138 protein-coding genes, 1 tRNA gene, 2 rRNA genes and 10 pseudogenes (2 of these 151 only partly in view) are annotated in these 162,500 nt (G+C 59.7%); 54 read left to right on the top strand and 97 right to left on the bottom strand.

Features of this window, described 5'->3' with window-relative positions; translation table 11 throughout:
• From JN279_RS09670 to JN279_RS09640, 7 genes are all read right to left on the bottom strand, one after another.
• On the bottom strand, positions 1–7 hold the beginning of the coding sequence (locus JN279_RS09670; RefSeq protein WP_096450537.1) for a type II toxin-antitoxin system RelE/ParE family toxin. The gene continues 305 nt to the left of window position 1, outside the view; the window shows 7 of its 312 coding nt (coding positions 1–7); its start codon is at positions 5–7; the stop codon falls past the left edge of the window.
• A gap of 3 nt (positions 8–10) precedes the next feature.
• On the bottom strand, positions 11–277 hold the full coding sequence (locus tag JN279_RS09665; RefSeq protein WP_096450539.1) for a type II toxin-antitoxin system ParD family antitoxin: 267 nt from the start codon (positions 275–277) through the stop codon (positions 11–13).
• Between the two features lie 447 nt (positions 278–724).
• Positions 725–2,524: a recombinase family protein gene (locus JN279_RS09660; protein ID WP_202352634.1), complete on the bottom strand. Its 1,800-nt coding sequence runs from the start codon at positions 2,522–2,524 to the stop codon at positions 725–727.
• Positions 2,521–2,796, bottom strand: a complete 276-nt coding sequence (locus JN279_RS09655; RefSeq protein ID WP_096450543.1) for a hypothetical protein — start codon at positions 2,794–2,796, stop codon at positions 2,521–2,523. Before JN279_RS09655 ends, JN279_RS09660 begins: the two co-directional genes overlap by 4 nt.
• Positions 2,797–2,918: 122 nt before the next feature.
• Entirely contained in the window at positions 2,919–3,533 is a 615-nt protein-coding gene (locus tag JN279_RS09650) for a hypothetical protein (protein ID WP_244734488.1), read from the bottom strand.
• Between the two features lie 680 nt (positions 3,534–4,213).
• A complete protein-coding gene (locus tag JN279_RS09645) occupies positions 4,214–5,083 on the bottom strand; it encodes a hypothetical protein (RefSeq protein WP_096450545.1) in 870 nt (289 codons plus the stop codon).
• Between the two features lie 10 nt (positions 5,084–5,093).
• Positions 5,094–5,636 (bottom strand): deoxynucleoside kinase, encoded by a 543-nt coding sequence (locus tag JN279_RS09640; protein ID WP_274608676.1) that lies wholly within the window; start codon positions 5,634–5,636, stop codon positions 5,094–5,096.
• A 663-nt stretch (positions 5,637–6,299) separates the two neighbouring features.
• Between JN279_RS09640 and JN279_RS09635 the strand changes: the two genes are divergently transcribed.
• Positions 6,300–6,896: a hypothetical protein gene (locus tag JN279_RS09635; protein ID WP_202352633.1), complete on the top strand. Its 597-nt coding sequence runs from the start codon at positions 6,300–6,302 to the stop codon at positions 6,894–6,896.
• A gap of 344 nt (positions 6,897–7,240) precedes the next feature.
• Here JN279_RS09635 and JN279_RS09630 read toward each other — a convergent pair whose 3' ends face one another.
• The 8 genes and pseudogenes from JN279_RS09630 to JN279_RS09595 all read right to left on the bottom strand — a co-directional run bounded on the left by JN279_RS09630 (position 7,241) and on the right by JN279_RS09595 (position 20,071).
• A complete protein-coding gene (locus JN279_RS09630) occupies positions 7,241–8,176 on the bottom strand; it encodes an AbiU2 domain-containing protein (protein ID WP_096450553.1) in 936 nt (311 codons plus the stop codon).
• 319 nt (positions 8,177–8,495) lie between these two features.
• Positions 8,496–8,585: pseudogene (locus tag JN279_RS09625) on the bottom strand (pseudouridine synthase); the annotation flags it as partial.
• 33 nt (positions 8,586–8,618) lie between these two features.
• Positions 8,619–11,738, bottom strand: coding sequence for a helicase-related protein (locus JN279_RS09620; protein ID WP_096450555.1), 3,120 nt, complete (start codon positions 11,736–11,738; stop codon positions 8,619–8,621).
• Positions 11,728–13,569, bottom strand: coding sequence for a phospholipase D family protein (locus tag JN279_RS09615; RefSeq protein ID WP_202352632.1), 1,842 nt, complete (start codon positions 13,567–13,569; stop codon positions 11,728–11,730). Before JN279_RS09615 ends, JN279_RS09620 begins: the two co-directional genes overlap by 11 nt.
• Before the next feature lie 4 nt (positions 13,570–13,573).
• The gene (locus JN279_RS09610; protein ID WP_096450557.1) at positions 13,574–14,749 is read right to left on the bottom strand and encodes a DUF6361 family protein; all 1,176 of its coding nucleotides are present in this window, start codon (positions 14,747–14,749) and stop codon (positions 13,574–13,576) included.
• Between the two features lie 436 nt (positions 14,750–15,185).
• On the bottom strand, positions 15,186–16,529 hold the full coding sequence (locus tag JN279_RS09605; RefSeq protein WP_244734486.1) for a hypothetical protein: 1,344 nt from the start codon (positions 16,527–16,529) through the stop codon (positions 15,186–15,188).
• A gap of 795 nt (positions 16,530–17,324) precedes the next feature.
• A pseudogene (locus JN279_RS09600) lies at positions 17,325–18,410 on the bottom strand (IS110 family transposase).
• A gap of 266 nt (positions 18,411–18,676) precedes the next feature.
• Positions 18,677–20,071, bottom strand: coding sequence for a carbohydrate porin (locus tag JN279_RS09595; protein WP_202352631.1), 1,395 nt, complete (start codon positions 20,069–20,071; stop codon positions 18,677–18,679).
• Positions 20,072–21,452: 1,381 nt separating this feature from the next.
• Between JN279_RS09595 and JN279_RS09590 the strand changes: the two genes are divergently transcribed.
• Positions 21,453–22,301: an MBL fold metallo-hydrolase gene (locus tag JN279_RS09590; RefSeq protein WP_202352630.1), complete on the top strand. Its 849-nt coding sequence runs from the start codon at positions 21,453–21,455 to the stop codon at positions 22,299–22,301.
• Positions 22,302–22,631: 330 nt separating this feature from the next.
• On the opposite strand, the gene JN279_RS09585 is transcribed toward JN279_RS09590, so the two are convergent.
• The 4 genes from JN279_RS09585 to JN279_RS09570 form a co-directional block, all read right to left on the bottom strand.
• Positions 22,632–23,801, bottom strand: a complete 1,170-nt coding sequence (locus tag JN279_RS09585; protein ID WP_244734484.1) for an NAD(P)/FAD-dependent oxidoreductase — start codon at positions 23,799–23,801, stop codon at positions 22,632–22,634.
• Positions 23,801–24,505, bottom strand: coding sequence for a class I SAM-dependent methyltransferase (locus JN279_RS09580; RefSeq protein ID WP_202352628.1), 705 nt, complete (start codon positions 24,503–24,505; stop codon positions 23,801–23,803). Before JN279_RS09580 ends, JN279_RS09585 begins: the two co-directional genes overlap by 1 nt.
• A gap of 301 nt (positions 24,506–24,806) precedes the next feature.
• Positions 24,807–27,980, bottom strand: a complete 3,174-nt coding sequence (locus JN279_RS09575) for an efflux RND transporter permease subunit (protein WP_202352627.1) — start codon at positions 27,978–27,980, stop codon at positions 24,807–24,809.
• Complete coding sequence (locus tag JN279_RS09570; RefSeq protein ID WP_202352626.1) at positions 27,977–29,149, bottom strand: efflux RND transporter periplasmic adaptor subunit; 1,173 nt, start codon at positions 29,147–29,149, stop codon at positions 27,977–27,979. The genes JN279_RS09575 and JN279_RS09570 overlap by 4 nt, the downstream gene beginning before the upstream one ends.
• Positions 29,150–30,468: 1,319 nt before the next feature.
• Here JN279_RS09570 and JN279_RS09565 point away from each other — a divergent pair.
• The 3 genes from JN279_RS09565 to JN279_RS09555 are packed head-to-tail and all read left to right on the top strand — an operon-like array spanning position 30,469 to position 34,891.
• Positions 30,469–31,767, top strand: coding sequence for an HlyD family secretion protein (locus tag JN279_RS09565; RefSeq protein ID WP_244734482.1), 1,299 nt, complete (start codon positions 30,469–30,471; stop codon positions 31,765–31,767).
• The gene (locus JN279_RS09560; RefSeq protein ID WP_202352625.1) at positions 31,764–33,350 is read left to right on the top strand and encodes a DHA2 family efflux MFS transporter permease subunit; all 1,587 of its coding nucleotides are present in this window, start codon (positions 31,764–31,766) and stop codon (positions 33,348–33,350) included. Before JN279_RS09565 ends, JN279_RS09560 begins: the two co-directional genes overlap by 4 nt.
• Positions 33,351–33,352: 2 nt before the next feature.
• The gene (locus JN279_RS09555) at positions 33,353–34,891 is read left to right on the top strand and encodes an efflux transporter outer membrane subunit (RefSeq protein WP_202352624.1); all 1,539 of its coding nucleotides are present in this window, start codon (positions 33,353–33,355) and stop codon (positions 34,889–34,891) included.
• Between the two features lie 286 nt (positions 34,892–35,177).
• Here JN279_RS09555 and JN279_RS09550 read toward each other — a convergent pair whose 3' ends face one another.
• Positions 35,178–35,483, bottom strand: coding sequence for a hypothetical protein (locus JN279_RS09550; RefSeq protein WP_202352623.1), 306 nt, complete (start codon positions 35,481–35,483; stop codon positions 35,178–35,180).
• 400 nt (positions 35,484–35,883) lie between these two features.
• Between JN279_RS09550 and JN279_RS09545 the strand changes: the two genes are divergently transcribed.
• Positions 35,884–36,066 carry a hypothetical protein gene (locus JN279_RS09545; protein ID WP_202352622.1) on the top strand — a complete coding sequence of 61 codons (183 nt, stop codon included), beginning with the start codon at positions 35,884–35,886 and terminating at the stop codon, positions 36,064–36,066.
• A 450-nt stretch (positions 36,067–36,516) separates the two neighbouring features.
• Here JN279_RS09545 and rpoH read toward each other — a convergent pair whose 3' ends face one another.
• The 4 genes from rpoH to JN279_RS09525 all read right to left on the bottom strand — a co-directional run bounded on the left by rpoH (position 36,517) and on the right by JN279_RS09525 (position 40,142).
• Positions 36,517–37,407, bottom strand: a complete 891-nt coding sequence (gene rpoH, locus JN279_RS09540) for an RNA polymerase sigma factor RpoH (RefSeq protein ID WP_202352621.1) — start codon at positions 37,405–37,407, stop codon at positions 36,517–36,519.
• Between the two features lie 138 nt (positions 37,408–37,545).
• Positions 37,546–37,920 (bottom strand): response regulator transcription factor, encoded by a 375-nt coding sequence (locus JN279_RS09535; RefSeq protein ID WP_244734480.1) that lies wholly within the window; start codon positions 37,918–37,920, stop codon positions 37,546–37,548.
• Positions 37,921–38,037: 117 nt separating this feature from the next.
• Positions 38,038–38,706 (bottom strand): response regulator transcription factor, encoded by a 669-nt coding sequence (locus tag JN279_RS09530; protein WP_202352620.1) that lies wholly within the window; start codon positions 38,704–38,706, stop codon positions 38,038–38,040.
• Positions 38,703–40,142: a PAS domain-containing sensor histidine kinase gene (locus tag JN279_RS09525; protein ID WP_202352619.1), complete on the bottom strand. Its 1,440-nt coding sequence runs from the start codon at positions 40,140–40,142 to the stop codon at positions 38,703–38,705. The genes JN279_RS09530 and JN279_RS09525 overlap by 4 nt, the downstream gene beginning before the upstream one ends.
• Before the next feature lie 381 nt (positions 40,143–40,523).
• On the opposite strand from JN279_RS09525, the gene JN279_RS09520 reads away from it, so the two are divergent.
• Both JN279_RS09520 and JN279_RS09515 read left to right on the top strand, forming a co-directional pair.
• Positions 40,524–41,111, top strand: a complete 588-nt coding sequence (locus JN279_RS09520; RefSeq protein ID WP_202352618.1) for an HdeD family acid-resistance protein — start codon at positions 40,524–40,526, stop codon at positions 41,109–41,111.
• Between the two features lie 248 nt (positions 41,112–41,359).
• Positions 41,360–42,586, top strand: a complete 1,227-nt coding sequence (locus JN279_RS09515; protein WP_274608675.1) for a cupin domain-containing protein — start codon at positions 41,360–41,362, stop codon at positions 42,584–42,586.
• A gap of 263 nt (positions 42,587–42,849) precedes the next feature.
• Here the strand turns inward: JN279_RS09515 and JN279_RS09510 are convergent, their stop codons facing one another.
• From JN279_RS09510 to JN279_RS09490, 5 genes are all read right to left on the bottom strand, one after another.
• Entirely contained in the window at positions 42,850–43,971 is a 1,122-nt protein-coding gene (locus JN279_RS09510) for an ABC transporter permease (RefSeq protein ID WP_202352617.1), read from the bottom strand.
• A gap of 3 nt (positions 43,972–43,974) precedes the next feature.
• Positions 43,975–44,736 (bottom strand): ABC transporter ATP-binding protein, encoded by a 762-nt coding sequence (locus JN279_RS09505; RefSeq protein ID WP_202352616.1) that lies wholly within the window; start codon positions 44,734–44,736, stop codon positions 43,975–43,977.
• Positions 44,705–45,253 (bottom strand): Tgt2/MlaC family protein, encoded by a 549-nt coding sequence (locus JN279_RS09500; RefSeq protein ID WP_202352615.1) that lies wholly within the window; start codon positions 45,251–45,253, stop codon positions 44,705–44,707. Before JN279_RS09500 ends, JN279_RS09505 begins: the two co-directional genes overlap by 32 nt.
• A gap of 75 nt (positions 45,254–45,328) precedes the next feature.
• Complete coding sequence (locus tag JN279_RS09495; RefSeq protein ID WP_202352614.1) at positions 45,329–46,546, bottom strand: sulfotransferase family protein; 1,218 nt, start codon at positions 46,544–46,546, stop codon at positions 45,329–45,331.
• Positions 46,546–47,697, bottom strand: a complete 1,152-nt coding sequence (locus JN279_RS09490; protein ID WP_342216388.1) for a type III polyketide synthase — start codon at positions 47,695–47,697, stop codon at positions 46,546–46,548. Before JN279_RS09490 ends, JN279_RS09495 begins: the two co-directional genes overlap by 1 nt.
• 959 nt (positions 47,698–48,656) lie before the next feature.
• Here JN279_RS09490 and JN279_RS09485 point away from each other — a divergent pair.
• The 5 genes from JN279_RS09485 to JN279_RS09465 all read left to right on the top strand — a co-directional run bounded on the left by JN279_RS09485 (position 48,657) and on the right by JN279_RS09465 (position 52,296).
• The gene (locus JN279_RS09485) at positions 48,657–48,866 is read left to right on the top strand and encodes a hypothetical protein (protein ID WP_202352613.1); all 210 of its coding nucleotides are present in this window, start codon (positions 48,657–48,659) and stop codon (positions 48,864–48,866) included.
• A gap of 28 nt (positions 48,867–48,894) precedes the next feature.
• Positions 48,895–49,803: a hypothetical protein gene (locus JN279_RS09480; RefSeq protein WP_202352612.1), complete on the top strand. Its 909-nt coding sequence runs from the start codon at positions 48,895–48,897 to the stop codon at positions 49,801–49,803.
• Positions 49,804–50,049: 246 nt separating this feature from the next.
• The gene (locus JN279_RS09475) at positions 50,050–50,382 is read left to right on the top strand and encodes a hypothetical protein (RefSeq protein ID WP_202352611.1); all 333 of its coding nucleotides are present in this window, start codon (positions 50,050–50,052) and stop codon (positions 50,380–50,382) included.
• 77 nt (positions 50,383–50,459) lie between these two features.
• Entirely contained in the window at positions 50,460–50,723 is a 264-nt protein-coding gene (locus tag JN279_RS09470) for a hypothetical protein (protein ID WP_202352610.1), read from the top strand.
• 514 nt (positions 50,724–51,237) lie between these two features.
• Positions 51,238–52,296: an AraC family transcriptional regulator gene (locus tag JN279_RS09465; RefSeq protein ID WP_202352609.1), complete on the top strand. Its 1,059-nt coding sequence runs from the start codon at positions 51,238–51,240 to the stop codon at positions 52,294–52,296.
• A 246-nt stretch (positions 52,297–52,542) separates the two neighbouring features.
• Here JN279_RS09465 and JN279_RS09460 read toward each other — a convergent pair whose 3' ends face one another.
• Both JN279_RS09460 and JN279_RS09455 read right to left on the bottom strand, forming a co-directional pair.
• Positions 52,543–54,069, bottom strand: a complete 1,527-nt coding sequence (locus JN279_RS09460; RefSeq protein ID WP_202352608.1) for a Do family serine endopeptidase — start codon at positions 54,067–54,069, stop codon at positions 52,543–52,545.
• Between the two features lie 267 nt (positions 54,070–54,336).
• Complete coding sequence (locus JN279_RS09455; protein ID WP_202352607.1) at positions 54,337–54,633, bottom strand: hypothetical protein; 297 nt, start codon at positions 54,631–54,633, stop codon at positions 54,337–54,339.
• Positions 54,634–55,179: 546 nt separating this feature from the next.
• Between JN279_RS09455 and JN279_RS09450 the strand changes: the two genes are divergently transcribed.
• From JN279_RS09450 to JN279_RS09425, 6 genes are all read left to right on the top strand, one after another.
• Entirely contained in the window at positions 55,180–57,624 is a 2,445-nt protein-coding gene (locus tag JN279_RS09450; protein ID WP_202352606.1) for a PAS domain-containing protein, read from the top strand.
• Positions 57,621–58,268: a response regulator transcription factor gene (locus tag JN279_RS09445; RefSeq protein WP_202352605.1), complete on the top strand. Its 648-nt coding sequence runs from the start codon at positions 57,621–57,623 to the stop codon at positions 58,266–58,268. The genes JN279_RS09450 and JN279_RS09445 overlap by 4 nt, the downstream gene beginning before the upstream one ends.
• A complete protein-coding gene (locus JN279_RS09440; RefSeq protein ID WP_202352604.1) occupies positions 58,265–58,654 on the top strand; it encodes a response regulator in 390 nt (129 codons plus the stop codon). The genes JN279_RS09445 and JN279_RS09440 overlap by 4 nt, the downstream gene beginning before the upstream one ends.
• A gap of 2 nt (positions 58,655–58,656) precedes the next feature.
• Positions 58,657–59,409, top strand: coding sequence for a response regulator transcription factor (locus tag JN279_RS09435; RefSeq protein WP_244734478.1), 753 nt, complete (start codon positions 58,657–58,659; stop codon positions 59,407–59,409).
• A 654-nt stretch (positions 59,410–60,063) separates the two neighbouring features.
• Positions 60,064–62,877, top strand: coding sequence for an ATP-binding protein (locus JN279_RS09430; protein ID WP_202352603.1), 2,814 nt, complete (start codon positions 60,064–60,066; stop codon positions 62,875–62,877).
• 385 nt (positions 62,878–63,262) lie between these two features.
• Positions 63,263–64,063 (top strand): sensor histidine kinase, encoded by an 801-nt coding sequence (locus JN279_RS09425; protein ID WP_202352602.1) that lies wholly within the window; start codon positions 63,263–63,265, stop codon positions 64,061–64,063.
• Between the two features lie 146 nt (positions 64,064–64,209).
• Here the strand turns inward: JN279_RS09425 and JN279_RS09420 are convergent, their stop codons facing one another.
• The 6 genes from JN279_RS09420 to JN279_RS09395 form a co-directional block, all read right to left on the bottom strand.
• Positions 64,210–64,446, bottom strand: a complete 237-nt coding sequence (locus JN279_RS09420) for a hypothetical protein (protein WP_202352601.1) — start codon at positions 64,444–64,446, stop codon at positions 64,210–64,212.
• Between the two features lie 411 nt (positions 64,447–64,857).
• Complete coding sequence (locus JN279_RS09415) at positions 64,858–66,108, bottom strand: efflux RND transporter periplasmic adaptor subunit (RefSeq protein WP_202352600.1); 1,251 nt, start codon at positions 66,106–66,108, stop codon at positions 64,858–64,860.
• On the bottom strand, positions 66,105–69,278 hold the full coding sequence (locus JN279_RS09410; protein ID WP_202352599.1) for an efflux RND transporter permease subunit: 3,174 nt from the start codon (positions 69,276–69,278) through the stop codon (positions 66,105–66,107). The genes JN279_RS09415 and JN279_RS09410 overlap by 4 nt, the downstream gene beginning before the upstream one ends.
• Before the next feature lie 382 nt (positions 69,279–69,660).
• Positions 69,661–70,440, bottom strand: coding sequence for an alpha/beta fold hydrolase (locus JN279_RS09405; RefSeq protein ID WP_446720397.1), 780 nt, complete (start codon positions 70,438–70,440; stop codon positions 69,661–69,663).
• A 372-nt stretch (positions 70,441–70,812) separates the two neighbouring features.
• Positions 70,813–73,101 (bottom strand): FdhF/YdeP family oxidoreductase, encoded by a 2,289-nt coding sequence (locus JN279_RS09400; protein WP_202352598.1) that lies wholly within the window; start codon positions 73,099–73,101, stop codon positions 70,813–70,815.
• Positions 73,102–73,200: 99 nt separating this feature from the next.
• A complete protein-coding gene (locus JN279_RS09395) occupies positions 73,201–74,277 on the bottom strand; it encodes an AraC family transcriptional regulator (RefSeq protein ID WP_244734476.1) in 1,077 nt (358 codons plus the stop codon).
• A 433-nt stretch (positions 74,278–74,710) separates the two neighbouring features.
• Here JN279_RS09395 and JN279_RS09390 point away from each other — a divergent pair, with 433 nt between their 5' ends.
• Positions 74,711–75,085, top strand: a complete 375-nt coding sequence (locus JN279_RS09390) for a response regulator transcription factor (RefSeq protein WP_202352597.1) — start codon at positions 74,711–74,713, stop codon at positions 75,083–75,085.
• 300 nt (positions 75,086–75,385) lie between these two features.
• On the top strand, positions 75,386–76,045 hold the full coding sequence (locus tag JN279_RS09385; RefSeq protein ID WP_202352596.1) for a response regulator transcription factor: 660 nt from the start codon (positions 75,386–75,388) through the stop codon (positions 76,043–76,045).
• A gap of 196 nt (positions 76,046–76,241) precedes the next feature.
• On the opposite strand, the gene JN279_RS09380 is transcribed toward JN279_RS09385, so the two are convergent.
• The 5 genes and pseudogenes from JN279_RS09380 to JN279_RS09355 all read right to left on the bottom strand — a co-directional run bounded on the left by JN279_RS09380 (position 76,242) and on the right by JN279_RS09355 (position 81,402).
• Complete coding sequence (locus tag JN279_RS09380) at positions 76,242–76,847, bottom strand: sigma-70 family RNA polymerase sigma factor (RefSeq protein WP_244734473.1); 606 nt, start codon at positions 76,845–76,847, stop codon at positions 76,242–76,244.
• 288 nt (positions 76,848–77,135) lie between these two features.
• A complete protein-coding gene (locus JN279_RS09375) occupies positions 77,136–77,978 on the bottom strand; it encodes a formate/nitrite transporter family protein (protein ID WP_274608673.1) in 843 nt (280 codons plus the stop codon).
• Between the two features lie 303 nt (positions 77,979–78,281).
• Positions 78,282–78,610 (bottom strand): annotated as a pseudogene (locus JN279_RS38170) (transposase); the annotation flags it as partial.
• A gap of 101 nt (positions 78,611–78,711) precedes the next feature.
• A complete protein-coding gene (locus JN279_RS09360) occupies positions 78,712–80,373 on the bottom strand; it encodes a recombinase family protein (protein ID WP_202352592.1) in 1,662 nt (553 codons plus the stop codon).
• A gap of 438 nt (positions 80,374–80,811) precedes the next feature.
• Positions 80,812–81,402: a hypothetical protein gene (locus JN279_RS09355; RefSeq protein WP_202352591.1), complete on the bottom strand. Its 591-nt coding sequence runs from the start codon at positions 81,400–81,402 to the stop codon at positions 80,812–80,814.
• A gap of 154 nt (positions 81,403–81,556) precedes the next feature.
• Between JN279_RS09355 and JN279_RS38165 the strand changes: the two genes are divergently transcribed.
• Positions 81,557–81,787, top strand: coding sequence for a helix-turn-helix domain-containing protein (locus JN279_RS38165; RefSeq protein WP_244734471.1), 231 nt, complete (start codon positions 81,557–81,559; stop codon positions 81,785–81,787).
• Here the strand turns inward: JN279_RS38165 and JN279_RS09350 are convergent.
• Both JN279_RS09350 and traA read right to left on the bottom strand, forming a co-directional pair.
• Positions 81,784–81,981, bottom strand: coding sequence for a helix-turn-helix transcriptional regulator (locus JN279_RS09350; protein ID WP_202352590.1), 198 nt, complete (start codon positions 81,979–81,981; stop codon positions 81,784–81,786). The genes JN279_RS38165 and JN279_RS09350 overlap by 4 nt on opposite strands.
• 125 nt (positions 81,982–82,106) lie before the next feature.
• Positions 82,107–85,160 (bottom strand): Ti-type conjugative transfer relaxase TraA, encoded by a 3,054-nt coding sequence (traA, locus tag JN279_RS09345; protein WP_202352589.1) that lies wholly within the window; start codon positions 85,158–85,160, stop codon positions 82,107–82,109.
• 172 nt (positions 85,161–85,332) lie between these two features.
• Between traA and JN279_RS09340 the strand changes: the two genes are divergently transcribed.
• Together JN279_RS09340 and JN279_RS09335 are read left to right on the top strand one after the other, a co-directional pair.
• Positions 85,333–85,659, top strand: coding sequence for a conjugal transfer protein TraD (locus JN279_RS09340; protein WP_202352588.1), 327 nt, complete (start codon positions 85,333–85,335; stop codon positions 85,657–85,659).
• A gap of 1 nt (position 85,660) precedes the next feature.
• Positions 85,661–85,909, top strand: a complete 249-nt coding sequence (locus JN279_RS09335) for a conjugal transfer protein TraD (protein ID WP_202352587.1) — start codon at positions 85,661–85,663, stop codon at positions 85,907–85,909.
• A 604-nt stretch (positions 85,910–86,513) separates the two neighbouring features.
• Here the strand turns inward: JN279_RS09335 and JN279_RS09330 are convergent.
• The 5 genes from JN279_RS09330 to JN279_RS09310 form a co-directional block, all read right to left on the bottom strand.
• Positions 86,514–86,717: a hypothetical protein gene (locus JN279_RS09330; protein WP_244734469.1), complete on the bottom strand. Its 204-nt coding sequence runs from the start codon at positions 86,715–86,717 to the stop codon at positions 86,514–86,516.
• A 29-nt stretch (positions 86,718–86,746) separates the two neighbouring features.
• On the bottom strand, positions 86,747–86,998 hold the full coding sequence (locus tag JN279_RS09325) for a DUF768 domain-containing protein (protein ID WP_202352586.1): 252 nt from the start codon (positions 86,996–86,998) through the stop codon (positions 86,747–86,749).
• Positions 86,999–87,018: 20 nt separating this feature from the next.
• Positions 87,019–87,375 (bottom strand): response regulator, encoded by a 357-nt coding sequence (locus tag JN279_RS09320; RefSeq protein ID WP_096449540.1) that lies wholly within the window; start codon positions 87,373–87,375, stop codon positions 87,019–87,021.
• Entirely contained in the window at positions 87,372–89,231 is a 1,860-nt protein-coding gene (locus JN279_RS09315; RefSeq protein WP_202352585.1) for a PAS domain S-box protein, read from the bottom strand. Before JN279_RS09315 ends, JN279_RS09320 begins: the two co-directional genes overlap by 4 nt.
• 835 nt (positions 89,232–90,066) lie before the next feature.
• Positions 90,067–90,387 carry a hypothetical protein gene (locus JN279_RS09310; RefSeq protein WP_096449544.1) on the bottom strand — a complete coding sequence of 107 codons (321 nt, stop codon included), beginning with the start codon at positions 90,385–90,387 and terminating at the stop codon, positions 90,067–90,069.
• 65 nt (positions 90,388–90,452) lie between these two features.
• On the opposite strand from JN279_RS09310, the gene JN279_RS09305 reads away from it, so the two are divergent.
• On the top strand, positions 90,453–92,417 hold the full coding sequence (locus tag JN279_RS09305; RefSeq protein ID WP_342216345.1) for an OmpA family protein: 1,965 nt from the start codon (positions 90,453–90,455) through the stop codon (positions 92,415–92,417).
• 1,321 nt (positions 92,418–93,738) lie between these two features.
• Here the strand turns inward: JN279_RS09305 and JN279_RS09300 are convergent.
• From JN279_RS09300 to istA, 4 genes are all read right to left on the bottom strand, one after another.
• The gene (locus JN279_RS09300; protein ID WP_202352584.1) at positions 93,739–94,347 is read right to left on the bottom strand and encodes a 2-hydroxychromene-2-carboxylate isomerase; all 609 of its coding nucleotides are present in this window, start codon (positions 94,345–94,347) and stop codon (positions 93,739–93,741) included.
• A gap of 79 nt (positions 94,348–94,426) precedes the next feature.
• The gene (locus JN279_RS09295; protein ID WP_096449548.1) at positions 94,427–95,701 is read right to left on the bottom strand and encodes an FAD-dependent oxidoreductase; all 1,275 of its coding nucleotides are present in this window, start codon (positions 95,699–95,701) and stop codon (positions 94,427–94,429) included.
• A 947-nt stretch (positions 95,702–96,648) separates the two neighbouring features.
• Complete coding sequence (gene istB, locus JN279_RS09290) at positions 96,649–97,404, bottom strand: IS21-like element helper ATPase IstB (RefSeq protein WP_202351540.1); 756 nt, start codon at positions 97,402–97,404, stop codon at positions 96,649–96,651.
• 12 nt (positions 97,405–97,416) lie between these two features.
• Positions 97,417–98,928, bottom strand: coding sequence for an IS21 family transposase (gene istA / locus JN279_RS09285; protein WP_202351541.1), 1,512 nt, complete (start codon positions 98,926–98,928; stop codon positions 97,417–97,419).
• 89 nt (positions 98,929–99,017) lie between these two features.
• Between istA and JN279_RS09280 the strand changes: the two genes are divergently transcribed.
• From JN279_RS09280 to JN279_RS38160, 3 genes are all read left to right on the top strand, one after another.
• Positions 99,018–99,566: a hypothetical protein gene (locus tag JN279_RS09280; RefSeq protein WP_202352583.1), complete on the top strand. Its 549-nt coding sequence runs from the start codon at positions 99,018–99,020 to the stop codon at positions 99,564–99,566.
• 70 nt (positions 99,567–99,636) lie between these two features.
• Positions 99,637–99,975 (top strand): hypothetical protein, encoded by a 339-nt coding sequence (locus JN279_RS09275; RefSeq protein ID WP_244734467.1) that lies wholly within the window; start codon positions 99,637–99,639, stop codon positions 99,973–99,975.
• 194 nt (positions 99,976–100,169) lie between these two features.
• Positions 100,170–100,391: a sunset domain-containing protein gene (locus JN279_RS38160; protein ID WP_244734706.1), complete on the top strand. Its 222-nt coding sequence runs from the start codon at positions 100,170–100,172 to the stop codon at positions 100,389–100,391.
• A 587-nt stretch (positions 100,392–100,978) separates the two neighbouring features.
• Here JN279_RS38160 and JN279_RS09265 read toward each other — a convergent pair.
• The 3 genes from JN279_RS09265 to JN279_RS09255 all read right to left on the bottom strand — a co-directional run bounded on the left by JN279_RS09265 (position 100,979) and on the right by JN279_RS09255 (position 104,763).
• The gene (locus JN279_RS09265; RefSeq protein WP_202352582.1) at positions 100,979–101,788 is read right to left on the bottom strand and encodes a hypothetical protein; all 810 of its coding nucleotides are present in this window, start codon (positions 101,786–101,788) and stop codon (positions 100,979–100,981) included.
• 190 nt (positions 101,789–101,978) lie between these two features.
• Entirely contained in the window at positions 101,979–102,755 is a 777-nt protein-coding gene (locus JN279_RS09260; RefSeq protein ID WP_096449556.1) for a hypothetical protein, read from the bottom strand.
• 16 nt (positions 102,756–102,771) lie between these two features.
• Positions 102,772–104,763 carry a CHASE2 domain-containing protein gene (locus tag JN279_RS09255; RefSeq protein ID WP_202352581.1) on the bottom strand — a complete coding sequence of 664 codons (1,992 nt, stop codon included), beginning with the start codon at positions 104,761–104,763 and terminating at the stop codon, positions 102,772–102,774.
• A gap of 181 nt (positions 104,764–104,944) precedes the next feature.
• On the opposite strand from JN279_RS09255, the gene JN279_RS09250 reads away from it, so the two are divergent.
• Complete coding sequence (locus JN279_RS09250; protein WP_096449560.1) at positions 104,945–106,594, top strand: caspase family protein; 1,650 nt, start codon at positions 104,945–104,947, stop codon at positions 106,592–106,594.
• Positions 106,595–107,082: 488 nt separating this feature from the next.
• Here JN279_RS09250 and JN279_RS09245 read toward each other — a convergent pair whose 3' ends face one another.
• Positions 107,083–107,544, bottom strand: a complete 462-nt coding sequence (locus tag JN279_RS09245; protein WP_096449562.1) for a hypothetical protein — start codon at positions 107,542–107,544, stop codon at positions 107,083–107,085.
• The gene (locus JN279_RS09240; protein WP_202352580.1) at positions 107,545–107,754 is read right to left on the bottom strand and encodes a hypothetical protein; all 210 of its coding nucleotides are present in this window, start codon (positions 107,752–107,754) and stop codon (positions 107,545–107,547) included.
• Positions 107,755–107,901: 147 nt separating this feature from the next.
• Here JN279_RS09240 and JN279_RS09235 point away from each other — a divergent pair, with 147 nt between their 5' ends.
• The 4 genes from JN279_RS09235 to JN279_RS09225 all read left to right on the top strand — a co-directional run bounded on the left by JN279_RS09235 (position 107,902) and on the right by JN279_RS09225 (position 110,321).
• The gene (locus tag JN279_RS09235; RefSeq protein WP_096449564.1) at positions 107,902–108,594 is read left to right on the top strand and encodes an SOS response-associated peptidase; all 693 of its coding nucleotides are present in this window, start codon (positions 107,902–107,904) and stop codon (positions 108,592–108,594) included.
• On the top strand, positions 108,591–108,767 hold the full coding sequence (locus JN279_RS38080; RefSeq protein WP_210347621.1) for a hypothetical protein: 177 nt from the start codon (positions 108,591–108,593) through the stop codon (positions 108,765–108,767). Before JN279_RS09235 ends, JN279_RS38080 begins: the two co-directional genes overlap by 4 nt.
• The gene (locus JN279_RS09230; protein ID WP_096449568.1) at positions 108,764–109,009 is read left to right on the top strand and encodes a hypothetical protein; all 246 of its coding nucleotides are present in this window, start codon (positions 108,764–108,766) and stop codon (positions 109,007–109,009) included. The genes JN279_RS38080 and JN279_RS09230 overlap by 4 nt, the downstream gene beginning before the upstream one ends.
• 469 nt (positions 109,010–109,478) lie before the next feature.
• Positions 109,479–110,321, top strand: a complete 843-nt coding sequence (locus JN279_RS09225) for a PRC-barrel domain-containing protein (RefSeq protein WP_096449570.1) — start codon at positions 109,479–109,481, stop codon at positions 110,319–110,321.
• Between the two features lie 72 nt (positions 110,322–110,393).
• On the opposite strand, the gene JN279_RS09220 is transcribed toward JN279_RS09225, so the two are convergent.
• From JN279_RS09220 to JN279_RS09200, 5 genes are all read right to left on the bottom strand, one after another.
• The gene (locus JN279_RS09220) at positions 110,394–110,573 is read right to left on the bottom strand and encodes a hypothetical protein (RefSeq protein WP_019863601.1); all 180 of its coding nucleotides are present in this window, start codon (positions 110,571–110,573) and stop codon (positions 110,394–110,396) included.
• Between the two features lie 142 nt (positions 110,574–110,715).
• Positions 110,716–111,858: a sugar ABC transporter substrate-binding protein gene (locus tag JN279_RS09215; protein WP_202352579.1), complete on the bottom strand. Its 1,143-nt coding sequence runs from the start codon at positions 111,856–111,858 to the stop codon at positions 110,716–110,718.
• Between the two features lie 83 nt (positions 111,859–111,941).
• Positions 111,942–112,973: a histidine kinase dimerization/phosphoacceptor domain -containing protein gene (locus tag JN279_RS09210; RefSeq protein WP_202352578.1), complete on the bottom strand. Its 1,032-nt coding sequence runs from the start codon at positions 112,971–112,973 to the stop codon at positions 111,942–111,944.
• A gap of 6 nt (positions 112,974–112,979) precedes the next feature.
• Positions 112,980–113,426 carry a response regulator gene (locus JN279_RS09205; protein WP_010913467.1) on the bottom strand — a complete coding sequence of 149 codons (447 nt, stop codon included), beginning with the start codon at positions 113,424–113,426 and terminating at the stop codon, positions 112,980–112,982.
• Positions 113,423–114,928 (bottom strand): sensor histidine kinase, encoded by a 1,506-nt coding sequence (locus JN279_RS09200; RefSeq protein WP_244734462.1) that lies wholly within the window; start codon positions 114,926–114,928, stop codon positions 113,423–113,425. The genes JN279_RS09205 and JN279_RS09200 overlap by 4 nt, the downstream gene beginning before the upstream one ends.
• A gap of 115 nt (positions 114,929–115,043) precedes the next feature.
• Between JN279_RS09200 and JN279_RS09195 the strand changes: the two are divergent.
• Positions 115,044–115,910: pseudogene (locus JN279_RS09195) on the top strand (class I SAM-dependent methyltransferase).
• An 839-nt stretch (positions 115,911–116,749) separates the two neighbouring features.
• On the opposite strand, the gene JN279_RS09190 reads toward JN279_RS09195, so the two are convergent.
• Complete coding sequence (locus JN279_RS09190; protein ID WP_202352577.1) at positions 116,750–117,367, bottom strand: DUF2062 domain-containing protein; 618 nt, start codon at positions 117,365–117,367, stop codon at positions 116,750–116,752.
• A 302-nt stretch (positions 117,368–117,669) separates the two neighbouring features.
• On the bottom strand, positions 117,670–117,924 hold the full coding sequence (locus JN279_RS09185; RefSeq protein WP_244734702.1) for an MAPEG family protein: 255 nt from the start codon (positions 117,922–117,924) through the stop codon (positions 117,670–117,672).
• A gap of 311 nt (positions 117,925–118,235) precedes the next feature.
• Here JN279_RS09185 and JN279_RS09180 point away from each other — a divergent pair, with 311 nt between their 5' ends.
• Positions 118,236–118,481 carry a hypothetical protein gene (locus JN279_RS09180; protein ID WP_202352576.1) on the top strand — a complete coding sequence of 82 codons (246 nt, stop codon included), beginning with the start codon at positions 118,236–118,238 and terminating at the stop codon, positions 118,479–118,481.
• An 81-nt stretch (positions 118,482–118,562) separates the two neighbouring features.
• On the opposite strand, the gene JN279_RS09175 is transcribed toward JN279_RS09180, so the two are convergent.
• The 6 genes and pseudogenes from JN279_RS09175 to JN279_RS09150 all read right to left on the bottom strand — a co-directional run.
• Positions 118,563–118,844: a hypothetical protein gene (locus tag JN279_RS09175; RefSeq protein ID WP_010915319.1), complete on the bottom strand. Its 282-nt coding sequence runs from the start codon at positions 118,842–118,844 to the stop codon at positions 118,563–118,565.
• A gap of 204 nt (positions 118,845–119,048) precedes the next feature.
• Positions 119,049–119,271 (bottom strand): annotated as a pseudogene (locus JN279_RS09170) (DUF768 domain-containing protein).
• A gap of 322 nt (positions 119,272–119,593) precedes the next feature.
• Complete coding sequence (locus JN279_RS09165; protein WP_096449585.1) at positions 119,594–119,839, bottom strand: hypothetical protein; 246 nt, start codon at positions 119,837–119,839, stop codon at positions 119,594–119,596.
• Positions 119,840–121,140: 1,301 nt separating this feature from the next.
• Positions 121,141–121,596: a lytic transglycosylase domain-containing protein gene (locus JN279_RS38810; RefSeq protein WP_342216343.1), complete on the bottom strand. Its 456-nt coding sequence runs from the start codon at positions 121,594–121,596 to the stop codon at positions 121,141–121,143.
• A 119-nt stretch (positions 121,597–121,715) separates the two neighbouring features.
• Positions 121,716–121,766 (bottom strand): annotated as a pseudogene (locus JN279_RS38910) (hypothetical protein); the annotation flags it as partial.
• A 466-nt stretch (positions 121,767–122,232) separates the two neighbouring features.
• A pseudogene (locus JN279_RS09150) lies at positions 122,233–122,429 on the bottom strand (DUF736 domain-containing protein); the annotation flags it as partial.
• A 1,000-nt stretch (positions 122,430–123,429) separates the two neighbouring features.
• On the opposite strand from JN279_RS09150, the gene JN279_RS09145 reads away from it, so the two are divergent.
• Together JN279_RS09145 and JN279_RS09140 are read left to right on the top strand one after the other, a co-directional pair.
• A complete protein-coding gene (locus JN279_RS09145; RefSeq protein ID WP_096457795.1) occupies positions 123,430–123,720 on the top strand; it encodes a hypothetical protein in 291 nt (96 codons plus the stop codon).
• Between the two features lie 191 nt (positions 123,721–123,911).
• Positions 123,912–124,253 (top strand): hypothetical protein, encoded by a 342-nt coding sequence (locus JN279_RS09140; RefSeq protein WP_202352575.1) that lies wholly within the window; start codon positions 123,912–123,914, stop codon positions 124,251–124,253.
• A gap of 17 nt (positions 124,254–124,270) precedes the next feature.
• Here JN279_RS09140 and JN279_RS09135 read toward each other — a convergent pair whose 3' ends face one another.
• The 3 genes from JN279_RS09135 to JN279_RS38670 all read right to left on the bottom strand — a co-directional run bounded on the left by JN279_RS09135 (position 124,271) and on the right by JN279_RS38670 (position 125,458).
• A complete protein-coding gene (locus JN279_RS09135; RefSeq protein ID WP_202352574.1) occupies positions 124,271–124,435 on the bottom strand; it encodes a hypothetical protein in 165 nt (54 codons plus the stop codon).
• Positions 124,436–124,724: 289 nt separating this feature from the next.
• Complete coding sequence (locus JN279_RS38675; protein WP_274608712.1) at positions 124,725–125,129, bottom strand: ATP-dependent DNA ligase; 405 nt, start codon at positions 125,127–125,129, stop codon at positions 124,725–124,727.
• A complete protein-coding gene (locus JN279_RS38670) occupies positions 125,060–125,458 on the bottom strand; it encodes an ATP-dependent DNA ligase (RefSeq protein WP_274608672.1) in 399 nt (132 codons plus the stop codon). The genes JN279_RS38675 and JN279_RS38670 overlap by 70 nt, the downstream gene beginning before the upstream one ends.
• Positions 125,459–125,499: 41 nt before the next feature.
• Between JN279_RS38670 and JN279_RS09125 the strand changes: the two are divergent.
• Positions 125,500–125,822: pseudogene (locus tag JN279_RS09125) on the top strand (DUF1236 domain-containing protein); the annotation flags it as partial.
• Positions 125,823–125,972: 150 nt separating this feature from the next.
• Here JN279_RS09125 and JN279_RS09120 read toward each other — a convergent pair.
• Both JN279_RS09120 and JN279_RS09115 read right to left on the bottom strand, forming a co-directional pair.
• The gene (locus JN279_RS09120; protein WP_202352573.1) at positions 125,973–126,224 is read right to left on the bottom strand and encodes a hypothetical protein; all 252 of its coding nucleotides are present in this window, start codon (positions 126,222–126,224) and stop codon (positions 125,973–125,975) included.
• Positions 126,225–126,563: 339 nt separating this feature from the next.
• Positions 126,564–126,935 (bottom strand): alpha-hydroxy-acid oxidizing protein, encoded by a 372-nt coding sequence (locus tag JN279_RS09115; RefSeq protein WP_244734458.1) that lies wholly within the window; start codon positions 126,933–126,935, stop codon positions 126,564–126,566.
• 72 nt (positions 126,936–127,007) lie between these two features.
• On the opposite strand from JN279_RS09115, the gene JN279_RS09110 reads away from it, so the two are divergent.
• Positions 127,008–127,337, top strand: coding sequence for a hypothetical protein (locus JN279_RS09110; protein ID WP_202352571.1), 330 nt, complete (start codon positions 127,008–127,010; stop codon positions 127,335–127,337).
• Between the two features lie 420 nt (positions 127,338–127,757).
• On the opposite strand, the gene JN279_RS09105 is transcribed toward JN279_RS09110, so the two are convergent.
• On the bottom strand, positions 127,758–128,006 hold the full coding sequence (locus tag JN279_RS09105) for a hypothetical protein (protein WP_202352570.1): 249 nt from the start codon (positions 128,004–128,006) through the stop codon (positions 127,758–127,760).
• Between the two features lie 693 nt (positions 128,007–128,699).
• Positions 128,700–129,146 carry a MerR family transcriptional regulator gene (locus JN279_RS09100; protein WP_202352569.1) on the bottom strand — a complete coding sequence of 149 codons (447 nt, stop codon included), beginning with the start codon at positions 129,144–129,146 and terminating at the stop codon, positions 128,700–128,702.
• Positions 129,147–129,224: 78 nt separating this feature from the next.
• Here JN279_RS09100 and JN279_RS09095 point away from each other — a divergent pair, with 78 nt between their 5' ends.
• From JN279_RS09095 to JN279_RS09075, 5 genes are all read left to right on the top strand, one after another.
• Complete coding sequence (locus JN279_RS09095; protein WP_202352568.1) at positions 129,225–129,791, top strand: hypothetical protein; 567 nt, start codon at positions 129,225–129,227, stop codon at positions 129,789–129,791.
• Positions 129,792–129,929: 138 nt separating this feature from the next.
• Positions 129,930–130,391: a hypothetical protein gene (locus JN279_RS09090; protein WP_202352567.1), complete on the top strand. Its 462-nt coding sequence runs from the start codon at positions 129,930–129,932 to the stop codon at positions 130,389–130,391.
• 1 nt (position 130,392) lies between these two features.
• Complete coding sequence (locus JN279_RS09085; protein ID WP_202352566.1) at positions 130,393–130,692, top strand: thioredoxin family protein; 300 nt, start codon at positions 130,393–130,395, stop codon at positions 130,690–130,692.
• A 93-nt stretch (positions 130,693–130,785) separates the two neighbouring features.
• The gene (locus JN279_RS09080) at positions 130,786–131,490 is read left to right on the top strand and encodes a cytochrome c biogenesis CcdA family protein (RefSeq protein ID WP_202353671.1); all 705 of its coding nucleotides are present in this window, start codon (positions 130,786–130,788) and stop codon (positions 131,488–131,490) included.
• 14 nt (positions 131,491–131,504) lie between these two features.
• Complete coding sequence (locus JN279_RS09075) at positions 131,505–131,843, top strand: hypothetical protein (protein WP_202352565.1); 339 nt, start codon at positions 131,505–131,507, stop codon at positions 131,841–131,843.
• Positions 131,844–132,019: 176 nt separating this feature from the next.
• Here JN279_RS09075 and JN279_RS38800 read toward each other — a convergent pair whose 3' ends face one another.
• From JN279_RS38800 to JN279_RS09055, 4 genes are all read right to left on the bottom strand, one after another.
• Entirely contained in the window at positions 132,020–132,103 is an 84-nt protein-coding gene (locus JN279_RS38800; protein ID WP_446720415.1) for a hypothetical protein, read from the bottom strand.
• A gap of 14 nt (positions 132,104–132,117) precedes the next feature.
• Positions 132,118–132,426 (bottom strand): IS3 family transposase, encoded by a 309-nt coding sequence (locus JN279_RS38150; RefSeq protein ID WP_096449611.1) that lies wholly within the window; start codon positions 132,424–132,426, stop codon positions 132,118–132,120.
• Entirely contained in the window at positions 132,426–132,773 is a 348-nt protein-coding gene (locus JN279_RS09065) for a transposase (protein ID WP_096457798.1), read from the bottom strand. Before JN279_RS09065 ends, JN279_RS38150 begins: the two co-directional genes overlap by 1 nt.
• 778 nt (positions 132,774–133,551) lie before the next feature.
• Complete coding sequence (locus JN279_RS09055; protein ID WP_096449613.1) at positions 133,552–134,238, bottom strand: helix-turn-helix transcriptional regulator; 687 nt, start codon at positions 134,236–134,238, stop codon at positions 133,552–133,554.
• A gap of 593 nt (positions 134,239–134,831) precedes the next feature.
• Here JN279_RS09055 and JN279_RS09050 point away from each other — a divergent pair.
• From JN279_RS09050 to JN279_RS09040, 3 genes are all read left to right on the top strand, one after another.
• The gene (locus tag JN279_RS09050; RefSeq protein WP_202352564.1) at positions 134,832–135,032 is read left to right on the top strand and encodes a DUF768 domain-containing protein; all 201 of its coding nucleotides are present in this window, start codon (positions 134,832–134,834) and stop codon (positions 135,030–135,032) included.
• A gap of 116 nt (positions 135,033–135,148) precedes the next feature.
• Positions 135,149–135,370: a hypothetical protein gene (locus tag JN279_RS09045; protein ID WP_202352563.1), complete on the top strand. Its 222-nt coding sequence runs from the start codon at positions 135,149–135,151 to the stop codon at positions 135,368–135,370.
• A 332-nt stretch (positions 135,371–135,702) separates the two neighbouring features.
• Positions 135,703–135,930 (top strand): hypothetical protein, encoded by a 228-nt coding sequence (locus tag JN279_RS09040; protein ID WP_202352562.1) that lies wholly within the window; start codon positions 135,703–135,705, stop codon positions 135,928–135,930.
• Positions 135,931–136,028: 98 nt separating this feature from the next.
• Here JN279_RS09040 and JN279_RS09035 read toward each other — a convergent pair whose 3' ends face one another.
• A complete protein-coding gene (locus JN279_RS09035) occupies positions 136,029–136,325 on the bottom strand; it encodes a helix-turn-helix domain-containing protein (RefSeq protein WP_342216342.1) in 297 nt (98 codons plus the stop codon).
• A 416-nt stretch (positions 136,326–136,741) separates the two neighbouring features.
• Here JN279_RS09035 and JN279_RS09030 point away from each other — a divergent pair, with 416 nt between their 5' ends.
• Together JN279_RS09030 and JN279_RS09025 are read left to right on the top strand one after the other, a co-directional pair.
• On the top strand, positions 136,742–136,975 hold the full coding sequence (locus tag JN279_RS09030; RefSeq protein ID WP_096449617.1) for a hypothetical protein: 234 nt from the start codon (positions 136,742–136,744) through the stop codon (positions 136,973–136,975).
• Between the two features lie 63 nt (positions 136,976–137,038).
• Positions 137,039–138,559, top strand: coding sequence for a winged helix-turn-helix domain-containing protein (locus JN279_RS09025; RefSeq protein ID WP_202352561.1), 1,521 nt, complete (start codon positions 137,039–137,041; stop codon positions 138,557–138,559).
• Here JN279_RS09025 and JN279_RS09020 read toward each other — a convergent pair.
• The gene (locus JN279_RS09020; protein ID WP_202352560.1) at positions 138,556–139,020 is read right to left on the bottom strand and encodes a VOC family protein; all 465 of its coding nucleotides are present in this window, start codon (positions 139,018–139,020) and stop codon (positions 138,556–138,558) included. The two genes, JN279_RS09025 and JN279_RS09020, sit on opposite strands and share 4 nt — an antisense overlap.
• A 317-nt stretch (positions 139,021–139,337) precedes the next feature.
• Between JN279_RS09020 and JN279_RS09015 the strand changes: the two genes are divergently transcribed.
• Positions 139,338–140,291 (top strand): cation transporter dimerization domain-containing protein, encoded by a 954-nt coding sequence (locus JN279_RS09015; RefSeq protein ID WP_202352559.1) that lies wholly within the window; start codon positions 139,338–139,340, stop codon positions 140,289–140,291.
• Here the strand turns inward: JN279_RS09015 and JN279_RS09010 are convergent.
• On the bottom strand, positions 140,221–142,950 hold the full coding sequence (locus JN279_RS09010) for a caspase family protein (RefSeq protein WP_096449625.1): 2,730 nt from the start codon (positions 142,948–142,950) through the stop codon (positions 140,221–140,223). The two genes, JN279_RS09015 and JN279_RS09010, sit on opposite strands and share 71 nt — an antisense overlap.
• Before the next feature lie 358 nt (positions 142,951–143,308).
• Here JN279_RS09010 and JN279_RS09005 point away from each other — a divergent pair, with 358 nt between their 5' ends.
• Entirely contained in the window at positions 143,309–144,298 is a 990-nt protein-coding gene (locus tag JN279_RS09005; RefSeq protein ID WP_096449627.1) for a methyltransferase, read from the top strand.
• A 466-nt stretch (positions 144,299–144,764) separates the two neighbouring features.
• On the opposite strand, the pseudogene JN279_RS09000 reads toward JN279_RS09005, so the two are convergent.
• From JN279_RS09000 to JN279_RS08965, 8 genes and pseudogenes are all read right to left on the bottom strand, one after another.
• A pseudogene (locus JN279_RS09000) lies at positions 144,765–145,016 on the bottom strand (ATP-binding protein); the annotation flags it as partial.
• A gap of 96 nt (positions 145,017–145,112) precedes the next feature.
• The gene (locus JN279_RS08995) at positions 145,113–145,526 is read right to left on the bottom strand and encodes a curlin (RefSeq protein WP_096457801.1); all 414 of its coding nucleotides are present in this window, start codon (positions 145,524–145,526) and stop codon (positions 145,113–145,115) included.
• Positions 145,527–145,698: 172 nt separating this feature from the next.
• Positions 145,699–146,100, bottom strand: coding sequence for a curli-like amyloid fiber formation chaperone CsgH (gene csgH / locus JN279_RS08990; protein WP_096449629.1), 402 nt, complete (start codon positions 146,098–146,100; stop codon positions 145,699–145,701).
• A 72-nt stretch (positions 146,101–146,172) separates the two neighbouring features.
• On the bottom strand, positions 146,173–146,610 hold the full coding sequence (locus tag JN279_RS08985) for a curlin (RefSeq protein WP_096449631.1): 438 nt from the start codon (positions 146,608–146,610) through the stop codon (positions 146,173–146,175).
• 867 nt (positions 146,611–147,477) lie between these two features.
• Entirely contained in the window at positions 147,478–147,771 is a 294-nt protein-coding gene (locus JN279_RS08980) for a glucoamylase family protein (protein WP_244734456.1), read from the bottom strand.
• Positions 147,772–148,474: 703 nt separating this feature from the next.
• Complete coding sequence (locus JN279_RS08975) at positions 148,475–150,028, bottom strand: response regulator (protein ID WP_096449635.1); 1,554 nt, start codon at positions 150,026–150,028, stop codon at positions 148,475–148,477.
• Position 150,029: 1 nt separating this feature from the next.
• Positions 150,030–150,377 (bottom strand): Hpt domain-containing protein, encoded by a 348-nt coding sequence (locus JN279_RS08970; protein WP_096449637.1) that lies wholly within the window; start codon positions 150,375–150,377, stop codon positions 150,030–150,032.
• Between the two features lie 223 nt (positions 150,378–150,600).
• On the bottom strand, positions 150,601–154,974 hold the full coding sequence (locus JN279_RS08965) for a GAF domain-containing protein (RefSeq protein ID WP_202352558.1): 4,374 nt from the start codon (positions 154,972–154,974) through the stop codon (positions 150,601–150,603).
• Between the two features lie 240 nt (positions 154,975–155,214).
• On the opposite strand from JN279_RS08965, the gene JN279_RS08960 reads away from it, so the two are divergent.
• Positions 155,215–156,363, top strand: coding sequence for an IS30 family transposase (locus JN279_RS08960; RefSeq protein ID WP_096449641.1), 1,149 nt, complete (start codon positions 155,215–155,217; stop codon positions 156,361–156,363).
• A 514-nt stretch (positions 156,364–156,877) separates the two neighbouring features.
• On the opposite strand, the gene JN279_RS08955 is transcribed toward JN279_RS08960, so the two are convergent.
• Positions 156,878–158,692: a hypothetical protein gene (locus JN279_RS08955; protein WP_202352557.1), complete on the bottom strand. Its 1,815-nt coding sequence runs from the start codon at positions 158,690–158,692 to the stop codon at positions 156,878–156,880.
• Positions 158,693–158,797: 105 nt separating this feature from the next.
• On the opposite strand from JN279_RS08955, the pseudogene JN279_RS08950 reads away from it, so the two are divergent.
• Both JN279_RS08950 and JN279_RS08945 read left to right on the top strand, forming a co-directional pair.
• Positions 158,798–159,058, top strand: a pseudogene (locus JN279_RS08950) (MucR family transcriptional regulator); the annotation flags it as partial.
• 465 nt (positions 159,059–159,523) lie between these two features.
• A complete protein-coding gene (locus JN279_RS08945) occupies positions 159,524–160,561 on the top strand; it encodes a hypothetical protein (protein ID WP_202352556.1) in 1,038 nt (345 codons plus the stop codon).
• Positions 160,562–160,838: 277 nt separating this feature from the next.
• Here the strand turns inward: JN279_RS08945 and JN279_RS08940 are convergent.
• From JN279_RS08940 to JN279_RS08930, 3 genes are all read right to left on the bottom strand, one after another.
• Positions 160,839–160,915 (bottom strand) — tRNA-Met (locus JN279_RS08940).
• Between the two features lie 126 nt (positions 160,916–161,041).
• Positions 161,042–161,156: ribosomal RNA gene (gene rrf / locus JN279_RS08935) — 5S ribosomal RNA — on the bottom strand.
• A gap of 217 nt (positions 161,157–161,373) precedes the next feature.
• Positions 161,374–162,500: ribosomal RNA gene (locus JN279_RS08930) — 23S ribosomal RNA — on the bottom strand; it runs 1,732 nt beyond the window's last position.

Here is a 162,500-nt window from a genome sequence, read left to right as displayed (position 1 = left end):
ACTCCACCCCCTACTTGGCTTTCGCCTGCTTCGCGCGATGACGCGCTTCAAGCCGGGAAAAGACCGTTTCGGCAGGAACCCCCTTCGCCGGTTCCCGTTGGAGCTCGGCCAGGCGTCCCGGAATTTCCTCGCGCAGCCACCTCTCCCGCTCCGCCTCGAAATCCTCGAGCATGCGCAGGCCGGCGCGGACAACCTCACTGGCATTGTTGTAGCGGCCTGATTCGAGCTGCTTCCTGATGAAGCTCTCATAGTGGTCGTTCAGGGCGTAATTTGGCATGACAACCTCTGGAAAAATATGGGATCATAGGAATATAGCAATAGATGTCATTTATTGCCAGAATCGGTCGATTCGGTAGCACCGCCTTGATTCGGATTGTTCCGCAGACAGGGGTTTGATTCGCCCGCTTCGGTAGAGCCGATGTATCGCCGGCCCCAAGCCGCCGGCGCGATCGGGATCGAACCCGCAATCGATAGCTGCAGCAATCTGCTCTCGTCATCCAGGAGAGATGACGGCACTGAAGCCGGCTGAAAAAGAAGCCCGCTGCTAAATTCATTTCGCATTTGGTTGTGGGCCGCCGCTTCGATTCGGCTTTGCCGTCGGCCTCTGCCGAGAGGGTCCGATTCTTTTTCGCGCGGCTGGGCTGAGGCCTCTTTTCAAGCCCTGCGTTCCTCATCGACTGACGACGTCCGCGCCGCCAATGCGAACGGCCTTCTGGCTTTGCGCCTAGCGGGCCGTTTTATGTTGGTTTTGGGGTAGGCTTTGAGTTTTCTGTCCTGCGGCTTTGGCTTTGCCTGCTTGCGGGCCGCTGATGACAGGTTCGAATCGGCGGCCAGCGTCAGCAAAAAGCAAAACGGCCCGCTTGAGGCGGGCCGTTGAATGTTGGTTGCGGGGACAGGATGCCCCCTTTGTCATAACATCGTCGGACTGTTGGCTTGGGTCAGGTTTGGCGAGTTCGAGGATGCCGAACAGCTCGCCGCGCAGCTCGGCATGGACCTCGCCGCGCTTGTCGCCGGGTGTGAGGACGATCTCTCCGATCAACGAGCGCAATGCCTCAGCGGCTGGACGTCCGTCCTCGTGGTCGGCGAGCGCTTGCGTGAGTTGCTCGACCCGCTTCTTATAAAGAGTGGCGATGTTGGGATGCAGGTCGGGCACGTCAGTGGGCGCCGCTGCCAGACGCACGGCGATCTCCGCCTTCTGCCTCTCCAGGTCTTCCATTCGCGCTTTCATCGAAGGTTGGTATAGGCCATCCTCGATCGCGGCCATGATGCCGGCGATGGCACGCTCGATCTTGTCGAGCGCTTTGCGGTCCTGTTCGCCTTGCGCGCGACGCTCCTGGTTGAGGCGGTTGGTCTCTTGGGCATAGGCCCTGATCGCCTCGGCCACGTTATCGGCCGAGACCAGCCTTTCCCTTAGGCCTGCGAGGACTCGCTGCTCAATCTTCTCGCGGGTGATGGTCCGGCCATTGTCGCAGATGCCCCGGCGCTGGTGGTTGAGACAGGCATAGCGGTCTCGTGTGAACAACCCGTAGCGCCCGCCGCAGCAGCCACACGTAAGCAGGCCGGAAAGAAGGGAGACCGGCCGCTTCATGGTGTGCAGCTTCCTCGCCCGGGCCTTGCGCGTGGCGATCGCCACCACCTCGAACTGGCTGGCGATGGATTTCTGTCTCTCCCTCACGGCCTGCCACAATTCGTCCTCAACGATCCTGAGATGCGGCACCTCGGTGCGGATCCATTTGGCTGGCGGATTGGCCCGAGAGACCCGCTTGCCGGTGGCAGGATCCTTGACGAAATGCAGGCGGTTCCAAACCAGCACCCCGGTATATAGTTCATTGTTGATCACGCCGGTGCCCCGGATGACATGCCCGCGCACGCTGGTATCGCCCCAGTGTCGGCCGAGCGGACCAGCAACGCCTTCTTTGTTGAGGTCAACGGCGATCGCCTTCGGGCTTTTGCCGGCGGCGAACTCGCGGAAGATGCGACGCACGATAGTCGCTTCCTCCGGCACGATCTCTCGATCGCCCCGGATGGGCTCGCCTGCGGCATCCAGCTTTTTCACCACTTGGTAGCCGTAGCACAGCCCGCCACCGGCCTTGCCCTTCTCCACCCTGCCCCGCAGGCCGCGATGGGTCTTGAGGGCAAGGTCCTTGAGGAACAGAGCATTCATCGTACCCTTGAGGCCGACATGCAGCTCGCTGATCTCGCCCTCGGCCAATGTCACGATGGCAACGCCGGCGAATTTGAGATGCTTGAAGAGGATGGCCACATCTGCCTGATCGCGGCTGATGCGATCGAGCGCCTCGGCCAGCACCACCTCGAAGCGGCCGCGTTGGGCATCGCGCACCAAATGCTGGATGCCTGGTCGCAGCACGGTGCTGGCACCGGAGATCGCCGCATCCTCATAGTTACCCGCCACGCTCCAGCCCTCGCGCGCCGCCTGCTCGCGGCACAGCCTCAACTGGTCCTCGATGGAGGCATCGCGCTGGCTGTCGGAAGAATAGCGGGCATAGAGTGCGACACGGGTCATGGCGGCAGATCCTCTCTCCTGTTGCCAGAGGGCTTATCGTCCTGCCCCCTGCCCTCTCCCTCTTGGCGGCCCGGCCGATTGTCGTTGGCCGCCTGCCCCACCTCGAATGCCTCCCGCGCCAACTGCCGGCCGATCAGCCGGGCAATATCCAGCACCACCCTATCCAGTTTGGCGACCCTCATGTTTGCAGTGCGACCTTCGGGGCCGACGAGGTCGCCGCTATTGTTTGCCGGAACCAACGCCTGCGGCTCAGTCCTGGTTTCCTCTGACATGTCGGTCGCTCCCAATGGTGGATCGACCTGCGATCAGAGGCCGCCGAGCGGCGAAGGAAAGCACGAAATTCACGTGATAGGGCCACAGCGTGCAATGACTTGCGCCGTGCGGTTTCGGCGTGTCAGGAGAGCGCTACATCGCCACGGCACTCCGCCGCGCCTTCCTCTTTCAGGGCCGCGACCAGCTTGACCGCGGACTCCCAATGCTTGGCAACGTCGCTCCGCGTCCTTTCCCGGCTCCGGCGGCCAATCGGCAAACCTCCCGCGATCGCCTTCAAGTCACGCAGCACGGAAGCTATGTGCGGCCACGGGAAATCGGCAGGATCACCAATATCTCGATCGGCGCCGACGATCACTTCCAACTTGGCGATGACGCCGACGAGCGACGTAGCCTCGACTTCGGGGATCGAATCTTGAAATTTTAGAGCTTCGGTCATCGCAAAGACCTCGGCTTCGCAAGCTATGAGATGCTCAGAGTCTAGGCCCATAGTAGACACTGATAGTTGCCACGGCATCGGCTCGCCTGCGGTCAATACCTGAATTCCGGTATTGGCGATCATTCGCGCCTCCATCCGCTGCTGAATTCGGCACAGCAGCAATGAGGCATACCGAGCTCGTTGCCACTCGCTCCACAGTCTCAACGCGGAATCTGTGGCCTGGGGCTCTGGCCTCTCAAGCTCATCGCGTTGCCGGCCGATGACGAAAGGCAAAGTCGTGGTATTGTCGGAATCAACCATGATCCGAGCTCCAAACAGCTTGGGTTGTGGTCAGGCCGAGCGACGTGTTCGTGCACGTTGTTCGGCCGCAAAGCGCAAACCACAATTTACGTACATACCGTACATTACGGACATAGTCATTGTCAAACACGCCCGATGCTATTGATAACAAAACTGAGCGCTTCGAACTGCGGCTTACGAGTGACTTGCTTGCCCGCGTTGACGAATGGCGCCGAAATCAGCCCGATCTTCCCACCAGATCGGAGGCTTTCCGCCGACTTGTCGAAGCTGGTCTAGGCTCTAAGACGACCGGCAAGCCCGAAGCCGACGGCACATAAGTCCCGAGGAATTGGCAGGCGCTCCGGTCTGATCGCCCGCTAGATAGATGCCATTGAACGCGCTGATGCTTCGGTAAGTGTTCTTGGGCGCGTCACCAACGCGCTAGGAATGGAACCGGAAACAGTCATTCGCAAAGCGAACAGCAGTCATTCAGAATAAGTCCGCGCATAGCCGCTCGCGAGCGCGCCCTAAACCGCGCCGCAGCGAGCGAGCGGTGGGTTTGCGCCTCATTCAGGTATCCCAAAGCGGACATGCCGGCCAAGGGTCTGGACGGGGCACGCCGTAGACAACGCGGTTTAATTTCTGCAGATGCGGAAGATTCGGGAAATGCTAACGCCGCGAGGGCACCGGCTACCTCGCCTTCACGCACCGATCTTCGCAGCCGCGTTACTCTCGATCATCGGCACGCTAGCCGGAAACAATGCGGGCTTCATCGCGCGGATTTCGTCAACGAACCCGTCGTCCAGCAGGTCGGAACGTATGAGTTCTCCGGCATAACGGACGAATGACATTAGTTTGGCGTCGCTCTCCTTGAATGCGCCTTTGACATTGCTAGACACAACAAGCGCGAACGGCCGTCCCAAATCCAAGCTAAGAAGTACCGACGACCTGATCTGCTTGCGCTGTTCGTCCGTCGTGAACGAATAGCTTGCCTTGGTGTCGTGGGTATCGCCGACTACGCGCGGCTGCGAGGTGGGGTTTGACAAGACCTTGGTCACCTCGTAGCCCTTCTCGATATAGAATTTTGCGTTCTGTTCACGAAGAGACATGCTGCGCGCCACTGTATCATGGTTAGAGTCGAAGTAGCTGAACAGCAGTGGCTCTTTTGCATCGACGAACACGCAAAGCTCGAAGTGAGAGCCGGGAACCCAGCCCTGAAGCGTTTCTTCGACAAATCGCAGCGTACCGGTCACCAATGCCTTGCGCGTTTCAAAAACCTCCCGATTGCTGCGGCGACCATCCTCGATAATGCCGCTTCGGTCCGTTGCAAGACGATGCAACCTGCCCATGGGAAGGAGTTCAGGTTTAACGAAGGTATCCTCGACCAGTTTCTTAAACAGGAATCCTATGCCACCCAACACTGTAGTGTTCATGACGGCGGCTACCGTGCTGCCTCCCGAAAACCCCTTGTCGATCATTGCCCAGATGAGAGACGCTTCGAGGGACATGAAGCCCACGGTCGCGAGGCAAAACACACCGAAGATAATCCAACGCTGGATTGGGCTTAACATCGAATTCTCACTAAAAGGCGTTGATTAGGATCTCAAGCCGACATTTCGAATTATCGAGCCTTACAAGACTCTCGGGGCGACCCGAAATCCATTCATCGTACAATTTCAACTGTGTGCCTAGATGGTCCCGGATTACTTTGGGGTGACCTTTTATGCGACCCGCAAGCGTTTCAATGTCGGCGGAGAGGTAGAGGATCAAGTCGGGAACAGGCATATCTTCTTTAAATTCACGACAGAGAACCCTCAGCCTTTGAAGCGTTTCGTCGTCAATAAGGCCCGACATGCCATGCATCCGGCAAAAGATCGAAAAATCCTCGTCAATACTACGGTCAAACACCACCTTTTTCCGGTCGGGCAAAGCCTTCCATTGAGAGTGCCTGGAACGCATAATCGCTTCTTGAACCTGTGAGCAGTATTGTCCCGGGTCCTTCACGAAATCAGCGAAAAGCTGAGAAGGCGCAGACTCACGGACCACGCTGTACCCAACCGTTGCGAGCAATCCAGCCATTGTTGTCTTGCCGGCCCCTGTCGGCCCCGAGAGCCAAATTATCAAATTGACCTCCAGAATGGAGGTTCGTAGGTAGGATCTCTTGAATGGCCGTTCAAACGCCAAATAGTGGGAAGTCTTGCCGCACTCCCATTATAGAGAGGCCCCCCATCGCCACCTTAAGCTTCTGCAGGCCGCGTAAAGCCGCACCAGCGTCGCCGTCGCCACGGATATGCGAGCAGAGGTGCCAGATAGAGTTGTTCTGCAGCGACGGCTTCTCGGCAGTTACGATCCAATAGCGGATTGACGGCCTCCGGACCCGCATAAGACATGCCTGCTTTGCGCCTCACTTCGTCATTCCAAGCGACCTAGCAATTGCCTGAAAGCGGACGTTAGGTCTTACCGGATAGCCTTCCGTGTCAGGGCGAGTAGGCGACTGAGAAGTTTCTCTATGGGTTTTCCGCACAAGCGGATTTTCCGGAGTAGTGTTGGCCAGCGTTTCCGTCGTTAGATATATCAGAAAGGCATGAGCTAGCGGCTATATCTAGCGTAAAGGTTCATGCGGGGGCGAGTTGGGCATGCTGCGGGCAAGTTAGATTGGATATTCATTTGTATCCATCTCCTTGAAGCGTCGACTTCACGGGATTGGAAGCTGTGGAAAAGAATTTGCTGGAATAGATGATACTCACAAAAAATCAGCGCGACGTAATATCGGAAGCTTTTCGCTCAGTGATCGACGAGGTCGTAGTCGAGCATTACGATGCCCTCACGCAGGAGCATCAGCTTAGCTCCCGAATTGGACAAGCTCTTGAGGACAAGCTGAACGGCGAGCGCTTTCTCGGGGCAGGATTGTCAATCATTACCCAAGACATGCCCGATAAAGGCATTGGAGCACTCGAGAAAAAAATAGGGACAGACATGTTCATCGGTGTGAGCGTGGAGGGCCAGTTTGACAAGGGGTTTCTCGTGCAGTCGAAGTGGCTACACAATGTGGATCCCAAGCTTCCACAGCAATGCCAACGAATGCTCGACATAACCGCAGCTTCCTTTGTGTGGTTTTACGGCGCGAGGGGCGTGCGAATTCAGCGCGCCGAGAAAGTCATTGAAGGGTTGATGCATACTCGTCACCAAGAACGCACCTGGTCTGAGAACCCTGCGAAATTAATGGGCGACGTTCTCGCCTGTCGACGCGGTGATCACAGCCTTGGAATTCCCGCCGGACCTAACAGGCGAGCTCGGCTCACGTCGATGCTGAAACAGATGGCGGCGGGAACCGCCGTCTCGATTGCTGTTAAGCCGTGGGGTGAAGACATTCGCGACATGTGACTTGAAGGCGCAAACGTGCAGTTCTTCTATAGCCAGTGCAGTGGGCAAGTACCCGCTCCCAATTGGCGCCCTCAGATTTGATAGCCGCAGGCCGCCATACGGCCTCGGTCTACCGTCCGACAAACACTAAACGAACGGAAGGTTCGGTGGGCGATGAACGCGGTCTGAACGGCAACGATCGGTCGTATGCCGAAGGACAGCTATTCGCTAGGTGCGAGCTGAAACCAGACCATCTGGAACGGACACCAATCAACTGCAGGAATTTCAAACAGTTATCATGTTCTCCGTAGCAATTGCTCAGGTCTCCTATCAACGCCGCCCAAGGGGATGACCTAGCCGCCGACCTATCCATTTCCCGAAAGAAGCTGCTCGGGCTTTAGGTGCCATGATGCAATATCCTGATCGATGAGGTCCCAGTTTGCATCAAGCTCCGGCATATCAGCTTCCGACACCGCAGCCATGTCGAGCCCTTCGAATTGGTTACCCTGGTACACGGCCAGAGTGGAAATTTCCCCGTTGGCAAACCAGAGCCCGATCAAGTCAGTAATCTCCTTGAGAGCTTTGAGCGCCTCCCTCGCGTCTCGTATGTCAAATTCCTCGAGACTCCTCCCCAGACGACTCTCAGCGTTGCCTGCATGAGCGATGTGGGTAGAGGCATATTCGCTGATGCGATCGAGCTCCGCGAGACGTCTTTCGATCAAGTCCAGAACGGCGGGATCGATCAGGTCAATTTCGCTCCGATCGGCTTCCTTGACCCCGCTGAGATAATCGAAGTCTCTATGACAAAATTCGCTGAGGGTTAGGGCCGGGTCGCCCCATATGGCCTTTCCCGCAGAGGCTTTCACGGCCTGCCAGTTCTCCTGTCGAAGTGCCTCTAGATCGTAGCGGCACATCCGAAGATGCTCGACATAAATGCGCCGGGTGAGTTTAGGCCGGCACGCTTTCACGTCGTTGAGGATCGCCCGAAGTGAATAGACCCCACGAGGGCCAACAAGTGGGTGCGGATCAAGCAACTTCCTAGCCCCGAGGAGTAGACTGGACCAGTAGCCCTTTGCCAACAGATCGAAAAGCATCTGATTTAGCGATGGCCCATCACCGTCTGGACCTTCCGCTCGCTGCCGTTGGCTGGCGAGACTGACGATCCTGATTGCTGTTCGGAACGCGGCATGATCCCAGAGCATGGCTCCCATGGCGGTTATGATACCGGTGGTGTCATCGCTGTAGGCCAGCTTCCAGTTTGCAATGCGCTGAAGCAGAGCGTCGTCCGCCTGTTTGCCCACAATGCCCTCTCAGACTTCGAGTATGTACTTGACCGAACCGGTATAGCGCCCCAGACGGTTAACATCCGAGTAGCTGATTTGAGAACGCTGCGCCCATCTTCGCCAACTGCGTCAGCTTTGGGTCGCTTGGCGTCATCAGTGCATTGACCAACAATGGATCGAATGCCGAACAGCAGCTATCGCTGGGCGACACCCCTGACCGGACCGTCAACTCACGGCCCCGAACTGGACATAGAGCAGATAAGTAGGCAGCGGCGGTTACCAGAGGGGATTGCTCCCCAGCGTCGTCAGGCGAAACGCCTAAGCTCGAAGGCGGTCCATCGCCGATCACCGGATGGCCGATATGGCCCATGTGAACGCGTATCTGATGGGTTCGGCCTGTCTCCAACCGGCATTCGACCAGGCTTGTGGCTCGTGCTGAAGGTTGTTTCGAAGCTTCATGCTAAGGCCGCAATCTGATCTGAAGTTCATCGAACTCGCTTGCATCGAAGCCATTGCCGACCAGCCGGACAAGGTGGGCCAGGAGATCGTCCTGTCTTGGCTGCCCAAACGCCAGTCGGTAGACCGTTAGGCTTCGTTTCAGCCATTGGAGCCGCTTCTCCTCTCGGCTCAATGGTATCAGCGGCACGCGCCGCTCTACCTTAGTCGAGCCCTCAAAAATCCAATATGGAATGAGCTCGTCGCGGCTTTTGGTAGCGCGTCGTGCTGCGGCGAACATGGCGGCCCAGGGGTCTGCAGGTGGCTTTCGGCCTTGTCGCACTGCGTGAGCGTGTGCCTCGGCGACGTTCAGGCGAATGGCGTGGCCCTTGAAGCGGTGGACCCGCCCTTCGCGCTGCTCCAGATCGACCGGGTTGCCTGGCAAGTTCCAGTGATATACCCGGTGGCAATACGGATGGAAGTCCAAACCCTCCTGGCCGATCGAGGTCGTGGCAAGGACGAATGGCCTGAAGGGCGAGTTAAAGGCTTCGCGGACCGTTGACAGCCGAACGGCACCACCTTCCTCATCCTTGAGCTCGGCCAGGCGCATCGCAAACCGACCGCGCATCTTGATTGGCTTTCTGAAGACAATGCGCCCGTTCTCGGCCCTGACGTCGTCGACCTCGATCTGAGATGGGCGAATGGACAGCGCCCTGACCATGGCCTCTGCCACGCCTTTGGCGCGCTCGGTCGGTGACTTGGCGACCAACCCTTCGCCTTCGACGAGGTAATGGGCGTATTCGTCGAGAACGGATTGGAGATTGTGTGCTGCGGAATGGGCGAGAACGCTGCGCCAATAATGCTCATCGCTCTCCTGGCGTAGCAGCGCCACGGTCTCGTGCTGGTTGAACAGGGTCCTGAAACCCCAGGCCACGTGGGCCGCGGCCTCCAGAAGCTCTGGGGCATCCCAGGCAAGTTCGGGCGCAATGCGTCGAATGGCGCGGACCGCGCATACCGCGGGGCTTCCCAGCGCAACATCCACGAGCAATTCCAGTGCAGTTTCGCTGCCGTCTTCTCCGATGCCTTTTGCGGAGATCAGCTCGGCGACGTGGTCTCGGAAACCTGCTTCATTGCCGGTCGAGGCGAAGGCTCCGCTCCGCAGCCATTCCGATGCCCTATTGCCAGCCGCGACGTCCAGCAACGCTGCCGTCGACCATTCCCAGTCTCGCGCGCTCAAGGTTTCGCCATCCTTGGCCTTGGGAAGCCCAGCAAGACGTTCGGCGAGCTTGTGGCGCAATGCGGTCCGCATCTCCTCGATGGAGGGCCGTTTGGCAGCGGCCGCAAAAACAGCAAATGGGTCGCCCAGTTCGGCCAGCAGAGGGGAGGGATAGATGAGGTTGAGCGTGCGCAGCGTGGCCGGCCGATTGTTGGCATCCAGCCGAAACTGCAAAGGCCGGCGTTTCGCTGCGTCGGAATAGGCCAGCTTTGTTTCCGCAGCGCCCATACGTCGTTCGGCTTCGTAGGAGATGAGGGCTGCGAGCGCGTCCGGGACCATCTGCCAAGCGGAGAAGACCAACGCCTTGGTCAGCGGCGGCGCCTTGGCCGCTTCCCCATAGTAGGGGAGCGACGGGGTGATCCAGAGGTGCTGATCAAGCTTGGCGTCGAACAGGTCCGACATCAGTGCTCTCAGCCGGGCATTACCCGGCTCCACTGGCTGGTACTTCTCGATGTCGTCCATCCGCAGTGCCAACGCTTCCGCCTCGGCAACTGCTGCGACAAGAGCGGGGTTGGGCTTCGCCACCGCGTCCTTAAGCAACTTCTTAAGCTTGTAGTCGCGCATGAAGTTCAGCAGGTAGGGCGCGGACTTCCAGTATTCGATGATCTCCGGCGCCCCAGCGCTTCGCGCGACCTGCGCCGCCACCATCGCTTGACGAAGATCCTCCGCGGCTACCTTCGCTTCCATCTGTGGCTCGCTCAGCATCGAGTCCCTCTCGATGGTGCTGTCGACCCTTTCGGTGCGGCTCATCACCTTCTTGAGGCGAGCTTCGATGCCCTTACGAGCCTTCTTCGCTTGCTTGGTCGCCGCCGGCAACTGCTGGAGGAAGCGTCGAAACTGGCGCATCTCCAGGTCGAGTTCATCAGCGACCGCGGAGGCGCGATCACGACCGTGCAGGAAGCCGATCGTCTTAAGGAAGTCCTTGTAATGGTCGCCGTCATCGGGCGAGTCCTCGGACAGCGTCAGCATCTTGTATGGGGTGGCCGAGAGCAGCAGGGTGCGGGCACCCGTTTCCTGATCGCCATACTCGAAGAGGGCGCGCGCCAGCTCTGCGGCATCGTCCTCGCCCGATAGCAGCTCGCGGAAACGCTGAAATTCGTCGAGGATGATCAAGTCTGGTTGTAACGCCACTACGCAAGCGTGCGAGAGCGTCTTTCTCAGTTTGGCGACCAGGGACGTGCGCGCCCAATTGGATGGCTTCGGGTATTTCTTCCGGTACGTGCCGAAGAGCTCGCACACCTCGCCCAATTCGGCCATGAGCACTTTGTTCTTCGAGACGGCGGACTGGAAGCGATGGACGATCGTCTTGTCGATGCCGTCCAGGGTCATCTGGCTGACCTGCCAGTTCCAATTCTTTCGGCTAGCGCCCACCTGCAAAGCGTTCTTTAGCGAGGCCAGTGGCGCCAACGGTTCGAGTAATCGCAGCAGCAGCGCGCGCTCTTCCATCACGCCGTTCGACGAATGCAGGTTGAAGGTCGTGCCGGGCGTGAGGCTGATGAAGTTCACGCCGTTCGCGTTGATTGTGTTCTTCTCGCGCATCCGCAGCGGCATCAACGTGATGCGCGTGGGCAGGGCCATCGCTTCCTTGCCCATCACGTTCAGCCGGTTGAGGTTCTGTGCCGCAATCGACTGATTGGAGCAGATGTAGACGATGTCGATGCGCTTCGCTTTGGGCCAGAGCATCTCGATGGTCTTGGCGACGATACCGCGGGCGACCATCGTCTTGCCAAGGCCGACCTCGTCGGCAACGAGGAATTGGCGCACTTGGTCGGACCCGTGCAAACGGTCGAAGACGTAGTCAACCGTTCTGCGTTGGAAGTGCTTGAGCTGTGCCAGCGACAACGACGCATCGAAAGGCTCACCGCGCATCTTGAGTCTCCAAGACCGTGCGGAACACCCGCCAGAGTTCCTTGAAGTGCGGTGGGAGGCGGTCGTCGGTGCCGTCCTTGGCGCAGGCTTCCATCCGGGTCACGAGCCGATCGACGGCGCCGAGGCGCCCGTCACCAGCGCAAAGGGCACGCATGAGATCTTCAAGGATTGGCTCGTCATCTGCGCCGGATCCCCAATCCCCCTTGGCGTTGCCGTTCGTCTTGTTGGGCGGCGGCAGTGGATGTTCGATGAAGGACGCCAGAAGGAGCCGAAGATAAGCCATGAACTTTTGTCGGCTGTCGACGACCCAATTGAGGATGGCAAGATCGCGCTCCTCCGGCATGCCCTCGACGTCGAGACCCGTGCTGAAGATCTCGCTGCGACCCGTTGCGAGATCAGTGATCTCCATCGCGATGAAGCGGGTGAGGTCAACCAGCGGGACCGAACCGAGATCGATGGGAGAGTCGGTTCGGACGCCGTCAAGCACGTCCTTGGCGTGACCTTCTCCAAGAGTGATCGGCCACGCGCGAATCCGACCGAGCTCTCCAAGCTGCAAACCGTCACTCGGGATCAGCCACAGCCGCCAACGCTTGGTATCGTCCTGCAGCGCTTCGCAGCGAAGCGACAGTACTCCGCGTGCCAGAGTTCTTCGTGCATCGAGAAGGCGCTGCTCGGCAGCGACCTCTTGGGCTGCAGTCGCTTCGACCTCGTCCGGCTCGAATGCCCTCAACATCCTACCGAAGCCCTGGTCGCCCAGGATGTCGTCGATGGAGCCGAGCTTGGACTTCTGACCATGGAGGCTCGCGAAAACCTCCACGTTCCGAGTCGACTGTCCCCGTTTGTTGAGAAGGGCGGTACGGGTGGCGTTGCCCGACCCCAGAGTGAGCGTCGTGCGTCGGCCGTCTTCCTGAACGAAGATTTTGGCGTGAAGGCCCTGCTGCTCATTCGGCAGAGGCTCCTCGCCATCGTCGCCTTCTGCCATTTCGTCGAGCACCAGGACCTGCTCGAACTTGCCCAACGTCGCCTTAGAGATGCAGGCAAGCTGGTCGGGCCTGCTGATCAGTTTCTTAGCCGCGCGCGGTGCCAAGGCAGCCAGATGCTCCAGGGCCTCTTCGTCAATGAACGGGGACATCACGGCGATGCTCCTGCTCTTGGCTGGCTTCCAGCCCCCGGCTCCAATGCCATTGACGTGTAAATCTAAGGCGTCGCAGCCCGGAGGCATGTCCCATTCGACGTATCTGAGTTCGTCGGCCATCGCCAAGGTCATGCGTCGCCGCGCGTCGTCCATCGATCCAACGGCCATGCTTGGCAATTGTTTAAGCAGATCGTGCAGTGGCCTGTTGCCAGCGGAGGGCCTCGATAGGACCGTCCCATCGAGCGACAGCGCAGCGTCCCAGGATCTATCGCGCGTCAGGTTGCGCGACAGGATCAGCAAGCGCATTTTAATTGGATCGTCGTGGTCGAGCGGCTTGAAGCGCATTGCCCACAACTTGGGATGGAAGCTGCCATCGCCCGGCGACTTCACTTCAACGATGGTCTTCTCAAGGAGTGAGGTCAGGCGTGATCCCTCGCCCCTGTCGGCATGGATCTGCCCGGCATCGGCGTAGACGACAAGTCTTTTAGCAGTGCGTTCAACGGCTTCGAGCAGTGCGACGTGGTCACTCAGGACATCGTCTCGGTTCTTAGACACCAAGAAGGCAATGCTGACCGAGATTGCCAAGGCCGTCTCGAAATCCATCGAGAAGGTTGTGGCCACCCCGCAATCGAACTCGTAGCCCGGGGGAGCCTTCAGGCTATCGCCGTAGAGAAGCCGCGTTTCCGGATCCAACATCGACCTAGCCACGGGCAAGGTCCTGCAGATGACGGCTCGCTTGCGACCAGCGGAACTGGAGGCGGTAGGCGCCGGACGCCCCCTTCCAGCGGCTCAGTGCTGCCTGATTGGTAAAGCGCGACAGTCCCTTCTTGAGGCGACGCTCTCGCTCCTTCACCAATGCCAGCCCCTTGGCCTTGTTTCGCTTGAGGCCGCCACTGATCTTGAGCAGGTCGGTCCAATCGGTTACGAACCGTCGCGCCGGTTCGAGCACCCGATGCGCGGGGTGGCGGATCTCGTCCCAGAAGTCTTCCAGCGACCAGTGCTTCAACCGGGCAAGATCAAGGTCCTGCTGCCACTTCGCGATGCCCGACTTGTAGTCCTCGACCCAGTCCTCCTTGCCCCGGAGCTGGCTGAGCTGCAGATTGTAGTGAAGGGCAGCACCGTACATGGCCTCCGAGAAGATCGAGGCGTGCTCGACGAGCCGGCGCATGCGGGCCGGGAATTCGGAGACGTGCGGATGTGCCCAGATGTAGCCGGCCCGAGCATTGCCGCCCTTCCGAGCGAGGAAGGTCAGCAAGCTATCGGGATTGCTGGCGTTGAGGCGGTCCACGATGAATTCGGCTTCCTCATCGCTCAGTGCAAAGCTCGTGTTTTCGAAGAGGCCTTTTGGCGCCGCGGGAAGCTGCGGATGCCACAGCGCTAGCCTGGAACGGTTCGCATCATAGTCGTCTTCGGCGTGGTCCCTGCTGGACTCTTTCGGCCAGGACGGCAGCGAAGCGGCATAGGAGTCGATGGATCCGGGGAACAACCGGATGCCCCAATTCTCCAATCCAGCCCAATAGACGCTGGCCGGCAGCCTCTTCAATTCGCGGCCGGCATTCACGCCGATGACGCCATTGCTCTCCATGCCTGCGACCAGGGCATTACGAAGCTTGAGCTGGTCGGACCGCATCTGATCCAGCACCTCGATGGAGCTGCGATGCCGAGGAAGCCGGGAGAAGATCCAAGGCACGAACAGCATGTAACGGAGGCGAGTTTGAACGGTGCTGGTGCCGGGGAAGAGGTGATCGGCAATTGAATCCCGGATCGCGCCCAGCCCCAGCTCGTCCCTTGCCTCATGCTCGGTGAAGAGCTGCATCAGGGCGTTCGCCCGGTCGCGCTCCTTTTCGTCGAAATCAATCCACCCGATTGAAGACAAGAGTATCCCCACATGTGCGGTGCACACGAAAAACTAAATGTATGAAGCGCTTGGTGCGCCCCTTCACCAGCCATTGCAACGTGCACGAATAAATAGATTCGAGCAATTAGGGGGTAGAGGTTATTAGTCAGGTTTTTGCTGTTTTGACGCGCAGTGGAAGAATGCGTCGAATTATGACTGGTAATCGATAGAAGGGCCTCGCATGTATGAGCTGCGTGGATCGCCGCGAGCTCCAAGCAGCCGGGATGATGGCGCAGGATTAGCTCTAATGAAAGAGGGGGGCGTAGCAAGAGTTAGGGGGCAGCGTCGATGCTTCTCAACCGGCCCCTTCGCTTCACGGAAGCGGGCACCTTAACGCCAAGCGCTTTCCGAAAGCGGACAGTCCGGATACGGTCCCGTTGCCGCCAAGAACAAGTCTAGGCAGCACAAATCTGGTCTAGACGAATTTTGCCTGGTACCGCTCCTGCGGCGCCAGCCAGCTTTCGATGAAATCCAGCGGATCGACGCTTTCCATCATTGCTCTCGCGAGAGCCAGACGCTCCTCCAGGCGCTTGCGGCGATCTTCATCATCCGTAGTGTTCAACCGCTTTTCGGCGTCCACGAAAAAGCGCTCTATTGTCATCGCCTTGCCCCACCGTTCAATAATTTCCGCAAGCTGCTGCTGGCTATCGGCTAGGGCCTGAGCCACCTTGCGGGCGTCCTCCTGCTTTAGATAGCGCTCCCACTCCTCCTCTCTTTCTTTCTTCCTCTTCGCGGCCGCCACATCCTCGGCGTCCATAAGGCGTTGAACAGTGCCCTTGGCCGCCTTCAATGTTTCCACGATTTTTGGGATCAGAGCGCCCATCGCTTCCTGCTCGGTTTCTTGCCAACTGACAGACCAGTCGACGCCCTTTTTCGGCGAATAGGCAACAACCCGAAAGCGCCCGCAGGGCATGTCCTGCTCGTTTGTCCAGGAATGCGTTAGCTGCCAAGGCTTGGCGGACCGGATGAGCCTGCTGTCCTCCCGATGGTATTCACCATTGAAGTATCGCACCGTCACTCTTTCGGTCATTTCGGTGATGGCGAGCCCGATCGGCACCGTGTCGACATAGAGGACGGTAGGTCGATCCGGAGCCCAGATGCTCCCTGAGTGATATTGCCCGTATTTGCGATCCTTGCTCTCCACCTCCTGTTCTTTGATGCGGATGCGATCAAGGTCGTCGGCAGGCGGCGCGACTTGAACGCGGTATCCCTGTTCGTCCAACGCGAGATAGAGATCGTTGGCGATCGAGAGTGCGCGAAGCAACTGGGTCTCTGAGGAAACCAGATCCGGCAGGATTCTCTTGTAGGGCCTAAGGAACTCGCCCTGTTTTACGTCGCGTGTTTTTCGCATGTGCTCTTCAACGCCGAAGAGCAGCCGATGGCGCGCCGGGCGATGGGGTTTCGCGGCAGGTTTGGCCTTGCGAACAGAGCCTTCTTTCGCGGTTCTCTTTCGGCGTGGCTTTGGAGTCGGCGACGTTAGCTCAATCAGTTCGTCCGATGCCTCCGGCAGTGGCGGCAAGTCTACCGGGAGCCCGAGCAATTTACGCGTCCAATATCCCGACCCAGGATAGGGAACCTGATACCGCTTACATATCGATGCCAGCACCATGCCGGAAATTCCGAGCTCTGGAGCGATTTTGCTGAGAGGCCTCTCGCAGACTCGATTGTAAAGCTCAAGGCGTGTCAGTTGCACGGCGAAATAGGTCTCAATTCGATCGTGGCCGATATCGCACCGCCAGCAGCGGCTGGTGATGCACATCGCTCGTCATCCGCCTATCAGCGGTTTGGATAACTTTTAAGACAGCGTGGCGCCGGCTTAATCCATTCATAGTAGCCGGGCCAACGTTCGCAACTTGGGCGATCGAGGTCGCAGACTGCCGGTCAAAGATGCCATGTCGACAAGGGTGCAGGCTGCCCTCATGACAACGCGGCAGCCATCCAGGGCCCAACCTCGCGGCGGTGCGGAACCACTTCCAAATATCCGTGGACAATCGCAATCGCCGATTGAGAAGCACATTGTAAATTATTGAGCTAAAACAATTGTTTCGAATCGGAGCGCACATTGCAGAAAAACCTCACAATGTGCCGAGGGCGCAAAAAGTCCTAGCAAAAACAACCAACCGACCGCAGCACAATGTGCGCCCTTTTATCTTGCCGTCTTAATCGGTTGTGTTTGGTGATATTTTGTAGCCATCGTCGTTCCTCCTCCATGATGCGATAATATACGAATCTATTCTCCGTGCTACGATTCCGCTTTTGGACGTTGAGTTCCGATGCGCCGTGCAATCTTCCGCGCTCTGCGACGGGGTGTTTCGGCCGCATGGTTGCAGCGCTCGAACCGTCGTGGCGCACTTTTCCATCGGACTGACGGAGCATCGTCACAGGCAATCGAGCGCGGTCCGGCTGTCTCATCGTCGGCACGGCCGCGGGCAAGATAACGTGCGTTCCGTCGTTCCTGGTCTGCATCGGTCCTCATCCGCCGGGGCGGATCTCGTTTTTCAGATGGCGTCCGTCAGCGTGCCGTCGCCATGCGTTTCATTTGCCGCCGCACCGCTCATCGATGCGCTCCCAGCAGCTTGCGGTCCTCGACATGGGCGCTTGCGTGGCATCTGCCTCGCCCCGGGGCCGCATCGCCGACGTAGAATGTTCCGTCGCTCCATATGGCGTGCATGATCATCGCCAGCCTGCGCGCCACCGCCACACAAGCCTTGCGGTGGCAGGAGCGTTTGGCGATCTCCTTGCCCCAGCTCTTGACCCTGTCCTTGCCCTTGAAGCTCGTCATCAGTCCCGACGCCGCCTCGTAGAGCGCGCGCCGCACGCCGCATCGCCAGCCTTCGAGATGCGTCCCTGGATGTCGATCGAGGTGCGCGACTGCCAGCGCCGCGACGTCAGCCCGAAGTAGGCCGCGACGTCGCGTGAACGGCGGAAGCGCGTGGGATCGTCGATCGCCGTCATGAACGAGAGCGCCGTCACCGGACCCACGCCGGGGATGGCCATGAAGCGACGGCATGGTTCGTTGCGCGCCACCATTTTGACGACGAGATCGTGCAGCCGGCAATATTGTTTCCACAGTGCCGCGCGCGCCGACAGCATGGCGTCCATCAGTTCGCCGGATAGCGGATCGTCCGCCACCGCCTGGCGCACAGCCTGCTCGAACGCCCCGCGTCCAACCTTGCCCAGGCGGATGCCGAACGACTTCAGCGAGTGGCGGATGGCGTTTCGAGGTCGAGGAACTTGGCCTCCAGATTGCGTCGGTGGGTCAGCAGAAGCCGCGTTCGGTAGCAACTCTCCGACTTGATGTAGGCTTGGCGGAACCAGCCCGTGCGCATGATGTAGGCGATACCGAGCGCATCGGCCTTGTCGGTCTTATTGCGCTGCGATGACATCACGGCACGCACATGATGCGTCTCAAGGCAGATGGCCGGCAGGCCAAGTTTCTTGAGTTCCGGATGCAGCCAGGGCGACAGCGAGCCGGCCTCGTGGCCGACGCGCCGCAGTCGCGCGAGAAACGGCTCAGCACCGCAAACAGTGCCTCGGGATCGGTCATCACCGCTGCCTCCAGATGAACCGCGCCCTAATCGTCGTCGACGCAAACCGCCGTCTCGTCTATCGCCACGTCCAGTCCACAAAAGAATTCCATCGTTCGCCTCCTGCGCTGTTTGACAGACGCAGAATGTGCCGCCGAGTCGCTGGCGATCGCCAGTTGGCCCGCGGTCGATGCACAGTTTTGCTGCTCGGCCAGGCGCTCGCCCCGATTACGGGCGGCAGCCCTCAAACTCGTCGCAATCCGGATCTGGCTTCGCGATAATGAGTCTACATCCTAGTGTTTGCAGTTAGCCTGTGACGGGATCGGCTTTTTGAGTCAGGTTTTGTGGCCTGGTGCGGAATCACTCCGGCGAGAGCAGTTTAAAAGTCGATGGTGCTCCTGACTCCAACAACAAAGGCGTTGGAGATGGCCTGACCGGTCGCGTCGTTCGCAGCTCCTCCGCCAGGATGGACGATGTACTGGACATCAGGCTGGATGTTCCACCATGGTGCTGCGACGAAGTTGTAGTCGACCTCAAAGATGGTCTCGCCGCGACGTATTGGATACACCGTGCCTGTTTCGGCTGCGGTGTCTCTATCAAGTCCCGATGCCGCATGGCTGATTCCTGAGTGACTGACGCCAACGGTCAGCGTATCGTCTTTGCGGGCTGGCAATAGCCCGGTGAAGGCCAGCCCTGCGTCGACTTCCCACGCCACCAGATTCCTGTCAGACGGCGCCAACTGCCCGCGCAAGAAGCCGTCGACTTTGGTGCCGTTTCCCTCCAACAGCGTCCGGTCGACCAAGGCGTAGACACCCCAGTTCCCTGAATGCATGACCGGACCCACCGCTTGAGGCGACGCGAGCGGCACCACACTGCCCCGCCTGCTCAGGCCATATCGCTCATCGGCAAACGTGCTGGTGTGATACCAGCCGCCGAGCTTGTAAGAAGCCGATGGCCCGACCGCCGCGCCGTCCGGATTGAGCTCATAAGCCAGCTCGGCCATCAACAGGGCGCCACCGGTCGAACTGAAAGTGGTGCCGTGAAAATTGCAAACCTGCGGATCGTCTTGGCAATCCCGGCCGGCCGGGTCGCCGCTGAAAAGCCCACCGCGCACGACGACTTGCGGCTTGAGGTAAATGGCCGAAACCACACCGAGCGTCGCAAGCGGATAGGCCGGTCCGCCACTCGGCATATCCGACGCATTCAGCACAGGCCATCCAAACGCACCGTTGAGCAATTTGCCGGCCGAATTGCTGTTTGCGAAATCCTCGTCCGCCGAAACCTGCCCCAACTTGACAAAGCTGCCGTCTGCAAACGTTTGCTGGAGCCAGGCGGTGAAGAGCCGCGTCGTCGGGAGCGCATCGATGTTACTTGGATCGCCGAGGCTGCCAACCTCAGCGGCGATATTGCGATCATTGAGATCGTGTATTTGATACAACGTCACATGGGCAGATCCACCCTGCCACAGACCAAGCTTCTCAAAGTCGACGTCAAAGTTGACGTCGAAGCGACCTTCGTAGGCCGCGCCCTGGCGGATGCCGCCACTCGCTACATCCATGACCTCGCTAATGTAATCGAGGGTGAACTTAATGCCCTTGTCCTCAAGCGCCTTCCGGTCGCCATTGCGGTCCCCAGTCAGGTGATTCCACTCCCAGATCGAGTTACCCGCTTGGCCATACGCGTCGGTGGCGCGAGCCGGAGCGGCGAGCGAGATTAAATCCGCCAAAAAAAGAAATGATAGCGACCATTGCAATCGACCGCATCGGGATTTCACTTGGCATCCTCCACGGTAGGCAAAACCTCGACCACAGACATCATGCCACCGTCCTGGTACTCAAGGTTGTGCCAGTGCTGTACAAATCTCCCGACTTGCACCGGCTTAAGTTCGCTTTGCGCGTTCCATCAAGAATCCTGGCGGCCGGGCCAGCGATTTGGGTGCCGCTGCTGTTCGCCGCACCAAAGCCTAGTCAATATCGACATAGCCGCCCAAGCGAACAGGAAAGACATCGTTGGCTTCCGCCGCTGAGGGTTGCCGGTCCGTGCCGCGCTTCAATTGATTGTGCGGATCGTGAACAGCCCTCTCAGTTCGTGGTCTTCCAGGCCCCGGAACATATGGCATTCTGGTCCCCGCCGTCTCCCTCCCTGGGCAATACAGTTACGAACCCGTAATCGCAAATCGACCCGACAGAAACGATACCCGACATTCCGCCACTGTCCTGACGAAGGGCGGGCGTGTGCTGGTGCCTTGCCCGCGATGCTTGGCTCTGTTTGCACCGCCCCACAGGGAACCGGGATTTGCGTGACGCGGATACAGCGCTAGCATCGCGTCATAGAGTTCTTGGGAATCGCCAGTCGGTCATACGCACGTACGATGCAGGCTGCGCACCGGGTGGCCGGCCCGATCAGCACGCTGCATATTCGGCTACCGAACAGTCGAAATATCTCCTTTCTTGCCTGCCATCAGGTAGCTCCGGGCGCATTCAGGGAGGGCAACTCTGTGCGCCAAGTGCGCGCACAAGCTCGAGAAGAGGTAGGTCTCGGTCGCTACCTAACCGTTTCCGCTTGCCTGATGGCGCCAGCCGGCAATAACACCTGCGCTCATCTCCACCGGAGTGACCACGCGGCGATGTGCCGACGCCCTCGTCGGGCCTCCCTCCCTGCGAGAGCTGGTCCGCTTCCACGCTTGCGCGCTCGCCCACTCGTTTCAGGAAGTGTGGCTTTCGCGATCAAAATTGTCAAATATATCTAAGTATAGTTGATTGAGCCATCGGTATAGGTTGTTCCCCGAAAAAGGCGATCATATGTTCGATGAACCCTCTTGCTGCTTGTCGCTAAATTGTCAGCATGGTGGGCTTCATCCTGGCGGCAGCGATCCGCTTTAGGTGTCGCCAGCAAACCGCAGGCGCGCTGCCGGACAGGCTAAGTCGAACAAAGTTGGCGGCGGTGCATTTCAATAGCTAGTGGTTAAGACCTAACGCTTGGTGCCCGATCGCAAGCGTGGCCACATCGCAATCGGCTCCTTCTCCTGTCGACGGAAATGTCCGACGCCATCTGGCCAAAAATGTTATCTTTAGCGATCCGTCCTCGATCGAAGAAAGGTCGCGTCAATGGACGATTGGAGAATCGGGGATATCCGGGTAACCAGGATTCTGGAGATGTGCGACCCTCTGCAGACGCCGTCGGAATGGTTCCCCGACTGCACCGACGAAGCACTCGAGCCGCACCTTCATTGGCTCACCCCCCGATTGATATCGCCGGCAACCGGCCGGCTTATTTTTCCCATCCAGAGTTTTCTGGTTCGTACCGGGCGCCACACCATTCTGGTCGACGGTTGCGTCGGCAACGACAAGACGTGCGCATACTTCCCGCATTGGCACCGCCGCAATGACGGCACCTTTCTGGAGCGCCTGGCGAATGCAGGTGTTGCTCCCGAACAGATCGACTATGTGCTGTGCACCCATCTTCATATCGACCATTGCGGCTGGAACACACGATTGGTGGACGGACGTTGGATACCAACATTCCCGAACGCCCGCTACATCATGGCGCGGCGCGAGTTAGAGGCCGCACGGGCGGCCTCCGGCGATGCCGACGAACGGACCTATGAGGACAATGTGCTGCCAATCGTCGAGGCTGGTCGGGCTGTGCTTGTCGATATGGATTATGAACTCGATAGCGAAGTGTGGCTAGAGCCGACGCCGGGCCACACCCCGGGGCACGTAGCCATCGGCCTGAGATCTCGAGGCGTTGGGGCCGTGTTTTCCGGCGATCTCATGCATTGGCCGATGCAATGCATATACCCCGACTGGAACTTTCGGTACGACACAGACCCTGACCAGGCACGCCGGACGCGGTGGGCATTCCTGGAGGCTTGCTCGGACAATGGCCGCATCGTCATAACCTCGCATTTTCCCTTGCCGTCGGTGGGAACTATCTCGCGACGCCAGTCATCATTCTGGTTCGAGGATCATCAGCCGCAGTTAAATGTGGGCACCAAGCGTTAGATTCCATCCACTAGCAGTGGTGATCGTGAGGTTCAGAGGGCATTTGGACCTTCCTCGTCAAGCATCAGTCGGAGCAGATCGGCAAGGCTTTCCTCAATCCTCCACAATCGCTTCCTGAAAATCAGAACCCCTGCTCCCTGTCTGTCACTAACGGCGGCGTTGTCGAACCCGCCGAGCTGTTTTTAATCCTCCACGATCCCGAATTTCGGGTGGGAGGACTGGCAAAGTTGCGAGAAGAATGGCTTACGCCTGAACGCTAGATCCCAGCATCCAGCTTCACCTGGTCCCTACACCGTCATTGGAACCCCAGTGAGCCGCCCTACTTCGAGGTCAAAAACCCGGTACAGGCTGGGTCTTTCCACTCAATCGAGCGCCAAGTGTCAAAGCCGCCGGAAAATTCTTGATCACGGCGCGCATAGCCGTCGCGCCGCCAGGCCCAAGCGCTATTCGGGCAATCAAGGCTGCGGCACGCAGACGGGTCGAAAATTGCCGACTCCATTCCCTTTCGTAGCGATGTCCGGCCTCATCGTGGCCCTCGTGACCTTTACCCGACGCGATCAGTTCTCTCGCGAGGAGCCAGCCGGATTGCAGCGCCATTGAAATCCCTTCCGCGATTACAGGGTGTGACTCACCTGCGATGTTGCCGACACGGAAGATGCCCTGATCGTAGCAAGCTCGAATACCAGGATGAATCGGTCCCGCGGCGAGCCATGGGCCATCCAATTCGGCACCGGCCAGCACAGTTCCTACACCTCGGCACGAGGCCAGGACGTGGCGCCACAATACATCCGCAGCCGCAATGTTTCCGGAGCGCTGGCGCAGACCGGATAGAACATCCCGGCGGATACAGCAGGAGATTGAAGCCCGGCCATGGTCTGCCGTTACCATTCCACCATAGCCGCCCGGGAATACCAGCAGCGGCATCAGGTCGGGCGCCAGCGCGGCGCCGGTGAAATGCGCTTTGAAGCCGAAAAGATCGGAAGGTTTGCTTGTTCTTTCAATGTGGCTTGGGAGTTTCCCGGTTTCCCAGGATCCATGCGCGGCAATTACTACAGGTGCGCTCAAAACCTTTTGCTGCTGCCCCTCTTCCACCGTCACAAATTGCAAATCATCGCGCCGGCGAATTGCGACAGCCTTGCAAGGCTGGAGAACTTCGACACCCGCACGTTGGGCGGCCTGTAACAGCATGTAGTCCAAACGATCGCGGCCGAGCGCGCGGCCAGGACCCGCCTTGGCGCTCGGCATTCGCGCCTCGGCCGAGACATCGCCCGAAAAGAACCCGACGCGACGTATTTCTGGACCGGCTTCCGCGCGCCAACTCTCGCCGACGCCCAGCTGGTCGAGCAAGGCAATGCTGGTACCTGCCATGAATTCCCCGCAGACCTTTCGGCGAGGGAACACGACCTTCTCGACCATTGCCACCGACCAACCATGCTGGGCCAGCGCAATGGCGGTAGAACTGCCGGCGGGGCCAGCGCCGATGACAATGGCGTCGTGCATCATTTGGTACCGGGCATGTTGGCACCGACAAAACCTTGAGTGAACAGGCCTTTGCGGCCCTCCATCACCGGCGTTCCACCTGACAGTTGCCACAATTGCGAAAGTTCCGTGCCGCGAAAGCCGGCGCGGACACTTTGCGCCGCGTCGTTCAGTGTAACCGCGCAGGCGCCGATCAGTCGCAGGAACCGCGTCGCGACAAGTGGCACCTTGGCCCTAAGCGGCTCCGTCGCGACGAGCACCGGGGCCATCGTCATGATCCGGGCAAACAGCTCCAAGAGGCGCGTGTCGTCGAAGTGATGGAGGATAAGGTTGGCGCAAACAAGATCGAAGGGCTTGTCCACTGTCCAATCGAATATATCGGCGGTTACGGGTTGCGCCCGCCAACCCAATTCGGCGAAAGAATTGCACACATCCTTGCCGATCAGGTCGATCCTGTCGACCATGACGATCTCGACGTTAGGCCAACGCCGCGCCATCAGCCGCGCCACTGTCAGCATGAACTTTCCGTCACCGGCGCCCGGTTCAAGGATGCGTAGCGGCGGCGTCGGCACGTTCGTTCGCAGGAGCGATGCCATGAACCTGGCCTGGAACATCAATGCATTGATGCGAACGAGATCACGACGGGATGCAATCGCACGAGGATCATCGGCCGGCAGGCTATCAAGGAGTTCTGGCTCCAGATACCGGATGTTTATGTCGGTCATGCGATAGATCGGAGTTTTGGGGCCTCAATCGGTCGTCGGGTGAGTAGCATTGGGTCGTACCTCGATTGCGCACATCGAAGAGCTGCTGCCTTGTGCGGCGCGGCTGAATTTCGACATCGGTCGGGCCGCTGATCTGCTGGTCCGCGGAATGGGTTGTTCCTCGAAGCGCAGCAGGTCAGGATCGCCGAACGCCCAATTGAACCTGCGTTCATTACGGACCCTCCAATGAAGCGCCAAGTTTGCCGATGAGAGATACAGGCGCGCGCGATAAAATTGTACGGCTGGGGACATCGTTATTGCTTCACAGCCCTGACAACGGGACCTGAGCCTCCTGTCTAGCTGGCGGGTGCGTGGTTGCGGAGAAGAGTTCGCCTTGTTGAGGTTCCACAGGCAGTGTGCTCGCGCCTCGCAAGCCACCCACGAATTTACCGAGCCGATCAAGATACAGGTAGACCACCGGCGTCGTGTACAGCGTGAGAATTTGCGACAGCGCCAAGCCACCCACGATCGTGTAACCGAGCGGCTGGCGGATTTCCGATCCGGCGCCGGAGCCCAGCATCATCGGCACGCCGCCCAGCATCGCCGCCATGGTGGTCATCAGGATCGGCCTGAAACGTATGGTGCAAGCGCGGTAGATCGACTCCTGTGGGCTGAGACCTTCGCTCCGCTCGACCTGGAGAGCAAAGTCCACAAGCATGATGCCGTTCTTCTTGACGATGCCGATCAGCAGGATAACGCCGATCATGGCGATGACGCTGAAGTCCATATGGACCGCCATCAGCAACAACAAGGCACCGATAGCCGCCGAAGGCAGCGTCGACAGAATGGTAATCGGATGGATTATGCTTTCGTAGAGCACCCCGAGAATGATGTAGATCACCACCAGCGCCATTCCGATCAGTATCGGTGTGCCTGACAGCGCCGACTGAAAGGCCTGCGCATTACCCTGGAAGCTGGTTGCAAGCGAAGCGGGCGTTCCGGCATCGCGTTCGAACTGCTGGATAGCGGCAACCGCGTCTCCGAGCGCCGCCCCGGGTTTCAGGTTGAAGGAGATCGTGACCGCTGGGAACATGCTTTGGTGGTTGATCACGATCGGCGCGGCCTTGGTCACGCTGGTCACCAGCGCGCTTAACGGCACCTGCTGGCCTGTCGAGGAATTCAGATAGATATCCTTCAGCGCTTCGGGACCGTACTGGAATTCCGGGCTGACCTCGAGAACGACGTGATACTGATTGAGCTGGGTAAACATCGTGGAGACGATGCGCTGGCCGAAGGCATCATCGAGCGTGTTGTCGATGGTCGATGGAAGGATACCGAAGCTCGACGCGACTTCGCGATTGACGGTCACATCGAGTAGTGGTCCTGCATTCTCCTGATCGGTGGCGACGTCGACGATTCCCGTCAGGCCTTTAAGCTTGTCGAGGAAGATCGGTGCCCAATGGTTGAGCTCGTTGGAATCGGCATCGGCCAGAGTGTATTGATATTGCGTCTTCGAAACGCGACCGCCGATAGTGATGTCCTGCGCCGCTTGCATGTAGAGCGCTATGCCTTGGGTCTTGGCGAGTTGGGATGATAGCCGGCTGATCACCTGATCGGCGCTGACGTTGCGTTGGTTGTTGGGCTTAAGGGCGATGTACATCGTCCCTCGATTGAGCGTGCTCCCGCCAGTCGCTCCTATCGAGGCCGCGACCGATGCCACGGCCGGATCCTTCAGCACAGTGTCGATTATCGCCTGCTGGCGCTCGGCCATTGCCGGGAACGAGATGTCCTGATCGGCCTCGGTGAGGCCGATAATCAGGCCGGTGTCTTGTTGTGGGAAAAAACCTTTCGGGATGACAAGGTAGAGATAACCGGTGATGGCAATTGTTCCCAGCATGACGAGCAGCGTAACGAAACTGTGCCGCAGGACGATCCTCAAGCCCCGTTCATACACTCCATGCAGCGCTTCGAAGCCGCTTTCGCAAATATCATAGAGCCGTCCGTGCCTGACGTCGGCCTCATGCCTGAGTAGATACGCGCACATCATTGGCGTCAGCGTCAGCGATATCACCAGCGACAGGATCAGCGAAACGCTCACCGTCACGGCGAACTCCTGGAAGAGTTCGCCGACATAGCCCCCCATCAGAAATAGTGGAATGAACACCGCGATGAGCGACAGCGTGATCGAAACGATGGTGAAGCCGATTTCGCCCGAGCCCTTCAGCGCAGCCTGCATCGGGGTGAGGCCCTCTTCGACGTGGCGGACGATGTTCTCGATCACCACGACGGCATCGTCGACGACGAAGCCCACCGCGATCGACAAGGCCATGAGCGACAGATTGTCGAGACTGTAACCAAACGCATAGAGCACGGCAAAGGTGCCGACCAGCGAAAGGGGCACGGTTACTGCGGGAATGACTGTTGCCCAGAAATTGCGCAGGAACAGGAATATCACCATCACCACCAGAGCGATGGTCAGCATCAAGGTGAACTGCACGTCCTCGACCGAGGCACGGATGGTTTGTGTACGGTCCGAAACGACCGATACTTTGATGCCGGGTGGGATCGAAGCTTGCAGTTGCGGCAACAGGGCCTGGATGCGGCCAACCGTCTCGATCACATTGGCACCGGGCAGACGCCGGATAGCCAGCAAGATGGCGGGCTTCTTGCCGAACCAGGCCGCCACAAACTGGTTCTCCGGCCCGTCGATCGCGGTGCCGATGTCGCGGATGCGCACAGGCGAACCATTGCGATAGGCAACGACAATATCATTATAGGGGTCAGGCTTGAGCAACTGGTCGTTGGTATTGAGCGTGAAGGTTTGACGCGGGCCGTTGAGCGTGCCCTTCGCAATATCGACATTGGCCTCGCCGAGCACGTTGCGAACATCTTCAAGCCCAATGCCGCGAACCGCAGCCGCCTGTGGATTGATCTGCACACGGATCGCCGGCTTCTGCTGGCCGCCGATGCCTACAAGACCCACGCCGGAGATTTGCGAGATCTTCGGCAGCAGGATGTTTTCCGCATAGGCATCGACTGTCGTCAGCGGCAAGGTATCGGATGTCAGTGCGAGCACCAGGATCGGCGTATCCGCCGGATTTACCTTGCGGATGGTTGGCGGATAGGGGATGCCCTGCGGCAGGAAGGGGCTGGCGGCATTGATCGCCGACAGCACGTCGACCGCCGCGCTGTCGACGCTGCGGCTGAGGTCGAACTGAACGGTGAGCTGTGTGCTGCCGAGCGCGCTGGTCGAAGTCAGTTGGGTCACGCCGGGGAGTTGGCTTATCTGTTGCTCAAGCGGGGTGGCCACCGACGCCGCCATGGTTTCGGGATCGGCGCCGGGCAACTGCGCTGATACCTGAAGCGTGGGGAAGTTGACGTTCGGCAGCGATGCGACCGGTAGAAGCTGGTAGGTGGTGAGCCCGCACAGCAGCAGACCCACCATCAGCAGGCTTGTCGCGATCGGCCGGTGAATGAAAGGGGCCGAGATGTTCACGGGATCGCTTGCTGCACTGCGCTTTGCAGGGCGGCTTCATCAGCGGCTTTGCCCTCCAGCACTTGAACGCGGCTGCCCTGCACGAGCCTGTACTGTCCGTCGACCACGACAGTTTCGTTCGCATCGAGACCCGAATCGATGAGGGCCTGTCCCCCGCTCAACTGTGCAACAGTGACAGGCTGCATCTGCGCGGTTCCATCGGGTGCGATCACGTAAACATAGGAGCCGTTCGGACCTTGCTGCACCGCCGACCCGGCGATCGTCAGCCCCCCAGTGCGGGTATCTAGAAGCAAACGCGCATTCACCAGCGCTCCCGGCCAGAGTTGCTTCCCAGTGTTCGGAAACGTGGCCCGGAGGCGGATCGTACCTGTCGTCTGGACGATCTGGTTGTCGACAAGCAGGAGCTTGCCTTCGTCGAGCTTGGTCTTGTCGTCCTGGCTGTACGCAAGGACCGTAAGCGGCCCCTTGGCCATCTGCTGCTGGATTTGAGGGAGGGTTTCCTCGGGCAGCGTGAAGATCAACGAGATCGGTTGGATCTGCGCAACGTCGACCAGACCAAAAGTATCGGTCGGATGAATGATGTTGCCTTCGTCGATCTGCCGAATACCCGTTACACCGTCGATCGGCGAGGTCAGACGGGTGTAGCTCAGATTGACCTGCGCGGCTCGTAACAGAGCCTCGTCTGCCTTGATTGTCGCCTGGAGCTGGATGACCTGAGCCTTCTGCGTGGCCACCAGCTGGGAAGTGGCAAAGCCCTTCGCCAGCAGTGGCGTGTAGCGGTCCAGATTTGCCTGCGCGTTGACGAGTTGCGCCTGGTCGCGATCGCGGGTCGCGGTAATCTGATCGATTTGTGCCTGATAGGGATCTGGGTCAATCTGCGCCAGCAGATCGCCCTTTTTCACTGTCTGACCTTGCGTGAATGCGATCTTCGTAATCGGCCCCGAGATCAGGCTGTGCACCACGACGTTGTTGTAGGCGATCACCGTTCCCACTCCACGCAGGTAGATCGGCACGTCGCGACTGGCTACTTTTCCGGCAATGACCGGAACAGCGGGGGCAGGAACAGAGGCCGCCGCAGGTTCGGAAGGATCGTAGACATGCTTGGCTGCGAATCCAACGCCGCCGATCAAGATCAGCAGCGCGGCAACAATGGCGGGTCGCTTGCGCATCGAAGGCTCCTATAAAGACGGGATCGCTTTTTCAGCAACCGGACGCCGACAACGTGTTTGTGCCTGTCACACCCGAGCTGCCGCAGGTTGGAACCGTTACCAGTGGACTTGTCACCGGATCGGCTAAATCGGGTGTTGGAATGCTAATTATCGGGCTCACTCCCAAATTGCTGAGTTCCGAAGACCCCAGCGGAATCCCAACCGGGGTCCCAAGACCCGTGGACGATGTCCCGGACGATGTGCCAGTGGTGGTGGACAGTATCGATGTGGTGCCGGAAGGCGACGCACTCGACGCCATCGTGCTGCAGGTGCCCAACGCTGTTGAAGGCATCGGGTTCACAGACGTCCCGCTCATGGTCGTGGTTCCGTCAACGCCTCCGCCATCGAAAGTGGAAAGCGCGGAGGTCGTTCCGGCAACTTCGGAAGGTGACGCCAGAACACCAGGCGCCAGGACATTGGTACACCCGGAATTGCTCGTGCCTATGGAGCCAGATGTCGTTGGCGAGCCAGGCGTGGTCAAGCCACCAGGATCGAGTTCGACCGCACCCAGAGGAATACCAACCGGATTGAGGGGCGAACCAACGGCAGAGAGGGGCGAAGTCATTCCTGTTGCGGGCGTGCTGACTTGCGCTAGGCTCGGTCCGCTGAACAGCAGAGCGATTACAATTGCGATCGGCAAGAATGGCATCGCAACATCATTGTCATTTCGCATTGGAACTACCGTCGTTTCGTGTGTCCAGGTGAGGCATGCGTAAAGGAACGTCTTTGGGCCGTTCGAACGCATTTCGCCCGGTCAGATCGGAGAGGATGCCAGATGGAGGGGAAGCGCTCTTCCGTAAAGGCGGCTGGATTTCCCTATTCGCACGCCGACCCTGCGCATTCGACGGTTCCTCGTCATTGGATTGTCCAGTGCCCAGGCAGAGGAAAATCCGGGCGGCCTTCCCGTGAAGTGCAACGATGCGAGGCAGCCTTGGTTGTTCGGCAGCGATTTCGTGTTGGCGGGCCCGAGCAACGCATCCGCAAGGTGAAGTCTTCGCTACAAACCAATGTATGAGCCATTCAGACTTATGCTGCGCTCTCGTATACCTTTGTGGGATGGATCGTGTGATCGCCAACACTCTAATCTGAACAGAAGGAGAGACAGCCAATTGCCCGAATAACGCATGGGTCGAAAAGAGCCCGTGACCGCTAGTTCGTGAGCGGCAAGCTGGCTTCCGCCGAAGCCTGTGAGCGGCCTCGCGATCCGACTGCGGTCGCTACAGGCGAAATCGTCGACATCGGGAAGCGTCTCAGGTCAGTTCGCATGAGAGAGGCGCCCGATGTCCCAGACCGCCAGGATGAGTGTACTCCGCCAGGCCAGTGGCGGGTCCAAGATGCCGCCGGCAAGCGCCCCTGTCGGTGAGACATTTGCGATCGCACGCGCTCCGAACCGCACCATCTCCATAACCGCCGATAGCCGCCCTGGTGAAGGCGATCATGGCCAACAAGCTCCTGGAGGCCCGCTGCCCGCGGACGAGCAGCCCGAGGCGACCGTCGGAAGCAAGCGCGTGCGCGGACCAGGCGGTTCAGATACTGGACATCGAAACCGCCGGCCAACGGTCTTCATCGTCGGTTTCATTGTCCTGGCTGGCCTTGTTCTCGGCGGGTCCTATTACTGGTACGCGAACCTCAACTTGGTGAGCACGGATGACGCCTATGTCGATGGACGGGTTGTCACCATCGCGCCGCAGGTTTCGGGCCTCGTCGTGTCGCTGGACGTGACTGACAACCAATATGTCCACAGGGGTGATCCGCTGATCCATATCGATCCGCGCTCCTACATGAGCGAGCGAAACCGGGCGCAGGGGACCCTGGACAGCGCCAGGGCGCGAGCTGCCGGGGAACGGCTGGCGACCGAGATCGCTCGCAAGAATTTCCCCGCCCTGTTCCAACAGGCCCAGGCTCAGTTGGCGACGGCACAGGCCAATTTGACAAAGGCCCAGGCCGACTATGACCGGCAGAGCACTCTGCCGAAAGCCGCGACAACGCAGCAGGAGGTCGATGCTGCGTTGGCGGCGCTGCGCCAAAGCAAAGCGCAAGTCATGCAAGCCGAAGGCCAGATTCAGCTGAGTTCACCGGTCGAGCAGCACATCGGCCAGAGCGACGCGCAGGTCGAACAGTTGAACGGTCAAATCGAACAGGCTCAAGCGCAGCTTGATCAAGCCGAACTCAACCTCTCCTGGACGGTCGTGACGGCACCGCAGGATGGCTGGATAACCCGGCGCAACGTGGAAATGGGCAACTACGTCACGCCTGGACAGCAGATTTTCTCGATCGTTCCGCCGGACGTTTGGATCACGGCCAACTTCAAGGAAACCCAGCTTGACGGCCTGCGGCCCGGCCAGAACGTAAGGGTCGACGTGGATGCCTATCCTCGGCTCGACCTGCATGGCCATGTCGACAGTGTCCAGATGGGGTCCGGCTCGAAGTTCACCGCCTTCCCACCCGAAAACGCCACTGGCAATTTCGTAAAGATCGTCCAACGCGTGCCGGTCAAGATCGTCATCGACAGCGGGCTTGATCCTAAGGTTCCGCTGCCGCTCGGCATATCCGTGGTTCCGACGGTATCGGTTCGATGAGCAGCGCTCCAGCCGAGGCCGGCGCGACCTGGAAGCCCCGCTACAATCCCTGGCTCATCGCGGTTTCGGTGACCCTTGCCGCCTTCATGGAAGTCCTCGACACGACGATCGTCAATGTTGCCTTGCCCCATATTGCCGGCAGTCTGTCGGCGAGCAATGACGAGGCGACCTGGGCGCTCACCTCCTACCTGGTGGCAAACGGAATCGTGCTGACCATTTCCGGCTGGCTGAGCGATCTCTTCGGGCGGAAACGCTATTTCCTGATCTGTATCACCATGTTCACGGCCTTCTCGTTCTTGTGCGGGACGTCGACCAATCTGGGCGAGCTGATCGTCTTCCGGCTGCTGCAGGGCTTCTTTGGCGGCGGCCTGCAGCCGAGCCAGCAGTCGATCATCTTGGACACGTTCCCGCCGGCCAGGCGCGCGTCCGCATTCGGCGTGACGGCGATCGCAACCGTCGTCGCCCCGGTCCTCGGCCCGACGCTGGGCGGCATCATCACCGATCAGTCGACCTGGCGCTGGATCTTCTTCATCAACATACCGGTGGGCATCCTCGCGGTTTTCTTGAATGCGATCCTCGTCGAGGATCCGCCTTGGGTGAAGAACAGGAAGAGCCGGGGGCTCGACTACATTGGCCTGTCGCTCATCACGCTTGGTCTCGGATGCCTGCAGATCATGATGGATCGCGGCACGGATGACGATTGGTTCGGTTCGCCCTTCATCGTGTTAATGGCGCTGCTCGCTTTCCTGGGAATCGCGGGCGCGATCTGCTGGCTGCTGATTGCCAAGAAACCGATCGTCAATCTCGACGTATTCAAGGACAGGAATTTCACCGCCGGCTGCGCAATGATCGCGGCGATGGGCAGTATCCTCTACGCGAGCGCAGTCGTCATCCCGCAGCTCGCGCAGCAGGTTCTTGGCTATACCGCAACCTGGGCGGGGCTCATTCTTTCTCCAGGCGGCATCATCGTCATCGTCCTCATTCCATTGGTTGGACGCCTCATGACAATCGTCCAGACGCGGTTCGTCGTGGCGGCCGGTTTTTTGGTGATGGGCTTTGCGCTCTTCTTCTCGAGCCATCTGGCGCCGAATATCGATTTCCCGACACTCGTGCTGATGCGCAGTTTGCAGGCAGCCGCGCTAGCGTTTTTGTTCGTGCCCATCAGTACGACCACCTATCTCAGTTTGCCACGCGAACTGAGTGGCGACGGGGCTGCCCTCTTTTCGATGGTTCGCAACGTGTCCGGTTCGATAGGGATTTCCGTCGCAACCTCGCTCGTCACCGAGCGGAGCCAGATCCGGCAGTCCTATCTGTCGGAATGGGCCTCGCCCTTTCATCAACCCTACGACGTGCTGGTTGATCAATACGAACGTGCGTTGACGGCGACGGGGCATGCCGCGGGATCGGTCCATGGAATGGCGGTTGGAAAGGTCTACCAGGTCGTCCAGACGCAAGTTGCCGTCCTCGCCTATTCGGACGTCTTTCTGTTCTTCTTCTTTGTCGCCTTCCTCGCCGTTCCATTTTGCCTCCTGCTCTCCGGCAAGAAGGCAGCCGATGGCGAGGGCGCCAGCCACGCGGATTGATCATGCACCAAAATTTGCGCGCCGTTGCAGCGATTTCAGTCATGTTCGCGTTGGCAGGTTGCACTGCCGGACCGGATTTCATTCGGCCTGATCCTGGTCTGCCGAAACGCTGGTTTGCGAACGGCGCGGCAGCTGCGCCGGTGGACTCCGAGGGGTCCAGCGCGACGGTTCTCGAGCCGGTCGACCCCGCTTGGTGGCAGGCCTTTCGAGACGCGACCCTGACCTCGCTCATGCAGCGCGTCGCCGACGCCAACCTCGATGTGAAAACCGCGACCGTCCGGCTCGCGGAAAGCCGTTTTCAGCGCGCCGCCGTGGCCTCCGCCCAACTGCCTGGCCTGAATGGCAGTGCCAGATACCAACATCAGAATCTTAGCGATGTGAGTGCCAAAGGCAGCCTGATCGAAGGTCTCCTTGGGTCGCCGAGCATTTCTTCCGCAAAGCCGGCCGATCTGTTTACCGGCGGTTTCGATGCTTCGTGGGAACTCGATCTTTGGGGGCATGTCCGCCGCCAGGTTGAAGCGGCGGATGCGCAGGTTCAGTCTTCCGAGGAACAGTGGCGTGACGCGCTCGTCTCGAGCCTCGCCGAAACCGCACGCGACTATATCCAGCTGCGCGGCACGCAAACCTTGATCAGGATCGCCAACCACAATCTGAAGATCCAGCAGGACATTCTGCAGCTGACGCAAACGCGCCAGCTCAAAGGCCTGACGACCAGTCTGGACGTTGAGAACGCCGCCGCGCAGGTCGAAGCCATCCGTGCCCAGCTGCCCAGCCTGCAACAGCAGGAAGCGCAGCAGATCAACGCCGTGAGCTTTCTGCTCGACCTGCCGCCCGATGCGCTTCGTGGCGAACTCGCCACCGGCAAACAGGTGGTGCCGATGCCTGCCCGGGTTCCGGCCGGCATTCCTTCCGATCTCGCGCGGCGGCGGCCGGACATTCGCGCCGCGGAAGCGCAGCTTCACGCGGCCACCGCCGACATCGGAGTGGCAGTTGCCGAATTCTATCCATCCATCCAGCTGAATGGATCGGTGGGCTTCGACGCCCTCAAGGTCGGGAGTCTGTTGACGGCCAGGGCGATCACAACCAATCTCGGTCCGAGCATTTCGATACCGATTTTCCAGGGTGGCCGGCTGAAGGCGACACTGGAGCTTCGCAAGGCCCAGCAGGTCGAGGCGGCGATCGCCTACCACAGGACAGTGCTGCGAGCCTGGCACGAAGTTGTCGATGCCCTCATCGACTACCGCACCGAACGGCAGCGGCGCGCGCGACTGGCCCGGCAGGTCGAGCATCTGCGACAGGCCTTGTCGCTGGCCCGTGACCGCTACAATGACGGAGTCACCGAGTTCACCACCGTGCTCGACACCGCACGCACATTGCTGCAAGCCGAACAGGATCACGCACAGAGCACGACCAACATCTCGATCGACCTCGTCCAATTGTTCAAAGCGCTCGGTGGCGGGTGGGAATTGACGTATCCGAGCGCGCCGCCCGAGCCACCGATCAGCGCCCAACGACTGTCGAAGGCAAGGAAACCAACATGACCATGTCGAGGTTTGTTGTGGCACGCAGTGCTGAAAGCCGGCGCTAATGCATGTCGCGCAAAAGTGCGCAGCGGTTTTGCTATAACGACATGCATGACAACAAGAACTTAAAGCGCGTCGCATGGTTCCCTTCAAACGCGACGCGCTTTAGATCACTTCCTGGGCCTCATCACGCCTTTGGAAATCGGTCAAGCCCCCTCTCGGCGGACTTGACCGTTGCACCATGGGACTGTGCCGCCATCGGGGAAACCGCTTCGATCCGAATCACCCGGTCGGCGAGGTTGGATCACGGGCAAGAGTGCCACATTCCACTCGGCCCATCGTAACTCTGATTTACGGCATCGAACGAGCAGTAAGCAGCATCGGTGTCGTAGTTCCACCAAGGCTGAAAGTGATATTCCCCATCGCTAAAAACGACCTTGTGGTGCGGGCGTTGGTGCTGGCGGTTGCCAATGCCGCCACCGCTAAAGTCGCTAAAGTCTACGGCATGACCATCGCTGCCGTTGCCGCGCGCCATGGAGACCGTGGCCGTGCCGGTCGCCAGCATCACGCCCAAAGTAATCTTCGCCAATGTTGTCGCTGATTTTCTCACGATACGCTCCTGCAAATTGAGAATTCCAAGGTTGGTTGAACAGTACTTATATTATTCATGTATTTCATTCTCGAAATAGCGCCTATGTTTGACATAGATATATCATCAGCTATGGCTATGACTCGTTGGGTGCACGACGGCATCGGCAGTACGAAACGAATTCCAGCCGGGCCGCAGTTCGGTAGACGTGCCAGGCAAAATCCTTAGGTGTTCGAATCCGGCCCCCACTTGTGGGGTCCGGATTCGAAGAGGCCGTGGTGGATCACGGACAATATGGGTAAAGGCCGAGATACCCTTCGTATGGATACGGATACGGGTAACCGCAGTAGCCGTCGTCATAATAATCACTGCCGAAACCGCGGCCCCTTCTGAACCTGTGACCGTCGCGGACATGGACGCCATGGACATGCGCCTCACCGCCCAAGCCTGCGATACGACCGCCACCGGCAACGCCTACGCCGCGCTCACCGCCAAAGCCGCCGCCCCCGAAATGGCCGCCGCCCCCCATGCTTTCGGCATGGCCGCCACCGCCAAAGCCTCCGCCGTGTCCGCCGCCACCACCGCCACCGCCGTGCGCCATTGACATCGTCGCCGAGCCGGTTGCCAGCATTGCGCCCAGAGCAATCGTCGCCAAGATTGTCGTTGTCTTTTTCATAATACACTCCTGTAGTTGAAGCTTTCTAAGTCGTCGAAAGCTACATTTATGTAGATGCAGGAGGGATTTCCCAGTATAATACGCTTGTTTGATATACGTATATCTCTTAACTACACACGTTACTTTTTGATCGCATTGGCAGTGCCGACTATCCGCCCTACGGGCGGGCGGCGCTTCGACCCTGCCGGCGCGAAGTACGCAACTCCGCGATTGCTGGCCATGTCGTGGCAGCTCACGAGCGGCTGGAATTGCTTAAAGCCGGCTGTTTCGCCTCATTGGTTTTTGCTATTTTCCCGGAACCAGCCGGGTGCAACCGTGTTGCTCAGCGCCGATTTGCGCTCCGGTCCGACCGTCCTGTCATTCGGCACCGTCGTCCATCTATTCCACACTGACAACGGTCTGAATTTCATCCCGTTTCGCATAGACAATCTTCACCGCATTTTGCAGTTTTTCAAAGGCGCGCATCTCAATCTGGCGCACACGCTCGCGCGAAACGCCGAATTCGTTGGAGAGATCCGCCAAACTCCTCGGGTCATCCGCAAGCCGGCGCGCCTCGAGGATACACCGTTCGCGCGCGTTGAGCACGCCAAGCGAGTCGATCAGCGCCCTGCGCCGGTTGGAGGCTTCCTCAAGCTGAACGATCCTGTACTCCTGGTTGTCCTCGCTCCCGACCAGCAGATCTTGCCATTCGCTTTCGGGCAGACCTCGCAGGGGCGCGTTGAGCGAGGTGTCACCGCCCATGCGGCTGTTCATGTAGACAACCTCCTTCTCCGTCACGCCAAGGTCGCTTGCAATGAGTTCCACCTGATCTGGATGCAGGTCACCGTCGTCCCGCGCCGAGAGGCGAGCCTTGAGCCGCCGCAAATTGAAGAACAACTTTCTTTGATTGGGCGTCGTACCGATCTTCACCAGCGACCAGGAGCGCAGGACATATTCGCGAATGGACGCCTTGATCCACCAGATCGCATAGGTCGCCAAACGAAAGCCGCGCTCCGGTTCGAAGCGATTGACCGCCTTGATCAGACCGATGCTGCCCTCCGATATTACCTCTGACATCGGCAGCCCGTATCCGCGATAGCGCATGGCAACCTTGGCAACGAGGCGAAGATGCGACACCACCAGCTGATGAGCGGCCTCCGGATCGTTGTCCTCACGCCAGCGTTTCGCCAGCGCTTGTTCCTGCCCCGGTGTCAGCATGGCGAGATGTTTGATGGCGTCGAGGTAACGGCGAAGCCCGCTTTCGCTCGAAAAATCTGCTGTGCGTGCCATGAAGCACTCCTTGCCTACGTCGCAGGGGAATCAGTTGTTTGTCGACGCCCATAGACTTTCGATGTTGGCTTCTCTGTTCGACGCTGCCGCTATCTGCCGCGCCCTTCGCTTGAAGGGCGAAGGTGCATCCAGGTGCCGTTAGGGCGTGCCATGGAGCACAGAATCGATACAGCTGATCATGGCCTGGCTATCCAACGGCTTGCGGAAGAAGCCGATGGCGCCCGTTTCCCGAGCGCGTTTGCGGAAACGTTCCTCGGGAAAGGCGGTGATCAAAATGGTCGGTATGTGATAGCCATGTTCGATCAAATGATCCTGCAGCTCTATTCCTGTCATTCCGGGCATCTGGATATCGCAGATCAAGCACGAGGTATTTTCCAGATTAGATGACCTCAGGAAATCCTCGGCCGATTCGAATGCAAATGCGATGAAACCCAACGATCTAACGAGGCTTGCAGTTGCAAGTCGAACGGACTCATCGTCGTCGATGATCGAGATCATCGCATTACGGGTCAATTCACTATTCCTCCGTGCTCGCCGATGACCCAAGCATTGCTGTTTCAACGACTGTTTCTCGGTGAGATACTGCGCCTTCTGTCGCGAAAGCGAAAGTTATACAGAGGTGTAACAAAGTTATTTCCCGGGAGCGTCTATCCCCAGGGCGCCGGCCATCTTCACCAGGTCGGCTAGAGTTCTGGCGCCCATTTTCTTCATCAGGCGCCCGCGGTGGATTTTCACCGTGATTTCACTGAGTTGCATCTCGCCGGCGATTTGCTTGTTCATCAATCCAGTCGCGACAAATGCCATCACCTCGCGCTCCCGGGGGGTCAGGGTGCGCAGAAGGCTCTGCAGCTCCGACAGCGCCCGGTCTCTCTCTCGCCGTTGCCTGTCGCGCTCCAGAGCGCCGGCGACTGCATCCAGAATATCCTGATCCCGGAAGGGCTTGGTGAGGAAATCGACCGCGCCGGCCTTCATGGCTCGCACGGACATCGGAATGTCGCCGTGACCGGTCATGAAAATGATCGGCAGGTGAATGCCTGCCTTGCCCAACTGCGTTTGAAATTCGAGTCCGCTCACCTCCGGCAGCCTGATATCGAGTACAAGGCAGCTTGGACCGTCGGGAAGCCGACTGTTCAGCAGTTCGGGAGCAGAACCGAAAAGCTCGACACGCGTACCGACAGATCGGAAGAGGCTGCTTAAAGCTTCACGCAACGACGGATCGTCGTCCACGACCAGAACAGTCGGAGGCACGGCGCCGTTGTTGCCTTGTGACTGGGAGGGAGAGACGGGGCGTCGGATCATGACCCGGCATCCTTTTCGACGCGTGGCAGGGAAAATTGGAATATCGCGCCGCCGCCTGGATTGGGCACGATCCATACATGGCCTCCATGTGACTCAACGATCGACCGGCAGATCGAAAGCCCCATGCCTATTCCATCCGCCTTGGTGGTGAAGAAGGCCTTGAACAACTGACGCGCATTATCGGGATCGATGCCTGGTCCAGAATCCTGAATCCTCACATTTGCCTGGTTCGATTCATCGATCGACGTCGTAACGAGAATTTCGCGGAAGTCATCGTTACTGGAGGCCATTGCCTGAATCCCGTTGATCAGCAGATTGATCAGGACCTGTTGAAGCTGGATACGGTCGCCAAGTGCGGGCAGAGGCCGGTTGGCTAGACCCAGTTTCAGGGTAATGCGATTTGCAACGAGCTCATGCCGCACCAACACGAGGGATTCGTTGACGAGCTCGTTCACGTCGACAAGGGCCATCTGGATGTCACCCTTCTTGGACAACGCCCGGATTCGATGGACGATATCGCTGGCGCGTTGGGCGTCAGCGATGCTCCGCTTGACCGCGCTGCGGACCTCATCCAGATCGGGCTTGTCCCGATCGATCCATCGTAGGCATGCCTCACCGTTCATAACGATGCCGGCTAGCGGCTGATTCACCTCGTGCGCGATCGAGGCCGTCAATTCACCCAATGTGGTGAGGCGTGTCACATGGGCGAGTTCAGCCTGGGCCTTCAGGACCTCGGTTTCGGCGCGCCTGCGCTGTGATATGTCCGTATTCGTTTCGAGAACCGCCAACGGTTGGCCATCAGCATCCTTCTTCAGCGACCAGCGGCTGGAAACGACAACGACGGATCCGTCCCGCTTCGTGTGCACGAGCTCACCTTCCCAGCGCTCGGAGCTGAGCAGTTGCCGATTGATCTCGTTCAACTTGGCTGGAAAGACTGTCTGCAGGAGCTGATGGGTGGACTTTCCCTCCGCGTATTCGGCGGACCAGCCGTAAATGGCTTCAGCGCCACGATTCCAATAAGTGATTATACCGCCCATGCTGCGTACGAAAATCGCATCATGCGTCAAATCGAGCAGTTGGGCCTTTTCAGATAGATCGGTCGAGGTCGATTGGTTTTTAAGCACAAGAAGAGTGGTAATGGCGATGGCCGCGATGCTCATGAGGCAGCGGCTGAGCGCGCCTCCACTGGCTTCCTCTCCGTGAACAAACCAGAAGCTCAATGAGGTGAGGGCTATACAGGCGAATGAGCACAAGACAATGCCACGCCTACGGAAGGCGGCGCCTGCGAGCAGAATAACGACCACATAGAGGACCGCGACCGCTCCAGAAAATGGATCAATCGTATCGACAACGAATATCCCGGCCGCCAGCAGGATGGCTAGAGGCGCCACCAGCCACGAATTGCCGGATGCTGGCGGAGATAGTCTGTGCCGCATAAGGTCTCTGCTCGGTTCCTGGTCGACGCCTGCGCTGCTGATCGACTCTCCGTGGCGCGCCGTCCACCCTAGTCAACCGGATCCTTTCTGCTTGTTCGAAATTGCGGTCGTCAGTGCCTGATTGCACCTTTGTCACTGCAACGCCTCGCCGCGAATCCCCAGGGATCGAGAGACCCATCAACGACGCAGGCTTGAGAGCGAGCCCAGGATCTGGCGGAAAACACAAATCAGAGCCGGCCAAGGCAACAACGCACAAGTCCTGGCAGCAACGAGAGCGGTATGACGAAACAGGGCTACGCCTGGGTCAACGCCTAGGCGGAACCCACCCGCTCGCCTTTTTACATCCTGCGGTGTTTCTCATGTGAACTGAAGGAGGAACTCATGGCACTTGCAATCGAACAGTCCCGCGGTCTCGGCTCAGCCGTCCCGGAGTTGCGTACAAAATGCAGGCTCTTCATCATGCTTGGCACAGCTCTGCTGGGCTTGGGTTTTCTAGGGTGCTCGACCTTGTTCGCCGCTACGGTGCTATCCGTCTTCTATATCGGCGGGCTGATGTTGTTGGCCGGCATCGCGCAGGTCGCGCACGCTTTCAATATCCAGGGATGGGGACCGTTTCCGTTCTGGCTGCTGAGCGGCTTGGCCTATGCAATCGCCGGGATCGCCGCATTCCACAACCCACGGCTTGCAGCCTCGGCCTACACGCTCGTGCTGGCAGCCACGCTAATTGCTGCAGGCATTCTGCGGTTCTGGGTAGGCCTCAAGTCCCGGCGCCATCTGGCTTGGGGCTGGGTTGCGTTTTCAGGTGTCGTCACTCTTCTTGCGGGCCTTGTCATCCTCTCGCAAGGGCGTCTCGATACTTTGGCAGCGTCAGGCGCGATCCTGGCAATAGACCTGACCATGCAAGGTGCGACGCTCTTGGCATTCGGCTTTGGACTGAAGAGCAGTGCGTTGGCGAGGATCCAAATATAGAACAGGCGTGTGCGACAGCTGAGGGTTCCCATCTGCCGCAAGGCGCTCGTGACGATCGCCAGCAGCGTTCCTCGCCCCTTCGCCTCTGACGGCCCCGATCATCGTGCGATTCAGCTATGGCCTGCCGACAACAAGAAAGACCGTCGGCGCTCGATCAATATCGTGTGCCTTGCGCGCCATGCGGACACTCATGCGGTCCGTGGCCGTCGTGCCGTAGAGAATCCCAACGCAGCAAGGAATGAACCAAAATGAGCATAGCCACGGACAAGATATCCCGTCGAACCATGTTGGCTGCGACAGCAGCTGGCGGCTTGCTTACGACGGCGACGATGGCTCAGGCGCAGAAGGGCGATCCGATAGCCGGCCGCCGCGGGGGCACCAATCCTGGTCCGATGAATCCTTCCCGCATAGACGGCAATCCGGACCTGATAATCCCACCAAGCACAGATGCGGGTAATCTGCCGAACCTGCGCTTCTCGTTCGACGATGCCCACATCCGACTGTCTGGCGGCGGCTGGACCCGTCAGGTGACAGCACGCGAACTCGGCGTCTCCAAGGACATTGCCGGCGTGAACATGCGTCTGAATGCCGGCGGCGTGCGCGAGTTGCATTGGCACAAGGCCGCCGAGTGGGCCTATGTCCTGTATGGGAAAGCACGCATTACGGCGGTCGATGCCAGTGGGCAAAATTTCGTTGACGACGTCGGCGTGGGCGACCTTTGGTATTTCCCGCCGGGCATTCCACATTCGATCCAGGGCCTTGATCCAGACGGGACGGAGTTCCTGCTGGTGTTCGATGACGGCGATTTCGACGAGGACAACACTTTCCTGCTGAGCGACTTCATGAAGCACACTCCTCCCGAGGTGCTCGCCAAGAATTTCAGCATTCCGGCATCGAGCCTGGCGAACTTGCCCGATCCCAGCGAGCTCTACATTTTTCCCGCTCCGGTTCCGGGGCCGCTCAGTGCGGACAAGATCGTCGGCGCGGTCGAGGTCCCGCAGAGGTTCAGCCACCGCATGATGGCACAGGCTCCAATCAAAACGAAACACGGAAGGGTGCGAATTACCGACAGCAAGGTGTTCCCAGCTTCCAAGACGATCGCGGCGGCCCTGGTCGAGATCGAACCGGGAGCGATGCGCGAGCTGCATTGGCATCCGAATACAAACGAATGGCAGTATTACCTTCAAGGTCAGGCCCGCATGGGGGTGTTCGCGGCGTCCGGCGCCGCCCGCACATTCGATTTTCAGGCCAACGACGTCGGCTACGTGCCTTTCGCCATGGGGCACTACATCGAGAACACAGGCGACTCGACACTCCGATATCTGGAGGTGTTCAAGAGCGACTACTTCGCTGACGTGTCACTGAACCAGTGGCTCGCCCTCACTCCTTCGGAATTGGTCCGCGTCAGTTTGCGCGCCGAACCACAGTTTCTGGAGGCCTTGCGCAAGCAGAAGTCGCCCATAGTGCCAGACTAGCGTTTGCTCCCCTTGTCCGGACGGGGCTGTTGGAGGGGCGCCGCCCGGGCGCCGCTTTTTTTGACGAAGGAGGTCTGATCAAGGCGTTTCACGGTCCAGGTGCGGCGGCGAAGCGCCCCATCCTGACCGTTTGAGTAGCGCTTGTCGTTTCCCGAAGGCAGGCATTGCTCTCCACTCCGCTCCAGGTCTCGTGAGGCCTGCGCCGGTTTGGTCGCCTAAAGTGAGACCACGGTTTGTTTTGCTCAAATGAACAGCCGCCCGTGTCAGATCCTGCGCAGCGCGTCGGCGGGGAGAAGGCGCGTGGCGCGCCAGGCCGGGTAGAGCGCGCCGAGGGGTCCGGCGATGAAGACGAAGATCAGCGCCTGGGCGATCGACCAGCCTGACAGGTAAGGCACGATCAGACCCGCCGCGAACTTTGTCTTCGCCGCCATTTCCATTGTCAGGGCGCCGAGAATGATCCCGATGACCCCGCCGGCTGCGCTCATGATCACGCCTTCGATAAGAATGAGCCGAAGAATCCGCCTTGGAGACCAGCCAAGCGCTGCAAGAACTCCAATCTCGAACGTCCGTTCGTTCACGGCCATCAGAAGTGTGTTGGCAACGGCAACAGAGGCCATCGCCATGACAACCAGTGAAATTGTCCGGGCAATCGCCTGAAGCAGATCGAAGATGCGGATGCTGTTGGCAAACTGCTCGGTGTCGCCGACCGAGAACCCTGGTGCCGCCGCGATGAGCCTGGTTCGGGCAACAGCGATGTCGTTCTTCTCGAGCGGGCGCTTCAACCTCACCTCGTACAAGGTAAACACGTCTTCCCGCGACAGGAGTTGCTGCAGCCCTTCGAGCGGAACGATCGCGCTGTTCTGGTTCAGCACTGACGAGAACGACGCGATGCCGACAATCTGGTAGGGCTGGAACTGGAGTTCGACAGTATCACCGACCCGCTTGTCCAATGCGGTGGCGATCGACTCGCCAAGGATTACGGGCCACTGGTCCCCCGGTGCAGGGATTCGTCCCGACAAGAGGTGCATATCGTTCCACAGGAAGCTGCCGGCGGGCCAGCCGGCCATGACAATATTCGCATCGTCGTCGGCGGTGGTGATGTTCAGGAGAACGCCCGACACGGCCTCGACGTTTGGCACGGCGGTAAGCCCGGAGCCCAGCGACCTGGGCACGGTGCTGCTCACCAGGTTGAACGCACCGCGCTGGCTCACCACCAGGTCCGCGCCGTTCTCATCGATTCCCGATGCGAACGAGCGCTGGACGCCGGCGGTCAGGCCGGTAAGCGCCACAAACCCCGCGACCGCCAAGGCGATGCCGAGAACCGTGAGGAGGGTGCGAAGCGGACGCGCAATGAGACCGCGCAAGGGAAGGGTCAGCTCTGTCATGGGTTAGCGGATCCGCGACGCCGGCGCGGGCGTCGACATCGCCCCCATTCGGCTGTCCGAACGGATGCAGCCGTCGGAGATCTCTATTCGCCGGCCGCACAGTGCGGCCACGTCCTCGTCATGGGTCACGACGATCACCGCAGTGCCGAACTCGCGATGCACGTTGCCAATGATGCTCATCACGGATTGGCTCGTCTGCACGTCGAGGCTTCCTGTCGGCTCGTCCGCAACCAGAAGCTTCGGACGGTTTGCAAGTGCCCGCGCAATTGCAAGCCGCTGACGTTCACCGCCCGAAAGCTCCGCCGGCCGGAGCGTGGCGCGCTCGGCAAGACCGAAATGCGCCAGAAGTTCGAGCGCGCGAACGCGACGCTGCCGCGCTCCGCCGAGATTTCCCAACAATGCCACCTCGATGTTTTCGCGCACCGACAGGGACTGGAGCAGGAAGAAGTTCTGGAAAACGATGCCGATCCTGCTGGCCCGGACGGCTGCCCATGCAGTCCTTCCGTTGATGGCCCGTCCTTCGAACCGAACTTCCCCGCGCGTCGGCCGGTCAAGCCCACAGACCAGGTTCAGGATTGTAGATTTGCCGCTCCCACTCCGGCCGACAATGGCCACGGTCTCATCGCCTTCGATCGCGACAGACACATCGTCAACGGCGACAATGCGGCCGCCGTCAAAGTCGCGGCCGACATTGCTCAATTCGACGAGGGGGGACATGAGCACGAACGCGGAGTCATAGCCGGCCTTTCCTGATGTCGACGACAAGCGCGGGGATCGAGCCGCCGTTGGAGGCGAGCAGCTGGGCAACGCGGTCCCGCTGCTGCACTGTGACGGAACCGCCGTCGACAAGAACATCGCCGATACAGAGTTGTCCACGGCAGTGGCGGACACGCCAGTCCACTGACGTTGGGCCGTGGAGCGGCGGGCGGAACTGGCTGCGCACAAGAATGTCGCCATTGGCCAGAACCTTTGTGCCGAGCACGGTAAGAGTCTTGTCTTGCGTCCGCTCCAGCCTGTCGGCCAGCCTGTGTGCGATAGCATAGAGAATGGCATCGATCACTGCGGCGCGGTCGTCCAAGCTGGCGCTGCGCCAACGCGTCCCCAGCACGGCTTGGGCAATCCCCCTTCCGTCGAAGGCCGCAGAGATCGAGCGCAGCTGCGCCTCGGCCGGTCCACCCTGCCCAAGCACGATCGCCCCCTGTCGTACTGTCTCGATCAACTGGACTGCAGCACTCTGCTCATCGGCAGCATGCGAACGCGATGGGGTGTAGATCGCGAGCAATATAGGGACAAGCACAAGCCGGCCCAGAGCTGCCCAGCATGCGTGCGACCATCGGCCTGCTGTCATGATCCTATGTCATCCAATGCGCGGTTGAGTGTCTATATCGAGCGTCTCGGGCGCACTTGCGTCCAGCGCCGACGCATGCCCAAAAGCGGCAGCCAGCGGTTCGAGGCGCGCTACCCGCGCTCTCTGCCTTTCCGTCAGGTCGGGATGGCGGTTGCGCACCTGTTTGACGAACGTCGCAGCGACCTGCAGCATTCCCTCCTCGCAGTTGGGGGAAAATGGCAGGCCCAGCTCACGGTAGATCCGCTTCATCTCGCCCACAGGGTCGGCGATCAGATCCTGCAGCCGCACTTCTGCGAAGTCGGCGGCCGGAATCTGAGCTCTATCCGCCAGATAGTGCATCTCTGTCGCGAGATATTCGTGAGCGATGATCTCCTCCTGCTCGTCCTCGGGCAGTGGCGGCTGCAGGGCGAATGCACGTTGCAATTCGCGCACCAGAAGGAGGTTGGACCGGAACACCGCTTCCGGCGAACGGGAGATGTGGACAAACTTGGCGCCCGGAAACAGGTCCCTGAGGTAGCGGACGCGCGCCGTATGGCTCGGTGACTTGAGCAGAAGTCGCCGCCCGCCCGCGACGAGAGCAAGCTTCTGCACGAAAGCGAACTGATGTGAGCGCCACCGGCCGAACTCGTCCGCCGAAAGCGCGTCGAGATCGTGAAATCGATTGAAGAAGGCCTGCCGGCGGGGAAGTATCGCGCGTCCCGCGAGGACGGATATCCCACCCATATTGTTCAACGCGAAGTCATCCTCCGCCGGCAAGCTGGCGCCCACCGGCACCACTGCGTGGAGGCGCGTCAACGGTAGCAAGGGTACGAAAAGGTAGCGCAGGACAGCCCAGCCGAGAACGAATGTCTGGGGTGCCAGGACCTGCGGCCAACTCGGCGATCTCAGGCTCGGATCGGCTGCCAGCAGGTTCTGCAAAAACGTCGTCCCGGATCGGAAGTAGCCGAGGGCGAACACAGGGGCGTTGTCCCGTGCCATCCGGGGAGGTCGCAGCCGCAGCCACACCCCAACGATCACGCGCTCCGGCAAGGAGGCGACCGTGCTGATCCCCGAAAGCAGGAGCAGGAGAACCAAGCGCGGCCAGTAAGCCGGAGGGATCTGGCCTTGCGCGCGCCACAGGGTCCTCAGTACTGCGTCGAGAGGCGCCACGCACATAAGGTGCGGATAAGGCAAATAGGGCGCCAGTCGACGGGCTACGAGCGAGATGTTTTCGTGCAGGGCCTTCATCAGGCAGTCCGAAACATCATGGTCTCGGTGGTCAATCCCGGCCCGAACGCCATGCCGCAGCCGAGCAAGCCTGACGGCTCCTTCAGCATTTCGGCCATCACGAACATCACGGTTGCCGATGACATGTTGCCATATAGCCGGAGCACTTCGCGCGACACTGCGAGCGCGGTCGGCTCCAGATTCAGCGCCCGCTCGACCGCATCGAGCACGGACCGTCCGCCGGGATGCACAGCCCACAAATCGATCTCCTTGGCGGGCCTGCCTCCGAGCACGGCCGGATGATCGTTGCGCAGTGTCTCGCGCACCGCGGCGGGAATCTGGCCAGACAGCACCATGTCAAAACCGTCGTCGCGGATGTGCCAGCTCATCAGCTCCTTGCGCTCCACTGCCACGATGGCATGGAAGCTTTCGAGGAGAATGCCGTGCGGTTCAGCCGTTACCAGCGCGGCCGCGCAACCGTCGCCCCATAGGCAGAACGAGATGAGCTTCTCAAGCTCGGTGGCTTCCCTGAAATGCAGCGTGCACAATTCGATGTTGACGATCAGCACTCGGGCTTTCGGGTTGGAGCGCACGATGTAGCGTGACAGCTTCATGGCATTGATGGCGGCATAGCATCCCATGAAGCCGACGATGGTGCGCTCGACCGACGTCGGCAGGCCGCATCGCTGCACCAACTCAAGGTCGATGCCAGGCGCCGAAAAGCCGGTACAGCTCGTCACGATCAAATGCGTGATCAGCGAGCGGTCGTCGTCGATCAGAAGCCTGTCGACGGCCTGTTGAGCAAGCTCCGGTGCAGCAGCTTCGTACATCTCCATACGGATTGCTGTGCTGGCGAACGAGCCCCTGAAAGAGGTACCGTCGCGGTCAATTGCCCCACCGCGCGGATCGTCGGCGGGTGCAAAGCAGGAATAACGATGTTCTATGCCGGCGAGACTGACCATTCGCTCAAACAGCGTAAGGCGCTGGGCATCGTTTTCAAGCAACGAAGCTCCATAGCGGAGGAAGAATTGATGCACGTCGTGTTCGGGGACACACGCAGCTATGCGGTTCAGATACGCTTGAGGGTACAAATTTGCTCCGAGAAAGCGCGCAGTCCGGCCTAGTGGGCCATCAAGAAATGGGGATAGCAAAGATACTCGCGTCGCTGCCACCAAGCAGGTTATGCACCCCCATGGAGATGTTGCGATACTTCTAGTGCCCTTGGTGGTTGCCCTCGGGAGGCCCAGCCGGGACGTATGACGTGTGGTCCTGAGCCAGTGCGGACCTGTCCGCCCGAGAGAAAACCAGTGGGCGGAAGTCCATCGCTCAACATCCCCCATTTGCTGTTGCGGGTTGTCTCATCGAAACATTCCAGAGAGCAAAAATAGTACTGGTGAGGTCGTTTCACCTCCCCCGTGCAGCTTAGACATTCCATTCGTTGTTCCTTCTCTTCCGTATCTGGAAGCATGCAGAATTTTAGCCATGGCTTGAATCATCCATTGGTATGGCTGCGTAAGCTAGTTGGCGAAACCGTGGAGTCGGTATGGGGCGGCGATGCTTGGCGAAGACGGCCAACACTGTTAGGGGCCGCTGGCGATCGGCTCGAGTCTTTGGCTTTGCATGGAAGCCAATCTAGCAAACCGAAAGGACAGGGCGAAACTCGAACCAGCGCGGCATTTGCGAAAGATATTTCTTTTCTTGAGCGCAACACTCGACGCTCGATCACCAGGATTTCAACGCATGGCGCCCAAGAAGTCGATGCGGCCCTACAAGTCCCCTGCCGAAGGTTGGGGCGTGCTGCGGGCGACCGGCCTGGCCCTTACCGAGCAGGGCATCGCAATGGGCGCTGTCCGGCTAGGGTGCTTTTTACCCCTGGGTTGCGGTTCGCTGCCTGGCTCCGCCGTTCCTGCCGGCACAGGCCCGCTCGACTCGGCGACCATCGACGCGCTGTCATGGCGCGAGCGTCTCGGTAAGTCGCGCTGGTTCGAACTCTTCGCCGTGATGGCACCGCCCTGTCTTTTCGCCGTGCTCGCGGGCTGGACCACGGACGCCGGTGCCGGATCGTTTTTGATTTGCCTCGCCATCTATTCGGATGCGTTGATCGCCTTGCTTTGGTTTGTAGAGAAAGACGATGCCCAGACTGAACCGCCCCTGTCTCATCCGCGCCCCTGGCGGACGGTCCGATGCGCGAAGAGCCAAGGGGATGATCGTCCCCAATTCCTACAGCCAGCGGATGCAGGCGAAGCCCATGGACGACGAAGCGCTCGGCATCGGGCGCTTCGTGGTGATCGAGGCCGAATCCTGGATCACCGTCGTCTTCAATTGTGAGCGCCTGGCCTGAAGGGTGAATTTTTCGGTAGGAGAGTGGGATGGCTAACCGGGCCTGGCACCTGACGGTGCCCAGCTTCTTATTATCTCTCGTTGCAAGTTCGGAAGCGTCGGCGTCCTACGTTGGGGACCGCTTCTTTCCCTCGACTCTGGCGACCGTCGTTCCCACCCCGGCCGATTTCGTCAATTTTCCCCAATTGACGCAGTTGCCTGACACCGCCTCGCGCGAAGTCGATTTTCCTTTCTCCTACAGCAAGCTCATCACCCCGGATTGGTCGGTCTCGTTCACCGCGAACTACCGCATGATCGACCAGGAGGGGAGCACACACGCGGGCTTCGACAATCTGGTGCTCGGCACACAGTACGAACTCTATTCCAGTGCCGAGGATGAATTCGTGCTCACGGCAGGCGGCACGCTAGAGGTGGGCGGCACCGGATCGTCCCACATCGGTGCCAAGTCGTTCTCCGTGCTGACGCCGACCGTCTACGTGGGCAAGGGATTCGGCGATCTGTCAGATTCTATGGCGTGGCTGCGACCGGTCAATGTCACCGCGACCCTCGGAGTCGCACTGCCAACCGAATCCACCACCGTGACCGGCACCACCTCGGTCGACAACCCAGACATCCTGCAATGGGGCTTTGCCCTGGAATACAGCCTGCTCACCAATTCGCATTCCGCAGGCAAGGGGAATGCTCATCGCTTCGCCGAGGGTTTGGTACCGCTGGTGGAATTTGCGATGCAGACGCCGCTGAACGGACCGTCGGCCGGGGAGACCACTGGCACGATCAATCCTGGCGTCATCTGGGTGGGCGAGTACGCCCAACTCGGGGTGGAGGCGATCATTCCGATCGATGAGAGCTCGGGCCGCGACATCGGCGTGCGTGCACAGCTCCACTTCTATCTGGGCAACATCTTTTCGAACGCGATTGGAAGGCCGATCTTCGACTGATCGCGCGCCGCGTTGTGTATGAACAGGACCAGGATCCTCAGCGGCCAGAGGCCAGGCCGCGATGCGAGGGCCTCGGACCAATCTGTGAGAGCCGACGACGAGGGGCGCCCTGGTCTTATGCTCCGCATCACTTCTTGTTGGTCGAATTATACTCCAAGACTACAAAGATAAAAAATTGCAGCCATGTTGATATGTTTCGTATACTGTCGCGAGACGTGTTTCAAAACCTATGTAAACGCCACCGGCATGAGCGACAATTCTGTCGCCAATTCGAGTTTCGCCGGCTGCGCAACAGAACAACAGGTGAAACACATGAGCTCTCTTCCAATCGCGGCTGCATTCGCGGCAGTCCTCCTGTCGACCGCTTGGGCCGCCGCAGCAGGTTCGCCTCCGGGACACGCGCAGGCGAAGTTCAATCATGTCGAACGAAAAACAAACAGCAACCACTCATCGTTGCCGACGCCCGTTCAAGAATCTCCAAGCAGATCAGCCAGGAAGCCCGTATCGCAGCTCGATAGGGACGGGGACAAGTATCCCTCGACCGATTCCGGCCTCTTTTCGGGCATGAACGGGTTCTGATGCGAAGGCGTCGCGCGACGCGGTGATTGCGGCTGAGGCTGCTTTGACCGCGCCGTCGACTTGAGTTGGCCTCACCTGTGACAGAGCTTGGCGAACTGCCGACAGCGCTGTCCATTCTTTCCTGTCCAGGACGTCGCGATCAGGCGGTCGAGCGCCAGTGGCGACGTCGGACACTTGTCTCCGAAATCGCGCGACATATCGCGCCGCAAGCAAGTCGCATCGCCGACGGTGCCGACGCCGTCAACGCTTCGGTGGTCGACCGTGAATCGGTTCTGCTCGGGAGACACGAGGAAAAATGGGCCGATGACAGCATGTCATCGGCCCAAGAACTCGAGCGGTGAGAAACGCTCCCGGGGGGAAGAGCGCCTTCACAATCGATCAGCGGGCGAGGGAGGGGAGAGGCCCGCAGGGTCAATCTGGCACGAGTTGGAGCGCTGCCACTATGGTGGATGGAAATGGGATCGAAACCACCGATCGCAGCGCCGACCTCAACCTAGTGCTTTTTGCCGCAGGCGCTTCGTCGTTCTTGCCGGCTTTGCATCCGGCTTGCGGATTTCGCGCGGAACGTCGAAAAGCCCAGGCCATGCAGAGCCCTCGTTCAGGGTCATCAGGACGCGACGTCCAGTAGCGCCAAATCGACCAACCACCTGGGATCGGCCGCAATTGAAGAACCGGCCAATTGGTCCGCGCGGCACAAGCACCATTACTATCGATCGCGACGTCCAACCACAAACCAAAGTATGAGTGGTTCAAACCAATACTCTATGACCGCCGACGGATGTAGGATGGGATAAATCATCGCCTGCGCTTTACGCTGACATCAGATGGGATAACCCGAAGGATGTGCGCCAAGCCATGTTGATGAATCCTGCCTCCAGTGACATCGATACACTCTCGGTTGCTGCCTTCGCGGCCAATGCTCGGCGATCGGAGCAACTGGGACCATTCCTGTCGGCGGATTGGCGTGCTCCGTTCAAAGGCGGAAAGGCACAGCGTACCAACTCCGTGGCGCATGCGCAGTTCCGGCGCTGGAGCGCCGATCGGGCCGATTACCGTGTCGAGATATCTTCCGCCGACGCCGTGAGTAGTCGCACGGCGATTTCGGATGGGATAGTTGCCGAGGTGGTCCAAGCCGCCGGCCATGACAAAGTCGAATTCCGGTTTCGCGCGCCCATGCACTTGCTGGTGGTCTACGAGCAGGGCTCGCGGCGAGACGGTGATACCTTCGTCGAAGGTTTGCCCCGCTCGAAACTGCGGGATTTTGGTCGCCGGCTTACCTTGGTGCCCGCCGGTTGCGAATATGTTGAATGGCATGCGCCGCGGACGTTTGCGCGTCTCATATTCGTCTATCTTGATCCTGCCAAGCTGCAAGTTCCGTTCAACGCTGGCATGTCGGATGTGACGTTCGCGGCGAAGCTCTTCTTTGAGGACGCAACGCTTTTGGGCACGGCCCTCAAACTGATGAGGTCGCTCGAAAGTCCAACCCCAGAGAGCCGGTGCTACCTGGAAGCACTGGGCATCGTCCTGGCGCATGAGTTGATCCGTTTCCACGAGGGGACGCCGAGAGCCGAACCTCAGCTTCGAGGCGGGCTTGCAGCTTGGCAGCAGCGGATAGTCACGGCGCATATCGAGGCGCATCTGGGCGAACCGGTACCGCTCGCCACTCTCGCGCAGCTTGCCAGGCTGAGCCCATGCTATTTTTGCCGCGCCTTCAAGCTGTCTTTTGGGATGCCTCCGCATCGATACCTTACCAGCCGTCGAATCGAGCATGCCAAAGGTCTCCTTGCGACGCGCGCTCATTCGGTGACGGACATCGGATTGACTGTCGGATATAGCGAAACCAGTTCATTCACGGCCGCTTTTCGCAAGGCGACCGGCCTGACGCCAAGTGCTTACCAGCGGGGCCTCGGATAGCCCCTGCCCGGTCTAAATTGGATTTCACGGCTCGTGGAACTTGTCGCCTGTGAAGCCCGCGTTTTCCAACGAGACTTCGTGCCGGCAGTCACCTGCCCCCCTTGATCGGAGTCTAGTTCTGGCACAATTGACGGGCGCCTTTCTGCCCCCGTCCGCTATTTCCGCTTCGTTGCTATCCCAACGGGTGGCGGCTGCTCGGCGGATCCGCGCTCCCGTCCCGGCGTCTTGGCCTTGGCATGTTTCATGTCAGCCGCTGCCATATGGCAGAGCGATAAAGGTCTGCTGTTCACCACGCTTGATTAGCAGCAGAACCGACTTCTTGCTGGATTTTGTCGCCGTGCCGATAGCTTGGCTCGTCTCCTTGGCAGTCTGTACCGGCACGCGATTGACCGAGACGATGATGTCGCCCAATTCAATGCCGGAGGTGGCTGCCGGCTGGTCCGGATCGATACCCTCGACCACGGCGCCTCGCACCTGCGAAGGCACATTCAGGGCCTGGCGGACCGTTTGATCGAGGTCGCCAAGCGCCAGGCCGAGCGTTGGAAAGCTGGAATGCAACGGCTGGGACGAATTGATTGCGGCCACCTGTTTGACACTGTCGTCATTGCCGCCGACGACCACCGACAACGCGACGGTCTTCCCGTTGCGCCAAACTGACACCGCCTCCCTTTTCCCAGGCAAGAGATCCGCCACGGCTCGAGACAGGGTCTTGGGCTCTTTGATGGTTTGACCGGCAAACCCGGTGATGACGTCGCCGGTCTCGATCCCCGCATGAGCGGCGGGCGACCCATCGCCGACATGAGCGACCAAAGCACCTTGAGGCGTTGGCAGACCGAGGGCGTTGGCGAGGTCCATTGTCACCGGCTGTATCTCGATGCCGAGCAGCCCATGTTCGATCGAACCGTTGTTCAAAAGTTTGGTGACGATCTGCTTGGCCTCATTGGACGGAATCGCAAATCCGACGCCGACGCTGCCGCCATTGGGTGAGTAGATCGCGGTGTTGATACCCACGACAGCGCCGCTGGTGTCGACAAGAGGCCCGCCCGAATTGCCATGGTTGATCGGCGCGTCGATCTGAAGGAAATCGTCGTAGGGACCACTGTTGAGGTCGCGCCCGCGGGCGGAAACGATTCCGGCAGTGACTGTCGTTCCGATCCCGAACGGATTGCCTATCGCCAGAATCGGATCGCCTGCCCTGAGTGTGTCGGAATTACCCCAGGCAACAGTGGGTAGTGGCTTCCCGGACTTTACCTTCAGCACTGCAAGGTCCGACTTTGCGTCGTGACCGACAAGGGTCGCCGGCAGCTCAGTTCCATTGTCAAGCGTCACCATGATATCCGAAGCTCCATCGATGACATGGTTGTTGGTAACGATGACGCCGTCTGAGCTGATGATAAAGCCGGAACCAAGGGCCTCTGCCAGTTGCGTCGCTCCTTGCGGTGGTGTCTTGGGTGCCGGGATTCCCCGATTGCCGAAGAATTGCGGCAACCGTTCATCAGACGACAGACCGCTGTCTGAGGGCTGAGTTTGATCACCGGGCACCGATGAAGTTTTCATGATCGACATGATCGTCACCACCGCCGGCTTGTCGGCCGCCACGATCGGAGCATAGGAGGTGGCCGAACCGCCAATGGCGGAGGCAACCGGAGACGAGCCCGCTTGCGTATCGGCCAAACTCGCGTTCAGAGCGACCCCAGCGGCGAGCGGCGCTACGAAGGCGGCGGAGAAAAGCAGCACGGTGCGGTGCCTGAGGAGAAAGTTGAAAGTTGACATGGTCGCGATCCGTGCGAGGCCTTGATCCTGGCGCCGTGGCGTGTTCCTCGTGCGGAACCGTCTATCCGGCGTGTGGCCGATCGGATGCGCTAACCTCGCTGATGGAACTTCCGATCGCGCCGATTTACTTGAGCTGGTGCCGGTTGCTCCCGGGTTGTGTTTTGTTTGCAAGACTGGCCGTCACTTGCGGGACGACGCAGGTTCTTTCGAGAATGATCGACGATTTCGATTTTGGAAGTGTCTCCTTCCTGGAGCCCGCATTGGGCTTCAGTCAACTTTGGCCACTTCAGCCGCCTGATCTGGAATCAAGAGCACCCGATAGGTCGTGCCCTCGCACTTGAGCAGGTAGGCGGTCTGATTTGGGACGGTCTCGGTTTCAATGCGATCCGCAGAACTCGGATTTTTGCAAGGGAAGCCTTGGCTTCGGACTTGGTCGGCAACGACGGTAGCCACGGTGTCCTGGTCTTTGGTTGTGGCGGTCGCTACGGTACCGGCGAGACAGATCGACATGAAAACGCCGGCGCCAATGGATGAAATCCGTCGTAGCGCTCGATTACAGTCCATTTGTAGTCTCCTCGTCATATTTCGCTGGAAACCGCTGCCGCGGAAAATCGGTGGCTTCGACCTTGGAAGCCGTCCGTCGCAGACGGTCACATCGTGATCGACTCCAACAGATTCGCTGCCGCCAGCGGCCTATCCCCCAAGCCGACGGATACGACGTTCATCTGCCCGACATTCATCTGCTTGCCACTCTCGGGCCGTCTTCAATTGGACCGCCTTCCTTCATGTTCGACAGCAGTCTACCAGCTGGTTTGTGGAAGGGCTTTGTCTGCTTTGCGGCTACTGGCGTTTCCTTGCGGTTATCACCCCTGGGGTCGCAGAGTGGCCCCATCGGTGGATGCTGCGTGTCCAATCCGGGTCTGTCGGACCGGCAGCGGCGGGCGACCGGCTGTCTATCACATCTTTCCATTATGCCTGGGCGGCAATCAGTTCTGATATAGTGTGGTAGAAGTTCGACATCTCGGGGGACCGATTGTGTTGTCTTCTTGCGGGGCGGGGCCCTGATGCCGCTTGGCGCGGCAGCAGGAGCGCGTCGGGAGGTGTTTAAAAATGAAAGCAATGCCGCTGCTGCGGAAGTATGGCTCGACAATAGCCATCTCCGGCGCCGGCTTGTTGGTGTTCTGGCTGTCTAGCGAACTGGCAGCGAGCGCCGGGCCGAATGTTTATGTGCGTTTGGCCCTCCTCGCCGGAACTGCGATCCTGACCGGGTTTTTCATTCAAAGGCCGCAAAGGCAGTGTGCGTCGGACCGCGCAGGATATGATGCGCGTGAGTTCTTGGAGAGCATTCCCGGACTGGCATGGATCGTCGACACGGAAGGCCGGTTGACCAACGTGAACACGAGCCTTCGGGAATATCTCGCCACCGTCGACACCAGCAATCTCCATTGCCGGCAGGTTATTCATCCCGAGGACTTCGACCGAACTGAAGGCCTCATGTCGCAATGCCTGGAGAATGGTCAGGAATTTCATGGCGCGTACCGGCTTCGCCGCCACGATGGCACCTATCGCTGGTTCCGTGTCGCGGCTTGCCCCAGGCACGATCGGAACGGCAAGTTCATCGGGTGGTATGGAATCCTGCTCGATATCGATGACCAGAAGGTCGCGGAGGAAGCCCTGCGCGCGAGCGAGCACAGTGTCCGGTCAATACTCGACAACATCCCGGGGCTGATCGCAACCGCTGACTCCGAAGGCAATCAAGACTACGCCAACAAGACGCAAAGGGACTATTTTGGACTGGATCTCTTCGAGCTGAGTGGGCTGGGCTTTCTCAGCATCGTTCATCCTGACGAGCGCGACAGCGTTGCGGCAGCGTGGATTCGTTGCATTCAAACCGGCGAGCCAATGGACCGCGCGTACCGCATGCGGCGACACGATGGCGTATACCGCTGGTTCCATGCGCGCGTCGAACCAATCTTCGACGAGGATGGCAAAGTCGTACGCTGGTACGGACTGTTCACCGACATCGATGACTTCAAGAGAGTGGAACAGGCTTTGGAGGCCAAGGAGTTTCAGCTCCAGCGGTTGATCGACGCCCTTCCGACACTGGTCTGGTCCGCCCGCCCAGACGGGTCCACGGAATTCCTGAACCGGAGATGGCTCGAATACACGGGGCTGTCCCAGGAGCAGGCAACCGACTGGGGTTGGACTGTCGCCATACATTCGGACGATCGGGACCGGCTTGTCGAATACTGGCGGTCTCTCCTGGCAGCTGGTGCGCCGGGCGAGATCGAGGCACGGCTGCGCCGCTTCGACGGCCAGTACCGCTGGTTCCTTTTCCAGGGCGAACCAGTGCGCGATGCCTCCGGCACCGTGATCCATTGGTTCGGGAGCAACACCGACATCGACGATCGCAAGCGGGCGGAGGAGGGATTGCGAGCCAGACAGTATGAACTCCAGCAGCTTGTCGACACCATACCGACACTCGTCTGGTCCGTCACTCCTGAAGGTGAACCAGCCTACATCAACAAGCAGTTGGAGACCTACTATGGCCGCAAGATCGACCACAGTGAGCCCAAGGAAGGTTCGAAGCTGGACGGGGCACTTGGACGCCTTATGCATCCCGATGACCTGGAGGCTGTGAAGAGAAGCCTGATGCACTCATTGAAGACCGGGGAGCCTTTCGCCATGCGGTACCGCAACCGCCGGGGCGATGGCATCTATCGCTGGGTTGATAATCGCGCCATGCCGCTACGGGACGACGATGGCCGCATCGTGAAATGGTATGGCGTCATCATCGACATCGATGACGAGATGAGAGCACATGACGTCGTTCGTGCGACGCAAGACAAGCTTTCGCGCGCTTCGCAGCTTGCGAGCCTCGCCGAGCTGTCGGCCTCGATCGCGCATGAGGTCAATCAGCCCTTGGCGGCTGTCATCACCAACAGTCATGCCTGCCAGCGCTGGCTGTCGGCGGATCCTCCAAACCTGCAGCGGGCACGCATTACCGCTGAGCGAATGGTTCGCGATTCCATGGCAGCGGCCGAGGTCGTCAGCCGAATACGAGCACTCTTCAAACAGACCGCTTCGTCCAGAACTTCAATCAATCTCAACGAGGTGATCAGCGAGGTGCGTCAGCTGATGTTCGATGAAATAATCTCGCAGGGCATCTTCGTTGAGACGGATCTCGATGCGGCCCTGCCGCCGGTGCTCGCGGACCGCGTACAGATGCAGCAGGTGCTGGTCAATCTGGTCCGCAACGGGATCGACGCAATGAAATCGACAATCGACGTGTCGAAATCGCTGAAGTTTGGATCACGTCGCTGTGGAGAGAATGCGATCCTGGTCGACGTCAGTGACAACGGCGACGGAATTGCCGAACCAGAACGAATTTTCGAACCGTTCTTCACGACGAAGGCGGGGGGAATGGGCATGGGCCTGGCAATCTGCCGCTCGATACTGGAATCACACGACGGCCGGCTTTGGGCAGAGAACATCGAGCCAAGGGGAACGGTGTTCTCGTTTACGCTGCCGATCCAATCGGGCGACGCGGCATGACCCAGGACGACTGCCTAGTTTTCATCGTTGATGACGACCAGCGCATATGCGAGGCACTGTGCGAGCTTCTGGCGGCAAGAGGCCTGGCTTCCGTCGCCTTCAACTCGATTGTCGACTATCTAGCTTTCCCCCGGCGGGACCTGCCCGGTTGCCTGATCCTCGATGTCGAACTCCCTGATATCAACGGGTTGGAATTCCAGAAACAGACCGACCACGAGCAACATCCGCCTATCATCTTCATTACCGGACACGGCGACATTCCATCTTCTGTACGCGCCATCCAGCGCGGCGCCGTGGATTTCCTCACCAAACCGTTCAGCGAGACCGAGTTGATGAAATCCATCCACACGGCGATCGATCGGGATTGCGGCGCCCGCCTGGAGCGGGCCGAGCTTGTGACGCTAAGGCACCGCCTTTCCTCCCTGACCTCTCGCGAACGCCAGGTTCTGCCGCTGGTCATCAGCGGTCTGCTCAACAAGCAGGCGGCTGCGGAACTTGGGATCAGTGAGGTGACGCTGCAAATCCACCGCAGCAAGATCATGCACAAGATGCAGGCTGCATCGCTGGCCGATCTTGTGAGGATCGCCGAAAGACTGCAGGTACCAGTAACCCATTCTCGGCGCGCGGGAACATCTTCGAAATGAAAGCAGCACGGAAATCAACGATCGCGGTTGTCGATGACGACGTTCGGGTCCTCGAGTCGATCGAGGATCTTCTGGAGTCGGCGGGGCACTCGGTTTGTTTGTTCTCATCCCCTCAGTCTCTCCTCGAACGCGACGTGTTGCGTAAGATAGATTGCCTGATTGCCGATATCGGCATGCCAGTTGTCGACGGCTTCGAGCTTCGCCGGCGAGCGCGAAAAGTGCGTCCCGACTTGCCCGTCATTTTCATTACGGCGCGCCATGAAGCCGCAGACCAAAAGCGCGCGGCGGCTGAAAGTTATCATGGTTTCTTTCGAAAGCCCTTCGATGCTTCAGCACTGCTAGCGGCGGTCGCCCTGGCCGTTTTGGCCTCCACCCGAGGGGAGTAGTGATGACAAGTGATCTGATGACCCGAAAATATGAAGGCCTGCTGCTCCGGCCGACGCAGTCATACGCTCGTTCGGTGGCTGCCCCCATTTATGCCCGGGCTAGCCAAAATGCGTTCGTCTTCATCGTCGAAGACGATGTTTCGATGCGCGAAGGGCTGGTCGATTTGCTGGACTCCGTCGGTTTGCAGAGCGAGGCATTCTCGTCTCCGACCGAGCTGTTGAACATGGAATTGCCCGACCTTGCGAGTTGCTTCGTGCTGGACATTCGTATGCCCGGCATCAGCGGTCTCGACTTTCAGGCCCGCCTTGTCGCAGCCGGCGTCCGTATTCCAATCATATTTATGACCGGCCACGCCGACGTTCCGATGGCGGTGAGAGCCATGAAAGCAGGTGCAGTCGACTTTTTGACGAAGCCGTTTCGCGAACAGGAAATGCTGGACGCCGTCACAAGAGCGATCGAGCTGGACGGCATGCGCCTCGAAAGCAATCGGCAGGCGATCGAGACTTTCACCCGATTTCAGACGCTAAGCGAGCGCGAACGCGAGGTGATGGATCTCGTGACGGCCGGATTGATGAACAAGCAGGTTGCCGGAAGGATTGGCGTGGTAGAATCCACGGTTAAGATTTATCGTGCTCAAGTCATGAGAAGGATGGGCGCGCAATCACTGGCAGATCTGGTCAGGATGGCTGAGCTGCTGCGCTTGGCACCTGCTCCCATAACCAGCCTCAGGGCTATTCTGGATAGACCTAAGTAGTAGTCCAATCCGCCGATCGGATACGGTTCTGTACCAAACCAGAATGGAGGCTCGGACACGCTTCCTTTATCCTTGCGCTTCTCTCCGCGGCAGTGCGTGGAACGTCATTCTGCCCGATCGCTGTCGAGGGGTTTTAAGCGGGGGCATCGATGTCGGAGTTGCAGGACATTCTCCGTGGCACAACGCCCTGCCCTTCGTGGAACGGCGTTGCATGAAGCGCTACGGCGAGTTTGAGCGGACGGTTTACTGCCATGGAGCCTTCTGAAGCTACGATCAGAAAGCGGACCTGCCAGGGCCAAGATTGGTCCAATACAGATTTGGGAGCAAAATCCCTTACCACCGACTGCGCCTTTCAGCCTTGACGGGCCTTGGTCCCAGACCTCATCAACAAGGACTAGCGCAATGCATTCCATCTACTGCCACCGAGAGAATTGTCGTTCTTCGCGTCGCGCAGCGCAGCACCAGGATGCGTTGGCGGCTCTGGTTCTCTACTTCCTTCGGACGCCGCTCAACATGACCCCGGAGGGCCGGTCTTGACGAGTTAAAGGTCGTAAAAAGATGCAAAGAAGGCCACCCGGATCTTCGAGCATGGGGCCGCCAGGGGTCAGATCGACTGTCACAAATGGCGGCGAACTGTCTTTCGGCTCCTGTCGCTTGATCGGGGCAGAGCGGGTGCTCATCAGGGATAGCAAACCTGTCGCCATAGGCGGCCGCGCTCTCGACGTTCTGATTGCGTTGACCGGCCGGCCGGGTGAGGTCGTGAGCGGGCGAGAACTGATCGATCTGGTTTGGCCGGGCGTCTTCGTCGAGGAAGCCAATCTTCGCGTGCACATCGCTGCCCTTCGCAAAGCGCTGGGGGACGGCAAGGATGGCGTCCGATACATCGTCAATGTTCCCGGCCGGGGCTACACCTTCGTTGCACCGGTCCGGCGCTCCGGCGCGGGCGGCACTGCCCCGATTGCCGCTCCTGCAAGCCCCACGCGATCCCCGAATTTCCCGACACCATTGCAGCTGCTGGTCGGCCGCACCGAGACCGTCGCCACACTGTCCTCGCTGCTCTTGTCGCGGCGCTTCGTCAGTGTGGTCGGACCAGGTGGAATAGGCAAGACGAGCGTCGCCGTGGCGGTCGCCAATGCGCTGCGCCAGGAATTCGGCGACGATGCGGTTTGCTTTGTCGACCTCGGTTCGCTCTCCAACCCGGCAGACGTTCCCAGTGCCGTCGCCTCGGCACTCGGCTGCTTTGTCCAGGGTCCGGATTACGAGCCGTACATACGCGCCTTCCTGGCCGACAAGCGGATTCTCGTCGTTCTCGACAATTGCGAGCATGTGATCGAGACGGCCGCACCGCTCTGCGGACGCCTCCTTCACGCAGCGCCGTCGGTGCACTTGTTGGCGACCAGTCGTGAGGCGTTGCGTGTTGAGGGCGAGTATGTGCATTTGCTGATGCCTCTCGACAGTCCGCCTGACGAAACGCCATCTGCCGTTCAAGCGCTGGCTTCGCCCGCCGTGCAGCTCTTCATGGAACGGGCGGCATCGAGCGGGCACCATGCCCAGCTCAGCGACACCGAAGCTCCAATTGTCGCGAAGATCTGCCGCCGGCTCGACGGGATCGCTTTGGCGATAGAGCTTGTCGCCAGCCGTGTGGGTGCCCATGGTATTCAAGGAACCGCCGATCTCCTGGACAGCGGCGCCGGGCTGTTCCTGCCGGGCTGGCGCAGCGCATTGCCTCGGCATCAAACGTTGCAGGCCATGCTCGACTGGAGTTTCAGGCTCCTGTCGGCGGACGAGCAGAGAATTCTCTGCAGGTTGTCCGTGTTCGTTGGCCAATTCACGCTGGCGGCGGCGCATGCGGTCGCCGGAGACGCCGATGGTGAGACGCAGACAGTCGCCAACGCGATCGCCAGCCTGGTCGACAAATCCCTCATGGGGGTCTTGTCGACGAGCGGACCTGCTTATTACCGGCTATTGGATACGACACGCGCTTATGCTGCTGCCAAGCTCACCGAAGACGGGCAAGCAGAAGCCGCCGAACGACGTCACGCAGGCTACTTCACTGGCCTTCTCAAGCAGGGCATGGCCAAAGGGTCGGCTTTTGATGGCCACAACGTTGCCGTCCACGCTCCCCACATCGGTAACGTTCGCAAAGCGCTCGCTTGGAGCTTTTCCAGCTCGGGCGACCGCTCCATCGCCATTGAGCTGGCTGCCCATGCGGCTCCGCTATTCCTGGGGCTTTCACTGCTGGATGAGTGTCAGCAATGGTGCCGGCGAGCCCTGGGCGCGTTGCAGGAGGAGGATCAGGGGACGCGATGGGAATTGGAACTCCAGGGAGCCCTGGCGATGTCATCCATGTACACCCACGGCAACAGCCTGGAAGTCAGGGCCGGGATCGAGCGCGGCCTGGAACTCTCCGAGATTTTGCAGGATGGAAGGCATCAACTCCAGCTGCTTTCTGGACTCTACATTTTTCTCACCCGCCAGGGCGACTTCAGCGGCGCGTTGGCGGCCGCCAAACGGAACGCCGCCGTTGCCAAGGCCAGCGGAGGCGCGATCGAAAACGCAATGACGGAATGGATGTTGGGTGGATCATATCACTTGACCGGCAATCAGGCGGCTGCGTTGCGCCACTGCAAACAAGGCTCGAAGCTGGCGTCGGATTTCAGGTTGGGGAGGGTGAGCTTCTTTGGCCACGACCACCATGTATCGGGGCTCGCAACGCTCGCCAGGTCCTTGTGGCTGTGCGGCTTCGCGGATCAGGGTTGCAAAGTCGCACGTCAGGGAATCAACAGGGCGCAGAGCTACGATCACCCAGTCTCATATTGCATTGCTCTCATCTATCTCGTCCCTGTTCTCCACTGGAGTGGCGACTCTAGAGCAGCGCAGGAGCATACCGAAATCGTAATCGAGCAGGCTATCAAATACTCCCTTGCTCCCTATCGTGCCGTCGGCCTCGCGCTGAAAGGTGAACTCATGGTCGCGAACGGCGAAGCGTCGTCCGGCGTCGAGACCTTGCGGGCGGGCCTGAAGGCGATGGATGACGATCAGTACCGCATCGTGACGCTGCCGACGCGGCGTGCCTTGGCCGAAGGGCTGGCCCTTTCCGGACGGCCGGACGAAGCTTTGGCCACGATAGGCGAGGCTGTGGCACGTGCTGAGCAAGTCGGCGAGATATTGTGGTTACCCGACTTGCTGCGGGCCCAAGGCGAAATCCTGCTGACGCAGCCGCGACCCGACCTTCCGGCGGCTGAGCGTGCACTGCTTCGCTCGATCGATTGCGCCCACAAGCAATCGGCCTTGAGCTGGCAGCTGAGAGCTGCAATCCCGCTGGCGCGCATGTGGGGGAAGCACGGCCGGGGCAAGGACGCCGGCTCCATGCTCGAAGACATCTACCGGCGATTTACAGAGGGATTTGGAACGCGAGACCTCGTTGCCGCGCGCCGACTTATCGAAGAGCTGAGCTCGACCAGCTGAGCTCGGCAAACCAGTCGCGGTTCGCCTTCAATCCCATGGCCCTTTCACGTCTACCGCCAGGCGTCTGGAGCGATCCTCCACGCATGTGCTTATTCACGGTCTGTCTTGGGCGCGAATATTTACAGCTATTTGCAACGCTAAACTCGCATCGCAGCTCATAGGGCGGATAATCCCTGACATGAAATTCCAGGCAATCGCCACGCTGGAGGGGTCATGATGTGGACATTCGCATAGCTTCATCACACCGAACGCTCCGGAGGATTTCCTCCCCGGCAGAGGAATAGTCTCATCGCCCCTATCGCAAGATCAGGCTGATTGATTTTTCTCCAGCCTTCGGTACCGCCCACGACCAAATCGCCCCTCTTGCCGTAGGAGCCCGTACCTCATGCATGGCACCCAATCGACAACAATAAGCAAGCGCGCGGTGTGCATCGCGCATGAAGTGAACCAACCGCTTACCGCCATTCTGACAAACGCGGAAACCGCCTTGCGGTGGCTGACGAGAGACCCGGCGAATCTCGATGAGGCGAAACAGGCCATCGAGCGGATCATCGGCAACACCCTTCGCGCCGCCGATGTCGTCAGAGGAGTTCGGGATCTGGTCCGAAAATCCACGCCCATAGCGGCAAACCTCGACATCAACGGCTTGATCAAGGACCTGCTCAATCTCGTCAGCCTCGATCTGCGCCTTCACCACATCGCTGTCGAGGTCGAACTCGCTGAGAGCCTGGAGCCGATCAGGGGCGATCACAGTCAATTGGAACGGGTCGTCGCCAACCTTGTCGCGAACGGCATCGAGGCGATGAGCACCGTGCAGGATCGGCAACGAAAGTTGCGGATCAGCACCCGGCCCGACAAAAATGGGGATGTGCTGGTTGCAGTCGAGGACACGGGCACGGGGCTCGATCCAGCGCTTGTCGACCGCATCTTCGATCCCCTGTTCACGACCAAATGCGAGGGCATGGGTTTGGGACTGTGGATATGCCGCTCTATCGTCACGGCTCACGGCGGCCGGCTGTGGGCCGCGCCCAATCTTCCGCACGGCAGCATTTTCCGGTTCGTCGTCCCAAGCACGGTTGGGCCAAGCACAATTGGGTCAAAAACAGTTGCGCCAAGTCGATGCCGGCAGACGATGCGAAGGAACCGCCAGGTCGAAAGGCTTGTTGGCGGCGCCGCATGTTCATGATCTCGTTCGGCGGCGCGAGAAGTCGAACATGCCTGACTTGAGGAAGACGGCTGGTCTCTGCGCCTGAGGCATGCGCGTAGACTTCATGCTGCAGACCCCGCCGTTCGTGAGAGACGGCGGGGCTGCGGCGAGACGGTAGGGCCTTCTCATTCACCCATGAACTGCTGGAGGACGTTCCTGCCCGCAGTCGGGTGGGCCTTGAACGAGTTGATGCCGTCAAACCATCCATTCTGCGAGAAGTCGCCGTATTCGCTGCTGCCACGCTCACCGTTACGGCCGTGATCGCCGTCGTGGCCGCCGTGCGACGAGGCGGCAAAGGCCCCCGTGAGCGGGATGGCAACGATCATTGCGGCAAGCGCCGCCTTCAGGGGGATAGAACGCATGATTAACTCTCCTTTTCGTTGAGGAAGGCGGCCTTTTGTCTACCGCGCATTCCGGCTACAGGCACTCGGGAACCTTCGAGTTACGATGTTCGTCTCGCCTCTTCTGTTCTCGTCCTGCGTTACTTATCTAGCAAGCGTCGGAAGTAACATATAGTATATCAAGGTATCATACATGTATAAGATAGTATGGAGTGTTGGTGTTCGATCCGTGTAGGGCGCCAGGGAGATGATCTCGATCTTCACGCCGAGCGCCTTTGAACTGAGCCAGGGTGAATGTGAACGGAACCAGAGCAATTCCAGGAAAAGTGTGAAACGGTTTTCCCGGGAAAAGTGCATAGCGCTTTCCCTTGGGAATTGTGTCAAAACAAGGAGATAGAGCGGCTCGCCGTTTCCGTGAAACGGTGAACTGCCCTAGGGTGTTCCGACGGTTGCAGGACTGATCTGCACCTTGCTGCCCTCGGCAAGTTCGACCGGCGGATTCAGGATCACCAGGTCACCCTGTTTGACGCCGTCACGGACCTCGACCTCTTCTCCGAGATCGCGCGCCACCGATATCTTTCGAATATGCGCGATGCCGTCCTCGACCACGGCAACCTGCAATCCACCGGCGTTGAAGATGATCGCATCTGCCGACACGGAGAAGCTGGGTGTCTTGCGCGGGATCTGGAGTTTAACCGTGCAGTAGGTGCCGGGCGTGAGGACACCGTCAGGGTTAGGAATGTCGATTTCGGTCAGCAAGGTCCGCGTGCCCGGTGCCAGCGCATCGGCAATCCGCGTCACCGTGCCCGGGAAGGTACTGTCGGGGATTTCGGGGACCTGGAGCACAGCCTTGACCCCTGGGGTCAGTCCAAAGGCCTGGTCCTGGGGGACGTAGACCTGGGCACGGATCACATCCCCCTGCATGATGGCAAACAGGAAAGTGCTGTTGGTCGTGTCGGCCTGCACCAGGCTGCCGATATCGACGTTGCGTTGAGTGATGACGCCGTCGAACGGGGCGACGACCTGCTGGTAGGCCTGTTGCTGGTCAAGCACGCGCAGCTGGTCCTGCTGTGCATTCACATTGGCCTGCGCAACGCCGACAGCCGCCTCCTGTGCCTTGAGGCTTTGGACGTCGATCGTACCCTGCTGCTTGGTGATCCAGCCCTGGTCCACCAGAGGTTTGTCCCTTTGCCACGTCACCTTGGCGAGATCGAGATTGGCTTGTGCCAGTTGCAGCGCCGCCTTGAGCTGTCCCAAGGTTGCCTGGGCCTGCAAAATCTGGTCATCGAGTTCCGGCACGGCAATCTTGGCCAGCAACTGCCCTTTCTTGACCTTGTCTCCGATATCGACCTCACGCGTCTCGATATAGCCGCTGGCTCGTGCGAAGATGTCGGCGACGTCGTAGGCAGTTGTGGTGGCGGGCAGACTGACTTGCATGATGTCGTCGCTTGTCCTTACCGCCGCAACACGCACCTGCGGGATGAAGTCACGCGCCTGTTCGGCGGCCGCCGCGAGTTCGCGGTTGCGCGAATAGTATCCTTGGACGCCGTAGGCCAGTCCCGTCATCAGCAGGGTCAGCGCACCCAATGCAGGCAGCCAGCCTCTGCCTCGGCGCGGCGGCCGATCCGTTGCGCCATCCGTAACCGTATCGTTTGGCTGATCCAGATGGTCCGTGGGCTTCATGCGATTTCCTCGTCGAAGACGCCGTTAGCCGTCTTGCCGTCCTGTCCGCTGCGCAGCATCGCGAACAGGTACGGCACGACGAGGAGCGTCGTGGGCGTTGCAAACAAAAGTCCCCCGATAACCGCGCGCGCCAGCGCGGCATTCTGCTCTTCGCCCGCTCCGCCGATCGCCATGGGGACCATGCCGACGATCATTGCGGCCGCGGTCATGAGCACGGGCCTGATCCGGGTATGACCAGCTTCGATCGCCGCCTCGAACGCGGACTTGCCCGCCAACTGCTGGTCTCGGGCGAAGGTCACGAGCAGGATGGAATTGGCCGAAGCGACCCCGACCGACATGATCGCCCCCATCAGTGAAGGCACGTTGAGCGTCGTGCCCGTGATGAACAGCATCGTCACGATGCCGCACAAGGTCGCCGGCAAGGCTAGGATGACGACGAAGGGGTCGCCGAAGTTCTGATAGTTCACGACCATCAGCAAGTAGACGAACACGGCGGCGAACAGGATGCCGATACCGAGGTCCCAGAAGGCATCGTTCATGCTCTGGATCTGGCCTATGACCTGAATGTTGTTTCCGGGCGAAAGCTGCTTCTGCAGGTCGGCAACGACCGCGCTGATCTGGCCGGAGATACTTCCCAGATCGCGACCCTGGACGCTTGCATAAACTTCGTAGACCGGCTGGACGTTCGCCTGGTTGGCGTTGGTCGGGAGACTGCCGCGCTTGAACGTAGCGACGTTGCTGAGCTGCCCAGGAACCTGTGCACCGGCGGTGTTGATAGTTGAGGAAACGGGCGTGTTGCCGAGATCGTTCAGTGACGCGATCTTGTTCTCCGGCGTCTGAACTGCGAGATAGTAGGGAATGCCCGTGGTCGGGTCGGTCCAGAAGTTCGGCGACACCTGCTCGGAGGAACTCAGGCTCACATTGATGTTGTTGGCGATCATGCTGGCATTGAGCCCGAGCTGCGCCGCCCGCGTGCGATCGATATCGGCATAGAACGCCGGCGCGTCGACTTCCTGCTGCAGGTGTGCGTCGACGACACCGGGAATGGCTGCGATGCGGCGCCGCAGTTCCATCGCGACCCGCAGATTGGTAGCGCGGTCATAGCCAACCGTACGGACATCGATCTGCGCCGGCAGTCCGAAATTGAGGATCTGCGTGACGATGTCGGCCGACTGGAAATAGAATAGAACGTCTGGAAAGGCGCTGGGCAGCGCCGCGCGCAACTTGCGCACATAGTCGGCAGTCGGCGCGTGGCCGTCTTTCAACGCGACCATGATCACACCGTCATTCACGCCGATGGTCGATCCATCCGTGAACGCCAAATTGTAGGCACGCGCCGGCAGGCCGATATTGTCAACGACAAGCTGGAGGTCGCGATCGGGAACGATCTCGCGGATCTTGTCCTCGACAGCCTGGAATATCTTCTCCGTCTCCTCGATCCGGGTTCCCGCGGGGGCCCGCACATGGAGTTGGATCTGGCCGCCGTCGATCGCAGGAAAGAAATCGCGACCGACGAGCGTCAACAGCACAGCGCCCAACGCGAGCACCAGGGCTGCAATAGCGGGAACGATGAACCGGCGCCTGAGGAGTACGCCCAGCAACTCGGCATAGTGCAGGCGCATGGCCTCGAAACCACGTTCGAACCTGGCGTGAAATCTACCGAACCAACCCATCGGAGCGCCGTGGCGCTCCCTTTTGAGCAGCAACCCGATGGTGATTGGAGTGAGCGTCCTCGAAAGTCCATAGGATGCTAGCATTGCGAACACGACGGCAAGACCGAGCGGCGTGAACAAATATTTTGCCGGACCTTCCAGAAAAACCACCGAGGTGAACACGCAGCTTATGGCCAGCGTCGACACCAGAGTCGGCACGGCGATGCCGGCGGCCCCATGCAGCGTCGCCTGCGGCAGCATCTGTCCTTCCTCAGTGAGCAGGCGATGGGTATTCTCGAGCGTCACCGTCGAATCGTCGACGAGGATGCCAATCGCCAGCGCCAGCCCCCCGAGCGTCATCGTATTGAGGGTTTCGCCCAGGAAATATAGCGCTACGACCGACGACAGGATCGCAAGGGGGATCGAGATCATGACGACCAGCGTCGATCGCCACGATCCGAGAAACAGCAGGATCATCAGGGCGGTGAGCGCGGCCGCGATCACGCCCTCCCGCAGCACGCCGACGATCGATTGCTTGACGAACACCGACTGGTCGAAGAGCTCTCTGATTTCCATGCCGGGAGGCGCCGCGGCACGCGCCGTCTTCAAGGCATCCCGAACGGCATCAACCACCTCCAGCGTCGAGGCATTGCCGTTCTTGATGATGCTGAGCAGAACCGAATGCCGGCCGTTCTCGCGAACGATGTTCTGCTGAACAAGCCATCCGTCATGGACCTGGCCGACATCCTTGACGAACACCGTGGCGCCATTCACAACCTTGACCGGAATATTGTTGAGCTCGTCGATGGTTGCCGGCGTGGCATTGGTGCGCACGACATACTGCGTGTTGCCGATCTTGGCGGTGCCCGACGGCAAGGTCAGGTTCTGGGCGTTGACCGCACTGACGACGTCGAGCGGCGTCAGGCCCTTGGCCAGGAGCTTCGACGGGTCGAGGTCGACCATGATCTGGCGATATTTTCCGCCCGCGGGTGTTGGCAGCGTGACACCCGGGATCGGGGCCAGTTGCTGACGGATCCGATAGATGCCGTAGTCGTAGAGCTGCTGTTCGTTGAGGGTGTCGGAGCTCAGGCTGATCTGCAGGACCGGTACGCTGGAGGCGTTGAACTGCACCACGAGCGGTGCCTGGATTCCCGGTGGCAGGAGGGCGCGAATGGCGTTTGTCGCCGAAACGATCTGCGCAATCGCGAGATCGAGATTCACATCCTGCTGAAAATAGATCTTCTGGACCGACAGTCCGCCTAGGGTCTGCGCCTCGATGTTCTTGATGCCATTGACGTTGGAGCTGATCGCATACTGGCTGTACGTGGTGACGCGCTGTTCCATCTCTGGCGTGCTGAGGCCGCTATAGCTCCAGATTACCGTCACCACCGGAATGTTGATTTCCGGAAAGACGTCCAACCGCATCTCGCGACTTGCGACGGCGCCCAGAAAGAGAATCAAGGCAGCCAGCACATAGAACGTATGCGGAAATCGAAGCGCGAACCGAACGATGCCCATATCTCAGCCGATGACCTTCCTGGCGACCTAGTCGGAACGGCTCGAGCGACGAACGTCGCCGTATTGCCGGATTTTTATGAGTGTCATCCGAAATGACTTTGCGCCCATTGCTTGAACGTCCGGAGCTTGCGCCCAAAGCGTCGACGCCGAGCGTTGCCCTGTGACGCCGCCAGGCTCTTGGCCGGGCGCAACCCGCCCCATGGCGAATGCGACCGGTCAGTCATCGTCAGCTTTGCCGGGCACGAACTGGTTTGGGCACATCAGTGCAGCGAGCGAGACCAATCCTGCCAGCATGTGGATGCAGCGCGCAGCGGGCGGGTCGTCGTCGGGACGGCCCGCCCAGGCCGTCAGGCCCGTCCGCATCGCTTCGCCGGGGGCAGTGTCATCGGCCCGCGGCAGCCAGAATGAGGTCGGCGACCTCCTTGGGATGGGAAACCAGCGACAGGTGGCCCGCATCGATCTCCACCGTTGTCGCGTTCATGCGTTTCGCGAGAAACCGTTCGAGGTCAGGGTTGATCGTCTTGTCCTGCTTCGACACCGCATAGAACGATGGCTTGGAATGCCATGCGGCTTCGCTGGTTCGTCCGCCGAAGATAATCGCTGCGGTGGGTTCCTGAACCGCATACAAGATCTTCGCTTGCCTGGGCGCGACACCGTTCGCGAAGTATTTCAGGAATGAGTCTTCGGACAATCTGGAGAAACCATCATTCACCTGGATGCCGGCCCGGACGGGTCCTGCGGGAAATTCTGCGGAGAGAGCGACGAAATCCTCACCGGCATCCGGTGCGCGCGCAGCCACATAGACCAACGATGTGACCTTGGGATCAGTCCCCGCTTCGCTGATGACGGTGCCGCCCCAGGAATGCGCTACCAGCACGGTTGGCCCATCCTGCAGCGCCAACGCCCGGCGCGTCTCCGCGACCGAGTCTGCCAGCGACGTCAGTGGATTCTGCACCGCAGTTACGCTCAGGCCGGCTGCCTGGAGGAGCGGGATCACCTCGGCCCAGCTCGACCCGTCCGCCCACGCTCCGTGCACGAGCACGACGTTGCGCGCCTCGGTATGCGCGGGCTTAGGCTTGGGATTGTCGGCGGCGTCCGCCGCGGCAACTCCCGACAGGCCGAGAGTGATGGCAATTGCGATGGCATTGATGATCTCGCGCACGGGTCTCTTCCTTCACTTTTTGCAAACAATCGAACGCGCCGATGACCGATATGAGGGCCGCGATGCGGTAAATCCTGCGGCCGGCTCCGTTGCCGAGGCGTTTGCGGAGGCGGTTCGTTGCGACAATCTCGATTTCGCGGTTCGGCGTCTTTCAGAAACGCCCCTGCCTTTCTCGCCGTGCACGGACAGGTCCTGTGGCGAACGTGACGGGCGCGCCAGCCGTCCGCAACGATCGACACCACGAAAAGGGCGGCGGATCGCTGATGCGACCCGCCGCCAGTTCGGGCGCCCGCGGGAGGAGCGGACGGGCGCCTCGGGAGTTCGGCAGAATGGCGCTTGCGCGGCTGGAGGCGCACGAGTTCGCACCTATGATCAACCCGCCTCGGTACGCGAGCGCGAAATGCGGATCGGAATTGCTTTGTAGGAGGGCGTGAAGCTCATCGGATCATGCGAATAGAGCGGCACGAGAGGGTTTGCCTCGGGATAGTAGGCAGCACAGCTGCCATCCGGGAACGAATACGGGACGATTCGAAAATTGGACAGGCGGCGTTCAACGCCGTCGGTGGACACAGTGATCAAGTCGACGCGGTCGTCAGCCTGGAGGCCACGCTTTTCCATCTCCTGTTCATTGAGGAAGACCACGTCGCGCTGACCGAAGACACCGCGATAGCGGTCGGACATCGAATATATCGTGGTGTTGTACTGATCATGACTGCGCACCGTCGTCAGCCATAGTGCGTCGAGACTGTCGTGGGCCGAATCCTCGCCGAGGCCGTCGAAGACAAGGAAATTCGCCTTGCCGGAAGCTGTCGCCCAGATGCGTTCGCGCGCGTTTGACGTCAGATGGAAGCCGCCCGGGATGCGAATACGGGCATTGTAGCCCTGGAAGATCGGGAACACGTCTACGATCGCGTCGCGGATAAGGTCGTAGTCGGCCGTAAAGCCTTCCCAGTCGACGACGGAACGTGCACCCATTGTTGCCCGCGCAATGCCAGCGACGATTGCGGGTTCGCTCCTCAGGTGCTCTGACGCCGGAACATTGCGGCCCGCCGACGCGTGGACCATCGACATCGAATCCTCGACCGTGATCGACTGCGGCCCTGTTGCCTGGACGTCGACTTCGGTGCGCCCGAGGCAAGGCAGGATCAGCGCGTCGCGCCCGTGTACCAGATGGCTGCGATTGAGCTTGGTCGACACTTGGACCGTCAGGTCGAGATTGCGCAAGGCAGCGCGTGTCACCTCCCAGTCGGGGATGGCGGACACGAAGTTGCCGCCTAAGGCGAAGAACACTTTCACCTTGCCGTCTTTCATGGCCTCCAGCGCGGTCACGACGTTGTGGCCGTGCTGGGACGGCGGCTCGAAGCCGAAGCGGCGCTCAAGCCGATCGAGAAATTCCTTTGTCGGCGTTTCGGTGATGCCGACCGTGCGATCGCCCTGGACGTTGGAATGGCCGCGTACGGGGCAAAGCCCGGCGCCCTCTCGGCCGATATGACCGCGCAGCAGCGTGAGATTCGCCAGCTGCTGCACGCTTTGTGCGCCCCGCCGGTGCTGCGTGATGCCCATGCCATAGACAACGATTGCTCGTTCGGCCCGCATATAGGCGCGAGCGGCGTATTCAATGTCGTCGCGAGTGAGCCCTGACTGAGACACGATGTCTTCCCATCGCGTCGCCCGGAGGTCGGCGGTGAGAGCCTCGATACCCGTCGTATGGCCCTTGATGAAATCCCAGTCGAGGATCGCCGGCAGTTCGCTGGCTCGCGCCGCATCGTCTGCCTCCATGAGAACTTTCATCAGTCCCTTGACGACCGCGACGTCGCCGCCGACACGCACCTGATAAAGCTTGGCGCTGATCGGCGTCGACGTAAGCGTTGTCATTTCGACCGGGCTCTGGGGCGACTGGAAACGCTCCAGAGCGCGCTCGCGGAACGGATTGAAGGACATGATGGTTGCGCCTCGCCGCGAGGCGTTGCGCAGGCTCGTCATCATGCGAGGGCTGTTCGTGCCGGGGTTCTGTCCGAAGATGAAGATGCAGTCCGTCTTGTCGAAATCGGAAAGCAGGCAGGTACCCTTGCCGACGCCGAGCGAGTGCGGCAGGCCGACGCTGGTAGCCTCGTGGCACATGTTCGAGCAATCAGGAAAATTGTTGGTGCCGAACTCGCGCACGAAGAGCTGGTAGAGGAACGCTGCCTCGTTCGAGGTGCGGCCGGATGTGTAGAACTCGGCCATGTTGGGAGCCGGCAATCCGTTGAGGTGGCGGGCAACGGTTGCAAAGGCCTCGTCCCAACCGACCGGCACGTAGTGGTCGGATGCGGCGTCGTAGGCCATCGGGTGGGTCAGTCGCCCAACCATCTCGAGATCGAAGTCGCTCCAGCTTGAAAGCTCGGCAACGGTATGGGCGGCGAAAAACTCCGGCGTGCAGCGTTTCGCCGTGGCTTCCCAGGCAACCGCCTTGCCCCCGTTCTCGCAAAACTCGAAGGATGAAGTGTGCTTGGGGTCCGGCCAGGCGCAGCCGGGGCAATCAAATCCCTCCGGCTGGTTCATGCGCCCCAGAGTGGCCGCCCCCTTGATCGGGATTCCTTGCTCGACAAGGTGTTCGCCCAGCGCCTTAAGCGCTCCCCATCCGCCGGCCGGGGCATTGTAGGGACGGATATCATTGGCCATTGGAGATGCCTTTACGGAGAGCTGAAGAATCCTCGCCAGGCAAGGGGCATTCCAGCAAGCAACTTCCTTCCATCGCAGTGGTGCTGCCAGTGATGTCGACTATGTTGCGCCGGCAGCGCCGCGGGGCGGCAACTCTCCCGGAGATGCCAGCTGGATGGGCCGCGTATCCGACCCACGAGGCGGGTAGCGCCAACAGGCGGGATCGCTATCGGAAGGGCGATCCGCGACATCCGTGCGATTGCCGCAACGCCAGCGATAGGGGGTCTCGCCAACGAAACGTCTGAAAACCGTGGTGAAATGGGCTTGGTTCTGGAAGCCCACGCTCAGCGCCACATCGACCAGGGTCATCTCGGTCTCGATGAGCATCTGCTTGGCGCGGTCAATCCGTCGCCGCAGCAGGAATACATGCGGGCGGAAGCCGGTGGCCGCCCGGAACTGTGCGGCGAAATACATTCGGCTGAGCCCCGCCACTGCTGCCATGTCGGCGAGCGCAATCTTCTCATCGAGATGTGAATCGACGTATTCGACGACGCGCTTCCACCGCCATCTCGGCAGGGCGGCCGTAGTGCGTGCCGTCGGCTCATCCAGGTCTGGCTCCGGATCTGAGCGCAGCGTGAGCAAGCGGGTTACGATGGCAAGGCGGACTGCGTCGGCATAGAGGTTGCCAAATCCATCATGACTGCCTTCGGCCGCCTCGAGCGCTCTGGAAAGACGCTCGACGACCGGATCAGAGGAGTGCCGTTCCGGGACCAGTTCGGCAAGGCCGAGGTCCCGGGGCGCGTGCGGGATATTCAGCCCGTCGATCGCGCTTCGGCCTGCTTCGGCGAATTGCGTTATGCCTCCCCTCGGCACCGTCACGGGATCAGGGTCTGCCGCTGCATTTGCGTGCATCGTCACACCGCCGCGACGGGGTTGGAGCATCGCCGCGGCGGACACCGAGAGAACGACATTCATATGAGTGAGGGGGATCGAAATCACGCCGGAATCTGGCGCTACCGGGTGGGCGCTGCGGCTTGCGTCGAATGGGTCGAACAATGACGAGGCGAATTCAGGCGTTCGAGGCGGGCCGCCGGCGTGCATCGGTCGGGCCATGCCGTCGCGTCGAGGAAGGACGGGCCGATCGTCTCCCGGCTGCCGATCGTAATATTCGGATTCAGGCAATGAGTCGAACTGCATTGGATCATGCTCCTCTGCCCTCAGAATTTTCTTCTGCTTGCTGGGCCAAGATACACGGTTGGGAAACCTGCTCCATTGAATGGCAGTCTGAATGAATCATACCATCTGCTATGCGGCATATACGATGGTATCTACTATTGGCGGCGGCGGCTTGGGCGCTCTGGCCATGACAGCAACCTTGGGCAGGGAGGCCGCCGGCGCCGGGCGATAATGATATCTCACCGTGCATTGAACGCGACGCCGCGGCGTAACCGTACGGTTCTCCGACCGGTCGCCAGGTCACGGCATCGCTGCCTGTGAACCTCATCTCGCTTAAACCTCCGTATAGTTTCGGCCCTGGTCCTAAGCTGTATGCTGGTGCCGAGATAACATCGCGTCGGGGCGACGCCTGGCGATACAGTCTCCGGGGGGACACCGAGTGCCGAAAATTCCGATGGTTGCCATTGTTGACGACGACGAGGCGGTCCGCACGTCCACTGCGAATCTGATGCGTTCCTTCGGTTTTGCCGCGAACCTGTTTGCCTCGGGCGAGGAACTCTTGCATTCGCCCCGGCTCGCCGACGCCTGCTGTGTCATTACTGATGTGCAGATGCCGGGAATGAACGGTTTGGAACTGCAGACGTTGCTCCTGGCACGTGGCCACACCGTTCCGGTGATCCTTATCACGGCCTATCCTGACGAACGCACCCGGCAAAATGCCCTCGCCGCGGGGGCGGCAGGCTTCTTCTACAAACCTTTTGACGCCGCTGCCATGATCCGGTGCATTGCCGATGCGCTGAATTGGCCACGCGAAAACAAGCCGGAATGACCTCTTTGTGGTGATCCAAGCGCGGCCATCTCCATGCTCTTGGAGCAAAGTCGCGTGCGCTCCAAATCGGCACTTGCGTTCGTTCCGGGAAGATTGCCGCCAACCTGTGCGGTTGAATTCGAGGCAGGTTTCGGTGGTGTTGATGGTGTACTTGAAGGAACCATCGCTGAAGCAGTCCGATCTCCCTCGGCATTGCCGACAGTCGCGACCACGTCTCGCCCTGGCGGGTTTCGTTGCCAAATATGCTAAGATGGCGCTGTGCCATTCCGCAGCGGGAATCGTGAGAGGAGTATCGCTATCGTGAAAGCAGGTTCCAATCCAGGCCCAACCGCGTCGACCGCTTTTGCGTCGACCGTCTATGTCATCGATGATGATTACGCTGTGCGGGATGCCCTGAGCGGCCTGTTCAGGTCTGTGGGGCTGCATGTCGAGCTGTTCGCCTCCGCCAGCCAATTCCTGCAGGGCAAACTGCCGGAAACGCCAAGTTGCCTCGTGCTCGATATCCGGTTGCCCGGGGTAAGCGGGCTCGATTTCCAGGCTCATCTTGCAAAGTCGAACATTTCAATGCCGATTGTCTTCATGACCGGACACGGCGATGTCCCGATGTCGGTGCGCGCGATGAAAGCCGGGGCGATCGATTTTCTGACCAAACCGTTCCGGGACCAGGACATGCTTGATGCGGTCTTCGGCGCACTCGAGAACGACCGCATAAGGTGGGAATCCGACCAGGAAGCGGCGACGATATCAGCCCTGTACCAAACACTGACTTCTCGCGAAAAGGAGGTCATGTTCTTCGTGATCAAGGGCTTGATGAACAAGCAGATCGCGGGCGAGATGGGCCTCAGCGAAATTACGGTCAAGATCCATCGCGGGCATCTCATGCGGAAAATGGCGGTCCGAACCTTGCCCGACCTGGTACGGATTGCAGAACGGTTGGGCCTTCGAAGCGTAAACCACTAGTGATGGCAAAGTCGTCATCCGGTATCGTGCGAAAATCTTTCGATCCCACCTGCTCGCTCCAGCAGCTCTCGATGCGGTTGCCGCGGTCCGGCCACACAGTGGTTTCGCCGTTCGCCGGATATGACCATGACGCCGCACCGGCGTGGACGGCCGGTGCCTTGGCTCGTCATGAAAAAGGCGCCGGTTCATTCTTCACTCACCCTGGTCGTCCTGGCCGCGAGACACCTTCGAGGATCGAGCGCAACTCCTCTCTGCCCCTGGCGATCCGCGACGTCAGCGTGCCCGCCGGAATGCCCAGCACCTTCCTGGCATCGTCGTAGGAGAGGCCTTCGACCGCGACAAGCACGAGTGCTGCGCGCCGTTCGGGATTGATCTGCTGAAGCGCCGAGAATACATCGACCGATACGAGCCTGTCGGCCTGTGGCGACGTCGCGATCGCATCTATCGTTTCTGAGACCGTGGTCACCGCCTGGGCATGGCGTTTGGCGCGCCGCAACTGGTCGATGAACAGATTGTGCATGATCGTGAGCAGCCAACGGCGTGGCGTATCGCCTGCAGTCCAATTCGCCATCCTCGACAGCGCCCGTTCGAGGCTGTCCTGCACAAGGTCATCGGCGGCATCACGGTCCCGCAGCAGCGCGCGCGCATAGCCGCGCAGCCGTGGAATCTCCTCGATGATCGCTCGCCTGCGTTCGTCGGCGATTTCGGCCGCGACGCTTGCCGAAGAAGCGTCAGCCGAGCGAAAACGCGGCTGCCGCGAAGCAGTGCGCGGAAGTTCGTGATGCGTCATGTTCGTGGTCATCAGGCGGTGCGCAATGGCGGCGATTGCAACTCGCGATCCGGCGCGAACCCGATGGGACACGAACTAGACAGCCACAACCATCCGCTTGTTCGGGACTGCATGTGTGGTCTCTGATCCATGTGCGGCTGCCTTTCCTGGCTTTTGCTGCTGTGCGGCTGGGGTGCCGTCGGCGCGACCATGGCGAACCCGACAGAGGGCTTCTTTCCGAAACGACTACATTCTTTCGCGATGCAATGTGGGCAGCTCGATGTTGAGGAAGGAGGTGTGTTCGCGAGAGTGCCGGCCCGATCACTCGGCCGGGCCAAATGACATCCTTGCCGCGGGGACGGGCATGCCTTCTGCGCCGCCCCTCAGATAGGTCCAATAGAGAGGAAGCCCCGTGAACAGGAATCCGCCAGCAATGTTACCCAGGGTCACGGGTATCTGGTTCCAGTACCACCAGTCTGCGAAGCTGATCTTGGCCCCGAGCATCATCCCCATGGGAATGACGAACATGTTGACGATGCAGTGCTCGAATCCGAGCGCGAAGAAAGCGAATATTGGCAACCAGCATCCGACGATCCTGCCGACGACAGACTTCGAACTCGTTCCCATGACGACGCCGAGGCAGACCATCCAGTTACAGAGCATGGCCTTGACGAAACCGGTCACCAGTCCATCATATCCATACGGCGCATAGGCGATCGTCTTCGCTTCGGCGAGCGCGCGCAGATGATCTCCGAGCGCACCCGCCCCGGCATTGCCGACATCGGTCAGGACGACATAGAACAGCCCGGCAAAGGCGAGCGAGCCGAGCATGTTGCCGACAAAAACCCAGAACCAGTTGGCCAACATCCGGCCGACCGTCGTGCGGTGAGCCAGGACGGCCAGTGGCACCAGTCCAAAATTCCCGGTCAGGAGTTCGAGGCCAAGGATGATGATGATGGCAAATCCCACCGGGAAAATGAGAGCGCCGACAAGCGCGACATTTGTCTGAAGCGCACCCTGCAGGGCCAGACTCGTCGCGAAGGCGAGGAGCGCGCCGGAAAGTATGCCGCGGATCAAAAGATCGGGAACGCCGTGTGCAGCTTTGGCGGCGCCGAGATCCACCATTGCCCGCACGATTTCGAGCGGTGAGAGGCTGTCGTTCATGATCGCTGTCCTTCCGGGTCGGGCACGTCTTCCGGGCGTCGCCTATCAGGACTGGATAGCCGACGGCTTTTCGCGGCGACATTCTACGCAGGGCAACCAGACTAAGCGCTTGATATAGGCCCAGACATTCCTTGGTATGCCTTGTCGGCTGCGAATAGGTCGGGAGCGGGTCCTTGTCGGCGCGACCTGCTGGTCGATTCTCATCACTGTCACGTTGCAACAACCCGTGGATCGCATTGGAATAGGAGCAGATGGCATCGGCGCGGCGCTACAAGTTGCTCGGCAGTCGCCTAGGCTCAGTACTCATTGATCAAGCCAGAAGATGACGGTTGCAGCGATGCACATGGCGGACATGAAGGTGTGCGCGCATCGGTCGTAGCGGGTGTGGATGCGACGCCAATCTTTGAGTCTGCCGAACATGTTTTCAATTTTATGTCGCTGGTGGCAGAGCCGTGTCATGAGGGATGAATACCTCCCGATTGACCCGCGAGGGGATGCAGGGAAGTGATGCCGCGTGCGCTTAGCTCATCGCGCAACCAGTCAGCATCATAGCCTCTGTCTCCGAGCATTGCCTTGGCCTGTGGGACGGTATCCAGCATGAGCGCCGCGCCCTTGTAGTCGCTCATCTGCCCTTCGCTGCGTCAAATCTCGGGCGCGCCGTAAGGCCAGTTAGCCAATCGGGACCGTGAGCCTAGCCACCCATTTCCAAGCGATCTTCGGCGACGTTTACGCACTATGCTGAGCGTCGCCGATAGCAGAAGAGTGCTTCTTCGATAGTGGGTCTAGCGATGTAGCGCTCTCCCGCTACCACCATTCCCCCCACTCCTTTGACGCCGTGGGGGAAGGCACTCTCGCCCAAGAGTACCGTCAGCCGACCAGCGATTTCGACTTCAACCCCGCCGGTTCTCGATGGATTTCGAAACACCGTGACGGTTTCGACCAAGTCACGCATTGCCTCTGCACATTCGGAATCGCCAGAAGCAATGCCCTTGGCAAGCCCGGTCTGAAGTTGGTTCAGTTGTTCCTCGTAGCGGGCGAGCACCGCAGGGTGCAGCGCGATCACTCCGGTCGCAGCGGGTACCTGATCCAACTCGGCCAACATGCCCTTGCGCTCTTCATTCAGTGTAGTTGATTGCGGTCCCAGCACAGCTGGGTCGCCGTGGCCTTTGGCAATGGCGTTGACCAGCCGCTCGATCTCCCGAGTTAGCTCTTCAAGCCGTCGCTCCAAACGATTGCGCCTCGCATCGGTGTCGGCGGCCAGGCGCTTCCGTTCTTCGTGATACGTGTGGACGTACTGGGCAATCACATCGGGATGGCGCAACTCGGCGGAAAGGCCGTTCAGGACTGCAGCTTCAACCGTATCCAAATAAAAGGTCTTGGGATCGGCGCATGTTCCGCTTTCAGTCGCAGCGGAACAGCGGATACGAATGCGCTTCGACTTGTCCACCCCTTTTGACGACATACCCGCACCACAGGCACCACACCTCAGGAGCCCCGCCAACATGTGCCGTGGTCGGCGCTGGTGGCTTGGATGGGTGGTTGCACGCGCCTTCTTGCGTGCTTGTGCTGCGTCGAACAGGTCGGACGGAACAATAGCGAGGTCGGGCACTGCGACCACTCGCCATTCGCCCTTGGGATTTGGGCGCGAGACACGTTTCCCCGTGTCAGGATCCTTGATCATTCTGACCCTGTTCCAGATCAAGCGGCCAGCATAAAGCTCATTGTGAAGCAGCCCCGTCCCTCTCTGCACATTTCCATTGATAGTAGATGCATTCCAGGCTCGCCCACGAGGCGGTGGGATGTGGTCGCAATTGAGTTTGTGGGCGATGTCACGCGGGGTCTGTCCACCGACATACTCCCTGAAGATACGACGCACGATCTCCGCTTCGTCCTCGGCGATTAGCCGCTTTCCAGGGTCGCCGAGCACATAAGAGTAGCCATAGGTTAATCCACCGGCATGGAGTCCGTTTTTGACCCGACCGGCCTGGCCCCGACGGACTTTGTGAGCGATGTCCTCCCGGTAGAGTTGGCCAACAAGACCGCGTAGGCCGACCAAGACGGTGTTCACTACGCCTTCGTGGACGGCACGAATTTCGATGCCGAGAAATGAAAGGCGTTTGTGAATGCCAGCAAGGTCTTCCATGTCGCGCGAGAGCCGATCAAGTGCCTCTACGACGAGCACGTCGAATTCGTGCTCACGCGCTTTGTCCATGAGGTGAAGTAGACCGTCACGGCCCAGGACGGAACCACCGGAGCGTGCTCTATCGTCAAACGTTGCGACAACGTTCAATCCCTCACGCTCTGCGTATGCACGGCATAAAGCGAGCTGATCGTCTATCGATCGCTCATTCTGAAGGTCGGTTGAGAAGCGTGCGTAGATCGCGGTCCGATTCATGGTGAGTTTTCTCGGCCTGTTCTCGCGCATGGTCTTCGCGGGCTGCTTGGCGAGCGAGCGCGCTTGCAAGGCGCAGAATCGCCCGGTCGGGCGCCTTGCGCAAGACCCGCTTCCGGGACTTCACCACCATTGCAGGAACAGCTTGCAACGGGGCAATAATAGCGGGGGACACAACACCCGGAACGATAGCAGTCGGCAGGATGGCTGCGGGCCAGCAAGTTTGCCAAGAAAACGTAGCTCCTCCATGTCTCGCAAGATGTGCTTATGCGCGAGACAAGGGAATTCGCCACAATGGGCGCTCGCAGAAAGGGATAGCAAGGCGTGCTATTCGGACATACTTCGCCCTGATCCGCTACTCTGGCTCAACCTGTCGTAACGAAAAACGCGGGTTATCACTTAGTCGCGTCGGTTGAACAAACACGGTGGACAGAAGGATTCCTATCCTGAGCTGGTGCCAACGACGGTTGCCGCCCCCAAACGCAATTTAGATGCATGCTTTTCCAGACCGAGCAGATCGGCCGCTTTCGCTTGAAATCGCTTACAGTCAGCCTGAACGACGGATCGCTCAGGCCGTTCAAGAGGAAGGCCGCCCGCGATCTTTTTCAAATCACGGAGGACCGACGCGATGTGCGGCCAGGGGAAGTCTGTTGGATCGTCGATGTCGCGATCCGCGCCAGCGATGATTTCGAGCTTGGCGACGATGCCAAGAAGCGACCGCGCCTGTATGTGGGGGAGTTTGTCCTGAAGCTTTAGAGCCGCAGTTGTGGCCTCTACCTCCGCTTGGCAAGCGATTGAATAACCGACCTTCTCATCTATCCCTTCTGGGTCTGCAGCGTCGAGAACGCGCCTCTCTAGGCGCTGCTGAAGTCGGCAAAGGACGTGCGAAACGTGCTGTGCCCGCGACCAGCCTCGCATCACCAGAATTGCTGGGTCTGCATCCTCCAAACGTCCAGGCTCACTTGCGGTCTGCCGATCGCGGCGACTGGTCGTGACGGAAGGCAAAGTCGTGCTATTGTCGGAATCAGTCATGATCCGAGCTCCTAACAGCTTGGGGCGTGGCAAGGCTGCTGAGGGTGGTCGTAACACCATCAGCAGCCGCAGTAAGCGACTCCCATAATCGTATCAGGGTTACGATATCTCAAGTGACGATGCAGATCAACGCAAATCGTATCGACGTTACGAAATGAACGTCATCCAGTGCAAGATGGCGCGCGTTGCCCTTGGGTGGGGGACGAGAGACTTGGCTCGAAATGCCGGGGTCTCACCTGATACTGTTGCCCGCTTTGAGCGGGGAGAACAACTAAAGGGGACTACCGTTTCTGCACTACGAAACACATTCGAAGCAGCGGGAATAGAGTTCATCCCAGAGAACGGCGGCGGGCCGGGTGTTCGTCTGTCTCGCAATCAGACCTAACGCTCTGTTCGCCATGCAACTGGATCTCCGACCCATCGGTTGATCTCGGATTCACGCCAGCCAGCCCCGTTGACACTGATCTTGATCTGAGCCGGGAACGTGCCTTCGGCTATCTTGCGATAGATGGTTGAACGGGACAGGCCGACCCGGGCAAGGACGGTTTTGAGGCGTATGATACGATCCGGCTCGGACATAACTTGCCTGCACGTCGCTGGTTGCTGCTGATTTCTGCTGGGACAGACTGGACGAACCCATGCCGCAGGCAATCAGGCTTGTCGTCTCACTCGCCTACGGCGTGGAAACGGCGGCAAATCGGAGGTCAGATTCCGATGCCTTTGCCTCGGCCGAGCCCTATGCCGTGGTAAAAGGCGAGTTCCGCCCCGAGACGACGGCCGGATTCGATCTGAATGCCGAGCGCCTTCTTATGATTGGCAAGGAGGGATTCCAGCTGCGGATCGCGTTCGAGGCTCTTGGCCATATCGGACATGGCCGAACGCGTTGACTTGTAACCCGACATGTCGCCGGCCTGATATTGCTCCTGTCCCGTACGGTCGAGCGTCTGCCAACGTTCCACGAAACGGTCGGCACGGCGGCCGGGATCGATGTCCATCCCGGTGCGGATTTCCGTTTCAAGCTGGAGAGCAAGCACGACGCGGCTAACGCGGCCGGAGCTCGCTTCACGAACCAGCTCGGGATTTTTCACATAAGCCGCTTCGGCATCGCGCCAACCATGAGGCCGAACCTTCTCAAAAGCGTTGCGCGCATCTCTCAATTCGCCCATCTGCTCGGGAGTCCCCTGCCCGTCCGCATTTCCAGTACTGAGGATCGCGTCGAGCGCGCGCGCGTGACGCACAAGCGCTTGCGTACGAGCGCCGCGCAACGCAGCTTCCGGATCCAGCGGTGCTTCCGTGTTGCGCTGTACACCCGGCCCTGGCTTCTCCCTTTGCGGCGCGGCAGCGCCATCTCCGATCCGCACCCCAACAATCTCCCTTCCCGGCCCAGGTCCACGTTCGTGCCTGGGCTCGTCGTCTCCGGGCGAGCGCAACCCGTCCAGCAATCCGCCGATCCTGTCGCGCAGCTTCTCCGGAACGATCCGGCGCATGATCTCGACCACGCGCTCGCGGAACGTGATGCCGCGCCGCTCGGCATAGCTCTGCGCCGGGTCGACCTGCTCGTAATCCGAAGCCATGTCCTTGGCGCGGTCCCGTGACAGCGTCCGGACGAGCCGTTCTCTAGTGGCAAAGTCGTCGCCGCCATAATGAAGGTCCATCCTGTCTCGATGCCGCGACAGGGCGACGTAGCTGCCATGTGCATCCATGCCAGGCGTTGCGAGCACATGCGTACGGTCGACGGTCATGCCCTGCGCCTTGTGGATGGTCGCGGCATAGCCATGGTCGATGTGGGCATAGTCTTTCAGGTCGAACCGCACCGACCTGCCGTCGTCGATGCGCACGGTCATGCTATGCGTGCTGACCTCTTCGATCACACCGAGCGTGCCGTTCTTGACCCCAAGTCCGCGCTCGTTGCGCAGGAACATGACCCGGTCACCGCTGGCGAAGTTCCTTGCACCTCGTTCGACAGTCACCTGAACCTCGTCGCCGAGTTCTCCCGCAGCGCGCATGCGCTCGCGCGCTGCCTGGTTGAGCGCACGCACCTCGTCGTTTGTGTGGGTGAGAATGATCCGGCTTGCCTCGGGTTCTGCCTGCCGATCGCGATCCCAGCGCTCAACGAGTTCAGCTCGCGCTTCGTCGCGCGATGCAGCCTGATGCACCATGCCTTGCGCGTCGTAGGCGCTGATCGCAGCGCCAATCCTGCCGGTTGCCAGATCGCGCGTGGCATCACGCTGCCAGTCCTCGCGCTGGCGCCGCACCTGGCCGATCTCGACACCGCCACGACGCTCGTGAAGCGAGCGGAATGCAGCGCCCGCTTCGATTGCCTGCAGTTGCTGCGGATCGCCGACGAGAACGACTTTTGCGCCAACGTTGGCGGCATGCGAGAGCACGCGCTCCAACTGGCGCGTGCCGACCATGCCGGCCTCATCGATCACCAGGACGTCACGCGAGGTGAGCAGATCCCTACCCTGTTCCCACCCATGCTCCATACTGGCAATGGTGCGTGACGAGATGCCTGAACCGCTTTCGAGATTCTCGGCGGCAATGCCGGAGAGTGCGGCGCCTCGAACCTCGTAGCCTGCCGCAGCCCAGGCCTGGCGCGCAACGCCCAGCATGGCGCTCTTGCCCGTTCCGGCAAAGCCGACAACGGTAGCAAGACCGCGGCTATTCGTGATGTGATCCAGTGCATCACTCTGCTCGCCCGAAAGGACAAGCCCTAGTTGCGCAGCCCGCGCCAGCGCTGCCTCGCGATGTGCATCACTCACCGCGTGTCGCTCGTCCAAATCGATACGCTCCGCAGCGCGGTGGAGGCGCTGCTCGGCATCGATCATCTGCCTTGTGGTGAAACGGTCTTCGCCGCGCCGGTCCTTGCCGAGTTCGATCAGATCGGGTGCGTTGCCGATGGCTGCCACCACCGCGTTGAACTGCTCCATTCCGTCGCTGTGTCGATGCGAGAACTTCGCGATGTCTTTTCGGGTGAAGGTCGATTGCTGATGGGTGATAGCATCGAGCGCCACGGATGGATCGGCAATGATGCGCGCGCCATTGTTGCGGGCGATCTCGCGATGCAGTTCGGCGCGATCTGCTTCGATGTCGCGAGCAGCAACGCCACTGCCCTCGATGCGTTGGGCGGGCGCACCAATCTGGGTTTGCGGCTCCAGGGCAATGCCCTGCGCTTCCAGACTGCGATGATCGATGCGGGCGTCGATGTCGAGTTCGGCCAGGCGTCCATTAGCCAGCTCCGCCCATCGCTCGCGCCAGCGCTCGACCAGCTGGGTAGCATTCCAGTCTCGAACCTTTGACCCAAAACCGTTCTCGTCCACGGACCGCATGGTGAGCATGACATGGGCATGCGGTTTGGGACTGCCATCCTCTGCCCTGTCCCAGTGCACATTGAGATCGGCGACCATGCCCTTGCTGACAAACTCCGCTTGAACAAAGTCGCGCGCAAGTTCGATGCCTTGCGCCTGGCTGAGTTCACGTGGCAGGGCAAACTCGACCTCGCGGGCAAGCTGCGCATCCTTGCGTACCTCGACCACCTCGACATCGTTCCACAGCGTCTCGCGGTCGCTCCACGCAGCCGGCGCATTGTCCGGCACCATCACCTCGGAATGGACAACGCCGCGCTTGGCCGAGAAGTCATGCGTGCGTTCGATGCGCTCGTCGCGTAACCGCGAAGCCGAGCGGTAGGCGGCCGACGCGACAGCGCTTGAGCCTGCCTTGCGGCCAATGACCTTGACGTGAAGATGATAGATCGCCATCGCGACAGGATCATTTGCACGCGAAAGCGTACGTCGGCACGACGTATAAGCGCGCCCTCCCTCGAAAAAATCTCGGGATGGACCAGCCCGTCCCGGGCTGTCTCGGCAACCCTGAAGCCTTCCGGCAGGCGCTCAACTATCATCCAGAGATCGACAACCGTTGGAGACAGCCATGCGAAAACCACGTGACTTCGACGCCGAACTGAAGGCGCTGGAAGACAAAGCGCGAGAGCTCAAAACGCGAAAGGTGCAGCAACTTGGCGAGCTGGTCATCGCCACCGGGGCCGATCAGCTCAGCACCGACGAACTGGCCGGCGCACTCGTCGCAATCACTGAGACGAAAGACACCTCAAAGCGTGAGGCATGGGCTAAGCGTGGGGTGATGTTTTTCGAGAGCAGGTCCCGCGGAGCTGCTCCAGCAACTAAGCTCAACGTTCGCGGCGCTCCGGCGCAACCGGGCGGCACTCAATCGCCGGCAGGCGGCACTGGCTCGGCATGATATGCGGAGTTGGCAGGCCGAGCGGCGCAAGCGCACCCGACACCTGATCGAACTTGGCGGTCTCGTCGTCAAGGCAGGCATTGTCGATCCGACAAATGATGATCGCACCATCATTTATGGAGCGCTGCTTTGGATCGCCGCCAAGCTGCAGAGCGATGAAGGCGGGCATGCGCGGGGCCTTTGGGCCGCGAAGGGAAAGCAGGCATTCGAACTGAACAGCATGAAGTCCACAGAAACCAGCGAACATTGAGTTGATTGGCTAGCGGCGGACGGTCCAAGCCGCCCACTTCTGTCTGAATGGGGTATTATACACGGTCGTGCGGAGCTGATGGAATGTGATCCCAACTATTGCTCAGTTGGCAGCTTGGGGAGCGGCGGCAGAACCCGCCGCCCCATTCACGGCAGCGACGGGCGTCCCACAGGTTAATGGAGCGCGGGACTTGCCGAGGCGCGGGTGGGCCTCTGCCGCATTAGAAACCATCAGCGACGCCTAATGTTCCATCGCGCACCTCAACGCTTCTTTGGCTTCGGCCTGATCTCCTCGACCCGCACCTTGTCGCCGATCTCCTCGCCCAGGCGAGTGCTTTGGCCATATCTTTGGTGGTAAACACTGTGCGCCAATGGCGCGCTTCTTAGATGCTCACTACGTAGGTCGTCTCCGGCTCGTCGGTCATCGGCCGTGGTCCTTCATGGTTTGTTGACCATATTAGCCCACGATAATAGTCGGACATGATAGGTAGTGAGTACATGCCCACAAGGCCCCGGCGCTTTCACCCCAGCGCCGGGGCTCCGCTCCAATCCTTATCCACCCTTGGTCTTGCCGTAGCCGGTCGGGCTGGTGTTCGGCGTATAGGTCAAGCCGACGTCGTTCCCGTTGCATTTCTTGCAGCGAAGCTTCGGCCTGATATCCATTCCATTGCTATCGCATCCGGGCCAAAGCGGTCACGGAGCTTTACCAGGTCGAGCACTTGCTTATGATGCCATGCCGGATCGCTGCAGAACGCCGTCACGGTCATCTTGCTGTCGACCAGAGATTGGAACGTCCAGCCCTTTGTCATTGGAGCGATCATATCCGAGCACTAGCTAGTTAGTCAGCCGAGCCAGGATCGTGATGGACGATCGCGTCCAAGATTGCCTCATAGACACTGCCGGTCTCTTCCTCGATGCCGGAGCTGCTTATGCCTTTGGCCTTGGCGTCCGCGAAAAGCTTCTCAGTTAAATCGACAACAGAGATGACATCAGCGCCAGCCGTTTTAGGGTCGTGGATGGCGATCCATTGATCCAAGAAGTTGATTCCCGAGTGCTCATCCGAGATAGCGAACCGCCGCCTGAGCGACATCAGCCAATAGGCCCTCCCCGCTATCCAAAGAGAGCCCGCAACGAGTGGTCCAACTTCTCCTTGGAATAGGGTTTGGCGATAGTCGTCGATCCTTTCGCGAACTCAGCCGCACCCTCGCCATATCCAGTCGCGCACACGATCGGGATGCCTCGAAGCCGAAGGGCTTCGGCAACGCGGTCGCTCCTCTCCCCACGTATATTTATGTCCAAGACCGCCGCGTCGATTTCTTGGGTTTCGATCATCGCAATCGCACCGTCGATGGAAGTTGCAGGGCCAATAACGGCGACCCCAAGCTCAATCAGAAAATCCTCGGCCATCATTGCAATCAGCGATTCGTCTTCGACGATGAGTACACGTCGGCCAGACAGTGTTGTCATTGTGCGATCACTCCTTCCAGTATGGGAGCATCAATCCGGCAGACGAGGCCCTGAGGTTGAAACACCATCGCCACCTCGGCCTCGAGGTCCGCCGCCAAGCCCCGCTCGATAAGGCGGGAGCCAAAGCCTCGCTTGGTGGGAGCAGAAACCGTGGGGCCGCCGAGTTCGCTCCAAACCAGCTTGAGCCTTGGCTTCGGTTTGCCGGTGCAAAGCCACTCTACGGAAATTCTCCCGGCCTCGTTTGAAAGGGCGCCGTGCTTGATTGCGTTTGTCAGCAACTCATGGAAGGCCAACGCCAGCGAAAGGGCCTGGTTAGGCCGCAAGAAAATTGCAGGCCCGGCCGTGGAAAACCGGTTGGAGAACGCGCCTTTGATCTGCAGGCTGTCGGAAACAATTTGGTCCAACGAGGCATGTTCCCAACTGGTCTGCGTGAGGATGTTATGCGCTGCCGAAAGGGCCATGAGGCGGCCTTCGAATGCGGCATGTGCATCGGCCGCTTTCGTTCCCCTGAACGTCTGATGGGCAATACTCTGGACTACCGCGAGCGTATTCTTCACACGATGGTTGAGTTCAGCCATCAGCAATTCTCTGTGCGCCTCCGACCGCCTTCGCTCGCTGATATCCTCGACAGAGGCGAGCGTCATCATTCCTTCACTCGTCTTGATTGGGCTCAGCCCAATCTCGACTGGAACCTCTGTTCCATCTTTTCGTCGCGCATAAAGATCCCTGCCCGCCCCCATTGGCCGTGCCAACGGAAAATCGCCATATCCGCGGCGAAACACTGGGTGGGAGCTACGATAGCGATCCGGCACCAGCATCTCGATGCCTTGCCCGACCATCTCGTCGCGATCATAGCCGAACAGCGCTTCTGCATGACGATTGACGAGAACGATGCGCCCGTCCTCGCCTGTCATCACCATCCCGCTTGGGGCGGCCTCTACCGCTGATCGAAACCTTTCCTCGCTATGACGCATCGCCATCTCTGCATGGTCACGTTCCGTTACATCGACATTTACGCCGATCAGCCCGCGGAATATCCCACTTGCGGAGAAGTGAGGACGAGCCGTTGTGAGCAGAACGCGATACTCTCCCTTGCAATTCCTGTAGCGCCCCTGGACGGAGACGGCTGATTGCGTAGCCAACGCCTGGGCCATCCTGGCCCCGATATCGGCAGCATCATCAGGATGGATGGTGGGGTGCCAATTAAACTTGGGAATATCCTTTGTCTCGACGCCCCAGAAATCGCGAAGCATGATGTTCAAATTGGTGCATTTGCCTGAAGCGTCGCACGTCCAGATCATCACTGGAGCATGTTCCGACATAAGTCGGAACTGCTGTTCGGATGCTCGCAAATCTTCTTCGGCAGCTTTTCGAGCCTGTTCTAACCGCGTGCGCTCGAGATAAAAACCGATCTGTCTGGCAATTGCCGTCGCGAGATCGATTTCGTGGCTGGCAAACGAGTGGCTGCGTTGGTGGTAGGTCATGAACTTCCCCACTACCTCGCCCTGGACTGTCAATGGAATAAACGCCAAGCCGACAATGCCTTCGCTGGCAATCATCTCTTTGACGACGGCGGGTTCTTCTGTTTCGGAAATATCCCGAACAAAGATGGCATCAGCGTTGCGTTCGCCCGCGACCCAAGGGGAATGCCCCTCAAGAGCCTTTCTGTACCGTTCAGACAGGCCGCGCCAAGCGACAAACCGCATCACGCCAGCTTCATCGAAGAGCAGCATGGAGGCACGTTGGCAACCAAGACCGTCGCGAATGGCATCCAGGCCGGCTTCAAAAGCTTCGTGGCTTGACTTGGCCCGGTATAGACGATCCGTCAGCACGTAAAGTGCGCTGAGTTCGTCCAACCTCGCTGTCAGTTTGTCGCTACCCCCACTTATCTGCAACGCCGACCCCCTTTTGGCGATATTATTAGAAACGACGCATACAACGCTCATCGCACGCCTTCGTTCCAATTGGCGATCTGCCATGCTGTTTTTCGCACGGCGGACCTAACGGATATTCAGCAGGCGATTCTTTTCTCCGGGCGTTTCGGGTGTGGACGGGCACAACCCCACAGTCTGTTAGCCGTAGTGTGTCGCACAGGCGGCCTTGAGGACGCGGAGCCACAGGGTTTCTTTCTGACGTGGACGACCAGAAAGGCACGCGCGCCTGAAGTCGATGCCTCACGCTTTTTCTAAAAACGACTCCAATGTCCCAATTTGTCCGATAAGCACACGCAATTCGGGCTGAGGCACGACGGAGAAAATTCGAAAAGCTTCCAGAAACCCCAGCCAACGATTTTCTAAATGAAATCAGCCCCTAATCAGTAAGCATCCGTGTAAACGTGTTGCATGGGTTTTCCCGCCCCGTAACGCTCAAACCCTTGATTTTCGGGCATGTCCCGATCTGTCCCTTGTTGTCGTTGCAACATGACTGCAACACGGACCAGCCGTTTTGTTTGCGTCCTGTTCCATTAAAAAAGCCCGCCACCGTGAGGCAGCGGGCTTGCTTGCGGAAAAGTTATCCGCCGCCTTCAGTTCCCCTTCACAGGGATGCCGTACCAGTTGGCAACCGCACTGGCCGGTGCCACCACTGTCAGTGAAGGTTCATTGCGCCCGTCCGCGAAGCATCCTGCGCGCTTCGTCACCGCCGTCGCCGTTGAACTTGCCGACGCCACAAAAGTCCGGGGTGTCCTCCAGCCTACCACGCTTTCAACGCCACGCCGTTCTGGGCCATGGGATCGCCCCAGCCAAGCCACGGCTCGCTATCGGCATCGCCATCATGGCCGACATCGAGGATATCCCCGCCGTGTTCGTTCTCTTCCTCGCGGTCGTCGCACTGGCAGCCATAGGCACCGCCGGGACCACGATCCGGCCAGCCGCGCGAATATTCTTCGTCGGCTGTGTCCTCCAGGTCGCAATCGGCTTCCATGAGATCCAGCGCGGTAATAAGGCTCATAGCGCGGTCCAAGAGGTCGTTCAGGCGTTTCTCGACAGACTGGCGCCATTCGCGCGGGTTCATGCCCCTGGGCATCCCTTAGGGCTGCAATACACGGCCGGTAAATCTCCCGAATTCGGACGTAAATCTTGTGCAGCAAAGCAACCCAAAACGACGCGGCATCTGGGTTCGGCTTGATGGAGACCGCCCTGCTAGTGGACCGGCTCTCCGGCGGCGGAACCATTCTGGCAGTGCGCAGTTTGCATATCGACGGGACACCACACGGAGAATTGAAAATGAAATGCCGACCAAGGATATTGGCCAGCACCGCACTCGGACTGCTGGTCTCATCCGCGCCGTTGGGCGTGTTCCCGCTGCTTGGCAGCGCAGCATTCGGCGCGGCACAGGTCACTGCTGCTAAACCGCTCGTCCTGATCAAGTTGAAGTGCAAGGAGGGCGAGTCCGCTGAAGCCTGCGCCCTGAGGCAACAGGCTCCGTCCGAAAACGCTGCTCCACTTCCTGCGACCGAGCCACAGCCTACAGAGAAACCCCAGGTTCAACCAAAACCAGCAACCCCGGCATCTGAGGCAACTCCCACTCCCAAAGCCTCTTCAGAACCTGCCCCCAAGGTTAAGCCTGCACCAGCGGTAGAGCCGGCGCCCCAGCCTGCACCCGCGCCCACTGACCAGCAAGCGCCCGCCCTCGACAAATCGGCTCCGATGAAGCAAGCCCAGCCGCCTGCAGCTCTGGCACCTTCGGAGAACTCACCGGCTTCGGCGCCTGCTGAGCCAGCCCCGGCCCAGGGCAAACAGCCGTCGGAAACCACGACCAAGCAAAAAAAGAAACCCACCGCAGGGCAAGCTGCACCGGATCAGCCTGCGATTGGAGCGCAACCTTCAACCGATCAGAAGCTTCCCGCCGGCGGAAAACCAGCCGATGGTAAACCGGCAGCTGTAACCCCAAATGAGAAGCCAATTCAGGGCCAGGCCGCAACGGACCCCAACGCCGCACCAATTTTCGACAGCCAGAAGGATGCAAAACGTCCGGGCAAGGACGGCACCCAACCTGTTCAGCAGTCGGGTAGCGATCAGGCCACCGCGCCTGCGGCTGCACCGGTAGACACGGGACCGCCACCTGCCGACGACAAGTCAGCGCAACAGGAGATCAAGCCTGCGAAGGTCGCACCGGTAACAGAAGAAAAGGGCACTCGCCGTGACAAGGCGCCTGATATCCAGCTGCCCGAACGCCCCAAAGGCGCCGATGTCCTCTCGGAGATTGGAGGTCGCATTATCGTCCAGTTCAACAACCAGACGATTGTCGAGAGCAACGAAACTCCACGCATGAAACGTGGCGCCAAGGATGTGTACTACGAGGATCTGCCGAGTGGGCGCACCCGCGAGACGATCATTCGCGACAATGGCGATCAAGTCGTCACGATCCGCAACCGCAACGGAGACGTCATACAGCGCTCGCGCATCACCCCCGATGGCCACGAGTATGTGTTGAGCTATGTCGACGAGAGTTATTACCAGGACTTGCACAATTGGCGCGATCCCGCAGATGACCTGCCACCGATCCGCCTCACCATCCCGCGCAACCAATACATCCTGGATTCGGAACTGGTCGAGGATCCAGGCGACTACTACAACTTCCTCGAACAGCCGCCGGTGGAAAAAGTCCAGCGCCTCTACTCGGTCGACGAGGTCAAGCGCTCGGCCCGTGTACGCGATATAGCGCGGCGCGTTGATCTCGACACTTTGAATTTCGAGACCGGTTCGGCATCGATCTCTGAAAGCGAAGTCAAAAAACTGCAAGGGGTGGCAGACGCAATGGAGCGGCTGCTGAAGAAGAACCCTGCTGAAACGTTCTTGATCGAAGGCCACACCGATGCTGTTGGTAGCGACAACGCAAACTTGGCCTTATCCGACCAGCGAGCAGAGGCGGTTGCCGAGGCCCTCACCAAGTCCTTCGGCATACCACCGGAGAATCTGACCACCCAAGGCTATGGCGAACGCTATCTTAAGGTGAACACGACAGGACCGGAACGACAGAACCGTCGCGTCGCGATTCGTCGGATCACGCCGCTGGTGGCACCTGTCGCAAACGCCAACTGACAAAGGCTCCTCGCGATTCGGCACGGTGCCGGCTCGCGAGGCACCACCGCACTACCGCCACGTCATTAAACCACGGCACCGTCGGAGTGGAGAGAAAGGGCCTTGAACATTGGTAAATTACGTCTCCATTTGAACAACTTCCGCGGCAACCTTCCCCGCTCGCCAAAGGTTGGGCCCGTCACCCGACTAGCAGCGATATTGGCATCGGTAGTAGCTATGACGAGGACTACGGCGACAATTCTGACTATTATCGTGATCGCTACCCGGATTATTATGGACAGGGCTACTATGAACTGTCGACCCCAATGTTTCTTTGCCGCGAACCTAGCGGCGCCTGGGAGTGTCCAGAGTACGGACACGGGAACATTCCGCCGGGGGCACGCAATGACCGTTGAGGGCTTCGAGCAGCGTCGCATAAGTGCGCTCAGCCAGATATGATCTGGATTGTGCAAATGGCGCCGTAGGAGGCGGCCATGTCCAGCCCGCCCGCTCTTCCACGCCTTGGCTGATCCTTGCCTTCCGCATTTTCTGCCAGAGCCCCACCCGCGCGCGTTTCCCTCCATCTCCTCGACCTGCGTCTTCGCACCATCCTGATACATCGCCTGCTCCAGCGCCTTGGCTTCACCGTCATCCTTTGTGGTCAGGATTGTGCGCCAATGCGGCTTGTCGAATATGCTGACGTGCAGGGTTAAGTTCCGCCTTACTCTACGTCGATAACCTTTCGGGCTGGCTTCTTCGCGGCTGGTCGACGACGCTTGACCGGAGCCGAGTTTTCGACGGGTGGTTCCGCCAGAAAGGCGCTGTGCACGCAGACACTCCGTCTTGGCAATCCTGGCTACGCGCTCGGCCTCGATCGCGAGCTTTGACTCGCGATCTGCACGCTCGATTCTCTCCTTGTCGATCCGTCGTTGAGTCAAGAAAGCCTCGCTGGGCTAACTGACCAATGGAATGTTTGCCCCGCTAAGAATGTTCCGCGTACTTAGCTCACTTTTTACCTTATCCGTCGAATATGTATTGAACATACGCCCGCGAACGTTGCCGAATGAAAAGGCCCGCCACCAGAGGCAGCGGGCGCTAGTTAGGGAGGAGTCACGAGCACCCCATTTGCTCGCGGATAGCCAAAACGGTACGCCTGGCTCACCTGGTTTTTAAGCTCGCGCCAGTTGAAGCCTTGCATATTCAAGCTGCGTGACTTTTCTGCCACAAGTTATGCAAACACAGCCACCCCGTTTGCCAGAGCCTGGAACCGTGACCGTGCGGTCGCGTTACCCCAGCATGCTCAAAAACATCGCGGCGAGCCAACATCGAGTGGATATCGGTGTCACTCCGCCTGCTGCAGCCTATGTCGGCCCTCGGCCCAGGCAATGGCCTCCTCGAGCCTGTCGTCGCCCCAAAAGGTCTCGCCGTCCACAACGAAGGCCGGAGAGCCGAAGATGCCGTAGCCTCGCGCCGCATCGGTCTCGGCCTTGAGTCGCTCATGAGCGGAAGGCGCGTTGGCCGCGGCGAACACAGCGTCCACGTCCTTTTCGAGCGGCGGCAACACATGCTCGAGATGGGCGCGATCGCCCAGCGCCATTCCTTCCAGATACCAGGCCCTGAAGCTCGCCAGTGTGTAGGCTTCGCACCAGCCGCCCTCCGCCGCCACCATAGCAACACGGTTGGCGAGAAGATCGGGATCCGTCGGCCAGATCGGTGCCTTGACGAAGGGCACCTCATGGGTAGCCGCCCGCCGCGCCACGTCGCGCCACATGTAGGAGACCTTCGCAACCTGGGTACGCAGCGCTATGTTGTTTTCGGCCATGACGGTCCGGACATTGAAAGGCCGCCACCGCACGGCAATACCCGCCTGCCTGGCCATCGCTCCAATGCGCATCACCGAAAGGTAGGCATAGCCGCTGCCGAAGAAGTAAAAGAAGTCGAACTGCCTCACGTCGCCCTCCATTGGTTTGTGTGAGAGAACGCGGCGCCAGCGATAGGTCGCTGCCTATCTGACGTCTCCGCCGACGATTTCATATCTCCCCGAAGTAGCGAGCACGCGCCTGGTCGTCCGACGGCGCCTCCGGCCCCAGCCCCAGCGCGTCCGGAACGCGCGTCGGATCGCCGGCAAAAAGCGCAAATGCGTGGTTACGTCGCTTGTCAGCAGCATCTCCACGATCGAACAGCAAGGCTGTCTGCATCGCCTCCAGTCGCCGCATCCGCCCGTAGAAGTCGTCATGGTCCGTGGCATAGGTCTCCGCTGCCGATCTCCAATCGGAGCTCTCCAGCAATCGGTCCCTCAGCAGTCGCACATCCCGAAGTGTCCTCGACAAGCCCCTGCCCCAGGCAGGGTCAGTGGCGGCCGCTGAGTCGCCAACCAGAACAACGCCATCTCGGTATGGGTCCTCGACCCAACGGTGCGATCCGTCGAAGCTGGCGAACGGACCAACTTGTCGTGCCCTATCGAACCAATGGCCGGGAGCGCCGACCGCCTTCAGCTGCCGTATCATCTCATCGACCGAATGGCGGCCGGACAGCCGCTTCGGCAGGACATCTTTGTGATAGATGAGATAAATTCGGTTGCGTCTGGGCGCGATGCGCATGGCGATTACCATTCGCCCGCCCGCGGGATCGTAGAAAAGATTGACAGTGTTCGCCGTCGGCCTCGCCTCGCGGGCGAGGAACTCCGAGCAATTAATGTTACCCTCCAGAACCATGCCCGCCGTGACCAGTTGCTCAGGGTCGTGCAGTACCTGGAAGCCGAGATGCGACCGCAGCCGTGAATCCCGTCCGTCCGCTAGAACGATGAGGCGGGCAGAGAACTCTCTGGCGTCGCCTCCGATACGAAGCCGTGGCAGATCTCCAAATGTCACTCCCGAGACCGCGTTCCCGCGCCTTACCGCGGTCCCGAGCGTTTCGGCACGTTTCAGGAGGACAGCTTGCATCTCGGCATGTGGAAATGTCACGCAGCAGGTGGCAGCCGGAGTCGTCGCAAGCAGATCACGCACTACGGGGGCTGAGCCATTTGTGAAACTTGAAAAGTATGCTGCCTCAATGGCGCACCTCTCAAGAAGCAGATCATAGATACCCAAGCGCTTCGCCTCGAGACTTCCCCAGGGCATGAGCACCTCGCCGCGGATTCGGTCCCTGAACTTTTCTTGGTGCTCGACGATGAGAATCCTGAGGCCGTGGCCTGCAAGGGCGATGGCAAGTGAAGAGCCCGCCAGACCACCGCCGACAATAATCAGGTCGTAGTCAACGACGGCGGCGCTAGACGATCGAGTTTTGCCGCTTCTTCCTGCTGACATCGCCCCACCGGTTAATATTTGAAGATGCTAATATATTTACCCCGCGCTGTCCGTGAGTCAAATCCCGGCGCCTGCGCGGTCATGCAAAGCAATGCTAGGCGTTCCTACGGCATAGGCGGACAGTCCGAGACTCATCGATGTCTGACATGCGGCGCATTGCAGACCGGCAGCGTTGGGCCGATGGCGGACTGACAGCTAACCGGAAGAGACCATACGAAGCTGTCATTCCACTATCGGGAAGGCGTCCTGACAAAGAAGTGGCCTTTACGCGCTAGGCTCACAAGGGACGGCGGGCAGTCAAATGGGTGACGGGTTTCAGCACTTCACGCGAAAGCTTGGGTGCAATCGCCCGGAGGGCGTTAGCCGAAACTATCGACGAGATGCCGACGCCTAAAGCTTTTCTGTCCGAGGCGTTGTCGGCGCATTTCGAGTGATTGCCGGGGCGTTGATACTTGTTCTCGTCGCAGGGCTGCCCAACCACTAACCGCAATCATATTCACGCCCGGTGTCTCGCACATATTCTACGATATCGGGGCGTGAAAGTAACGATGTTTCTCGAAATCAAGGAGATTAGCCAAGCGGACGACATTTGGTGAAGGGAAGCACGGCCACCGACGGCTTGAACGGAAGTGGCAAATCCCTCGCCGAGGCGATAGCCGCCGGGGCTTCTTGTGCCCGCTCTCCCGTTTCGACCCGGTAGGCGCGAACTGCCCCAGCTATGTTCTTCATCGCATGATCGCTTCGTTCGGGTTGAGGCGAAGCGAAATCTCGTACTCCTTGGCAGATTCCAAACAAGCATGCGTATTCCGATGAAGCCGGCCACCGATTCCGATTTGAAGCCGGCCAGTCATTCCGATTTCATTCCGGCCACCATTCCGATTTGAAGGCGGCCAGTTTTCGGTCTGATCCTGGGTCTCGTTGATGTTTGGGTTGGGTTTTGTTTCAGGTCAAGCTTCGGTGTTTTCGGGGACGATCGGCGGGCGCTGTTTTCGCATGCTTTCACCGGTGAGATCGATGCGATAGGCGTTGTGAACGAGGCGATCCAGGATGGCGTCGGCCAAAGTTGGGTTTGCAATAATTTCCCACCAGCGATCCACGGGCACCTGACTTGTGACGATGGTTGAGCGTCGTTCGTAGCGATCCTCAACGATCTCCAGGAGATCGCGGCGTTGGTCGTCATTGAGTTTTTCCGGTCCCCAGTCATCGAGGATCAGCAGGTCGGTCCTGGCAAGAGATTTGAGGATCCTGCCGTATCGCCCGTCGCCTCTTGCAAGCGCGAGGGCGGCGAACAGCCGGGGAACCCGGTGGTAGGCGACTGAGAAGTCTTCCCGGCAGGCCTGGTGGCCAAGAGCGCAGGCAAGCCAGCTTTTGCCGACGCCGGCTGGCCCGGTGACAAGAAGACCGTGATGCTTTCTGATCCAGTTGCAGCCGGCAAGCGCCATGAACATATTGCGGTCGAGGCCGCGTGCGGCGCGGAAGTCGGCATTCTCGATCTGCGCGTCATGGCGAAGCTTGGCAGCCCTGGCGCGAGCCTCGAAACGCTTCTGACGGCGCATGGTCGCCTCGCGTTCGAGCAGCATGGCAAGCCATTCGCCGTGCTCGAGGCCGCGCACTTCGGACTGTGCGTCGAGTTCCTGGAAAGCGGTTGCCATGCCGTAAAGGCCGAGCTCTCGCAGCATGTCGATGGTGGGATTGATCAGCATGGGTGGATCTCCTCAATGAAAGTAATCAGGGCCACGCAGATTGGCGTGATCGACGATGGCGGTTGGTTCGGTGGAATGGCGTGCGGCTTTGTGGTTGGCGATGAGCGAAGCAATGCTCTTGCAGTTCAGGCCACCGATCTCGACAGCGCGGGCTGACACGGATTCGGCCCGATTGCGATCGATGTCGCGAAACAGACGTAGGATGCCCAGACATGTTCGAAAGCCCTGCTCGGGATGCGGACGGCTGGCGAGAATTGCGATGACCAGACCTTCGGTCTGCGGCCCGATCGACGTGGCCCAGCGCCGAAAGCGCTCCGGCGTCCATTCGGCATAGCGCCGGTGGGAACTGGGCATGTGATCCGGATCGGTTCCATGGCGAGGACCTCCATAGCGGCGCTGATGCACCGCGACGCGCTTGCCGCGGTGGAAGATCTCAATGGTGCGCGCCGTTGCTCTCAGATCGACCTGCTGACGAATGAGGCTGTGGGGCACCGAATAAAAGAAGGTCTTGAACTCGACATGATAATCCGTCGAGACGCGAGCCAAACGCCATTCGGCAAACTCGTAATCCTCCAGTGGAAGACTGGCCAAAGCCGGGCGCTCGACGGTCTCGAAGAGCTGCCGGCGACTGACGCCCAGCCGGCGCATGACGTGGTCGTTGATGCGATCGAGTGCCCGGCCAATGGCGGCATTGGCTTCAGCAAGCGAGAAGAAGGTCTGATTGCGCAGACGCCCCAGAATGCAGGACTGGGCGAAACGCACTCCATTCTCCACTTTCGATTTATCCCGAGGCTTTCTTGGCCGTGCCGGAAGAACGCCGACGCCATAGTGGGAAGCCATCATGCCGTAGCTGCGGTTGATCTCGGGATCGTAGAAACTGGCGCGACTGACGCCAGACTTCAGATTGTCGGGAACGACGAGTCTGGGAACGCCGTGAAAAAAACGAAACATCCGGACATGCGAGCCAATCCAGTCGGGGAGCGTTTGCGTCCAGGTGGCCTCGGCAAAGGTGTAGCTGGACGCACCCAGCACCGCCACGAAGATCTCCGCCTCGCGGATCTCACCGGTCTTGCGATCGACAATCGGAATCTTTTTGCCGGAATAATCCACGAAGACCTTGTCGCCGGCCGCATGCTCCTGGCGCATCGTCGGTGACAGTCGCTGCTTAAATCCCCGTAGAAGTTCACAAAAGCGACTATAGCCGTAACCGTCGGGATGCGACCCGCGATACTCCTCCCACAGGATGAGCAAGGTGACGCCGGGCTTCTTGAGCTCGACCGCAAGATCGGCCCAGTTCGGTTCCGTGCGTCGCCGCGTGCCCTGTTTGACGCCGTTGCGACTGAAGAGCTTGTGCTCAAGCGCATCGTCGGTCAGCTCCCCCGGCAAGGGCCAGCTCAATCCAACCGCGGCTGCACGCTGCAGATTATCCTGCACCGTACTGCGCGCTATTCCCAATACGACCGCAATCTCGCGGGAGCTCGTCCCGCTTCCGGCAAGCCGCAGCATTTGTCTCAATTGTCTCATGGTCAGCCTTCTCTTTGCCGGCATCAAAATGTCCCCGTTCATGGCGAGGTGATTGATGCCAAAGTTGCTGACCCAGGAGGTAATCTTCAGTGCCGAAAACTGGCCGGCTTTTGATTGGAATGGTGGCCGGCTTCAAATCGGAATGGTGGCCGGTCTTTGATCGGAATGGCGGCCGGCTTCACGTCGGAATCCGCACAAGCAATCAAGCCGACTACATGCAAATCGGTTATGGGCCAAGTTTTGATGTCGCCCATGCTCAGTGCGAGATGCAAAAAGGATCGGTTGACCAAGGCTATATTGCTATCGGATCGCCCGGATTCTTTGCAGGGGCCGGAATCGGCAATGCTCTTGGCAACTTGGCCGCCGAAGATCAATATATGAAGAACTGTCTCATCCTAAGTGGATGGAAGCGCGCACTGCACGGACAGGGCGCTGCCGCTGCATCAGCCGTAGCCGCCGGTGCGCCGCCGACACCCTATGGGATCCAGCGCGCACCTGGCAGTTGGATCAACACGGCCCTTCTGGATTGGTCGGATGCGAACAACAAATGCGTCGCTGGCGACATGACCGCATATGGCACTCGAGCGAAGCTTGGGGCTCGACTTAGGGCGGCTGGCGTCAACCCGGCACCGGTCTGATGGTTGGCGGGACGACGATCTGGCGCCGGGGATCGCTGCTCTGCCTGAGCGCCCTTCTGGGAGTCAGCGGGTGCGGCCTGACTACCTCAACCACTACGACTCCGTGACGCTCGCCGCCGGCGAAGCCAACCGGGCCAACAGCATCGCCCAGACCGTCGACCCGTTCAACCCGAATAGCCAGAACACGCACATTGAGAGCGATGGGCAGCCGATCGCCGGCGTCGTTCAACGATATCGGGGGACGACGTTGGGGCCTGCACCGCAAGCTGGCATCGTGGTGAATGTCGGTTCAGGCGAACAACATCCTTGCGACCTTCAAATACAAACGGACAGCGCGGGCAAGCTTTGCGGCGGCCGAGCTGCTGAGGCGAAGCCAGGCGGTCGTACGGGTCACGAGACGGGCTACTAACGGGGCCGAGAGAGACAGACGAACGTGGGCAAAGTCCAGCGTCATGAAGGTGCCGATCAGACCGGTGGCGAAAGAACGCCAAGAAGCGGCACCGCGGGTTTTGGCGGCTGGAGTATTTGTTCGCGCTGATCCTTGTGCCCGTGGCCGTGATCCTCTCTCAGAACCCCGATATCATCGGCGCGGCACCAAGCCTCATGCCACCTGAAGGCATTGTCGACGCGGCTCCCAGCACTTCCCTCTTTGGCGTCGGTTGCAACATCAAAGGAAATATCTCGATCAACACCGGGGAGCACATTTATCACGTCCCCGGCCAAAAACATTACATCGAGACGATCATCCGGCCAGAGTATGGCGAGCGATGGTTCTGTAGTGAGGCCGAGGCCGTCGCGGCTGGTTGGCGGAAGGCCAGGCGGTGATAGCGCGGACGTTGAAATACCAGATTGCAGTAGCCGCTTTGCTGGCCAGTGTTGTTGGATCTCAAGCTGACACGCGGCGGGGTGATTTCACCAATGCTCTTTGGTATTCGTCTAAGTGCCCAGCCTATGAACTCGACCCTGATATAGCCATGGGGTAGCAGTTTCCATAGGGCTTCCGGATACCCCAAGTTCAATCATAGTTGCAGAAAACGAGGGCGAACAGTCCATGCTCTCGAACGTAGCGCCATTCGCTGGGCGTCCCGAAGCATCACAACTCCCGCAAGACGTGTGCCGCTGGGCATACTCAATGTTTGGGCCAGATGGAACAAAGATCAAAGGGCTGATGAGAATACGGACCAAGGGATGACAACTGGCGTCCTAGTTGCGGCCTCGCTATCTGCCTAAGCGTCGGCATCGGGATGGCAATCGCCGGCTAAGGGCCGAAGCTGATCGCCGCGCCTACGAAGGTCTTTGACCCTGAAAGCGTGAAGGTGAAATCATCCGTGGCGGTCGCCGCAGACGTGGCGATAACCGTGACGACATGCCTGGGGTAATTGGGCATTCGGTCCCAAACATGAGTTCGCTATTTACGGCTTGACCCCTTTCTTTGCGGAAAGGTTGCGCATCTTGATGGTGATGCCCTCGGGCTGGATCGCAGTGAACTGCGACGTGAGCCCGTATTTCTCCCATTCGGGCCCGAAGCCCGCCATCACCGGACCTACACAAAAGGTAAACCACTTCGGATTCTTCGCGACACCAGGCTCGCACTGATTGGTGATATAGCAATGCGGTGCCTGGTTGGTTGGAACGTTGTCGGCAGAATAGATCAACTTGTCGTCGCAGGTGACTCTGATCCAGCCCGTCCTGTCGGCCGCCCATCGTACCTTCATGGAAAAGGCCACCCAGGAACCGAAACGCGCCGGTGACTGGCACTCATTGCCGAGGAAGGTAACGCCCTTGGTTGCGTCTACCTTCAGCATATAAAGAAAATTGTGGATGAACGGCCCCTCCCAACTGGCGATGCGGAGGCGGCTGTCCAATCCGCCCGGCAGAAAGCCCATCGCGTGGCCGTTGAAAAAGCCGGGATAGTTGAACGATGGATCGACCCACAGGTCGAAGCGATAGTCCATGCTCTCGCCTATCTTGCCGTCCGGCCCGATCAATGTGGCGCGTACATTGCCGTTGTGGCAGTCATTCTCGCCACGGCCGTCACCGTAGTCCACGCTGCTGCATTTGCGATCGAATATCTGGAAAGTGGTGACGCCGCCCTTGGTCACCGGTCTCAATGGCCCATTCAGCCCATTGTTCTTAAACCCGACAGGAAACTTGTCGGCCAGCGCGGAACTTGAAAAGAGCGCCGCCACCAACGTCACAAACAGGAGAATGCACCGTTTCATGCTCCCCTCCCAATTCTGACAGGCGAGGCTATCAGCGAGGTGCCGGTCAGGCAATCAAGCGCTGGCCGTCGCAGACAGAGGAATCGACCTTACGGGAAACACGGAGCCGACCGGTTGGGCTCGGGGCACGCTTGCACCAGTGGTCATGCCGGCCAGCAAGTCGCTCACGGCGCCGATCCCGGCCGGCAAGCTACTGCTGTTTCGACACAAGCTGACGCACAAAGGCCAACGCTTGGCGTTTGCAACCGCTACTCACCATCCATCCAAGAACGTCCAGCGGATTTTGGGGAATGGCGTTCTGCGGAAACACCTTGATCTCGATCAACGCCGATGTCTTGTTGGTCTCGACAACGAAAGATTTCACCGGGGCAGGAACAGGGTCCGGAAGCGAGTAAGTGGGCTTGCCGGCGCTCCAGACCAAGCCGGTCAAGGACTGCCCACCGCCGAAGCGAACCGAGAACACTACCCTCTCTCCGATCCCGCGGCGTGCAAGAACCACGTCGCCATTGCGGATGCAGCCGGGAGCGGATTCTTCGATGGAAATCGCCCAGGGATCGTCAAGTCCACTTGGTTTGGATTGGCCGGCCGTGGTGCGCGCGCTTCCGATGGACTCGCTTCTCTGGCGCTCGTTGGTCAATAGGCTCGCTATCAGCGCAAGATTCGAGGGTCCCGCCTGCCCGTCGCCTGCCCCCGGCGAACTGTTGGGCGTCAAGGCATCCTCTGTGACCACGAAGGCAGCAGGCCCTGAAATTGGATTCACGCTGCCGTCCTCGCCGAGCAAGGTGACGACTGTACCGGCCGGCACGTTGATAACGTCGCTTGGCGCGAAGACCTTGCCTGGCGGCAGTTCTTCCACAACCGGCTCAGTCGACAGGACCACATATTGGCTGCCGGCCACTGCGCATTGCGCCGTCACGACAACGGCCATGGCAAGGGTCAGAGAGGCGATTTGCGAGATCGAACGCATACGGCTTATCATGGCCCTATTTGTCGGCAAGATGAATGTCTGCCCGGAAGTGTCCGCTTGCAAGACGGCCATGGTAAAAAGCGATCAGAGCGTCTTGCGGATAGTTTGCGACCAACAGCTCAAACGCCGCTGTCGCGAGCTTGTTGTCGTTGGCAAGTAGGGCGTAAGCCTTGGCATACTCTTCGCAAAGTATCGAATTTTCCGACGTAGGGCTCATTGCCTCGAAGGCCTCGATGCCTTGGTTCTTGCCCTTAAGGTGCAGAACTCCTGCAGGGCGCAGCAAGAAGCGCGTTGTCCTTTTCGCGACTTCCGAGCTAATGCAATTTTTCGTGCCTATGTACTTGTTTGCGCCCTCCAGTCGGGCCGCAGTGTTTACCGTGTCTCCAATGGCCGTGTAATTGAAGAACCGATTTCCCCCGAAGTTGCCGACAATCGCCGGCCCGCTGTGGATACCTATGCGGGTAGCGCCGAATGAATGGCCTCGTCCCCGCTCTCGCAGCCGCTGCGCCAGATCCTGCACTGCCAATGCCAGGGACACCGCGCGCTCTGCCTGGTCATCTTGCGCTGCCGGGGCCCCGAAGAAGCCGACCACAGCATCGCCGATGACCTTGTCGACCGTTGCACCATGCTCGATGAACAACTCGCAGAGCCCGTCCAGATATTCGTTCAGTATGTCTGCCAGCACCTCTGGCGCCAGCTTCTCGCTGAGTGATGTAAATCCCTCGACATCCGTGAACACGCAGGTGATCTCACGGCGCTCGCCACCGAGATGGAGAGCGTCGGGCTCCTTGACGATCGCTGCAACGACGGCCGGACTGACATATTTCGAGAACGCGCTCTGAATGAAGCGGCGAGCGTTCGCGTCCCGTCTCCAAGCCAGGAAGCCAGTAAAGGCCGACAGACCGAGGACAAGCAATGCCGGGGCGACCATCGGAACGATGATCGCAAACCTCGCGAAGGCCCACGCCTCACCGATCCACACCAGCAGCACCGCACCGGCGACCGCAACAGGTTTGAAGACCACCGGGATCGGCCGCGAAACGATCCACAGGCAGAACAGCCCGGCAAGAAACATCGGCGCGTATCCCACCGCAGGCCAAGGGATCGATACTGTGTCCCCGGACAAGAGCCCGGCCAACGCGTGGGCATGGATGGCGACGCCAGGCAGAACACCAGTTTCCGCGCCGCTCAACAACGCGAACGGTGTTGGATGACGGTCTATCTGCTGCAGGTCCAGGCCGATAAGCACATATTTTCCCTCGAACCAACTCAGCGGTGCCAGCGGAACGGCCTGTGCCGGATAAGTCGGAAAGTTGAAGGGCAAGCTGTTGGCTGTGCGGTAATAGGCCATTTCCTTCGGCCCGGGGTCGCGACCAATGCCTGTCGATGCTGCAATCGCGGCAGCAAAGCTTGGCGTCCAGCCCTCTTTCGATTGTCGACCGGGAAAAGCCCCACGGACCACGCCGTCGAGATTGTCGTGCAACAACGCGGCAAGGCCCCTCTTTGCCGACGGGGCGAACGCGTTGAGATAGTCGAACTGCCTCGGGGTGAGGCCGTCAATGCGCGACGCGGAGGCGATCACGACGGGCACGCTGGCGGTTTCGATAACCGTCTCCAGCCGGGCATCCTTTTGCGGCTCCGTTGGCTGGTCGAACAGCAGGTCGATACCGATGACAAGCGGGTGAGCCGACTCGATCCGGGCTACGATGTCGGCCAGGAAGCCGCGGTCCAACGGTGAGCGGTATGGAAATTTCGCCAGGGTTTGTTCTGTTATTGCGACCACAACGATGTTGGGCGGAGCGCGAGTGAATGGCGAGATCGAGACCATCATCACATCGCGCAGAACATTCTCCAAGGGCGGTGAAACGAGAGCAGTCGAGATGCACAGCAGAACCAGATAGGCGAGCGAAGCGGCGATGCCACCTCGCCGGAGGCTGACGATCCCTCTAGGTATTCGCACTCCGAAATAGCCCCCTAAGCCAGTGGAAGCGCCACTCGCCGCCAGCATACCCGTTCGGCCCTATCAGGCAAATTGTCACCTGTTTTGCCTGGGAATGCAGGGCTGGCGCCAAAACGGGTGTCCGCCGAAAGCCACCTCCCTGCGCCGACCATTCGTCCGCAGCCCGGGGCAAAGCTCTTTTCGGTTGCATTAGCCTCTGCTACATTTCCCTGGGGGAGCCGTCTCTGCCATGCGCAGCGCTTTCATCCTGTTGGTTTTATTGTTTGTTGCTGTTGCGGGACAGGCAGCCGCCGAGAAACGGGTGGCGCTGGTAATTGGCAACTCGGCCTACCAACACGCCGCACAGCTCGCCAATCCGAAGAACGATTCGTCCGATATGAATGCCAAGCTTCAAAGCCTTGGCTTCGAGGTTGTCAGTGGCCAGGACCTCGACCTCGCGGGAATGCGTCGTACGGTGCGCCAGTTCCTGGACAGGCTCGACGGCGCCGACATGGCGCTGTTCTTCTATGCCGGGCATGGACTGCAGGTGAACGGCAACAACTACATGGTGCCGGTCGATGCCCAGCTCTCCAGCTACAATGACCTCGACTTCGAGGCCCTTCCGATAGACCTCGTCCTTTCAGCGATGGAGCGCAGCACCAAGGTCAACCTCATCTTTCTGGATGCCTGCCGGGACAATCCGTTCGCCGAGAAGCTGTCCCGCTCGATGGGGACGCGCTCAGGCTCCGTGAGCCGGGGGCTGGCCAGGCTTGGCAGCGGAGTCGGCTCGCTCATAGCTTTCGCGACGCAACCGGGCAATGTCGCCATGGACGGAGCGGGGCGGAATTCTCCATTCACGAGCGCACTGGTCGCTCACCTTGGCACACCGGGGCAGGACATCATGCGCGAACTCATCGATGTGCGCCGCGACGTGCTGGCGGCCACGGATGGCAAGCAAGTGCCGTGGGAGAACTCTTCGCTGACTGGCGAAGTCGTGTTGAAGCCTTTCCCCGAGGAACCGAAAGCGGCATCTGCCCCCACTTCACAGTCGGCGCCGCCGGACAATGCTGTCGAGCTTGCTTATTGGGCGACGATCAAGGACTCGACCGACAAGAGCTTCTTCGAGGCGTATTTGCAGCAATTTCCGGGCGGCGTTTTTGCCCCCCTTGCGAGGTTGAAGATCGACGCGATCGACAAGCGCATGGAAGCGGAACGGCAGGCGGCGCACCTGCCGGAGGCGGGGCGCGCCACCAACGCGACCGACGATGCCAAGGGGACGGAAGTCGCAAGCCTTGAGCATCGCGACCCGCTCGTCCAGTCATCTGCACCTGGCACAGACGCCAGCGAACTTGCGCGCGCCACTCAAAGGGAACTCTTGCGCATAGGATGCCTTTGGGGACGGGCTACCGGAGAGTGGGGAGCCGACAGCCGCAAAGCGCTGCAGGCCTACGCGGATCGGCAAGGTGTCAGGCTTGCATCGCTGGAACCGACGGCGGAAATTCTGGAAAGGCTAAGGGCGCTCGGAGGCCGTGTCTGCCCGCTTGCTTGCGAGCACGGAATGAGGGTGCAAGGCGATCATTGTGTGCCGCAGGCCAGCGGCCTGAGCGCGTTTGACGGCACCTGGAGATTGGTCAGACGAGCTACAACGAACTGCGGCGATTGGCGAGAACTCTCATCGTCCGTCGTCATCAGTGACGGCAAAGTATCGTCTGATTCCGGATTTACAGGAAGTATTTCGAGCAGTGGCGCGATCAATATGAAGCAGACCTTTGTCTATAAAGGAAGAACAGGCGGCAACACCCTGACTGGCGTCATAAGGGGTGACAATGGAACGGGCAAATTCAAAGGGACAGGAGCTGGCAGCGGGTGTTCAGGAAAAATTATCATGGATAGGATGTAGAAATACGGCGTCGGCTGTCACCCGCATCGGCGTCATTCTATCAACCCTCAGCGCCGGCACTTGGCCGTCGGCGGCGCCGGCACGGTCGCCGGTCCGGATGTCCGCAAATGTGAAACGGCAAATTGGCGGGCTTCGTGGTGCCGCGAACAGCGGCTGCTTTCAGGACTAACAGACGATGATCACTGCGACTGAGGTGTGGCGCTAAGCAGCGATGTCCGCAGTGGGGCCGCAAGAAGACGGTCCGGTTCCGAGACGAACCACCCAGAAAGTTGCCGTGCAGGGGGGTCGTGCCAACAAAGGAATTCAATCCATTCGCATCGCGCTCGTTTTTAGTAGGCTGTCGCGAGGAAAGGTTGAGGATCTGGCGTGACGCTAGTCAACGATCGTCTTCTCGAAAGCAAGATGACGAAGGTGGAGCAGGCGCGAGCCTGGAGCCCGCGCGTCATCTCGAAATTCGAGACACTGATCAACAGCGCCGACGACCACTCTCAGTTTCGCGGCATGCTGTGTATCTCCATCCGAACCGGTCCTCCCTTTTTGCAACTCGTGCAGAAAAGAGCGCGCTCCACCGAGCTGAACAGAGCTTCCTTGCCGTAGCGCTTGATCAAGCTTGCCGGCTTCACTTCCGCATGATGCGAGCAGGTCGTGCACCACGCTCGCAGCGTGTGCCAGCTGCGCAGGTCGCCCAGCGCGACGTCTAGTCCGGCGTGAATACTGCCGTCGATGATCGTCTGCGGCGGGACCTTCACTTCGCCCGGTGTAATGATCTTCTCCATAACGTGGCGGCTGTTGTAGTGGATCAGCAGCATGCCCGGCCGGCGCCGGATGGCGGCGTGCCAGGCCGCCTGGCTCACCATTGCATCCGGCGATCGACAGATGGTTTCGAGATGCGTCTTCTCCTCTCGGTCCCATACCTCGATCCGGAAATTGTCTTCGGCAGTGTCCACCATTTAGGGGCGCGCCTTATGCCAGCCGCGAGAAAAGCCATTGGAGATCGCCGCGCGCGACAAAGCGAGTTCCCGTTCAAGTTCGGCGTTCCTAGCCAGAGCGGTCAGCAAGGCGACCACAGCGTCGCCCCCGGCTGCAGCAATAGCTTGCTGGGCCGCCAACTCCAATTCGGACATAGCTTCGCCGATCGGCGCATTTTGGCGCTTTCCCATGGCCCTTTTCCTGCTCAGATAGATCAGGAATAAGGAACATATTCCTGTCCGGTCAAGAGGCGCTTGACTATTTTGTTCTCATTTCGTTCACTGTCGGCAGGACAGCCACACCGTAGGATCGGGAAGCCTGTCGATCGAGGAAATGTCATGTGCGGCCGCTACACCCGATATCTGACATGGTCGGAAATCCACCGACTCTACCGGCTCACGGCGCCGGCGGAAATCGGCCGCAATGACGAGCGGCGCTACAACATCGCGCCGACGCAGGACGTGCCTTTCGTCACCGCCGGCGAGAACGGGAACCACCGCCTGCGGGAGGGGGGATGGTGGCTCGTTCCGTTCTGGGCAAAGGAAATGCCTAAGGCGGCCATGTTCAACGCCAGGATTGAAAGCATCGACACGACGCCGGCCTTCCGCGACGCCTTCAAGTCGAAACGCTGCCTGATCCCGGCTGATGGCTTCTACGAATGGACGATTTCGCCAGCCGACGGCAAGAAAGATCCCTGGCACATCTACCTGCCGGGCCACGCGCCTTTCTCGTTTGCGGGTCTATGGGCACACAACTCCAATCTCGATATCACCAGCTGCACTATCATCACCGAGCCCGCAGGCGAGCCGATGAAGAACCTGCACGACCGTCAGCCGGTCATTCTCGACCAGACCTATTACGACGCATGGCTCGACCCGGCGACGCCGAAGGAATATCTGAAAGATATCCTCAGCCACGACATCGACGGCCAGTTGCAGTTCAACCGAGTTGGGCGCGACGTCAATTCGACCGTCATAAACAAGCAGCCGAATGATCAGCCTGCCCTGGTCGGACCGATAAATCCGCTATGAGCGACGAACCAATCAAGCTTGCCGAAGGCATGATGGCGGCGCCGCACGTCTGCGAGTTTGAAGGATGCGGGAAGCGCGCGCCGTTCGGATTTGCCAAGCCGAGACAGCCATCGCACTGGTTCTGTTTCGAACATCGAGAACACGGCGACCGCTATTTGGCGGGGGTGAGATGATCAGTCGACCAAGAGAAGCGAACGATTATCCAGACCGAGTCATCGACTGCCAGGAGGCAATGGAGCCCGGCTTCCAGGCCATCGTTGATTGCATGCTGGAGGCTGGCTGGTCGCGCGGCGAAATGCTGCGGTCACTGAAGCGGCTGATCGCGGCGGACAACATGACCCAGAGAGAGAACGCCAGGACGGAAACACAGCTTGCCATTGCGCGCGCCATGATGCGCGCCGGGAAGCCTTTATAGCTGAGGGATTGTAGGCACAGCACCAGCCGCAGTTACTCGAAGGCGGACCTGGGGCCCGCCTTCGACGTCCGGCCTAGGTTCAGCCGCCCATCTTCTTTGCCATGGCGCAGAAATCTGCGTGCGACTTGTTGAGCGTGGTATCGCCGCAATCTTTCAAAACCGCTTTCTGTTCATCAGGTTTCATAGCCGTCCATCCTCTAAGACCGCCGCTGGGGTGATCGCCTTCAGCCGCTGCGGCGATCCGGCCAGTGGCGAATATGAGGACGCCCGGGTGTTCTGTTCCTACGGGTCGTTGCCCGTATTGGAGGTCGAGACCGCAATCGCCTGCTAGGCAAATGCGATCGAAACCACCACGCGAGCTTGTTGTGTTCAGGCCGACTCGGGACCCCCACCGCTGGAACCAATATCCACACGGGCTGTTGAGCTGTGCTGGTACAAATGTTCCGCGGTACATTTCCACCCGATTGGCGTGCTCGACACACGAAGTCAAAGCAAGAAGCCGCCTGTGGGAAACAATATGAAATTCGTTAAGGTTGCAGCGCCGTTGGCATTGTTTTGCGCGCTTGGTGTCAGCCCGGCGTTCGCTGTATGCAATATCTCCGATGCGAAACTCGAGGAGGCCGTGCTCAAGAGCCCTGAGTTGCGCAAGCCAGAAAACCGATACCTGGTCCATGACCTGCGCACCTTGAGGGATGCGGCGTTCGTTCTATGGACATACGGTTTGCACGACGATTGCGAGCGCGTGCTCGCCAATATCCGCCAACTGATCGCCGCGCCGTCAATGGCCAAGCTCGCGGGTAATGATGAGGATCTTGCCGATGAGCAATTGGCAGCAGGCGAACCTAAGCAGCATGAAGGTGGGGGTATCCAGGGCAATCGTGACGCCCCAGACGCCCGCCCGCTCATCAATCTCGACGACCTTGGACCTGGCCTTCGCGTCGACGAGATCGTCGGCTCCGAGGTCCGCAGCTCGGATGACAAGATCGTTGGCGAAGTTCGAAATGTCGTGATTGGCACGAAGGACCGATGGGACTACGCAGTCGTTGCCTCAGGTGGGTTCTTTATCGCCGGTAGGGACAGCATCGTCGTCCCGCTACGTTATCTTCAAGTGAACGAGGAGCGGACAAGCTTCTACCTCCGCATCTCCAGCGCCGATGTCAAAGCCGTGCCGTTGATGCCCGACCAGAAATATCTGTGGCTTGCGGATGAAGCGTGGCGAGCGAAGAACGATGCGATCTTCCAGAAGTTGATCCCGGACCCGGTTCGCTCTGGAACCCCGTCGGTCCCACAAGCCAATACCGACTCCAAGTGAAAGATCGAGCCAAGCCAGCTCGTTCCCTGGCGGTCGAGACCTCGATCACGTGTTAGGCGAACGCACGAGCCTTCACGCGCACTTCTTGCGTTCAGCTACCTCGACACCAAGCCGGAACGCCTGGCCGTCCGCGTAGGAGCGCGCGTAACTTTCGGCCTCGAAAGGGAAGGTCAGCGTGTTGCCGTAGGCTGTCACGCGGACGGTCCATTTCTTGTCGCGAATGATTTCGACTGCGTGCTCGGGCGATCCCATGTGTCCTCCCACGATCACCAAGTGAGGGCACGGAGATAGCGTCGCAAAAGTCGTTTGAATGCAAACAATTCGACACGTCGGTGTCGTAATGGCGTTGGTCCGGTCAAATGGCCTGTTGCCCAGCCTCCGGATGGTGCGTCTACTATCGAGATTCAGACGACCAGGGGAAATTGAGATATTGATCGCGGCTGTCGTAGCAGATGTTGCCATACATCCGTAGATAGCCATCTCTTCGCGCCGGATCGGCATAGACCGCGCCTGGATTGGCAAGATCCTTTTGATAGTCGCCAAGGTTTTGCGCCGTGATGACGTGCGGCAGGATATCCATCGCTTGCGGGATCGGCTTTCCCTCGAGCCAGTCGGCCACATGCTGGCCCATCGCATATCCGAAGACAGGCGAATTCAGGCTGACCGTCATCTTGTAGGGACCTCCCTTTGTGATTTCGGCTATTGCCTCGGGCTCGCCGTCGATCCCTCCGATGAACTGATCCGGCCTGTCCTTGCCAGCCTCCCGCAGCGCCTGCAGGGCGCCAAGGACGACACCATCGGCGCCCAGCACCACGTCCACATGCGGATGCGCCTGGATGACCATCCGCATCGTGGCCAATCCTCCTTCCTTGCTGACGGGATTGGGGGAGATATCGGCTACGATGCGCACGTCTGGCAGCGTGTCGAGCGCATCGCGGATGGCGACGAAACGCGGCGTGAGAAATTGCAGGCTGTCCTGGGTCAGCAGCACCACGTCGGCTCGGCCGTGGAACTTGTCCTTGATATACGCGACCGCCGCGTCTCCCAGTTCCTTCCCGGTGAGATATTGCGGCGCGTTGAGCAGCGACGTTGCCGGCGGTGCGACGACCGTGCTGACATAGGTTCCCGACCACATGGCCTTTTGCAGGCTGGGGGCCAGCGCCGCCGGGTCTACGGGAGACACAACGATCCCTCCCACCCGCTCGGCGCGCAGCGCCTCGACGTCCGAGATCATCTTGGCGCTGTCATTGGCGGCGAGGGCGACACGATATTCCAGATGGTTGTCTTCGGCCGCCTGAGCCAGGCCATGATCGACACCCTCGATGAACTCACGCTTGTTGTCCTTGGCGAATGCCAGGATCGGCTTGAGGTCGGTTGGCTTCGAGCAGCTCGGCGCCGTTGGAACGAATGGCTGTAGAACCGTCGGAACGGTAATGCCGGGTGACCCCTCGGCCAACGAGGCGACATTGGTTGCGAGCAGCAGAGCAGCGATCGGCAGCACCTGCTGCATGGCGAATCTACCGGTCTGCCAAAACATCGAACTCTCCACCTGAAGAAAACGCCGGGCGCATCCTTGCATGACCCATGGCGGAGGCAAAGCCTGCCAGCGCGCATAGCCCGTCACTGCGGCAGGGCAAAGCTCAGAGCCACCGCTGTCCCGGGATCGCGTGCCTGATAGGCAACATCGGCGTCGATGCTTCTTGCCATTGCCTTGATGATGCGCGTTCCCAAGCCGGTGCCCTTGATGACGTTGCCGGCGTTGCCGACGCCGTCGTCCTCGACGGTCAGCAAAGCGCGACCCGGCCCGTCCTCGCGCAGCAATACGCGTACATCGCCGGATTTATCGGGATAGGCATATTTGAAGGCATTGGTGACCAATTCGGTCACGATCACCCCGAGATTGATCGTGGCGTCGATGCCGAGTATCAGCGGCGCCAGATCGCTGATCAGGTTGGCGCCGTGCCCCTGGCCACGCATCGAGCCGCCAAGGTTTTCCAGGAGGCCGCCGAGATAGCCGTCGAGTTCGACGATGCCGACCGAGCCGGAGGTGTAGAGGCGCTTGTGCACCGAGGCTATGGCGAAGATGCGCGCTTGGGTTTCGGCAAGCGCATCCTTGGCACCCTTGTCCGTCAACACATTGGCCTGCAGGTTGACCAGCGATGAGACCATTGCAAGGCTGTTGGCGACCCGGTGGTTGACCTCGGCCAGCAGGAGTTCGGCGCGGTCGCGCGCCGCACGCACCTGCGCCTCGGCGGCTTCCTTCTCGGCGACGAGGCGTGCCTTGGCGACAGCCTGATCGAGAGCGGAGGCCAGAAGGGCTATGAAGTCGTCACCGATCGTCTTCGGCACGAAGTCGCTAGCCCCGGCCTTCAGGGCGGCCACCGCGACGCTCATTTCGGAAGAGCCTGTTACATAGACGGCGGGGGGAGCAGCGCCGCGCGTTGCAAGCCTTGCCAGGAATTCAAGCCCGGTCCCGGCTCCCAGATAGTGGTCGAGCGCCAGGACGTCGAAGCCGCCTTCCTCAAGTCTGGTCAGAGCCTGTTCCGGGCTGGAAGCATGCTCGACGACGAAACCGAGGCGGCCGAGCTTCTTCTGTACGAGGCGCGCGAGCGCGTCGTCGTCATCGATGTAGAGGACCCTGGTTTCAGGCATCGCTTTTCAGGCCGTTTCCGGGACCTGAATGACGGTGAACAGGAGGCCGAGCTGCCTGATGGCGTTGGCGAAGCCTTCGTAGTTCACGGGCTTGGTGATGTAGACGTTGGCGCCGAGATCGTAGCAGCGCTGGATCTCGCGACTGTCGTCGGTCGTTGTCAGCACCACGACAGGAATCCGCTTGAGATGCTGATTGGCCTTGATTTGTTGCAGAATATCGAGGCCGGTCATGTCAGGCAGATTGAGATCGAGAAGGACAAGAAGATGACGGCCGACGCTCGCATCGCCAGAGCCATCCGGCCCGAGCAGATAGGCGAGCGCGCTGGAACCGTTGGTGAAAGCCACGACATCGTTGTTGACGCCGGCGCGGCGAATGTTCTTCTCGATGAGACGCGCATGGCCCTCATCGTCCTCGATCATGACGATCGTTACAGGTTTGCCGGCTTGGCTCATGCAAACGCTCTTTCGTTTGATGCCGCGATCAGCGGCAGCTCTATCCTGAAAGTTGTCCCAACGTCGAGCTTTGATTTGACCGTGATATCGCCGCCTAGCCTGCGCAGGATGGCTCGTACATGCGCAAGTCCGATACCGTCGCCAGGCAGGTCCTGTAGACCCGATCGCCGAAACAGCTCGAAAATGCGTTCCACGTCCTGCTCGGCGACGCCGCGGCCATTGTCCTCGAAATCGATGGCGATGCGGCCACCGGGGATAATCCTTGCTCCGACCCTGATGCGAAGTGGCCGCGCGGGCGAGCGATATTTGGTCGCATTGTCGAAAAGGTTGGCAAAGACCTGCTCGAGCGACAGGCGATCGGCCTCGATCTCAACGCCTGCGAGATCGACGTCGATCTTCCCGCCCGCTTCCTTGACCTGATGCTGGAAGCTGGAGACGGTGCTTTCGATCAAAGACGCAAGTTGAATGGTTTCGGGCCGCAACGGCCTGCGTCCCTCGCGCGAAAGCTGGAGGATGGCGTTGATGAGCCCATCCATTTTGCTCGTCGACGAGCGGATGAAACCGATGGCTTCCGGCAGGTCCTCCGCCGCCGCCACTCGTGCGTTGGCAACGAGGGGGTCGGACGCGTTGGCGCCGATGCCGGACTTTTCGATGAGCGTCTGCAGGCTGGCGACGCCTGCTTCCAGCTCGCTGGTGAAACCCATGATGTTGACGAGAGGCGCGCGCAGGTCATGGGTGACGATGTATGCGAAGCGCTGAACCTCTTCATTGGCCCGCACCAGGTCGGCGGTGCGCTCGCGCACCCTGGTTTCCAGCCCGCTGTTGAGAGCCTCGAGGTTTCGCCGCGCGGCGCTGAGTTCGCGCGTGTGGCGCAAGAGCGACGCCCAGGCAAAGCCGACCACGATAACGATCGCTATGCCGCCGGCTATGGTGATCATGCGCAGCCAGGCGAAGTAGGACCGTTGTTCCGCCACCCGCGCGGTCAGCCGGTCGTCGGCCGCAAGGATGATGCCGTTGAAGTAGACGTTGGCCTGATCCATCAGCGTCTTGCCACGGTTGGAAGCGACGATCGCCGCCACGGCATCGTCCTTGCGCTGTCGCTTCAGGGCGACGGTCTTGTCCATTTCGGCAAGTTTTTCGCCGATGATTGCCTTGAGCTGGTCGATCGATGCCGCAGTCTCGGGTTCGCCGGCAACGAGGAGCTGCAACTTTTCGAACCGGCGAAGAGCCGAAGACTTTGCCGTATCGTAAGGCGAGAGATAGATCTCGTTGCCGTTTAAGAGGAAACCCCGCTGACTGGATTCCGCCGAGAGCAGCGAATTGCGGACATCGACGGCGGCGGTGCGCGTGTCGCGCGCCGCGATCACATCGTCGAAGCTGATGCGCGACTTCTCGGCGAGCAGGTATGTGGCGGTGACGATGCCCATCAGAACCAGCAGGCCCATCGCCAGCAGAGCGCTGGAGCCACGCAGCATGACCTTGTCGGTTGGATTTTCAGACAAATTCGTCTCACTGGTGCGCATTGGTGGCGTTATCTCTAGCGAGCGTTATACTTTCCCACAACCGACGCGCCGGCCAAACAAGGCTGTGTTCGCGTTGCATTGAGGGAGGGGACAAGTGACTTCGACTTTTACCGTCCATGATGCCAGCGGCTATGAGAAGCTCATGGGCCGATGGAGCCAGAAGCTTGCGCCGCTGTTCATAGATTTCGCGGGCATCTCGGCTGGCGAGTAGATCCTCGACGTCGGCTGCGGCACTGGCAGTCTGACATTTGCCCTGCTGAAGGCGGCTGACCTCAAGGAGATCACCGCCATCGACTATTCGCCGGTTTTCGTCGCTGAAACGATCAGGCGCAGCACTGATCCAAGAATAAAGGTTGAGCAGGGCGACGCCTGCGCGCTGGCCTTTGACGATGGAGCCTTCGATCGCTCGCTGGCGCTTCTGGTGCTGCATTTCGTCACCGACGCCGGCAAGGCTGTGGCCGAAATGCGCCGCGTCGTTCGGCCTGGCGGCGTCGTCGCCGCTTCTGTCTGGGATCATCTGGGAGGCATGCCGGGCATGCGCATGATGGTCCATACGGTTGCGGCGCTCAGCGAAGCCGGCCGCCAGTTTCGTGAGCGCTATTGCTACCAACCCATGATGAGGCCGGGAGAGATGAAGGCGACCTTCATTGAGCAAGGGCTTCTGGAGGTTAGCGCGACGCAGCTGATGATCCGGATGGATTACAGCAATTTTGACGACTATTGGTCGCCGATGGCCGCAGGCGAGGGCCCGTTCGGCAAGTTCTTGTCGTCCCTCGATGCGCCGGATCGCGCGAGAGCCGAGGCGGCGGTGCGCGAAGCATATCAGGCCGGCCAGCCGGACGGCCCGCGTTCCTTTGCCAATGTCGCCTGGGCTTGCAGGGGGGCGCGCCCTGAGAGCACCAAGAAGCCTGTCGCATCCGGCTGGGAGGGGGTGACAGTCCCTGGCCGAGGAAGGCGCTAGGAAGACTGGCGCGAGTTTTCCTCGTCCCGCGAGGCGCGTACTTCCGAGCCCTTTGGCGTTTCTGGCTCGGGCCGCTGCGGGTGCGCACCTGCCTCCAGCCCATGCGAATAAATCTGCGTCAGCAGGGAAGCGGCCGCACTTGCGCGATAGGACGTGCATCCGACCAGTTCACGTCCGCCGAGGCTGGCAGGTCTGTCGGCGACGCGGTCCCATACGGTCCACTGCAGGTTGGCCTCTTTCTGGCAAAAGAAGCGAGAATTGGGATTATCCGTTTTACTGATAAGGGGGTCCGGGATTTCTTCACCACTAAGTCACCCAAGAAAAATGGTGCTGAGCTTGGGATGAAATAGTGTATGCGAAATCATCTCCTTGACCGGGATCAAAATATTCTGGCGTCTAATTTAGAACCAACACACTCAAGGCGACACAAAGGAGGCGCCAACACGCCTCACGTTGCGAAATCAGGCCGCCTGTTGCCACCGGGTTACAGCGCCGATCGAGGGTCTGAGATACGAGTGACCGCAGCGCTTGAGTTTTCTGGATTGTTGGCGGGGGCCATCCCGGGAAGCCGCGTAGTACGAGGAAAAAAGCCCGTCGGCTTCGGTCGGCGGGTTTTTCTTTGCTGCTTTGTCCGAATGGGGGGGAAACGGCCAGTCCGCTATCGGGGCGAGCACGGCGGATAGCTGCCATTCGGCAGACGGGGCGTTCATCAATAAAAGTGCGGCGAGGAACCCATGACGGAGGCTCCAGATATCCGGGCCGCCAATTGTAGGGAAGCGCTTAAAGCGCGGCGATATTTCCGACGAGCGGACGCATTTCTACGGCTGCCCTTCCGTAATTCACCCTCCAGAGCGGCGATGTCGAGTGGGCAGAGGGGGCGATAACACGATGTCTTCCTGCTGCTGGAGCAAGCCGCCCTTTTCGGCCAGTCGCTTGCGCCTTTGTTCGCGGAAAACTGTCATGCCATAGCGGGTGATGCCATAGAACAACAGGCCAAAAATCAGCCCGAGTGGCACCGCACCGCACAGCATGGGCTTTAAGACCGGTGCCCACAGTTGCGAAATTGAAAGGGTCTGCAACATCTCACTCAGATGGGCTGGCCGTTCGTGACTTTGAATGTGGCCGTGCAACATGATCTTGCCGGTCTCCCAAGTCGCTCCCACAACAAACGGGAGGGTCAGCGGATTGCCAAAGACAAATGTTCCTAGCCCTGCCGCCACCATGTTTCCTGAAATCAGCCAGCACACGATGGCGGCAATGGCGAAATGGGACCCTAGTGGAAAGAAAGACGCGAAAATCCCAGCCGCCACCCCCGCCGCGACGGCGTTTGGAGTGGCATTCAGTCGGAGGATACGCTTTGAAACATACTGAAACGATCGCGAGAAGGAGCGGCGCGGCCACATATAAATGCGCAATCGCTCGAAGAGACCATCAGGATTTCGGCGTCTAAAGAGCACTCTCTTGCCCACTTCAAACGCGGTCGGTTGAACGGAGGGACCTCGTTTCTGAAAAAACGCAGCCTGTGCTGCTTTGTTCCGAATTTGCTGATCAACCGGTTGTCCGAAAGCGCAAGTGCGGATAGTCGGGCAACAGTCGGAAAAACCCAGGCTGAGAACGCGGCATAGTTTTGTGCCGAGTTGAATGGGTAGAGCGTCTGGTTATCGGCATTACGCCAATCCGTCCCTGCGTCGGGCGCCCCCTTTTTCGGCTCCCGCGCAATGCGCCACGGGCCGCCGGGCTTCTGAAGTGGCAGCACTTTTCACCTCAACAGCGCCCACGACCAATACGCACCAATTACCATTTGCACTGCGAACGCAGTGAACCTGAGACTGACTGCGACCTGGGTCGTGGAGACGAGGTGAATTATCGACTGAACTATTCGCGCGCCTAACAGTGTGGAGGCCAGCGGATCCGTGACATCTGTCTTTGAAATAATGATCGCGACTCCGAGCAGACCTCCGAAAATTGGAAGCCCTTCTATGCAGTTGGCGTGGGCGCGGGGTAACCTCTGCATAAAGGGGGAAAGCGGCCAGTTGCAGTTCAACCGAGTTGGGCGCGACGTCAATTCGACCGTCGTCAACAAGCAACCGAATGATCAGCCTGCCCTGGTCGGACCGATAAATCCGCTATGAGCGACGAACCAATTAAGCTTGCCGAAGGCATGATGGCGGCGCCGCGGCAAGGCGGGCGGATCGAAAATCACGCCTGCGAGTTTGAGGGATGCGGGAAGCGCGCGCCGTTCGGATTTGCGAAGCCTAGACAGCCGTCGCACTGGTTTTGTTTCGAGCATCGCGAACACGGCGACAGGTATTTGGCGGGGGCGAGATGATTAGTCGGCCAAGAGGAACGGGCGAATATCCAGACCGCGTCATCGACTGCCAGGAGGCGATGGAGCCGGGCTTCCAAGCCATCGTCGATTGCATGTTGGAGGTCGGCTGGACGCGCGGCGAGGTGCTGCGGTCACTGAAGCGGCTCATTGCCGCCGACAACATGACCCAGAAAGAGAATGCGAGAACGGAGGCTCAACTTGCCATTGCTAGGGCCATGATACGCGTTGGCAAGCCTTTCTAGCTGAGGGATTGCAGGCCCGGCACGAGCCGCAGTTACACGAAGGCGGACCTTAAGGGCCCGCCTTCGACGTCCGGCCTAGGTTCAGCCGCCCATCTTCTTTGCCATGGCGCAGAAATCTGCGTGCGACTTGTTGAGCGTGGTATCGCCGCAATCTTTCAACACCGCTTTCTGTTCATCAGGTTTCATAGCCGTCCATGCGGCCTTGAAATCCTTTTCCGTCTTCAAAGTTTTCATGCCGGCATCGGTGAAGAACGGCGACATCTTTGCCGGATCGTCGAGTGCAGATGTGTTGCCAGCGGCAAGAGCCGAACCGGTCATCATCGCAAGCGCCATCGCGCCCATTGTGAGCATCTTGAAGTTCATCTGAGTATCCTCCTGTCAGGCCATTCAACAAAACGTGACCTATAAAAGAAACGTCCATTTGCCCGGACCGGTTCCCGGCAGCGCCCTTACGAATTGGCGTTTATTAATCGCGCCAACGCTGGCCGGTTGGTCGCCGCAGACAGCCGCCTTCAGGTGTCCGTCGCATCTAATGGTTGGCAGACCAATCATCTCTGAGAGCTCGGCCTATTCGGGCAGGCCGGGGTCGTAATGCACAATCGCGTCCAGGATCGTTCGATAGAGGCTGTGGACCTCTTCGTCGATCTCGCTCCGCTTGACACCAATCGGCTTCGCGTCTGCGATCAGCTTGTGCGTGAGTTCGTCTACCGAGATGACGTCCGCCTTCGTCGTCTCAGGGACGTTGTTGGCCAGCCACTGCTCCAAAAAAATTGATTCCGCGCGTGCTCATGTCGCGATAAGCTCGCCCGCAAGGTTAAGTTCCGCCTTACTCAACCTCGATAATCTTTCGGGCTGGCTTCTTCCAAGCTGCTCGACGACACTTGGCCGGAGCCGGGTTGGCGACGGGTGGTTCCGCCAGAAGGCGCTGTGCTCGCAGCCGCTCCGTCTTGGCAATTCTGGCTGCTCGCTCATCCTCGATCGCCAGCTTCGCCTCGCGATCTGCACGCTCGATTCGTTCCCTATCGATCCGTCGCTGGGTCAAGAAAGCCTCCATGGGCTAGCTGACCGATGAATTCCTACCCGTCGAAAATGTTCCGCCTTTCTGGAATGGATTATCGCCCGCTTGGCCCGGTCGGTTCGATCACCGCGGACTCGTCGAGTTCGGCTTCTAGTTGATCACCGACGGGCCTGTTTTTGGCTCCGCCCGGTGCAGCGACTCCATCAAAACCCTGCAGCCAGGCATCGGCCAACTCCTGCCAGTAATCCGGCACGGCGCGTTCCTTGCCGTCCTTGCGCGCCTGTGCGCCATACATCCAGGCGTAGTTCACACGCTCCTGGTCCTTCTTAGCCACGGCCATCGTCAGCCTTCTCTTTCAATAGATCTGAACGCCAAGGCGCTCGTTCTTTCGCCACCGCACCACGGCCCGATATCTAGTGTCGTCGGCATGGATATGCAGGACGAACCTGTCAGGAATATCAACGCCGGGATCGACCCCGTAACTCCGCACCATGTGTGTGCTGGTTCTTGACGGAGCAATTGATGGTTACACCCTCGGCAATGATGACCCCATCCTTCAGGACAGCCGTTCGATGATGAGCACGTCGCTCAATAGGTGGATCATCGCTACCCATATCTCTCATTCCTCCCGAAAATCCTGCAGCGAAGCGTGCCGCAAATCCTCTTCGCCGCGCAAGTGCTTCATACGGTCGATGATGTCGGGCTTCATCTATTGCGTCGCCAGCCGCTTCATCCCCTTAGGCGCCGGCCCGGCGCGTTCTTGCGCGCCTGGCCATATCTAATCTTCCCAGAAGTCCCTCAGCGTCGCGTGGCGCAGCAGCTGCGCCACGCGAGCCTAATGAGGACCCTGCCCTTGTCCGATCAATCCGCTATGAGCGACGGCGCGATCCAGCCCTAGCGACCGAGCGGCCATCGCGAAAGCGAGACGAGTTCCGCCTCGTCTTTGATGCCGGCCATGTAGTTTGCGATAACCCGCGATGCGATCATATCTAGAGTGTCGAGGGACGGGCGAATTGACCTGGTTCGCACTGATACCTGGTTATGCCAGCGACACATGCGCCTCTTCGACAAGGTTGTAGAGGTTATCAGTCGGCGGGACGAGGCCGCGCTTCGATCCGTTGCGAAATGGGCCCGTGTGCCATCTTGGGGGGATCACATGATCCCGGTGCATACATGATCCCGCTCCGCCTCAAGGTCGAGACTGACGCTGTCGATCCATATGTGGTTCGGCTGCGGTCGTACGAAGGAAATCTCGGTTAGCGCTCGCTGGGCGAAGCTGGTCGGGTTGCGCAGCCCGGCGAGCCCGGATCTGCTTGAAGGCGTTACGGCTCGAAGCCGTGGTTGCGTTTTGGCAGAGCCGGGCGGCAACGGAGACATGTTGGAATAGTCTGGCACAGCACGATTACTGCGAGGTGCGCCTCCCGTTGAAACCATTGAGAAATTGGCGCGCACCCACCTCGCTGCTTTGGGGGGCACACCGCAAATCGAGGCGAAAACCACAACACAAACAACACCCCTACCGAGCCGCACATCGCGCTTCTTTATCCTGCCATCCCTCATCACTCCCTCTCACGGCCCACCTGCCCGCCGAAATTTTCGCGACGGAACAGGTCAAAATGCGATTGACCAGGAAGGCGGCGATCATTGTGATATCGCGGAGGGACCCTGCACGAACAGGCTGCGAACAGTGTGGTTCGGATCTGGCGCACCTTCACCACGCGAGCCGTCCGCTTGCGGCACGAGCGCGGTGAGATCGGTGACCGCTCGTCCCGCCTGTGCTCGCACGCTGGCTGAGGGGATCGCCGTGAACACGGTCTCGACGGGAACATCGCTTTCGCGCTCGCCTTGCGAAATTGCGCCATCCCATGTGTTCGCCAGGTGCGCGAACATCGTGGAATCGCGTGTGCGCGCCCTGCCCGCTCCGTGGCGTGCACGTGCCGAAATCAATGCAGCATCATCCATCAGCGATGCGAGCTTCCTGACGTAGTCGATCGTCTCACGCGGCAGCGGACGGCCGGTGGCAAGGTGCTCTTCGTAGCGCGCAGGCCCGGCATTGTAGGCGGCGAGGAACCCGTCACGGCCGAAGCGATCCAACATCTCGCGCAGGTAGGCTGCACCGGCAAGAATATTGTCGCGCGGCTGATAAGGATCGTCCCCAGGCGGTACCTGGTGTGCAGTTCATTCCACGTCGGCGGCATGATCTGCATCAAGCCCATTGCGCCCTTGCCCGACACGGCGTGAACATCACCAACGCTCTCGACATGCATGACGGCGCGAAGCAGCCGCTCGGGAATGGCAAAGCGCTTGGCGGCCTCGTGGATATGCGCCGACCACGGATCAGAAGGCAAGATGACGCTGCCGGGTTGCGCCGGCTGCTCACGATGCGCGGAAGGCTCTGCACAGACCGTAGTCGCCGGGAGCGCGAGCACGACGCTTGCAGACAGCACCGCAATGCCTCGGCAGATGAACGCATATGCACCACGATCCCGACGCGCCTCCAGCTTGCCGCCGTGCTCGCTTCCGTCAAGGGCAAGGCTGCGCCGGCCGAATCTGCTTGCCGCCACCTGCTGCGTGGTGAAAGTTCTGAACGACGGGCATGCGTCCGGCCGCCCTTGACCTTCGCTGCGCGCAGCGTCTGCCTGACGGCCGATCGGGTCGAAGGGTTTGACCGGCGCCCGATCGATCCAAGGGTATGACACGAGAGGCTCGCTGATGCGCAAGCGAAGCATCCGATCAGCCTCGCTCGTCGCGCTTCGACGGGCGGCTCCAGTGCAAGGCCCAGCCACTTTTCTCGGCATCGGACTGGAACAGATTGGCGCGGATCGGTTGCGTAAAAGATAAGCACCAGCCTTCTCGCCGGTGCGATCCCATGCCGCGCCAATCTCCATGCCGTCGCAAAAGACACGATGATCTGGGGCGTTTTCGGCATTCCTTTAAGCAAGGAGGATGGCGGTCTTGGCATCTCGTGTCAGCATCGAGATGGTGCGGAAGAGCCTGTCATCGGACGATTGAAGGAGCTCGATCTAGACAGAGACAGTGTCATTCGAAGTGCGAGGGATGAGTGGTCACGACTCGCTTAAACCGAGAGAGACAAGACGGTTTTGGCGCCAATGAATTGCAGCCGGTCATCTGACTTATGCCCGCTGATCCCGCTGTTAGCCCAAGAAAATTGGAAGCCGGGCCGTTGCGTCGGAAGTGCAACAAAGGCGGTCGATCCGCGTTAAAGCCTCGTCCAAACATGGGAGCTTCGGTGATGGACCCGGCGACTGCGGCAGTGATGATTTTGCTTTCGTGCAGCCCGAATGCGCCTCTTGTCTGCAAGCCAATTAACATGCCCCCGGCAGTGTATTCGTCGCTTGGCGAGTGCCTGACTTCATTGAAAAGCAGGCTGGCTAGCGCTCCCAGGGGCGAAATTGTCGGCCGCTGCCGCAGAATCGACGCGACAGTGACCGGCTCGCTGCCGAACAGCTACTCAACAGTTGTTGTCACGCGGGGCATTGGGAGCAACGGCGTCAGCAGTACCTACATTGTGCCGCACGGAAAGTAGAAAGCCCGCTACTGTGGGGCAGCGGGCTTCGCAGGCTCCGGCGGTCTAGGATTTGTCGGCGCCTTTTGGATTTGGTACCGGTGCCTCTCGCACGTCTCGCGGTGACGGATCGATATGTTTAGGCTCCGGGGCTACTTCGTCATCGACAGGCGTCTTATTCGGGTCGGGCGCCGGCCGTGGCTCTTTGGCTTGATTTGGCATCAGTTCCTCCGTCACATGAAACCAAATTGCCGTTCTGTCTGTTCCGATGGCGCCAACTTAAAGGCTGCCGGAAGTGGTAGCGGGCCAAATCTGCCACCGTGCCAGGCCGGCCCCTCCTGGGGAATGCTGGTGTCCGCGGACCATACGAACGTTTCGCCGTCACCTTCGTCGCGTTCGGCGTCATGACGCGCCTGTCCATAGCCGAACAGCTTGAGAGCGCGGCCGACCGGATTGCTGACGTGTCGCGGCCCGATTTGCAGATTGTTCTGCGGCGGGCCGCGCTGATGCTGCGAAACGTCGCGGGCGTGCCACTAGAGCCGGCGATCGAAGACGCTCTGAACTCCATCGCCGCTGAGATGAAGATAGGCAGGTCGGATCTCATTCAGATCGTCCTGCGGGAATGGCTTGAGACAAACGCCTATCTGCCGGTCCGGATGATTGACGAGGAAAGCGAAACGGACGGGCGCGCCTAAGCCCAAGCCTTGCGCGATCACACCATATCCCCTGCCCTGACCTTTGATAATCTGCGTCGGCGGCGGACCTGTTTCCGCTTGGGCGGCGCCTTTAGCCCAATGCCACCCCGCCCAGCGGGCGCCCGGCCATTTTATTGCCCTTGCGGGGACGAAATTTGCGAGCGAGTGAGCGTCATTTAATCGGCGCGCTCATGCTGGCCGGCGGCGGAGCGGCCTGGAACATTTCGACCCGTACTGGGTTAGACGGCATCCGTTTGGTTGGTAGCAGGGTGATTTCGATACCCCCCGATGTTTCAGAGGAGAAACCCCCACGGTGGGGCATTCTTCCAATCTTCGCGGGCATCCTTTTTGTGATGGCCGTCGGATGGTCTATTTTTGAATTGTTCTTCGAAGCGCCAAAAACGCAATGGAACAGTCCGGCAGAGGAAAGCCGCGTGCCAGACGATCAAAATCCTAAGTCTAGCAAAAAACCGTCCGGCCCATCGAGCTTGGGCGACGACAGAAGCCTTGATCGAGATGCTGTCGGGAAGTAGCGCTGCAAGCTCCCATTTCAGCGCTTCTTCGACTTCGGGGTGATCTCCTCGATCCTCACCTTGTCGCCGATCTCCTTGGCTATATCGAACGCCTCCTGCTCGTCCTTGGTGGTCAGCACGGTCCGCCAGTTCGGGGTTTCGAAGACGCTGACGACGTAGGTCGTTGCAGGCTTGTCGGTCATGCCCGCGGGTTGCGCTCCTTCGTTCGCATGTTTCGCCATATTAGCAAGAGTGCATATATTAGCCATGCGGCGCTTAGAGCGGAGGCCCAAATGGGCGGCTATAAGGCCTGGCATGACGATATTCACGACCATCAGGTCGAATGTTTCGCTGCAGAGAACGGCTTGCCTGCCGACCTCGTCTGGGAGTTGATCCTAAAACACGGTAACAGCCGCAAGGCCGTGATCAAAGCTGCGCAGGATTTAAGGCAACGCGACCGATCAGCACCCCCCAGCAGCGGCTGCCTTGGCCCTATCGAGGCCATATCCCTATCGCGGGCCGGGTCTCGCGTTCGCGAATTGCGCCCCTCGAATTGATGAATGCAGAGCCGACATATCGTCCTGTCGCCCGATCGGCCATCAGGGCAAAGGCAGGCTTACCGGCCTCACGCTCGACGCCAAGCAGATCGTATTCATCAACCGTATAGCATTTCGCCTTCAGCCAGATGGTTGACGGGCCGCTGCGATATTTGCTGTCGCGGCGCTTCGATACCATGCCTTCGAGTCCGGCTTTGTCGAGAAGATGGAAGATTGCCTTGGCCTCACCCGGCAACGACTCGCTGAACTGAATCCGGCCGCCAGGTTCGATCATGCTGCGCAGAATCTCGCGGCGCTCATCCAGCGCCATGTCGCACAGATCGTGGCCATTGAGATGCAGGAGATCGAAGGCGACAAAATAGAGATCATGCTGCCGGCGGGTGATCGCCTTGCGCAACTCGCCAAAGTCGGAAAAACCCCCGGCATAAGCACGATGATCTCGCCGTCGATGATGGCGCTTTCCGCTCCGAGGCGCTTCGCCTCTTGCACCAGGTCGCGATATTTGGCCGTCCAGTCATGGCCGTTGCGGGTGTAAATGCGCGTCCCGTCTTCATCGATGATCATCTGCGAGCGATAGCCGTCGAACTTGACTTCGTGACTCCAAACGTCGCCTTCCGGAGGCTGGTTGACCAGGGTAGGCATCAATGGCGCGACGAACTTCAAACGCATGCGCGGAACTCTGACAGACCGCAGTTAAATTAGATTTCGCTAAAACCGATCAGCAGGCCCAGGGCAAGACCTCAACACAGACTGATCAGGGGTCGACTGCTTCCATCAGCAACGTGACTGTCGAACAGAAAACCCAGATCACCCAGGTCATCAAGGAGACCAGGGTCGAGCCGGTGTCGAATGTCGATTTCGACATTTCAGTTGCATCGAGGTTCCCCGGCACAAAATCCGGTTGCATCGTCTGCCCGCGCGCATCGTCAAGATCGTGCCGGCCTACGAAAGCTACGAGTATTTCGTATTGGCCGATGGTCGGATCGTCATCGTCGATCCGGACACGTTGAAGATCGTGCTTATCCTGACCTGACCTCGTATCCATCGCACCGCCCGCCACACCCACGTGGCGGGCGGTGCGATGATAGGTCCGATGAACCGACGGAGCGATGGCCACCTCGCGGCATGGAGGCGGATCAGTGCAGCTATTGGAGTTCCGACCGCATTTGCTGGGGCAAGGCCGCTAGGATTTAGCTGTCAGGACGTCAAAGTGGATTTCAGCACCCGCCTGTTCGTCGAACAACACCGAGCAGCCTCGCGCAAGCGCTACCGTGGAAAGGGCGTTTGCCACGACGTCGTCCGGTGACACGAAATCGCCGGTCAGCACCCTCAACTCTTCGACGCCCTCAGCCATCGAGACAAAATTTCCGACCACTCGATCGTGCCTGCAGGCCTCGACCACGTAAAGCAGATCGACCATTTCGAAGCTGCGCATGTTCCGCCTCCAATAAAAATCGTCCCTTGCAGGATCATGAAACGCATTGGCTGAACATAGTGTTCCGGCGGACTTGAGTTACCCTTATCGCCGCTCCGGCCGGCGCCGTTTGGCGACGAGCTTGAGGATCGTTCGACCGCGCGCGCGTCGCGGCATCGACCATGCCGTAAGCCATGGCCTCGAACCCGAAGGGTGCCTAGATCCGTTTGAAATGGGCAAGGCCTAGCCGTATCCGCTGCCCCTCAGCAAAGGCTAGAGCAAAAGATTGCAGCGCGAATGATCGGGTTAGTTCCTGGTCGTCCTCGACCACGCGGACCAACCATTCATCGTCAGCTTCCATCACTTCAACGCGCCGATCGCCAGATGCCTCTTCAGGTCTCCGGGATGCAGAATGCCCTTCAGCAACAACGGTCCGGACCAAACGGTGCGCAGCCAGTCGACGTCGGCCCAGGAGAGCCCAGGGTCGAGCAGTGCGGCCATGCGGCCCGCCAGCGCAACACCTGTGTCCTGAAAGCTTCCCTCAAAGTCGAAATGCATCGTCTTCCCGGCGATGACGGTCCGTCCCCAGGATAACCGGACGCGGGCGTGCTTGGCCTTCACGAAGATGAAGGCTTCGTCCTTGCTGTCGAATGTCGTGATCGCCTGGTTGTTCTCGGCGACTTGCCAGCCTTGCTGGTACGCGAACCGGACCGTCCGGCGTTCGCTACCCACGGAAGCGTTCCGTGTACCAGGTGATCTTACGTCGACCTTCATCGGCTTGTGGCGAAGAGAAGGAATACGTTCTTGATACCTCGGACAGACAAGGGCGCGGCGCTGAGGCTTTCAGAATTCGCCGATCCTAACGATGCAGTCATTGCCGCAATCGAGCTCTACGGGCCGGAAGCGAAAACCGCAGCGGCCTACTGTGCAATGGAAGCACTCTTCGCGGCCGATCGGCCGATTTCCGCTTTTGGTGCACGGTCTTCCGAGACCTCTCCAGACCTCATTGACGGCCTGAAGGTGAGCCAGGTGCACGTACTAAACCCTTCGAAGCATCACACGGCGAGGCGTGCGGCACAGATCGGAGTGCGCGACAAAATCTGCGGATTCCAACGACCGCCGAAATCCTCGTAACGATAAAGGCCCGCAAAGGCCGGGAGATAGCGCGGGCCGACCAAGATTTGGGTCTTTGGTCAGCGGCAAGCCCTCTGAAAAGCCGGTCGACCGATGTCCATCCAATAGAAAAAGCCCGCCGCCGTCGGCAGCGGGCCATACCGGACTGGCTAACATGTTAAATTCGCTGGTACGAATGCAAGCCAAGGCGAAGGCGCTGCCCTTCGGCAAAAGACTCGGCAAAGTCCTTCTGGGCGAAGGTTCTACTGTAACTGCTTACACCATCCTCCACGAGGCGGACGACCCACTCTCCTAGCAATTCGTACAGCTGAACGCTTACGCAGTGCTGCGTGGGCCTAGTGTCGGCCAGCACATTTCTCCCGTATGAAAGCATGTCCGCTCCTAACTGCCGGGGCCGCACAAAGTTGAGCCAAGCGGCAATCAGCCTCCGTTGGCAGCAGGTGCCGCAGCCGCAGGCTTCGCAGGAGCTTCAACCTTGGGCGCCTCAACCTTCGGCGCCTCGACCTTAGGCGATTCAACCTTTACGTTGATGTCCTGCCCCCTGCCGCCATGAATGTTGATGACGCCGGTGAAAACCAACAAGACCACGATTGCGATGATTGCGAGAACGATAGCGACCGCAGTGCCGCCGCCCCCTCCCGAGTTTACAACAGTTGGGCCGTCAGCCATGATTTTGCTCTCCATTTCGATTTATAACGGATGAGCAACGGCCCCCACGCATTTGCGTTCCGCTGCGGGACTAAGGTCCGGGAGCCACCCGACTGAAGCCCTGCCCCGCAACCGTGGCCTGGCAACAACGTTACGACCGCACCCCCTTTTGAGCCGCCCTTGGGCGGACGGCTCTTCTATCGCTGCGACTTGGTGGTGAGGTTGTGAGATTCCTAGAATCGAGGCAGGCTGTGACTTTTGACGAAAGACCGACGGTCCATGACGGTGCAAATCAAGCCGCCGCAAATGACAACAATACCCCTGCTCCAGACACCTCGTCAGCGCTGGACCTCCTCCTTTCTTCTGCGGAGGACGCGAATATTGAGGGCCTGGTCAGACGAACGGAGAGACTTGGCGTTGTCGTTGTCGTAGTCATGGCAATTGTCCTTGTCTTCGTGCCGGCTTTGTTGGTTGCACTGAGACTCGGGATATAGGACCGACTAGGTCGTCAACCCATAAGGGACGCGAGGTTGCGCGGCGGCCTTAAGGTCTGCGCCTGACTTAATTCGCAGACGGTGCCCAAGACCCTGGACGCGGTCAGCATTACCCACTGGTGCCTCTTGCGAGGTGTCCGTCCCCCGCCGCGTCGGCAATATATCGCTGACCTGAGTTTTGAACTTCAGCGCGACACCGATCTGTGGACAGTTCGGGCTATTATCCGCAGCAAACGCCAGATTTGGCCAGTGCAGCCATGTCCTTGAAAATCACGCAGTCCTGGCCTGGACCGCCGGCACAGGCGATGTTGCAGCGTGTCACAAAGCTTTCCAGCCGACGTTCGAGCAAGCGCAGTTCGGCGAGTTTCTGGCGGACCTCGTCAAGATGCACCTGGGCAATGTCGCGCGTCTCGACGCAATCGCGGCTGGTGCTGATGGATAGCTCCATCAGCACGCGCACCTGACCAATGCCGAAGCCAAAGTCCCGGCACTGCTTGATAAACGTCAACCGACCCAAATCGTCGTCGTCATAAATGCGTTGCCCTCCGGCCGTGCGAGGCGCGGGAGGCAGCAAATCGATCTCCTCGTAGTAGCGGATGGTCGGCGTCGTGACGCCGGCAGCCTTGGCGAGCGCTCCGATGGTGAGCACGCGGACGTGAACGTTCATCGCAAGATACTCCTTGAACCTCAAGTTACTTGAAGGAGTACGCTATCTTCGTACTGATCCAAGAGGAAGATTTCGTTGATGGGTTTTTTCGCAAATCGTGTCGCCCTTATCCGTTGGACGTCGGCGATGCTGGCGATCTCGGCGCTTCTCTTCGCCACCGCCGTCTTGATGGAAGGGGGCGGACATCGGGAGCCCGCCAGCATGGCCGCGCACGACGAAGCGGCAGGGGCTCAGGAACAGGGCGGCCATGACGAAGCGGCCGAGAGTCCTGCCGCGAAACAAGGTGGTGACAATACCGAGGTCGGCGAAACGGGCAGCCACGCCGAACAGACGATCCTTGGCATCAATCTCGAAACCCCCTGGCTGGCATGGGGGTTCGTCGGCGTTTCGATAATGCTCGCCGCCGCTGTTCTGAGGCTTGGCAAAGCGGCCCTCTTGCTGGCCATTCTCCTGGCGGGTGCCGCGGCAATTCTCGATGGCCGCGAGGTTTTCCTGCAACTCGCTCGCGCTAACGCAAGCGTGGCGAGCCTGGCAGCGCTCACAGCCCTCTCTCACGCTGCGGTCGTCATCCTGGCTGTGTTGGCTTGGCAGGCCGCTTCCACCCACGCCGGCCCGGCAACAGGGAGAAATATGCATGGACGTTGATAAGACGATCACAGGCGCCGGCCTTGTTCTTGTAGCCTGCGCGGCCTGCTGCGCACCTCTAATCGCGCCGCCGGTTATCGCCGCCATCGCTGCCAGTGGTGTCGGCTTAGCTTTGATCGGCCAGCTTGGTCTGGCTTTGTGGTCGTCGCCGCCGGAGGTCTTTATCTTCTGTCGCGCCGGAAGGCCGCGCCCAACACCACATTTCAATCATTGATGGCACAAGGCGATTGCGGCTGCGGCCCGTCTTGCGCCCCTGCGGCCGAGAACGATGCACTATCGATCGCCTGCACCCTTGGCGCGTCTGATTTCAAGGAGCGTGTCGCCGGCATCCGTGCCTTGGCGCGTCGGTCATTGCGCAATGCCGATCGTACGCCGCTGTCACTCGAACTCACCTATGGGCCGGAAGCACTGGAAGAGGTCAGCGATCTGATGCGCAAGGAGCAGATCTGCTGCGCGTTCCTGACCTTTGACCTGAAGAACAATTCTCGCGGAGTTGTCCTAACAATCACCGCCCCACAGCAAGCGGCCGAGGCAGCGGACCTCTTGTTCGACCGCTCTGCCCCCGAACTCGCTGCATCCAACGTCACGGAGACTGCATAGCATGCAACGTCGTCACTTTCTGATGCTCTCGGCCGCTGCCGGTATCGCTGCCGCTGTCTACCCCGCAATCGCCCACAATGGCGACGAAACCATTCCCGGCTTCGACGACGCGCTCAAAGCCGGCGGCCCGGTGATGATCCACGTCACAGCGCCATGGTGCGAAACCTGTCAGGCGCAAAAGCCCATCGTGGCATCGCTGCTGGCCTCGCCGGACTTCAAGAACATGAAGAAGTTCGATGTCGACTTCGACACGCAAAGGAAATCTTGGCTCGCTACCGCGTGCAGATGCAAAGCACGATGATCGTCTACAAGGGCGGCAAGGAGGTCGACCGGCAAACCGGCCAGACCGACCCGGCGGTCATCGAAGCACTGCTGCGCGAGGCGCTGTGACAAGCTGCTTGCCCTGCTTGCCGGTGTTCTGTCGATCCTCTCGCCCTGTGTGCTGCCGCTGCTGCCGGTCGTCCTGACTGGGGCGGTGGCCGAACATCGGTTGGCACCCTTGGCCCTGGCGGTTGGCGTCGCCGTCTCCTTCACATCGATCGGCGTCTTCGTGGCCACCATTGGCTTTTCAATCGGCCTCGACATGACGGTGTTTCGCTCGGCTGCCGCCGTGCTGCTAATCTTGGTCGGCGCGGTGCTGCTGGTCCCGCGTTTCCAGACGCAGTTCGCCACCGCGGCCGGCCCGGTGAGCAACTGGACGCAAAGCCGCTTCAGTGGTTTCTCGACCTCCGGCATCTCTGGCCAGTTCGGTGTCGGGCTGCTCTTGGGCGCGGTATGGACACCTTGCGTCGGGCCAACGCTTGGTGCGGCTTCTATCATGGCTGCGCGCGGCGAAAATCTCGGCATGGTGGTGCTGACCATGCTGGCTTTCGGCATTGGCACATCATTGCCGCTGCTGGCTCTGGCACTGATGTCCCGAGAAGCATTGCTCCGCTGGCGAGGTAGGATGCTGGCTGCGTCCAGCCGCATCAAAATGGCACTCGGCGCCGTGCTAATCGTGGCTGGCGTCACGACGCTATCGGGGTTCGACCGCACGATACAAATCGGCCTTGAACAGGCTTTGCCGGATTGGCTGGTGGCCATCACCACGAGCTTGTGACACGTTCGGACGGCATGCGCATCCTCCTCAGTTCCTTCCTGACGTTCGCAGCGGCCGCGCTCGCCGAAATCGCCGGCTGCTTTGCTTTCTGGGTCTGGCTGCGGCAGGGGAAATCAATCCTATGGCTGGCGCCGGGCGTCGCATCTCTGGTGCTGTTTGCATATCTCCTTACGTTCATTCCCAGCGATTATGCGTGGTCGCGCCTACGCGGCTTATGGCGGCATCTACATCGTGGCGTCGCTGCTCTGGCTGTGGCTGGCCGAGGGCATCGACCGGATACATGGGATCTCATGGGCGGCGCTATCGCGTTGCTTGCGGTAGCGATCATACTGTTCGCCCCTCGAAGTACGTGAGTTTTGCTCGGAGATCGCCGTCCCACCGATGTTCTGGAACGTTCGCGAGCACACGCCGGCCCGTCTGGCGGGAGGCCTGCTTATGGCGCGACCGTGACCTGTGTCATGGTCACCCGCGATGTCTGCTCCCGGGCGCGGCAAGTGTTACCCTATATGGCTGACTTGAGGCGGTGGGTTCAATAGGTCGCCGCAACAACGACCTTGCGGGACCAGGCATCCAGGATGACCGCGACGTAGACGAAGCCTGCCGCAATCGCCACGTAGGTTATGTCGCTTACCCAAAGCCGGTTCGGCCATCGAGTGTCACGTCCTTCGCCAGGTTCGGGAAGATCGGCAATTCATGATTGCTGTCCGTGGTGGCGATGAAGCGTCGCCTGATCCTGGGCTGCAGATCATGCTCGCGCATCAATCGTCTGATCTTCTTGTGGTTCACGACAATGCCGCTCTGCCGCAGCCCAGCCTGCATGCGGCGATAGCCGTAGGCTTCGAAGCTGTCGGAGATCTCACCCATCGTCTCGACGAGCGCAGTGTCATCCACGGCGGTTTCGGGCTGATCGTAGTAGGTTGACCGCGCGATCCCCATCAGCCGGCATCCTTCAGCGATAGAGACACCGCGGGGCCGGTGATCACGGATGTAGGCCCGCTTCTGGGACGTGGTGCGCTTTTCAGAGCCCCCTTTAGAAACTCGATTTCCAAGGCTTGCCGGCCTACCAGCCGCTCCAGCGCGGCGATCCGAGCCTCATAGGTCTGCGTCTCGGCCGCCGCTACATCCTCGTCGAAGGCGCCGGCCTGGTGTTTCTGGACCCAGATACGGATCAGGTTACGCGCTAGTTCGTGCCGCCTGGCCAGACCATGAAGCGTCTCGCCGGAGAGGAACTCTTGCACTACCTGACGTTTGAACTCGATGCTGTGCGCACGATGTGCAGTCATGGCTTCCATCCTTCGAAAGCCCGGCTTCCAAGTCAATTCTGCTTAGTCAAGCTGTCCGCTCCGAAGGGCTCACTCCAATCGAGGGTCAGTTTTGGAAGCCGTTTGACACTCGGCGATCGGTCCTTCACGTGCGAGAGCGGGCAGTTGCCTGGCCACCCAATTGTCGAGACATTTCAGGCCGCGAGCGCTCATTCATTCCGTCATCCCGGATCACAGTGCATAATCGCGTCCAGGATCGTGCGGTAGCGGCTGTCAACCTCTTCGTCGATCTCGCCCCGCTTGATGCCAAGCGCATTGGCGTCGGCCAGTCTGTTGGTCGTAGACTGAGATAACTTCGGCGCCGGCCGTCCCCGGGACGTTGCTAGCGATCCATTGATCCAGGAAGTTGATTCCGCCGGTGCTCATGACCGCTTAAGCTCGGTGCCGATATTAGGTTCGGCCGTCACGCCTTGGGCTAACGGCCCGGTGGCTGTGTGGACAGTGGACGAGCTCGGCCTCATCCTTTATCCCGGCCATGTAGTTGGCTGTGATCCGGGAGGCCAATCGTCCTGCGCATCGGCTGATTGGTCGTCCACGAGTTTGAGTTGGTCGAAAACCCGCCCGAGCAAGGCAACTCGGCACGATCACAAATCCCGGCGTCCACAGCCCAAAAAACAGGACTGCGACCGCGATGATGGATCGGCCAGTTGCCTACCGTTCTGCAACCTGAGTGCTGCGCACGGGCAACGCCATAATTGCCTGACTGTGTTGGCGAACGCCGCCTGACGAGACGGCAGCCTCACGGCAATACGGAAATACGCCCGAGGAGGGCCACCAGTTCGGCCTGACGTTTGGTATCGGTCTTGGCGAACAGCGAAGCTAGCTGGGATCTGATCGTGGTGGGGCTGAGGTGCCAACTGCGGGCGATTTCCAAGGGGGCATCTCCCTGAGCCAGGCGCATGGCAAGCTGGGTCTCCGCACTCGTCAAGCCGAACATCTTTTGCAGCGTCTGAGGATTGGCCGACGACCTGTTGTCGCGGTCCAACAATGCCACGATGCTCGTCCCATCAGGAGCAATGACACCGCCCTCATTGAGCACCACCGGACGGTCGGCGGCGCTGCGGATCACTACCCATGACAACGACCCTGGCAGAAAGTTGGCCGGAACATTGGCAACAAGCCGCCTTAGCGCAGCCGAAAGTTCGGCAGCTGTACCAGCCGCTTCGTCCTGACGCTCAAATGTGCTTTGGGCGGCGGCGTTCCATTCAACCACCTTCTTCTCGCGGTTCAGGAGGAGATAGCCACAGCCAATGCGGTCAAGCATGCCGGTGACGGATTCCATGTTGCGTCGCTTCGAGTCCCCGACATCGGCAGCCGGCCGAGCTGAAGTTTTGCGCGTAGTAGAAGTTGCGGTTCCAGATTCATTCCCCAAGACAACATACCTGTTGCCCGCAACGGTGTCGTTGCGCCCGTCAATCAGCGTCATTGTTCCTACCCCAACCCTTCTGTCTGTCCGAGCTTCATCTTGAAGTTCGATATCCCGAAATAAATTGATCTTGGCTTAGGTCAGGGCTATCCACATGAGGGACTACGATCCGAAACTTGCTCCTAGTCTCGGCGGACTAGTCCGAAGGTCGTAGCCTCACCCATGGATATGCTGATCGTCCGAAAACGCCGGTTGCGGCGCAGGGAGCTACGGAAGAAATATCCCTGTGACCGAGCCGACCGACAACCCGCCTACACGGCTTCGCCCTGGCGCGTCGACGAACTGGCTGAAGGCGAAATGCTACTCTGTCGGCGAATAGGAACTGTTCGGCGTCGGACGCGAAGCCGGCAAACCGGCATTTGCCCTGATGGCTCATCGGGTACCGGCCGCTATGTCGGTTCTGCCTTCATCAACTCAAGCTGGCCTATCCGTGAGCGGCTGTGGAAGCGCGTCCAGGAGCACGCCGGGTCGGCGCAGAAGGGCGTGAGGCGGCCAGCCACGCAATGGGTGAAGCCTGGCATCATTGGCCGTGTGAAGCATGTGCGGGGCGAGGAAGACCTCCGCCACGCCTCACTTCAGGATTTCCGGGAAGAATGAGCAAGCGAGGCGGCGATTTCCTCTACCATTGGATATCGGATACTTTGCGGGACGAGCCGATCGCGGACCCGGTGCTGCTTGTGATCGATATGGCTGTGGCTGCGAAACAGGCGGCGGTAGCCCAAGGCATTCCCAGCCAAGAGATCGACGAAGAAATTGGCACGATCTACCGGTTCATCATGCAGGGGTTGCGCTAACTGCAGCTACGTCTGCCCCTTGGGCGTTAAAGCGTGGGCTTCCTGCTTTTGATGATGCTGCGTTTCGGCTGGCTGATTTATGCTAACAAGGTCCAGGTGCCGCGCGGGAGGGCGCCATGCGAAAATTACCATTCGACATCGATGCAGATGCCGTGATCGAAGTCGGCCGATATCTGGATGATCATGCGAAGACCACCGCAGTTTCGATATCTGAGGCGCTCCGAGTAATCAGGCGTCGCGTCAACAATTCGCGCATCGGAGACATCGGTTTGGAGGAACTGATTGTAGAAAGTGCCGTAACCAGAAAACTTGCTATCTTGTTAGACAACCACAATTAAATTCACTGGCTACGGGGCCGTTCATCCGATGGAATGGGACGTTACCAGCGCGGCCGCCTGCGGCTATCTCCAGGCACTAGTCAGTCAGCCAAGCCAGGTTCGTGATGGACGATCGCCTCAGTCTCGCAGCTTTAGGATGCCCGCGCGGTCCTTTCAGCTATTCAAACCCCGTATATTTCCGCCGGTGACCGTGTGGGGAGCCCGGCTTTATACCTGGTCAGCATTTAAACGGCGCCGGCACTCGTCCTCGCAAGGACCGTCCTTCGTTCGCATGTTCCTTATATTAGCAATAGCGCATATCTTTGCCGTGCGGCGCCTAGAGCGGAGACCAAATGGGCGGCTATAAGGCCTGGCATGATGCTATTCACGACCATCAGGTCGAAAGTTTCGCCTCGGAGAGCCGTTTGGCTGCGGACCTGGTCTGGGAGTTTATCCTAAAACACGGCAACAGCCGCAAGGCCGTGATCAAAGCTGCGCAGGGTCTAAAACGTGATGCGAGGCAACACCCCAGCCGAGCCGAGGCCGCCACTGACGATGAGCGTGGTCCGACGAAAGCGTAGTCGGCTTGCCCCGAAAAAAGCCCCAAGTCGGCTAGGCCCGGCGGCCACCGCAAGCGAGCCAGCTGCCCCGCGGCTCGTTGTAGGTCTGCGCGGCCAGTTCATTCGGGGCGCTTGGCGAGCTTTGCGACCGTCGAGCGTGAGCAGTTTGTCGCCCTCAGGATGGTGTTCCAACTCTGTCCCTTCCGAAGCATGGCTATGATGGCGTCGTTGCGTTCGGTGTCCTCTGGCCGGCCCCTCATGCGCCCCTCGGCCTTCGCCGTCGCGATTCCCTGAGCCTGCCTGCGACGCCGGTCGTCGTAGTCCTTGCGGGCGATGGCCGCGAGCATGTCGAGCAACATCCCATTGATCGCGTCGAACATCCGCCCGGTGAAGGCGTCCTCGGTCTTCAGCATCATGTGCGAAGTCAGCGAGTCCAGAGCCACGACCTTGACCTCTCGGTCCTTGATCTCGCGCTTGAGCTGGTCTCAGTCCTTGTCCAAGAGGCGGCTCAAGCGGTCGACCTGTTCCGTTAGCCAGCTCCATGACTTTCACAGTGGTCGATGAGGTCCAAATGGACGTGGAGATGGCGCTGCCCATCGAGGGCTTATAGTCGGTGCTCATTTCCGATGACTTTTGTTGTCTGCCGAAGGCAAGACATCTACGGCAATTGGAGCGGAGGATCCAAAGCTCTGGGCCATTCCAACTGACTGCAATCAAAGCGGTCGGACTTTCAGCAAAAAATCAGCAACCGTTCAGGACAAGAAGGCCGCGATAGGACCATCCTTATTCCAACAACCCAGGGGTGCTCTAAGCACAACGTCGGAGATTGGTCATGTACACCAAGGCAGAAGTGCCGTCCCCATCCGCCGAACTGGCAAGAGAGGAACTGCTACGCTTCCTTTCCACGGGGTTCGCGGGCTCCTGTCTGGGCGAGAGCAACGAGATGTTGACCTACCTCGAGACGACAGCGTCCAGTGACAAGCCAGGCGCTCCCGCCCTGAAGCGGTCAAGGCCGCAACTGCGCTTTCGCAGCCTCTTTTCAGCCTTGAGACTGTTTCCAGCTTGATTTTCTACCATGATGCCGCTCCGATGATGGCCGCGCGATCAAGCGCGTCTATGGGGCAAGGACTTGGCGCTACAGATTGGCAGCGCGATTCTCGACATTGAGCGGGGCACTCTCCGGCGCAATGGCGAGATCGTGTCGATACGACCCAAGACCTTGGAGTTGCTGACCTACCTCGCACGAAATCCCGGTCGGGTACTTAGCAAGGTAGAATTGCTGGAAGCCGTGTGGCGGGGGATCATCGTCTCCGAGGATTCGCTCACCCAGTCGGTCCGCGACGCCCGCAAATCCATCGGCGATGAAGCACAGGTCCTGATCAGAACGGTGCCTCGCCGCGGCTACCTGCTCCAGGTGCCCGAGACCGGGCCTGTTCCGACGCCATACGCGGAGGCTTTGAGAGCGGAGCCGATGGTGGCAGTGCTGCCGTTCCGCGTCGATGCCAGCAACACCGTTGGCAAGGCGCTGTTCGACGGTGCAGTCGAAGAGATCACCAATGCCCTTTCCTGTTTCAAGACGGTCGCGGTGTTGGCGCGCTATTCTGCCTTCGCATTGGCGCAAAATTCTGGCGCAGAGCTTCGCGCCACCGCCCAGGGTCTAGGGGTCGATTATATCGCCGAGGGCTACGTCGAGGGCGGAGGCGCCGACTATACCGCCCGCATAGAGTTGTCCGAGACCACGTCGGGCCGGCGCGCCTGGGGGCAGAGCTTCAGCTTCACCAAGGGTGAAATCTTTGCGTTCCAGACGTTGGTGGCGCAAAGGATCGCCACCGCACTGGTCGCCAACATAGAAAATGCTGTCATGCGTCGGGGATCGGTGGCGCCGCCAACCGCCAACGTCGATGCTTATCTCCACTTCCTTCGTGGGAAGGAACTGCTCCGCAGCTATGGAGAGGGTGTCAACGAAGCGGCACGGGACCATTTTCTCAAAGCAATCGAACTCGATCCAACTGCAGGGCTCGCCCACGCTTATCTCGCACTTGCTGATGTGATCATCGGCGGCTACGGCGATGCGCCACTCGGAGTGCTTGACCAGGCGCGCGACCGGGCGTTGCATGCAATCGCCCTCGCCCCCGACGAAGCGCGCTGCCACCGCATGTTGGCGCTTACGCTGCTTTATCGCGGGCGGGATGAATACGACTCCGTCGAGGAGCATTTCACTCGCGCGCTTGATCTCAATCCCTACGACGCCGATACGCTTGCCCAGACCGGCTATCTTCGGGCACTGCGCGGTGATGCCAAGGCCGGACTGGACCTGCTCGACAAGGCAGTTCTGCTCAACCCAATTCATCCGACCTGGTATTATCACGACCGCGGCGAAGCCTTGCTGATCGCCGGGCGTCACCGGGATGCTGCCGCGTCTTTCGCATGCCTTCCGCGCAAGAGCGCCTGGCAATGGGCTCGACTTGCGGTGTGCTACGCCGCTACGGGCGACGGCGACAAAGCGCTCGCTTGCGTCAGGCACGGTCACGCGCTGGTACCCGATCTCACGATCGCGCAGATCGTCGATGAATGCAGGATGGAGCGGGCAGAAGACCGCGAGCAACTGCGTCAGGGCCTGTTGGTTGCCGGCTGGGACACAGGCATTTAAGCGCTCGGCGGCAAACGCCTACGATTTCTCGGGTCGACTATGTATTCCGCCTGGTCGACCGAAGGCATTGCAGAGGCGTCTATCCACATCGCGCCTACGGCATGACCATCCGGATCAGCCAGATCGCGGGAGTACATAACCCCATGATCTTCGACTGGATTGATGTCGGCTGTGCCTCCGTTTGCCGCAGCTGCGGCCGCCATCGCATCGACGGTCTCGCGACTTTCCAGGGACAACGCCAGCATCACCTCGCTGGACGTCGATGGCGGGATCGGACGGGTGGTCATCGTTTGCCATGTGTCACGGCTGAGCAGCATGAAGTTGATTTCATCGCTCCATACCATCCCGGCAGTTGTCTCGCCGGTAAATTGGGGATTGTTCTTGAACCCGAGAGATTCATAGAAAGCCCTGGATGCCTTTACGTCGGTTACCGGCAGGCTTACGAAAATCTTCTTCGTCATGGATCATTCCTTTGGTTGTCGAGACGCCAGTCGAGCGAGTGGCCGCTTGCTTGAAGACGCATGACCGCCTGCAAATCCGACATGGCATCTAATTTTTTTGATCGCCCAGGAGGCGGCTATGCCGAGGCTTAGCCTATGCTGTCGATGCAATCGCATCGCGACGGGCGGTCTTGTTCGGCAGTTCTGAAGGCGGCGTCCTTTGCATGCTTCTTGCGGCGACCTATCCCGAACGAAGGTTCTCCGTCACTGGCCAACTCTGAAGGCGATAGCCGCCACGCCGCCGACGAAAGAATGTGGCGCCGCCGGCAGAGAGAGGCGTGGGCGCCGTCGGCGTATGGCTGGGCTTTCCACTTGCAGATCCGATCATCGGCCTCTTGATCACGGTGGCCATCTTCGCGATCGTTTGGCAGTCTTCCAAGGCAGTGCTGACGCGCATGCTTGACGGCGTCGAACCCGGCATTGTCGATGAAATCCATCACGCCGCCGAACACGTGCCCGGCATCGAGCGTGTCCAGGGCGTGCAGGCGCGCTGGATTGGCCATCGCCTGCATGCCGACGTCGCCATCAGCGTCGCGGATGCGGCAACGACCAAGGAGGTGCTTGGCGTCACCGAAGCCTTCAGGGAGGAATTGTTTGCTCATCTGCCGGCGCTATCAGAAGCGAATATCCGCCTGGAGAATCCGGGCGGGCTGCCAACGATGGGCGCGGCAGCGCCACATGTTCATGATCATCATGCGACGGCTCCTTTCACGGTCGCATGTGAGCTGGCCGTCGGAACGTTGGAAATTGTCGACACACCCGCAGGGGAGCGGATGTGTCTCACCGTGGACCGGCATGCCGGCGACTTGACCGCAACGGTGATTGTCGAACGCCCCAACGGGCCAGAGACGCTTCGCCTTGAACCCGTCGCTGGCAACCATCATCGCCTTCAGAGCACGGTGGCCCCTATGGAAGCCCATGAGTTTCAGGCGAGGCTGGTATTGGCCGCGAAGGATCGCGAACGGGTGCTGCAGTTCAAGATGGTCGAGCCGGAAGGCCACCATCACTTAGATCTGGATTGCCTTTCAGCCGCAGCGGTCAACGACCTGTCGTTCCTCCAAAAAGACAGATATATGCTGCGACGGCTCACTAACCGTACGCCACCTCTTCTGCCCCAGGTGATCGCCCTCGTCGGCACTGGCCTTGCCACCGTCGTCAGTCTTACTTGCTACAGGGCGGCTCACCCGGATGCCCGCAGAACGGCTTCTTACCCGGCGGCGGCTGGGGCTTAGGCTGCTCCGGCAGACGTCGCTCTCGCATCTGGGGCTTTGGCTGGGTCTGGAACTGCGGCTTCGGCTGCGCCTGGAACTCCGGCTTCGGCTGCGCACGGAATTCCGGTCTCTGCGGCTTGGAGTACACCTGCGCGGGCGGCTTTTCCTGCTTGACCTGGCGCTGCACATTTTCATTCGGCTTGTTGACCCTGACGTTCCGCTGGACGTTGACCTCGCCGCCCGCTGATCCGCCAACGGCGTTGGGGAGCTTGCGGAACTTCCTGTTCCTTTCGTTCCCGTTCGCCGAACCGGCCCCCTGCCCTTTCGGCTCCACGACCACGGCCTGGCCGGACGATGGACGCTGCTTGCGTAGCAGCTTCTTCTGCCTGCCGCTGGGCGCATTTTGGTCGGTGAGCACGGACGGGCTGTTCGGCTTGAACTTCTGCTGGGCGCTCGAACCCTTCCCGACCGGCGCATTGACCGTGGGGAGCTTGCGCAACTCGGCATTCTTGCCCTGACCATTGCCCTGCCCAGCCCCCTGGCCTTCCATACTGGCGGCGCCTGCATTTCCTATAGCTTGCGGGTTCCCGCCTGCCGTCCCTTGCTTGCGCAGCAGCTTCTTCTGCTTGCCTTCGGGCGCGTTTTGGTCGGTGAGCACGGACGGGTTGTGCGGCTTGACCTTCTGCTCGGCGCTTGGCTCATTCACGGCCGGCGCACCACTGACCTTCGGGAGCTTGAGAGGCTTGCCCCCCTTGCCCTGTCCATTGGTCAGCCCGCCCTGCTGGCCATTGCCCTGTCCGATAGCGGCGCCGGCATTTCCGGTAGGCTGCTGATTGTTGCCGTCTACGGTCCCTTGCTTGCCAAGCAGCTTCTTGGACTTGTTGTTGGGCAAATTCTGACCGTTAAGCATCGGCGGCTTGCCGTTGACGAGCGGCAGCGTCTTGCCGTTGGCTCCGGGCAAGGCGTGGTCGGTGGGCAGCTTGCCACTGGTGGACAGCGTCTTCGACTGCGGCGTCGCCCCGCTGGGCTGCTGACCCTGCGTCACACCCTGGCCGAGCTTGCCCTGAGCGGCAGGGTTCTGGTTAGAGAGCGCGGCCTTCTTCTGCAGCAGCGGCGGCAGCGCAACCTTGGTCGCGATCGCGGCCGCGCCCAAGCCTGCGGCCGCGCCGAGCTTCTGGCCCGTATTGAGACCGCCCGGCGCATTGCCATTGCTCTGCCCGGCCTGATTGTTGGTCTCGTTGTTGATCGTCGTGTTGTTGATGATCAGGGTGTTGTGGATGTTGTTGAAGACAATGTCATCGGGCGGCGGCACAATGTTGTGCGGTGGGTTGACCCACACCGGCACCGGCACGAAGACCGGCACCGGCAGAACGAAGATTCCGACCGGCGGCGGCGGCGGTGCCAGTTCAATGAAGTCGCGCGGCCGCGGCGGCAGGAAGGTGACCGCCACGGGTGGCGGTGGCGCGAAATCGAATTCCGGGTCGTCGAAATAGAGCACGGGCCGGTCAACATAGATGATCTCCTCCTCCGGCGGCGGCGGCACGTCGTATTCAAAGACCGCAAAATCCTCCGGCGGCTGCAGCGCTGCATCGAAATGCTCCAGCCGGCGGCGGGCATCCCAGGCGTGCGGGCCGTGCGGATAGCGATCAAGGTAGGACCAGTAGGCTTCGGGCGTGTCCTGGAGCCAGGTTTCGCGCCAAGTGATCGCTTCGCGCCGCGCCGCCAGGATCGCGCGTACGCGCTTGGCCATCGGGTCGTGCGGATAAGTGACGATGAAATCCTCGTAGCCGCGCATGGTATCGCGATCGAGGGCCGCGACGTAAGCGTCGCGCGCGTTGAAGTCGCGAATCGGCTTGGTCCTCATGGTGCGGGCGTCCGCCGATGAAACCGGGGGCGCGGGCGCATCCGAAGCACGATCGAAGAAGACGAAGGGTGCGCTGACCTTCGAGGCGTTCCAGGGCACTTCCGCACCCTGCGTCACCTCGTTGACGCGCAGGCGCGTGCGGTCAAAGACGTCGCCCAACTGCAGGCCGCCTTCGCGCATCATTTCGGCCAGCGCCTGGGCATAGACGCCGTATGGCCCCTTGCCCTCGGGCACGACCGTGCCGGGAGCGGCATTGAAGGCGATCAGCATGTTCGGGTCGGGATCGACAAGCGCAAGGCCTCCAGCAAGTGGCTGATTCGACTGCGCGAAGGAATTCGGCCGCGCCGTATCAAGCACGACAATGTTGACCTTCGTCGGCAAAGCGGCCAGGGGCTTGGTGAGATCGGACACCCGCACCGCCGTGATCGGCACGTCGGCGGCATTGTTTATCTGGGCATCGACCGGCACAAAGTAGTTCTCACCTTCGAACTGCACGCCATGGCCTGCGAGATAGACAAAGACGATTGCATCCGCACCGGCTGCGTTCACCTTGGCGAGGAAATCGCGGAATGCGCCGCGCAACGATTCCTGGTCAACGTCGCGCGCACCGACAACGTCAAACCCGGCCGCCTGCAAGGTCTGCGCGATCAGGCCGGCATCGTTGGCTGGCGTTGCGAGTGCGCCGGATTGATAGGCGGCATTGCCAATCACGAAGGCCAGGCGCTTTTCATTTTGGGCAACCGCTCCGGTCGCGAAACAGACCCCGAAAACAGTCAGCGCGACAAGGAAGCACAGGAACTTCTGGAGCATTCGCATTACAATCCGCCACCCATGCAAACTACAACGCCGCAAAGATCGAAATGTTTCCCAGAAACGGTGCGAAGCAGAATCTCGCCGGCCTTGCGGCGCAAATCCATCCAAAAAAGCAGCTTTGGTTACCCTGACCCGACGCCATTGCACGTCCGCCGGTCCGGGCACCTCCTGCATGGCCTTGCTATGCGTATCGGACACGCGACGGTAGCAGAAGTCCTGTCAGGGCTTGTTGCAATTAGGCTGCTGCCAGATAAAGGCCCGCCCAGAGCTACCTAGTCTAAGGGCTATCGACATCCAAGCAGGGCATGCAGGACTCATCATTCAGAGCCTGCTAAACTTCGGCGCATATCGGAGGGATGTCATGCTCAACCCGTCGCAGCAGATCATGAGGCTAGGATTCGGATTCGCCGTGTCACAGGCACTGCGCGTCATTATCGAACTCGGCATCCCCGATCTCCTGGCTGCCAGCCAACAGTCGGTGGATGAACTAGCGGCTACCACTCAGTCAGATGCTGACGCGCTTTATCGTGTAATGCGGCTTCTCGCGCCCGAAGGGGTCGTTAGGGAAGTGCTGCCCCGCCATTTTGAGTTGACGGAGGTTGGCGCCGTGCTGCGCTCCGATCAGCCTGGCCCCCGTGACTTCGTTCATATGATCAACGGCGAGGTCTATCTTGCCTTCGAGCAGCTCATGCATTCTGTCCGCACCGGAAAGCCAGCCTTCGACAAGGTGTTCGGCAGCCCAAGGTTTGACTGGCTGTCGGCGCACCTCGAGCAGGCTGCCTTGTTTCAGCGTGCCATGGTCGCCCTGAGTCAAGGCAGCAACGAGGCCGTTGCCGAAGCTTGTGACTTCAAGCCGTTCACGCGGGTCGTCGACGTTGGCGGGGGACATGGCCAGCTTCTCTCAGCGATCCTGGCTCGCAATCCCCATTTGGACGGCGTGCTTTTCGATCTGCCTTCGGGCGTCGCGGCAGCACGCCAGGGTGCCGGAGGGGACCTGCCGCGCACCGAATTTGTTGCCGGTGATTTCTTTGAAAGCGTTCCCACCGGTGATGTCTACGTCATCAAAAAGGTCATTCACGATTGGGACGACAGGCGTGCCGCGGTGATCCTGCAAAATTGCCGCAAGGCAATGCTGCCGAACGGCAAGGTGTTCGTGGCCGAGACGCTCGTGCCGCCGGGTGACGAGCCGAGCCAGATCAAGGGTATCGACGTGGTCATGCTCGCCGTCACTGGCGGCCTGGAGAGAACGCAGACCCAATATGCAAGCTTGTTCGGCGCCGCTGGGCTGCGGCTTGAACGAGTGATTCAGACCCGAGGACCCATTTCCATCCTTGAGGCCTGCCCAGCCTAACGCGGCATGGTCCACGTCGCGCACTGAACCGAACACTACAAGCCGTCCCTCCGAGTTTCGATCAAGGGAGCGAAACCACGAATGCCTCTGTCTGCACTTTCTCCATCCTGAATTCCTCGCCGCATTCCTGGCGGTTTGCTTGCAGGCCGACAAGGGTCTCCGGCGGACATAGGCCGGATGGGCCGAATACCCGACTGATCTCGCGGTGGCCGTTTTCAAGGACTGACATCCTGCACGTGTTTTGAAGCGCGGCGGCATTCATTCCTGTCCAATTTCGCAGGTTTCCTACCGCTCGCCCTTCCCGCCGACGGGTCGAGGAATCAGTCATGATCGCAGTGCCACGCAGAAGAACGCCCAACGGTCCGCGGAAAGATTCGCAGCGGCGCAATTTTGCGATGTTCCGGACCAACGTGTCGGAGCTGGTCGGGGTTGCGCAAGCGGGCTGGATCGGCGGGTGCTGAGGGTCAGGCGCGGTTTTGAAGCGCCAGCTCTCTCGTTGCCGGTCTCGACGATATCGCATTGATGGGTCAGGCGATCGAGGAGCGCCGTGGTCATTCTTGACATCACCGAAAACGGGAGGCCATTCCCCAAAAGGTGGTGGTGACGATGACCGAGGTCTGCTCGGAGAGGCGGCTGATCAGATGGAACAGCAATTGGCGGACTGATTGGGCGAAGGCAGATAGCCGCGTTCATCGACAAGGACGAAATCCCGTGCGGCCGAGATAGCCGGCCATGCGAACGGTCACCGGCCAAGCGAGCCGCCGGCGCCGAGCAATGACTATCTCCGGTCAGAGTCTCGATCGATCGTTGGCCGCTACCACCCGTAGCTGAAAGTGGCGCCGCCACCGCCATCGCTGTTCTGAACGACATTGGTGTCTGTGTTTCTGCCGAATTGGAAAATACCGTAGGCGTTGTCATTGCCGTTCTGCTGCAGGGTGGCGGAATGGCCGTTGCCCTCCTGCTGGATGATGCCGAGATTGCCGCGGCCGTTTTGTCCGATGCCGGCGGCGTTGCCCTGTCCCAACTGGCGGATGCTGGCGCCGTGCAGGCCGCGATACAACGAATAGACGTGCAGGCCAGTCGCCAGGGCGCCAGCGTCGCGAGCGTTGGCGGGGGCATAGGTCACAGAAACCCAGCCTCCTGCGAAGGCCGGTGCGGACAGCGCCGCCTGGCCGATGCTGCCGGCAACCAGAGCTGCGGTAAGCGTCTTGAACATGGTGAAGGTCATCGTGGTCTCCATTTTCCGGCTGCCCCAGCCTATGGCCAACCTTCTCATTTCGCGGCTGAACCGTGCCGGAATCGGTCGTCCAGCTGTCGTTCAGTCATTTTCTCCCTGGCCTGGCGCACATGGAAAAGGGCGCCGAATGCCGGCGCCCTTTTCCATAAATGTGGCGATGCGGTCAGGTTGGGCCGCCAACCCGCTTGGCGCAGCCGATGCTCTTGCCATCGACCGTGACCTTGAGCCTGGCGTCGAAGACGGCGCCCTTCGCGTCCAGCATGACGGTGCCGAGCGTCGCTGGCTTGTCAGGCGCAACGCTGAAAGGGCCGCCCTGCTCGATATTGGTGCCGCCGGTGCGACCGGCACTTTCGACATGGAAGGAATAGGTGCCGCTGACGTCTCTATCGGCATGGGCGAGCGCCTCCAGCGAGACCATGCCGCCTTCCGGCGTGGCGCGAATCTCGCAGCGAACCGGCGCGATGGACTGGTCGGCACTGGCCATGGTCGCCAGCGCGCCCACCGGAACCAGGATCAGGGCGAGTGCCGTTATGACGGGGCGAGGATGCTTGGCGATGCGGAGCATGGTTCGTCTCCTTAGCGTTCGTTGGCCGCGGTCGCGGACTCTTTCCGCGGCCGCCCCCAGCCGTTGCCGTGTTTATGGGCAGGCCTGGACGAAGGCGGCGACATTGCCGCTGCCGCCCTGGCTGACATTGGCGTCACAGCCGTGGCCCACCTGTACGCCGGCGGCGATGTTGCCATTGCCGTCCTGCGTCAGGATGGTGGTGTGGTTGGACCCAAATTGGGCGACGCCAGCAACATTGCGGTTGCCGTTCTGATAGGTGGCTCCGTAGTTGCCGACGCCTTGCTGGCCGATAGCCGAAAGGTTGTGGCGCCCACGCTGCTGGCCGACCAGCGTGTTGAAGCGACCGTCCTGGTAGACCCGGATACGGTTCTTGAAGCCGCTCTGGGCGCCGCCAGCCGAGTTCGACCAGCCATATTGCTCGATGCTGACGTCGTTGGCCATGGCCGGGGCGACGGCGGTGATACCGACAAGAGCGGCGAGCGCGGTTGCGATGAGAGAATTGCGGATCATGAGAGCGTCTCCTTTGGCGGGCGGGACCGCGAGTTGAACGGCTTCTTTTTAGGAGATGCCGTTCGAACTGATGCTGAAGGCATCATTCAGTCGCGGTTCAGGAAGGAGCGGAAGCGGATCAGCTCGGCGGAAACGATCCGCGCTCACATTGCCTTCATTACGGAATTCCCGAGCGCCTCGTTAGGCTCTCCTTCGGCTGCCAAGCGGAAATACCGTCGCGACCCCGTCAGGAATTAGAGGCCCTGGCAACAGCGCGACGGCGTGGCTCGCACGGAGTTCCCCCGACAGCGGCGACGGCGACAAAGGAGTATCCGTGCCGGTCTGGACTTCGTGCTCATTCCTTGGTCGCGGCGGCGATCATCGAGACCGCAGCTGCGATCAGGAGCTATCTGCGCGAGAAACGGTGCGCCACGAGCCCGACGGACAAAGGTAGGCGCCGCCGAACCCGCCAGCTTGGCTGAAGCGAGGATTCCGATTTGGAAGGCGCGGAAGCCCAACACGGCAGATAGGGGGCAAGAGACTAACGAGTCCGTCGACAGTGCTCGCAGTCCTCGCGAAGCCAGCAGATACGCTGTTTCCGGCGGAAGGAGTGTTAACTTGCGTACGCCACCTTTTAGCCACCTGGATTATCCCCTCGAGATTGGTACTCGGCGCTTTGTTGTCCTTTGTTGGTGCTATATTCGATGGCCGACCTCTGGGCCTGAGATTTTTCCGGCGAGATATCGACAAAAAGGGCCTGAGTGGCCCTCAGCTGTTGGCCAACGAGGATCGGCGAGAGAGAGCGAAAATGCGGGCGACAGCTGTCACCAATGGCAGGATATTCGACGCGGATGCGTTGAAGTTCAACCAAGTCCCTTGAGGTTTGCATCAGGTGCACGGAAGCTGATCCAGCCAACCACCCTCGAAACCTGCCCGTTGCAGGCCGTCACGAATGTACGGACACAAGCGCATCAACCGCCATAACAGTTCACTGCGTACGTTCTCAATCATCAATACGACGGGGCCTTCGTCCAGACCGAAATGCCAAGGTGAGACCCACCAGCCAAACGCCCATTTGGCTTTGCCCTGCGGGTGCGTCGGATTGAAGGATGACGCGAAACCGTACGTCCTGGTGGACTTGAGTTTAGCCTTGTGGATCCAGAAGGCGATTGTCGGCAGCACGATTTCCGGATAGCGGAAATGCCGATGGCCCCTCTCTGGGTCTGGTTATTTTTCAATGAGAGGCCTGCGATGGAAACGTTCGCCGGCGGCGCGTTGGTGCTTGTGGCGATCCTCGGAAACATCATCTTGGAGTTACGGACCAGTACGAGCACCGGGTGGATGAAATAGGTCAGGATAGCGGCGAGTTCGGGCGAGGGGCAGGCCTCGATCATGGCGCGGTTCGCCCGTCGCTTCACCCGCCCAGCAGGGCTACAACCCTCGCCGGGAACGAACTCAAACTGGATAGAAACGGGGGCAACGTCAACGTCTATGGTGATTATCGACCCCGACAGGGCCGCGCCCAGCCGCCCACCGTTCCGACAACACCGCGCGGAGGCCCCACGAAGCGGTCTATCCGCAACCACCCCAGAGCTTCCCGACTACGGTCGCGCCATCGCCGACATCTGCCAAAATCCGAAATCCCCATAGCCATCGCTTGTGGCCGGCGGGTTCCTTTCTCGGGGACTTTCGTACGCCTGCCGACGCCCGAAACTCTTCACGGAAGCAGACGGACCGCTTTCGGGACGGCGGTGCTGGAAACACGACTTTGCAGTCAGGAGCACTGCCCGGTCTTAGCAGCGATCTCTCTGGCTCGGCTGGGAGCAGTCACCCGATTGTTAGGAAAAATTTGCCATGCTGCCTGGTAATCGTTGTCTTAGTCTGTTCATTCAGTGGGTAACGGCACCAAGTCAAGCCGCGGGACGAATTCCTCCAAATCTTCGTCAAGCGGCGGCGGTTCTTCTTCTGCCTCCTGCTTAGGTTCGACCATCAGCAGGCCAACCACGATCAGCGCCAAGGAAACCCAGGTGAGCGCTGGTATCGCTTCACCCAGCAACAGCATGCTCCAGCCTATGCCGGCCGCAGTTACCGCGTAGGCGTTCTGGCTTGCGAACACTGCGCCTGTGCTGGAGATCAGCGCGATGAAAAGCAGCATCGCCAGATTTCCGGCAACGGCCATCAGAACGACAATCACGCCAAGCCTTCCAGTTAACAAACCAACCGGTATGAAATCCCCGTAGAAAGCTGCCAGCGGGATCAGCATCAGAATCGAAGCAACCAGGACAATGCCTAACAGAGCGACGCTATCGATAGCTGCTGGCTTGAACTCCGAGAGGTAAATATCCTCGGTCGCATAAGTGACTGGGATGACCAGCGCAATGGCAAGCCACAACCAGTTGGTGGCCATTTCCCCCGGCTCTCCATAGAAAAGGATGATGACGATGCCGACGAGACCCAGACCAAGTCCCAAAAACCGCTTCATGCTGGGCGCTTCAGTCCGCATCAAGGCCGCGAACAGGAATACCGCAAATCCCTCTAACACAATGACAATCGAAACGATGAATGCCGGAAGCTTGCTTGTCAGCCAATAGACCAGCACCTGATTGATCACCGAGCTGATGAACGCAAGGATGATGACAAACCTCCAATCCGAGCGCGTAAGGTCAGAGAGGCTCGGCATTGTCCTGCGCTTCACGCTTATCCCGACGCAGAACACAGCTCCGATAAAGTCGATAAGGATCGCCAGCCCTATAGGGTGAGCTTCAACGAGAGAGGCCATCTTCGACAGCGGCACGACAAGGCCCCACAGTCCTCCACACGCCAACAGCAGCAATGCGCCGCGGAATGTGCGGATATTCTGCCGCATCTTCCGCTCGCGCTCATAGACCTTCTGGGCCATCGTGGCAAAGACAGTGGCGAGCTTGCCCAGACCATCCGCTCTGCCTGCAACATCGCGGATGCCTAGCTTTGAAGGGTTGAACCTTCCGCTTTCCAGGGTTGCGGCCGCCTTCGTCAGTTTGGCCACCTGGCGCAAATATTCCCTCTCGATGTCGCGCAGTCTCTTCTTCTCGATGCAGGTGGAAATCCGCGCCTTGAGAAGCGCGAGTTCAAAATCCTTGGGCAAGAAATCCTCAGCGCCCAATTCGATCGCCTTTACGACGCTGCTCATTTCATCGTCGAGCCCGGAAATCACGATTACCGGCACATCCCGCGTCCGGGACAACGCCTTGAGGCTCGTCAGCACCTCGAAGCCGTCCATCGCCGGCATCATGATATCGAGAAGAATAAGATCGAAATTTTCGGTGGCGAGCAGATCAAGAGCCGTTCTTCCGTCCTCTACTGCCTCGGCTTCATGTCCGAGAGCCTCGACGGATTTCTTGAGCTTGATCCTTATGGTCCGAGAGTCGTCGACAATGAGAATCCGGCCAGGGTTGCTCACGCTATATCACCAGATTGAAGATTGTTCGAAGCTCTGTAATGGCGGCATCGAATGCACGCTGTGCCTCGCCGATTTCCGGAAGATCCGTCGGCTGGCCGCTCGCGCACCGCGCCTCCACCCGAGCGCAGATTTGGCTGAGTTCGGCCGCTCCCATATCCCGCGCGTTAGATTTCAGGGAGTGGGCAGCCCGTCGGACCGCAGCATGGTCGGAGGCCCGACCCGACGACCACATGTCCTGCATGATGGATGGCCCTTCTTCTAGAAAGGACTCCACAAGCTCTAGAAGGTCAGCCTCTTCGCCACCGACAAGCTTACGCAGCTTGTCCAGTGCCTCTCTGTCGATCGCCACAACATCCCCCGATGTATGCTTCGTCCGGCTACGACCAGTCACCGCGAATTTCTCTGGGTACTGGCACAGTACGATCGAAAGTGAACTCCCTGCTTCGTTTGTCAGAGTTCCATCACGCTCAAAACGCAGACTATCGCAGCTCTACTAAATTAGCGATAGCGCATGTAATCAAACGATGCTGCCACGATACCGGTGCCGATTGCGCCAAGGCCCGCCGTTGCATTTAGAACCCAGGCACGCCTGCTTCCTCAAAATCACCCGGTGCGCCCGCGAGCCGCTGCCCGGAATTCATCACGGCCTTGTTAAGCGAGGCAATGAGATCTTCGACGCGCAGCGGCTTGCTGAGGTAGTCGTCCATCCCTGCGTCCAGATACCTCTCGCGATCGCCGGCCATCGCGTTGGCGGTCAGGGCAATGATGAATGGCTGACGCAGCTGTTTGGTATCGGAAGCGCGGATCAATCTTGTCGCTTCGAGACCATCCATGTCAGGCATTTCGATATCCATCAGGATAACATCGTGGCTGCCTTGGGTGTATGCAGCGACCGCCGACTGTCCGTCGACCGCCAGGTCCGGCTTGTACCCCAGGCGCTCGAGCACCTTGGAGCCAAGCTTCCGGTTGGTGGCGTTGTCGTCCACCAAAAGAATTTGAAGTGGAAATGTCTTCGCCATCGAATTATCGAAAGCGGGAACCTTCGGCTGATCAGTTCGGATGTGGCGTGTCGGTGCCCCGATAAAGATCGACAGCAGCGTATTGAGCAACGGCGATGGCTTGATCGGCTTGGAGAGCGTGGCCGCGAACTTGATGCTCTCCATCTCCCTTTTCTTGTCTTCGGGCATGGGCACTATTGAACTGAGCAGCACCAACGGAACACTGCCCTTGCCGTCGAGCGCTCGTATTTGAGTGGCCAGTTCGATCCCGTCCATGTCGGGCATGTTCATGTCGAGAACGATGACGTCGAAGACCTCGCCTCCGGCAAGCCTTCGAAGCGCGTCGGCAGGATGTTCGCTTTCGGATGCAGCCATGTTCCAGGACTGCGCCTGCAGGGACATGATGCGCCGGTTTGTTGCGTTGTCGTCGACGACCAATAGCCGCTTGCCGGTCAGCTCATCCCTTGCTGGCGGCGCGTGAGCCGGCTTTTGGCTTGAAGCTACCGGCGCGCGGATGGTGAAAAAGAACGTCGTGCCTTCTCCCTCAACGCTCTCTACCCAGACCTCGCCGCCCATCAGTTCGACTAGACGCCTGCTGATCGCCAAACCGAGTCCGGTACCGCCATAACGTCTTGTTGTGGAGGCATCGACCTGGCTGAATGATTTGAAGAGACGATCCATTCGATCCTTGGCTATGCCGATCCCGGTGTCTCGCACCGCGAACTGGAGCGTACACGCCTTTCGCCCGGCTTCCTGTGGACCGGTGTCCGTGGCTTTGGACGGCACCTCCATCACGGAAAGCACGACCTCCCCTCGCTCTGTGAATTTGACGGCATTGTTGAGCAAGTTGATCAGAACCTGGCGCAGACGGTTGCCGTCAGCGACAATCGTTTCCGGCGTGCCGGGCTCGACCACGTAGCCGAGATCCAGTCCCTTCTCCGCCGTCCTCGGCGCGACCAGGTCTATCGCGCTTTCGAGACACTCACGCAGTTCGAATTGCCGCGGATCGAGATCGAGCTTGCCCGCCTCGACCTTGGAGAAATCGAGTATGTCGTTGATGATGGTTAGCAGTGCTTCCGCGCTGTTGTTTATCGTCTCGCCGATTTCCCGCTGTTCATCGTCAAGCTTAGTAGCGAGCATCAGGTTGGCCATGCCGATAACGCCGTTCATCGGTGTGCGGATTTCGTGGCTCATTGTCGCTAGGAACGTGCTCTTTGCTTCGTTGGCTGCTTCGGCCGCTTCCTTCGCCTGTTGCAGGGCCAGGGACAACTGCTTGAGCTGCGTTACGTCCTGAGTGGACGACACGATGCGAGACCAGTCATTTGCTGGATCCTCCGGGAGCTGAACTGTCTCGACGAGATAGAGATCGCGTCCGCTAAAATCCTTGTCGACGACCTCGGTTGATGTGTGCAGTCGGCCATCGAGATATTGGGCGACGGCGTCCGGGTAGGTCGCCCAGGAGTGTTCACCAGTATCTGCCTCCAGGCGAACGCGTAATGCGTCCTTGTTATCAGCGCCGTAGAGCCGAACCAGTGCATCGTTGAAATCGATCCAGCGTACGGAACTGTGCAGTGACTCAGCAACTTGCGGATTATCGTGGAGGTAACCACGGATATCGCTGATCCCCTGCCTCACCAGACCATCGACGATAACCTTGAGGCCTGACCAATCCTCCTCCCAAAGCGGAATCGGGGCTGATTCAAAAAGTTGTCGGAACCGTGCTTCGCTCTGGCGAACGGCAGCCTCGGTGTACTTGAGTTCACTAAACAGCTGCGCGTTGTGCAAGGCGGCGCCGGCAGTGGCGGCGATCGTCGAAAGCAAACGGAGGGAGTCATCATTGAACATGCCCTCTCGTGTCGTACTCTGCACACTGATCACGCCGACATTGCCTTGAGTCGTCTTGATCGGGACGCCAAGATACGATAGCGCATCCTTGCCCACTGGGGTTGCCCCGATTTCCGCGCCGCGCTCGGCCACATCTTGGTTGATGAGCAACGGCTCTCCAGTTTCCAGGATTTTGCTCGTCAGGCCTTCGCCGAGCCGAAGCGTGGTAAAGGCTTCGCCAAACTGGTAGGGGAAATGAATGAGCTTCGTCTTTGGATCAAGCAAGGCCACATAAACAATGTCGGCGCTGAAGATTTCCTGCATCTGGTCGCCGATCAACTGGATCGTGTTGCCAAGTTCGGCTTCGCCGACCAACGCCTGACTGACCTTGCTGATCGCGCCTACTTCGGCGGCGCGCTGTTGCGTTTCCTTAAGAAGTCTCTGGGTCTCGTCGAACAGGCGGGCGTTGGCGATCGCAACACCCATGTTGGAGGCTATGGTCTGCAGCAAGCGTACGTGGTTCTCGTCGAATGCGTTCTTTTCGTAGCTTTGTACGCTAACCACGCCGAGCGTTCTGTCGCCCGAATTGATAGGCACGCCAATGTATGAAGAGGTCCTGTCCTCTTCGAACGGAAAATAGGCACCGCGCCTTTTTCCTTCCTCCATGGTACTGAAAACCAACGGCCTTCCGGTGGAGATGATTTCCGATGTGAGTCCTATCCCCAGCGGGAAAGGCTCGATCTTCTTGTAACCCCTATAGTAAGCGTAGGGAACTCGGACCATGCCGGATTGGCTGTCGTGCAACAGAATCTCGCTGACCTCGGTGCCGAAGGCCTCTCTCACCTTATCGCCCACCAGTCGAATGACGGTATCGACATTTAGCGACTTCGTCATCGCTTCGCCGACGCTGTTGAGAATGGCCATTTCCTTGGCGCGATCTTGCGCCACTTTGAGGAGCCTCTGCGTCTCGTCGAAGAGGTAAGCGTTGGCTATGGCAACGCCCATGCTGGACGAGAGGCCTTGCAGCAGGCGCACGTGATCTTCGTTGAACACGTGCTTCTCATAGCTTTGCACGCTGACCACACCGAGCGTTCTGTCCCCGGCAATGATCGGAACGCCCAGATATGACTCGGTCCTGTCTTCCTCCGTCGGCATCAGCGCGCCCAGAGCAATGTGTTCGTCAATATTCCCCAAAAGCAGTGGCTTGCCGGACAATATGACTTTGGAAGTCAGGCCTTCGCCCATGACAAATGGTTCAGGGTCCTGGTAGTCGCGGTAGAACGCGTAAGGTACAGTGATCATATCGGACTGGTCATCGCGGAGCAGGATTTCGGTTACCTCGCTGCCAAACATCTCGCGAACCTTGTCGCCGACTATACGGGTCACCGTCTTGACATTCAGCGTTTTGGCAGTCGCCTCGCCGACGCTGTTGAGAATGGCGAGTTCCTTTGCGCGGTCTTCCGATACTTTCAGCAGTCGCTGGGTTTCGTCGAAAAGGCGCGCGTTTGCAATCGCGACGCCCATGCTGGAGGATAACCCTTGCAGCAGGCGTATGTGATCTTCGTTGAAGGCATTCTTCTCGTAACTCTGCACGCTGACAACGCCCAGAGTTCTGCCTCCGGCAATGATCGGTACGCCGATATACGATTCTGATCGCTCCGCTTCAGTGAGCGCGATCACATCGAACTCGAGGGACTGCTCAAACGTCGCGAGAACTAGTGGCTTTCCAGAAAGAATGACCTTGGAGGTAAGTCCCGCGCCCAAGGTGAAGGGCTCGACGTCCTGGTACTCGCGGTAGAATGAATACGGCACGGTGATGATATCAGAGACCTGGTCGTGCAACAGAATTTCGGTGATGTCCGCCCCGAATATTTCTCGCACCCGATCGCCGACGATGCGGGTCACCGTCTTGACATTTAGCGTCTTCGCCATCGCGTCGCCGACGCTGTTGAGGATGGCCAATTCCTTGGTGCGTTCCTCGGCGAATTGGATCAGACGCTTGTTTTCAACGGACAGACGTTGAAGTTCGAACGCCGCGACTGCATTGATATTTTCCAATTCGGCAATACGCCGGCCGGCGGATGCCAAGCGATTGGCAAGATCGCTTTCGACTGAGTCCTGCATATTGGCTTCTCCCACCCTCCGCCAACTTCAACGGAATGCATTCCCACCCGTATATTAGCAAGTAGTGTTACATGCCGGGCGCCTGATTGACAGTACGGGCGAGGCGAGACCTTAGGGGCGAAGCTGGACTCCATGTGTGCTTTCGGGCGTCAGCAAGATCTCCTCCAATGGCTGATATCGGGCGGTGGGTTCAATAGGTCGCCGCAACACTCTTAATCTGAGAGGATGAGGAGGTGTTGCATGGTGACGTCACGGATCTGGTTTACGTCAGCGCAGAAGGCCGAGCTTTGGGAGCGATGGAAGCAAGGTCAGAGCATTTCGTCGATCTCGCGGGCACTGGACCGCCGGAACAAGACCGGCGTTCAGCGGATCGTATCCTTACACGGCGGCATTGCTCCGTCAGCAAGGCGTAGAGCGGCCTCGGCGCTCGGGCTGGCGGAGCGCGAAGAGATCTCTCGCGGGATCGCGGCGGGTCTCGCAATACGCGCTATTGCACGAAGTCTCGGGCGATCCCCATCGACAATATGTCGCGAGATCTCGCGCAATGGCGGTGCACAAACGTATCGTGCAACCCGGGCTGACAAGCATGCTTGGGAGCGAGCGCTGCGCCCGAAGCAGTGTCGCCTGGCATGCTCTGGACGGCTACGATGGCGGGTGGCGCAAAAGCTGGCGCTGCAATGGTCGCCGGAGCAGATAGCGGGCTGGTTGAGGCGAGAGTACCCGGGCGATCCAAGCATGCGGATATCTCATGAAGCGATCTATCGCAGTCTATTCATCCAGTCGCGAGGGGTGCTCAAGAAGGAACTGACAGCGCACCTGCGTACCAAACGACAGATGCGCCTCGCCAAAGGCGCACAGAGCCGGACGGGGCAAGGACAAATACTCGATATGATCTCCATCCGCGACCGCCCCGCCGAGGCGGAGGATCGTGCCATCCCAGGTCATTGGGAGGGTGATCTGCTCACCGGTGCTAACGACACGAACATCGCCACCCTCGTCGAGCGACACAGCCGGTTCACTATGCTTGTGAAGTTGGCGAGAAGGGACTCGGCGACCGTCGTGAGGGCCATCGCCGAGAAGATCGGCACATTGCCCGAAGAGTTGCGGCGCTCGTTGACATGGGACCAGGGCAAGGAGATGGCTCGTCACAAGAGCTTCACCGTTGCCACCGACCTACAGGTCTACTTCTGCGATCCGCGCAGTCCCTGGCAGCGCGGCAGCAACGAAAATACCAACGGTCTGCTCAGGCAGTACTTCCCCAGAGCAACCAACTTCTCCCACGTCTCGCAGGACCAACTCAACGCCGTCGCCCTGCGGCTCAATCAGCGCCCCCGAAAAATCCTGGACTTCGAAACGCCGGCCGATAGGCTACAGAGGGTGTTGCAATGACCTATTGAACTCACCGGCGCAAAGCTGCCATTCACGTCATGGAGACGGGCGTCGGCTCCGGGTCAGATTTGCCCTGTCCCACTGGTCATCACGCCCAACTCCGCAGGAAATATCGCGGGGTTTCCGAGTGGGGGGAAAGGCGGTAGCGCACTCCCGCTACCATCTCGAACCCACACAAGCGTGCGCAATGAGCGGTAACGAGTGCTGGCGTAGCCATACTTTAGGCATAGCGCGCCATGGAATGCCTCTCTGTCCGCGCTTGCCGATGTTCTGGAAGCCGCGCCGTCGCGGCGAGCCGCCGGGAGCGAGGGGCAAGCCACGGCGGCGGAAGGGGCCGCGGTCTGCACGTAGCGAAGCGGGGGGAGACCGCTGGTGGGGTTTGCGAGGGACGGGGGCCGCGCGCCTCCCTCCCCTTCTGACTAGCAAATCGCGCCGTACAACAGCCGGCGCAGCGCGGAATGCGCGGGCAACAGTCATCGGCGCGGCTCGCGGTGGCGAAGCTACATCTGTGGCGCTACTCGTACGCTTTGCTGATCCGGGGCGATATGTATTCGCTGTCAGGGACAGGGAGATGACTATCTGTTTCGACGGTGGCAACCCAGGCTTTGAACCCGTCCATGCCACGACAATGGATCGTTGCTTGTCCGATGTAAGGGGCGCCATATTCACATTGGCCGTTTGCTGGGATGGGTGCAGAACCCCCGAAAGCCATTTCGTCAATCTCAAAGACAGTTCGATACCCCTGCCAAAGCCGGGCGGTGCTTTCCTTCCCACGAAACAGCAGCATGCCTTTCCCGGTCGAGAACTGAACCGTCACGATGCCGTCGGGCGCTCTGGTACGCGTGACCTCGCCAGTGCAATCTGACAGCAGATTCTCGCGGACAACTTGCAGCTGTTTACAGATGCCTTTGACCGTCCAAGCGCCATTCTGTCCGGCAGGGAGCGGCATCCATGACATTGCGGCGGCACTGCCTGTGGCAGAGGCTCGAGGTTTGACTAGATAGGGCTGCGCTTCGGGACCAAGGTCACCCAAACGCCTCATCAGAGGTTCTGCCTCCCACAACCAATGCTTGTCGTTTGCCTTGGAATAGAGAGCGAGGACGCGGGGACCGAATCCGACGAACGTGTCACGCGGCAGGTTGGCGAGAAGTTGGGCAAGTATTCGGCCGCTGTCACGCGCCTGATATCGATCTTTGCCGCCAGCCGCTGCCGCACGCTCAAGCCCACCCATGATAGCGTCGGCGCGCGAAGCCAAAGCCTCTCGATGGGCCATCACCACATCGACTTGCCAATCGCGGATCTTGGCAACAGGGTTGTCGATCATGGCATCGAGATTCTCGAGTTGGCGCGTCAGCGTCTCGGTCTCGACTGCCGCAATTCTCGCCATAGCAGCCGCCGGATCGGCGCCTTTGCGATCTTCAACCGTAACAGGTTTCAGGCCTAGGGCCTGGGCAAGCGCCCTCAAGTCTCGATAGTATCGCGTATGACCCGAAATGACCGGCGTGGACTCATTGCGCCAGAACCCAACCTTACAATCCCAACGTTGGTAGCCGAAATTCAATGAGCAGCCCATGATTGGCATGGGTATCCGAGTTAAAGGCGCCGCGACACCGCCGAGAACCTGGTATCGACTGCCATCTGGCATCGAGACGGTCATCGTGACACGGGTTACAGGCAATCCCCTTTCGGAAATCTTCTCCTCTCGCCGTGACACGCGCACTACGGGAAGATCAGGCCGCTCCGGCATCGAAACGGCACAAAAGCGGTCCTCCTTCTTCATCCCGTAGACCGTGTCTCCGTCGTAAAATCCGGATGTACTTACAGGCGTGGCGCGCGACGTGAGTGCTGGCACCTTGGCGCAGGTGGCGGAATCCATCATTCGATGGGATTGATATCCTTCAGGAAAATTGGTGTTTGTGGAGTATGTCACGGGCAAGTCATAGTTTTGCGTGAGCCACGCACCAGATTGCTGGTCATCGGTGAAGGCCAATGACTGGTGAGTGGCATCGAATGGGATAGCGAGGCGCGCGTTAGCCGCGTCATACGTTGTCGAAAGCGTACGCAACACGATATGTTCGTGCACGACCGAACCCATGTAGTAACCGTAGAATATCAGCGGCAAGAGTATCCACCGTTGCGATACGCGACCGGTCGCGACTTCGGCTCCGACGCCGATCATTCCCGCATTGATCAGGAATACAGACCAGAACATCGCACCTACGAACATCAGGAAGATGCCCGTGAATGGAATGACTTGAAGCACAAAAACGGCTCCAGTCACGACAAAGAAGATGAGAGATAATGGTAGTGAGGCGCGCATCGGGTACATTTACCAGTGTCGCCTAAATAATTCGTACATCTTGGCGAATGAACGTGTCACAAAACCCCAAAAAGGGAGTTCAAGGCGCTAGCACCGAAATGCCCGCCACAGGAATATCGCGAAACGTGGGGCCTGCCGCGCGACTATGCGACGGTAGCGCCGAGCTATGAGGCGCAGCGGTCGGAATTGGGGAAAGCACTTGGCCTGGGGCGGAGGGCGGCTGCGAAGCCAGGAAAGAACGGCAGGCAGCCGCCGCTGGGCTTGATTGTCGCGGCATGTGCCGACGAGACGCCCTTCGCAAACCGTGGTTTGGCCAAGGGTCTGGTTATGCCGCTCCGCGATTTGTGGCCCGGTAGATCCCATAGCCAATCTTGATGAGGAGTCCCTCGTCGCACATGCGGGTAGATAGCAGCTTCCGATCTCAGTCAGTTCGCCCGTTCATACTTCACCCTTCTCTTGGGCAAATGCGACAGCTCGCTCTCTGAGAGATGGTTCGGGGCTGCCGGCCAATCGGATGCGCTCGCGGGAGCAAATTGAGCTACTGAGGACAATGGCGTGGTTGAGATATGCGTTCCTGCCACAATCGTAACTACAGTTCGGCATCCATATTGCGCAACTCAAGATCACCGGATTGATATGATAAGTCGTTTGCTTCGTTTCGCGGTCTACGCGCTCGTAGTCTCCGCAGCGCCAACAATACCTGGTAAGTCTGCAGAACTGATAGGGTGCATAGGCAACAATTGGGGTGAGCTACTCGGCTCCTTGGAACCCCAGCAGACAGGCCCACTTTCATTCTCAATGCTGCGCTGCCTACCAATCCCACAAAGTTATGACAGGATTATGCCTCCGGGCCTTTCCGACGATGGACGTAAAGCTTTCGCGGTGGACTTGGACGAAGGCTTATGGGTGGGAGGGGTGGATGAGAATACGCCTTCTTACAAGTTCGAAACAAAAGGACCTTGGCTTCTGTCGGCGCCAAATCTGCCATTCGCTTGGCTGAACGATTCCTCGGCCGTCCTTGGCGTGAAGCAAGAGGCTCGGGCGCGCGGATTCGCAAGCGGTGCCCTTAGCCCATCCCTCTTCCTGACTGATGGCACTGAAAAGCAGTTGCCGCCTCTCTCTCATCCGAACGGTCCACTTGATGAGATCTACTGGACTGGCACATCGGGTCAGGCCTTGGCAGCATTCGGAACCCGTAGCGTTTCTGCCCAAAGTGAACGGCAAAGCGATCGACCAACGATTGCGCTTGTAGACGCTCTCGCCGGAAAAATCCTAGAATCTGTTGAAATATCGATGGTACCCGGACTAGCCCGGCGAGACCGGATCAAGGCAGTCGGATCACGCATCTCCAGAGATGGTCGTGTCCACATCCTGGCGGCGTTCACAAATGAGAAGTGGCTGTCTTGGATTGAAGGCGAGCCACCCCACATTGTCCCGATCGGCCTGAAAACTCGTGGACCGTCCTTCACGCTCTCGCCTGACGGGCTAAACGTCCTGCTGATGGGAAATCTCAGCGCAACCGGACCAATATGCGAATTTGGAAACGCTTGCCCGGATCCAACGCCGGTCACCGGTATGATCGCTGAACTGCGCGAGATCTCAACCGGTCAGTTAGTCTGGCGGATACACGGAACGGCGTACGAATTTCAGAGCGGTGCTGCACCCGCAGTGAGCGCCGATGGTCGCTATGCCCTGATTTCAATGCCCGGGCATACGTCAACCAGCGCGTTGGTCGAGATGGCGACGGGTAAGATCGTTCAACAGATTGGGACATTGCAACATGCGGGCCCCCAGCGCTTAGGGTTTTCGCCTCAGAGTAATGTAGCTTGGGTTGTTGCCGGCACTCTAATGGCGACTTATCAGCTCACAGATCGGTAACGTGCGCCGCTCGGCGGTTAGCAGTCATCTGCGACTGATACCGCCGATGACCGCTCCCCAAGCCTGGCGAGACCGGTAGCCGCACGCGCTCGCCGGACAAGCCCGCCTTGCCGATGGATCACCAGCAGTAAGCCATGAAAGCATCCTTGGGCGAGGTCGTTGGTGTTAAAAGACTCGGCTGTTGGATCCGACTGATCGTCAACGACGACGATTTCGTGCCCTTAAACGCAAAAACCGCCCCGGTTAGACCGGGACGGTTATTGATTTATGATAGAATTGGTTGCGGGGACAGGATTTGAACCTGTGACCTTCAGGTTATGAGCCTGACGAGCTACCGGGCTGCTCCACCCCGCGTCATATTTCGTCACCGCCAAATGAAAGGGCCGCTTGCGCGGCCCGTGGTCCCTTGGCGGGCCTTGTTCGTAGAGAGAAGATTTCACTGACATCCGCTTGGATGTGAGTTCAACGTGCGTTTAGCAGACCTGGCAGCGACCTACTCTCCCGCGTCTTGAGACGAAGTACCATCAGCGCTGGAGCGTTTCACGGCCGAGTTCGGAATGGGATCGGGTGCAGCCGCTCCGCCATAACCACCAGGTCGGCAAAACGCACGTTGTTCGAGAAGCTGTTTTCTGTGCCAAGGCGACGTTTGTGGCTTTTGGGCGTAAGCCCGCAAGCGCGACTGCGCGTCGCCGGTTTCCGGCGCCCTCGCGGAGCATAGGCCCGTAAGGGCCGCTCATGCGTGAGCGCTGGTCAGACCATCGTGTTCTGGCGCAATCCACTGGATTGCGCCGAGATGGGCATAAGGAATGAGAACGATCAAGCCGATCGAACTATTAGTACCGGTAAGCTTCAAGCGTTGCCGCTCTTCCACACCCGGCCTATCAACGTGGTCGTCTTCCACGGTTCTCAGGGAATACTCGTTTTAAGGTGGGTTTCCCGCTTAGATGCCTTCAGCGGTTATCCCGTCCGGATATAGCTACCCTGCTATGCGGCTGGCGCCACAACAGGTCCACCAGAGATCCGTCCATCCCGGTCCTCTCGTACTAGGGACAGATCCTTTCAATATTCCTACACCCACGGCAGATAGGGACCGAACTGTCTCACGACGTTCTGAACCCAACTCACGTACCGCTTTAAATGGCGAACAGCCATACCCTTGGGACCTGCTCCAGCCCCAGGATGCGATGAGTCGACATCGAGGTGCCAAACAACCCCGTCGATATGGACTCTTGGGGGTCATCAGCCTGTTATCCCCGGCGTACCTTTTATCCGTTGAGCGATGGCCCTTCCACGCGGGACCACCGGATCACTATGACCGACTTTCGTCTCTGCTCGACTTGTCAGTCTCGCAGTCAGGCAGGCTTATGCCATTGCACTCAGCGAACGATTTCCGACCGTTCTGAGCCCACCATCGCGCGCCTCCGTTACTCTTTAGGAGGCGACCGCCCCAGTCAAACTACCCACCATACATTGTCCCGGACCCGGATAACGGGCCGCGGTTAGACATCCATAGTAATAAGGGTGGTATTTCAAGGGTGGCTCCACCTGAGCTGGCGCCCAGGTTTCAAAGCCTACCACCTATCCTACACATGCCACTACGAATGCCAATGTAAAGCTATAGTAAAGGTGCACGGGGTCTTTCCGTCTAACCGCAGGAACCCCGCATCTTCACGGGGAATTCAATTTCACTGAGTCTATGCTGGAGACAGCGGGGAAGTCGTTACGCCATTCGTGCAGGTCGGAACTTACCCGACAAGGAATTTCGCTACCTTAGGACCGTTATAGTTACGGCCGCCGTTTACTGGGGCTTCGATTCAGAGCTTGCACCCCTCCTCTTAACCTTCCAGCACCGGGCAGGCGTCAGACCCTATACGTCGTCTTGCGACTTCGCAGAGCCCTGTGTTTTTGATAAACAGTCGCTACCCCCTGGTCTGTGCCA

Source organism: Mesorhizobium sp. 113-1-2, from assembly GCF_016756475.1.
GTDB lineage: Bacteria > Pseudomonadota > Alphaproteobacteria > Rhizobiales > Rhizobiaceae > Mesorhizobium > Mesorhizobium loti_C.
The sequence above is the reverse complement of the archived record's forward strand: the minus strand, read 5'-3'. Positions and strand labels throughout refer to the sequence as shown.

Coding starts and splice junctions, on each gene's coding strand:
- JN279_RS09665 (WP_096450539.1), bottom strand. CDS start 277: ATGCCAAATTACGCCCTGAACGACCACTATGAGAGCTTCATCAGGAAG.
- JN279_RS09660 (WP_202352634.1), bottom strand. CDS start 2,524: ATGACCCGTGTCGCACTCTATGCCCGCTATTCTTCCGACAGCCAGCGC.
- JN279_RS09655 (WP_096450543.1), bottom strand. CDS start 2,796: ATGTCAGAGGAAACCAGGACTGAGCCGCAGGCGTTGGTTCCGGCAAAC.
- JN279_RS09650 (WP_244734488.1), bottom strand. CDS start 3,533: ATGGTTGATTCCGACAATACCACGACTTTGCCTTTCGTCATCGGCCGG.
- JN279_RS09645 (WP_096450545.1), bottom strand. CDS start 5,083: ATGTTAAGCCCAATCCAGCGTTGGATTATCTTCGGTGTGTTTTGCCTC.
- JN279_RS09620 (WP_096450555.1), bottom strand. CDS start 11,738: ATGCGCGGTGAGCCTTTCGATGCGTCGTTGTCGCTGGCACAGCTCAAG.
- JN279_RS09615 (WP_202352632.1), bottom strand. CDS start 13,569: ATGTTGGATCCGGAAACGCGGCTTCTCTACGGCGATAGCCTGAAGGCT.
- JN279_RS09605 (WP_244734486.1), bottom strand. CDS start 16,529: ATGTGCATCACCAGCCGCTGCTGGCGGTGCGATATCGGCCACGATCGA.
- JN279_RS09590 (WP_202352630.1), top strand. CDS start 21,453: ATGTGCGACCCTCTGCAGACGCCGTCGGAATGGTTCCCCGACTGCACC.
- JN279_RS09585 (WP_244734484.1), bottom strand. CDS start 23,801: ATGCACGACGCCATTGTCATCGGCGCTGGCCCCGCCGGCAGTTCTACC.
- JN279_RS09580 (WP_202352628.1), bottom strand. CDS start 24,505: ATGACCGACATAAACATCCGGTATCTGGAGCCAGAACTCCTTGATAGC.
- JN279_RS09570 (WP_202352626.1), bottom strand. CDS start 29,149: ATGCGCAAGCGACCCGCCATTGTTGCCGCGCTGCTGATCTTGATCGGC.
- JN279_RS09565 (WP_244734482.1), top strand. CDS start 30,469: ATGTCCCAGACCGCCAGGATGAGTGTACTCCGCCAGGCCAGTGGCGGG.
- JN279_RS09560 (WP_202352625.1), top strand. CDS start 31,764: ATGAGCAGCGCTCCAGCCGAGGCCGGCGCGACCTGGAAGCCCCGCTAC.
- JN279_RS09555 (WP_202352624.1), top strand. CDS start 33,353: ATGCACCAAAATTTGCGCGCCGTTGCAGCGATTTCAGTCATGTTCGCG.
- JN279_RS09545 (WP_202352622.1), top strand. CDS start 35,884: ATGGACATGCGCCTCACCGCCCAAGCCTGCGATACGACCGCCACCGGC.
- rpoH (WP_202352621.1), bottom strand. CDS start 37,407: ATGGCACGCACAGCAGATTTTTCGAGCGAAAGCGGGCTTCGCCGTTAC.
- JN279_RS09530 (WP_202352620.1), bottom strand. CDS start 38,706: ATGATCCGACGCCCCGTCTCTCCCTCCCAGTCACAAGGCAACAACGGC.
- JN279_RS09525 (WP_202352619.1), bottom strand. CDS start 40,142: ATGCGGCACAGACTATCTCCGCCAGCATCCGGCAATTCGTGGCTGGTG.
- JN279_RS09520 (WP_202352618.1), top strand. CDS start 40,524: ATGGCACTTGCAATCGAACAGTCCCGCGGTCTCGGCTCAGCCGTCCCG.
- JN279_RS09515 (WP_274608675.1), top strand. CDS start 41,360: ATGAGCATAGCCACGGACAAGATATCCCGTCGAACCATGTTGGCTGCG.
- JN279_RS09510 (WP_202352617.1), bottom strand. CDS start 43,971: ATGACAGAGCTGACCCTTCCCTTGCGCGGTCTCATTGCGCGTCCGCTT.
- JN279_RS09495 (WP_202352614.1), bottom strand. CDS start 46,546: ATGAAGGCCCTGCACGAAAACATCTCGCTCGTAGCCCGTCGACTGGCG.
- JN279_RS09485 (WP_202352613.1), top strand. CDS start 48,657: ATGCCCAGACTGAACCGCCCCTGTCTCATCCGCGCCCCTGGCGGACGG.
- JN279_RS09480 (WP_202352612.1), top strand. CDS start 48,895: ATGGCTAACCGGGCCTGGCACCTGACGGTGCCCAGCTTCTTATTATCT.
- JN279_RS09475 (WP_202352611.1), top strand. CDS start 50,050: ATGAGCGACAATTCTGTCGCCAATTCGAGTTTCGCCGGCTGCGCAACA.
- JN279_RS09465 (WP_202352609.1), top strand. CDS start 51,238: ATGTTGATGAATCCTGCCTCCAGTGACATCGATACACTCTCGGTTGCT.
- JN279_RS09460 (WP_202352608.1), bottom strand. CDS start 54,069: ATGTCAACTTTCAACTTTCTCCTCAGGCACCGCACCGTGCTGCTTTTC.
- JN279_RS09455 (WP_202352607.1), bottom strand. CDS start 54,633: ATGGACTGTAATCGAGCGCTACGACGGATTTCATCCATTGGCGCCGGC.
- JN279_RS09450 (WP_202352606.1), top strand. CDS start 55,180: ATGAAAGCAATGCCGCTGCTGCGGAAGTATGGCTCGACAATAGCCATC.
- JN279_RS09445 (WP_202352605.1), top strand. CDS start 57,621: ATGACCCAGGACGACTGCCTAGTTTTCATCGTTGATGACGACCAGCGC.
- JN279_RS09440 (WP_202352604.1), top strand. CDS start 58,265: ATGAAAGCAGCACGGAAATCAACGATCGCGGTTGTCGATGACGACGTT.
- JN279_RS09435 (WP_244734478.1), top strand. CDS start 58,657: ATGACAAGTGATCTGATGACCCGAAAATATGAAGGCCTGCTGCTCCGG.
- JN279_RS09425 (WP_202352602.1), top strand. CDS start 63,263: ATGCATGGCACCCAATCGACAACAATAAGCAAGCGCGCGGTGTGCATC.
- JN279_RS09420 (WP_202352601.1), bottom strand. CDS start 64,446: ATGCGTTCTATCCCCCTGAAGGCGGCGCTTGCCGCAATGATCGTTGCC.
- JN279_RS09415 (WP_202352600.1), bottom strand. CDS start 66,108: ATGAAGCCCACGGACCATCTGGATCAGCCAAACGATACGGTTACGGAT.
- JN279_RS09410 (WP_202352599.1), bottom strand. CDS start 69,278: ATGGGCATCGTTCGGTTCGCGCTTCGATTTCCGCATACGTTCTATGTG.
- JN279_RS09400 (WP_202352598.1), bottom strand. CDS start 73,101: ATGGCCAATGATATCCGTCCCTACAATGCCCCGGCCGGCGGATGGGGA.
- JN279_RS09395 (WP_244734476.1), bottom strand. CDS start 74,277: ATGCAGTTCGACTCATTGCCTGAATCCGAATATTACGATCGGCAGCCG.
- JN279_RS09390 (WP_202352597.1), top strand. CDS start 74,711: ATGGTTGCCATTGTTGACGACGACGAGGCGGTCCGCACGTCCACTGCG.
- JN279_RS09380 (WP_244734473.1), bottom strand. CDS start 76,847: ATGACCACGAACATGACGCATCACGAACTTCCGCGCACTGCTTCGCGG.
- JN279_RS09375 (WP_274608673.1), bottom strand. CDS start 77,978: ATGAACGACAGCCTCTCACCGCTCGAAATCGTGCGGGCAATGGTGGAT.
- JN279_RS09360 (WP_202352592.1), bottom strand. CDS start 80,373: ATGAATCGGACCGCGATCTACGCACGCTTCTCAACCGACCTTCAGAAT.
- JN279_RS09355 (WP_202352591.1), bottom strand. CDS start 81,402: ATGACTGATTCCGACAATAGCACGACTTTGCCTTCCGTCACGACCAGT.
- JN279_RS38165 (WP_244734471.1), top strand. CDS start 81,557: ATGAACGTCATCCAGTGCAAGATGGCGCGCGTTGCCCTTGGGTGGGGG.
- JN279_RS09350 (WP_202352590.1), bottom strand. CDS start 81,981: ATGTCCGAGCCGGATCGTATCATACGCCTCAAAACCGTCCTTGCCCGG.
- traA (WP_202352589.1), bottom strand. CDS start 85,160: ATGGCGATCTATCATCTTCACGTCAAGGTCATTGGCCGCAAGGCAGGC.
- JN279_RS09340 (WP_202352588.1), top strand. CDS start 85,333: ATGCGAAAACCACGTGACTTCGACGCCGAACTGAAGGCGCTGGAAGAC.
- JN279_RS09335 (WP_202352587.1), top strand. CDS start 85,661: ATGCGGAGTTGGCAGGCCGAGCGGCGCAAGCGCACCCGACACCTGATC.
- JN279_RS09330 (WP_244734469.1), bottom strand. CDS start 86,717: ATGACAAAGGGCTGGACGTTCCAATCTCTGGTCGACAGCAAGATGACC.
- JN279_RS09325 (WP_202352586.1), bottom strand. CDS start 86,998: ATGTCGCTCAGGCGGCGGTTCGCTATCTCGGATGAGCACTCGGGAATC.
- JN279_RS09320 (WP_096449540.1), bottom strand. CDS start 87,375: ATGACAACACTGTCTGGCCGACGTGTACTCATCGTCGAAGACGAATCG.
- JN279_RS09310 (WP_096449544.1), bottom strand. CDS start 90,387: ATGAACCCGCGCGAATGGCGCCAGTCTGTCGAGAAACGCCTGAACGAC.
- JN279_RS09295 (WP_096449548.1), bottom strand. CDS start 95,701: ATGTCAGCAGGAAGAAGCGGCAAAACTCGATCGTCTAGCGCCGCCGTC.
- istB (WP_202351540.1), bottom strand. CDS start 97,404: ATGCTGATCAATCCCACCATCGACATGCTGCGAGAGCTCGGCCTTTAC.
- istA (WP_202351541.1), bottom strand. CDS start 98,928: ATGAGACAATTGAGACAAATGCTGCGGCTTGCCGGAAGCGGGACGAGC.
- JN279_RS38160 (WP_244734706.1), top strand. CDS start 100,170: ATGCCACCTGAAGGCATTGTCGACGCGGCTCCCAGCACTTCCCTCTTT.
- JN279_RS09265 (WP_202352582.1), bottom strand. CDS start 101,788: ATGAAACGGTGCATTCTCCTGTTTGTGACGTTGGTGGCGGCGCTCTTT.
- JN279_RS09260 (WP_096449556.1), bottom strand. CDS start 102,755: ATGCGTTCGATCTCGCAAATCGCCTCTCTGACCCTTGCCATGGCCGTT.
- JN279_RS09255 (WP_202352581.1), bottom strand. CDS start 104,763: ATGCTGGCGGCGAGTGGCGCTTCCACTGGCTTAGGGGGCTATTTCGGA.
- JN279_RS09250 (WP_096449560.1), top strand. CDS start 104,945: ATGCGCAGCGCTTTCATCCTGTTGGTTTTATTGTTTGTTGCTGTTGCG.
- JN279_RS09245 (WP_096449562.1), bottom strand. CDS start 107,544: ATGGTGGACACTGCCGAAGACAATTTCCGGATCGAGGTATGGGACCGA.
- JN279_RS09240 (WP_202352580.1), bottom strand. CDS start 107,754: ATGGGAAAGCGCCAAAATGCGCCGATCGGCGAAGCTATGTCCGAATTG.
- JN279_RS09235 (WP_096449564.1), top strand. CDS start 107,902: ATGTGCGGCCGCTACACCCGATATCTGACATGGTCGGAAATCCACCGA.
- JN279_RS38080 (WP_210347621.1), top strand. CDS start 108,591: ATGAGCGACGAACCAATCAAGCTTGCCGAAGGCATGATGGCGGCGCCG.
- JN279_RS09230 (WP_096449568.1), top strand. CDS start 108,764: ATGATCAGTCGACCAAGAGAAGCGAACGATTATCCAGACCGAGTCATC.
- JN279_RS09220 (WP_019863601.1), bottom strand. CDS start 110,573: ATGGGATCGCCCGAGCACGCAGTCGAAATCATTCGCGACAAGAAATGG.
- JN279_RS09215 (WP_202352579.1), bottom strand. CDS start 111,858: ATGTTTTGGCAGACCGGTAGATTCGCCATGCAGCAGGTGCTGCCGATC.
- JN279_RS09210 (WP_202352578.1), bottom strand. CDS start 112,973: ATGCCTGAAACCAGGGTCCTCTACATCGATGACGACGACGCGCTCGCG.
- JN279_RS09205 (WP_010913467.1), bottom strand. CDS start 113,426: ATGAGCCAAGCCGGCAAACCTGTAACGATCGTCATGATCGAGGACGAT.
- JN279_RS09185 (WP_244734702.1), bottom strand. CDS start 117,924: ATGCAGAGGTTACCCCGCGCCCACGCCAACTGCATAGAAGGGCTTCCA.
- JN279_RS09180 (WP_202352576.1), top strand. CDS start 118,236: ATGATTAGTCGGCCAAGAGGAACGGGCGAATATCCAGACCGCGTCATC.
- JN279_RS09175 (WP_010915319.1), bottom strand. CDS start 118,844: ATGAACTTCAAGATGCTCACAATGGGCGCGATGGCGCTTGCGATGATG.
- JN279_RS09165 (WP_096449585.1), bottom strand. CDS start 119,839: ATGGCCGTGGCTAAGAAGGACCAGGAGCGTGTGAACTACGCCTGGATG.
- JN279_RS38810 (WP_342216343.1), bottom strand. CDS start 121,596: ATGTTGGATCGCTTCGGCCGTGACGGGTTCCTCGCCGCCTACAATGCC.
- JN279_RS09145 (WP_096457795.1), top strand. CDS start 123,430: ATGACGCGCCTGTCCATAGCCGAACAGCTTGAGAGCGCGGCCGACCGG.
- JN279_RS09140 (WP_202352575.1), top strand. CDS start 123,912: ATGCTGGCCGGCGGCGGAGCGGCCTGGAACATTTCGACCCGTACTGGG.
- JN279_RS09135 (WP_202352574.1), bottom strand. CDS start 124,435: ATGACCGACAAGCCTGCAACGACCTACGTCGTCAGCGTCTTCGAAACC.
- JN279_RS38670 (WP_274608672.1), bottom strand. CDS start 125,458: ATGCGTTTGAAGTTCGTCGCGCCATTGATGCCTACCCTGGTCAACCAG.
- JN279_RS09120 (WP_202352573.1), bottom strand. CDS start 126,224: ATGCGCAGCTTCGAAATGGTCGATCTGCTTTACGTGGTCGAGGCCTGC.
- JN279_RS09105 (WP_202352570.1), bottom strand. CDS start 128,006: ATGGCTGACGGCCCAACTGTTGTAAACTCGGGAGGGGGCGGCGGCACT.
- JN279_RS09100 (WP_202352569.1), bottom strand. CDS start 129,146: ATGAACGTTCACGTCCGCGTGCTCACCATCGGAGCGCTCGCCAAGGCT.
- JN279_RS09095 (WP_202352568.1), top strand. CDS start 129,225: ATGGGTTTTTTCGCAAATCGTGTCGCCCTTATCCGTTGGACGTCGGCG.
- JN279_RS09085 (WP_202352566.1), top strand. CDS start 130,393: ATGCAACGTCGTCACTTTCTGATGCTCTCGGCCGCTGCCGGTATCGCT.
- JN279_RS09075 (WP_202352565.1), top strand. CDS start 131,505: ATGCGCATCCTCCTCAGTTCCTTCCTGACGTTCGCAGCGGCCGCGCTC.
- JN279_RS38150 (WP_096449611.1), bottom strand. CDS start 132,426: ATGGGGATCGCGCGGTCAACCTACTACGATCAGCCCGAAACCGCCGTG.
- JN279_RS09065 (WP_096457798.1), bottom strand. CDS start 132,773: ATGACTGCACATCGTGCGCACAGCATCGAGTTCAAACGTCAGGTAGTG.
- JN279_RS09055 (WP_096449613.1), bottom strand. CDS start 134,238: ATGACGCTGATTGACGGGCGCAACGACACCGTTGCGGGCAACAGGTAT.
- JN279_RS09050 (WP_202352564.1), top strand. CDS start 134,832: ATGAGCAAGCGAGGCGGCGATTTCCTCTACCATTGGATATCGGATACT.
- JN279_RS09045 (WP_202352563.1), top strand. CDS start 135,149: ATGCGAAAATTACCATTCGACATCGATGCAGATGCCGTGATCGAAGTC.
- JN279_RS09040 (WP_202352562.1), top strand. CDS start 135,703: ATGGGCGGCTATAAGGCCTGGCATGATGCTATTCACGACCATCAGGTC.
- JN279_RS09035 (WP_342216342.1), bottom strand. CDS start 136,325: ATGATGCTGAAGACCGAGGACGCCTTCACCGGGCGGATGTTCGACGCG.
- JN279_RS09030 (WP_096449617.1), top strand. CDS start 136,742: ATGTACACCAAGGCAGAAGTGCCGTCCCCATCCGCCGAACTGGCAAGA.
- JN279_RS09020 (WP_202352560.1), bottom strand. CDS start 139,020: ATGACGAAGAAGATTTTCGTAAGCCTGCCGGTAACCGACGTAAAGGCA.
- JN279_RS09010 (WP_096449625.1), bottom strand. CDS start 142,950: ATGCGAATGCTCCAGAAGTTCCTGTGCTTCCTTGTCGCGCTGACTGTT.
- JN279_RS09005 (WP_096449627.1), top strand. CDS start 143,309: ATGCTCAACCCGTCGCAGCAGATCATGAGGCTAGGATTCGGATTCGCC.
- JN279_RS08995 (WP_096457801.1), bottom strand. CDS start 145,526: ATGACCTTCACCATGTTCAAGACGCTTACCGCAGCTCTGGTTGCCGGC.
- csgH (WP_096449629.1), bottom strand. CDS start 146,100: ATGCTCCGCATCGCCAAGCATCCTCGCCCCGTCATAACGGCACTCGCC.
- JN279_RS08985 (WP_096449631.1), bottom strand. CDS start 146,610: ATGATCCGCAATTCTCTCATCGCAACCGCGCTCGCCGCTCTTGTCGGT.
- JN279_RS08965 (WP_202352558.1), bottom strand. CDS start 154,974: ATGCAGGACTCAGTCGAAAGCGATCTTGCCAATCGCTTGGCATCCGCC.
- JN279_RS08960 (WP_096449641.1), top strand. CDS start 155,215: ATGGTGACGTCACGGATCTGGTTTACGTCAGCGCAGAAGGCCGAGCTT.
- JN279_RS08955 (WP_202352557.1), bottom strand. CDS start 158,692: ATGTACCCGATGCGCGCCTCACTACCATTATCTCTCATCTTCTTTGTC.
- JN279_RS08945 (WP_202352556.1), top strand. CDS start 159,524: ATGCCTCCGGGCCTTTCCGACGATGGACGTAAAGCTTTCGCGGTGGAC.